The sequence below is a fragment of the Paenibacillus sp. Y412MC10 genome (assembly GCF_000024685.1).
In the GTDB taxonomy this organism is placed as follows: domain Bacteria; phylum Bacillota; class Bacilli; order Paenibacillales; family Paenibacillaceae; genus Paenibacillus_AQ; species Paenibacillus_AQ lautus_A.
This window is the reverse complement of sequence record NC_013406.1, coordinates 5,761,178-5,991,863: the sequence shown is the minus strand read 5'-3', so window position 1 is coordinate 5,991,863 and position 230,686 is coordinate 5,761,178. Positions and strand designations below refer to the sequence as shown.

General features: G+C 52.1%; 223 protein-coding genes, 8 tRNA genes, 2 pseudogenes, 2 riboswitches and 2 other annotated features (2 of these 237 cut by a window edge). Of the genes and pseudogenes, 179 read left to right on the top strand and 54 right to left on the bottom strand.

Going from position 1 to position 230,686, the window contains the following annotated elements; genetic code table 11:
* Window positions 1-632 carry the 3' portion of a YitT family protein gene (locus tag GYMC10_RS26280; protein WP_015737304.1) on the top strand. Its footprint begins 286 nt before the window's first position, so only the last 632 of its 918 coding nucleotides appear in the window; its start codon lies off the left edge, out of view; it ends in the stop codon at window positions 630-632.
* A 59-nt stretch (window positions 633-691) separates the two neighbouring features.
* Here the strand turns inward: GYMC10_RS26280 and GYMC10_RS26275 are convergent, their stop codons facing one another.
* Window positions 692-1,762, bottom strand: a complete 1,071-nt coding sequence (locus tag GYMC10_RS26275; RefSeq protein WP_015737303.1) for a serine hydrolase domain-containing protein — start codon at window positions 1,760-1,762, stop codon at window positions 692-694.
* A 44-nt stretch (window positions 1,763-1,806) separates the two neighbouring features.
* Window positions 1,807-2,388 carry a TetR/AcrR family transcriptional regulator gene (locus tag GYMC10_RS26270; protein ID WP_015737302.1) on the bottom strand — a complete coding sequence of 194 codons (582 nt, stop codon included), beginning with the start codon at window positions 2,386-2,388 and terminating at the stop codon, window positions 1,807-1,809.
* Between the two features lie 228 nt (window positions 2,389-2,616).
* Here GYMC10_RS26270 and GYMC10_RS26265 point away from each other — a divergent pair, with 228 nt between their 5' ends.
* A complete protein-coding gene (locus tag GYMC10_RS26265) occupies window positions 2,617-3,690 on the top strand; it encodes an SPL family radical SAM protein (RefSeq protein ID WP_015737301.1) in 1,074 nt (357 codons plus the stop codon).
* On the opposite strand, the gene ligD is transcribed toward GYMC10_RS26265, so the two are convergent.
* From ligD to GYMC10_RS26250, 3 genes are read right to left on the bottom strand one after another with little or no spacing between them, the layout of a single operon-like run.
* Window positions 3,673-4,590, bottom strand: a complete 918-nt coding sequence (gene ligD / locus GYMC10_RS26260; protein ID WP_015737300.1) for a non-homologous end-joining DNA ligase — start codon at window positions 4,588-4,590, stop codon at window positions 3,673-3,675. The genes GYMC10_RS26265 and ligD overlap by 18 nt on opposite strands.
* A 5-nt stretch (window positions 4,591-4,595) precedes the next feature.
* Window positions 4,596-5,501, bottom strand: a complete 906-nt coding sequence (locus GYMC10_RS26255; protein ID WP_015737299.1) for a DNA ligase — start codon at window positions 5,499-5,501, stop codon at window positions 4,596-4,598.
* Window positions 5,502-5,507: 6 nt separating this feature from the next.
* Window positions 5,508-6,437, bottom strand: a complete 930-nt coding sequence (locus tag GYMC10_RS26250; RefSeq protein ID WP_015737298.1) for a Ku protein — start codon at window positions 6,435-6,437, stop codon at window positions 5,508-5,510.
* A 396-nt stretch (window positions 6,438-6,833) separates the two neighbouring features.
* On the opposite strand from GYMC10_RS26250, the gene GYMC10_RS26245 reads away from it, so the two are divergent.
* The 7 genes from GYMC10_RS26245 to GYMC10_RS26215 all read left to right on the top strand — a co-directional run bounded on the left by GYMC10_RS26245 (window position 6,834) and on the right by GYMC10_RS26215 (window position 13,011).
* On the top strand, window positions 6,834-7,121 hold the full coding sequence (locus GYMC10_RS26245; RefSeq protein WP_015737297.1) for a hypothetical protein: 288 nt from the start codon (window positions 6,834-6,836) through the stop codon (window positions 7,119-7,121).
* Between the two features lie 3 nt (window positions 7,122-7,124).
* The gene (locus tag GYMC10_RS26240; RefSeq protein ID WP_015737296.1) at window positions 7,125-7,307 is read left to right on the top strand and encodes an H-type small acid-soluble spore protein; all 183 of its coding nucleotides are present in this window, start codon (window positions 7,125-7,127) and stop codon (window positions 7,305-7,307) included.
* Window positions 7,308-7,627: 320 nt separating this feature from the next.
* On the top strand, window positions 7,628-8,098 hold the full coding sequence (gene tsaE / locus GYMC10_RS26235) for a tRNA (adenosine(37)-N6)-threonylcarbamoyltransferase complex ATPase subunit type 1 TsaE (protein WP_015737295.1): 471 nt from the start codon (window positions 7,628-7,630) through the stop codon (window positions 8,096-8,098).
* Window positions 8,085-8,876 (top strand): tRNA (adenosine(37)-N6)-threonylcarbamoyltransferase complex dimerization subunit type 1 TsaB, encoded by a 792-nt coding sequence (tsaB, locus tag GYMC10_RS26230; protein WP_015737294.1) that lies wholly within the window; start codon window positions 8,085-8,087, stop codon window positions 8,874-8,876. The genes tsaE and tsaB overlap by 14 nt, the downstream gene beginning before the upstream one ends.
* 19 nt (window positions 8,877-8,895) lie before the next feature.
* On the top strand, window positions 8,896-9,420 hold the full coding sequence (gene rimI, locus GYMC10_RS26225) for a ribosomal protein S18-alanine N-acetyltransferase (protein WP_015737293.1): 525 nt from the start codon (window positions 8,896-8,898) through the stop codon (window positions 9,418-9,420).
* Window positions 9,417-10,460 carry a tRNA (adenosine(37)-N6)-threonylcarbamoyltransferase complex transferase subunit TsaD gene (gene tsaD, locus GYMC10_RS26220; protein ID WP_015737292.1) on the top strand — a complete coding sequence of 348 codons (1,044 nt, stop codon included), beginning with the start codon at window positions 9,417-9,419 and terminating at the stop codon, window positions 10,458-10,460. Before rimI ends, tsaD begins: the two co-directional genes overlap by 4 nt.
* A 524-nt stretch (window positions 10,461-10,984) precedes the next feature.
* Window positions 10,985-11,323: a binding site (T-box leader), on the top strand.
* Between the two features lie 164 nt (window positions 11,324-11,487).
* The gene (locus GYMC10_RS26215) at window positions 11,488-13,011 is read left to right on the top strand and encodes a 2-isopropylmalate synthase (protein WP_015737290.1); all 1,524 of its coding nucleotides are present in this window, start codon (window positions 11,488-11,490) and stop codon (window positions 13,009-13,011) included.
* A 455-nt stretch (window positions 13,012-13,466) separates the two neighbouring features.
* Here the strand turns inward: GYMC10_RS26215 and GYMC10_RS26210 are convergent, their stop codons facing one another.
* Window positions 13,467-15,419, bottom strand: a complete 1,953-nt coding sequence (locus GYMC10_RS26210) for an ABC-F family ATP-binding cassette domain-containing protein (RefSeq protein ID WP_015737289.1) — start codon at window positions 15,417-15,419, stop codon at window positions 13,467-13,469.
* A 286-nt stretch (window positions 15,420-15,705) separates the two neighbouring features.
* Between GYMC10_RS26210 and GYMC10_RS26205 the strand changes: the two genes are divergently transcribed.
* From GYMC10_RS26205 to tatC, 5 genes are all read left to right on the top strand, one after another.
* Window positions 15,706-16,353 (top strand): 5-formyltetrahydrofolate cyclo-ligase, encoded by a 648-nt coding sequence (locus tag GYMC10_RS26205; RefSeq protein WP_015737288.1) that lies wholly within the window; start codon window positions 15,706-15,708, stop codon window positions 16,351-16,353.
* Between the two features lie 3 nt (window positions 16,354-16,356).
* Window positions 16,357-16,833: a cyclic pyranopterin monophosphate synthase MoaC gene (moaC, locus tag GYMC10_RS26200; protein ID WP_009593966.1), complete on the top strand. Its 477-nt coding sequence runs from the start codon at window positions 16,357-16,359 to the stop codon at window positions 16,831-16,833.
* A 44-nt stretch (window positions 16,834-16,877) separates the two neighbouring features.
* Complete coding sequence (locus tag GYMC10_RS26195) at window positions 16,878-17,369, top strand: molybdenum cofactor biosynthesis protein B (protein WP_009593970.1); 492 nt, start codon at window positions 16,878-16,880, stop codon at window positions 17,367-17,369.
* Window positions 17,370-17,588: 219 nt separating this feature from the next.
* Window positions 17,589-17,825: a twin-arginine translocase TatA/TatE family subunit gene (locus GYMC10_RS26190; RefSeq protein ID WP_009593973.1), complete on the top strand. Its 237-nt coding sequence runs from the start codon at window positions 17,589-17,591 to the stop codon at window positions 17,823-17,825.
* 78 nt (window positions 17,826-17,903) lie between these two features.
* A complete protein-coding gene (gene tatC, locus GYMC10_RS26185; RefSeq protein ID WP_015737287.1) occupies window positions 17,904-18,677 on the top strand; it encodes a twin-arginine translocase subunit TatC in 774 nt (257 codons plus the stop codon).
* Window positions 18,678-18,849: 172 nt separating this feature from the next.
* Here the strand turns inward: tatC and GYMC10_RS26180 are convergent, their stop codons facing one another.
* Together GYMC10_RS26180 and GYMC10_RS26175 are read right to left on the bottom strand one after the other, a co-directional pair.
* Complete coding sequence (locus tag GYMC10_RS26180; protein WP_015737286.1) at window positions 18,850-19,665, bottom strand: WYL domain-containing protein; 816 nt, start codon at window positions 19,663-19,665, stop codon at window positions 18,850-18,852.
* On the bottom strand, window positions 19,634-20,965 hold the full coding sequence (locus tag GYMC10_RS26175) for a helix-turn-helix transcriptional regulator (protein WP_015737285.1): 1,332 nt from the start codon (window positions 20,963-20,965) through the stop codon (window positions 19,634-19,636). The genes GYMC10_RS26180 and GYMC10_RS26175 overlap by 32 nt, the downstream gene beginning before the upstream one ends.
* Window positions 20,966-21,237: 272 nt before the next feature.
* Between GYMC10_RS26175 and GYMC10_RS26170 the strand changes: the two genes are divergently transcribed.
* From GYMC10_RS26170 to GYMC10_RS32365, 10 genes are all read left to right on the top strand, one after another.
* Window positions 21,238-22,056: a nucleotidyltransferase domain-containing protein gene (locus GYMC10_RS26170; protein ID WP_015737284.1), complete on the top strand. Its 819-nt coding sequence runs from the start codon at window positions 21,238-21,240 to the stop codon at window positions 22,054-22,056.
* Window positions 22,057-22,446: 390 nt separating this feature from the next.
* Complete coding sequence (gene groES / locus GYMC10_RS26165; RefSeq protein ID WP_006212454.1) at window positions 22,447-22,728, top strand: co-chaperone GroES; 282 nt, start codon at window positions 22,447-22,449, stop codon at window positions 22,726-22,728.
* 61 nt (window positions 22,729-22,789) lie between these two features.
* Window positions 22,790-24,418 carry a chaperonin GroEL gene (groL, locus tag GYMC10_RS26160; protein WP_009593977.1) on the top strand — a complete coding sequence of 543 codons (1,629 nt, stop codon included), beginning with the start codon at window positions 22,790-22,792 and terminating at the stop codon, window positions 24,416-24,418.
* A 658-nt stretch (window positions 24,419-25,076) separates the two neighbouring features.
* Entirely contained in the window at window positions 25,077-25,517 is a 441-nt protein-coding gene (locus GYMC10_RS26155) for a NucA/NucB deoxyribonuclease domain-containing protein (protein WP_015737282.1), read from the top strand.
* 719 nt (window positions 25,518-26,236) lie between these two features.
* Window positions 26,237-26,875, top strand: coding sequence for an HD domain-containing protein (locus GYMC10_RS26150; RefSeq protein WP_015737281.1), 639 nt, complete (start codon window positions 26,237-26,239; stop codon window positions 26,873-26,875).
* Between the two features lie 178 nt (window positions 26,876-27,053).
* The gene (locus GYMC10_RS26145) at window positions 27,054-27,953 is read left to right on the top strand and encodes a LysR family transcriptional regulator (RefSeq protein WP_036665214.1); all 900 of its coding nucleotides are present in this window, start codon (window positions 27,054-27,056) and stop codon (window positions 27,951-27,953) included.
* 187 nt (window positions 27,954-28,140) lie between these two features.
* On the top strand, window positions 28,141-28,902 hold the full coding sequence (locus GYMC10_RS26140) for a DUF2935 domain-containing protein (protein ID WP_235201881.1): 762 nt from the start codon (window positions 28,141-28,143) through the stop codon (window positions 28,900-28,902).
* Between the two features lie 20 nt (window positions 28,903-28,922).
* Window positions 28,923-29,312, top strand: a complete 390-nt coding sequence (locus GYMC10_RS32060) for a YmaF family protein (protein ID WP_015737278.1) — start codon at window positions 28,923-28,925, stop codon at window positions 29,310-29,312.
* 130 nt (window positions 29,313-29,442) lie between these two features.
* Entirely contained in the window at window positions 29,443-29,541 is a 99-nt protein-coding gene (locus GYMC10_RS32055) for a YjcZ family sporulation protein (protein WP_015737277.1), read from the top strand.
* Between the two features lie 56 nt (window positions 29,542-29,597).
* Window positions 29,598-29,810: a hypothetical protein gene (locus tag GYMC10_RS32365; protein WP_144374278.1), complete on the top strand. Its 213-nt coding sequence runs from the start codon at window positions 29,598-29,600 to the stop codon at window positions 29,808-29,810.
* On the opposite strand, the gene GYMC10_RS26135 is transcribed toward GYMC10_RS32365, so the two are convergent.
* The 3 genes from GYMC10_RS26135 to GYMC10_RS26125 form a co-directional block, all read right to left on the bottom strand.
* Entirely contained in the window at window positions 29,794-30,243 is a 450-nt protein-coding gene (locus GYMC10_RS26135; protein WP_015737276.1) for a hypothetical protein, read from the bottom strand. The two genes, GYMC10_RS32365 and GYMC10_RS26135, sit on opposite strands and share 17 nt — an antisense overlap.
* A gap of 174 nt (window positions 30,244-30,417) precedes the next feature.
* Window positions 30,418-30,657, bottom strand: a complete 240-nt coding sequence (locus tag GYMC10_RS26130; RefSeq protein ID WP_015737275.1) for a WGxxGxxG family protein — start codon at window positions 30,655-30,657, stop codon at window positions 30,418-30,420.
* A gap of 161 nt (window positions 30,658-30,818) precedes the next feature.
* A complete protein-coding gene (locus GYMC10_RS26125) occupies window positions 30,819-31,511 on the bottom strand; it encodes a hypothetical protein (RefSeq protein ID WP_015737274.1) in 693 nt (230 codons plus the stop codon).
* Between the two features lie 204 nt (window positions 31,512-31,715).
* Here GYMC10_RS26125 and GYMC10_RS32050 point away from each other — a divergent pair, with 204 nt between their 5' ends.
* The 6 genes from GYMC10_RS32050 to GYMC10_RS26100 all read left to right on the top strand — a co-directional run bounded on the left by GYMC10_RS32050 (window position 31,716) and on the right by GYMC10_RS26100 (window position 37,392).
* Entirely contained in the window at window positions 31,716-31,880 is a 165-nt protein-coding gene (locus GYMC10_RS32050) for a sporulation protein Cse60 (RefSeq protein ID WP_009593971.1), read from the top strand.
* A gap of 416 nt (window positions 31,881-32,296) precedes the next feature.
* Complete coding sequence (locus GYMC10_RS26120; protein ID WP_015737273.1) at window positions 32,297-33,109, top strand: undecaprenyl-diphosphate phosphatase; 813 nt, start codon at window positions 32,297-32,299, stop codon at window positions 33,107-33,109.
* 140 nt (window positions 33,110-33,249) lie between these two features.
* Window positions 33,250-33,885, top strand: coding sequence for a pyridoxamine 5'-phosphate oxidase family protein (locus GYMC10_RS26115; RefSeq protein ID WP_015737272.1), 636 nt, complete (start codon window positions 33,250-33,252; stop codon window positions 33,883-33,885).
* Window positions 33,886-33,965: 80 nt separating this feature from the next.
* Window positions 33,966-35,171 carry a phosphoenolpyruvate hydrolase family protein gene (locus GYMC10_RS26110; RefSeq protein ID WP_235201879.1) on the top strand — a complete coding sequence of 402 codons (1,206 nt, stop codon included), beginning with the start codon at window positions 33,966-33,968 and terminating at the stop codon, window positions 35,169-35,171.
* A 129-nt stretch (window positions 35,172-35,300) separates the two neighbouring features.
* Window positions 35,301-36,512: a Tm-1-like ATP-binding domain-containing protein gene (locus GYMC10_RS26105; RefSeq protein WP_015737270.1), complete on the top strand. Its 1,212-nt coding sequence runs from the start codon at window positions 35,301-35,303 to the stop codon at window positions 36,510-36,512.
* Window positions 36,513-36,561: 49 nt separating this feature from the next.
* Entirely contained in the window at window positions 36,562-37,392 is an 831-nt protein-coding gene (locus GYMC10_RS26100; protein WP_015737269.1) for a phosphoenolpyruvate hydrolase family protein, read from the top strand.
* Window positions 37,393-37,571: 179 nt separating this feature from the next.
* On the opposite strand, the gene GYMC10_RS32665 is transcribed toward GYMC10_RS26100, so the two are convergent.
* Together GYMC10_RS32665 and GYMC10_RS26095 are read right to left on the bottom strand one after the other, a co-directional pair.
* Entirely contained in the window at window positions 37,572-37,748 is a 177-nt protein-coding gene (locus GYMC10_RS32665) for a hypothetical protein (protein WP_015737268.1), read from the bottom strand.
* Window positions 37,749-37,931: 183 nt separating this feature from the next.
* Window positions 37,932-38,249, bottom strand: a complete 318-nt coding sequence (locus tag GYMC10_RS26095) for a hypothetical protein (RefSeq protein WP_009593992.1) — start codon at window positions 38,247-38,249, stop codon at window positions 37,932-37,934.
* Between the two features lie 171 nt (window positions 38,250-38,420).
* Between GYMC10_RS26095 and GYMC10_RS26090 the strand changes: the two genes are divergently transcribed.
* From GYMC10_RS26090 to GYMC10_RS26080, 3 genes are all read left to right on the top strand, one after another.
* The gene (locus GYMC10_RS26090; protein ID WP_015737267.1) at window positions 38,421-39,398 is read left to right on the top strand and encodes a LacI family DNA-binding transcriptional regulator; all 978 of its coding nucleotides are present in this window, start codon (window positions 38,421-38,423) and stop codon (window positions 39,396-39,398) included.
* Between the two features lie 153 nt (window positions 39,399-39,551).
* A complete protein-coding gene (locus tag GYMC10_RS26085) occupies window positions 39,552-40,478 on the top strand; it encodes a prenyltransferase (protein ID WP_015737266.1) in 927 nt (308 codons plus the stop codon).
* A gap of 17 nt (window positions 40,479-40,495) precedes the next feature.
* Window positions 40,496-41,227, top strand: a complete 732-nt coding sequence (locus GYMC10_RS26080) for a DUF6081 family protein (RefSeq protein ID WP_015737265.1) — start codon at window positions 40,496-40,498, stop codon at window positions 41,225-41,227.
* Window positions 41,228-41,727: 500 nt separating this feature from the next.
* On the opposite strand, the gene GYMC10_RS26075 is transcribed toward GYMC10_RS26080, so the two are convergent.
* From GYMC10_RS26075 to GYMC10_RS26065, 3 genes are read right to left on the bottom strand one after another with little or no spacing between them, the layout of a single operon-like run.
* Entirely contained in the window at window positions 41,728-42,648 is a 921-nt protein-coding gene (locus GYMC10_RS26075) for a glycine betaine ABC transporter substrate-binding protein (protein ID WP_015737264.1), read from the bottom strand.
* A 1-nt stretch (window position 42,649) separates the two neighbouring features.
* Window positions 42,650-43,483, bottom strand: coding sequence for an ABC transporter permease (locus GYMC10_RS26070; RefSeq protein ID WP_015737263.1), 834 nt, complete (start codon window positions 43,481-43,483; stop codon window positions 42,650-42,652).
* A complete protein-coding gene (locus GYMC10_RS26065) occupies window positions 43,476-44,678 on the bottom strand; it encodes a glycine betaine/L-proline ABC transporter ATP-binding protein (protein WP_015737262.1) in 1,203 nt (400 codons plus the stop codon). Before GYMC10_RS26065 ends, GYMC10_RS26070 begins: the two co-directional genes overlap by 8 nt.
* A gap of 370 nt (window positions 44,679-45,048) precedes the next feature.
* On the opposite strand from GYMC10_RS26065, the gene GYMC10_RS26060 reads away from it, so the two are divergent.
* From GYMC10_RS26060 to GYMC10_RS26015, 10 genes are all read left to right on the top strand, one after another.
* A complete protein-coding gene (locus GYMC10_RS26060; protein WP_015737261.1) occupies window positions 45,049-45,618 on the top strand; it encodes a GbsR/MarR family transcriptional regulator in 570 nt (189 codons plus the stop codon).
* Between the two features lie 172 nt (window positions 45,619-45,790).
* Window positions 45,791-47,119 carry an alpha/beta hydrolase gene (locus tag GYMC10_RS26055; protein ID WP_015737260.1) on the top strand — a complete coding sequence of 443 codons (1,329 nt, stop codon included), beginning with the start codon at window positions 45,791-45,793 and terminating at the stop codon, window positions 47,117-47,119.
* 32 nt (window positions 47,120-47,151) lie between these two features.
* Window positions 47,152-47,712, top strand: coding sequence for a GNAT family N-acetyltransferase (locus tag GYMC10_RS26050; RefSeq protein WP_015737259.1), 561 nt, complete (start codon window positions 47,152-47,154; stop codon window positions 47,710-47,712).
* 169 nt (window positions 47,713-47,881) lie between these two features.
* Complete coding sequence (locus GYMC10_RS26045) at window positions 47,882-48,382, top strand: winged helix-turn-helix domain-containing protein (RefSeq protein WP_015737258.1); 501 nt, start codon at window positions 47,882-47,884, stop codon at window positions 48,380-48,382.
* Between the two features lie 61 nt (window positions 48,383-48,443).
* On the top strand, window positions 48,444-49,772 hold the full coding sequence (locus tag GYMC10_RS26040) for an MFS transporter (RefSeq protein ID WP_015737257.1): 1,329 nt from the start codon (window positions 48,444-48,446) through the stop codon (window positions 49,770-49,772).
* Between the two features lie 263 nt (window positions 49,773-50,035).
* Window positions 50,036-51,148: an outer membrane lipoprotein-sorting protein gene (locus tag GYMC10_RS26035; RefSeq protein ID WP_015737256.1), complete on the top strand. Its 1,113-nt coding sequence runs from the start codon at window positions 50,036-50,038 to the stop codon at window positions 51,146-51,148.
* A 272-nt stretch (window positions 51,149-51,420) separates the two neighbouring features.
* Window positions 51,421-52,608, top strand: coding sequence for an alanine racemase (gene alr, locus GYMC10_RS26030; RefSeq protein ID WP_015737255.1), 1,188 nt, complete (start codon window positions 51,421-51,423; stop codon window positions 52,606-52,608).
* 226 nt (window positions 52,609-52,834) lie between these two features.
* Window positions 52,835-53,116, top strand: a complete 282-nt coding sequence (locus tag GYMC10_RS26025) for a CopG family ribbon-helix-helix protein (protein WP_028406492.1) — start codon at window positions 52,835-52,837, stop codon at window positions 53,114-53,116.
* 3 nt (window positions 53,117-53,119) lie between these two features.
* A complete protein-coding gene (locus GYMC10_RS26020; RefSeq protein ID WP_006212388.1) occupies window positions 53,120-53,470 on the top strand; it encodes a type II toxin-antitoxin system PemK/MazF family toxin in 351 nt (116 codons plus the stop codon).
* Window positions 53,471-53,892: 422 nt separating this feature from the next.
* Entirely contained in the window at window positions 53,893-56,115 is a 2,223-nt protein-coding gene (locus GYMC10_RS26015; RefSeq protein WP_015737253.1) for a Tex family protein, read from the top strand.
* Between the two features lie 197 nt (window positions 56,116-56,312).
* Here the strand turns inward: GYMC10_RS26015 and GYMC10_RS26010 are convergent, their stop codons facing one another.
* Complete coding sequence (locus GYMC10_RS26010; protein WP_015737252.1) at window positions 56,313-56,873, bottom strand: CGNR zinc finger domain-containing protein; 561 nt, start codon at window positions 56,871-56,873, stop codon at window positions 56,313-56,315.
* 144 nt (window positions 56,874-57,017) lie between these two features.
* Between GYMC10_RS26010 and GYMC10_RS26005 the strand changes: the two genes are divergently transcribed.
* Window positions 57,018-57,488, top strand: a complete 471-nt coding sequence (locus GYMC10_RS26005) for a DinB family protein (RefSeq protein ID WP_015737251.1) — start codon at window positions 57,018-57,020, stop codon at window positions 57,486-57,488.
* A 98-nt stretch (window positions 57,489-57,586) separates the two neighbouring features.
* Here GYMC10_RS26005 and cmpA read toward each other — a convergent pair whose 3' ends face one another.
* Together cmpA and GYMC10_RS26000 are read right to left on the bottom strand one after the other, a co-directional pair.
* A complete protein-coding gene (cmpA, locus tag GYMC10_RS32045; RefSeq protein WP_015737250.1) occupies window positions 57,587-57,718 on the bottom strand; it encodes a cortex morphogenetic protein CmpA in 132 nt (43 codons plus the stop codon).
* Window positions 57,719-57,798: 80 nt separating this feature from the next.
* The gene (locus GYMC10_RS26000) at window positions 57,799-58,149 is read right to left on the bottom strand and encodes a hypothetical protein (RefSeq protein ID WP_015737249.1); all 351 of its coding nucleotides are present in this window, start codon (window positions 58,147-58,149) and stop codon (window positions 57,799-57,801) included.
* 116 nt (window positions 58,150-58,265) lie between these two features.
* On the opposite strand from GYMC10_RS26000, the gene GYMC10_RS25995 reads away from it, so the two are divergent.
* The 3 genes from GYMC10_RS25995 (at window position 58,266) to GYMC10_RS25985 (ending at window position 58,948) form a co-directional block, all read left to right on the top strand.
* Window positions 58,266-58,754, top strand: coding sequence for a SprT family protein (locus GYMC10_RS25995; protein WP_186326543.1), 489 nt, complete (start codon window positions 58,266-58,268; stop codon window positions 58,752-58,754).
* Between the two features lie 26 nt (window positions 58,755-58,780).
* Window positions 58,781-58,856: transfer RNA gene (locus GYMC10_RS25990), tRNA-Asn, on the top strand.
* 3 nt (window positions 58,857-58,859) lie between these two features.
* A tRNA-Ser gene (locus GYMC10_RS25985) sits at window positions 58,860-58,948 on the top strand.
* 82 nt (window positions 58,949-59,030) lie between these two features.
* Here the strand turns inward: GYMC10_RS25985 and GYMC10_RS25980 are convergent.
* A protein-coding gene (locus tag GYMC10_RS25980) for an IS3 family transposase (RefSeq protein WP_085982514.1) occupies window positions 59,031-60,175 on the bottom strand; the annotation gives its coding sequence in 2 pieces (ribosomal slippage) (window positions 59,031-59,881 and window positions 59,881-60,175; 1,146 coding nt in all).
* Between the two features lie 398 nt (window positions 60,176-60,573).
* On the opposite strand from GYMC10_RS25980, the gene GYMC10_RS25970 reads away from it, so the two are divergent.
* The 10 genes from GYMC10_RS25970 (at window position 60,574) to GYMC10_RS25925 (ending at window position 69,154) form a co-directional block, all read left to right on the top strand.
* Window positions 60,574-61,269 (top strand): peptidase E, encoded by a 696-nt coding sequence (locus GYMC10_RS25970; protein WP_015737245.1) that lies wholly within the window; start codon window positions 60,574-60,576, stop codon window positions 61,267-61,269.
* Window positions 61,270-61,385: 116 nt separating this feature from the next.
* A tRNA-Glu gene (locus tag GYMC10_RS25965) sits at window positions 61,386-61,460 on the top strand.
* A gap of 72 nt (window positions 61,461-61,532) precedes the next feature.
* Window positions 61,533-61,608: transfer RNA gene (locus GYMC10_RS25960), tRNA-Lys, on the top strand.
* 38 nt (window positions 61,609-61,646) lie between these two features.
* Window positions 61,647-61,729, top strand: a tRNA-Leu gene (locus tag GYMC10_RS25955).
* A 199-nt stretch (window positions 61,730-61,928) separates the two neighbouring features.
* Window positions 61,929-62,393, top strand: coding sequence for a KGG domain-containing protein (locus GYMC10_RS25950; RefSeq protein ID WP_015737244.1), 465 nt, complete (start codon window positions 61,929-61,931; stop codon window positions 62,391-62,393).
* Window positions 62,394-62,647: 254 nt separating this feature from the next.
* Window positions 62,648-64,315 (top strand): AraC family transcriptional regulator, encoded by a 1,668-nt coding sequence (locus GYMC10_RS25945; protein ID WP_015737243.1) that lies wholly within the window; start codon window positions 62,648-62,650, stop codon window positions 64,313-64,315.
* Window positions 64,316-64,432: 117 nt separating this feature from the next.
* On the top strand, window positions 64,433-65,449 hold the full coding sequence (locus tag GYMC10_RS25940; protein WP_015737242.1) for an ABC transporter substrate-binding protein: 1,017 nt from the start codon (window positions 64,433-64,435) through the stop codon (window positions 65,447-65,449).
* 40 nt (window positions 65,450-65,489) lie between these two features.
* Window positions 65,490-66,497 carry a FecCD family ABC transporter permease gene (locus tag GYMC10_RS25935; RefSeq protein ID WP_015737241.1) on the top strand — a complete coding sequence of 336 codons (1,008 nt, stop codon included), beginning with the start codon at window positions 65,490-65,492 and terminating at the stop codon, window positions 66,495-66,497.
* 19 nt (window positions 66,498-66,516) lie between these two features.
* Window positions 66,517-67,509, top strand: a complete 993-nt coding sequence (locus GYMC10_RS25930) for a FecCD family ABC transporter permease (protein ID WP_036666329.1) — start codon at window positions 66,517-66,519, stop codon at window positions 67,507-67,509.
* Between the two features lie 22 nt (window positions 67,510-67,531).
* Complete coding sequence (locus GYMC10_RS25925; protein WP_015737239.1) at window positions 67,532-69,154, top strand: alpha/beta hydrolase; 1,623 nt, start codon at window positions 67,532-67,534, stop codon at window positions 69,152-69,154.
* 98 nt (window positions 69,155-69,252) lie between these two features.
* On the opposite strand, the gene GYMC10_RS25920 is transcribed toward GYMC10_RS25925, so the two are convergent.
* Window positions 69,253-69,894 (bottom strand): PAS domain-containing protein, encoded by a 642-nt coding sequence (locus tag GYMC10_RS25920; protein ID WP_015737238.1) that lies wholly within the window; start codon window positions 69,892-69,894, stop codon window positions 69,253-69,255.
* A 177-nt stretch (window positions 69,895-70,071) separates the two neighbouring features.
* Between GYMC10_RS25920 and GYMC10_RS25915 the strand changes: the two genes are divergently transcribed.
* From GYMC10_RS25915 to GYMC10_RS25890, 6 genes are all read left to right on the top strand, one after another.
* Complete coding sequence (locus tag GYMC10_RS25915; RefSeq protein ID WP_015737237.1) at window positions 70,072-70,437, top strand: helix-turn-helix domain-containing protein; 366 nt, start codon at window positions 70,072-70,074, stop codon at window positions 70,435-70,437.
* Window positions 70,438-70,539: 102 nt separating this feature from the next.
* Window positions 70,540-70,622, top strand: a tRNA-Leu gene (locus tag GYMC10_RS25910).
* A 186-nt stretch (window positions 70,623-70,808) separates the two neighbouring features.
* Window positions 70,809-71,228, top strand: a complete 420-nt coding sequence (locus GYMC10_RS25905) for an organic hydroperoxide resistance protein (RefSeq protein WP_015737236.1) — start codon at window positions 70,809-70,811, stop codon at window positions 71,226-71,228.
* A gap of 132 nt (window positions 71,229-71,360) precedes the next feature.
* Window positions 71,361-71,603: a zinc ribbon domain-containing protein gene (locus tag GYMC10_RS25900; RefSeq protein ID WP_006212369.1), complete on the top strand. Its 243-nt coding sequence runs from the start codon at window positions 71,361-71,363 to the stop codon at window positions 71,601-71,603.
* Window positions 71,604-71,692: 89 nt separating this feature from the next.
* Window positions 71,693-71,968: a hypothetical protein gene (locus GYMC10_RS25895; RefSeq protein WP_009594434.1), complete on the top strand. Its 276-nt coding sequence runs from the start codon at window positions 71,693-71,695 to the stop codon at window positions 71,966-71,968.
* 85 nt (window positions 71,969-72,053) lie between these two features.
* Entirely contained in the window at window positions 72,054-72,479 is a 426-nt protein-coding gene (locus GYMC10_RS25890) for a thiol-disulfide oxidoreductase DCC family protein (protein WP_015737235.1), read from the top strand.
* Between the two features lie 11 nt (window positions 72,480-72,490).
* Here GYMC10_RS25890 and GYMC10_RS25885 read toward each other — a convergent pair whose 3' ends face one another.
* The 3 genes from GYMC10_RS25885 to GYMC10_RS25875 form a co-directional block, all read right to left on the bottom strand.
* Window positions 72,491-72,967: a FixH family protein gene (locus tag GYMC10_RS25885; RefSeq protein WP_015737234.1), complete on the bottom strand. Its 477-nt coding sequence runs from the start codon at window positions 72,965-72,967 to the stop codon at window positions 72,491-72,493.
* 40 nt (window positions 72,968-73,007) lie between these two features.
* A complete protein-coding gene (locus GYMC10_RS25880; RefSeq protein WP_015737233.1) occupies window positions 73,008-74,420 on the bottom strand; it encodes a PepSY-associated TM helix domain-containing protein in 1,413 nt (470 codons plus the stop codon).
* Between the two features lie 83 nt (window positions 74,421-74,503).
* Window positions 74,504-75,364: a thermonuclease family protein gene (locus tag GYMC10_RS25875; protein WP_015737232.1), complete on the bottom strand. Its 861-nt coding sequence runs from the start codon at window positions 75,362-75,364 to the stop codon at window positions 74,504-74,506.
* Window positions 75,365-75,671: 307 nt separating this feature from the next.
* Between GYMC10_RS25875 and GYMC10_RS25870 the strand changes: the two genes are divergently transcribed.
* The 10 genes from GYMC10_RS25870 (at window position 75,672) to GYMC10_RS25825 (ending at window position 86,468) form a co-directional block, all read left to right on the top strand.
* Complete coding sequence (locus tag GYMC10_RS25870) at window positions 75,672-76,829, top strand: hypothetical protein (protein ID WP_015737231.1); 1,158 nt, start codon at window positions 75,672-75,674, stop codon at window positions 76,827-76,829.
* Window positions 76,829-78,076, top strand: a complete 1,248-nt coding sequence (locus GYMC10_RS25865) for a CpaF family protein (protein WP_015737230.1) — start codon at window positions 76,829-76,831, stop codon at window positions 78,074-78,076. Before GYMC10_RS25870 ends, GYMC10_RS25865 begins: the two co-directional genes overlap by 1 nt.
* Window positions 78,077-78,934, top strand: coding sequence for a type II secretion system F family protein (locus tag GYMC10_RS25860; RefSeq protein ID WP_015737229.1), 858 nt, complete (start codon window positions 78,077-78,079; stop codon window positions 78,932-78,934).
* A gap of 15 nt (window positions 78,935-78,949) precedes the next feature.
* Window positions 78,950-79,822 (top strand): type II secretion system F family protein, encoded by an 873-nt coding sequence (locus GYMC10_RS25855; RefSeq protein WP_015737228.1) that lies wholly within the window; start codon window positions 78,950-78,952, stop codon window positions 79,820-79,822.
* A 20-nt stretch (window positions 79,823-79,842) separates the two neighbouring features.
* A complete protein-coding gene (locus tag GYMC10_RS25850) occupies window positions 79,843-80,034 on the top strand; it encodes a Flp1 family type IVb pilin (RefSeq protein WP_015737227.1) in 192 nt (63 codons plus the stop codon).
* Window positions 80,027-80,701 (top strand): TadE family protein, encoded by a 675-nt coding sequence (locus GYMC10_RS25845; RefSeq protein WP_015737226.1) that lies wholly within the window; start codon window positions 80,027-80,029, stop codon window positions 80,699-80,701. The genes GYMC10_RS25850 and GYMC10_RS25845 overlap by 8 nt, the downstream gene beginning before the upstream one ends.
* A 2-nt stretch (window positions 80,702-80,703) precedes the next feature.
* Window positions 80,704-82,935, top strand: a complete 2,232-nt coding sequence (locus GYMC10_RS25840; protein WP_015737225.1) for a hypothetical protein — start codon at window positions 80,704-80,706, stop codon at window positions 82,933-82,935.
* An 83-nt stretch (window positions 82,936-83,018) separates the two neighbouring features.
* The gene (locus tag GYMC10_RS25835; RefSeq protein WP_015737224.1) at window positions 83,019-83,942 is read left to right on the top strand and encodes a TadE/TadG family type IV pilus assembly protein; all 924 of its coding nucleotides are present in this window, start codon (window positions 83,019-83,021) and stop codon (window positions 83,940-83,942) included.
* A 147-nt stretch (window positions 83,943-84,089) separates the two neighbouring features.
* Window positions 84,090-84,602 (top strand): prepilin peptidase, encoded by a 513-nt coding sequence (locus GYMC10_RS25830; RefSeq protein WP_015737223.1) that lies wholly within the window; start codon window positions 84,090-84,092, stop codon window positions 84,600-84,602.
* Window positions 84,603-84,614: 12 nt separating this feature from the next.
* Window positions 84,615-86,468, top strand: coding sequence for a DUF6382 domain-containing protein (locus GYMC10_RS25825; RefSeq protein ID WP_015737222.1), 1,854 nt, complete (start codon window positions 84,615-84,617; stop codon window positions 86,466-86,468).
* A 107-nt stretch (window positions 86,469-86,575) separates the two neighbouring features.
* Here GYMC10_RS25825 and GYMC10_RS25820 read toward each other — a convergent pair whose 3' ends face one another.
* Window positions 86,576-87,496, bottom strand: a complete 921-nt coding sequence (locus GYMC10_RS25820; protein WP_015737221.1) for a copper amine oxidase N-terminal domain-containing protein — start codon at window positions 87,494-87,496, stop codon at window positions 86,576-86,578.
* A 208-nt stretch (window positions 87,497-87,704) separates the two neighbouring features.
* On the opposite strand from GYMC10_RS25820, the gene GYMC10_RS25815 reads away from it, so the two are divergent.
* Window positions 87,705-88,889, top strand: coding sequence for a copper amine oxidase N-terminal domain-containing protein (locus tag GYMC10_RS25815; protein WP_015737220.1), 1,185 nt, complete (start codon window positions 87,705-87,707; stop codon window positions 88,887-88,889).
* An 86-nt stretch (window positions 88,890-88,975) separates the two neighbouring features.
* Here GYMC10_RS25815 and GYMC10_RS25810 read toward each other — a convergent pair whose 3' ends face one another.
* Window positions 88,976-89,449, bottom strand: a complete 474-nt coding sequence (locus GYMC10_RS25810) for a DUF2621 domain-containing protein (RefSeq protein ID WP_009594427.1) — start codon at window positions 89,447-89,449, stop codon at window positions 88,976-88,978.
* Window positions 89,450-89,574: 125 nt separating this feature from the next.
* On the opposite strand from GYMC10_RS25810, the gene GYMC10_RS25805 reads away from it, so the two are divergent.
* From GYMC10_RS25805 to GYMC10_RS25750, 12 genes are all read left to right on the top strand, one after another.
* A complete protein-coding gene (locus tag GYMC10_RS25805) occupies window positions 89,575-90,696 on the top strand; it encodes a deoxyribonuclease IV (RefSeq protein ID WP_015737219.1) in 1,122 nt (373 codons plus the stop codon).
* Window positions 90,697-90,828: 132 nt separating this feature from the next.
* Window positions 90,829-91,728, top strand: coding sequence for a formyltetrahydrofolate deformylase (gene purU, locus GYMC10_RS25800; RefSeq protein WP_036666321.1), 900 nt, complete (start codon window positions 90,829-90,831; stop codon window positions 91,726-91,728).
* A gap of 326 nt (window positions 91,729-92,054) precedes the next feature.
* Window positions 92,055-94,415, top strand: coding sequence for a hypothetical protein (locus GYMC10_RS25795; RefSeq protein ID WP_015737217.1), 2,361 nt, complete (start codon window positions 92,055-92,057; stop codon window positions 94,413-94,415).
* Window positions 94,412-95,341, top strand: a complete 930-nt coding sequence (locus tag GYMC10_RS25790; RefSeq protein WP_015737216.1) for an ABC transporter ATP-binding protein — start codon at window positions 94,412-94,414, stop codon at window positions 95,339-95,341. Before GYMC10_RS25795 ends, GYMC10_RS25790 begins: the two co-directional genes overlap by 4 nt.
* Window positions 95,338-96,285, top strand: coding sequence for an ABC transporter permease (locus GYMC10_RS25785; RefSeq protein WP_015737215.1), 948 nt, complete (start codon window positions 95,338-95,340; stop codon window positions 96,283-96,285). Before GYMC10_RS25790 ends, GYMC10_RS25785 begins: the two co-directional genes overlap by 4 nt.
* Before the next feature lie 34 nt (window positions 96,286-96,319).
* Window positions 96,320-98,017, top strand: a complete 1,698-nt coding sequence (locus GYMC10_RS25780) for a phage tail tape measure protein (RefSeq protein WP_015737214.1) — start codon at window positions 96,320-96,322, stop codon at window positions 98,015-98,017.
* A 71-nt stretch (window positions 98,018-98,088) separates the two neighbouring features.
* Window positions 98,089-99,078 carry an AAA family ATPase gene (locus GYMC10_RS25775; RefSeq protein ID WP_015737213.1) on the top strand — a complete coding sequence of 330 codons (990 nt, stop codon included), beginning with the start codon at window positions 98,089-98,091 and terminating at the stop codon, window positions 99,076-99,078.
* Window positions 99,075-100,022 (top strand): DUF58 domain-containing protein, encoded by a 948-nt coding sequence (locus tag GYMC10_RS25770; protein WP_015737212.1) that lies wholly within the window; start codon window positions 99,075-99,077, stop codon window positions 100,020-100,022. The genes GYMC10_RS25775 and GYMC10_RS25770 overlap by 4 nt, the downstream gene beginning before the upstream one ends.
* Before the next feature lie 260 nt (window positions 100,023-100,282).
* Window positions 100,283-102,289: a vWA domain-containing protein gene (locus GYMC10_RS25765; RefSeq protein WP_015737211.1), complete on the top strand. Its 2,007-nt coding sequence runs from the start codon at window positions 100,283-100,285 to the stop codon at window positions 102,287-102,289.
* Window positions 102,273-105,296 carry a VWA domain-containing protein gene (locus GYMC10_RS25760; RefSeq protein ID WP_015737210.1) on the top strand — a complete coding sequence of 1,008 codons (3,024 nt, stop codon included), beginning with the start codon at window positions 102,273-102,275 and terminating at the stop codon, window positions 105,294-105,296. The genes GYMC10_RS25765 and GYMC10_RS25760 overlap by 17 nt, the downstream gene beginning before the upstream one ends.
* Before the next feature lie 365 nt (window positions 105,297-105,661).
* The gene (tkt, locus tag GYMC10_RS25755; protein WP_015737209.1) at window positions 105,662-107,683 is read left to right on the top strand and encodes a transketolase; all 2,022 of its coding nucleotides are present in this window, start codon (window positions 105,662-105,664) and stop codon (window positions 107,681-107,683) included.
* 101 nt (window positions 107,684-107,784) lie between these two features.
* The gene (locus GYMC10_RS25750) at window positions 107,785-108,102 is read left to right on the top strand and encodes a pyrimidine/purine nucleoside phosphorylase (protein WP_015737208.1); all 318 of its coding nucleotides are present in this window, start codon (window positions 107,785-107,787) and stop codon (window positions 108,100-108,102) included.
* Between the two features lie 130 nt (window positions 108,103-108,232).
* Here the strand turns inward: GYMC10_RS25750 and GYMC10_RS33160 are convergent, their stop codons facing one another.
* From GYMC10_RS33160 to GYMC10_RS25735, 3 genes are all read right to left on the bottom strand, one after another.
* Entirely contained in the window at window positions 108,233-108,760 is a 528-nt protein-coding gene (locus GYMC10_RS33160; protein ID WP_015737207.1) for a hypothetical protein, read from the bottom strand.
* Window positions 108,745-109,158: a copper amine oxidase N-terminal domain-containing protein gene (locus GYMC10_RS33155; protein ID WP_015737206.1), complete on the bottom strand. Its 414-nt coding sequence runs from the start codon at window positions 109,156-109,158 to the stop codon at window positions 108,745-108,747. The genes GYMC10_RS33160 and GYMC10_RS33155 overlap by 16 nt, the downstream gene beginning before the upstream one ends.
* A 163-nt stretch (window positions 109,159-109,321) precedes the next feature.
* Entirely contained in the window at window positions 109,322-110,218 is an 897-nt protein-coding gene (locus tag GYMC10_RS25735; protein WP_015737205.1) for an NAD(P)-dependent oxidoreductase, read from the bottom strand.
* A 197-nt stretch (window positions 110,219-110,415) separates the two neighbouring features.
* On the opposite strand from GYMC10_RS25735, the gene GYMC10_RS25730 reads away from it, so the two are divergent.
* The 3 genes from GYMC10_RS25730 to GYMC10_RS25720 all read left to right on the top strand — a co-directional run bounded on the left by GYMC10_RS25730 (window position 110,416) and on the right by GYMC10_RS25720 (window position 113,110).
* Window positions 110,416-111,771 carry a glucose-6-phosphate isomerase gene (locus GYMC10_RS25730; protein WP_009589268.1) on the top strand — a complete coding sequence of 452 codons (1,356 nt, stop codon included), beginning with the start codon at window positions 110,416-110,418 and terminating at the stop codon, window positions 111,769-111,771.
* Between the two features lie 106 nt (window positions 111,772-111,877).
* The gene (locus GYMC10_RS25725) at window positions 111,878-112,510 is read left to right on the top strand and encodes a YigZ family protein (RefSeq protein WP_009589243.1); all 633 of its coding nucleotides are present in this window, start codon (window positions 111,878-111,880) and stop codon (window positions 112,508-112,510) included.
* A gap of 6 nt (window positions 112,511-112,516) precedes the next feature.
* Entirely contained in the window at window positions 112,517-113,110 is a 594-nt protein-coding gene (locus GYMC10_RS25720) for a TetR/AcrR family transcriptional regulator (protein WP_015737204.1), read from the top strand.
* Window positions 113,111-113,288: 178 nt separating this feature from the next.
* Here GYMC10_RS25720 and GYMC10_RS25715 read toward each other — a convergent pair whose 3' ends face one another.
* On the bottom strand, window positions 113,289-113,690 hold the full coding sequence (locus tag GYMC10_RS25715; RefSeq protein WP_015737203.1) for a secondary thiamine-phosphate synthase enzyme YjbQ: 402 nt from the start codon (window positions 113,688-113,690) through the stop codon (window positions 113,289-113,291).
* A gap of 189 nt (window positions 113,691-113,879) precedes the next feature.
* On the opposite strand from GYMC10_RS25715, the gene cysT reads away from it, so the two are divergent.
* The 4 genes from cysT to GYMC10_RS25695 are packed head-to-tail and all read left to right on the top strand — an operon-like array spanning window position 113,880 to window position 117,644.
* A complete protein-coding gene (gene cysT, locus GYMC10_RS25710) occupies window positions 113,880-114,695 on the top strand; it encodes a sulfate ABC transporter permease subunit CysT (protein ID WP_015737202.1) in 816 nt (271 codons plus the stop codon).
* Window positions 114,692-115,489, top strand: a complete 798-nt coding sequence (locus GYMC10_RS25705) for a sulfate ABC transporter permease subunit (RefSeq protein ID WP_015737201.1) — start codon at window positions 114,692-114,694, stop codon at window positions 115,487-115,489. Before cysT ends, GYMC10_RS25705 begins: the two co-directional genes overlap by 4 nt.
* Before the next feature lies 1 nt (window position 115,490).
* The gene (locus GYMC10_RS25700) at window positions 115,491-116,555 is read left to right on the top strand and encodes a sulfate/molybdate ABC transporter ATP-binding protein (RefSeq protein ID WP_015737200.1); all 1,065 of its coding nucleotides are present in this window, start codon (window positions 115,491-115,493) and stop codon (window positions 116,553-116,555) included.
* A 30-nt stretch (window positions 116,556-116,585) separates the two neighbouring features.
* On the top strand, window positions 116,586-117,644 hold the full coding sequence (locus GYMC10_RS25695; protein ID WP_015737199.1) for a sulfate ABC transporter substrate-binding protein: 1,059 nt from the start codon (window positions 116,586-116,588) through the stop codon (window positions 117,642-117,644).
* Window positions 117,645-117,869: 225 nt separating this feature from the next.
* Here GYMC10_RS25695 and GYMC10_RS25690 read toward each other — a convergent pair whose 3' ends face one another.
* On the bottom strand, window positions 117,870-118,436 hold the full coding sequence (locus tag GYMC10_RS25690; RefSeq protein ID WP_015737198.1) for a GNAT family N-acetyltransferase: 567 nt from the start codon (window positions 118,434-118,436) through the stop codon (window positions 117,870-117,872).
* Between the two features lie 189 nt (window positions 118,437-118,625).
* Between GYMC10_RS25690 and GYMC10_RS25685 the strand changes: the two genes are divergently transcribed.
* From GYMC10_RS25685 to GYMC10_RS25670, 4 genes are all read left to right on the top strand, one after another.
* Window positions 118,626-119,903 (top strand): serpin family protein, encoded by a 1,278-nt coding sequence (locus tag GYMC10_RS25685; protein WP_015737197.1) that lies wholly within the window; start codon window positions 118,626-118,628, stop codon window positions 119,901-119,903.
* Between the two features lie 112 nt (window positions 119,904-120,015).
* On the top strand, window positions 120,016-121,044 hold the full coding sequence (locus GYMC10_RS25680; protein WP_015737196.1) for a TIR domain-containing protein: 1,029 nt from the start codon (window positions 120,016-120,018) through the stop codon (window positions 121,042-121,044).
* Window positions 121,041-121,277 carry a hypothetical protein gene (locus GYMC10_RS25675; RefSeq protein ID WP_009589256.1) on the top strand — a complete coding sequence of 79 codons (237 nt, stop codon included), beginning with the start codon at window positions 121,041-121,043 and terminating at the stop codon, window positions 121,275-121,277. Before GYMC10_RS25680 ends, GYMC10_RS25675 begins: the two co-directional genes overlap by 4 nt.
* Window positions 121,278-121,481: 204 nt before the next feature.
* The gene (locus GYMC10_RS25670; protein ID WP_186326542.1) at window positions 121,482-122,219 is read left to right on the top strand and encodes an MBL fold metallo-hydrolase; all 738 of its coding nucleotides are present in this window, start codon (window positions 121,482-121,484) and stop codon (window positions 122,217-122,219) included.
* Window positions 122,220-122,332: 113 nt separating this feature from the next.
* Here the strand turns inward: GYMC10_RS25670 and GYMC10_RS25665 are convergent, their stop codons facing one another.
* Window positions 122,333-122,743, bottom strand: a complete 411-nt coding sequence (locus GYMC10_RS25665; protein ID WP_015737194.1) for a GNAT family N-acetyltransferase — start codon at window positions 122,741-122,743, stop codon at window positions 122,333-122,335.
* 220 nt (window positions 122,744-122,963) lie between these two features.
* Here GYMC10_RS25665 and GYMC10_RS25660 point away from each other — a divergent pair, with 220 nt between their 5' ends.
* Window positions 122,964-123,725: a TioE family transcriptional regulator gene (locus GYMC10_RS25660; RefSeq protein ID WP_015737193.1), complete on the top strand. Its 762-nt coding sequence runs from the start codon at window positions 122,964-122,966 to the stop codon at window positions 123,723-123,725.
* A 130-nt stretch (window positions 123,726-123,855) separates the two neighbouring features.
* Here the strand turns inward: GYMC10_RS25660 and GYMC10_RS25655 are convergent, their stop codons facing one another.
* Together GYMC10_RS25655 and GYMC10_RS25650 are read right to left on the bottom strand one after the other, a co-directional pair.
* Window positions 123,856-124,662: a Cof-type HAD-IIB family hydrolase gene (locus GYMC10_RS25655; RefSeq protein WP_015737192.1), complete on the bottom strand. Its 807-nt coding sequence runs from the start codon at window positions 124,660-124,662 to the stop codon at window positions 123,856-123,858.
* Between the two features lie 38 nt (window positions 124,663-124,700).
* Window positions 124,701-125,603 (bottom strand): DMT family transporter, encoded by a 903-nt coding sequence (locus tag GYMC10_RS25650; protein WP_015737191.1) that lies wholly within the window; start codon window positions 125,601-125,603, stop codon window positions 124,701-124,703.
* A 287-nt stretch (window positions 125,604-125,890) separates the two neighbouring features.
* On the opposite strand from GYMC10_RS25650, the gene GYMC10_RS25645 reads away from it, so the two are divergent.
* Window positions 125,891-126,601, top strand: a complete 711-nt coding sequence (locus GYMC10_RS25645) for a metal-dependent hydrolase (protein ID WP_015737190.1) — start codon at window positions 125,891-125,893, stop codon at window positions 126,599-126,601.
* A gap of 89 nt (window positions 126,602-126,690) precedes the next feature.
* Here GYMC10_RS25645 and GYMC10_RS25640 read toward each other — a convergent pair whose 3' ends face one another.
* Window positions 126,691-127,692: a lipoate--protein ligase gene (locus GYMC10_RS25640; protein ID WP_015737189.1), complete on the bottom strand. Its 1,002-nt coding sequence runs from the start codon at window positions 127,690-127,692 to the stop codon at window positions 126,691-126,693.
* A gap of 175 nt (window positions 127,693-127,867) precedes the next feature.
* Between GYMC10_RS25640 and cobD the strand changes: the two genes are divergently transcribed.
* The 11 genes from cobD (at window position 127,868) to GYMC10_RS25585 (ending at window position 139,150) form a co-directional block, all read left to right on the top strand.
* Complete coding sequence (gene cobD / locus GYMC10_RS25635; protein ID WP_015737188.1) at window positions 127,868-128,992, top strand: threonine-phosphate decarboxylase CobD; 1,125 nt, start codon at window positions 127,868-127,870, stop codon at window positions 128,990-128,992.
* Window positions 128,993-129,073: 81 nt separating this feature from the next.
* Window positions 129,074-129,808 (top strand): adenosylcobinamide amidohydrolase, encoded by a 735-nt coding sequence (locus tag GYMC10_RS25630; RefSeq protein WP_015737187.1) that lies wholly within the window; start codon window positions 129,074-129,076, stop codon window positions 129,806-129,808.
* Entirely contained in the window at window positions 129,805-130,782 is a 978-nt protein-coding gene (gene cbiB, locus GYMC10_RS25625) for an adenosylcobinamide-phosphate synthase CbiB (RefSeq protein WP_015737186.1), read from the top strand. Before GYMC10_RS25630 ends, cbiB begins: the two co-directional genes overlap by 4 nt.
* A complete protein-coding gene (locus GYMC10_RS25620; RefSeq protein ID WP_015737185.1) occupies window positions 130,773-131,573 on the top strand; it encodes a histidine phosphatase family protein in 801 nt (266 codons plus the stop codon). Before cbiB ends, GYMC10_RS25620 begins: the two co-directional genes overlap by 10 nt.
* A 152-nt stretch (window positions 131,574-131,725) precedes the next feature.
* Window positions 131,726-131,929: riboswitch (cobalamin riboswitch) on the top strand.
* 255 nt (window positions 131,930-132,184) lie between these two features.
* The gene (locus GYMC10_RS25615) at window positions 132,185-133,189 is read left to right on the top strand and encodes an ABC transporter substrate-binding protein (RefSeq protein WP_015737184.1); all 1,005 of its coding nucleotides are present in this window, start codon (window positions 132,185-132,187) and stop codon (window positions 133,187-133,189) included.
* The gene (locus GYMC10_RS25610) at window positions 133,186-134,232 is read left to right on the top strand and encodes a FecCD family ABC transporter permease (protein WP_015737183.1); all 1,047 of its coding nucleotides are present in this window, start codon (window positions 133,186-133,188) and stop codon (window positions 134,230-134,232) included. The genes GYMC10_RS25615 and GYMC10_RS25610 overlap by 4 nt, the downstream gene beginning before the upstream one ends.
* On the top strand, window positions 134,229-135,014 hold the full coding sequence (locus tag GYMC10_RS25605; RefSeq protein WP_015737182.1) for an ABC transporter ATP-binding protein: 786 nt from the start codon (window positions 134,229-134,231) through the stop codon (window positions 135,012-135,014). The genes GYMC10_RS25610 and GYMC10_RS25605 overlap by 4 nt, the downstream gene beginning before the upstream one ends.
* A 65-nt stretch (window positions 135,015-135,079) precedes the next feature.
* Complete coding sequence (gene cobT, locus GYMC10_RS25600) at window positions 135,080-136,150, top strand: nicotinate-nucleotide--dimethylbenzimidazole phosphoribosyltransferase (RefSeq protein WP_015737181.1); 1,071 nt, start codon at window positions 135,080-135,082, stop codon at window positions 136,148-136,150.
* Window positions 136,147-136,725 carry a bifunctional adenosylcobinamide kinase/adenosylcobinamide-phosphate guanylyltransferase gene (gene cobU / locus GYMC10_RS25595; RefSeq protein ID WP_015737180.1) on the top strand — a complete coding sequence of 193 codons (579 nt, stop codon included), beginning with the start codon at window positions 136,147-136,149 and terminating at the stop codon, window positions 136,723-136,725. The genes cobT and cobU overlap by 4 nt, the downstream gene beginning before the upstream one ends.
* On the top strand, window positions 136,722-137,543 hold the full coding sequence (cobS, locus tag GYMC10_RS25590; RefSeq protein ID WP_015737179.1) for an adenosylcobinamide-GDP ribazoletransferase: 822 nt from the start codon (window positions 136,722-136,724) through the stop codon (window positions 137,541-137,543). Before cobU ends, cobS begins: the two co-directional genes overlap by 4 nt.
* Before the next feature lie 212 nt (window positions 137,544-137,755).
* Window positions 137,756-139,150 carry an L-cystine transporter gene (locus GYMC10_RS25585; protein WP_015737178.1) on the top strand — a complete coding sequence of 465 codons (1,395 nt, stop codon included), beginning with the start codon at window positions 137,756-137,758 and terminating at the stop codon, window positions 139,148-139,150.
* Between the two features lie 131 nt (window positions 139,151-139,281).
* Here GYMC10_RS25585 and GYMC10_RS25580 read toward each other — a convergent pair whose 3' ends face one another.
* A complete protein-coding gene (locus GYMC10_RS25580; protein WP_015737177.1) occupies window positions 139,282-140,370 on the bottom strand; it encodes a M24 family metallopeptidase in 1,089 nt (362 codons plus the stop codon).
* 185 nt (window positions 140,371-140,555) lie between these two features.
* On the opposite strand from GYMC10_RS25580, the gene GYMC10_RS25575 reads away from it, so the two are divergent.
* Both GYMC10_RS25575 and GYMC10_RS25570 read left to right on the top strand, forming a co-directional pair.
* Window positions 140,556-141,056 carry a GNAT family N-acetyltransferase gene (locus GYMC10_RS25575; RefSeq protein ID WP_009589361.1) on the top strand — a complete coding sequence of 167 codons (501 nt, stop codon included), beginning with the start codon at window positions 140,556-140,558 and terminating at the stop codon, window positions 141,054-141,056.
* Between the two features lie 150 nt (window positions 141,057-141,206).
* Window positions 141,207-141,683 (top strand): GNAT family N-acetyltransferase, encoded by a 477-nt coding sequence (locus GYMC10_RS25570; RefSeq protein WP_015737175.1) that lies wholly within the window; start codon window positions 141,207-141,209, stop codon window positions 141,681-141,683.
* Window positions 141,684-141,743: 60 nt separating this feature from the next.
* Here the strand turns inward: GYMC10_RS25570 and GYMC10_RS25565 are convergent, their stop codons facing one another.
* Entirely contained in the window at window positions 141,744-142,088 is a 345-nt protein-coding gene (locus GYMC10_RS25565) for a hypothetical protein (RefSeq protein ID WP_009589352.1), read from the bottom strand.
* A 185-nt stretch (window positions 142,089-142,273) separates the two neighbouring features.
* Here GYMC10_RS25565 and GYMC10_RS25560 point away from each other — a divergent pair, with 185 nt between their 5' ends.
* The 7 genes from GYMC10_RS25560 (at window position 142,274) to GYMC10_RS25535 (ending at window position 150,438) form a co-directional block, all read left to right on the top strand.
* Window positions 142,274-143,431, top strand: a complete 1,158-nt coding sequence (locus tag GYMC10_RS25560; RefSeq protein WP_015737174.1) for a response regulator — start codon at window positions 142,274-142,276, stop codon at window positions 143,429-143,431.
* 174 nt (window positions 143,432-143,605) lie between these two features.
* Complete coding sequence (locus GYMC10_RS25555) at window positions 143,606-144,097, top strand: hypothetical protein (RefSeq protein WP_015737173.1); 492 nt, start codon at window positions 143,606-143,608, stop codon at window positions 144,095-144,097.
* A 135-nt stretch (window positions 144,098-144,232) separates the two neighbouring features.
* Window positions 144,233-147,382, top strand: a complete 3,150-nt coding sequence (locus GYMC10_RS25550; protein WP_015737172.1) for an ATP-binding protein — start codon at window positions 144,233-144,235, stop codon at window positions 147,380-147,382.
* A gap of 110 nt (window positions 147,383-147,492) precedes the next feature.
* Entirely contained in the window at window positions 147,493-148,416 is a 924-nt protein-coding gene (locus tag GYMC10_RS25545) for an AEC family transporter (RefSeq protein ID WP_015737171.1), read from the top strand.
* 111 nt (window positions 148,417-148,527) lie between these two features.
* Window positions 148,528-148,692, top strand: a complete 165-nt coding sequence (locus GYMC10_RS32660) for a hypothetical protein (RefSeq protein WP_009589346.1) — start codon at window positions 148,528-148,530, stop codon at window positions 148,690-148,692.
* Between the two features lie 220 nt (window positions 148,693-148,912).
* Entirely contained in the window at window positions 148,913-149,365 is a 453-nt protein-coding gene (locus tag GYMC10_RS25540) for an Rrf2 family transcriptional regulator (protein ID WP_015737170.1), read from the top strand.
* Window positions 149,366-149,583: 218 nt separating this feature from the next.
* A complete protein-coding gene (locus GYMC10_RS25535) occupies window positions 149,584-150,438 on the top strand; it encodes a VOC family protein (RefSeq protein ID WP_015737169.1) in 855 nt (284 codons plus the stop codon).
* Between the two features lie 100 nt (window positions 150,439-150,538).
* Here the strand turns inward: GYMC10_RS25535 and GYMC10_RS25530 are convergent, their stop codons facing one another.
* Window positions 150,539-151,054, bottom strand: a complete 516-nt coding sequence (locus GYMC10_RS25530) for a hypothetical protein (RefSeq protein WP_015737168.1) — start codon at window positions 151,052-151,054, stop codon at window positions 150,539-150,541.
* A gap of 206 nt (window positions 151,055-151,260) precedes the next feature.
* Here GYMC10_RS25530 and GYMC10_RS25525 point away from each other — a divergent pair, with 206 nt between their 5' ends.
* Window positions 151,261-151,866, top strand: coding sequence for a winged helix-turn-helix domain-containing protein (locus GYMC10_RS25525; protein WP_015737167.1), 606 nt, complete (start codon window positions 151,261-151,263; stop codon window positions 151,864-151,866).
* Window positions 151,867-151,889: 23 nt separating this feature from the next.
* A complete protein-coding gene (locus tag GYMC10_RS25520) occupies window positions 151,890-152,696 on the top strand; it encodes an MBL fold metallo-hydrolase (RefSeq protein WP_015737166.1) in 807 nt (268 codons plus the stop codon).
* 90 nt (window positions 152,697-152,786) lie between these two features.
* Here the strand turns inward: GYMC10_RS25520 and GYMC10_RS25515 are convergent, their stop codons facing one another.
* The 5 genes from GYMC10_RS25515 to GYMC10_RS25495 form a co-directional block, all read right to left on the bottom strand.
* Window positions 152,787-155,363 (bottom strand): rhamnogalacturonan lyase, encoded by a 2,577-nt coding sequence (locus GYMC10_RS25515; RefSeq protein WP_015737165.1) that lies wholly within the window; start codon window positions 155,361-155,363, stop codon window positions 152,787-152,789.
* Between the two features lie 327 nt (window positions 155,364-155,690).
* Window positions 155,691-156,506, bottom strand: coding sequence for an adenosylmethionine decarboxylase (gene speD, locus GYMC10_RS25510; protein WP_015737164.1), 816 nt, complete (start codon window positions 156,504-156,506; stop codon window positions 155,691-155,693).
* Between the two features lie 317 nt (window positions 156,507-156,823).
* Window positions 156,824-157,186 (bottom strand): VOC family protein, encoded by a 363-nt coding sequence (locus GYMC10_RS25505; protein WP_015737163.1) that lies wholly within the window; start codon window positions 157,184-157,186, stop codon window positions 156,824-156,826.
* 30 nt (window positions 157,187-157,216) lie between these two features.
* Complete coding sequence (locus tag GYMC10_RS25500) at window positions 157,217-157,675, bottom strand: SRPBCC family protein (protein ID WP_015737162.1); 459 nt, start codon at window positions 157,673-157,675, stop codon at window positions 157,217-157,219.
* Window positions 157,676-157,763: 88 nt separating this feature from the next.
* Complete coding sequence (locus GYMC10_RS25495; protein WP_015737161.1) at window positions 157,764-158,549, bottom strand: AraC family transcriptional regulator; 786 nt, start codon at window positions 158,547-158,549, stop codon at window positions 157,764-157,766.
* Window positions 158,550-158,738: 189 nt separating this feature from the next.
* Here GYMC10_RS25495 and recQ point away from each other — a divergent pair, with 189 nt between their 5' ends.
* From recQ to GYMC10_RS32655, 3 genes and pseudogenes are all read left to right on the top strand, one after another.
* Complete coding sequence (gene recQ, locus GYMC10_RS25490) at window positions 158,739-160,622, top strand: DNA helicase RecQ (protein WP_015737160.1); 1,884 nt, start codon at window positions 158,739-158,741, stop codon at window positions 160,620-160,622.
* Window positions 160,623-160,735: 113 nt separating this feature from the next.
* Window positions 160,736-162,506: pseudogene (locus GYMC10_RS25485) on the top strand (B12-binding domain-containing radical SAM protein).
* Between the two features lie 229 nt (window positions 162,507-162,735).
* Entirely contained in the window at window positions 162,736-162,912 is a 177-nt protein-coding gene (locus GYMC10_RS32655) for a hypothetical protein (protein ID WP_015737159.1), read from the top strand.
* Window positions 162,913-163,053: 141 nt separating this feature from the next.
* Here the strand turns inward: GYMC10_RS32655 and GYMC10_RS25480 are convergent, their stop codons facing one another.
* The 4 genes from GYMC10_RS25480 to GYMC10_RS25465 all read right to left on the bottom strand — a co-directional run bounded on the left by GYMC10_RS25480 (window position 163,054) and on the right by GYMC10_RS25465 (window position 166,661).
* Complete coding sequence (locus tag GYMC10_RS25480) at window positions 163,054-164,019, bottom strand: alpha/beta hydrolase (RefSeq protein WP_015737158.1); 966 nt, start codon at window positions 164,017-164,019, stop codon at window positions 163,054-163,056.
* Window positions 164,020-164,074: 55 nt separating this feature from the next.
* On the bottom strand, window positions 164,075-165,043 hold the full coding sequence (locus GYMC10_RS25475; protein WP_015737157.1) for a type I phosphomannose isomerase catalytic subunit: 969 nt from the start codon (window positions 165,041-165,043) through the stop codon (window positions 164,075-164,077).
* A gap of 74 nt (window positions 165,044-165,117) precedes the next feature.
* A complete protein-coding gene (locus tag GYMC10_RS25470) occupies window positions 165,118-165,708 on the bottom strand; it encodes a class I SAM-dependent methyltransferase (RefSeq protein ID WP_015737156.1) in 591 nt (196 codons plus the stop codon).
* On the bottom strand, window positions 165,708-166,661 hold the full coding sequence (locus tag GYMC10_RS25465) for a TIGR01212 family radical SAM protein (protein WP_009589327.1): 954 nt from the start codon (window positions 166,659-166,661) through the stop codon (window positions 165,708-165,710). The genes GYMC10_RS25470 and GYMC10_RS25465 overlap by 1 nt, the downstream gene beginning before the upstream one ends.
* A 309-nt stretch (window positions 166,662-166,970) precedes the next feature.
* On the opposite strand from GYMC10_RS25465, the gene GYMC10_RS25460 reads away from it, so the two are divergent.
* A complete protein-coding gene (locus tag GYMC10_RS25460; protein WP_015737155.1) occupies window positions 166,971-167,153 on the top strand; it encodes a hypothetical protein in 183 nt (60 codons plus the stop codon).
* 191 nt (window positions 167,154-167,344) lie between these two features.
* On the top strand, window positions 167,345-168,058 hold the full coding sequence (trmB, locus tag GYMC10_RS25455) for a tRNA (guanosine(46)-N7)-methyltransferase TrmB (protein WP_009589338.1): 714 nt from the start codon (window positions 167,345-167,347) through the stop codon (window positions 168,056-168,058).
* A gap of 119 nt (window positions 168,059-168,177) precedes the next feature.
* Here trmB and GYMC10_RS25450 read toward each other — a convergent pair whose 3' ends face one another.
* A complete protein-coding gene (locus GYMC10_RS25450) occupies window positions 168,178-169,305 on the bottom strand; it encodes a UDP-N-acetylglucosamine--LPS N-acetylglucosamine transferase (protein ID WP_015737154.1) in 1,128 nt (375 codons plus the stop codon).
* A gap of 230 nt (window positions 169,306-169,535) precedes the next feature.
* Between GYMC10_RS25450 and GYMC10_RS32650 the strand changes: the two genes are divergently transcribed.
* From GYMC10_RS32650 to GYMC10_RS25425, 6 genes are all read left to right on the top strand, one after another.
* Complete coding sequence (locus tag GYMC10_RS32650) at window positions 169,536-169,700, top strand: hypothetical protein (RefSeq protein WP_015737153.1); 165 nt, start codon at window positions 169,536-169,538, stop codon at window positions 169,698-169,700.
* 271 nt (window positions 169,701-169,971) lie between these two features.
* Entirely contained in the window at window positions 169,972-171,210 is a 1,239-nt protein-coding gene (locus GYMC10_RS25445) for a glycosyltransferase family 2 protein (protein ID WP_009589322.1), read from the top strand.
* Between the two features lie 280 nt (window positions 171,211-171,490).
* Window positions 171,491-171,985 carry a translation initiation factor IF-3 gene (infC, locus tag GYMC10_RS25440; RefSeq protein WP_009589332.1) on the top strand — a complete coding sequence of 165 codons (495 nt, stop codon included), beginning with the start codon at window positions 171,491-171,493 and terminating at the stop codon, window positions 171,983-171,985.
* Between the two features lie 26 nt (window positions 171,986-172,011).
* Complete coding sequence (gene rpmI / locus GYMC10_RS25435; protein WP_007127239.1) at window positions 172,012-172,212, top strand: 50S ribosomal protein L35; 201 nt, start codon at window positions 172,012-172,014, stop codon at window positions 172,210-172,212.
* A 30-nt stretch (window positions 172,213-172,242) separates the two neighbouring features.
* Window positions 172,243-172,602, top strand: coding sequence for a 50S ribosomal protein L20 (gene rplT, locus GYMC10_RS25430; RefSeq protein WP_006212255.1), 360 nt, complete (start codon window positions 172,243-172,245; stop codon window positions 172,600-172,602).
* A 204-nt stretch (window positions 172,603-172,806) separates the two neighbouring features.
* Complete coding sequence (locus tag GYMC10_RS25425; RefSeq protein ID WP_015737152.1) at window positions 172,807-173,151, top strand: hypothetical protein; 345 nt, start codon at window positions 172,807-172,809, stop codon at window positions 173,149-173,151.
* On the opposite strand, the gene GYMC10_RS25420 is transcribed toward GYMC10_RS25425, so the two are convergent.
* Window positions 173,152-173,601 (bottom strand): GNAT family N-acetyltransferase, encoded by a 450-nt coding sequence (locus GYMC10_RS25420; protein ID WP_015737151.1) that lies wholly within the window; start codon window positions 173,599-173,601, stop codon window positions 173,152-173,154.
* A gap of 609 nt (window positions 173,602-174,210) precedes the next feature.
* Between GYMC10_RS25420 and ilvB the strand changes: the two genes are divergently transcribed.
* The 4 genes from ilvB (at window position 174,211) to GYMC10_RS25400 (ending at window position 179,301) form a co-directional block, all read left to right on the top strand.
* Window positions 174,211-175,953 carry a biosynthetic-type acetolactate synthase large subunit gene (gene ilvB / locus GYMC10_RS25415; RefSeq protein ID WP_015737150.1) on the top strand — a complete coding sequence of 581 codons (1,743 nt, stop codon included), beginning with the start codon at window positions 174,211-174,213 and terminating at the stop codon, window positions 175,951-175,953.
* Between the two features lies 1 nt (window position 175,954).
* The gene (ilvN, locus tag GYMC10_RS25410) at window positions 175,955-176,440 is read left to right on the top strand and encodes an acetolactate synthase small subunit (RefSeq protein WP_009589349.1); all 486 of its coding nucleotides are present in this window, start codon (window positions 175,955-175,957) and stop codon (window positions 176,438-176,440) included.
* Between the two features lie 165 nt (window positions 176,441-176,605).
* Window positions 176,606-177,598, top strand: coding sequence for a ketol-acid reductoisomerase (gene ilvC / locus GYMC10_RS25405; RefSeq protein WP_009589347.1), 993 nt, complete (start codon window positions 176,606-176,608; stop codon window positions 177,596-177,598).
* Between the two features lie 164 nt (window positions 177,599-177,762).
* A complete protein-coding gene (locus GYMC10_RS25400; RefSeq protein WP_009589363.1) occupies window positions 177,763-179,301 on the top strand; it encodes a 2-isopropylmalate synthase in 1,539 nt (512 codons plus the stop codon).
* 258 nt (window positions 179,302-179,559) lie between these two features.
* On the opposite strand, the gene GYMC10_RS25395 is transcribed toward GYMC10_RS25400, so the two are convergent.
* Window positions 179,560-180,540: an aldo/keto reductase gene (locus GYMC10_RS25395; protein ID WP_009589355.1), complete on the bottom strand. Its 981-nt coding sequence runs from the start codon at window positions 180,538-180,540 to the stop codon at window positions 179,560-179,562.
* A 136-nt stretch (window positions 180,541-180,676) separates the two neighbouring features.
* Between GYMC10_RS25395 and GYMC10_RS25390 the strand changes: the two genes are divergently transcribed.
* The 13 genes from GYMC10_RS25390 (at window position 180,677) to zapA (ending at window position 197,747) form a co-directional block, all read left to right on the top strand.
* Window positions 180,677-181,444: a hypothetical protein gene (locus tag GYMC10_RS25390; protein WP_015737149.1), complete on the top strand. Its 768-nt coding sequence runs from the start codon at window positions 180,677-180,679 to the stop codon at window positions 181,442-181,444.
* Between the two features lie 655 nt (window positions 181,445-182,099).
* The gene (leuB, locus tag GYMC10_RS25385) at window positions 182,100-183,176 is read left to right on the top strand and encodes a 3-isopropylmalate dehydrogenase (RefSeq protein WP_015737148.1); all 1,077 of its coding nucleotides are present in this window, start codon (window positions 182,100-182,102) and stop codon (window positions 183,174-183,176) included.
* A gap of 173 nt (window positions 183,177-183,349) precedes the next feature.
* On the top strand, window positions 183,350-183,889 hold the full coding sequence (locus tag GYMC10_RS25380) for a peroxiredoxin (protein WP_009593058.1): 540 nt from the start codon (window positions 183,350-183,352) through the stop codon (window positions 183,887-183,889).
* 276 nt (window positions 183,890-184,165) lie between these two features.
* The gene (locus GYMC10_RS25375; RefSeq protein WP_015737147.1) at window positions 184,166-184,573 is read left to right on the top strand and encodes a hypothetical protein; all 408 of its coding nucleotides are present in this window, start codon (window positions 184,166-184,168) and stop codon (window positions 184,571-184,573) included.
* A gap of 324 nt (window positions 184,574-184,897) precedes the next feature.
* Window positions 184,898-186,022 carry an ATP-binding protein gene (locus GYMC10_RS25370; RefSeq protein WP_009593063.1) on the top strand — a complete coding sequence of 375 codons (1,125 nt, stop codon included), beginning with the start codon at window positions 184,898-184,900 and terminating at the stop codon, window positions 186,020-186,022.
* Between the two features lie 78 nt (window positions 186,023-186,100).
* Entirely contained in the window at window positions 186,101-187,618 is a 1,518-nt protein-coding gene (locus GYMC10_RS25365; RefSeq protein ID WP_015737146.1) for a leucyl aminopeptidase, read from the top strand.
* 78 nt (window positions 187,619-187,696) lie between these two features.
* Entirely contained in the window at window positions 187,697-188,662 is a 966-nt protein-coding gene (locus tag GYMC10_RS25360; RefSeq protein WP_009593056.1) for an aldolase catalytic domain-containing protein, read from the top strand.
* A gap of 181 nt (window positions 188,663-188,843) precedes the next feature.
* Window positions 188,844-188,917, top strand: a tRNA-Pro gene (locus tag GYMC10_RS25355).
* A gap of 78 nt (window positions 188,918-188,995) precedes the next feature.
* Window positions 188,996-189,066, top strand: a tRNA-Gly gene (locus GYMC10_RS25350).
* A 589-nt stretch (window positions 189,067-189,655) separates the two neighbouring features.
* Window positions 189,656-191,524 (top strand): ribosomal protection-like ABC-F family protein, encoded by a 1,869-nt coding sequence (gene abc-f / locus GYMC10_RS25345; RefSeq protein WP_041622056.1) that lies wholly within the window; start codon window positions 189,656-189,658, stop codon window positions 191,522-191,524.
* A gap of 108 nt (window positions 191,525-191,632) precedes the next feature.
* Window positions 191,633-191,909: a binding site (T-box leader), on the top strand.
* 66 nt (window positions 191,910-191,975) lie between these two features.
* Complete coding sequence (gene pheS / locus GYMC10_RS25340) at window positions 191,976-193,010, top strand: phenylalanine--tRNA ligase subunit alpha (protein WP_015737144.1); 1,035 nt, start codon at window positions 191,976-191,978, stop codon at window positions 193,008-193,010.
* A gap of 29 nt (window positions 193,011-193,039) precedes the next feature.
* Window positions 193,040-195,490 (top strand): phenylalanine--tRNA ligase subunit beta, encoded by a 2,451-nt coding sequence (gene pheT, locus GYMC10_RS25335; RefSeq protein ID WP_015737143.1) that lies wholly within the window; start codon window positions 193,040-193,042, stop codon window positions 195,488-195,490.
* A 259-nt stretch (window positions 195,491-195,749) separates the two neighbouring features.
* Window positions 195,750-197,747 (top strand): cell division protein ZapA, encoded by a 1,998-nt coding sequence (zapA, locus tag GYMC10_RS25330; protein ID WP_015737142.1) that lies wholly within the window; start codon window positions 195,750-195,752, stop codon window positions 197,745-197,747.
* 93 nt (window positions 197,748-197,840) lie between these two features.
* Here zapA and GYMC10_RS25325 read toward each other — a convergent pair whose 3' ends face one another.
* Together GYMC10_RS25325 and GYMC10_RS25320 are read right to left on the bottom strand one after the other, a co-directional pair.
* Window positions 197,841-198,227 carry a cytochrome c oxidase subunit II gene (locus GYMC10_RS25325; protein WP_009593061.1) on the bottom strand — a complete coding sequence of 129 codons (387 nt, stop codon included), beginning with the start codon at window positions 198,225-198,227 and terminating at the stop codon, window positions 197,841-197,843.
* Between the two features lie 322 nt (window positions 198,228-198,549).
* Window positions 198,550-198,909: a phage holin family protein gene (locus GYMC10_RS25320; protein ID WP_015737141.1), complete on the bottom strand. Its 360-nt coding sequence runs from the start codon at window positions 198,907-198,909 to the stop codon at window positions 198,550-198,552.
* 156 nt (window positions 198,910-199,065) lie between these two features.
* On the opposite strand from GYMC10_RS25320, the gene GYMC10_RS25315 reads away from it, so the two are divergent.
* From GYMC10_RS25315 to GYMC10_RS25300, 4 genes are all read left to right on the top strand, one after another.
* Window positions 199,066-201,435: an endonuclease MutS2 gene (locus tag GYMC10_RS25315; protein WP_015737140.1), complete on the top strand. Its 2,370-nt coding sequence runs from the start codon at window positions 199,066-199,068 to the stop codon at window positions 201,433-201,435.
* Between the two features lie 110 nt (window positions 201,436-201,545).
* The gene (locus GYMC10_RS25310) at window positions 201,546-201,965 is read left to right on the top strand and encodes a DUF350 domain-containing protein (protein ID WP_009590305.1); all 420 of its coding nucleotides are present in this window, start codon (window positions 201,546-201,548) and stop codon (window positions 201,963-201,965) included.
* A 161-nt stretch (window positions 201,966-202,126) separates the two neighbouring features.
* Window positions 202,127-202,690: a hypothetical protein gene (locus tag GYMC10_RS25305; protein WP_015737139.1), complete on the top strand. Its 564-nt coding sequence runs from the start codon at window positions 202,127-202,129 to the stop codon at window positions 202,688-202,690.
* A gap of 138 nt (window positions 202,691-202,828) precedes the next feature.
* Window positions 202,829-204,037, top strand: a complete 1,209-nt coding sequence (locus GYMC10_RS25300; protein ID WP_410002349.1) for an MFS transporter — start codon at window positions 202,829-202,831, stop codon at window positions 204,035-204,037.
* A 169-nt stretch (window positions 204,038-204,206) separates the two neighbouring features.
* On the opposite strand, the gene GYMC10_RS25295 is transcribed toward GYMC10_RS25300, so the two are convergent.
* Complete coding sequence (locus tag GYMC10_RS25295) at window positions 204,207-205,433, bottom strand: NAD(P)/FAD-dependent oxidoreductase (protein ID WP_015737137.1); 1,227 nt, start codon at window positions 205,431-205,433, stop codon at window positions 204,207-204,209.
* Window positions 205,434-205,572: 139 nt separating this feature from the next.
* Between GYMC10_RS25295 and GYMC10_RS25290 the strand changes: the two genes are divergently transcribed.
* The 12 genes from GYMC10_RS25290 (at window position 205,573) to GYMC10_RS25235 (ending at window position 214,752) form a co-directional block, all read left to right on the top strand.
* Window positions 205,573-205,809 (top strand): hypothetical protein, encoded by a 237-nt coding sequence (locus tag GYMC10_RS25290; RefSeq protein WP_015737136.1) that lies wholly within the window; start codon window positions 205,573-205,575, stop codon window positions 205,807-205,809.
* A 40-nt stretch (window positions 205,810-205,849) separates the two neighbouring features.
* Window positions 205,850-206,236, top strand: a complete 387-nt coding sequence (locus tag GYMC10_RS25285) for a spore coat protein (RefSeq protein ID WP_015737135.1) — start codon at window positions 205,850-205,852, stop codon at window positions 206,234-206,236.
* Between the two features lie 190 nt (window positions 206,237-206,426).
* Entirely contained in the window at window positions 206,427-206,927 is a 501-nt protein-coding gene (locus GYMC10_RS25280) for an Lrp/AsnC family transcriptional regulator (protein WP_009590307.1), read from the top strand.
* Window positions 206,928-206,941: 14 nt separating this feature from the next.
* Window positions 206,942-208,147, top strand: a complete 1,206-nt coding sequence (locus GYMC10_RS25275) for an aminotransferase class I/II-fold pyridoxal phosphate-dependent enzyme (RefSeq protein ID WP_015737134.1) — start codon at window positions 206,942-206,944, stop codon at window positions 208,145-208,147.
* Window positions 208,148-208,265: 118 nt separating this feature from the next.
* Complete coding sequence (locus GYMC10_RS25270; protein ID WP_009590300.1) at window positions 208,266-208,529, top strand: aspartyl-phosphate phosphatase Spo0E family protein; 264 nt, start codon at window positions 208,266-208,268, stop codon at window positions 208,527-208,529.
* Between the two features lie 224 nt (window positions 208,530-208,753).
* Window positions 208,754-209,314, top strand: coding sequence for a cob(I)yrinic acid a,c-diamide adenosyltransferase (locus GYMC10_RS25265; RefSeq protein WP_015737133.1), 561 nt, complete (start codon window positions 208,754-208,756; stop codon window positions 209,312-209,314).
* A gap of 3 nt (window positions 209,315-209,317) precedes the next feature.
* On the top strand, window positions 209,318-210,382 hold the full coding sequence (locus tag GYMC10_RS25260; protein ID WP_015737132.1) for an RluA family pseudouridine synthase: 1,065 nt from the start codon (window positions 209,318-209,320) through the stop codon (window positions 210,380-210,382).
* Window positions 210,379-210,741, top strand: coding sequence for an arsenate reductase family protein (locus GYMC10_RS25255; protein ID WP_015737131.1), 363 nt, complete (start codon window positions 210,379-210,381; stop codon window positions 210,739-210,741). Before GYMC10_RS25260 ends, GYMC10_RS25255 begins: the two co-directional genes overlap by 4 nt.
* 298 nt (window positions 210,742-211,039) lie before the next feature.
* On the top strand, window positions 211,040-211,936 hold the full coding sequence (locus tag GYMC10_RS25250) for a 5'-3' exonuclease H3TH domain-containing protein (RefSeq protein ID WP_015737130.1): 897 nt from the start codon (window positions 211,040-211,042) through the stop codon (window positions 211,934-211,936).
* 15 nt (window positions 211,937-211,951) lie between these two features.
* Window positions 211,952-212,350 (top strand): hypothetical protein, encoded by a 399-nt coding sequence (locus GYMC10_RS33150; protein WP_041622055.1) that lies wholly within the window; start codon window positions 211,952-211,954, stop codon window positions 212,348-212,350.
* Between the two features lie 294 nt (window positions 212,351-212,644).
* On the top strand, window positions 212,645-213,541 hold the full coding sequence (locus GYMC10_RS25240) for an ROK family protein (protein ID WP_015737129.1): 897 nt from the start codon (window positions 212,645-212,647) through the stop codon (window positions 213,539-213,541).
* Between the two features lie 185 nt (window positions 213,542-213,726).
* Window positions 213,727-214,752: an HRDC domain-containing protein gene (locus GYMC10_RS25235; protein ID WP_015737128.1), complete on the top strand. Its 1,026-nt coding sequence runs from the start codon at window positions 213,727-213,729 to the stop codon at window positions 214,750-214,752.
* 153 nt (window positions 214,753-214,905) lie between these two features.
* Here the strand turns inward: GYMC10_RS25235 and corA are convergent, their stop codons facing one another.
* Complete coding sequence (gene corA / locus GYMC10_RS25230) at window positions 214,906-215,841, bottom strand: magnesium/cobalt transporter CorA (RefSeq protein WP_009594304.1); 936 nt, start codon at window positions 215,839-215,841, stop codon at window positions 214,906-214,908.
* A gap of 442 nt (window positions 215,842-216,283) precedes the next feature.
* Window positions 216,284-216,412: riboswitch (SAM riboswitch) on the top strand.
* A gap of 131 nt (window positions 216,413-216,543) precedes the next feature.
* Between corA and metA the strand changes: the two genes are divergently transcribed.
* From metA to GYMC10_RS25155, 14 genes and pseudogenes are all read left to right on the top strand, one after another.
* Window positions 216,544-217,461, top strand: a complete 918-nt coding sequence (gene metA, locus GYMC10_RS25225) for a homoserine O-succinyltransferase (RefSeq protein ID WP_015737127.1) — start codon at window positions 216,544-216,546, stop codon at window positions 217,459-217,461.
* Window positions 217,462-217,485: 24 nt separating this feature from the next.
* A complete protein-coding gene (locus tag GYMC10_RS25220) occupies window positions 217,486-218,670 on the top strand; it encodes a PLP-dependent transferase (RefSeq protein ID WP_015737126.1) in 1,185 nt (394 codons plus the stop codon).
* On the top strand, window positions 218,667-219,887 hold the full coding sequence (locus tag GYMC10_RS25215) for an aminotransferase class I/II-fold pyridoxal phosphate-dependent enzyme (protein ID WP_049788738.1): 1,221 nt from the start codon (window positions 218,667-218,669) through the stop codon (window positions 219,885-219,887). Before GYMC10_RS25220 ends, GYMC10_RS25215 begins: the two co-directional genes overlap by 4 nt.
* A gap of 165 nt (window positions 219,888-220,052) precedes the next feature.
* Window positions 220,053-221,186, top strand: coding sequence for a cyclic dehypoxanthinyl futalosine synthase (mqnC, locus tag GYMC10_RS25210; protein ID WP_015737124.1), 1,134 nt, complete (start codon window positions 220,053-220,055; stop codon window positions 221,184-221,186).
* A gap of 190 nt (window positions 221,187-221,376) precedes the next feature.
* The gene (gene tnpA, locus GYMC10_RS25205; RefSeq protein ID WP_015737123.1) at window positions 221,377-221,850 is read left to right on the top strand and encodes an IS200/IS605 family transposase; all 474 of its coding nucleotides are present in this window, start codon (window positions 221,377-221,379) and stop codon (window positions 221,848-221,850) included.
* A gap of 284 nt (window positions 221,851-222,134) precedes the next feature.
* A pseudogene (gene tnpA, locus GYMC10_RS25200) lies at window positions 222,135-222,377 on the top strand (IS200/IS605 family transposase); the annotation flags it as partial.
* 433 nt (window positions 222,378-222,810) lie between these two features.
* Window positions 222,811-223,716 (top strand): putative sporulation protein YtxC, encoded by a 906-nt coding sequence (locus GYMC10_RS25190; RefSeq protein ID WP_015737122.1) that lies wholly within the window; start codon window positions 222,811-222,813, stop codon window positions 223,714-223,716.
* Between the two features lie 463 nt (window positions 223,717-224,179).
* Window positions 224,180-226,117 (top strand): threonine--tRNA ligase, encoded by a 1,938-nt coding sequence (gene thrS, locus GYMC10_RS25185; RefSeq protein WP_015737121.1) that lies wholly within the window; start codon window positions 224,180-224,182, stop codon window positions 226,115-226,117.
* Between the two features lie 105 nt (window positions 226,118-226,222).
* Window positions 226,223-226,969, top strand: a complete 747-nt coding sequence (locus GYMC10_RS25180; protein WP_009594309.1) for a 3D domain-containing protein — start codon at window positions 226,223-226,225, stop codon at window positions 226,967-226,969.
* 132 nt (window positions 226,970-227,101) lie between these two features.
* Window positions 227,102-227,302, top strand: a complete 201-nt coding sequence (locus GYMC10_RS25175) for a hypothetical protein (protein ID WP_009594314.1) — start codon at window positions 227,102-227,104, stop codon at window positions 227,300-227,302.
* Between the two features lie 200 nt (window positions 227,303-227,502).
* Window positions 227,503-228,612 (top strand): cell wall-active antibiotics response protein LiaF, encoded by a 1,110-nt coding sequence (gene liaF / locus GYMC10_RS25170; RefSeq protein WP_015737120.1) that lies wholly within the window; start codon window positions 227,503-227,505, stop codon window positions 228,610-228,612.
* 5 nt (window positions 228,613-228,617) lie between these two features.
* Entirely contained in the window at window positions 228,618-229,700 is a 1,083-nt protein-coding gene (locus GYMC10_RS25165; protein ID WP_015737119.1) for a sensor histidine kinase, read from the top strand.
* A 19-nt stretch (window positions 229,701-229,719) separates the two neighbouring features.
* Window positions 229,720-230,373, top strand: a complete 654-nt coding sequence (locus GYMC10_RS25160; protein ID WP_009594299.1) for a response regulator — start codon at window positions 229,720-229,722, stop codon at window positions 230,371-230,373.
* 162 nt (window positions 230,374-230,535) lie between these two features.
* Window positions 230,536-230,686, top strand: the 5' portion of a protein-coding gene (locus GYMC10_RS25155) for a S1C family serine protease (RefSeq protein WP_015737118.1). Its footprint extends 1,511 nt past the window's final position; only the first 151 of its 1,662 coding nucleotides appear in the window; its start codon is at window positions 230,536-230,538; its stop codon lies beyond the right edge, outside the window.

Genomic DNA, 230,686 nt, shown 5'->3' with positions numbered 1-230,686 from the left:
TCGGAAAAACCTTTGCATTATCCACGCTGTTCGCCGTATTGGTCATGTCCGTCGGCACTTATTTCCTGCATCCCGTCGATCCGATCACGATCGATCCGCTGCTTGCAGCCGTGTTCGGCGGCGTGCTTCTCGGAATCGGGGTCGGCCTTGTTATCCGGTCCGGCGGTTCCTTGGACGGGACGGAAATCGTGGCCATTCTGATCAACAAGAGAACGCCGTTCTCCGTCGGCGAAATCGTGATGTTCATCAACGTATTCATTCTAGGCAGCGCAGGTTTCATTTTCGGCTGGGACCATGCCATGTACTCGCTGATTGCGTATTACCTTGCGTTTAAATTGATCGATATTACCATTGAAGGCATTGATCAATCCAAATCGGTTTGGATTATCAGTGATAAGCATAAGGAGATCGGTGATGCGCTGACCCAGCGTTTGGGACGCGGCGTAACCTACCTCGAAGGCGAGGGCGCTTATTCCGGAGACAGCAAGAAGGTTATCTTTGTGGTTATCACTCGCCTGGAAGAAGCAAAGCTCAAATCCATTGTGGAAGACTGGGACTCCCAGGCCTTCGTAGCCGTCGGCAACATCCATGATGTGAAGGGCGGCCGCTTTAAGAAAAAGGCAATCCATTAATACAATCATTTCAGGCTCCACCCGGTGCGAGAGTTAGCGCGGGTGGAGCCATTTTTTGTTTAAAGAGTATCGGCTTGCAGGCGCAGCGCCTTCTTCTCGCGCACATAATGACGAATGATTCGCGACATGGCCTGGACGGCGGCGGATTGACCGACGGCCTGGTTCACGGTTCCGGTGAAATAGAGGCCCGACTCCGGGTGATGGAAGGCAAATGCCCCGGATTGGCCCCAGTGGCCGATGAGTCCGCGTCCCAGACTGAAAGGAGATAGCGGCTGTCTTGAAATGCCGATGCCATAGAAGAAGGGGCCGGGAGCAAACAGGAAGTTCCACTGCCTCTGGAGCTCCCTCAAATCCCCCAGCGGAAACAAATCCCCGTTAAAAAAGGATTGCAAAAACGTCATCGTTTCCCTTGCCGTGGAGACGATCCCGCCCTCCGCACCGACTGATGCCATATACAAGGGAAGGTCCAGTCGCTTCTGCTTGTAATGGAACGGAACGGGGGACGCATCCTCCGGGTCATGATAAAAATAGGTTTGCGTCAGCTTGAGCTTGTCGAAGATGTATTCCTGGAATACGGCTTGAATGGATTCGCCCTTGATATTCTCGATGATTTGGCCAAGCAGCCGATAGTTGGTGTCGGAATATTGGGCTTTTTTCTGCTGTCCCGGTTTGAATTTAGGCGTTTTCCTTTTGGCCGCGGCCAGGACTTGGTCCAGGCTCCAAGCTCGATCCTTCCCGGCGATCAGATTCGAGAAGACGGTTCCCGAGAAATAGTCCGGGATGCCGGACGTATTGGACATCAAATGCTGAACGGTGATTTCTTCGCCGTAATCCCGGTTCTTAAACCTGTGGAGCCCGGTCATAATCTCTTCGGGCAGGTGCTTGCCAATGGGATCATGGAGCTCGAGCCGCCGCTCGGCGCGTAATATCAAGAGTACGGCAGTCACGTACAACTTGGTCACGCTGGCAATGAAATAGCGGTCGTCAGGCTGCATATCACCTCCGCTGCCGACTATGGACAATGACCGCTCCTGGTCCTCGACGCACATCACTGTGCTAAACACATTTCTTTTATTGGCGATTTGAGTCACACATGCATCCAGAACCGCTTGCTTCAGGATTGTTCCCATTGCCGTTCTACCTCCCATGAATCGTAATTTTTCTTTCCTTCAGTTTAGATTCCGTTTCCCTCATGTTTCCGGGCACGCGCAGCACGTATGAACGCTTCAGCGGCTTCGTCCATCATATTCATCATCTGCTCGTCATCCACGTTCTTCGTGAACAGATCGTTTGCCACCATGACGCAGAGACCTGTCTGAAACACCTGCATGTTCAATAAAATAGATTGCAGCTCCTGATCCGAAAATTCCGCGAGCTCCGGATCCTGCCTCATCAATGCGATAACTTCGCCCAGTTGTTCCGGCGTATTCTTCATATGGGGATTGTCCTTCATCATGAGATCCCGATAAAGCACGGGATATTCCTTGGCAAAGCGGAGACTTGCCATGCCGATATCCCGGAACGGCTGTCCGGATTGCTGCTCCATGATCATTCCTCTGGCCACATGGAAGGCTCTTTCGGCGACCTGCTGAAGCAGTTCCTGGACGTCGTTGAAATTGACATAGATCGGCGCGATGGAGCTGCCGAGACGTTCGGCTACTTTTCGGATCGTAATGGACTCGATGCCATCCGTTTTGGCAATGTCGAATGCGGCTAGCACGATATCTTGTTTGGTAAACTTCGTTTTTGGTGCCATGATGTCTACAGCTCCTTAGGTTATTCATATGTAGAACGATCAATATATATCACTTGATATATATTGATTATAAAGAGTAATTGGACCGATTTCAATCCGGTCATCATGAAGCATTCATGGAATCAGGATTTGTAAATCCAGTAAAAACCACTTATAATAAGAACATATGTTTGTTAAAATAAAGAATAATGACATAGAGCATGGCAGGTCCAGGGAGGAGGAAGCGGAATGGCTCGTACGCAATATGAACGCATAACCACCAAGCAAACATTAAACCGAGTGAAGGAAGAGCGGATGCCCTTCGATTGGTCCATCAATCCGTATCGAGGTTGCGGACATGGCTGCAGCTTTTGCTACGCCCGCGCATTTCAATCGTTTATCGGGATGGGAGCGGAAGACGAGTTCCAGCACCATATTTTTATGAAGTCGAATGCGGCGGAAGCGCTGGAGAAGCAGCTGTCGAGCGCGGCGAGGAAGTTTAACTATGATATTGAAGCGATGCGGAGATCAATCGGACAGGTGACGATCGGAACGGCAACCGACCCGTACCAGCCGATCGAGGGCAAGGAGACCCTTACGCGGGAATGTCTGAAGCTGCTCGCTAAATACCGCATTTCTACCAGCATTACGACGCGTTCTCCGCTCGTATTGAGGGATTTGGATATCTTGACCCGGATGGAGAACGTGTCCGTCAACATAAGTCTCAACACGCTGAGCGGGGACGTCATCCGGAAGCTGGAGCCGGCATCGCCTCATCCGGAGGCCAGGCTTGATGCGATCCACAGATTATCGGCTGCTGGCATTAGAACAGGCTTGTTTGTGGCGCCTGTGCTGCCCTTTTTGACGGACGAGGAGCCGGAACTGAAGGAGCTCTTGTCCCAGGCAAAGGAAAGAGGCGTTTCCTTTGCGATGATCTCCTTGCTGAGACTGTCGCGCGACGTGAAGAAATGGTACCTCGAAACGCTGAAACACCACTTCCCCGAGGTGGTTCAATCCTACCGCGAGTTATATGGGCAAGGCGCTTATGCGGAAGAGCATTACGTTCGTTCCTTCAAGTCGATGGCGTCCAGGCTGTTGAACGAATATGGGCTGAGCGGATTGACCATGGGGGCACCTGCTGCCGTCAACCGGTCCGGACCGATTGCAGCCTCGGAGAACGATACATCGGATGAAGGGGCCAACGATCACCCTGCGAGAGAATGGGCTGCTCCTGTACGTCCAAGGAAGCTTCCTCAACCGGCGGCCCCGGTTTCCGGAGAGGAGCTTACTCCCGCTGTTGAGCAGCTATCCTTTCCTTTTTGACGCCGCCTTACCCTTTGGCTTCAGATGCCGGATGACATTCTCGATCGGTTGGGGCGGCAGGGTCTGCAGCAGGTCGCCCTTTTCCCTCAGCCGTTCTTCGATGTTCAGCAGGTGAAACTCCGTGGGAGAAACGTCCTGGCGGACTTCGTCCCACGTGAGCGGCGTGGAGACGGTCCCGAGCCGCCGAGCCCGCGGGGTGTAAGGAGCGGCGAGCGTCCTCCCGCTGTAGTGCTGAAGATAATCGAAGTAGATTTTATCGCCGCGGTTCTTCTTCAGCCGCTCGATGGTGAACAGCTTCGGGAACTTCTCCGTCACGTATTGGCCCACGAATTGGCCAACCGTTCGAAGTTCATCGAACGTTACGCCTTCCGGAATCGGAACGATGATCTGCACTCCGGTCGCTCCCGAGGTTTTCGGGACGGAGGACAGGCCCAGGGAGCTCAGCACGTCCCCTACAATGGCCGTCGCCTCCATAATCCGGGGCTCCTCCGGGAGCGTGGGATCCAAATCGATCATCCATTCGCAGGGCAGATGACTGCCTGCCAGATGCAGGGAAGGGTGAAACTCAAGCGCAGCCAGATTCCCCAGCCAGAGCAGTTCCGGCAGCCCGTTGAGCAGCACGTAGTTAATATTTTCGTGCACATAAGTCTGAACAAAAGGCGGCAGCGGCTCGGGTGCATTTTTCTGGTAGAAGGATTCGCCTTGGGCTCCGTGCGGATACCGGATGGTCGTGAGCAGCCTGCCCCGGCAGTACCGGAGCAAGAAAGGCGAGATGGCCGCAAGCTTTTGCAAATACATTGCCTTGGTAATGCCGACCTCCGGCCACAGCGGTTTGTCGGGATTCGTAATTTGAATCTCTTGCCCCTCGATCGTCAGGGTGCCTTTAACGGTACGAGCCATATGGTTTACACCCCCTCAATCGATACGAGTTTGGGATGGCGCATCATGCCATCCTGGCTCCACTCGAGAAATGTGACCTGGACTGATAAAGGCTGGTTAAGCCAGGCCAGCTGTTCTTTCTTCAGGTCGGTATGGAGCGTTCTCCATATCGCGTCAGCACGATGGCTTTCGGCATATTGCAGCAGTTTCTTCTTCGTTTGCTCATTGAGCCCCAGGGAAGCCCGGCCGATGTAGTTCCCATCGTCGTCTGCGATGACGAGGCTGGCTACGCGACCTTCCCTGATGATCATGGCGACGGCGGAGGCAGCCATGTTCACGGCAATTTTCTTTTTGTACCAATCCCGATGCTTTTTGCCCTCACGGTATGGCGAGGAGAGGCGCTTCATGACAATGCCCTCCCAACCGCGCTGTTCCGCCCAGTCCCATAACGGTTCGCCTTCAAGAAACAGATCGGCGGTCAGCAGGCCCGGAATGTCGGAAACCGTCTCCTTGAGACGATGATGACGTTCCAGATAAGGCAGCTTGCGCAAGTCCTCGTCGCCGTCCACCAAGATATCGAACAGCACATAAGTAAACAGAGGAGCGCTCGTACTGACCGTACGCGAACGCTCCCGCTGGAGAACCTTCTGAAAGACGGGGCGGCCAAGCTCCGGATGAAAATACACGACCTCGCCATCCAGGAGAAGACGCCGATCCTGCAGGACGGATAATGCCTGAACGACTTCGGGGTACAGGGATGTTTTGTCGAGCAGCTTGCGGGAATACAGGGATACGCGGTTCTGGTCAAGCCCGGCCAGAATGCGTACGCCATCCCATTTCAGCTGATAACCCCAATCTTCGCCCGTCGTAATCTGATCCGTCGAGATCGGAGCCATCGGCTCTTTCGGCAGCAAATTTTGCAACTGTCCCATGCGGCTTTAGGATGGGGAATCGGATTTCTTGGATTTGGTCGCCCGGCGTTTCGGCTTCGGTGCATCCGCGTCAGCTTCCCCGCCGCTGACCTTGGCTGCAGGCTCTTTGGCAGCGGTCTTCCGGGTCGTTTTACGCGGCTTCGGCTTGGTGCCCGGGTCCGTTCCGATCGGCTTGACGGCCTCGATGCTGGCCTGAAGGGCCGCCATCAGATCCACGACGTTGGTCTCCTGACGGGCAGGGGCAATCTTGATCTCTTCGCCGGACACTTTGCTGTTGATCAGGTCCAGCAGGCGTTCGCGATAATCATCCGTATATTTTTCAGGGTCAAAGGGAGTCGACAACTGATCAATCAGCAGTTTGGCCATATCCAGCTCCTTGGCGTTGACCTCGGTTCGCTCAGGCAAATTCGGGACCTGCGAAATCGGCCGGATTTCATCCGGGTAGAAAATCGTCTCGATCGACAGGCATTCATCCAGCACGCGAATCGCAGCCAAACTGCTCTTGGAGCGAATGGCAATTTTGGCGATGCCGATTTTGCCGGACTGTTTCATCGCTTCCAGCAGCAGCCGGTATGCATTGGCACCTGCTTGATCCGGCGAGAGATAGTAGGTCTTCTGGAAGTAGATCGGATCGATCTCGGTCAGATCGACAAAGTCCAGAATGGTGATGTTTTTACTGTTCGCTTCGGCGAGCTGCTCCAGCTCTTCTTTTTCGAACAACACGAATTTCCCCTTCTCGTACTCATAGCCCTTCGTAATCTCCTCCCAGGCAACCTCCTCTTCACATACCGGACATTTGCGGATGTAGGAGAGCGGGCTGCCGCACTCCTTGTGAATGTACCGCATCGAAATATCCTTGTCTTCCGTAGCCGAGAACATCTTCACCGGCACGTGCACCAGACCAAAGCTGATTGCGCCCTTCCAAACCGTATGCATTCTATGAAACCTCCTATCAATATCTAATATGTTTTGGGTATGACCGTGTAGTAAACGTTATAAACGACGACTATAATTTTTTGAACTACCTCTAGTAGTGCGTGTTCAAAAAGGTCGGTTTTCAGCACCGAGAAGGTTGGATGAAGCTAGGGACGTCAGGAGCGGAGCGTACGTTTTGGGTACGTGAGCACCGGAAGGCCCGGCTGAATTCAAGATTCGATGCCGAGCTGCTTCCTGATTCGCTTCGTGATCAAAAGCGGACTTTTTGAACTACCTCTATTAGTGTGCCCAAAAAAAGACTCTAGTATGAGTTATAGCTCAGGATTGCATAATTAGAACCTGTTTGTGGCATATTGACGATGAACGCTGCCTGTAAAAGGAGGTAATTTTCTCAAGATGGAGTCTAGAGAAACCGAAACGTCGGAAGAGATACAGAAGGACAGAGCCTCGGACCATTCCGCATCCGAACCGGTGAACGGCGACATGGTGGATTGGAACAGCCTGACCTCGGAGGAGAGCGAGATCTCTCGGGAATCTACCATGTTCGATATTGACCGGATGATTAACGAAGGCCTTGGCGGAGGCAATGTCACGATGGATAACGGACTGATCGGCCCGTCTACCACCGACACGATGGAGGTCGTGGACGAATCGCCAAGAGAACCGGAAGAAGGAGGATCATAACGTATGGAGATGCAGCGCGCCGTGGAGATTTTTAACTCCAAGGATACCTACAAGGTGAACCTGGAAGGGGAGCCTGTCTGGATCGAGCAGATCGATCCGCAGAACGGGATGGCTACCGTTCAGGTTGGTTCCCGTCCGACCAATACGCTGACGGTGAATGTGGACCGGCTAAAGGAAGGCGAGTAGCCTGATTAAAGGGGCTTAGCTTCCTTGCAGAAGCTTGAAATGGCATGAAAACACACCTTGTTCGGGGTTCCGTACTGTCGGAAACCGGATAAGGTGTGTTTGGTTTGCGTATATTTTACCGTTAACGCAGCCCTCTGAAAAATAATTGGATATCATCCATCGGCAGATCAGGAGTTTCCAACGCGGCGAAATGGCCGCCCCGGTTCTTGCAGCGGATTGGGAGGACCGATATAATGAAGATCAAGCATTTTGAGATATGGGCAAACTAAATAAAGGGTGGGTTATCAGTGAATAATGGCCGTACGGAGGGCCGGTTTCGAATGACTTCAAGCAGTCTGGAGGAGACGGAGCAGCTTGCTGCTTGGCTGGCCGCGAGGGCGGAGCCGGGGACCGTCATCGGTCTGGACGGGGATCTTGGAGCAGGAAAAACGGCATTCTCCCAACAATTTGCACGGCATCTTGGGGTGAACGGGGTTGTGAATAGTCCGACGTTTACCATTATTAAAGAATATGAGGGGCGTCTGCCCCTCTACCATATGGATGTATACCGCTTGTCGGTCGATGAGGCGGATGAGCTTGGGCTGGACGAATATTTTTATGGTGACGGGGTTTGTCTCGTGGAATGGAGCAGCCTGATCACCGAGCTTATGCCTGAGCAGTATCTTCATATCCAGCTAGAAACGACGGGCGAAACGAACCGGATCATCACACTTTCAAGCCAGGGCGGGCCTTATGGCGAGTGGTGCCGGGATTTGAATGAAAAATGGGGTAGCATGAATGAACAACAATGACAAAAAGCCGCAGCAGCGGTTTTTGGCGCTGGATACGTCAACGGCTTCGCTGGCGGTATCCGTGATGGAGCAGGACAAGCTGCTGTCGGAGGTTAACACGAATGCGGACCGCAACCACTCGGTGCACCTGCACCCCGTGATGGATCAGGCGCTTGCGGAAGCCGGCATCGGCATGGACCAGGTAGACGGCATTGCCGTAGGAGTGGGCCCGGGTTCCTATACGGGCATCCGCATAGCGGTGACCGCAGCCAAAACATTGGCATGGGCCAATCAGCTTCCGGTCGTCGGGGTATCCAGCCTGCATGCTTTGGCATGGGGGGGCTTGAAATCCGGATGGAGCGAGACGGCGGCAGAAAAGGGAGTCCACTGGGTCGTTCCGCTGCTGGATGCCAGACGGGGACAAGTGTATACGGCATTGTTCGCTGCCGATTCAAAACGCCAAGCGGAAGCGCCGGTACGTATGGAGACGGACGGCATCCGCCTGATGCAGTCCTGGGTGGAAGCCATAGAGGAACGAATCAGCAAGCTGCCTGAAGAGGAGCGCCCGGTCTGCATATGGTTTATCGGGGAAGTGGAGCTTCATGCGGAGGCCGCTCGCGGGCTTGAGCCGTGGTTTGGAGACAGGCTCCGGATTCATCCGTACTCGCTGGAGGGCCGCTGGATGGGGTATCTGGGAGCAGCCAGATTACTCGCCGGGGAAGCGGATGCTGTGCATACCTTGGTGCCCAATTATACACAGCTTTCCGAAGCGGAAGCGAACCTGCTGCGCAAGCGGTGAAGGGAGCGTAGGATTCGTTATGGACGAGCAGAAGAAGCCGGCAGACGGTGAAGAAGGTTTGTCCTTCCGGCTGATGACCCTGGAGGATATACCGGAGGTTCTCGAGGTGGAGCGCGAAGCGTTTACCGTGCCCTGGACCGAGGAAGCTTTTCACAATGAGCTGAAACTGAATCATTTTGCGCGTTATATGATTATGGAATACGAAGGCCGAACCGTAGGGTATGCCGGTATGTGGACGATCGTGGATGAAGCGCACGTCACGAATATTGCCCTGCTGGAGCAGTATCGCGGACGCAAGTGGGGCGATCGGCTGCTGTCGGAACTGATGAAGACCGCTGCCTATATGGGGATGGAGAAAATGACGCTCGAGGTTCGGGTATCCAATCACGTTGCCCAGCGTTTATATATCAAAAAAGGGTTTAAACCAGCCGGTGTCCGGAAGGGGTATTATTCCGATAACCAGGAAGACGCACTCATCATGTGGGCAGATCTGCCCCCTTATCGGGAGGACGATGGCGAGGAAGGAAGTCAAAGGCTATCATGAAGGATGAAAAAATAGACCGGCAGCACAGCTGCATTTTGGCGATAGAAACGAGCTGCGATGAAACCTCGGTTGCCGTCGTAAAGGATGGCTGCGAGGTATTGTCCAGCGTCATTGCCAGCCAGATTGAAACGCATAAAGCATTCGGTGGGGTGGTGCCCGAGGTGGCCTCCCGTAAGCATGTGGAGAGCATTACGTTAATTATTGAGCAGGCCGTAGCCGAGGCCGGGATCGAAATGAAGGATTTGTCGGCGATCGCCGTCACGCAGGGCCCCGGTTTGGTCGGAGCGCTTCTCGTGGGCGTCATGGCGGCCAAAAGCCTGGCCTTTGCGCTGGGCAAGCCGCTGATCGGCACGCATCATATTGCGGGTCATATTTACGCAAATCGCTTTGTGGGCGACATCGCCTATCCTTGCATGGCGCTGGTTGTTTCCGGCGGCCATACCGAGCTGGTCTACATGAAAGAAGAGGGCAGCTTTGAGTTAATCGGCAGGACGCGGGATGATGCGGTTGGCGAAGCGTACGACAAGGTGGCAAGGGCGCTTGGATTCCCGTATCCCGGAGGCCCACATGTCGACCGAATGGCCTTGGAAGCCGAGGAAGTCGTGGATCTTCCCCGCGTATGGCTGGAGCCGGATTCTTATGACTTTAGCTTCAGCGGTTTGAAATCGGCTGTATTAAATGTCGTCAATCAGAGCAAAATGCGTGGAGAGGACGTTCGGACGGAAGCGATAGCCCGGGGCTTTCAGGAATCCGTCGTGGAGGTGCTTGTGGAGAAGGCGGTTCGCGCGGTCAAAGCATACGATGCCAAACAGCTGCTGCTGTGCGGGGGCGTAGCCGCCAATCGCGGACTTCGTCAAGCATTGTCCGAGCGGTGCGGGCAGGAAGGAATCCCGCTGACGATCCCGCCATTTCAATATTGCACCGATAACGGAGCGATGATTGCGGCCGCGGCGCATTTGAAATGGAAGCGGGAGAGCTTTACGCCGCTGGATATGAAGGCTGATCCGCAAATGTCGCTGGAATATTGGGCGGAACATTAAGCTAAAGCTTCTTGACACGTCTGTGGTCCAGAACGTATAATCATGATCAAATTCCAGAATGTTGAAACGCAAAGAACAGGACCAGTAAGGTGAACCTTGGATGAAGAGAGCTGCGGGACGGTGCAACGCAGACGACAGGAGCCTGAACTCACCTGGGAGCGGAGCAGGGGAACCTCGCGCAATGAAATGCCTCTAAGGCATAGATGACATTGCGGAGCTTGACCTTGCTACGGGATGGCCTCCGTGAGAACGGCTGCGCACAAATCCTTTGTGATTTGGCGATGGAGGGGGCTTTAAGGTCCGGGTTTGCAATGGACCTAGGATTTAAAGTCAACAAGAGTGGTACCGCGATAGGATAGCCTGTCGTCTCTTGCATAAGAGATGGCAGGCTTTTTTGCATGTTGAGGCAGCTTGGAACTCGGATCAGGAAGAAGGCGTATAACAACGAAGCAGCGCTTAAAGAGTTAAAGATACCCGGTAAAGGGAGCCGGATATCATGTGGTATTTGCATAACAGCATAACGTATAAACGCGATGAACGGGAGCAGTAGAAGGGAGCTGTCTACAGAGAGCTGCGGTTTTGGTGCAACGCAGCGGCAGCAAGCTTCGAATCTCGCCCGGGAGCGGAAGAGGGAACGTCTGCAGGTCGGATGATTTGATCGACCCGGATCGAATGCCAAGAATGCAGATAGGACTCTCTTACGGCGTTCCTCCGTCATCGGGAAGTCCATTCTCTTCATGACCCGGCCGGCATGAGGAGATCATGGACGGTGAGTGGACACGTGCGTGCGTTAGCATCGCTGAACAGCATGGCGTGTCAATTAGAGTGGTACCACGGAGGGTCTTTAGCCCGTCGTCTCTTATGATATAAGAGATGGCGGGCTTTTTTGCTGCAGGCAGCAGCAGGGTGGGAAGCGGACGCAAGTCGACGTGCGGACGTGCATTGAACATAACCAGTTGGATAGAACAACAGAATCCAATCGAATGAAAATCAGGGTTGTACCCTAACGAAGGAGGAATATCGGAAGATGAATGAATCCAAGAGAACGATCCGAATTTTCGATACGACATTGCGGGACGGAGAACAGGCACCAGGGGCAAGTCTCCAGCCCGAGCAGAAGATGGTGCTGGCCGGAAAACTGGCGGAATTGGGCGTTGACGTGATGGAGCCCGGCTTTCCGGTGTCCAGTCCCGGAGAGTTCGCCGCTGTGCAGGCCATTTCAAGGCAGCTGCAGCAGGTGGAGATTTGCGGGTTCGCGCGAGCGGTAAAAGGGGATATTGATGCGGCCGTCAAGGCAACCCAGGATGCGGCGAGAAGGCGGATTCACCTGTTTATATCCTCTTCCGACATCCATCTTCGCCACCAGCTGCGCATGAGCCGTCCGGAAGTCGTGGCAAGGGCGCGTGAAATGACGGCTTATGCGAGGCAATTCAGCGATGTGGTGGAATTCACGGCGATGGATGCTTCCCGAACGGGCATCGACGACCTGATCGAGATGGTGGAGGCCGTTATCGAAGAGGGAGCCACGATCATCAATCTGCCGGATACGGTCGGATATGCGCTTCCGAACGAATACGGCGAGATGTTCCGGCGGGTGCGGGAAGGCGCCCGAGGCGGGAAGAGGGTCGCCTACAGTGCCCACTGCCATAACGATCTCGGTCTAGCCGTGGCCAACAGCCTGGCCGCGATCGAGAACGGCGCGAGTCAAATTGAGGTCACCGTGAACGGGGTGGGCGAACGTACAGGCAACTGCGCGCTGGAAGAGCTTGTCATGGCTCTATCTACCCGGGGCGACATGCTGCGGGGAGAGACGGGCATTACGGCCGAGAAGCTGTACGAGGTATCCCGCCTCGTCAGCGGTGCGATGCATTTTCCGATCGCCTTCAATAAGCCCGTGGTCGGCCGGAACGCCTTCCAGCATGAATCCGGCATTCACCAGGACGGTCTTCTGAAGGATCGTAGCACCTACGAGATTATGGATCCGGAGAAGCTGGGCATTCCGCGGAGCATGATCGTACTGGGCAAGCACTCCGGCCGCCATGCTCTGAAGGACCGCTTGGCCCGTTACGGTGTCCGGCTCGAGGGAGCCGAGATGGAATCCTTGTACGATACCTTCAAGGAAACGGCTGACCGTCAAAAGGTGGTCAGCGATGATCAGCTGCTGCAGATGGTCAGCCGCACATTGGGCAAGCCGGCACAGGTGTACGAACTGGCCGAGGCGCAGGTCATTTCCGGCACGGGAAGCAGCAGGGTTGCCGCGGTTACGCTGCGCCAATTGAGCGAGCAGACGGAAGCCACCTACTCCAGCGTGGCGGACGGTCCCGTGCAAGCCGTCATATCGGCGATCAGCCAAGGAATCAGCAGCGACATCCGGTTTGGCGATCTGGAGCTGCATTCTTTAAGCAGCGGCGAGGACGCGCATGCCGAAGCGGCGGTAACGGTGGAGAAGGCCGGCAAGATCTTCCGCGGCACGGCCGTTCACCAGGATATCGTCATGGCCGCAGGCTTGGCATACGTTGCGGCATGCAACTCGGCGTTAATGTCGGTTTAGGCATCGAAGCGATTAAGGGACCTCAGCGTGCTTACATTTACTTAAGATTGGCACAAGCGACCTTCCACCCGGAACGGGGAAGGTCGCTTTTTTCCAAAATAATAAAAGGTAGGCCCTATATAGGAGCTAAATATATAGAACATCAAACTCTGTCAAGTTGTGAACAACGTTATCCACATATTCGCCGAAAAATGTGCATAACCGAGAAAAATGTCGATAAATCGGTCTTTTGCAAGAAGCTGAAAAGAGGGGACAGGATTTTCAAATTTCCCGGTGGAAACTGTGGATAATGTGAATAACTTAGTGGATAAAGCTGGATATAGGACCGGGGATCCGCGTATAACAACAAAAAAATGGCCATTTCGGCCATTTTCATGATAAACTTATGCACCATTCCTGGGGATAAGTTTGTGTATAAACGTAAATCTTCATTTGAAACACTTTTGTGAATTTTTTTAGGCTTCCAGCAATGACTCCCATTCGGCAAATATTTGCTCAAGCTGACTCTTTTTCTCCTCTAACGACTGCTGCCGTTCTTGGAGCGCCATATAATCCTGATAGATCTCCGGCAAGGTCATTTCGGTTTCCAATTGGGTAATGTCCGATTCCAGGACATGAATTTGCTCCTCCAAGCTTGCAAGCCTGCGCTGACGGTTTCGTTCCTCCCGTTTCGCCTGCTTCTCGGCTTCGAAGGAAACGGCCCCTTGCTTCTCAGGCAGAGCCTCGGCTTTCCCTTCCTGTTTCAGGGTGTGGCGGGCAAACGGCTCGGATGGCTCGTTGTCCATATCAAGAATTTCCTGCTTTTTCTCCGTATAGTCGTCATAATTACCCAGGAAATGTTGAATGCCGTCCGGATGAAGCTCGATGATGCGTTCCGCCATTTTATTAAGGAAGTAACGGTCATGGGATATGAACAATAAAGTGCCCTCGTAATCCATGAGTGCCGATTCCAGCACCTCTTTCGCAAACAAGTCAAGATGGTTCGTCGGTTCGTCCAAGATGAGCATGTTGGCTTCCAGAAGCATGAGCTTGGCAAGCGAGACGCGTGCTTTTTCCCCGCCGCTTAAGGAGCTGATCTTCTTGAGGACATCTTCGCCGCTGAAGAGGAAATTGCCCAGAACGGTACGAATGCGGGCTTCCTCCATATGCGGATAGGTGCCCCACAGCTCTTCCAGGACGGTGTTGCTTGGGTTCAGCTCGGATTGCTCCTGATCGTAATAGCCGATCTTCACTTTTGTACCCCATTGCAGTGACCCCGCCGTCGGCTTCATGGTACCGATCAAGCATTTCAGGAGCGTCGATTTGCCCACCCCGTTGGGTCCGATCAAAGCTACGGTTTCCCCGCGGCTGAGATCAAAGGAAACTTGCCGAAACAGCGGTTTGTCCTGCTCGAACGCAAGCGACAGATCACGTACGTGAAGGACGTCTTTCCCTGACATATACTCGGCTTCAAAAGAAAAATGAGCTTTCTTGAGATCGCCCAGCGGTTTGTCGAGCCGCTCCATTTTATCCAGCGCTTTGCGGCGGCTCTGCGCACGCTTGGTCGTAGAGGCCCGTACCAGATTTCGCTGAATGAAGTTCTCCATGCGGGAAATCTCATCCTGCTGCTTCTCGTATTGCTTCAGCTGGGATTCGTATTCGGCTGCTTTCAGCTCAATGTACCGGCTGTAGTTGCCGGTATATTTTTTGGAATGGCAGCGTTCGATCTCCACGATGGTGGTCACGAGCCGATCCAGGAAATACCGGTCATGGGATACGACGAGCAGCGAGCCGGAATAACCGCGCAAATAATCCTCCAGCCAGGTGAGGGTTGCGATATCCAGATGGTTCGTCGGTTCGTCCAGCATCAGCAGGTCGGGTGCTTGCAGCAGTATTTTTGCAAGGGCCAGCCTTGTCTTCTGCCCGCCGCTTAACGTGGCAATGGACGTATCCGGCGAAAAGCTGCCGAATCCCATGCCGTGCAGCACGCTGCGTATGCGTGTTTCGATCTCATATCCGCCTTGATCCTTGAACCAGTCCGAGCGGACCGCATAACGATCCAAAAGCTCCTGGTATTTCTTCGGATCTTCGCTCGACTTGGGGTCGGCGATTTGCTCCTCCATCTGACGAAGCTCACGCTCCATCTCCAGCAGGGGAGTAAAGACATCCAGCATCTCGTTCCATATGGAGGAATCGGACTGAAGCCCGCTGTTCTGGGCAAGATAACCGACGGTGGTTTCCTTGGCTTTGAAGATTTGTCCGCCATCATAGGACATCTCGCCGGCCAAAATTTTAAGCAGCGTCGATTTCCCGGCTCCATTGACTCCGACGAGGCCGATTCTTTCGCGTTCAAGGACTTGCAGATTGATCCCGTCCAGGACGGGCGTAACGCCATATAATTTCGTAATGCCATTGGCTTGCAGCAGCATGTTATGTGAAACCTCCATCTTTCTATATGATTCTTCCATTAATTCTTCATTATAAGAAAAAACGACTTCCGACGTACATGCTCCGACAGAACGCGCGTAGACGCTGTTTTATGGCAATCTGAATGATCGCGTGCTTTGGAGTTTATGTGTTTCTTCTATCTTAAATTAAGTGTACATGAAAATGACCGAACAATCGACCATGATTGGCGACTTCCGTCATTCTTGGCTAAAGGAAGGAACAGTGGTAAACTAAACTTAATTATAAGCGTGAGAGGAAAGATCACGTGTGAACCCTGAGGAATATTTGAAGCGGGCATCCGCAAAAGCCGCCCTGCGCAAAACGATGGCATTGCGAAGGGACGAGTTATCAGAGGAAGAGCGGGCCAAGCGGTCGAAGCAAGCCTGCGCGTTTGCTGCGGAGGTCATGGACCGTCTCCATCTTCAGAGCATGATGATTTATGTTCCCTTTCGTTCCGAGCTGGATTCCCGGCCTCTTATCGAATGGGCATGGAAGCAGGGGATCCAGGTTATCGTTCCACGGAGCTTGACCCAAGACCGTTCGATGGAATTGTATAAGCTTCAGGCATGGGACGAGCTGGTTTCCGGCGCTTACGGCATTTCGGAGCCTGATCCGTTGCGGTCGCAAAAATGGAATCATCCGGGACCGGATATCGTCTGGGTCCCCGGGCTTGCGTTTGACAGAATGGGCGGAAGGCTTGGATACGGAGGCGGTTATTACGACCGGCTGTCGGACAGGCTTAACCAGGGAGCACAAGCCGACGCTCGTCGGATCAAGAAGCCCTTGTGGGTGGGGATCGGTTACGAGGTTCAGGTCTTGGAACAAGTTCCTATGGAAGAACATGATAGGGTATTGGACGGTTTGGTTACGGAACAGGGGCATAACGTGAAGACCAGACCTGCAGCGGAGGGATAAGAGATGGAACTGAGTCATTTTAATGACCAAGGCAGAGCACGAATGGTGGATGTCAGTGATAAGGATGTAACCGCCCGGACAGCGGTAGCGAAGACAACGGTCCGTATGCATCCGGATACGCTGGCCCGCATCCAGGAGGGGAAGATCGGCAAGGGAGATGTGCTTGCCGTGGCACAGGTTGCGGCCATTATGGCGGCCAAGAACACGTCGAACTGGATTCCGATGTGTCATCCGCTGCCGTTGACCGGCGTGAACGTGGCGTTCAGCGATAACGCCAAAGACGAGTTATATATAGAAACGACCGTGAAAACCACAGGCAAAACCGGTGTTGAAATGGAAGCTTTGACAGCTGCTTCAGCCGCTGCGCTTACGGTCTATGACATGTGCAAGGCCCTGCAGAAAGACATGATCATCGGCCCGACCCTGCTGGTAAGCAAAACCGGCGGCAAGAGCGGGGATTACATACAAGAAACGACATAGCATAGATACAGGAGATTCGGACGAGTGGGAAGGAGAGAGGGCAGATGGTGTGGAAAACGGCGATCCTGACGGCGAGCGATAAAGGCTCGCGGGGGGAACGCGAGGATACGAGCGCTCAAGTGATCCGGGAATTGGTGGAGGAAGAGCTAAGCGGTGAAATCATCGAATACCGGATCGTACCGGACGAGCAGGACGAAATTATCGCGGCATTGATCGAGCTTACGGATTATTATCAAGTGGACCTTGTCCTCACGACAGGCGGTACGGAGCTGGCGGTGCGGGATGTTACGCCCGAGGCGACCAAGCGGGTCATCGAACGCGAAGTGCCCGGCATTGCGGAAGCGATGCGTGCTACCGTTATGCAGAAGAATCGGAGCGCGATGCTGTTTCGGGGCGTATGCGGCGTCCGCGGCCGTACCTTGATTGTCAATCTCCCGGGCTCTCCCAAAGGCGTGCACGAGAATCTGGCCGCGGTCATGGATCAGCTTCCGGAGGCACTGTTGATGGTAACGGGCCAGTATCGCGAGCAGCTCTAACGAGTACCTTATTAGATAATTATGTAAATAAACTGTCACGTTTCTGGACTGTATATGTGATTTACATTATGGTATGATGGCGGTATATGAGCTTGTTTCACTGCTGGAGTCGGATGATTTTCTTTAGTTAAAAACCTGTTGCAGCTGCAAGGCATGATGGATTAATGTCATCCTGAAGTCCTTTTGAAGGCATTAAGCAGGACGAGGAGGAGAACAGATATGAGTACAATTGGAGTGCCGGGCATTATTTTGCTCGTTATTTTGGCGCTGCTCTTGTTCGGACCGAACAAACTTCCTGAACTGGGACGTGCGGTCGGAAGAACATTCCGTGAGTTTAAGGACGGTGCGCGGGAGATTATCGCTGACGATGCACCGGCGAAGAAGAAAGAAGAGGCTCCCCAGCAAGCCGTTGCCGCTGAGCCAGCTAAGATTGAAGACAAGCGTCTTCCGGAATAGAATTAAAGCAAGGCTTGAAGTCCCTTCCTTCGGGAGGGATTTTGTTTTGTCAGGGTCACATACAGGGTGGTGGTTAACTTGTCGGAGCAAGTGAAAGATATGGCGCTTGTGGAGCATTTGGGCGAGCTTCGCAAACGAATTATAATCGTGCTCGTGGTATTCGTAGCAGGACTGGTCGGGGGGCTTTTCGTTGCGGACCCGATCTATCATTATTTGACGGCGGCCGAAGAAGCCAAGAACTTTGAGCTGCATGCCTTCTCTTTTTGGGATGGCATCGGAATCTACATGAAAATCGCCGCCATTTTCTCGCTCGTCATTTCCGTTCCGCTGATCTTCTATCAGCTCTGGGCGTTCGTCAAGCCGGGGCTGCGCAAAGAAGAACAGAAAGCGGCCATACGTTACGTGCCGTATGCGTTTGTTCTGTTCATCGTCGGGATCACGTTTGGTTATTACATCGTATTTCCGATGACGCTGTCGTTTACCACGGCGATCACGCAGGGCATGGGGCTTCAGGAAACCTACGGCATTACCAATTACTTGAATTTTATGTTCAATCTCGTATTGCCGCTGGCTCTGCTGTTTGAGCTGCCGCTTGTGGTGATGTTCTTAACGAGAATTCGCATTCTGAATCCGCTGCGGCTTCGCAAGATGCGCAAGGTCGCGTATTTCGCGCTGGTCTTTATCGCGGTCGTCATCACGCCGCCGGACTTTATATCGGATTTCCTGGTCACGATTCCGCTGCTGCTTCTATACGAATTCAGCGTGTTTCTGTCTTCCGTGATCTATCGCAAGCAATTAGAGGCGGACATGGAACGGGACAGCCGCTATGTAAGGGCAGACGAAGAGGACTGACCGTATTGTTTTTTGCAAAATAAGAGATCCTTTAAGAATAAAAATGACCCGCAAACTTCACTCCTCGGGAGTATGGTTTGCGGGTTGTTTTTTGTCCAATGAATGATGGATTAGAAATTAGTGTTCATCATTGCCTCAGTCTTCTTTATGGGAATCATGTCAGGGCGGCGTCCTAACCTTCATCTTGCGCATATCTCGCCAGAGCCAGCGCTGCGGTTTCTTGCATTCGGGCCTGCAGCGTGCTTCCTTCCACGACTTTCACCCTCAGGCCGAGAAAGCGAATGCGCGAGAGCAGAAATTCGCACTCACCCTCCAAATAGCAGACCTGAATGCGGTAGGTATCGGAAGCTTCATCATAATGCACCGTTTTGTCAAAGCAGGAAAAGGCGTAAAGGATCCGCGACAATTCCCCGTTGTACCGCCGGTGGATTTCAATGATCGCTTGCTTTTTCTGTTTTTCCATCAGCTTTTGCAGCCGTTCCTTTATGCGATCGATCCGGAAGGAGGGGAGCGAAGTCCCTTGTATATATAAAATATGATCGAGTTTCGTGTACATGAGTCCTCTACGGCTTTTGCTGTACCAGATCAGCATCCATTCCCGTTTGATCATGGAGTACACCAGTTTGTAAGGGAAACCGGACTGATTGCTGCGCGCTTCTCCATGTTTTGTGCGGTAGCTTAGGCGAAAGCCCTGATCCTGCATGATCATTCTGCGCAAGGTTCGAAGATGCGGATGGTAAACGCTTCGTTCCTGTCCCTTGGCTTTCTCCAGAATGATCCCTTTCATCTCGGCACCGCTATGCTCCATGTGGAGGAGCTCCTTGAGCCGGTCCAAGGTGCCGGGCGTAAAGGCGTTTGCCGCCTCGGGGTGCACCAGCATCATTTTCAGCCATCCCCGTTCCTGAGCGGTAATGGCAATCGAGTCGGTTTCCTCAAGCCTTGTTATGATCTGGTAGTTAAATATCTTCTCGAATGGATTCTGGCTCATAATAAGCGGCAATCTCCTTCCATTCCTTAATGAACTCCTGCCGAAGGGAGCGTGGCTGGAGCACCTCGCAGCTGGAGCCGAAGCTGCGGAGCCAAGGCTTAATTTCGCTGGTGCCGTTCACTTCAATTTCGTATAAGAACGAGCTCTCGGATTCCATGGTAACGGTCCCCCATTGCCCTTGCGCCTTAACCCGGTTCAGCACGAAATTCACTTTGCTGCCCTCCGGGTTAAAGAATCTGGCCACGACCTTGGTGGGATTACGGGTATCGGTAACCCAGCTGTGCTCGAATTCGGCCAGCGTTTCCATGAGTCGCTGTTGGAATACTTCTTCTTCAACCACTTCGCCTTCTTCGATTTGAGTCAATCCTTCCATGCGAAACTTCATGAGGCCCTGTCTGCCGTTATGACCGATCAGGTACCAACGGCCGTATTGATGGTCATAGATCACGCGCAGCGGCAACACCGTTTCCCGAAGCCCTCTGGATTCCCTATGGAACAGCGGATTCGTGTTTCGGGAAGCATAGCGTGAAGAGCTTTTTGGCGATAAATACAGGAAACGGAGCCTCGCCCTTTTGGAGATCGCCTGAAAAATGGTGTGCAGATGCGCCTCATCCAATATGCGTGAATGGTAATGATACTTATAAATATAGGCCGGGACCGAGTGTGCGGCGATGTCACGATTGCGCAGGGCCCTCTTTAAATTGTCTCGAAGCATATACCCCTGAACAGAGGGGAGCTGCGTGTTCGACATGACGTCCACATAATCGTAGAGATCAAGAAGCTCGTCATCCGACAACGAATCGATGAGGTCACGGGCGCCCCTGTAACGGTACGGCCGTTCTGCGCCTGTCTTCACGATGACTCCGACTTCTTCCAGGTATTTGAGATCCCCGCGTATCGTCTTCTCATCGGGCAGTGTTTCTCCGTCCGGGAATTGATCGCCGCAGCGTTCGATGAGTTCCTTCGCGGTTAACTGCTGATGCTGCAGCTGGGTGAGGATCATGGATAGCCTCAAGCTTTCCGATGCTTTGAGCGATTTGCCGCGGAACAGCAGCAGCAGGAGCGGATCAGCGGTTTCATAGTATGAATAGCGCAGACCTTCGGAGAGGGTAAGACTTTGTTCTTCGGAGAGCTGCGGCTGAAGCGATTCAATCATATTTTTTAAATTTCGGAGCGTTTTGTCATAGGTATGTACTGAAATGCCAAGGCGATCAGCCAGTTGTTGCCGGTTGTATGCGCCGCCGGCCAGCGCCAGAATACGAAGAAATTGGATTTCTTTATCGAAGCTTTCCCGAGCCATGGCGCCCTCCTTCAAATCATATAGTAGATCGCACGTGATCCAGTCTGTAACTATTGTAGCAAGGATAGGGAACCGCATAAAGGAGGGATATTGTAACACCTTCATATGGTCGACAGCCAATCCAAGCATGCCCCGGACCACGCACCGTTCGCACAGGGAGCAGTACTCGTTTTGTTATCGCCATACTTTTGCCCTGTTGAAATCGGAACGCATGGAAGACAATAAGGATATCGGAAATTTACACGGCAACTACAGAAGGAGAGATTCCGGATATGAATATAACGCAGGAAATGAAATCGACGATTCAACAAGAACTTGAGCGGATTGAGCGGGAGGAAGGGGTCCTAATCCTGTATGCCTGCGAATCAGGCAGCAGGGCCTGGGGGTTCCCGTCGACGGACAGCGATTACGACGTAAGGTTTATCTATATCAGACCCGTGGAGTGGTATTTATCGATCTTCGACAAGCGAGATGTGATTGAGCGGCCAATCAACGACAGGCTGGATATGAGCGGTTGGGATTTGAAAAAAGCATTGGGGCTTTTTCGCAAGTCGAATCCGCCCCTGCTTGAATGGCTGGAGTCCCCCATCAAGTATAAGGAGACGCTTGGCATCGCCCAGCAAATCCGAAGCATATCTCCGCTTGCGTTCTCGCCTAAATCATGCATGCACCACTACCTGAACATGGCAAAAGGCAACTACCGGATGTATTTGCAAGGGGGAGACGTTAAGATCAAAAAATATTTCTATGTACTGCGTCCGATCCTGGCATGCGACTGGATTCAAACCTACAACGAAATGCCTCCCATGGAATTCGAGCTGCTTACGGATCGCTTATTAGATCAAGGAAGTGCGCTGAAACAGGAGATTGATCAATTGCTTCTTCGCAAACGTTCGGGTGAAGAGATGAATATTGAACCGAAGCTTCCTATCATTAACGCATTCATTGAAGAGAAATTGAACGAATATGAGCAGTTGACCAAGGATAAGAAGCATCAAGATACGGATCTGGACCAAAGCTTGGATGCTTTGTTTCGGAACGCGCTGGTTGAAGCCTGGGGAGCCGGCGGACCGCAGTTATTCACGGTTTGACGAAAGGAGAGGGCCAATTTGGCAATTATACAGCTCACATCAACGAATCCGCAGTTTTATGAAAGAATGAAACCTTTTTGCGGAAGGGCATGCTTTGGGCTGTTTTGTTCTGCCGAATGATGATTAGATCTATGGTTCCATTCGTGTAGTGTTCCTAAAGCCACAGGCATATTTTGGCTGGTCATGGATACAATGGTGAAGGGGGTTTAGGGACAACCTCTCCCTAAGTCCGGATTGCAAAAAAATGATCAAAAATTCATGCAAAGGACTTGAAATTTTAAGACAACTTGAGTATCATAAAATTGGTTGTTAGCACTGAGGGTTGTCGAGTGCTAATACATAAAGCTTTGAAAAAAGCATCACAACATATTTAAAGGAGGCTATTTTTTCATGATCAGACCTTTAGGTGAACGCGTATTGGTAGAACCGATCGAACAAGAAGAAACTACGGCATTCGGGATTGTACTTCCTGACTCTGCTAAAGAAAAGCCGCAAGAAGGTAAAGTTATTGCTGTAGGCAGCGGCTCCCTGAAAGACGGCGCACGTGTACCTTTGGAAGTTAAAGAAGGCGACCGCGTTATTTTCTCCAAATACGCTGGAACAGAAATCAAATACGAAGGTAAAGAATATTTGATTATGAAAGAAAGCGACATCCACGCGATCTTAGGCTAATGAATGCCTGAATATATCCTGTTTTACCATTCCATAATCCACTAGGGAGGTATGTAATACCATGGCAAAAGACATTAAGTTCAGTGAAGACGCCCGTCGCTCCATGCTTCGCGGTGTAGATGCTTTGGCAAATGCAGTTAAAGTAACGCTCGGACCGAAAGGCCGTAACGTGGTTCTTGAGAAAAAATTCGGAAGCCCGCTCATCACGAATGACGGCGTAACCATCGCTAAAGAAATCGAGCTGGAAGATGCATTCGAGAACATGGGTGCTCAGCTAGTTAAAGAAGTAGCTACCAAAACCAACGATGTTGCCGGTGACGGTACAACAACGGCAACGGTTCTGGCACAAGCCATGATCCGTGAAGGTCTGAAGAACGTTACAGCTGGCGCAAACCCAATGATCATCCGCAAGGGTATCGACAAAGCGGTTAAAGCAGCCGTAACCGAGCTTGCGAATATCGCGAAAGAAGTGAAAAACCATCAGGAGATCGCTCAAGTCGCTTCCGTATCCGCAGCTGACGAAGAAGTAGGTCAACTGATTGCAGAAGCAATGGACAAAGTGGGTAAAGACGGCGTTATCACCGTTGAAGAATCCCGCGGCTTCTTGACGGAGCTTGAAGTAGTAGAAGGTATGCAATTCGACCGCGGCTACATCTCTCCATACATGATCACCGATACGGATAAAATGGAAGCCGTTCTTGAGAATCCATACATCCTGATTACCGATAAAAAAGTAACCAACACGCAAGAGATCCTGCCGATCCTTGAAAAAATCGTACAGCAAGGCAAACCGCTCGTACTGATCGCGGAAGACATCGAAGGCGAAGCGCAAGCGATGCTGATCGTGAACAAACTGCGCGGAACGTTCAACGCTGTTGCTGTTAAAGCTCCTGGCTTCGGCGACCGTCGCAAAGCCATGCTGCAAGATATCGCTGCATTGACTGGCGGCCAAGTGATTACGGAAGAGCTCGGCCTCGACCTGAAAACGGCTTCCATCGATCAATTGGGTACCGCTCGTCAAGTGCGCGTAACCAAAGAGAACACGATCATCGTGGATGGCGCTGGCAACAAGGAAGATATCGATGCTCGCGTGAAGCAAATCCGCAACCAATTGGAAGAAACGACTTCCGATTTCGACAAAGAGAAACTGCAAGAGCGTCTGGCTAAATTGGCTGGCGGCGTAGCGGTTATCAAAGTCGGTGCGGCTACTGAGACGGAATTGAAAGAACGCAAACTGCGCATCGAAGATGCCCTGAACGCAACTCGCGCTGCGGTTGAAGAAGGTATGGTATCCGGTGGTGGTACAGCGCTCGTTAACGTATACAACGCTGTTGCTGCAGTTCAAGTTGAAGGCGACGAGAAAACAGGCGTGAACATCGTTCTGCGCGCTCTGGAAGAGCCAATCCGCACGATTGCAGCTAACGCTGGCCAAGAAGGTTCCGTCATCGTAGAGCGTCTGAAAAAAGAAGAGATCGGCATCGGCTACAACGCGGCTACCGATACTTGGGTGAACATGTTCGAAGCAGGTATCGTTGACCCTGCCAAAGTAACGCGTTCCGCTCTTCAAAACGCTGCATCCGTTGCGGCCATGTTCCTGACAACCGAAGCGGTTATCGCTGACAAGCCAGAACCAGAAAAACCAGCTATGCCTGACATGGGCGGCATGGGCGGAATGGGCGGCATGATGTAAGTAAGGCCTTAAAAACCTTAATACCGCTATTTAAAAGGCTCCCGAGAGGGAGCCTTTTATTATAAAATCACGCGAGCATACTAATATGTGTGGGGCTACCCCCATAGATAAAGGCGAGAATGACACGCTCGGCAGCATGAGGGCGTAACTCTTCTCGCCTTATTGTTATCTTATTCTATTATTAATCTTCGTCTCTCCTCATTTGGTAGTGGTGGTGAAAGTGGTGATGATGATGGTGGTGATGATGGATCATATGATGGCCTGACGGGTGACTATATGGATGAAAATGTGGGTGATGGTCATGCTCATGGCCGTAATGATAAGGCTGTGGTTCCCTTTGTTGATTACCTTGAATGCTATGGCTTTGTTGATTCATTTTGGTCTTCTCCCTTTCATCATGAGATAGTGCATATTATGTGTACAAATGAATAGTGACACTTGACCTAAATAAATTGGGCGATCCATATAAGTATTAAAATAATGAGCAATAAACAGGGAGGAACGACGACATGCCAAGACAGCGACAATTACAGAGAAGTGATTTACAAATATATGCCAACTTGCTTATACTAAAAAAAGTAAACTGAAGGCATCGGTAAGAAAATCCCTGCTGGCCTATGCTGGCAGGGGTTTTTCTTTGAATGGGGGAGCAATTTGTATGAAAAAGTTATTCATGAAATTTGGAACAGTGGTCTTATCTTTATTACTGGTTTGGTTGGTCCTTAATTATTTTCCGGAGTTAGATGACAGTGATGTAAACCCACCAATACCGGGTACCGTTGTCGAATTAGAGTTTCCAGCGGATAAATATCCTGAGACGGCGGATCACATAAAAAAGGCCATTGAATCCGGCCATTCCGATATTTGTACCATTGATCGAACTGGTGCAGAGGATAACAGGAGTTCTTCACTAAAGGGAATCCCTACGAAAAAAGGATATGATCGCGATGAGTGGCCGATGGCCATGTGTGCCGAAGGAGGAGACGGTGCAAGTATCGAATACATAGATCCATCTGACAATCGAGGAGCAGGCAGCTGGGTAGGTAACTATTTGGAGGGATACCCGGACGGTACCCAAGTACATTTCATTTTTAGATAGCAAAAAAAGCCTACTAGCTAATGCTAGTAGGTTCTTTTTTTATGTTTAGCCGTATTAATCGACTCACATGCTTTACTTCAACTAATGGCACCCAGACTGGCCCATAAACACTCCGCATCTTTAAGCGATCTGTACAAGAATCCGGTATGCCTTGTAATACTTCGCCATTGGTAAGGTATACGGTTACGCTTTGCTTCTCTCGAATGGCTATTTTTAGTTCTTTATTCCACATCTGATTGATCACGCACCCATGACAATAGTAATAATGTCAGTATATCAGAGGTAGGTAAAATTTACTACAATGCATTGAACACGCGGCAGTTGCAAATTCCATTACGACTAGAAGTGTAGCTGCAAGACTAACAGCCCATACTATGGCAGAGGCAGTTGTTGATGGCATTACAACAGCTATGATCGATAACTTACTTGCAGGTAAATCATCAGGCATGAATGCAATCGAAAAATACTATGATATCGAAACGGGCGCGCGTGTTGCGTATATCTTCAGAGTAGTTTCGGTGTCATCATGACCACGCACACTGCACGATTGTAATGAAATCAGCTTCTGCCATCTGCGAGCATACTAATATGTGCGTGTCTTATTATGCGTATAATCTATGATAATCATAGAAATGATAATATTGATGAATGATTATAAGGGGCATAGAATGGAGTTCGTAAGCAACAAGCCGACTCTAAAAATGTAAGGAGTGTCCATCATGTCACATGTAGTTGCAGAAATCCAAATACCGGACAGCACGTTGGCAAAAGCAGCCGCAGAGTTGCTTCGTGAGCACGGAAACGATTTACTGTGGAATCATTCCCACCGGGTATATCTATTTGGTGCACTTATGGGAAAACGAAACAATGTAAAATATGATTTAGAACTGCTGTATATCAGCGCTTTGTTCCACGACTTAGGACTTACCAAGCACTACAGCAGTCCAGATAAACGTTTTGAGGTGGACGGAGCTAACGCAGCACGTGATTTTTTACGAAGTTATGGAGTGCCAGAAGAATCTGCTCGGCTCGTATGGGATGCGGTCGCCTTGCATACAACTATTGGAATAGCCCAGTATAAAGAACCGGAAGTTGCCTTGATTAACTCTGGCGTTAGCTATGACGTTGTTGGGGAAAATTTTGATGCATTTACCGAAGATGTGCGAAACCAAGTAACGTTGGCATATCCGCGTAATGGATTTAAGAACAAGATTTTACCAGCGTTTCTTGAGGGGTTTGCTCACAAACCGGAAACGACCTACGGCAATATCAAGGCAGATGTATGCGCTCGGTTACTCCCGGGCTTCAAACGCAAAGATTTTTGCGATAGTGTACTTCATTCGCCATGGCACGAATAAGTTTTTTGGCGAAGCGATTCATGGATAAGCTGCACATCTTAACAATCCCCTTCGGATAGAAGTCGGGGATTGTTTTGTTAATGAAAATAAATTATCTATAATACATGCTGAATATGAAACAAATCGTTGATAAAGAAGAATGAGCTTTTTAAGACTCGCAGAAACCGGGGTGCAGGATATGGAAATCCGGCAATTAGAATATTTCATGGCTGTTTGTCAAGAGCTGCATTTTACAAGAGCATCCGAAAAATTGGGGGTCACGCAGCCTACCCTAAGCCACCAGATAAAAGCAATTGAGGACGAATTGGGGATGCCCTTATTCGATCGGATAGGCAAAAAAATAGCTATTACTGAAGCCGGATTCATTTTGCTAAAACATTGCCACACTGTTTTTCACAGCTTCAAGAGCGTACGTGAAGAAATTCAAGAACTGCAAGATATCAAACGGGGACGCCTTTCGGTTGGGGTTTTACCGGGCGAATTAAATGCGCTTGTTTGCCGGCTGCTGCCGGATTTTCATGAGGCCTATTCCGAAGTTCAGGTTAGGGTCATCAGCGCGGACAATGTTGCGGAACGCTTGCTTAATAACGAGATCGACCTGGCTCTTACTATTATTCCTGTTCATGATGAACGTATCGTTTCCCAACTGCTGTACAAAGAAAAGCTTTATTTAGTAGTTAATGCCGACCATCCCTTAGCGGAAGGGCCCGAAGTAAGCTTAGAGGCTCTTAAGGACCTCCCTCTTGTTTTGTTTCCTAAAAATTATCGGTGTCGACATCAATTGGATTCTATCTGCAACCTGAAGGAAATTGATCTGCGACCAGCCATCGAAATCGATGCCATTGAATCAATGATCACCCTGATAGAAGCAGGGGTAGGCTGTTCCATCCTTTCCGAAACCTTGATGAAGCAGTGGGACAAACCTGGAGTAAAAATAGTGAATATAGCAGAAAACCCATTTTTACGGCAAGTCGGACTAATTTATCACAAGGATAAGTACAGGGGGCAAGTTGTCCTAAAATTCACCGAACTTCTTCATAAACAAATAAGCCAATTAGGAATATCCTATACGGTTTAACGCCTATTTGTTTTTTTTTTTTGCATAATTTTCCTAACATAGCATATTGAAACATGCTATCCCCATATACATTGTTATCGAGCCGCTATAAATGGTTGTATTATTTCGTGTGCCGAAAGGTGGGGTAGGGTTGTCGGATCCTTTTGTAGTCAGGTCATTAGACGAAATACGTTTTTGGTCTCGCATTATGAAAGAACATTCCTTTTTTCTTCGATTAGGATTTAGATGTGAAGACACGCAGTTAATCAATGAGGCTAATCAATTTCATGCCATCTTTGAGGATATTGAAAGAAGATCACATGCATATCAAGCAGATACCGATCCACAAACGATTCGACAGTTTAATTCAGAAGTTCACAATGCTGCTGCACACATTTGGGCATTTAAGAGAAAGGTACTTGGGCTTATACTAAGGTGCCAGCTCCCTGGGGGAACAAATTTCCCTTTGCTTGTAGATCATGTTAGCCGAGAAGCGAATTACTTTAGAAATCGGTTAGAGGAACTCAATAACGGGAGACTTGAACCATTACCTGATGCGATTATCGATGAAAATGTCTTTTTCCTAAAAATCATGGCTGACCATGCAAAATTTATAGGTCATCTGCTTGATCCATCGGAGCGAAAATTAGTGGAACAAGCAAGGGAGTTTAGCCAAGATTTTGATACGTTGATGTTTCAAGCCATTGACCTAAGTTCCATGCGTCCACAATCGCAAACCCATCCATTACTAAGTCAATTTGTTGATGAAAACCGCGTTTCAGTCAAATCATTGCGCGATTTTAAGAAGACTGCGCGCGACTTAATTGAAGAGTGCCGAATCAAAAGCATCATTCATCCTTTATTAGCAGATCATGTTTTTCGTGAAGCTGAACGATTCTTATTTATTCTAGACATGTTCGATCGGTCATTATCTGGCATGAAGGTAAACAAGAAAGAAATCATGCATTAATAGAATGGAGGCACTATTGGATGGAAATACAAATAACGGGCTTTGTTGTTCATTCCAATAACCCTGATTCCAGTCATTCCCATCAACTCTTTCTAACATCTTGGGATGGAAGACCGGTAAACGTTCATGTCCATCCCTTTCAAGGAGATACCTCTTTTGACGTTGGACATTTCCATCATTACGTGGGTATAACTGAACCAGCTCCAAGCGGCGTGCCACACGTCCATAATTACCATGCCCAAACATCATTTAATGACCAGCACAAGCACATGATTAGAGGAACGACTGGACCCGCCATTCCATTGGCAGGCGGTGGGCACTATCATTATTTCGAAGGTTATACCACCGTAGATGGCAGGATCCCACATGCTCATCGTTATAGCGGAAACACAGGTGATGAACAAGGGTAGATAATAGTTTCATCCACTTTGCTTTATTATTTTAATATAAATTATGCCTTTGACTATTACCTCATGCCTTTGCATTATCAGACGCCCTTACATAATATGTAGTATTCCAATTAGGAAGGAGTAAGGGAAAATGAGTGGATATGAAGGTTCCGGGTATGGCGGTAGTGTTGGTGTTATTCTCGTTCTCTTTATTCTGCTTGTCATTATACTCCGTACTTGGGGATTCTAAGTAAATACCTTATAGAGATCTCACTTATATGCATTGAACGTTTCAGGGTAAATTGTGTGAGAAGCACAAAAGTACCGTTCGTAAAAGGTTTTGAGCAAGATGATGCTCGTTTTGAAAAACACCCAAAAAAGCGGCAAGCTAAGATGCTATTTGAGCCTTGGTTTGCCGCTGTTTTATTAACTATCATCTCCGTTGGCTGTAAAGGAACGTTTTCCGCGAAACAGAAAAATCCTCTTCTCCTCAGCACACATGTCAAACCAATAAGATGATTAGGCCAAGTACAAAAAAAGCGGATCCGAGGCATATGGAAACCAATCCGCCGAATTTTACTAAATCCATGTAAGTATCGCTTCGTTCCGAATCTCCTTTGACTTTCCAGCCTTCATCCCTGCTCCAGCCGAATGTTGGATACCTTCTGGCCAGGAGACCCATGCCTATGAGGATCACAGCATACAGAAAAAGCGCCCCCCATGACATAGGGGTACCGCCAGGTTGAACAAGCGTCGCAAACCCAATTAAGACCAATACGCCGCCAATAAATCCGCCTATTGCCGCACCAACCTGGGTTTTTAACAAATCATGATCGTCCTGCTCGTAGTCTTCCGGTAACCGTTTATTCCATCGTATCCAATCCGAATCCGGATTCATGTAGCTATAACGGCTATTTAGAATGATGACGACGCCAAATAACATCCATAACATTGAAATCAACCCCTTGAAGATTCATACGGAGTAACAAAATGGAAGTTCCTGTATAGTGAAGTGAAACATGAAGAATGGGGATCTAAAGTTACAAATTAAAGGTACCTGAAAAGAAAAAATCCTGCTCTTATGTGAGCAGGATTTTACTTCTGTTCCCTAAGCTTATCGCAAAAATTAATGGCGCTCCGGGGTACGGCGTCTTAACCCGGCAAGACCGGCAAGACCAATTAATCCAAGCCAACCCCAGTCTGTATCGTTATCATTGGTGGCTGCGTTGGTGTTATAACTTCTAGCGTTAACGTTGTTTGTGTTCATGTCATTTGCATTCCTGTTGTTGTTTTCGGCGGAAACAGGGACAACCAACATGCAAGCAATGCTCATAGCAGCGAGAAAAGACATGCAGATTTTCTTCATGTTAAGGACCTCCTTTCTCTGTTCGTCTGAAATGCATGGGCAGGTACCAAAATTATCTTGCCCCAAATAATCTTTAACGATTCTTTACCAAACGAGTGTACTTCTGACTTCCGAGTAGTGAGACTGTGCTAATTTTTCCTTTTATCCGCTATTTCACCGGATTAATGTCGATCCATTTCGAAATGGACCGAGCCGCTGTCGCGCGGATCGGTTATTGTTTTGCGGGCGATGAGATTCCCCTCACCATCCAAACCTTCGATATCAAAAGATGTGGAAGCGGGCGACGGTAGAAATACGAACCAGATCATTCTTTCAGCCTCCGCAGCAGTCAGCTTAGCGTTATAACTACCTTTGCCCTTGATTTTGACGCTTACCTTTTTTATCGAGGGATCCAGAATATCCCCGAACACCATGGGAAACGGGGTAGAGAGATGGTCTAATTCAGGCATGCCCATGTAATTTAACGCTGCTATGGATTGTGAAGATTCGCCGATTCCATATCCGCCGCCCCAAGCCCATTTCCAACCGATCCGAGTTTTTCGTACATATTCTACTTGCAAATTATGGCTTCCCGCTTGGTAAGGTCGTTTCATAAATAAAAGAGTGCCTCCGCTCACGGGTTCACGGTGAATGACATGCATGGAGGATGGGCCTCTAAACTGTTCAACCGCGTTATCCGGAGTCTTCCCGAGCGGGATATGAAGGATATTGTCCTGCCCCAGCGCTCGCGACATGCGCCGATCCGTTAATCCGCCAGGGCGTTCCATCACATAGATGAAGGCGTAGAAGAGAACGACCGAAAGAAATATCAGTTTGGCAGCAAACCGGATGATTCGTTTGTGTTTAACTTGCATAATGCGTCCACCACCACAACGTTTTTTATAATCATTTCTCAAAATCGAACAACGACTCCACCAATATACCATAATTTGGGGGTGTTATTTAGCAGTGCGTGTGGAAAACAGATAAATGCAAGTTAAAGATGAAACGTGTCGTTTACTCGATTCCAGCAGGGAACTCCCGTTTTATGTCGAAGTTTGAAATTAGGGGGTGCTTATATGCTAAAAACATTGAAGGTCGAGCTCTTTAGCGATTCCAATCTGGACGATTTGCAGGATCAGGTGAATGAATTCCTGTATAACATTCATCCTGACGATGTGAAGGATATTAAGCTTTCATCGGCAGACGGAACGTATGATATTTTGGTCATATATAAAGAATAAAGAAAAAGCACCTTAAAGGTGCTTTTTCTTTTGATCTTGCTTATTAAGAATCTCAAAAGGTAAGACCACTTTGCATATAACATTGCCGTCCAGACAGCTCAAGGTCAAAAAGTTAGGTACATCACTTTTTATGTCCCCCTAATGAAGCTTTAAGGTTCCATTAAGCTACGCATCTTATGATGGAATCACCTCTTAACAATAGATTAGGAGCCCCTCTAATTCCGTGGTTAGAGGGGCTTCTCTTGTTTACATATCTTTTTTGCGCAATTGAACAACGGGAGGTTATCGTCTTTCCGGCAGCTCCATGCACCAACGATGACTCTTGCTCGTGGTTTGATTCTTCCTATTTTTATGAGATATGATAGACTAGTATTTTTTATAAGCTATACCCATGTTGCAAAGAAAGTAGGAGAGTAATGGAAGATTTCATCTTGTGGTTGAAGTATCTGCTGCTGGGAATTGTGCAGGGGGTTACGGAGCCGATTCCGGTATCCTCCAGCGGTCATTTGATTGTCGCCCAAAGGCTGATGGGCATGGAGCAGAATGGGCTGTCGTTCGAAATACTGACCAATACGGCCTCATTGATTGCGATCGTGTTCATCTTTCGCAAGGATTTGCAGAGATTGATTGTGAACGGCCTAAGTTATGTTCGGACACGACGACCGGAGTTTAAATCCGACTTCATGTTCATTCTGTATATTATTGTGGGTACGATTCCGGCTGTCATCATCGGACTGTTGTTCAAAGACCAGATTGAGGAAATATTCGCTTCGGTTCGCACGGTAGGCGTCGCGCTGCTATTTACGGGAGTCGCACTTTGGCTGATTCGGAACCTTCGCGGCCGCAAGCTGGATAATGACTTGTCGTTCAAGGACGCGCTTATCGTAGGTTTGGCACAGGCGGTGGCGCTGATTCCGGGGATCAGCCGATCCGGCTCGACCGTCATTACGTCGATCGCCGTGGGGATGAAGCAGGAGACGGCCCTGCGGTTTTCCTTTATGCTGTACATTCCGATAAGCCTCGGCGGCATGGTGCTGGGCGTGTCGGATATGGCATCGGATCCTGATTTTGCTCCGCTGTTCATTCCCTATTTGATCGCATTTATCGCGACGCTCATCTGCACCTATTTTGCGATGAAATGGTTCATGAATATCATGGCGCGCGGGAATCTGAAATATTTCGCTTATTATTGCTTTGTTGTCGGCATTTTGCTGCTTGTCTTCTTATAAGAATGAGGGAAGGCTTCTCATAAGGTTCCTTGAACTTGTGGGGAGCTTTTTTTCTTACTGTGGAAGGGAAGCAAGGCGATCATTGCGTAGTATCGGATATAAGAAAGGTATAAGATGAAGCTAATAGGAGAGTGGTTGTGATGTCAAAAATTCCGTTTCAATCGGTCGTTTCATCGGAGGAGGAGCTTCGAAACTTGTTCGGCGATTCCAATCACGTGGTCAAACATAAAACGATTCATCGATTGGACCATCATTGCAAAGACTTTATTTCGAAGAGCCCCTTGTTGTTTATGGCTACTTCCGACGCATCCGGAGCCTGCGACGTTTCGCCCCGGGGAGATGCGGCGGGATTCGTGCATGTGATCGATGAATCCTGCTTAATCATTCCGGAGCGTCCGGGCAATCGACGGTTTGATTCGCTGCGGAATATCCTGTCTAACCCGAGAGTCGGGATCGTGTTTGTCATACCGGGTTTGAAGGAGACTTTGCGAATCAACGGCAGCGCCGTCTTGGTAAGGGACGAAGAAATCCTGGATCGGCTTAGCGTACAAGGCAAACGCCCGTGGCTTGGCATTGCGGTCTCGGTCGAGGAATGCTATATGCACTGTGCAAAAGCTTTCATGCGTTCGCAAGCATGGGATCCCGATTCCTGGATACCCAGCGAGCATCTGCCCAATCCGTCCAAGATCATCGCGGATCATGTGAATCAAGATCACGTGACGGAGGAGATCGTTGCCCGGGGAATGCAGGACAGTTACACGAATCGTCTCTATTGATTTTCATTTATAATAGGTATAGCGATATAAGGAAACGATGAGATATGACGGTCAGATTGAAGATAAGGGGACCAATAACTTTGATAACGACCAGAGAACAGGTATTGGATCGATTACATAGGGGGATACAGACCCAGGAGCGATTGATCGGGGTAGCGGCAGGAGCAGGAATATCGGCAAAATATGCGGTCAAAGGCGGCGCCGATCTGATACTGGCCTTGAATTCCGGCCGTTTTCGGCAGATGGGACTGGGCTCCTTGGCGGGCTTCATGCCCTATGCGAACTGCAATGAAATGGTGATGGATTTCGGCTCGCGCGAAATTCTTTCCGTGGTCCGCGACGCACCGGTGATATTCGGTTTATGCGGAACGGATCCAACCGTTCAGTTGCCGGGATACTTGGATGCCATTCGCGGAAGCGGTTTTGCCGGCATCATCAACTATCCGACGGTGGGAATGATTGACGGACAGTTCCGCGAAGCCTTGGAGGAAGAAGGCATCACGTATCTGCAGGAGGTGGAAGCCATCCGGATTGCCCATGAGCGCGATATGTTTACGATGGCCTTCGTATTCAATCCGGAGCAGACGACATGGATGCTGGATGCGGGAGCGGATATCATCTGCGCCCATCTGGGCGTTACGGCAGGCGGGATGATGGGGACCTCGAAAGCATGGTCGCTGGAGAAGGGCGCCGAAATCGCCAGAGAAATTTTTGCCGTCTGTGACGACTCGGGCAAGCAGCCGATCAAGCTCGTATATGGCGGTCCGGTCCATACGCCCATCGATGTCCAGTACATGTACGACAACACGTCCGCCATGGGTTACGTGGGCGGCTCGAGCTTTGAGCGAACGCCGACGGAAGAAGCCATCGTGGATGCGACGCATCGGTTTAAGGCAACGGGCCATCTGGAGCAGGACCGGCAGCTGATGGACAAGCTGACGCAATTCGATGTACCGATGGACTATGTTGCCTTTGTGAAAGAATACGTAGCCGAGCATTATGCAGTCCCGATTTCAATGACGGAGCTGGCCGAACGGATCCACGTTTCAAGAACGCATCTCAGCGCGCTTTTTAACAGAGAGGTGGGGTGCAGCTTTCCCGAATACATAGCCAAATATCGTATTCACAAGGCGCAGGATATCATGAAGCACAGCAAGCTGTCCCTGAGTAGAATAGCGGAGCTGGTCGGTTACCCGGACTATGTTCATTTCAGCAAGACCTTCAAAAAATACGCAGGCATGTCTCCCCAGGCCTATCGTCGGCATATGAAAGACAAATATACATAAAGATCGTACATAGATACGATCCTTTTTATTTGAAAGCGCTGTATTATGGTCTTACAGGGATCACATGCCGGACCCGTCAGTCAGAACGGGGCAAGCGATCCTGAGAAGAGACATGGGGAGGTCTTCACGGTGAAAACCATAGCCATTGCGGGGACGTTTGATACGAAGGGTGCTGAGTTTTTATACGTTAAATCGGTGATCGAGAGCTTGGGGTTACAAACGTTTACGATTCATAGCGGCGTGTTTGAGCCGATGTTCACGCCGGATGTAACCAATATCGAGGTTGCAGGGGCGGCAGATGCGGATCTGCGCGAAATCGCGGCCCGGAAGGACCGGTCGGCAGGGACTGCAGTATTGGCTCAAGGGATGGAACAAATCGTGCCGAAGCTGTATGCAGAGGGCAAATTCGACGCCATACTGTCATTCGGCGGTACAGGGGGAACTTCCATCGTCACCGCCGGCATGCGAGCATTGCCGATCGGCGTACCAAAATTGATGGTCTCCACCGTCGCTTCCGGCAATACGGCGCCTTATGTAGGGACAAGCGACATTATCATGTTTCCGTCCATCGTGGATGTATCCGGCCTGAACTCGTTTTCCACCAAAATATTCACGAACGCGGCACACGCGATAGCCGGCATGGTTAAGTTCGAATCGGCTGCGCCGATGGATAAAAAGCCGCTGATTGCAGCGACGATGTTCGGGGTAACGACCCCCTGCATCGATTATGCCAGAGAGCATCTGGAGTCGCATGGGTATGAAGTGCTGGTGTTCCATGCAACCGGCACGGGCGGGCGAACGATGGAAAGCCTCATTGAGGCCGGATTCATCGACGGTGTATTGGATTTGACGACAACGGAATGGTGCGATGAGCTGGTTGGCGGCGTATTGGCGGCAGGGCCGAATCGGCTGGAGTCAGCCGGACGCTGCAAGGTGCCGCAGGTCGTATCGACCGGGGCGCTCGATATGGTCAACTTCGGTCCGTACGATACCGTGCCGGAGGCATTCCGGGGACGAAACCTGTACAAGCATAACCCTTCGGTTACGCTGATGCGGACCACGGTGGAGGAGAACCGGCAGCTTGGCGGGATCCTTGCGGATAAACTGAATTCGTCGCAAGGTCCTACGGTGTTGATGCTGCCGCTGAAAGGTGTATCGATGCTCGATGTGGAAGGCGAAGCATTCCATGGAGCGGAAGAGGATAAGATGCTGTTCGACACGTTAAGACAACGGATAGACCGTGAGACCGTTGAGCTGATCGAGATGAATACCGATATTAACGATCAAGCTTTTGCGGTGGCCGCGGCCGATAAGCTGATGGAATTGATGAAGCGGCAATGAGAAGGGGAAGCCACAGGGCCAAGCATTCAAACTGAAGGAGGAACATATCATGGCCATGCAAACAAGAGCAGAAGTATTAGCGAAACTAAAATCAGAGGTTGCAGCGGGTAAGGTGTTGTTGGGAGCTGGAGCAGGGACAGGGATTTCCGCGAAGAGCGCCGAAGCGGGCGGCGTAGACTTAATCATTATTTATAACTCGGGCCGTTACCGGATGGCCGGGCGCGGATCTCTCGCTGGATTGATGGCGTACGGAGACGCCAATCAGATCGTGGTGGACATGGGGAACGAGGTGCTGCCGGTCGTGAAGCATACGCCGGTGTTGGCGGGGGTTTGCGGCACGGACCCGTTTCGGATCATGGATATTTTTCTGAAGCAGCTGAAGGAGCAAGGGTTTGCGGGCGTGCAGAACTTTCCGACGGTGGGCTTGATTGACGGCGTATTCCGGGCGAATCTGGAAGAGACGGGCATGGGCTATGATCTTGAGGTCGAGATGATCCGGAAGGCGCATGAGCTGGATTTGGTGACCACGCCGTATGTGTTTAACATCGATCAGGCGAAGAAAATGGCCGAAGCCGGAGCCGATGTTCTGGTTGCTCATATGGGTCTTACCACGAAAGGCACCATAGGCGCGAAAACGGCACTGACGCTCGACGACTGCGTGGACAAGATTCAAGCGATCTGCGATGCCGGAAAAGCCGTCAACCCGGACATTATGATTCTGTGCCATGGCGGTCCGATTGCGGAGCCTGAGGACGCGGCGTATGTATTGTCCAGAACCCATGGGGTGGAAGGATTCTTCGGAGCATCCAGCATCGAGCGTTTTGCCACCGAGGTTGGCATCAAGCAGCAGACAGAGGCATTCAAGAATATTTCGAAATGAAGTCGTAAGCTGGAAAAAGCATGGTTATGATCCTAAGGAACGCAGAAGACTCCCGTCAGGGAGTCTTCTTGGTGTTTTATTGTCCGTTGGACTGAACCAACAAGGCCTGCAAGCGAATTGAAAACGGCGCATGAAATGGACATCCTCTTTCGCGCCCGGCGGCTCGCCTGTCGTCCGGATCAATCATCATCCTTGCGTTTGCTCTTGGATGCAGCCACGGCAAAGGCAATAACGACAAGCGGAATGAAGATAAACCATGGGATCGTAATCGTGGTCCCCAATAGCAGGGCAAACAGCAGCAATACCACCATGCCAATGATCAAGTACAGGCAGCCTCTGCCGAACGTCTCCATCATCCATCATCTCCTTTTGAGAAGGATAACGTAATGGACAAGTCGCAGGTTTCGCAAAACATGGCAAAAAGGCAGAAGCCTTGCCCTTGCCATCACGCCCTTTCCGGTCACGCTGACAATGAATGAAGGTTTCCACCCAATCACAGTGTAATGTATGAAAAGCATACCAGATCAAGATCAAATTTTTTATCGCTGTTCATCTTTTGCGTTCATTTTATAATCCTTCAAAGCGCTAAGATTGGCCCGGGAATTTCCAAGCGGCGGCTTTTTGTCGCCTGGTTCCGGAGGCAGACGGTGAAGCACTTCCCGAAGCAGGGCATGATTCTCCCACACGATTTCATGAATTTCGCCCACCGTATAGAATAAGGCGCCCAAGATTGCGCCGCCAATAAGCCAAGCGATGCCTGTCAGCCAATTGCCCTCCATGATAATATGAATGATGACTCCGCCGATAAAACCGCCGATGAACCATACAGCGCCAAGCGTCTTGAACAGTTTCGACATGCCGATACCTCCATAGGGATGATATCATCAATCGTACCAAAAAAAGTAAGTCACGGATATGGCGCAATACGAACGCAGAGACCTCAACTGCTGGAGGCTTAATTTTGAATAGAGGAAGCAATCATGATAGTATCAGGGGATGAACCAGTGGATGAAGGGGGCATATCGATTGTGGCCAATATTAAAGAGATAGCCAAGCTTGCAGGCGTGTCGGTATCAACTGTATCCCGGGTGCTGAATAACCACCCTTATGTCAGAGAAGAGAAGCGGGCACGCGTGCTGGAAACGATGAAGCAGCTGAAATACGCCCGGAATATGAATGCGGTCCATCTGATTACAGGGAAAACGATGAATATTGCCATCATGCTGCCGTTTATTAATCATGCCTACTTCTCCTTGCTGATGGAAGGAGCCGGCCAAGAAGCGCTTGCCGCTAGCTATCGCCTCATCCTGTGCCAAACCGGGTATGCGCCGGATAAGGAAGTGGAAGTGCTGGAGATGCTGCGCAACCGCGAGATTGACGGCATCATTATTCTATCGTCGGCCGTGACGCCTAAACAGATCGAAGCCTATTGCGCTTACGGACCGATTGTATGCTGTCAGGATGCAGGGGAACGCTTATTTTCTTCTATATATATAAACCATGCTGAGGCATTTCGCAGTGCCATGCGTTATTTGATAAGGCGGGGACATCGCCGCATCGGCTTCACCGTAGGAAGACTGGACAGTCCGAGCACGAGAGCACGCCAAGCGGCCTATGAAGAAGTGCTTCAAGAAATCGGAGAGCCTTACCGCGAGGAATGGATCCTGGACGGTTGTATTGATCTCGAGGACGGTGCAGCGATTATGGATCGGCTGTCGGGCATGGAGGAACGTCCCAGCGCCATATTGGTGACGGGTGACCATGTGGCCGCCGGGTTAATCTATGAAGCGGAGAAAAGAGGGTTGTCCATCCCGCAAGAGCTGGCCGTCATCGGATTCGACAACCAGCCGATCGGCAAAATGCTGGGCCTTACTACGATCGATAACCGCCTGTTTGATATGGGTACGGAGGCGTTCAGGATACTCTATGCACATATTCAAGGGGAGCAGAAGGAGCCGATTCGGAAGGAGCTTGCTTTCGAGCTGATTGAACGTTCGTCGGTCTAATGGCTGCAAAGCCAAGTTATAACAAACGGATTACAAAGTTCGACAATTGTGATATTCTAATCTATGCAAGTGCTTTGTTTCACAACGCTAAACGTCTGCACGATTTGCAGGCGTTCTATTCTGTATCATAGAAGGGAAAGGAGCATATCAAACGTGGATGCCCTTACACAGTTTAAAAAAGCTTCCCGAATCAAAGTGATCCCCGTCATGCTGATTCCGGTCGCTTTGGGAGCGCTCGGGGCTTACGTATGGACGGGTACATTTCATATAGGCCTTTTTTTATTGACCTTGATCGGGAGCGGCGCTGCCCATTTGTTCTCCAATATGGTGAACGATTTATGGGACTATAAGAACGGAACGGACACGGAAGCGCATGAGCATGTAGATGCGATCTCCACCAACTCCGGGTTTTTGACCAAGGGGGTCTGGTCGCTCCGTAAGTTCGAGATCGTCACCTGGACGCTGTTCGGGATCGCGGCGTTGAGCGGCATCATCCTCAGCTTGATCAGCGGCTGGTGGGCTTTCGTCTTTGGTGGACTCGGCGGGTTGATCGCTTACTTTTACGTCGCACCGCCGATTCGATTCGGTTATCGCGGCAAGGGATACAGTGAAATTGCGATTTTGCTGTCCTTTGGTATTTTGCCGGTGATGGGCGCATACTACGTTCAAACCTCACATATGGATGTTCGGGCCTTGCTGCTGTCACTGCCCATCGGGCTGCTGACAACGTTGATTTTGTTCAACCATCACTTTTTGCATTGGCAGGCAGACCGTCAGGCCGGGAAGAAGACCCTGGTCGTGGTATGGGGCGAAAAGAGAGCGCTGAACTTCTCGCGAGTTCTGCTGCTGCTGGCCTGCCTCTCCTTGATAGCCTGCGTATTGGCCGGAGCGCTCCCGCCTTACGCACTGATTGCGCTGCTTACGATCATTCCGTTGTATCTTGTCTATGGAAGGCTGAAGGACAGCAACCGTTCCGAGGCGTATTTACCGCTGATGGGCGCGTCAACGATGACCACCATGCGCTGCGGCGGCGTGCTGATCCTGTCATTGATCATTCAGGGAATCATTCAGACTTTGTAAGGAAGAAGGGGAAATAGATGGAACAACAACGCGTTTTTGGTGATTTTCACTCCATCCTGTCCGAGAGCGGGACTTGGAAGATCGGCGGGTTCCCGCTACCGGACGGTTCATTCTGGGAATATCGCGAGCCGAATGCGGTCGTTATCGTTCGCAATGGCATTCTGTACGTACGCGCACCGCTGAGCCGTCAGAATAACCAGATCCAAATTCTCGATAACGCCAAGCATATGTATTATTCCAACGAAGAAGTGGACGTGCCGGAATCCGGCGAGGTGACCTTCGAGCTGCAAATTCGGGCCCGCACCCAAGGTACGGTTCCCGGCGACTTGTATGACGGCTACGTATCTTTGAATCTGCTTGATTTCAGCACCGGCGCGGCACTGGACTTTTTTGCTTCGAACGACAAATACGCCAGCGTGTATGCGGTCCTGCCGTTCCCGGGCGTGCAGGTGCCGGAATCGGACAAGACCCGTTACTTCTGCATTTTCAAAGAGGAAGATACGCACTTTGCGCCGCGGGAATTCAACACGTACAAAATCACGTATAACCGTGCCGAGGACGAAGCTATCTTCTACGTGAACGGCGAAGAGATCCGCCGGGAGAAAAACATCCCGATCAAGTTCAACAAATTCACCATCGCGCTTGGCATCATGACCGAAAAAGACCTGACGCCGGAGGGCAGCGTATCCGTGCATGGACAAACCGTCATTGCCGAATACTCTCCCGTGACGGTCACGATAAAAGAGTAGACTTATATAATTTTAAAAAAGATCATGCCCATCTGTTGGGCATGATCTTTTTTAATTCGTGAGAGAAGGAAGGCCTGCAGCAGCATTGTTCGAGGCCGAATCGGGGACGCTGAAAGCCCCTGAAAGGCCGAAGAAGCCGAGCCGGCAAGCCTGTGAGTCCCAAGGGGAATCACAGCATGTCCGGCCATAAACCAGGCAAGCTGACCGTGTCGAACTGGTCAGCTTAGCCCCTTCCCCGCCCCGCCCCAAAAAGCCATCCCTGAAGAAAGGGATGGCTTTGTTTGCGGGAAAGATTGGAGGCCGGGCCCAAGAAAAGAGGATGTATCCGTGGAGGAGACCTGGCGTTCGCCTTTGAAACCGGGAAAATACCGCAAAAATATCATCCTGTTTTCCTGGTTTCAACAGCGACCGAAACGGATACATCCTCCCCAGACCAGGCCGACTAATCTTGACATCCAAAAAAGAAAGCCATCCCACAAACCATGGGATGGCTTTCAACGTTATTTCAGATCTTCAATCGAATTGGCTTCCACGTAAGACGGAACCACCAGTCCGGTTTTTACGCCTTCCATGTTGGCGCCAAGGTCTTCCACTTGGTCCTTGAATTTATCCCAGTAGTCCGCATGCGTCAGCGGCAGCCAAGCAGCCACGGTGGCGTCCACGTCGCCGTTGGCAACGCCGGTCCACATAGGGCCTGCTTCAACTTGAAGGGCTTCAACTTTGTAACCCAGCTTTTCTTCCATGATCACTTTCAGCAGGTTGGTGCTGGCAATTTCGGAATCCCAAGCCACATAACTGAATTTGAAGCTTTTGCCGTCAACCGGTTGAACGCCTTCGAGCCAAGCATCGACTTTCTCAGCGTTGCTGTCCGCCCATTCTTTAGCTGCAGCCTCAGGGTCTTGGCCTTCTTGGATCGCGGTCATAATCTGACCCATATCGTCGGACGTCCACTTGAAATTGCTCAGGAACTTATAGGCTTCCGGATGATCTTCCTGAAGTCCAAGGCGGGCAACGGTGTGGATCTCTTCCGCTTCACCGTAAACCTTCTTCGGATCTTCCAGATACTTCAGATCGTATTTGGCGAACATCCAGTGCGGAGTCCAACCGGTAATAATGATCGGATCTTCGTTCTTGATGGCTTTATCGAGAGTTGCCGTCATGGCCGCGCCGGAACCTTCGATCAGTTTCCAGTCGGTCAATCCATATTCCTCAATCGCAGCAGCCGTTGCTTTCATAATACCCGCGCCAGGATCAATACCGATGATTTCATGTTTGACTTGATCGCCGAGGGAAGCGGTGGAACCGCCATCAGCCCCGTTGTCCGTCGTTCCATTCGAGCCGCCGTTTCCGCCCTGACCGCAAGCGGACAGGACCAGAATAGCGGCCAAGCTAAGCAGCAACCAAAACTTCTGTTTCTTCAAATTAAGCACCCCTTTTTTTCGATTTAAATATATTTTGTGTAAAGCGGTCGAGGACAATCGCCAAAATGACGACAGCCAAGCCGGCTTCAAACCCTTTACCGATTTGCAGCTGCGTTACCGCGCGATATACCTCGGCACCGATACCTTGGGCGCCGATCATCGAAGCGATAACCACCATCGACAACGACAGCATGATGGTCTGGTTAATGCCGGCCATCAAGGTTGGCATGGCCAGCGGCAGCTGAACCTTGAACAATTTCTGCCCGGAAGTCGAACCGAATGCATCCGCAGCTTCAGTCAATTCGCCGGATACTTGCATAATGCCGAGGCGGGTCAGGCGAATCGTCGGCGGAATCGCGAAGATAACCGAAGCGATAACTCCCGGAACCACGCCCAGACTGAAGAATGTGACGGCAGGCAGCAAGTACACAAATGCCGGCATGGTCTGCATAAAGTCCAGAACCGGTATGATCACGCGGGATGCGGACTTGCTATAGGCCGCCCATATACCCAGCGGAACACCCAGTATGACCGAGATCAATGCCGCCGTGATGACCAGACTGAGCGTGCTCATCGTCTGTGACCAGTAGCCCAAGTTGTCGATCAGCAGGAAACCGATGGCCGTGAACAAGGTTAACGGCAGACGGCCCAGCAGGTAGGCAATGACGGCCAGGATGACGATGAACAGATACGGATGAGGCAGCATGAACAAATCCGTAAACAACTGCACAACGTTCTCGATAATGAAAGAGATGGCGTCAAAGAATCCGGAGAACACGTCTCCCATCCAATCGACCAAGGAATCAACCCAGCTGGCAAGAGGGATCTTAGGCATCTTGCGTCACCTCCTCGCTCTTGGTTTCTCCGGCCAAGGCACCAAGGACGGCACCGCGGACGATAACGCCCATCAGTCGGCCGGTATCATCCACAACGGCCAATGGCACTTTGGACATGCTCGTAATTTCAAACAATTCATTTAGCAGCGTGTCGGGTCCGACGCTCGGTCCGTCCGTGATGAGAATATCCGCAAGCTTGCGGTTATTCTTCATGGCATCCGATGCATCTTCCGCCGTAATGACGCCGAGCAGCTTCTTCGAACGGTCGATCACGAACAGGTTCGAGATGCCGCGTTCACGCATAAGCTCCAGCGCAACCCGAGGCCCGCGATCCATCGTGATGGTTTCCGGACGGCGCATAACCCGTGAAGCGGTAAGCACCTTGGATAGATCCACGTCTTCCACGAACCGTTCGACGTAGTCGTTGGCAGGCTGGGTCAAGATTTCCTCCGGCGTGCCGATCTGCACGATCGAGCCGTCCTTCATCAAGGCAATGCGGTCGCCGATCCGAAGAGCTTCGTCCAGGTCGTGGGTAATGAACACGATGGTTTTTTTCATTTTGTCCTGGAGCTCGATCAATTCGTCCTGCATGTCTCTGCGAATGAGGGGATCCAGTGCGCTGAAGGCTTCGTCCATCAGCAGAATCTCCGGATCGTTGGCAAGCGCACGGGCCAGCCCGACGCGCTGCTGCATGCCGCCGCTGAGCTGATCGGGCATTTTTTCCTCCCAGCCCTTCAAGCCTACAAGCTCAAGCGACTTCATGGCCGCTTCGCGGCGTTTGCTCTTGTCTACCTTCTGAATCTCCAGACCGTATTCCACATTGTCCACAACCGTGCGATGGGGGAACAAGGCGAACTTCTGGAACACCATGCTGATTTTTTTGCGGCGTACTTCCCGCAGCTGTTCCTTGTTCATTTTTCGCAGGTCCTTGCCGTGTATCAAGATTTCGCCCGATGTCGGCTCAATCAACCGATTTAGCAAACGGACGAGCGTAGACTTCCCGCTGCCCGATAGCCCCATAATCACGAAGATCTCGCCTTCCTGAATATCGAAGCTGACACGGTTAACGCCAACCGTTATATTTTTCTCTTTTGCAATTCGCGCTTTACTCCAGCCTTGCTCAAGCAATTGAAGCCCTTGTTCCGGGTTCGCGCCGAACAATTTGCTGACTTTGTTAACTTGCAGAATAGCCAAAAGTACTCCTCCTTTTATTGTATAGAGACGCGTCCATTTGTCCGAGTCTTTGCCGATGTCGTCTCGTAAACCCATGTCACCCATTGTAACAACCGATACGTAAAGTATCAAACGTTATATCCGTACATAAAGTACGTACAGTAAAAACTGTACAAAGTTATCCTTTGAAATGCTCTCATATGCTCCGATATCCTCCAAAGCGATCTTCTTTACTTTTAAAATAGCTTTCCCTACAATAGATCAGAGAATGTGTGTGGATTCGGCTTGTTTAGATTTCATTGAGATCGTTCACACTACACTTCGAGTCCACCTAGTTTTGTTATGTTGACATGACTTCTTGGATGGCTACAGTATAGAGGAGGCTGCAAGCATGGGCTTGTACCATTTAGATGATGAACGGCAGGCAGCCGTGCAGAAGATTCGTAAGCGTGTCATTGAAAATATTGGACGGAATATGGACTTGTACGGCATTCCACACTCAACGGGACATTTATACGGATTACTTTATTTTGCGGATAAACCGATGAACCTGGATGAAATGGGACAGGAAATGAAGATGAGCAAAACGAGCATGAGTACAGGCGTGCGGACGCTGCTCGATTATAAAATGGTCAACAAGGTGTGGGAGAAGGGCTCCCGCAAGGATTTATATGAAGTGGAATACGATTGGTATCAGACCTTCTTTGATTTTTTCGATATTAAATGGCGTAAATCGGTGGAGAGCAACATTCTGGTCCTGCGCAAAGCGCTTGACGAAACGGAGAAGCTCCGCAAAGCCCATGAGGATGACGAAGAGCTGGTAGCGGTGCTGCAAGAGGATCAGGCGAAGATGCGTGAGGCTGTTGCTTATTATAAATGGCTGGAGCGATTGATCGATACTTTCGTGGATGGCGAAATCTTCAACTATGTGCCGAAAGAGCCGCCTGAGGGCAAATCCTGATCTTGAATATGGGGAAATTCCCCAGTATAATGTGAAGTAAGGCAATGCTTACCTAAGAGGTACAACCTGATTTTATCGGGTTGTGCCTTTTTTTGTTATATGGCGCTGCCTTAAGCGAATAAACCGCATGTTAACCGCACATGTGGTGCAAAAATAATCAGGAGGGGTTAGAATGGTCAGTATGTCCTCAAGAATGGTAGAGATCGCAGATTTTCCATCGGTTAGCTTAAGCAATACCCGGAGTTTGTATGTATATCTTCCACCCAGTTATCACGAGAATACGGAGAAGCATTATGCCGTACTCTATATGCATGACGGGCAGCACGTATTTTCAGCGGATGAGCGAGGCGGCTCATGGGATATGCACGTCACCGCGGATCGGCTGGTTTCCGAGGGGCGGATGGAGGAAATTATCATCGTCGGCATCGCCACGGTTCCCCATCAAAGGCTGAACGAGTATTTCCATGACAACCCACGGATGCATCAGGTGTTCGATCCGCCGTTTGCCGGCGAACGGTACGAAACCTTTATCATTGAAGAAGTGATGCCTTATATCAACCAGAATTTTCGAACGTTGAGGGGCCCGGAGCATACGGCTATGATGGGTTCGTCCGCGGGCGGGATCGTCACCTACAACATCGGTTTCCGGAGGCCGGATGTGTTCGGCAGCATTGCGGTCATGTCGCCTTATTTTGTCAGAGCCCAATTCGATGAACGGGGCGAACTGAAGGAACATCCCTTTTATGAAAGATACGGTACGCACCCGAATCTTCGGATTTGGCTGGATATGGGCGGTGCTGAAGGTGTTTTCATGGAAAAATACGCCCGGGAGGAAGCGGAACGCTTGGTTCAGGACGGTTTTGTGCCGGGGGATGATCTCATGCTGTTCCTGGATCCGGGAGCAGCTCACAGCCAAAGCGACTGGGCAGGCAGAGCGCACGCACCGCTGCTGTATTTTTTCGGAAACATTGGTGAACCGGTCTCGATCAAGCTGGATGGCGACGGCGTCGCAGGGGTAAACGGCCCCGTCAAGCAACTGAATCCGGTCATTACATACGACAGCGGATTTGTTCAAACGTTGATGAATGGAACATATCATGTTGAGACTCCGGAATTGCTCACGATACTGCCGGACGGAACGCTAAAGCCTCGAACTCCCGGCAGCACCCGGATTACGCTTCAAATGGGAAGCTTAAGCGCGGATAAAGAGATTACGATCGTTGAAGAACTTCCGGAATTCGTGAAAGTCGCGATTGAGGTGAAGGTACCGCCTGCAACGCCCGTTTCTCCCATGATCTATGCCGGATTTGAGATTCCGTACAGCGGAGAGGGCGTTTACAGGGGAAGCGCGATGGTACCGCATGGTTTGTCTTTTACGTTCAAGGTATCGCGAGGGTTTGGATTGCATGAGAAGATCGGAGATCCCAAAGTGAAACGGCGTTCATTTACGGCAACGTCCGACTTGGAGCTGTTTTACGAGGTTGAGGACTGGGATGTTTAAAAGATGGATTGGCAATTGGAGGTTGAATCAGCATGACCATCAGATCAGCAAGACCACAGGATGCGGGTGCGGCAGCCAGGCTGCTGTATGACGCACTGCACGATGTAGCTCATCGGTTAACGGGGGAAGACAGCGAAGAGAAAGCGCTTGAAGTGCTGGAGCAATATTTTCGGGCGGACGAGGGCAGGCTCAGTTACCGTCAGTCTGCCGTGGAGGAGATCGACGGCGAGGTGGCCGGCATCATCGTTGCTTACGGCGGCGATCAAGCGGCCGAATTGGACCGTCCCATCTTGGATCGGCTGCGGAAGCTGAAGAGCGACCCTACCGTAACGCTGGATCAAGAAGCGGATGAGGATGAGTACTATATTGATACGTTATCCGTTTCCCCGCAATTTGGAGGCAAGGGAATCGGTTCGGCGCTCATACTTCATGCGGAGAACAGGGCGAAGGAGCTTAAGTACCATAAAATTGCCCTCGCCGTGGTGACGGACAATCATCGTGCCCATTCCTTGTACGACCGAAAAGGATATAAAACGGATAAGGACATCATGATTAACGGGCATGTTTATCATCATATGGTCAAGCCCGTGTAGAAAAAAATAAACAATTAATAAACCGCCTATTTACAAATGGTAATAGGTGGTTTATTATTGTGACATACCGATCTAGAAAATTAGATTGATAAACTAAATTAGATCAAACGAAAATAATCGTATGAATAACAAGTTTAGAATGAATAATTCAATTAGAATGGAGAGCTGCATGATGGATCATGATCAAAATCAAAGCATCGAAATATCGGTGGAACAAGCGAAGCTGCTTGGCAGCGCCCAGCGGGTGAAAATTCTCGGAACCATGCTGGATACGGCCAAAACCTCCAAGCAAGTCGCGGATGAATTGGGAGATTCGCCGGGAAGCATCCACTATCATATCCAGAAGTTATATGACGGCGGACTGATAGATTTGGTGGAGACCCGAACGGTCGGCGGCATCGTTGAGAAATATTATAAATCCAAAGCGAAGTGGTTTAACACCAAGGGAACGCAAACGATGGACCCGGTTCTTGCCGAAGATTACGACGCGGCGACCCGAACCCGAATTAGCTTGAGGCTGCAGCTGAACGCCGACCAATATGAAGAGATGACAAAGGAATTCAAGGAACTGCTCGAAAAATGGGTGAATAAGACCATCGCGACCAAAGGGGAAGACAGCAAGGAGTATGCCGTTGGGATCAATGTAGTTTCGACGGAAACGTCCAAATAGGAAGGGGCCTCACAGCCTCTTCTCCTAAACGATAAAATTTAAAATAAGGGAGTGTTTCTCTGTGGACATTTTAAAGAATCGCAATTTTCTGCTGTTGTTCATTGGCCGAATCCTTACGAATATCGGTGACAGCCTGTATGCTGTAGCCGCCATGTGGCTGGTATACGATCTGGGAGGTTCGACGCTGTATACAGGGCTTGCCGGCCTCCTCTCGATTCTCCCCCGGATCATTCAATTGTTATCCGGCCCGATGATCGACCGCGTTCCCATACGGGGGCTTCTGGTGTACACCCAGTTCATTCAAGCGCTTCTTCTGTTGATCGTTCCGCTTGCATTTTATTTCGACTTTCTGACGGTCGGCCTTGTACTGGCGATTACACCGATTCTATCGACGTTGAATATGTGGGTATATCCGGCCCAAATGTCGGCCCTTCCTAAAATTCTCGAAAAGAAGCAGCTGACGCAAGGCAACTCGCTGTTCTCCCTGGCCTACCAAGGCATCGATGTCGCTTGCAATGCCATATCCGGTGTATTGATTGTCGTGCTGGGCGCAGTATCCCTTTACTTATGGAATTCCATTGGATTTTTCGTCGGAGCTTTGTTATTTGCGCAATTGAAAATCAAGAAGTCCACCAATACTTCTGATAACAACGATAATAAAACAACGGTTAAAGAGTCGGTTACTTCAAAAACGATGCAAAAGGCTCTCGGCGATTATTGGACCGACATGAAAGAAGGTCTCCGTTACATCCTGGCAACCCCGCTCGCACGGGTACAGATGGGGATTATCGTCATCAATGCCGCAGGCGGCGCTACCTTCACGGTTATGCCTGCGTTCGCCGACAGCCTCGGCGGAGCCGGCGTGTACGGAATCTTGCTCATGGCCCAGGCTTGCGGAAGCTTGCTGGGAGCGATCCTGGCTCCGTATTTGAAGCTGGAGCGCCTGCCGCTTGGATATCTTTTTGCCGGAGCGTTTTGTTTATCGGGTGCTGCCTGGTGCCTCAGCGTGTTCACCCCTTGGACCTGGCTTGTCGTTTTGGTGTACGGCCTGGCATGGTTTCCGGGAGGCATTACGAACGTCATCATCAATTCGGTCATTCAGAAGGCGATACCCGAGAAAAGATTGGGCACGGTGTTCGCGGCAGCAAGCGGACTCAGCGGAATTGCCATGCCGCTTGGCAGCCTGATTGGAGGTGCCCTTGGCGTGGTTGCGGCAAGCTCCTCCGTTATCGCGGGATGCGGAATCGCCGTGTTCTGCGTAGGAATCTTCTGGGTCTTCGACTCGACCACCCGCAGCCTTCCGTCACCTGACCAAGTGGACGAGGAATGGTTCGCGCCTTATACGAATGCATCGCCTGAGAAGTCCGTCTCGTTGCATGCTGCCCATTAAGATGGCTGACTTGGATGAGGTTGATGCTTGTTGAAGAATAAGTCTCGGATAGGGAAACCCATGCTGCAATTTCAATAACGAGCCCCGGATGAATCGGCGATCGAATGGATTCATCCTGGCTCGTTTTTTACGCATTGACCGATCTTAAGCCCGCGCCGCAGTCCGCTGTAATCATGCTTGTCAGGCTAGTCTGCATAATGTGACCAAGTCCCTCATAGACATGTATCAATCAAGTCAAAACAAGTGTTGAAGGGGATGATGACATGCGCCGGATTTCATGGGTGCTGCTCGCGGTAGTATTATGCTTAACAACAATACTGGCGGGATGCGGGAAGAAAAATGCAGACAGCGTTGTGAAGGATCTGGGCAAGGTGGCTGATAAGCTGGAAAGTGCCAAGGGCGCTTACCAGGGAGCGGGCGTTATGACCATACATACCGGTTCGGCGCCGCAGGAGTATCAGGTTGAGGTATGGTACCAATCTCCATCTTACTATCGGATCAGCTTAACCAACGGGCAAAAGGATATTACGCAAATCGTGCTTCGCAACGATGACGGCGTGTTCGTACTGACGCCAAGCTTAAATAAGAGCTTCCGCTTCAAGAGCGACTGGCCGGATAATCAGGGGCAGGTATATCTGTATCAAACGCTGCTTAGCAGCATTCTGAGCGACAATACGCGCCAGTTTGCCGAGGACAAGGACAGCTACGTGTTTGATGTAGCCGCCAACTACCACAGTCATTCCTTGATTCGTCAGAAGATCTGGCTCGCCAAGGACAACTACACGCCGAAACAGGTACAAGTATCGGATTCGGAAGCCAATGTCGTCGTTGAAGTGAAGTTCAATACCTTTACATTCGATACGAACCTAACCAAGGATTCGTTTGATACCAACAAGAATCTGAGTGCCATGAACGATGCGAAGGGGACGATTGCGGAAGTGGACGAGAACGGGGTACCGGTGGCTTCCACTACGGAGGGGAACGGCGCTCAGGGAACCGAGGGCATGACGGAAACGGCTGCCGGCGGCGACATGGGATCCTTCGGCATCATCTATCCGGAATATGTGCCTGCAGGGGTTACGAACAAGGACACCATGGAAGTTCCGGAGAGCAAGGACCATGCGGTTATTCTGAAGTACGACGGCGTATACCAATACACGATCATGGAATCCAGACCGTCGGATCGTGCGGTTTCACTCGTTCCGGGCGAAGCGGTGTATATTGATTTCACGACGGTCGGCCTGCTCACCGGCGATCAGCAAAGAACGCTGACTTGGAGTTCGGAAGGCGTGGAATACCGGATCACGAGCGCTAATCTGCCAGTCGAAGAAATGAAGAAAGTCGCTGCTTCCATGCAGGGAGAATCGGGTAAATAATACGAAGTAGGCGGATACCAAGCATTGAAGGAGGGCAATCTTCCGACAATGAGGCCATTCGCCTATTTTCTCCAAATAAAGGAATTAGGGCAGGGGACTTCATCGATATTTTGCAGATATTCCGACGTTTCACCAAGTTTCGCCGTCCGGATGGAACCACGAGCTCCATAAATAAGCAGTTTGTCTCAATTGACAGTTGCTCCCGGGAACATTACCATTAATCTATTGTAAAGCATAATGCTTTTTTCAAAATGGTAAGAAGGTGACTGGAATTGCAAGCGATATATCGACCTACCCTGGCGGAAATCAACCTGGACCATCTGCGCGCCAACTATAACGCTTTTCGTGAGGCGCTGCCGGATCACATGAAATTGCTTGCTTGTGTGAAGGCGAACGCCTATGGTCACGGAGCCGTAGAAGTGGCACGCGAACTTCAGCAACTGGGTGCGGCATACTTAAGCGTGGCTTTCCTTGATGAAGCGATTGAACTTCGGCAAGGCGGCATCTCTGTCCCGATCCTGGTGCTCGGTTATACCCCACCGGAGGCTGTAGGGATCGCTTACGAGTATGATGTAACCATAACCCTGTTCAGTTCGGAAGTGCTCCAAGCGATAAAGGCACTGCCGGTCAAGCCGGAGAAGCCGCTTAAGGTACACATCAAGATTGACAGCGGAATGGGTCGTTTGGGCCTGCTTCCCGGCGAAGATGCGATTTCTTTTATAGAAGAAGCGTTTTCGCTGCCTCAGGTTGTGGTCGAAGGAATGTTTACCCATTTTGCAAGAGCGGATGAAGAGAACAAAGACTATACGTTGGGACAGTATCGCCGTTTCCAGGGCGTTGCGGACGCTCTTCGGGATAAGGATTACCATATCCCGATCATACATACGGGCAACAGCGCTGCTGCGATCGATACACCTGAACTATCCTATAATATGGTTCGTGTCGGCATCGGCTTGTACGGACTATATCCTTCGGACGAGGTGAATCGAAAGACAGTGAGCCTCCGCCCTGTCATGACGCTAAAGACAAAGCTTGTCTACGTCAAAAATTTACCTCCGCATTCCGGCATCAGCTATGGGACGAAGTATGTAACGGAGCAGGAAGAACGAATTGGAACCCTTCCCATCGGTTATGCCGATGGCTTCTCTCGTATGCTGAGCGGTAAAGCGGAAGTGCTGATACGCGGCCGCCGCGTCCCTGTAGTCGGAAATATCTGTATGGACCAATGTATGGTATCGCTCAAATCTTTCGCCGAGGAGGCGGAACAAATCAAAGCTGGTGAAGAGGTTGTACTCATCGGCCAGCAATCTGGCGAATGCATTACGGCAGATGAGCTGGCAGCCAAGCTGGGGACGATCCACTATGAGGTCGTCTGCATGATTGCCCACCGGGTACCGCGCCTATATATACGCGATGATATACCGGTAAAGACCGTAAACGCGCTCTGGAACAACCTTTAAAAAAGCATGTCGCCATAAGTTATTTATTCAGGAAAGAAGGAATACGTACAGATCTTCCCGAATTAGGAATATGTCGTTTAAGTCTGTACGAAAGTGTCGATTGTAGTTTATAATGATATGCAGCATACTTGATATACCTTCGGCATATATATTCTTTTGTATAATTTTCCTTGAATAATGTAATACTGGTGCACAGGGCGAGAAGGTTGTGGGGGTGTAATAGAAGGTGGCCAATATGCAGAACACCAAACGAATCATGATCAGTTTACCGGATCATCTTTTGCAGGAAGTGGACGGGATCGCTCAGCTGGAAAATTCCAACCGCAGTGAGCTTATTAGGCAGGCCATGAAGTTGTACCTGAATGAACGGAAGAAACGTTACATTCGTGAATCCATGCAGCGGGGTTATATGGAAATGGCCAAAATCAACCTGACCATGGCTTCTGAGGCGTTTCACGCGGAGGAAGATGCAGACAACACTCTAGACCGCTTAGTAAGCGGGGTGTAGACAGTGATCGTTAAACGGGGCGACGTATTTTTTGCGGATTTATCACCTGTTGTCGGTTCTGAGCAAGGCGGCGTAAGGCCGGTCCTTGTGATTCAGAACGATATCGGCAACCGGTTTAGTCCGACTGTGATTGTTGCAGCCATTACGGCACAGATTCAAAAAGCCAAGCTGCCGACTCACGTCGAAATCGACGCGGCGTCGCATGGATTTGACCGGGATTCCGTCATTTTGCTAGAGCAGATCCGGACGATTGATAAGCAGCGGCTAACCGACAAAATCACCCATCTTGATGATGAAATGATGAGCAAGGTGGATGATTCCCTGCAAATAAGTCTGGGCTTGATTGATTTTTGATTCAATCCAAGCGTTGCATGTTCCACATAGAACGGTTACGGCCAAAAAACCCTCAAGGAATAACTCCTTGGGGGTTTTTATGTGGAGGCGAGGCGCGTTTATCCCTTAGGGCGATCGATTACGCGTTTGTAGGTATGAGCACGTATGCCGTCGTGACCGCTGCTGCAATGAACAGTAGGCAGACAACGGACCAGGCAATCGCATGTTTGTCATTCATCGAAGGTGACCTCCCGATCGTAATGGAGTGTGGATATCCGGCAGCAGCATGTTCGTAGTAACAGAATATAAGCCGAAACTTAAAATCAGATGAATTGGACATTAAATGCAGCTTAAAGCCTTGCGAAGTGAGCGATGTAGTGGAAATGAGCGCTTAAGTTTGGGATAATAGCAAATATAGTTTCATTGAAGAAAGAGGGATATCATTGTCTGAATTAGAAGCTGTTGTGGAAGTAAATGAAGAACAGATTCGCAAGGAAGAATCGAAACGGATCGTGAAGCAGATCGCGAAGGAGCTTCAATTGTCCGAGAAACAGGTGCGCACGACCGTTGAACTTCTGGATGAGGGCAATACCATACCGTTTATTGCGCGTTACCGTAAAGAAATGACAGGCGAACTGGATGAGAACCAATTGCGTGATATCGAGGAGCGGACAGGCTATTTGCGCAATTTGGAGGTCCGTAAGCGGGAAGTCATCCGCATCATAGAAGAGCAAGGCAAGCTGACGGAAGAACTGAAAGCATCGATTACGGCGGCCGTGAAGCTGCAGGAGGTGGAAGATCTCTACCGTCCGTATAAGCAAAAACGAAAGACGCGGGCGAGTGTCGCCAAGGAAAAGGGACTCGAACCGCTGTCGGAGTGGATCTGGTCGCAGCCGAAGCAGGCCGATGCGATGGTGGAGGCTGCGAAATATATCGATGAGGAGAAAGGCGTGGCTTCGGCGGAAGAGGCCCTCCAAGGCGCGATGGATATATTGGCGGAGAACATTGCCGATGATGCAGCCGTTCGTTCCTGGGTACGCCGGTTCAGCCTGGATCATGGCATTTTGACGTCGGAGGCGAAGGATACCGAAGCGGAATCCGTGTACGAGAACTATTACAATTACCGGGAATTGGCGAAGAAAATGCCGCCGCATCGGATACTGGCCATTAACCGGGGCGAACGCGAGAACATATTAAAGGTGGGGCTGGAGGTTCCTTCCGAATCCATACACGGGTATATCGGAAAGCAGGTGCTTAAAGGGCCCTCGGCCGTGACGGACATTCTGACGGCGGTGATCGAGGACTCCTACAAGCGCCTCATAGCCCCATCGATAGAGCGCGAGGTGCGCGGGGAGTTGACGGAAAAAGGGGAGAACCAGGCGATCTCCATCTTTGCGGGGAATCTGCGCAGCTTGCTGCTGCAGCCGCCGGTGAAGGGGCGCCGCGTGCTGGGCGTCGATCCGGCTTACCGTACCGGATGTAAGCTTGCTGTAGTCGATGACACGGGCAAGCTGCTGGAGGTAGCCGTCACGTATCCGACGCCGCCGGCCAACAAGAGGCGGGAGGCTGCCGCGAAGTTCAAGGAGCTGATAGCGAAATACGGAATCAAGCTCATTGTCATCGGGAACGGTACGGCATCCCGCGAAACGGAGCAGTTCGTAGCGGAAGAAGTCATTGCGGAGCTCGCCGACCCTGAGCTTGCTTACCTCATCGTTAACGAAGCCGGGGCAAGCGTGTATTCGGCCTCGAAGCTGGCGCAGGAAGAATTCCCGGATCTGGATGTGGCCGAGCGCAGCGCGGCCTCTATTGCACGCCGCGTGCAGGATCCGCTGGCCGAGTTGGTGAAGATCGATCCGAAGTCGATCGGCGTGGGCCAATATCAGCATGACGTAACCCAGAAACATCTGGAGGAAAGCTTGAAAGCCGTCGTGGAGTCCGCGGTGAACCATGTCGGGGTGGACGTGAATACGGCATCGCCATCGCTGCTCTCTTATGTGGCCGGCATCAATGCAACCATTGCGAAAAATATCGTGAAGTACCGGGAAGAGAACGGGAAATTTGTCAGCCGGAAGCAGCTCCAGAAGGTTCCGCGTCTCGGTGCCAAGACCTATGAGCAGTGCGTGGGTTTCATGCGGATTTCGGAAGGCGAGAACATCCTGGATCGTACTCCGATTCACCCGGAATCCTATGCGGTGGTTGACCGTTTGTTCCAGGAGCTCCAGGTTGGCCTGGACAAGCTGGGAAGCAAGGAGCTGGCTGAGCTGCTGGATGCCCAGCAACCGGAGAGCCTGGCCGTGAAGCTTGAGGTGGGCGTGCCGACGCTTCGCGATATTCTGGACAGCCTGCAGCGTCCGGGACGCGATCCGCGGGAGGAACTGCCGCTGCCGATTTTCCGCCAGGACGTGCTGAAGATCGAGGATCTTGTGCCGGGAATGGAGCTTCAGGGAACGGTACGCAATGTCATCGATTTCGGAGCCTTTGTCGATATCGGCATCAAGAGCGACGGCCTGGTGCATATCTCCCAGCTGAGCGATGGATTTGTTAAACATCCGATGGATGTCGTCTCCGTTGGGGATAATGTTACCGTGTGGGTGCTGAACGTGGATTTGAAGAAGGGGCGCGTCGGATTGACGATGCGCAAGCCGAAAGACCAAGGATCGAACTAAAATGAGCTAAAAAAGAGCCGTATTCTCCTTCTGGGAGAAACGGCTCTTTTTTTGGGTTCTTTTTCTCATCATTGGCTGGGTCGACTGCGAATAGAGTTTATTCTGGAGGAAGGTTTAGTCATGACTCAGTTTTAGAAGCAGGACGTTTTTATCGTAAGCATGTATGTTGCAATATACTGCCCAGCTTAAACGCACGCCTATTTCCCGGGCTCTGACTGCTGCTTTTTCTTCGCCCGAAAGCGTCTGACCTTCATCAGATTGCCGCACATTTTATCGTCGCAATAACGTTTGGAGCGGTTTCGCGTATCGTCGTAATACACCCAGAGGCAATCCGGATTGGTGCAGATGCGAAATCGGGACAGCTCGCCTTGCTCGATGGCTTGCGCAAAGGAGCCGGCGATCTCGGCAGCGGCTGCTTGCAGGCCTGGATTTTGCGGTATATAAGAAAGTACCCCTTTTTGATCCTCTTCGATCTTGAGCTGCCGAATGACCGGCCCTGTCGCCATCCAGCGGTTCAATTCCTCTACTTGCTGGCGGGAAGGTAGGGTACCTGCAACGATGCGCTGAACGCATAATCGCAGGAAGGATCGGAGCTGCCGGAGAAGTTCCAGTTCATCCGAAGTCAGCGGAACGGCGACGTGGAGCTCATGCTCGCTAATAAATTCAGTGAGCCAATCCTCCCGGGCGAGCCGGTCCACGGATCGGCCGCTGCCTCTCCAGTCATGCCATTCGCTGTTTATAAAATCATCCCATAACATGAAGCTCATCCTTTCTTGTCTCATCATTGTAACAAGTAAATATATATGTTGCTAGTTACTTGTATTGGGATCTGAAGTGTGTTAGTTTTTATGTAACGCTCTATTTTATTTATGGTAGTTACATTCAAAGCGGAGGCGATGGACATGAACATGAAGGAATTGCTGCTGCAAAACTGGAATTATGCGATGGATCAGGAGGATTGGTATCCTCCGATTCTACCGGCGCTGAAGGAGGTTACGCTCGAGCAGGCATTGTGGAAGCCGGAAGGGGAGGCGGCGAATTCCATTTGGGAGAACGTGCAGCATTTGCTGTATTATAAGGAGCGTTTGCTCGGCAGATTGGAAGGGAGACCGCTTCATAATGAAGGGATAGGAAACGACGAGACGTTTCTGATCCATGACACCAGTGAGGAGGCCTGGGATACGGCCCGGAAGCAGCTTCAGGAGGTTCATGCAACATTAAGACAGAAGTTCGAGGGGATGACGGAAGCCGAGATCGAAGAATCGCCGCAGCGGATACTCAGCTTAATCATGCATGACGCCTATCATACGGGGCAAATCGTTTTTATTCGGAAGCTTCAGGGCTCCTGGCCAGCTAGACGAAGCGAATTATAGGAGCGGATTCGACGGATGCAGTCCACCTATTACCATGCAAAAATAAGCCGGACAGAGCGTCCGGCTTATTGTCAAACCTTATGGATCGATTGCAGGCCCTAACGGGCATTCGAATTTTCTTCACCCGGGGAATTCCGGTAAAAGTACCAGCATTCGTTCAGCAGCTTGATCTGACGTCTGTCCTTCTTGCGGAAAGCGCGTGTCAACTGATTGCAGAGCCATTGCGGCAAGGGTATCTCCTCCTCTTGCTATTTCCATCTGTATGGATAGCATATGGGGAAAATGCCCAAAGCGTGCAGGTCTACCTCGATTATTGCGCTTCTTCCTCGTACCATTGCTCGAGCTGAGCTTGAAGGGCCCGAATTTCGGTAAGCAGCGAGATGAGCGGATATTCCTTTTCGTTCAGGGAAGCAAAGGCCTGCTCAAGCTCATTTATGTATTCAAGACCACCCTGAATGCTCAGCGATTCCTGCATCAAATCCAAATGGTCGCATTCGGCTACGGCAAGAGGCAGCTGAGGTTTGCCTGCTGCGGTGAGTTTATCGATTTCCTTGTTCAGGCGTAAATTCAGGGCACTGAGCTGGTAAGCATAGTCACTGGGCATTTCGACAAAGAACAGCTCGTCCTGACCCTTTAAAATAACGTAGCGCATGTTCGGCATGATTGCAGGTTCTCCCTCCATACTTTCTACTTGACAGTGTAGCCCAGAGAGAAGTTAAAATTCAAGTAGCATTTATCAGGGCAAAGGAAGGATCAGACATAGTGACAACGAACGAGATGAGTAATGAGGAGCTGCAGGCCTGGGTCGAGAAAATCTCGCTGGAGAGCTTTCGGGTTCCGTTCAGGCATCAGGCTACGTTTAACCGGCGATTGTCCTCGACCGGCGGCCGCTATTTCATGAAAAGCCATCATATCGAGATCAATCCGCATCAGCTGGCCACGCACGGCAGGGAAGAGGTGGAGAAGATCATCAAGCATGAGCTGTGCCATTATCATCTCCACATTGCGGGCAGGGGATATCGCCATCGCGATGCCGATTTCAAGAAACTGCTGCAGGCCGTTGGTGGAAGCCGTTTCTGCAAATCGTTGCCGAAGGGCAAGGCGGCGGGCCGACGTCAACCGGAACCGTACCGATACATGCTTCGCTGCGGCGACTGCGGGACGGAATACCTGCGTAAACGGAAGATGGATCCGGCCCGGTATCGGTGCGGAAAGTGCGGCGGGCGTCTAACGCTTCTGAAGCTTGACTCCCCTAAGAAGTCATGATAAATTATTAGTATTCAACTTCACGTTCCCTGATAGCTCAGTTGGTAGAGCACTCGACTGTTAATCGAGTTGTCACAGGTTCGAGTCCTGTTCGGGGAGCCATATGGAGAGATACCCAAGTGGCTATAAGGGGACCCTCTGCTAAGGGGTTAGACTGCGTAAGCGGTGCGAGGGTTCGAATCCCTCTCTCTCCGTTGTATTACATCGAAGAAAGCTCCCATCACCAAGTGGGACTGCCCCCCGTTTGTGAGACAGGGATCAAAACACCTTGCAAGTTTAAGCAGCCAGTTGCCGGAAATGAACCGGTGACTGGTTGTTTAGTTTTGTTTGAATGCGAATTGAGTTATAGTAAGTAATGTAGTCTCGAACGGTCTGCTCGACGATTGCCGTCGTCGTACAGGTTAAACCTTCGAGATAGAACGTTTCAGACTTTAGCGTGGAATGAAACGATTCGATGGGGGCATTATCAGCGGGCGTACCCTTGCGGGACATGCTCATGGTAATGCCTTTTCCCTTTACAGCTTCTTGATAGGCCTGAGAGGTGTAGACGCTGCCTTGGTCGCTATGGAGCATGGTGCCCGACAGGGTGGGCAGTTGAGCCAACGTGTCCAGGACAAACTCAGTGTCTTGCTTGTCAGATATACTGTATGCCACAATCTCTCCGTTAAACAAGTCCAAGATGCTCGACAGGTATAACGTTTTTCCGCCAAACGGCAAATACGTAATGTCTGTTACGAGTTTTTGCATAGGGGCATCGGCCTCAAACTGACGCTTTAACAAGTGTTCTGCGATGTAAGCTGGCTGCCCTGTAGGTTTGCGTTTCTTCACTCTGACACGACATTGGAGCCCCTCTCGCTGCATAATACGCTGCACACGTTTGTGATTTATACTTTGCTCTGTTCGGAGGAGCGCGGTGATCTTCCGGTAACCATACCGAAATTTATGATGAATGCAAAGTTCTCGGATTTTCTCCACCGTTGGTTCTGGACCTTTTGCTTCCACAGTTGCTTTCCAGCGATAATAGGTTGCTCTTGCAATCCCAAGCCATGCACAAGCTTGCGTCACCGTGACTTCTTCTCGAATGGACTCGATCCAAGCAACGACGACCTCGGGTTTCACCTCCTTTCTAACTCCGTGTACTTTTTTAGCAGGTCCAATTGCTGCTTTAAAAATCGGTTTTCTGCCTGTAGTTTTTCTAACTCTGAAGAGTATTCTGGCCCCTTCCCGTAGCTATATTGCTTACCCACAGGCTGCTCCAGCCGATGTACGTCACCTTCTCGATACCACTTCATCCACACCTTTAGCTGTGTCTTATTCCGTATCCCGAGTTGCTCCATGACCTCTCTAACCGGAACTCCTTCTAATCTCATTTCAATAGCTTTCATCTTAAGTTCGAATGGGTAGCTAACTCTTGTTGCCAACGCAAAAACACCTCCAAGGTTATCTCCATATCTTACGACATGGTTTAGTTCTCTTGAAGGTGTTTTAATTTGTCTCACGCTTTGGGGTCAGTCCCAAGTGATCGGGAGCTTTCTTTGCATAGGGATGAGAACCCTGATAGGGTTCGTCGGAGCTTAATCAGCGTTAGGGATACTTCTCAGTCTCGACCGAAGGGAGAGTATCCCTCTCTCTTTCGCTTTAGCATGACATCGAAGAAAGCTCCCATCACTAAGTGATCGGGAGCTTTTTTTGCATAGGGATGAGAACCCTGGATAGGGTTCGTCGGAGCATAATCAGCGTTAGGATACTTCGCAGTCTCGACCGAAGGGAGAGTATCCCTCTCTCTTTCGCTTTAGCATGAATGGGGGAATAGAGCTCAATGAAACAGATTATTGCAATGGGTGGCGGCGGCTTTTCGATGGAACCTGATAATTTGCTGCTGGATCGCTATGTTTTGGCACAAGTATCGAAAGAAATGCCTGAAGTGTGTTTTGTTCCGACGGCAAGCGGGGATGCGGATGGGTATGTTGAACGTTTCTATCATGCTTTCCGGACACTGCCGTGTATTCCCAGTCATCTGTCGCTGTTCCAGCCGAACTTTGCTGATCTTCGGTCTTTTGTACTCGAGAAGGATATCATTTATGTTGGCGGGGGCAATACCCGGAATATGCTGGTCTTGTGGAAGGAATGGGGCCTGGATCAGATACTCAAAGAGGCGTATGAACAGGGTGTCATTTTAACCGGGTTAAGCGCTGGCTCCATTTGCTGGTTTGAGCAAGGGGTGACGGACCCGTTGAACGGGCCTTTATACAAGCTTGAGGGTTTGGGTATATTACAAGGCAGTCATTGTCCGCATTATGATGGAGAGAGCAAAAGAAGACCCGCCTATCACAAACTCGTGCTTCAAGGTGAAGCAAAAGCAGGATATGCTGCTGATGACGGGGTTGCATTGCATTTTATGGATGGACGGTTGCATCGAATCGTAAGCTCAAGGGAAAACGCACATGCATACCATGTGAAGCGTAAAGGAAATAGCGTTCAAGAAGGGAAGTTGACACCTGGTTTTTTAGGCTGATTTATGGGCCGAAAAAGCTAAATAAATAAATTTGAAAATTCGCGAAAAAAAAGCTTGCCAGCATTTTTAAATTTATGCTATACTCAATCTTGTCGTCACGGCGACGTGGTTAAAGTGGCCCGTTGGTCAAGGGGTTAAGACACCTCCCTTTCACGGAGGTAACAGGGGTTCGAATCCCCTACGGGTCACCACTTTCTATATAACCTCGGGATGAGAAACCCGAGTAACCACTTTCTATATGGCAGCCGCACGATTGTCATCGAGAGCCATTAGCTCAGTTGGTAGAGCACCTGACTTTTAATCAGGGTGTCGAAGGTTCGAGTCCTTCATGGCTCACCATTTTTACTAAGCACGAAGAGATGTATCCCTTATATTATGCGGTAGTGGTGGAATGGCAGACACGCTATCTTGAGGGGGTAGTGGGTGTATACCCGTGGAGGTTCGAGTCCTCTCTACCGCATACCATGTTGAAGAAGAAGCTTCACGCATAGCGTGGAGCTTTTTTATTTATATATCAGGATTTCCATAGAGATTATCCATATTTTAGATATTTTTCATTGCGCGTTTATGCAAAACCGGTGTTTCATCTCTGGTCAAGAGGTTAATATCATATCGTGGACGAGCAACAACTTCCAAAAACCTATAAGGAGTGATTCAGAATGGCTAATAACAATAATGGAAAGATGAGCCGTGAAGAAGCAGGACGTTTAGGTGGAGAAGCAACAGCGAACAACCATGATAAAGAGTTTTACCAAGAGATCGGACGGAAGGGCGGCGAAGCGACGTCCCGCTCCCATGACAAAGAATTTTATCAGGAAATCGGCAAAAAAGGCGGAGACTCCACGTCAAACTCCCATGATAAGGAGTTTTATCAAGAGATTGGCCAGAAGGGCGGCGAAGCGACTTCCGACTCCCATGGCAGGGAGTTCTATGAGGAAATCGGCCGCAAAGGCGGCGAGGCTACCTCGGATTCCCATGGTCGCGAGTTCTACCAAGAAATTGGACAGCAGGGCGGCGAAGCCAGAAACGGCAGCGGCAGCAACGGGGATGGCAAGATGAGCCGTGAAGAAGCGGGCCGCAAAGGCGGCGAGGCTAGAGCCCGGCAGCGCCAACGGGGAAATTAATGAAAATTCAGCGGATGTAAGAAGAGACTCCCCTTGGAGGGGGTTGAAACTCTCTCATTCAAAAGATCCGCCTTCAGACACACTTGTAAATAGCAGCAGCCATGACTCCTTTTAGGGAGACATGGCTGCTTTCTTTTTTAGCCTGACTATCATGGCGCATTATGGGAAAGACGAAGAACGTGCTGGACATTTGATACGGTGTATGATAATTATATGATAATGATAACCATTCTCATTTAAGGTTGGGGTCTGCAATGATGTTAAACCTATCGATGAATAGCAGCAAGGACGAGCTGCAAGAATACAGCGGGTTCATGGCCCGTTTATGGAATATGGATATTGTTCATGGGCAAGGGATGTCCTTGGAACAACAGTTGGCCGTGCAACCGGCCTTGATCGTCCCTCTTAGCGGAGAGACCTGTTTGCAGCAGGCAGAGCAAGTGACCCGCATGAATAAGGGGTGCGTTTATTTTTGCGCGGCGGGATCTACTTTCGGCATTACGAGCGGCGAGTACTGGAGTTCCGAGGAACAGGAACAGGCAGCGGTTGCGATCCTTCATTTTGGCTTCTATGAAGGGATGTCGGGCTGCGGTCGGTTGCATGAAGTGGACGGCGCCGCATTCATGCCCTATGACGGCATCTTTGTCGTCAGCTCCCCGGACCGCTTGAATCTCGTCTGCAGGGTGATGTATAAGGATTTTCACAGCAAGGAGCCCATGAAGCAGTGGAGGGCTCAGCTGGATTTTCAAGAGCTGCTGTACACGATGATGGCCGAATGCAGCCCATATGCCAAGAATGATAAACGGCAAGCGCTGGAGCGGGTGAAGGAGTATATCGAAGAGCATTACGATGAAGATTTAACGATCGAGCAGCTGGCGAATCTCTCCGAGCTGAGCCCCAAGTATTTTGTAGAGGTATATAAGAAGACCTATGGGCACAGCGCAATGGATTATTTGGCGGGTGTCCGTTTGAACAAGGCCAAACAATTGATGCTGGGTTCGGATTCCTTGCTGCGTGAGGTTGCCCATATGGTGGGGTATAAGGATGAATTTTATTTCAGCCGCAAGTTTAAGAAAGCTTTTGGGATCTCGCCCTCCGCCTATATGAAGACAAGGAAAAATAAACTGGCGATGTACGGCTCAACGAGCCTTTTGGGTTACGCCATGCCGCTGGATTTCACGCCGTACGCGGCCCCGCTTCATCCAAAGTGGTCACAGCATTACTATAACCATCTCGGCCCGGATATTCCGGTCCATCTGGATGCATACCGCCAGAACCATAACAAATATGCGAATCTGGAGAAGCTGGCCACGGCACGTCCGGAGCTCATCGTGTGCGCGCAGGGGGTCGAGGAGTGGGAGAAGGAGCAGCTTCGGCAGATCGCCCCTCTCTATGAAATGCCGGGAGAGCAGGAAGGATGGCGGTTCAACTTGCTTAGTCTCGCCAAAATGCTGGACAAGCTGCCTGAAGCAGAGCAGTGGATTGAAGCGTTTCATCACAAGATATCGGCTTACCGGGAGAAGCTCCCCTCTAGCAATAGGGAAGCCCGTACGCTTTTGACCGCGCGCCTGCATCAGGATGAACTTCGGGCATACAGCCATCCGGGCATGAAGGAATTACTATTCGATGATTTCGGTTTTCAGCCGGCCCTGCCTATGGATCAGCAGAATGAGGGGTATTTAACGATGGAGCAGATCAGGGAGAGCCGTGCAAACCATCTGCTTCTTCTGATCCGTCAAGATTCCGAAACGCTTGCCTATTGGAGAAGACTGCAGGCGACGCCGGAGTGGATGACCATCTCCGCGGTGAGAGAGGGAACGTTCCATCAATTATCCTCTTATCCTTGGCGTGAGTATTCGCCCATTGCAATGGAGCAGATGGCGGAGGAGGCCTTCCGGTTATTTTCCGGAAAATGTCCATGAGGAATCCGGTTATTTGTCCATGGTGCATAGAGAGCAAATCCGATAGTATGATCAATAATGATAATCATTATCAATTATTGAATGATCATGGATCATGGAAGGGGTAACTGGAGAGAGATGAAACGGATGAAAATGGTCTTGGGGTTATTGCTGGTATTTGCTTTGGTACTATCTGCTTGTGGCGGAGGTAACGAGGCTAAAGATACAGACGGAGCAAGCACGAGTAATGCAGGAAGCACGAACACCGCTGAGGAGAATAAAGCTTCGAACGAAGAAACACCCGCTGCGGGCGAAGCCAAAGTTGTGAAATATCTTGATCAGGAATACACGCTTCCTGCCAAAACGGAGCGGATCGTTATCACGGGTGCCGTCGAAGCCATGGAGGACTCTATTGTACTGGAAGTGAATCCGGTCGGAGCGATCAGCTTCTCGGGCTCTTTCCCTCCATTGTTTGAGTCGATTACAAAGGATGCCCAGTCGGTAGGCGAGAAAACGGAGCCGAATTTCGAAACGATCCTCTCGCTGAAACCGGACGTGATTTTGGGATCTTCCAAGTTCAAGCCGGAGGTCGTGGAACAATTGAATAAAATTGCCCCGACGATACCTTATTCTCATGTATCCACCAACTGGGAGAGCAATTTGAGATTGCTGGGCGAGTTGAGCGGCAAGCAGGAACAGGCTGAGCAAGAGATCGCTAAATATAAAGAGGATCTGGAAGCCGCAAAGGCAACCATCGGAGACGGCCTGAAGGACAAGAAGGTTTTGGCGCTACGGGTTCGTGCGGGAGAGATGTACATTTACCCGGCTGGGGTATTCTTTAATCCGGTATTGTACGAGGATCTGGGAATCGCCGTACCGGCTGAGGTAGAAGCCGCGCAAGCGCAGGAGCTGGTCTCCAAAGAGAAAATGGCTGAGATGAATCCGGATTACGTGTTTGTCCAGTTCTCTCCGGACGAGAACAAGGATACGCCGAACGCACTGGAAGAGCTGCAGAATGATCCGATCATGAAAAACCTGAACGCGTTCAAGAACGGAACGGCTTTTGTCAACGTGGTTGACCCGCTTGCTCAAGGCGGTACCGCGTACAGTAAAATCGAGTTTCTGAAAGCTGCCGTCGAAAATCTTACGAAATAATATCAAACATTTCAGTATAAACGTATAAGGCGTGTTGTTCATGGGGTTCAAAAAATCGCTGCCGGCTGTCATCCTTGTGATGGCCCCGGCAGTCTGCTTATTGCTCATAGCGGCCTCCATCCTGTATGGAGCCAAGAATATTTCGATGGATACCGTCTGGGACTCCATCTTCGCTTTTGACCCGGAGAGCATCGACCATCAGATCATTATGAGCTCCCGGCTGCCCCGAGTCGTCGGGGCTATGTTGATCGGTGCTTTTCTGGCGGTTTCGGGCGCTCTTATGCAGGGGATGACAAGAAACTATCTAGCCTCCCCCTCCATTATGGGGGTATCGGACGGTTCGGTGTTCGCGGTGACCTTGTTCATGGTATTCATTCCGAATGCCAGCTCCAATATGTACATTGTCAGTTCATTGGTTGGTTCCGTGATCGGTGCAGCCGTCGTGTTCGGATTAGCATGGCTTATTCCAGGGGGGCTCAGTCCGGTTCGGCTGGCTATACTAGGAACCGTGATCGGGACGTTTCTTAGCGGAACGGCCGAAGCTTTGGCAGCTTATTTTCAAATCTCCCAAAGCATCAGTTTTTGGTACAATGCCCGGCTGCATGCCATGGATCCCGAGCTGATCAAGCTGAGCATTCCGTTTGCGATCGTCGGTTTGTGCCTCGCCGTGGTTTTGTCCAAATCGATCACGCTGCTCTCCCTCGGGGACGAGACGGCCAAGGGGCTTGGCGTCAAAACATGGCTGGTGAAAGGCCTTGCGATGCTGGCGGTCGTGATCTTGACGGGCGTATCGGTGGCGCTGGCAGGGAAGGTTGCCTTTGTAGGCTTGATTGTCCCTCATATTGCACGGTACTTATCGGGCTCCGATTACCGATGGATCGTACCGGTGTCGGGCGTGCTTGGCGGCATGTTCCTGGCGCTGTGCGACATACTCGCCCGGTTCGTGAACAGCCCTTTCGAGACGCCGGTCGGTGTCATCACTTCGCTGATCGGCGTGCCGTTCTTCCTCTATCTGATCAAGACGAGGGGAGGGGCTCAGCGTGCATAACACATCTTATCGGTTCCCGATGGTGCTGGCAGGCGGGATAGCGGTCGTATTGGCAGCCGTTTATTTCAGTCTGACCAACGGAACGTTTGACATGTCCATCAAGGAAGTATTCCAGACGCTCTTTCGGATGAAGCCCAATTCGGACTTTGATCTTGTCGTGTTTGAATTCAGGCTCCCCCGAATCGTGCTTGGCGCCCTTGTCGGTTTTGCGTTGGGGATGGCCGGTGCCGTCATCCAAGGGGTAACCCGCAACGGGCTTGCGGATCCGGGCATCCTCGGCATCAATGCAGGCGCCGGCATGGCGGTCGTATTGTTTATGTTCCTGCTGCAAGGGCAGATCACGATGACCGGCTGGCTCGGGGTGATGATGATGCCCATGTTCGGCATCGCGGGCGGTTTGGCAGCGACCACGGCCATATACATGTTTGCGAGAGAAAACGGAAAGCTGGATCCACAGCGGCTCATACTTGTGGGCATTGCGATCGCATCCGGCTTTGGAGCCGTTACCATGTATGTTTCGCTAAAAATGAACCCGAAAGATTATGAGATGGCGGTTGCCTGGCTCGCCGGCAGCCTTCATAGCGCCAACTGGAAGTTTGTGGTGACCATGCTGCCGTGGCTCGTTATTTTGCCGCCTGTCATCTGGCTTCGCTCTCAAGTGCTCGACTTGTTCCAGCTGAGCGAGGAAAGCGTGAAGAGCGTAGGGGTATCCGTCGAGCGCGAGAAAAATATATTGCTTCTGTGCAGCATCGGCCTGGTGAGCGCCAGCGTAGCCGTATCCGGCAGCATCGGGTTTGTCGGCCTGATTGCTCCGCATATGGCCAGGCAGCTTGTCGGACTGCGGCACAGGCATATCATCCCGATCAGCGGCATAGCGGGCATGGCGATTGTTGTCATAGGCGACTTTATCGGCAGAACGATATTCGCTCCGGCCGAGCTTGCTGCAGGCATTGTGGTATCCGTGATCGGGGTTCCGTATTTTATCTATTTATTAATTCGCATGAGAAAATAAAAGCAGCTTTCGGGAGGATCACATGAATCGTTACAAGCAGCTGGCAGTTGAGGGCAGAGAGCTTATACTGTATCTGCCTCCTTCCTATCTGGAGTCTGACCGTTCCTATCCTGTTGCCTATGTTCAAGATGAAGGAGATATGTTCACGGACTGCTTGAACTATTTGAATCATTTGTTTGCGGCAGGCCGGCTGGAAGAGGTCATCCTGGTCGGAATCTCGTCAACGAACCGGAATCGTGAGTATACGCCTTGGCCGGCTGAGCCTTTGCTGGAGAGCAACCCTCCTTTCGGCGGGGAGGGGAGAGCTTATGTCGATGAGGTAGCGGATGTCATCAAAGCATACATAGACCATCGGTACCGAACGCTTCCAGAGCCTGATCATACGGCCATCATCGGAGGTTCCTTTGGCGGTTTGATCTCGATGTTCGCGGGATATTGGCGTCCCGATACCTTCGGACGGATCGGCATGCTGTCGGCTTCGTTATGGTACGAGGGGGTGATGGACTACATCCGCCAGCAGGAAAAATGGCCGGCTGAGCAGCGGGTGTATATGTCCGTCGGGCAGCTTGAAGGGGCGTATAAACAAAATGCGCAGAAAAATATGTTTGTGAACAACGTGGAGGCCCATCGGTTCTGGCTTGAGCAAGGGGTGAGCCGTGAGAGGCTGCAGCTGGCGGTAGATCCTGACGGAACCCATGATCCTATCTTTATGTCCAGAAGATTTCCGGATGCGCTGCGGTGGCTGTTCGTCGGGGAAGCAGAGGAGCAAGCATCGGCGAAGGGGCGAGCTCAACATGAGGATCCGGATTATCAGGAAAAGCACGAATCGCATAATAACCAAGATAACCAAGTAAAGGCCCCTTTGTTTTCCGTACCGGGAACGCTGACCTGGTCCATGCAGTCCGACGAGACGGGCCGCGAATACCGCATTTTCATCGCCGAGCCGATGGGACCGCCTCCTGAGGGAGGTTATCCCGTGTTATATTCGCTGGATGCCAATGCCACCTTCGGCACGCTGGCCGAAGCCATCCGCCTGCAATCCCGTACGCCGCGGGGCATTCCCTCGGCGCTCATCGTCGGCATCGGCTTTGACAGCGACAACCCTATCGTGAGCAGCGAGCGCTTCTATAACTTTACGGAATATGCCGATCCCGCTGAACTGCCTGTCCGGCCAAACGGCATGGATTGGCCGGAGACGGGCGGCGTGGAGGCGTTCCTTACCTTCATCGAGCAGCAGCTGAAGCCGGCCGTGGAGCGGCGGTATGCAGTGAACCGATCGAAGCAGGCGCTGTTCGGACACTCGCTCGGTGGATTTTTCACCTTGTATACCTTATTCACCAGACCGGATGCCTTTTCGCGGTATATTGCGGCATGTCCCTCGGTGTGGTGGAAGAATTACGCGCTGTACCAGCGATGGGAAGAGGGAAAGAACCGCTTACGACAGAGCGGGGAGCGCAAGTCACTCCGCCTGTACGTGGGGGCCGAGGAGAAACCGTCCATGGTAAAGGACGCGAGGGAACTCTATGCCCTTCTCAGAGGGCATGAAGAGGTGCTGGAGACGACCTTCAACGAAATTGAGGGTGAGGGGCATGTTTCGGTATTGCCGACCCTTATAAGCCCCCTGCTTCGTTTTGTGAACGCGTAATCAACCAAAGAATGTCTCAAGTACAAATAAGCAGCTTCGAATCCATTGATCATCGGGATATCGAAGCTGCTTATTCTGTGTTGAATGCAGACGGGACGTTAATCGGGCAATTCCGGATCATCGAGAATGGAAGAATATTTCGGGTATAGTCTGCGAATGCAATCCGGACAAATATCATGGGTAAACTCAATGGGGAGGCGGCTCTCCAAATAGCTCTCCACAGGCTCCCATTCATCCGCTTGGCGAACATATTTGCATACGGCACAGATCGGGATATGTCCTGGAAGAGGGAAGCTGTGCGCCAGCGCTTGTTCCAGCAGCAGTTCCTTGTGCTTGAACTTCGTAATATCCGTGAACGATATCATGGCTCCGTGAACACGGCTGTCCTTGTTCATCATCAAGGGCAGCACCTCGCACAGAACCCAGTTCTGCCGGTCATTCCATTCCACGGCATATTCAAAAGAATAATCAGGCAGCTTGCCCAGTATCACTTCCTTTACGGATGGCAAATCCATCTCATGGGAAAATGGATCGAATACAGAACACAAGTGCCGGGAAGTCATATCGAAAAAAGATGCTCCATGCCACCTAAAGTCAGGCGGGACACCGTATTTTTCGGCCATGGCAATGAGCGGATCGTTGATTTTGTCTATGATGCCATCCGGGGTAATGACCATCAGCCCCTTATTCAAGGAGTGCACCGCATTATTCCAGGATGTGGTCATGGTATCGTAGGGCAATTTACTCGCTCCTCGTACGGAATAGACTCATGAGTAAAAGATACGACGATCCATGAGTACTATGGTATAATTTAGGCAATATATCTTGATTATACACGTAATTAAGTCATTATGCAAGACAAAAATACGTACATAAGATATTTTTCTTTTAAAGAGAAATAGGAAGGCGGTTGTTTGATGCAGTCTATTTACCAACGAATCGAACATCTCATAGAAAGCCGGGGTATGACCAAGAAGGCGTTTTGTGAAACCCTCGGGATCAGCACAGGAAATTTTGGTGACTGGAAGAGGGGAAAAACAACGCCGAGCACGAATAAATTGATTGAGATTGCAGCATTTTTTTCCGTCAGCCTGGATTGGCTGATTATAGGAAGAGGCAGTCCGACCAGCCGTGTCAAGGAAGCCCGCGGGGAATATGAAGTAGATCCGGAATCTTTGGATCCTGCCTTAATGTCCGGTCTGGCAGAGCATGAGAAGGAATTTATCCGCGAATACATCGAGTTTTCAGCCTATCGGAAGGACAAGCGCAGCGACAAGAGCTAGCTGATGCAAAAGCCCGACCTAAGGCCCAGATTTTGGCGCTTTACTTTTGAGCAAGGGGGCAGTATAATAGGGAATGTTCGCTGCAGAACATCCCTTATACATGCGGTAGTGGTGGAATGGCAGACACGCTATCTTGAGGGGGTAGTGGGTGTATACCCGTGGAGGTTCGAGTCCTCTCTACCGCATACTTCATAAAGAAGCTGTTTATCAAGTGGAATTCCCTTTGATAAGCGGCTTTTTTTGTTATGTTCTTTGCGTGCCGGGATAATGCTCAACTATGGTGAAATGCCTTATTTATCGTTTCAAATTGTCCTGAAAGTTTAAAGAGTACATGTAGAGACCATAATAGGGCATGAAGGAGATGAACGAGCATGAAACCATTATACACAGCAGATGTTAAAGTCGTCGGAGGGCGGGAAGGCTCCGTTGAATCTACCGATGGCGTTCTCAATCACAAATTAAGCATGCCGAAAGAGCTCGGAGGTCCGGGCGGAGCCGGAACCAATCCGGAGCAGCTGTTCGCGGCCGGTTATGGCGCCTGCTATGAAAGCGCCTTGGCCAACATCGCCCGCAAGGAGGGCGTCGAGCTGAAAGATGTCGTGATCCATTCCCAGGTGTCGATCGGAAAAGACGAAGGCGCTGACGGCTTTAAGCTGGCAGTGAAGCTGAAGATCGAAATGCCGGGCATCGAACGAAGCCAGGCGGAGGATCTCGCGAAGAAAGCGCACGCGTTTTGCCCGTATTCCAAAGCAACCCGGGGCAACATTGACGTGGAGTTAAGCGTAAGCTGACGATAGAGGATTCGGATGGCTCTCTAAAATGGGGGTCATCCTTTTTTTGTCGGCTTAAGACGCTCAATATGAAACTTTTTACATGATACACCGTACTTCAGTTAAAGCTATGCATTGAAAGGGGCGCTTGGAATGCGAATAGAACAAATGATCGAAGAACGGTTTGTATGCAGCAAATGCGGAGGGAACCACTGCCAGACGAAAGAGGTCTCGATGTCGGGGGCAGGCTTGAGCAAAATGTTTGATATTCAGCACAATCATTTCCTATTTGTTTCCTGCACGAACTGCGGATATGTGGAAGTCTTCAACCCGGATATATTGGAAGGTAAAAAGAGGGGGCAGCTGGGCTCGATCCTGGATGTGTTCTTCGGTTGACATCACCCCTAAAATTCTTTAATATGACTAAGTACCAGAAAGTACAAACCAGTCATAAGGAATTTAAATAAAATAAACGGGTGATGAACATGCCATACAGACCGCAGATTGCAAATGTGACCACAGCTGGAAGCAATGAAAAGGAAGGGCTTTACGAATTCATTATCCACACGGCTGACGGAACGGATATTCGCGTATTCTATAACCGCTTCCCGGAATGGAAACTGACTGCGCTTAGCCGACTTGGGAAAGTACCTTGCCCGGTTTGTCGTAAGGATTTCATATGCAAATGCATGGAGAAATTTTCGAACGAATTCGACCAGCAGATGAGAGACGGCGAGTGGCTGAACAAAGCTGCTGAGTAATAAACCAATAAGCGTACTTGATCAAGCGTAGGAGAGGGCTCCTGCGTTTTTTCTTTTTTTATGGCGTGAAGGGAGCGAAGAAAATATGAAGGATCGTGCAACCGAAAATCATGAGGAATATGCAATTGTGCTGATTGATGGCGTGTGCCATTTGTGCCAGGGGCTGACCCAATTCATTATCAAGCGAGATCCCGCGGGTGCTTTCCGGTTCGCTTCGCTGCAATCCGAGATCGGTCAGGAGCTGTTGAGGCAGGGAGGGCTCGATGGAGATTCGCCGGAGACGATGGTGCTGATTGAACAGGGGAGGTATTACACCAGATCGACGGGAGCTCTTCGGATTGCGCGGCGTCTTCGTTTTCCTTGGCCGCTGTCGTATGTCCTGATCCTGATTCCCCCTTTCTTACGGAACCTGGTGTACCGCTGGGTGGCGAAGAACCGTTACCGGTGGTTCGGGCAATCCAGTGAATGCATGGTGCCGACGCCGGACATTCGGCGCCGGTTTCTACCCTGATTCCGCTTGTTTTAATGATGATGCTCTGCCGTGCCTTCTTGGAATGTCGGAGTTCCCGCCTCCAGGTAGGCAAGCTCGGCCGCGGACAGTTTGCCGACGGCGAACGGTTTCTGGGGAATGATGATGGAGCCGTTGTTGCCGCTGTGCAGCTTGATGAAATACAGCCCCTCTTTTTCGAAGGTTTTGGTGACCGTATACACGCCATCGCCCACCTCGACCGCATCCGTCATGGGATCCCGCAGGGAACCGTCATGGCTCCACAGCTCGTAGTGGACAAAATCCGCACCGGGCACTCTTTTGCCGTCTTGGGTAAGGATAATCTCGATGGTCTCCGGCTGTTGGACGGATAATACATCCGGGATGTTCACCTCGGCCATCAACGGGATTTCTTTTTCATACCGGTCGGCTGCCTCGGGACTGGCCGAACAAGCGCTCAGCAGCAGAACCGATAGCAGTACGGTTATAATAATACGGCCTTTTACGATCATGAAACCGCCACCCCTTATTTTTGATTGAGTCCTAAGCGAATCAGGCGTTCAGGAAAGCCTTGATCGCCGGTATCTTTCGCACGATGACAGAATCGATGATCCACACGATGATGAGGGACAAGCCCACAAGCGGGAACAGAATCCCCAAAGCGATAAACAGCAGCAGGAACAGCCTCATGCTCTTGGCGCCTGCCTCGGGCGCTTTCGGAGCCCCCAGTCCGTGATCCGGTTTTCGTTTCCACCACAAGTACAAACCGCTTACCGCAATGAGAATGATGCCTAGGCATATCAGCAAACTGAAAATCTGGTTGACGATGCCGAATTGGGTTCCTTTGTGCAGCGTAATGCCCAGGGCAACGGCTTTGCCGACGAATCCGTAATGATCATAGCGATAATCCGCCAACACCGCGCCGCTGTACTGGTCGATATGCAGGGTGGCTTCGTCCTGCGCTTTCGGCGGATAGGCCGACAACGTATACACCCCGTCCGCTTGCTGCGGGATGCTGATGGTGTAACTCGGATGCATTCCCTCGCTTCGGGCTACGTACATGACGTCTTCAATCGGAAGCGGCATAAAGTCGGAGATGGTGGAGTTGGGAACCTCCAGATTTTCGGCCGCCCAAGGCACCTCTGCCACTTCCTTCGTCTGTACCACATGGGAGGACGGCGCACTGCCCGACCAGATGGAAGGAGGATAGCCGGCACCGGTATTGGTTGCCACGGTTTGGAAATTGCTGCCCCACAGGCCTGACCAGGGTAATCCGGTCATGACGAGAAACAGCATGCCTGCCGCGATCCAGAATGCGGGAACGGCATGCAGGTCCCGGCGAAGAATCTGCTTGCCCTTGCCGAGCCTCGGATACAGGATCCCTGCGAGGCTTCTTTTCTTTTTGCTTTTGTTTTTATTTTTCGGGAACCATAAAAACAAACCGGTGATGATGAGCACGATCGCCCAGCAGGCGGCAAGCTCCACGATCCGGTCCCCGATGGTCCCGACCATCAGCTCGCCGTGGAACTCCTCGATTTTGTCCATGATTCGGTATTTGTCTTTCAACTCGCCCATCTTTTCTCCCGTATAGGGGTCCATGAAGACGGTTATGGATTCGCTGCCCGAGGTCAGACTGATTTCCGTGGAGCGGGAATCCGACTCGCCGGGGCGGTATTTCGTGATGGTAGCGTCAGGGTAGAGCTCTTTCACTTGTCCGACCAGCTTGCTGGGCGTTACCCGTTCGGCTTGTGGGGTTACCGTGTAGTAGTCCCGATATAACGCTTGTTCAATCTGGGGCTTAAATAAGTAAACGGAGCCGGTTACAGCCAGGATGATCAGAAAAGGAGCGAAAATGATGCCGGCATAGAAATGCCATCTCCAGACGGTTTTGTACAGTGCGGCAGAACTTGGATTTGCTGATTGATTTTCATTGGGTTTGGCTGCCGGCGTTTTCTTTTTCCCCATGGCTCGTGGCTCCTTTTCAAATACGGCTAAAATTTATATATGATGAACATATGCGTTCATTTCATATGCAATCAGGTTCATAGCTACTTAAGCGGTGCCCGGAAACCGGCTTGCTCGGCTTCTTCCTCGCTGCAGAACCACTGCTCCTGCTTCGTGCGCTCATAGTACGGGGATTGGGGCGTATGATAGATTTTCTCGCCCTTGGAGTTGATGTTGCCTTTAATGTCGCAGGCTTGCTTGGACGGTTGGGATTTCTCGGTAGGCGCTTGGGTTGCTGTGGTGTCATGGTTGTTGTTCTTATTCGTATCGTCCTGTTCCTCGGGATGGAATCCGTCTTCCTGGGCGTAGTTCTCTACGCTCCATATGCCGAGCCCCTTGTCCCGGCTGATCCGCTGCAAATCATCGAATTTGTCCACATAGCGCGTGTTGGGCGGATAGATGTAGGCGACGCGGGCCAGTCCTTCTTCAAGCAGCGATTCCTGGACCATTTTCCCGTCGGCATACACGTAGGCGAGCAGCCTGGAGTATTTATCCCGGTTCGGACCGATATCGAACTCCAATTCAAGCCGATCGGCTTGCTCCACGAGCTCCTTCGTAAAAGCCTTGGCCTCGGGCCCGAACGGCTGGACGCCCAGTTTCGGATGGCTTGTCTCGGGCGTGTCGACCAGCAGCATGCGAACATTCTCTTTTTTGCCTTCGAACATGACGCTGATGGTGTCGCCGTCAACGGCTTTGACCAATTCCACGGCAACCCGCGGCAGGTTCAGATCATCGGTGGGATAAGTCGTCTGCTTGGCATTCGTTGTGCCGGCGTCTGTCTCGGCTTCGGATGTACGGGACGTTGCGGTTTCTTTGTTCGAAGTCTCCGGGGACATCAGCGGCTGGCTGCAGCCGGATAATAACAGCAGGGCGGTTAGAAACGCGGCTAGTATACGTTTGTTCATGGATGTCACTCTCCAAGCTTGGAAGTATTGGTTTAGATGGTTTAGGAGTTTATATATGTTAATTCTATATAAGAAGTTTCTATATAGAGAACACTCGTTCTAAGCCTATATAGTAGGACATTTATCCTTGTTTTGACAATAGTGATTAAGGGCTATCTCTACATAAAAAATAAAATCTTGCCGTTCTCCTGCAACTGTGATATTCTATTGTCAAATTATAACAGACAACGGAAGCACCGTTCATTGTCCGCGATTTCGCGGCTTTGACGGTGCTTTTTTTGCGTTGTTGCAGAAGAGAGGGATTGGCATGATGATACCGGTCCGACTTGTGCTGGCAGTGCAGGATTCCCGGTATGTCGAACCGCTGCTGAATTATGTGCATGGAAGCTCCTACGGATCGGCTCTGCAGGTGACCGCATTTACCCGCGTAGAATCATTCCTTCATTATATGGACGCGGGGGATACACCGAATTTGGTCGTTGGGGATGCAAATATGCTGGAGAGCTGGCTCAGCCGGGGGGAGGCATCGGTTCCATGGCTGCTCCTAAGCGAGGGCCATTCAGCGCTTTCTCTTATGGAGGGCTGCGACAGCACCCCCAAATACCAGCCGCTGCCTCAGCTGCTGGACATCATGATAACTCGCTGCAGGGGAAGCGGGGGAACGCTGGATAAATTGAATTCGGGATCAACACCGGTGCTCGGCATCGTCTCTTCCCTGGGAGGGAGCGGGAAATCAACGATCGCCATGAACATGGCGAAGCAGCTTGGCGTGCTCGGTTTGAGAGTTTTCTATCTCAATTTGGAGAGCGTGAACAGCAGTGCGTTGTTTCCGTCCGGGTCCGTCGGCATGGAGGGGAGCTTTTCGCGATTACTGTATGACGTTAAGGCCTCCCAAGAATCGGCTTCCGAGACGGAGCTGTCGATAGCTCCCTATATCATCAGGCATCATGGCTTGAAGTGCGATTCCTTTGAGCCCAGCTTCAACGTTAAGGAAATATCGGAAATGACCGTGGACGATACATCCCTGCTGTTGACCTCCCTGATCGCATGCCATCATTACGATGCCATTGTGGTGGATACCGAGGGGGACTCGGGGGAACGATTGCAGGCGGTTCTCGAACAGGCCGGACTGCTGATCTGGGTGCTGTTGGATGATTTGATCAGCATGCATAAGAGCGGCGTATGGCTGGATCAATTGGAGCTTAAGAGCCCCGCCCTGTTCGGAAGCGTGAGGAAACGGAGCCGCTTCATCGTCAACCGGTACACGGGTCAGCTTGTTAACGGGCTTCCCCGCAAGGATATGAGCATAGACGGCGTGCTGCCTTATATACCTTCATGGAAGCAGCTCCATCGGGAAGATCTGCTGTTGTCTTCACCGATCTATCAAAGGGAGGTATTGAAGCTCTGCCAGCAGCTGCTGGAGGGCTCGGGTATCATGCCGGTTCATGCGGGCGGTGGGAAGTGATGATGGAGGATCCGTTTAAATCGGTTCGGGATCAGGTTCGGTCCGAGCTTGATATGAGTGCGAGCGTTAACAACTCGCAATTGATGGCCCGCATCGAGGAAATGGTGTGGAGAAGACGCGAGCTCATGGAGTTGACCGCAGCCGAGAAGCGGAGGCTGGTGCGGAGGGTATTCGATTCTTTTCGCGGGCTGGATGTGCTTCAACCTCTGGTGGACAACCCCCGGATTACGGAAATTATGATAAACAGCCACCAGGATATATTCATCGAGCAGGACGGCGAGGTCAATAAGCTGCCGCTCCAATTCGAGTCCCAGAGCCGGCTGGAGGATATCATTCAGAGCATTGTGGGTACGGTAAACCGGGTGGTGAATGAATCGACGCCCATCGTTGACGCGAGATTGAAGGACGGCTCCCGGGTGAATATCGTGCTCCCGCCCATCGCGCTGAAAGGGCCGACCATGACGATCCGCAAGTTTCCGGAATCGCCGATGACGATGGATGACTTGGTTGGAAGGGGAGCACTGACGGAGGAGGCGGCAGAGCAGCTCCGGATATTGGTCAAGGGCAAGTATAACATTTTTATAGGCGGCGGGACGGGGTCGGGGAAGACGACTTTCCTGAATGCGCTGTCGCAATATATTCCGCCTGATGAACGTGTCATTACGATCGAGGACTCGGCGGAGCTGAAGATCGTGACGGTCCCGAACCTCGTGTCGCTGGAGACCCGGAATGCCAACACGGAAGGCCGGGGGGAGATCGCGATGCGCGATCTGATCCGTTCCTCGCTGCGGATGCGTCCCAATCGGATCGTGGTGGGCGAGGTGCGGGGCAGCGAGGCGCTGGATATGCTGCAGGCCATGAATACAGGGCATGACGGAAGTTTGTCGACAGGGCACGCCAACAACACGCAGGACATGATCAGCCGTTTGGAGACGATGGTACTGAGCGGTGCGGATCTTCCGATCAGCGTAGTCCGCCAGCAGATTAGCTCGGCAATTGATATATTTGTGCATTTATCCCGGTTAAGGGATCGATCGCGACGCGTAACGGAGATTAGCGAAGTGATTGGAATGAGCGACGGCGAGGTGGTACTGAACCCGCTGTACCGGTTCCGTGAAACGGGCGAATCGGGCGGCAGGGTGATTGGGCGCCTGGAGCCTTGCGGCAATCCGCTTCAATCGGCGGACAAGCTTCATATGGCCGGGATTACGGCTTGGCCGCTGCAGAAGATGATGGAGGTGACATAAATGAAACGCTCCGGCAGTTCTGCCTGGATGTCCAAAGAGGGCCAAGGCGGCCGAGTGATCAAGAGGAGCAAAATCGCCGGTAAACCCGAGCATGCAGCCGCGGCTCGAACCCACGCCCTTCCGGATTACAGTGTCTATCATCTCTCGATGAGGCACAGAACAGCTTGTGTGATCCTTGGCGGCCTTTTGTTTTGCTTCATCGGTTATCTGTTTTATCACAATCTGATATTGTCGCTGCTGCTGGGAGCGGGAGGGCTGATGATCCCTAAATTATGGCGGCGGTTTATGCTGGAACGCAGACGCAGGACGCTGAATCTTCACTTCAAGCAAGCTCTCTATTCCTTGTCCTCGTCCCTGTCGGCCGGCCGCTCCGTGGAGAACGGATTCAGGGATGCCGTTCAGGACTTGCTGCTGCTGGATCCCGGAGGCAGCAGCGATCTGATCTTTGAACTCAAGGTCATTGTGTCCCGTTTGGAGTACGGCGAGCCTATCGAAGTGGCACTGCAGGATTTTGCACGAAGGGCGGGGATGGAGGATCTAACGAATTTTGCCGATGTCTTCTCGACTTGCAAACGCACAGGCGGCGATTTGGTCGAAGTCGTGCGCAGAACCTCATCCGTCATCGGGGAGAAGCTGGATATCCAGCAGGAGATATCCGTGATGATTGCACAGAAGCGGTTCGAATCCAAGGCGCTTCTTGCCGCGCCGTTCCTCCTGCTGCTGTTCATGAATATGACTTCCCCCGATTATATGGAGCCCATGTACAGCGGATCGGGGTTCATGATCTCTACTTTTGCACTGGCGGCTTTAGGAGGCTGTTTCTTATGGATCACCAAAATGATGAATATCAAGGTGTAAGGAGGTGAGGCGGGGATGCTGACATGGATGTCCGGCGCGCTGATGGTTCTGCTTGTGGGTGGTTGGGTGGTGCTGAATCAAACGTGCAGCGAACGATACCATCGTCTTGGCAGATTGTCCATGGATGGGCTCAGGCTGCAGCGGTTAGCGCCGCCTGTGTTGTTCCTGCTGGAACGGGGGAAGGTTCCGATGCGCTTCCCGATTGTATTCTACCGGATGCAGGGCTCCGTTCAGAAGATCCATGGTCTGCGGCACAGCGCGGAAATGACGTTGTTATTTATGGCCGAGGCCCTTGCGTATACATGGCTTATTTTGATCGGCGGCTGCTTGTGGTCGTTGCTGTCCGGGGAAGTAATCGGACTTCTGGCTGGATTCGGATTGGGGGCATTGCTGCCCGTCGCTTTGGTGAAGGACCTCCATAAAAAGGTTACGCTGCGTGAGCAGGATATCGTGATGGAGCTGCCGGAGCTTCTGAACAAAATTGTGCTGCTTGTCGGCGCCGGCGAGACGGTGCAGAGGGCGATCATTCATTGCGTGGAACGGAACGAGGACGCGAGCCATCCCCTGTATGCTGAGCTGAAGAGAATGGTGCTTGAATGGGAGGGAGGCCATCCGTTCCAGCAAGCCTTCGAGCAGTTCAATAAACGGTGCGGCGTTCAGGAAGTATCGATATTTACAACAACCGTCCTGCTTAATTTTCGGCGCGGCGGGAATGACTTTGTCCTGGCACTGCGGGATTTGTCCCGCGTGCTGTGGGAGAAGCGCAAGGCCATTGCAAGAACAAGGGGCGAGCAAGCCTCCTCGAAGCTGGTGCTGCCAATGGTGGTCATCTTCATGATCGTGATTGTTTTGCTCGGAGCGCCTGCATTTATGATGATGAACATGTAGAAGGGACCGGTGTACGAAATATGATGTTAAACATGGCGAAGAACGGGATGAAAGCTTTTTGGAAGGATGAGAAAGGGATCGGAACGCTTGAGATGATCCTGATCCTCGTCGTTATTTTGATTATCGCGCTTATATTTAAAGATCAGATTACGGCCTTGGTGAACAACTTGTTTAAAAACGTGAACAACAAGAGTAAAGAGTTCCTTGAATAATCGGCTCCATAGAAGATGGAAGGATGATACGGGGAGCTTCACGGTTGAAGCCTCCCTGGTTCTTCCCATCGTGCTGATGGTGACGGTTTTGCTTCTGTTTCTATGCTTGTATATTTATCAGCAGTCCATGCTGGTTCAGGCATCGGCCGCGGCTTCCGAAAGGACCGCGTATAGCTGGGACAACAGCCATAAGATCGCTACCTCGGGATCCGTGGAACAGGGACGCCATGATGCGTTATATTGGCGGTTAACCGACGATAACGTTGTCGGGACCTTATTCGGTTTGGAGGGGGGAGACAGTACGATGTCGATTGCACTGCCGCAAGGGGAGGTTGAGGGCGGAAAATTGCCCGAGCTTAAGATGTCCAAGGGCGGCACGGCCGTGCCTTCCAGCATGGCTGGAGAGATGCGTTACACGAATCAGCTGCTCGTACGAAAAGTAACGACGTCGTTAAACGAGCAGGTCTCTCTGACGCCAATCAGCCGAATGCTGGACGATGGCGGCCAGATCAAGGTCAACTCACAATCGATTGTGGTTGATCCCGTTGAATTTATCCGCACGGTGGATTTGATGCGATATTACGGATCGAAGTTTCAAGGCGGGAGAAACGGAACGGATAAGGCAGCCGCAGGAGAAGTTCTACAAAAGTTCGGAGGTTCGCGATAGTCATGACGAAGCATGGGAAAGCGCGGTCTAGTTGGAGAAGGAGAGAGGTGGGCCGATCGTCCGATGGATCTGTATCTGTTTTTTTGATTATCGCCCTGGCAGCCGTATTTATGTTTGTAGCCATATTCATTGATTTCTCGCGTATCGCGGCCATGAAGGTGCAAAGCGAGAGGCTGACAAGAGCAGCCGTACGCTCCGTGATGTCATCCTACGATCCGCAGCTGCAGAAGGAATACGGACTGTATGCCCATGGGGGCACCAGCGGGGATCTCATTATGGGCAATGTGCTGAATGACAGCTTGAACCCGGGAGACCGCAGCGATGCGTTCCGGTTAATGGCGATGGAACTCGATAGCTCGGGGCTTGAATTTCAGCGTCCATTGGGCACTTATGACATCTTCAACCGGCAGATCATCGAGGACATGAAGTATAAAGCGCCGATCGATTTCACTTTGGAATTAGTGGGCAAGTTCAAACCGTTATCGCAGTCCATGAAGGAAGCTTCCAATACGGTCGATGTGCTTAAGAAGCTGCGCAAGCTGTATGACAAGCGGGAAGAGGCGCTGGATGAGATGCTGGCAAAACAGCGCAAGGCGGGTGAGCATGCGATTCGTCTATCGAAGCTGGTTATGGATCCGCCTGGACAACCGATCAACGATACTTCGCTCGGGGGCAGCATCCAAACCGCTGCCGAAGGGGCATCGCAGTATGAGGATTATAAAGATAAACAACAGGAGGACGCGGACAGGCCCCCCAAAGAGAAACAGTATACGCTTCTGCTCATGGCTTACCGGAGCGGAATGTCTTCCATCGGCTCGCAGATATCGAGAGAGGCCGAACGGTTTCAGCGGGAGAATGACAAGCTCCTAGCGGACGCGCAGCAATTATGGGAGGAAGCCAGGAGTTTGAACGAGGAGATGAAGCAGGTCATCAAGGAATCCGAGAACCGTTCATCTAATGCGGGGTATGACCAAGTGACGAATGACGTAACGCCGGGGTCAGCCGATTCCTCCGGGTCAGAAGCGGAGATGATCCAATCCATTCGGAAGCAAGCGGACAAATTAATTCATGGCGATGACTTCTTAAACGGCTTTCGGCAAGAAATTGACAACCAGGAGCGTCGTTATCAACAGGTTGTCCGAGCTGTGGCCGCGCTACAGTCTTCATTGGGCGGGGAGGGGATGAAGGGAGCCGTGATCGAAGCTAGCCGCGAATTGCAGAATTACATTTCTAATTATGGGGTATCAGGCAGCGGAAATATCATGGATCGGCAGCAGGCGGCATTGGAGCAGTTTCGCACATCGGATAAGGAACGGAAAGCGATGGAGAAGCTGGCCAATCAGAAGCTGAAGCAGGCATCCAAAGCCATCGAGGCGATCAACGGGCTGAATGGGCAGAATCAAGCCATTATGGATGAGTTTCGTGAACTCCAGCAGTACTATGACGAAAGCCTTCAATTTAATGCGGAAGCAGACAGCATGAGTAAGGGAAAGCCGCTAGACGACGATCCGTATGATGCCGGCAAACAAGCAATGGATAATATGGACGGTATGTTTGGATTTATGGGGAACGTGCTTGGCGGTGTTAGGGATGAACTGTTTCAGAATGAGTACGCCGTTCATTATTATCAGCATTTCGATGTCGGGAACTTATCCGGAATCGTTGACGGGTCCAGCACGGGAGAGGAGATAGTGCGGGAGTTCGCTATCGGGAATCAGGAAGTGGAATATATTCTGTACGGATTCCACAACCCCGCCGGGAATATATCGGCGGCTTATGCAGAAATCTTCGCTTCCAGGCTCGCGATTCGAACGATGGAAGGATTCGTCGTCAACAGCAAATTAGGAAATCCGTTGGCGGTTTTGGCGGCAGCCATCCTGTATGGGATCGAGAAGGCTATCGAGGATATGATCCAGCTGTGTCAGAAGGGAAGCGTTCAGCTTTCCAAGTATGTACCCGTTGAGCTTACCTACAGGGATCATTTACGAATATTTTTGTTTATTCACAGCAATAACGAGAAGAAGTTATCACGCATGCTGGCGCTGATACGATTAAACACCGGCATCAATCCTGCGGAGCGATTTACTTACGCTTCAGGGGAAGTTAGGACGGCCATGCGTCTATGGTTTCTTCCGGGAGTGACGAAGTCGATCGGCGTTGCATTCGGAAGCGACGGGGATGAAGTTCAAGGAAGTCGGTACTTGGTCAAGCGCAAGGCGGATTTTTCCTATTAGGATTAGGGGTTACTTGAATGAAATGTTTATCGGTATTACGAAAGCCTTTGCGTAAGAGCAAAGCGTCGGCGGAGCAAGGAAGCATGGTCGTGGAAGCTGCGCTTGTGCTGCCGATGTTTATGTTTTTTGTCATTTTTCTCATATATATCGTGCAGATGACGTTAATATCGACGGCGCTCCAAAGCACCGTTTCCGATACCGTCAAAACCGTAGCGGCCCATATGTATCCTGTTTCTCTAGCCGTGCAGGCGAATGCAGGCGGTAACGGAACAAGCGAAGGCACGCCCAGCACGTCCCATTGGGAAATACCCAAATTATCGCTGTCCGATTGGGTTTCGAAATATAGCGACTCGCTTCCTTCTCCTGCTAAGGAGTGGATCACGGAAGCCGTCACTACAGGTGAGGAGCCTCTGCAGCAGCTTAAGAACCAAACCGTGGAAGCCGTACTCGACCCCGTGGTTAAGCCGATGATGAAGCCGTTCATGCCTGACCGCCTTCTGGATTATGACCGAATCCATGTGTCGAATGTTCACATACCCAATTTGAAGATCGGCACGAGTCCTTATTTTGGCATTGAGGTGAATTATGCCCTTCCAATCCGGGTTCCTTTCTTGAACAAACGCATCGTGCTGCAAGCGAAGGCCAAGGAGAGGCTGTGGATTGGAGACACCGGAGAAGGCGGAGACGATTCGGGGAACGGGGACGGCTCAGAGAACGGAGCCATTGAGCTGTTGGAGAAGCCGAATCCGGCCGTCGCAAGCAAGCAGGCTAAGGTGAAGGTGAAAGTAGAGCCAGGGGCCAGCGCTCAATTATCAGTCTATTATAAGAGCGGCCAGAGCACGGCTAAATATTTGGGTTGGAAGACCGCAGATAGTAACGGCTATATCGATTGGGAATGGAACGTGGGATTTAATACAACGCCGGGGACTTGGCTGTTTGTGGTTGAGACGGCCGACGGGCAGCGGATCGAGGTGCCGTTTACGGTGGTAGCGCGGTCGGATTCATGAGAGGTTTAAGAGCAAGTTATGAAATATAGGGTTCTAAAGTTATATCCACGAAAAGTTTTTTAAATAGATGAAACTCGTTGTGCATCCATAGTTAAAGTTCTATCCAGGCTATTCCTTTGAATAGTCGCGCAGGGGAGGTTGATGGGTGTGGCCGTTGCCTTTGGTATTTGTGCCGTTTATCTGATTGCGGCCTTTATTACAGACCTTCGTTCCATGAAGATACCAAATGCTCTAACCGTATCGGCAATGCTGTCCGGTCCGGTTTATCATGGCGCTCTAGACGGGTGGGAAGGCCTGCTCTTTTCTTTGAAGGGGCTTGGAGCAGGGTTTCTCATCTTATTGATCATGTATTTTATAGGGGCTGTAGGAGCGGGCGACGTTAAGCTGTTCGGTGGGATCGGCGCCTGGACCGGCTTGTGGTTTACCTTGCAGGGCATTATGTATTCTGTCCTTTTTGCCGGTGCCATCGGTTTACTCATTCTGCTCTGGCGGCGGGAGACGATGAAGCGAGTACGCCATGTCGTTGAGAGTATCGCCGGAGTTTTTGTAATGAAGAGCTGGTTGCCGTGGCGCAACAGCCAGGAGGAGCACTTGCGATTTCCCTTTATGATGGCTGTCCTTCCTGGCATGATCAGCACGTATCTAGTACTGCACATGTAGGAGGCGGCGCTAATGTTCGGATTAAAGGCGGATTTTATGCAAAACGGCGGAACGATCATGGTGCTGGATCGGAATGAAGGGATCCAGTCAGCAGAACTGAATCATGTGCAGCTGGGCATGATCCGTTCTTCGAGAATCCCGCATTTTTTGAAGCTGCATATGAAAGAAGTCGATTACAAAGTAACCTTGGAATATGATATCACCGGCAAAAAGATGCTGTCACAGGCATTGAAGAGCGAGCGCATGACGTTGACCGAGTACTATGGGCTGCTGCTGCAGATCGCTACCGCATTGGAGGATAGCAGGCTATATATGCTTCAACCCGAGAATTACATACTTCATGAGGATTTTCTGTTTGTTGAAGGTTCCCTGCATCTTGGCACATTATATTTAACTTATGTTCCCCTTGCCGTTAATGAGACAAGCAGTAACCGTCTCCCTGTAACGCTTAAGGAGCTTATGACAAGGCTTCTCTTATCGGTCTCGGAGCTGAAAGGAGGAGGGATACAAGCATTGATGTCCTTCTGCAGTGAACAGAGCTTCAATTTGCCGGGACTTAAGCGGCTTGTCATTGAACTGCTTGCAGGAGAAGATGGTGAAAGCGATCAAGCAGGAACGCAAGCGAAGATGGCAGTGCCTGCACATGTGAATGAAAGATTGCCCTATACCGATAATCCCTCAAACAGCAGCGTCTCCAGGCCTGCCTTCTCATTTGCAGAGCCGACTCACAGCCGGAGTGCAGCACCGCAGATGGATAATGACGGCAACACGGATAAACAGAGTTTAATTCGAAGCCTGACGGAACGTACCAACGAGATGTTTGGGAAGAGCGGCCAAAACGAAGAAAGTAATTCTCACGCCGGTCGCACCCCATCAGGTCTTCCTGCGTGGTCATCTGGCACAGATGATTCAAATCTTGATGAAGCGGAGCATGGCAAGTCTTCGCCTGTTCGGACTTATATTTTGCTAGGATGTTTGCTCGCCGCAGCGGGAGCTTGGAGAATGTTGTATATGAATCAACCGGGTCCGCTGATGCTGGGGCTATCGGTAGGGATTACGATCCTGCTTGCCGTGATCGCTTGGTTCGGCTACACGGGCAAACTCCGGCTGCTCTCACGGAGAGCGGAGGATTGGTCCGGTTCATTGCCCGTGTTTGAATCCACAGAGCTGAATCCGCAGGAGCATGCTAAGTGGAAGTCCGTCCCGCGTTTTGAGGCAGATCCCTTATCGGGTCTTCTTACGGGAAAACAGGCAGCGGACTCAGGGAAAGCAGCAGAAGCAGAGCTTGGTGAGGGGAAGGAGCATTGGAGATGGCAGGTTCCTAAATCACCATTTAACCTTGAGCGGGATCACCCTTCAGCGGGATCTACCGTACAGTCTTTGCGGGACCAGGCTTTTTCGCGTTCGCCTAACGCCGGGGAAGGAGATTCTTTTGGGGAAGAAGGGGATTATTATGCCAAGCTGTCCCAACGGACGGAGGTGCTTTCGTCCTCTGGTGGTGGGGGAGCTACCGTGCTGTTAAGTCCGGATACTGCCGCTCGTCCGGCCGGACAACTTTCAGCCAGGGACTATCTTGAGTTAAATGAACCGAATGCAGCCGTCCCGCAGCGGATTGAACTGCATCAGCCCCATTTCATCATCGGCAGGTCTCCCGATGTAGCCCAATTCGTCGCTCAGGGTGTGGGGACTTCACGGGCGCATGTGGAGCTTTCGCGCGAAAGCGGTGGATACGTCCTGAAGGATCTGGGTTCCAGAAACGGTACGATGTTGAAGGGAGAATCCATGGTGCCTTATAAAGAATACCCTCTGACGGAGGGGGATGCCTTTATTATTGCCGGATGGACGTTTACCCTGCGTAAGGGATAAGATTTTATAGTACATAAAGAACCCCGAGGTTGAAAGGCAGCGATTCCGCTTTAACATAACACCCGGGGTTTTTTGTTCTGTCTTTACGAAGTCTGAGTACAACATTTTTATAACGAGCTAGAATAGATCAGGTACTCCGTATCGCCAGTTGGGTCAAAATACCAGTTAGCGATCTTTTTTGAGTAATTATAAGATCCTCCGTATAAGGGCCAGCGTGTAACGTACACATTGTATTCCGGAACGAAGATATTATATTGTGCATCATATCCGCTTGGATAAGACGAACTCATAAAAAAAGTAATAATAAAGATATTGATGTTTTTGTAGCCATATTTTTTATGTACATGGTTGGCAATGTTTTTGGTAAGCTGATCCCCCGTTGAAGGTTTGCTGTCAAAGGTGTCGATAATGTTCTGCATCGTTTGTTCGTCCGAAATTTCTACGGCAATGGTGAGCGAATCCGAATCATCGGTTATGCCATAAGTTAAGTTGTTTAGGTGCAATTTTCCGAAAGAGAGGTTCGAGTATTTGGATTCCAACTCTTCTTGGATTTTTACCGCTTTCGTTTTTACCGGCGGGATCGGTGTTGGCTTAGGCACAAAGGGCTCTGTCCCTTTGTAACTGGTAATGTTGATGATGTTTCCATTTACGGCCAAGGTTGCTCCAGTGGCTTCGCTAATGAAGCGAAGCGGGACGAAAATGTTTCCGTTCAAGGATACCGGAGGAGATTCGAGCAGTATTCGCGAGCCGTTTACATAAGCGTTTTTGTTGCCAACGGTCATCACAAGGTTGATCCCTTTTTTAGTTCCTGTAATCTGCTGTTTGGAAGGATCCCATTTTACAGAGAGGCCCAAGCTTTTGAATATAGGAGCGAATTGTACTAGGGTCACCCCGTCTCGCAAAATAGGGGCCTGACGCAGCCCCACTTTAACGCCATCCACATTGACGATATTAGCAGGTGCTGCTCCTGCGGCAGGCACGATACATGTAAATAGTAAAACTATAATAATTGCTAACTTTAACTTCACGCCATTCTCTCCTCCTAGGACTATGGGTTAGATTTCTTATAACAATCTATTATACGTGATCCATGATTTATTTCCATGATTTTCTTGAAATCAACCAGTTGGATCATCTTATCTGGCTATGAGATGAATTTTTTTGTTTCAGGCCGTAACCAATCCCCATGGATAAAGGTTTATTACATAGGATTTAATTTCAAGGAGATGAAGGAGAATGATCGATGTGATAAAAAGGGGCTTATTATGGTTACCCTTGTTTTTGGTGTTATGGTTGCTGCTTCCCAGCCCCTCCCATGCCGCCTCTTCTTTCGTAAAAGCAAGTGTGGAGTATGGGCCATTCAAATCGCTCTTCACCTTGGAAGACCCGGTAATGATGAAGGATGGAAGAGTATTGCTTCCTCTTCGGGAGGTCGGCGATATTTTGGGTTTGAAGGTGCATTGGAATCAACGACAGCAAAGGGCGAGTCTGTATGGCGTAAATCTTGAAATGACGCTGCAGCCAGGATCCGATGTTGCTGACGTGAACAAGGAAAAGAAAAAACTCCAGACTTCTGCGGAAGTCATCAACGGAAAGCTGTACATTCCTCTTCGGTTTGTTGCCGAGGCCGTGAGTGAGGAAGTGAGGTGGAAATCCGATACGAAGACGTTATCTGTTGGCAGCAGTTACGCTATGGGAACAGATAAGGGCATTACATTTTGGCTTAACCGGAAGAATGGTGAATTCTATCAAGCCATCGGAAACAGGACACCGTCGCTCATTGGAAAATTGGATATCCTGGTAGAGGAGCTGAGACATCTCCAAGTGGAAAGACTGTCCGACAACAGTTCGTACGTGCGACTATATGAAGCAGTAGGGATGTCCGCATTAGGTAAGAGATCCGGCCAGGTTTTTGTGAAGGATGGACAGATCATAAAGGAATCGCACTTCGGATTCATGGGATATTATCCGGATACCAACACGTACAGCCTGTACGATCTGCAAGGAAAAGTATTGTTCACGGATGGCAAGCATGCAGAGTTTCTGAATCATCAAGGAGAAGTGGTGTCTTCATTCGATCTAGGGGAGCTTACCGGAAAAAAAGACGAGGTCTATATGATCGAATACGTTACGGATTCGTACATGATCTTGCGGGAATATGGTACGCAGCATCTGATACTCTATCATCGAATGCGTGAAATCACCGCGTATGTTCATGAGATACTACCGCTTCCTCTATCAGAGAAAAAGTTCCTCGAAGAAGTTGCCTTGGACAGAAATAATGAACCGGACCGCGAGCTTATCATTCGCTTCAATAAACAAGAGGAGAATACGCTTTTGTTCCTATATAAGAGTAAAACAACAAGCCAAGTTGATTTGTATCCCTTCAATTTAGCAGACTTAAAAAACGAATCCCCCTAATCCTTTGTACGAGGACTTGGGGGAAATGACCAAACGGCTTGTCCGTTCATTTAAGACAAGTACCGCCATTCCATATAATTACTTCATTACTTATTGATCAAATGCTGATAAGGCTTGTAGTCGATTTCCTTCTTCTGGAGGAAGTTCATCAGGAATTTGTAATCCCGCTTCGGCGTAGCCACGATGTAACCTTTGATGCAGTGATCCCGGGTTACTTCGGTTGCGCCGGATTCGACGGCGATTTTGCCGATTTCGGCTGCAATGGAGTGTTTGGCGATATCCCGGAACGGTCCCGGAACAGGCTGCACCAGCTCGTCCAGAAATGCTTTGGATTCATCCGTCCACAGCGGGCGGCTTCGCTCTACCCAGTAATTTTGCCAATCGAGCTTCGATTTGCCGTCGGCCTTGGGAAGCACTTTCAGAAACTTGCGGAACATGAAAAATCCGCCGATGCCCATCAGCCCGAGCATGACCCATCCCCAGAAGGCAATGGAGTTCATGAACCATGACGGCGGCGCACTGGACGACAAATAGCCCATGACGGCCCCTGTGCTCTTCATCTGTATATCACCTCAATGATTATTGTCACATGACACTTTCATGAGAATTATAACGCATTTCTAGATTTATTTCGATATACAAGCTAAAATAGGTGTAATTGTGTGTTAAAAAAGGGGGATGCAGCATGTTGAAAATTGGTTCCCACGTGTCGTTTTCGGACAAGGGATTGCTGACTGCGACGGCTGAAGCCACGTCATACGGCTCAAGCTCGTTCATGATATATACCGGCGCGCCGCAAAATACGCGCCGCAAGCCGATCGACTCCATGTTTATCGAAGAAGGCAAAGCCGCCATGAAGGAAAGCGGGATTGAAGAAATCGTGGTCCACGCGCCGTACATTATCAACCTCGGATCGTACAAGCCGAATACGTTTGAGCTGGCGGTGAGCTTTCTGCAGGAGGAGATTCGCCGCACGCATGCGGTCGGCGTGAAGAACATCGTTCTCCATCCCGGCGCATATACCGACAAGGATGCGGAATACGGCATCGACCGAATTGCGGAAGGTCTTAATGAAGTGCTAGGCGGTACGGATGAGACCGAAGTGAAGATTGCGCTTGAGACGATGGCCGGCAAAGGTACTGAAATGGGACGCAGCTTTGAAGAAATTGCTTCCATTATTGATAAGGTGAAGTACAACGACCGATTAGCCATTTGCCTGGACACCTGCCATATTCATGATGCGGGATATGATATCGTGAATGATCTGGACGGCGTGCTGGAGCAGTTCGACAAGCTGATCGGACTCGACCGTTTAACGGTCGTCCACGTGAACGACAGCAAGAACCCGCGCGGAGCGGGCAAAGACCGTCATACGCCGATTGGAACCGGATGGATCGGGTATGAAGCCATTCAGCGAGTGGTTCATCACGAGAAGCTCCAGGGCAGACCGTTCATTCTCGAAACGCCGTGGATCGGTAAAGATCCAAAAACCCAGCGTCCGATGTACGAGATCGAGATTGCGCTTCTGCGCGGGGATGTGGAGGGCCGTTTCGGTCCAGCTTTCACGCAGCAAGTGGAAGAGCTGGGTGCTTTCTTTGCCAAGGAAGGCATCGAGTCCCGTTCATTTGTACTGGATACCTGGACGCTGCTGAAGAATGATGCCAAAGCCAAAAAGGCCGATCCGCGCGAACCGATGGAGCGCCTGTACGATATGGTCATGGCGGCCGGCCTGCTGTCCGACCTGTCGGAGGAGCAGATCAATCAGCGCCTGATCGCTTGGTTGTCGGGTGTTTCCCTGACATCCTAAGCTTCATTAGAAATGGCATATTAGTAAGAAACTGAGGCATTCTCAAGAAAACGTCCGCATGCTGCGGATTGTTTTTCTTGAGAGGTGCCGTTCATGTTCATTGCAGATTTAAAAGGAGGATCACCGAGTCTCATGGAAATTCACATCAAGAAGGATCTGCCGTCTGCGGCAGGTCAGTACCCTAATCGTGCCCGCATGCTGATCTCCTGTCCGGATGGACCGGGAATCGTGGCAGCAGTATCCCAGTTCCTGTATCAGCATGGCGCGAATATCGTTCAGTCTGACCAATATACGATGGACCCGGCCGGCGGCATGTTTTTTATGCGGGTTGAGTTCGACCTGGAGGACTTGAACACGAAGCTTCCCCAGCTGGAGGAATCCTTCCGGGAAGTAGCCGATCAATTCCGCATGGAATGGAATATCTACCATGCCGCCCGCAAGAAACGCCTGGCGATTTTTGTTTCGAAAGAGGATCATTGCCTTGTAGAGTTGTTGTGGCAATGGCAGGCTGGCGACCTGGATGCGGATATCGCATTGGTGGTCAGCAACCATCTGGATATGAAGGAATACGTGGAATCCTTCGGTATCCCGTATCACCACATTCCGGTTACGGCGGATACGAAGCCTCAAGCGGAGCAGCGTCAGTTGGAAGTGATCGGCGATGATATCGACGTGATCATCCTTGCGCGTTACATGCAGATTATTTCGCCAACCTTTATCGATCATTACCGGAACCGGATTATCAATATCCACCATTCCTTCCTCCCGGCCTTCGTCGGCGGCAAGCCTTATGCGCAAGCATATAACCGCGGCGTCAAGATTATCGGGGCAACCGCCCACTATGTAACGGAAGAGCTCGATGGCGGACCGATTATCGAGCAGGACGTGCAGCGCGTAAGCCACCGTGACGACGTCAATGAGCTGAAGCGCATCGGACGTACCATCGAACGCGTGGTGCTGGCAAGAGCCGTCAAATGGCATGTCGAGGATCGGATTCTGGTCCATAACAATAAAACGGTTGTATTCAGCTAGTCCCGGTCATTCCGACGATTCATCATAGAGAGTATAATGGAGCAGCCTGACACTTTAACGCTGCAATGGATTACCCCTTGATCCCGCTCCTCTTCTTGGAGCGGGATTTTATTTTATATTTGACTTAAGTAATAACACGAATTTCTTGCCAAAAGCTGAAAAAATGGTTCCTTGGAGCTTTTTATGGAAGTATACGTCAAACTTTTTATAAATTCGACTCGTCAATATAGTTGAGCTTGTGAAGAGAGTCTTTACATACATCTTCTAAAACCTATGCATCTTTTGTCTTTGAACAGCAATTTATATGCGGAGAGGGGAATCATCAGTTGTCGTTTTATACAAAGAAAACGTGGATGCTGCTGCCGATGGTGGCTCTGCTGATTGTGGCAACGTTATCTCTGTCGATTCCGGCAGGAAACGTCTACGCCGACGGAGCGAAGATTGGTATTCAATCCGAAATGGGCTACCAAGGCAAAATCAAACATGAGAAATGGAACCCGCTCAAACTCACCCTAACGAGCGACCGGGATATATCCGGCGATGTGGTCGTGCAGATTCAGAACTACAACGGCTTCGGGTATCAGACTTCTTATGTTCAGCAGGTGGACCTGCCGAAGGATACGCCGAAGGAAGTCGTGATCGGCATTCCGGGAGCCGTACTGAATAAAGACAATAACCAAATCCTTTTCTATGAAGGTTCTTATACGAAGGGGAAGCAGGTACCGTTTGCCACAGGCAAAAATTACGTGCAGGCTTCTCCGTATCAAGGCGCGCTCATGGCCGTCTTGTCCGATGATCCGGACACGATGAATTTCATGAACGTCCTGAACGGCAAAGGCAGCAGCGTGAACGTGTTCCCGCTTAAGGACGCAAGCATTCCTACGGATGCGATGCTGCTGAACGGGCTGGACGTCATCGTAATGAACAATTATGCATCCGATACGCTGTCTGAGCTTCAACAAAAGGCGATTACGGATTGGGTCAATGGCGGCGGCACCCTGGTTCTGGCCGGGGGCGCGGGGTATGCCAAAACGGCGGCGCCGTTTGCCGACATATCGCCGGTCGCTGCGAATGGCACCGCGACCGTGAATTCGCTGGATGAACTGGAGAAGCTTGGCGGGAAACCGCTGAAACTGGATGGGCCATTTACCATTTCTACGGCGAAAGCGGTGGAAGGCGCTCAAATCGGGATTGCCGCGGACGGACAACCTTTGTTTGCCTCGAAGGCTTACGGCCAGGGTAGCGTTCAATATGCCGCTTACGATCTGGCGATGGAGCCGGTAAGCTCTTGGGCAGGCCATCCGGACGCGTGGGCATCGGTACTGCGCAATAACCTGCCGATGATGAATTCGCAGAATGGCATGTATTACAATTCGCTCATGGACAATTTGAATTATGTTCTGGAGTATTTCCCGTCGCTGAAGATGCCTTCCTTCACGCTGCTGCTGTGGATGCTCATTATTTATGCGGTCGTCGTCGCACCGCTGCTCTACTATATATTGAAGAAGGCGGACAAGCGGGAATGGGCGTGGTTCTTGATTCCGATCATTGCCGTCATCGCGAGCGCTTCCGTCTATGCGGTCGGCTCGTCGGACAAGACGCGCGAGCTCGCGCATACCATCAATCTGATTGAACTAAATGGCCAGGGAGATGCGGTGAAATCGACCGCTTCTGCATTCTTCACGCCTCGAAGCGGGAACTATGCCTTGGAGTTTGGGGAGAATACGTATTTGAAAACGGGGCAGTCCCGGAACACGTTTGGAGGAACCGCCGAGAACAAAAGTTTTGTCCGGGTAGGTCAGGAGTCCACGACGCTGGAGCTTCGGGACATGTCCCAATGGTCGTTGGCCAAGGTATGGGTGGACCATCAGGGTACGGAGGAGATGGGACGTCTTGCCATGGATTTAAAGCTGGATGCCAAAGGGGGATTAAACGGTAAGATCACCAATGACACCATTAACGATTTAACCGAGGTGGTGCTGGTTGTCGGAGGCAGTGCCTATAAGCTGGGAGATATCAAGAAGGGCGAGGCGGCTGCCATTCCTCAGGACCCGAAACAAATCATCAAATTTACGGGCGGTGACTTGTCCGGGATGCTGTACCCATACTCGCAGAATGATCCGAAACAGCGGGAACGCGACATTTTGTCCAACTACGGATACTCGAAGGGAATGGTCAACAAGGATGCTTACATTCTGGGATGGAGCAAAGACCATTTGACGAATTATACGCTGAAAGGCGCCGAGGTGGACAGCGATCAGCTCAATTTCTGGATACAGCCGGTGGAAATGGATTGGGGACTGAACGGGGAAATCAACATTCCTTACGGCTTCCTGTCTCCGGAGATATCGCAGGTGAATTCGCCGATGTTCGGGGTTTATCCGCACGGGGTTGAAATGGGACAAGGCAATCTGATCGCTGAATTCCCGCTCATATCCGAAGGCCAAGTGAAGTATTCCGAATTGTCCATCAAAGGCACCAAATTCAACAACAACGTCACGATGGAGATCTGGAACTCGAAGAAGAGCGAATGGGAGCCTGTTACAGACGCGAACAATGTGCATACCATTAACCAGAATCCGGAGCAGTATATTGTGGGGAATCGCATCCGATTCATGATCACCGCCAAGGATCAGACCAACTTTATGATGCCGGAGCTGTCTGTGAAAGGAGAGGCCACTCAATGATCGAGATTAGAAATCTGAGCAAAAGATACGGAGCGTTCCATGCGCTGAAAGATATCAGTCTTCATATCGAAAAAGGGACGGTATTCGGATTTGTCGGTCCTAACGGAGCAGGCAAATCCACGACGATGTCCATATTGGCTACCCTGATGCTTCCTACCTCGGGCGTTGCCAAAGTCGGAGGCTATGACGTGACCCAGCATCCCAAAGAGGTCCGCAAGCGGATCGGTTATATGCCCGATTTCTTCGGCGTGTACGATCAGCTGAAGTCTACAGAATATCTGCATTTCTACGGGGCGAGTTACGGCATCCCGCGCGCCGAGCGGGAGCAGCTTATTCCGCAACTGCTGGAGCTCGTCAACCTGAGCGACAAGGCGGATACGTACGTTGACAGTCTCTCGCGGGGGATGAAGCAGCGTTTATGCCTGGCCCGGTGCCTGGTGCATGACCCGGAGGTATTGATCCTGGATGAGCCGGCCTCGGGGCTGGATCCGCGGGCGCGGATCGAGATGCGCGAAATATTGAAGGAACTGAAGCTCATGGGCAAGACCATCATCATTTCATCGCATATTTTGCCTGAGCTGGCCGAGATGGTGGATGAGATCGGGGTAATCGAGCACGGCGAGATGGTTGCCCAAGGCAAGGTGGCCGATATTCAGAGCCGTCTTCGCGTGAAAAAAGTCATTCATATCCGCACGCTGGAGCGCGAAGAGGAGCTGGCCGAGAAACTGCGGGACGAACCGTTTGTCACGTCGGTATTAACGGACAACACCGGCGTCCATGTTCACTACGGCGGGGATGATGCGCAGCAAAGCGCGCTGCTTCGGCAGGTGGTCTCCTGGGAAATTCCGATTGTCTCGTTTCAGGAAGCGCAGAGCAATCTGGAGGATGTATTCCTCGAAATTACCAAAGGAGGGCCCCGCGAATGAATTGGAGCAGAAAGCTGATTAATCCGGTCATCGACAAGGAATTCCGGCTGCGGATGCGTTCTACGCGTTCCATGCTGTCGGTGTTGTTTTATGTATTGGCGCTAGGCGCCATAGCCATGGGCTTCATTTATCTCTTCTTATATTTGGGACAGCAGGGGCCTCAGCGATTCGATCCGCAGATGAGCCAGATGATGTTCTATGTCCTGAGTTTTGCCCAGCTTGTCCTTATCGCGTTCATGGCCCCTGCCCTTACGGCGGGAGTTATCAGCAGCGAGCGGGAGAAGCAAACGCTGAGCATGCTGCTGACGACGCAGCAGAGCTCGGCTACGATCGTGCTGAGCAAGCTGGTATCGGCACTCAGCTTCATGACGCTGATCGTGCTGGCTACCCTGCCGGTCTACAGCATTGTGTTCCTGTACGGCGGGATTTCGCCGAAGCAGCTCGTTTCCGTGTTTGCCTTTTATTTATTCGTGATGCTGCTGCTCGGTTCGCTCGGCGTGATGTTTTCCACATTATTCAAAAGAACCATCGTCGCGATTATCGTCACTTATGGGGCCGGACTGATCATATTCCTTGTTACAGGTCTGCTGTACCTGTTCTTAATGGGTATCGAACAGCGGAATATGTATCAAAGCGGGCAGCCGATCGTACCGGGCACCTATTCTTGGGTCGGTTATGTGCTGGGCCTGAACCCGGCCGGGGCGATGATGAGTTTGTTCAACCCGTCTTTTTCAGGGGACGCGTTCTTGCTGCGCGGCGGAAGCCTGAACAGCAAAGCTCCGATCGAATTGTGGCTGGAATTTTTCATCGTGTATTCGGTGGTGATCGTTCTTGCCCTGTGGGTTGCCGTACGGAATATCCGTCCTGTCGCAAGGCGCAAACGCAAGGATAAGAACGAAACCCAGCTGCCGCAGGAGCCGGAAACGGCCGGGAACGAAGCGTAACATCATGCAAGGAGTACGGTAAGGAGGGAGAGCAATGGACAACATCATGCGTTTTATCGAAGCCGCAAGACGGCGGCTGCAGCGGTTCCGCGTCATCACGTATGCGTTATACGGGCTTATGGCAGGGTTGGCCGTGCTGCTGCTGCTCCTGGTGCTTGGGAGATTCGTGCCTATAGCCTGGCTTCCCGTCGCATCCGTGGCCGTTCCCGTGGGGGCGGGCTTCATAGGCTTGTTATGGGGTTGGCTGCATCGGGTGCCGATCGAAGAAGCGGCTTCAGCGATGGACCATGTTCCGGACGGAGCGGAGCGAAGCGATATGATGGTGACGGCGCTGTCGTTCAAGGAGGAAGAATCGTTGGCCGCCAAATGGCAGCGCGAGCAGGCGGAGCGTTACGGTGCGCGTTTTGCGGAACGGCTGCCGGAGCGTCTGCCTTCCCCTAGCCGAAAAAAACAGCTTCTGATCTGCGGTGCCTCGCTTGCTGCCGTACTCATCCTGGTGTTCGTTCCGAACCCGATGGATAAGAAGGTGGAGGCTGCCAAAGAGGCGCAGAGCTGGATGAAGGAGCAGGCAGCCAAAACCAAACAGCTGGCGGAGGAGCTCCAGAAGGAAACGCTGGATCCTGCCGATCGAAAAAAGCTTCAGGAAAAGCTGGATGAACTGAAAAAAGCGCTGGAGCAGGAGAAGCATCCCGAGCAAGCGCTGGAGAAGCTGGAAGAAGCCATGAAAGAGCTGGAGAAACTGGCGAAACAGCAGGAGGAAAAAGCAAAGGCGCTGTCGGAGCTGGCTAAGCAAATGCAGCAGGAGAAGGCGCTGTCCCAGGTGGGGAAAAAGCTTGCCGAGGGCATGGCCGATGAACTGAAGCAGGAAATGAAGAAACTCACCGAGCAGGTGAAGAAGATGTCCCAGGAAGAGAAGAACGAGCTGTCCGATGCTTTGAAAAAGCTGGCTGAGGAAGCTGCCAAGCAGATGGAAGACGGCAAGCTGGAGCAGGAGCTCCAGAATGCGGCCGATGCGCTGAAGGAGGGCAAGCTGCCGAAGGAGCTGGAAGAAGCGCTCCAGCAGCTGGCCGAGGAGCTGGCGAAAGCAGCGCAAGCCAAAGCCGCGTCGGACAGCCAGTCGCAGTCCGCGTCCTCGCTGGCGTCCTCCCTTGCTTCGCAAGGATTGAGCTTGGCCGATCAGATGGCGGCTGCAGGGATGTCGGTATCCGATGCCTGGAGTAACGGCGGCAGTGCCGAGGCGTTGGCTCAGGCCGGCTCCGGTGCAGGCTCGGGCGAACAAGGAGAGGGCTCGGAGGGAGCCCCAGGTGAAGGCGGCTCCGGTATAGGCCAAGGTCAAGGCCAAGGTCAAGGCTCCGGCACAGGCAGCGGCTCCGGATCGGGAAGCGGTTCGGGCTCAGGAGCAGGTTCCGGCTCGGGCGGCAGCGGCGGATCGGGAAGCGGCACAGGCAGCGGAGCCGGTCTTGGCTCAGGCGGCCGTGAGCTCGTCACCATCCCTAGGGATTATAAGGGCAGCGGCAATGTGCAGAACGATTCCGGCGAGATCAAAGGCAGCGGCGGAGATATACAGAAGGGCGGCGTATCGCCGACGGTTCCCGGCATGTCCAGGCCTTATGAGGAAGTGTACCGCGATTATGAAACCGAAGCGCGCAAAACGTTAGACCGCAATCAGCTGCCGGACCAGATGCAAGGGTTGGTTGAGGAATATTTCATACAGATCAATCCGAACCCGTAAGGGATCGAAGAGCCGAGCACCGAAGCTAGAATGAGAACTTGAACTTTACCAAGAAGATGGAGGTTTCGTCCATGTCGGATATTGCAGTGAGACCACAGGAATGGATGGAGAAAATATCAGGCCTGCGCGAACATATCGGCAAGGTGATTGTCGGACAGCAGGATGTTGTGGAGCAGATGCTTTGGTGTATCTTTGCGGGGGGCCATGCCCTCCTGGAAGGGATTCCGGGTCTCGGCAAAACGATGCTCGTCCGCACCGTGTCGGAGGCGTTGGACCTGTCCTTTTCCCGCATACAGTTTACGCCGGATTTGATGCCGAGCGATATAACGGGCACCAATATCCTGTCGTTCGGGCAGCATGGAGACACCGGGATGACCTTTCAAAAGGGTCCGCTGTTCAGCAGCATCGTGCTGGCCGATGAGATTAACCGGGCCACGCCCAAAACCCAGAGCGCCTTGCTGGAGGCGATGCAGGAGAAGACCGTCACCGTGGGGGGCGTAACCCATCAGCTGCCAAAGCCTTTCTTCGTTCTGGCCACGCAAAATCCCTTGGAGAACGAGGGGACGTATCCATTGCCGGAGGCCCAGCTTGACCGCTTTCTATTGAAGATCGAAGTATCTTATCCCACCGCGGACGAATTGAAGGAAATCGTGAAGCGGACGACGTCCTCACACGAATTCCAGGTGGAACGGCAAATGACCGGGGACGAGCTGCTGGAAATCCAGCGCGGGGCGAAGGAAGTGCTGGTCGCCGAAGAGATTCTGGATTATGCGGTTCGTCTGCTGATGATGACGCATCCGGAGGAGGCGGCCGCACCGGAGGCTGTCCGTAAATACGTCCAGTTCGGTTCCGGACCGCGCGGCATTCAGTCCATCATCTCGGTAAGCAAAGTCCGGGCCTTGTGCAGCGGGCGGATGCATGTATCCACGGGCGATATTCGCGCCGTGGCTTTATCAGCGCTGCGCCACCGCTTGTTCCTGAATTTCGAGGGGCAGGCGCTCGGCATTACCACGGACCATGTCATTCGGGAGGTTCTGCAAGCGCTGGAGGCATCCGCGTGAGCGGGGGCGCGCACCTGCTTCCTCCGGAATGGCTCCCCCGTCTGGAGCGCTTGAGCCTGGATGCCAAACGACGGGTCGCCGGAACGCTGCAGGGAAAGAGGCGATCCCGCCGGCTCGGCTCGTCCCTCGAATTCGCCGATTACCGCGTGTATTCGCCCGGGGATGATGTCCGCAGGTTTGATTGGGGCGTCTATTCCCGTACGGGAAAAGCCTTCGTTCGTCAATTCATGGACGAGCAGGAGCTGACCGTGAGCCTGTTCGTGGATTGCTCCGCATCGATGGGGGCCGTCATGTCATCGCCTACGGAACCAAGCGCCGCCGATCCGGCGGGAACGAAGGGCAGCCCTAAATGGCTGCTAGCGCGTCAACTCGCCGCAAGCATCGGCTACATGGCGTTGTCGTCTTACGACAGGCTGCAGGTTGCCTGTTACAGCCGTTCGATTAACGCCCGTCTTCCGATCATGAGAGGAAAGGGCTCGGCCCATCGCCTGTTTTCGTTCCTGCAAGGGGCAGAAACGGGAGGCGAGGGCAGCTTGGGCGCAGCGCTTGCGGTTCCTGGCGCACTGCCCCGGCAGCCGGGAATGACCTGGGTGTTCTCCGATTTTTGGCTGGAGGGCGGAGAGGAGGAATTGTTCAGGTCGCTTTCCCTTTTGTCCGGTACCGGACAGGAAGTGGTGCTGGTGCATGTATTGTCGCGGGAGGAGCTGGAGCCTAAATTATCCGGCGATCTGCGGCTGGTGGACAGCGAAACGATGAGCGGCAAGGAAGTGGCGCTGACGGGCAAAGTGCTGGATGCTTACAAGGAGGAGCTGGAGCGATACCGGACGATGCTGTCCCGCGTATGCGCGGAACGGGGCATGTCTTACGTGCTCATTCCGGCGGATATGCCGCTTACGGACGCGATGTTCGGGGTGCTTGCGGGAGCTGGTCTGGTTACTGGATAGAGCGGGACTCCTGTAGAGGCGCTGTCCATGCATTTGCCGGATTCTTTGTGCTTTCGGAAGTTTGTCGACAGGATAACACAGATGGTACACAAGCGACTGCTTAACAGGCTTCACCAGGACCTGTCTGCGATCTCAAGAAACGAACAAGCTGAAAACTGGTTCGGAAAATAGGAAGAGATGGATAGGCCTTCATCCGATGCTCGGGGAAAGTACAGGCATGTCTCGTTAGTCAGGGTCCATGGGAGTAAGGAGGGGACACGTTGGGGATTCAATCTTGGCTGAGTCTATGGTTCGGTTTAACGCTGCCGGCCATCGTGCTCATGTATATGTTCAAGCGGAAATATGTGGATACAACCGTTCCCAGCCACTTGCTGTGGGAGCGGGTGCTCCGGAACCTGGAGGCCAACAGGCCGTGGCAGAAGCTGCAGAACCGGCTTCTGCTGTGGCTCCAGCTGCTTGCTGCGGCATTGATGGTCTTCGCACTGATGCAGCCCTTTATGCAGGTGTCCGGCGGAGGCAGCGCCCATGTGGTCATCGTTGCCGATACCTCGGGCAGCATGAGCGCGCAGATGCAGCCGTCCGCTGAAGGCGGAGCCGCAACCAGGCTGGAGCTGATGCAGCAACGAATTAAGGAATATGTGAAGGACCGAGGGAGACGGAGCGAGATCACCCTGCTGTCCGTAGGAGCAAGTCCCATGACGCTTGTATCCCATGAAAGCGACCGTGCCGCCATCGATAAGGCCGTGGATGGTTTACGTCCCTATTACGGACAGGCGTCCTACAGGGAAACCTTATCGCTCGCTTCGGCGCTGACGCGGGAAGAGCATGATGCAGAGGTCGTTATTTTTACGGACAGCTACTGGAAGCCGGACACGGCCCCCATAGCGTTTCAGGTTCCGGTTTCCGTTGAGAAGGTGCAGGGCGAGCTCCCGCATAACGTGTCCATTGATCAATTCGGCATTTCACCTAGAGATAATGCGGATTCATCTTATGCGGCGGTCGCCGTCCTCAGCACGAATGCCGAGGCATCCGTATCGGCCGAAGTAAATCTTTACGGAGATGAACAGCTGCTGACCAGCAGGATGCTTGAATTGGAGCCGGGGAAGAGATTAACCGAATCCTTTACCGATCTGCCGTTTGCTGAAGTGTACCGACTTGAGTTATCTCAGGATGACGGGTATACGGCAGACAATCATTCCTTTGCGTTCGGTTTGGGTCACGGATCTTCGCGCGTCCTGCTGCTGACTTCAGGCAATCTGTTCTTGGAGAAGGCGCTTCAGCTGAGCGGTGCCGAAGTCACCCGGGTAGCTTTGGACGAATCCAAAGCTAAGACCGCCGAGAACAACGGCAGTGCGGATAAGGAGGCGGGTAAGGGCAGGGCAGCTGCGGATGTGCCGCCCGTGCCCGAAGGCGAATTTGATCTGTTTGTCGTCGACGGGAATTTGCCGGAGGGATTCCGGCAAGGGAAGTGGGCGGGTCTGATGGCCAAGACTCCGTTATGGACGATTGGCGGAGAAGGTGACAAAGTCGGCAACCAAGGAGGACGCGCCGTGCTTGCCAAGCATCCGGTGACTGCCTATGTCACCTTGTCCGGGGTCTATTTCGGTACGCTGGTGGATCAGGCCCCTGCTTGGGGGGAACCCGTCATCAAGCTGGGGGATCAACCGATCGTCTATGCGGGAAGCGAAAACGGGCGGCCTCGATTATCCTTCAATTTCCTGCTTCAGGATAGCGACCTTCCGTTATCGCCGGAATTTCCGGTCATGGTCAGCAATGCGCTGGAGTGGATGACCTCAGGCAAGGGAAGCGGGCTTGGCCGATATATGGCCGGCGCGCAAGCGGATATTCCGATTGCAGCGGATACGGTAGCGGCCAAATGGATCCCCAAGAGCGGTCTTGCTCTGGCTGACGGCCTCCCTGCTGCGGATGTCCTGAGGAATGAGCAAGGGATATCGCCGGTACAGCTCGTGCCGGAATATCCGGGGCTGTACGCTTTTGAACAGCAGAATGAAGCGGGTGAGAAGCTTAGGTTTTGGCTTGCTGTAACTGCAGACCCGTACGAGGCGGATTGGAGCAACGATCAAGGCCCGGCGGTAAGTCAAGCGGCAACGAACGCGGGTGAGTCTGAAGCGGGAGCTGATTCCGGCACATCCGGGAGTAACGAAACGACGAACCGTGCCGGCTCGTTAATGCCATGGCTGGCCGCTTTGGCACTGGCTGTGATCGCAGCGGAATGGGGGGTGTACCAGCGTGGGCGTTCAATTTAGCCAACCATGGTTGTTGCTGCTGCTGATTCCGGCAGGTTTATTTCTCTACTATGCCTACAAATCGGATTTCCGATTAAGCGGTTTTCGCAAAAAACTGGCCTTATTCTTTAGAACCTGCGTCATTCTATTATTAATCCTTATGATTTCGGGTTTGCATGGCTTTACCGTTCTCAGGGATAAACAGGTCGTGTATCTGGCTGACCGTTCCGACAGCATGGGGGATTCGGCCCGGATCACGAGCTGGATCAACGATTCCCTTGCGGCAAAAGGCGAGAAGGATGGCACCGCCGTTGTTTCTACGGGTCTTGAAGGCGCCGTGGAACGGCGTCTATCCCCTGCGGAGCATGCGGGCGCTTCCTTGAACGCGCTCCTGGAGCAGCGGTTTACCGGGCTGGAATCCGGTCTTCAGCTGGCCGGCAGCCTGTTCGAGGGCAGGAGCGATTCCCGAATCGTGTTGATCTCCGACGGGGAGGAGAATGTGGGCAGCATGGCGGCGGCGGGAAGGCTGCTGAAGGATCGGGGGATAGCCGTTGACGTGCTTCCGACTCCGAAGCAGGCCGTCCAGGATGCTGCCGTGGAGGAGCTGAAGGTTCCGGACAAGCTGTATCAGGCGGAGTCGTTCTATGTGGAGGTCATGGTTCGCAGCACGTTCAAGACCTCCGGCGAACTGCGCATTTACGAGGATAGCCGCGAGATCGGCCGGGAACGCGTGGATGTAACACCAGGCGAGAACCGGTACGCCGTGAAGGGCCTGGCCAAGAACCCGGGACTCCACCGTTACCGTGCCGAAATCTTCATGGACGGAGATGAAGCCTCGGCCAATAATGCAGCGTTCGATTTCACCCGGGTGGAAGGTCCGCCGAACGTGCTGATCGTGGAAGGAACCCCTGGAACGTCGGGGAATATCACGGCAGCCCTTCAGTCCGGCATGATCGGCACCGAGGTGATTCCGCCGGAGCTGCTCCCGCTGGAAGCGGCCAAGTATGCCGTGTACGACAGCATTATCTTTAATAACGTTTCGGGCAGTGACGTCGGCGGCAAGCAGATGGAGCTGATCGAGCAGGCGGTCCGAAGCTTCGGCATCGGGTTTATGATGGCGGGCGGCGAGGACAGCTTCGGGATGGGAGGATATTTTAAAACCCCGATCGAAAAGGCGCTGCCGGTCTCGATGGAGCTGGAAGGCAAGCGGGAGATTCCATCGCTTGGCCTCATACTGGTCATCGACCGTTCGGGCAGCATGGACGGCAACAAGATCGAATTGGCCAAAGAATCGGCCATGCGCACGGTGGAGCTGATGAGAGCCAAGGACACGGTCGGCGTCGTCGCCTTTGACGATCAGCCGTGGTGGGTCGTACCGCCGCAGAAGCTCGGTGATAAGGAAGAGGTGCTAAGCAGCATCCAGTCGATTCCGAGTGCCGGAGGGACCAACATCTATCCTGCCGTTTCCTCGGCGCTGGAGGAAATGCTGAAGATTGACGCCCAGCGCAGGCATATCATTCTCATGACCGACGGTCAGTCCGCGATGAATTCCGGATATCAGGATCTGACCGATACGATGGTGGAGAACAAAATCACGATGTCTTCCGTGGCGGTCGGGATGGATGCGGACACCAACCTGCTTCAATCCTTGGCGGATGCGGCCAAGGGCCGTTATTATTTCGTTGAGGATGAAACCACGCTGCCGGCCGTATTCAGCCGGGAGGCCGTGATGCTGGCCAAATCCTATATCGTGGATAAACCCTTTGTCCCGGCCGTTCAGAACCCGGGCGATTGGGCGAGTTTGTTCCAGCAGGGCGTTCCGGGGCTCTATGGTTATGTCGCGGCAACGCCGAAGTCTTCCGCCCAGACGGTTCTGTCCAGTCCGGAGCCGGACCCGATCCTGTCGCGATGGCAGTACGGATCCGGCCGGACGGTGGCATGGACGAGCGATTTAAGCGGAAAGTGGTCCAAGGAGTGGGTGTCGTGGTCCGGGTTCGCCGATACGTTGACCGAAATCGTGAAGTGGACGTTCCCGCAGTTTACGTCGTCGCCCTATGAAGTCACTACCGAGACGGCCGGCAACCAGGTGAAGCTGCAGGTCATCGCCAATGGGGAGAATCCGCCGGAAAAACTGAATGCGGTGATCGGGGATGACGAGGCCGGCGAGCAGACGGTGGAGCTCATTCAGGAGGCGCCGGGCCGTTATACCGGACTCGTCAACGTCTCCAAGCCGGGAGCCTTCCTCATGTCCCTTGAGGACGCGAGCGGGGAAGAGCCGCTGCAAGCTGCGCCGGGCACCGGCTTCGTGGTGCCGTATTCGCCGGAATACCGGCTATCTTCCGGCAGCGGCGAGGAAGCGATGAAACGGCTGGCCGAAGCGACCGGGGGCCGCGTGTTATCCTGGGATGACCCGGCCGAAGTGTTCGACCGGGAGGCGACCTCGCGGATGCAGCTCCATGATTGGAGCTACCCGCTGCTGGCGGCGGCCCTGCTGCTGTGGGTCGCCGACATCGCCGTGCGGCGCCTGGCTCTGCCATGGGGCGCTATCGGCGCACGGATGGCCGCCCTGCTCCGCAGGCGGCCGGCCCCTGCCGGCGAGGCCGCGCCTGACGCCGGCCTCGAGCGGCTGGCGGCGCGCAAAGCCCGCGCCGCCCAGTTCTACGGCGGCAGCTCCGCGAAGCCGCCGCCGAAGGCCCCGCCCGCGCGCGAGCGCAGCGGCGCGGGCCACGGTGCCGGGGGCGGAAGCCCTGCCCCGGCACCCGGCGCAGCTCCGGCAGGGGGCCGCAAGGCCCCGCCGGAGGCGCGCGAGTCGCAGCGGGCGAATGCCCCGCTGCGGGAGGAGCGGCCGGCGCAGGCGAAGCCGGCCGCAAGCCAGGGCGCGCGCAAGGGAAGCGCGCCCACGCCGCCACCCCCGCCGCCGAAGGCGCAGGGGGACGGCAGCGGCCTGCCCGGGGAGACCGGGCCGGCTCCGGAAGGAGGCTCCTCCATGGATCGCCTCCTCAAAGCCAAAAAACGCGGCACGCGTTGATGTGCCCCTCAAGCTTCGGTCCGGCTGTCGATGTGCAGCTTAGGCCGAAGCTTTTTCTTTGCCCAAATGCAGTAACTTTTTCCATGCGGCCGATGTCCTCAAAATCGTTTAACGGATGTCGAATCCGGTTATAACCGGACTAATAAGGGAAATAATGCAAGAGGGATGTCGGCAGCCCTGACGACTTTTACACAACATTGACAATTACGTTATGGAAATGAAAGACGTGTGGTGATACAATAAGAGTCAAAATGATATTCTCAACATTCCTAACTGCTCTGATACCAAGCGAATCGGGGCTGGAGGGACGTAAGAAGCCTTCATTTTCGAAGCTTACTATGGAAAAGATTTGAGGAGGACGAATCATGACAACTGAACATAACCAAACGATCGACAACCTGTCCATCGCAACGATCCGGACATTGGCGATCGACGCGATCGAAAAAGCCAACTCCGGTCATCCGGGCATGCCGATGGGATCCGCGCCTATGGGCTACCAGCTGTTCGCGAAGACGATGAATCATAACCCGGACCAGCCGGCGTGGATTAACCGCGACCGTTTCGTCTTGTCTGCAGGGCATGGCTCCATGCTGCTCTACAGTCTGCTCCACCTGAGCGGCTATGACTTGTCCATTGAGGACCTGAAACAGTTCCGTCAATGGGGAAGCAAAACGCCGGGGCACCCGGAATTCGGCCATACGGCCGGCGTTGATGCAACGACAGGTCCGCTCGGACAAGGCGTGGCCATGGCTGTAGGTATGGCAATGGCCGAGGCTCACTTGGGCGCGACTTACAATAAAGACGGCTTCAACGTGGTGGATCACTATACGTACGCGATTTGCGGCGACGGCGACATGATGGAGGGCGTGGCTTCCGAGGCAGCTTCCCTGGCAGGTCACCTGAAGCTTGGCAAATTGATCATGTTGTACGATTCCAACGATATCTCCCTTGACGGCGAGCTGAACCTGGCCTTCTCCGAGAACGTGGCGAAGCGTTTTGAAGCATATGGCTGGCAAGTGCTGCGCGTAGAAGACGGCAACGATCTGCCTGCGATCGAGAAAGCGATCGAGGAAGCGAAAGGCGATTCGAACCGCCCGACGCTGATCGAAGTGAAGACGGTCATCGGTTACGGCAGCCCGAACAAACAAGGTAAAGGCGGCCATGGCGGTACGCACGGTTCTCCGCTCGGAGCCGACGAAGCGAAGCTGACCAAGGAATTCTATAAATGGGTATATGAAGAGGACTTCTACGTGCCGGAGGAAGTGCGCGAGCATTTCGGCAAAGTGAAAGAACGCGGCATTGCTGCATATCAAGCGTGGGTGGATCAGTTCGCGAAATACAAAGAGGCTTACCCAGAGCTGGCTGCGCAATTCGAGCGCGGTGAATCCGGCGAATTGGCTGAAGGATGGGACAAAGACCTTCCGAAATACAGCACGGACGACAAAGCGGTTTCCACTCGCGTGGCTTCCGGTAAAGCGCTGAACGGTTTGACGGCAGGCGTACCGCAGCTGCTTGGCGGATCGGCTGACCTGGAAAGCTCCACCATGACTCACTTGAACGACCTGGCATCTTTCACGGCGGAGAGCTATGAAGGCCGCAACGTGTATTATGGCGTTCGCGAATTTGCGATGGCTGGCGCGATGAACGGTATCGCTCTCCATGGCGGATTGAAAATTTTCGGCGGTACGTTCTTCGTATTTACCGATTATCTGCGTCCAGCCATTCGTCTGGCTGCGATCATGAAGCTGCCGGTTACGTATGTGCTTACACATGACAGCATCGCTGTCGGCGAAGACGGCCCTACGCATGAGCCGATCGAGCAATTGGCTTCCCTGCGCATCATTCCAGGCGTGACCGTTATCCGTCCGGCAGATGCCAATGAGACTTCCGCTGCATGGGCTTATGCGGTTGAGAACACGGATCGTCCGGTAGCCTTGGTGCTGACTCGTCAAAATCTGCCGATCCTCGCAGGCACGGCGGACCATGCGCGTGAAGGCATCAAACGCGGAGCTTATGTTGTTTCCGACGCAAAAGATGGAAACGTGCAGGCTCAAATCATTGCAACGGGTTCCGAGGTTCAGCTTGCCGTTAAAGCACAAGCGGCATTGGCTGAAGAAGGCATTGCCGTACGCGTCATCAGCATGCCAAGCTGGGATCTGTTCGACAGCCAGGATCAGGCTTACAAAGATTCCGTGCTGCTTCCTGACGTTAAAGCCCGTCTTGCCATTGAAATGGCTCATCCGTTCGGATGGGAGCGTTACGTGGGCGACAAAGGCGACATTCTCGGCATCAACACGTTTGGCGCTTCCGCTCCTGGCGACCGCGTCATTGCCGAGTACGGATTTACCGTTGAGAACGTGGTTAGCCGCGTAAAAGGCTTGCTGTAACAACACCCTGATTTAACTCCATATTGATTTTCCGGCACCCGCATCATGCGGGTGCCGTCCATATATCAAGCCATACATATTTTGGAGGAGGAGAGTTGTCGATGTCTCAATTCAAGAATGCGACCGTCACGAAAGCTGCCAATGTGTACTATGAGGGGAAGGTAACCAGCCGCACGGTGCTGCTGGAGAATGGGGAGAAGGTCACGCTCGGCATCATGCTGCCGGGAAGCTATGAATTCGGCACGGACGGCCCTGAAATTATGGAAATCCTGTCCGGCGATTTGCGTGTTCTGCTGCCCGGGGAGCAAGAGTGGTTGGAGATTCAAGAGCCCGCGACCTTTAACGTGCCGGGCAATTCAAGCTTCAAGCTGGAAATCCGCACCGTGACGGATTATTGCTGCTCTTATCCGACGATGTAGCAGGACAAGCGGCGCCTAAAGCATTCATATCCGTGAATATGCCAAAAAGGCTCAAAGCCGATGGCTCTGAGCCTTTACTGTCAATGCCGGATGTCAACGCAGGCCGTAAACGGCGGTTGATATAATGGACTTATTCCTCGGGGATCGTCACGATCTCGCCTTTATATCCGGGAGCCCGGTTGTCAAGCTCTACGTATCCTTCGCCCCATTCTTGGCCGCGATCGAGCAGGCGGTAGCTGGTGACGCCGGAAGGGTAGCGGAATACGAATTTGGCAAGGGTCCAATTGCCGGTATCCGGCTGTTTGCCGATCTCCGCTTTCAACGCAGGCAGGAAGAACAGCTTTTGGTTTGCCGGTGCCTTGGCGGAATAATCCAGCTTGCCCTGCCATTTCAAATATTTGACGCCGCCTCGGATTTCGTAATAGCTGGCGATATCGTTATCTACCAGGAAAAAGCGTTGGGATTGGCCTTTGGGAAAATAATAGTCCACGCCCTGCATTTCCACGGGCAGCATGTCCAGCTCAGGTTTCTTCAATTCGGATGAATAAGGAAGCTTGGCTGCAGCGTTCCTGGCGGTGGCCAGATCGGAGCTCTTTAAGTCTGCGATGATATCGGGATCTGCCTTATTGATAAAAGCTGTTTTTAAGAGCCGTTCCAATAGACGCTGGCATCGAAGGCTTGGGCAACGGCCCTTAGGGGAATCAAGGTCTTGCCGTTATGCAGCAGCGGGGCTGCAGGGAGCGCCTTCTTAACACCGTTCACTTCCATGCTGGTGCTTCCGGCCGCGAGAATCACCGTTCGGTTATCGCCTTGAATGGTCACCTGTTTCTTCTGGTTGTCGTACTTCATGACGTAGTTCCCCAGAGGCTTGAGATCGGTAAGGGTAACAAAGGTGGTGCCCTGCCTGATCAGCACGTCGCCGCTTGCGGTTACGTTGTTAATGGTAGCGGATGGTTTAACTGCTGCAGAGGCTGGCGAAACGGCTATTGCAGGGGCCAGAACAGCGGTTAGTACGACAGCGGCTGCCATTGCTCTTAATCGTTTGGTCCATTTCATGTTGTAATTCCTCCCTTTGCATAGTAGACGGAAGTGAAACGCAAAAAGTTTCTTGCCGAGAGGGAAATGATGGAATGGCCGAAAAAATAGCTCCTTCCTCCTAGTCCGGATGAACCGAAAACTAAAAAGAAGGAGCCGTTATAGATGCATGGCTTGTCTGGTATTATGGCTGCTGGCCGCCGATCTTCTGACCGATCCAAGCCTCATAGCACTTCACGACGGCGGAGAGATCCTCGTCGCCATAGCCTTCGCTGGCACCGGCTTGAAACAGGCTCTTGGCCAGGTTCAGCATGGGCGACGGCATCCCGATGCCATCGGTGAGCGAAGAGGCCAGCTTCAGGTCTTTGAGCATGAGCGCCAGCGAGAACTGGTTGCTGAAATCGCCTTCGATGATTTTGCGTCCCTTCAGCTCCGCCGCTTTGCTGCCGGCCGATCCCAGCTGCACGAGCTCCAGGAAGTTGTCTGCCGGTATGCCTGATTTCGCGGCGATGGCGAAGCCTTCGGCCAGTGCCAGGTTGTTAATGCCCACAATCGTATTGTGCGCGAGCTTGGCCACGGCGCCGCTTCCGTTAGGCCCCATGTGAATGACCTTTTTGCCCAAGGTGTCAAAAACGTCGGCTTGCGCTTCGATGACGGCGGCATCACCGCCAACCATGAAGACCAAGGTGCCATCAATCGCTGCAGGCTTGCTGCCGGTTACCGGGGCATCCAGGAAGGAAGCGCCGAGGCCGGAAACGGCGGAGGCAATTTCCTTAACCAGGCTTTCGGAGATCGTGCTGCAGTCAATGACGGTCATCCCGCTCGTCAGGGAGCCAAGCAGGCCGTTCTCTCCGTAGAATACATCCCGGATGGATTGGTCGTTGCTTACCATCGTAATGACAAGATCTTGCCCTTCGGCCGCTTCCCGAGGCGTCTCCGCGATGGAGGCTCCCTGTTCGGCGAGCGGACGGCATTTCTCGTGGGTGCGGTTATATACCGTCACATCGTAATCCTGCTTCAGCAGATTGGAGGCCATGGGAGCGCCCATGGTGCCCAGTCCGATAAACCCGATTTTTTTCATAGTCTATATCACCTTCGATTATGGATTCCTGATCCACTCTATCTTAGCACGGGTTCCCGAAACGAAGCCAGTCTTTGCAGGGAATGGAAGCGGGAAGGAGTCCCGCGCATGAAGAATAGATGACAGTTGGCCCGTGAAACTTGCGGTCTTTATTAAATTAAAGTATCCTATTTCTAAATTCACAGGAGGTTTAAGGCATGTCTAAAAAAATCAAGTTTGATTACAGTAAAGCACTGACCTTTGTCAATCAGCACGAAGTTGATTATTTCGCTGAGCCGATCCGCACAGCTCATGAACAGTTACATAACGGTACGGGAGCCGGCTCCGATTATTTGGGCTGGATCGACCTGCCGACTCAGTACGATAAAGAGGAATTCTCCCGCATCCAGAAAGCGGCTGCCAAAATCCAAAGCGACTCGGACGTTCTGATCGTAATCGGAATCGGAGGTTCCTACCTGGGAGCGCGCGCGGCCATCGAAATGCTGTCGCATTCGTTCTATAACGAGCTGTCGAAGGACCAGCGCAAGACGCCGGAAATCTACTTTGCGGGCAACAACATCAGCTCCACGTATGTCTCGCATCTGCTTCAATTGATCGAAGGCAAAGACTTCTCCGTCAACGTCATCTCCAAATCGGGCACAACGACGGAGCCGGCTATCGCTTTCCGTATTTTCCGTGCGGAGCTGGAGAAGAAATACGGCAAGGAAGAAGCGCGCAAACGCATTTACGCGACGACGGATCAAGCGAAGGGCGCCCTCAAGAAGCTGGCAACCGAGGAAGGCTACGAGTCCTTTATCATTCCTGACGACGTGGGCGGACGTTATTCCGTGCTGACCGCAGTAGGTCTGCTTCCGATCGCGACGGCAGGCATCAACATCGAAGAGATGATGCAGGGCGCGGCTGACGCCTCCAAGGAGTACAGCAGCCCGAACGTTGCCGAGAACGAAGCTTACCAATACGCAGCGGTTCGTAACGCGCTTTACCGTAAAGGCAAAGGCATCGAGATCCTGGTGAACTACGAGCCTTCCCTGCATTTTGTATCGGAATGGTGGAAGCAGCTGTACGGCGAGAGCGAAGGGAAGGATTACAAGGGGATCTACCCGGCTTCCGTCGATTTCTCTACCGATCTGCACTCCATGGGTCAATTTATCCAGGAAGGCAGCCGCAACATCTTCGAAACGGTCATTCAGGTGGAGAACGTATCCGAGCATATTACGATCGAATCGGATCCGGACGATCTGGACGGATTGAACTTCCTGACCGGGAAAACATTGGATTTTGTCAACAAAAAGGCGTTCCAAGGCACGATGCTGGCCCATACAGACGGACAAGTTCCGAATTTGATTGTGACAATTCCAGATTTCACTCCCTATTCGTTCGGATATCTGGTATACTTTTTCGAAAAGGCCTGCGGTATCAGCGGCTATCTGTTGGGTGTCAACCCGTTTGACCAACCGGGCGTAGAGGCGTACAAGAAAAATATGTTCGCTCTGCTCGGCAAACCTGGGTACGAGAAAGAGAAGGCCGAATTGGAAGCTAGACTTTCCGAATAACCCGACACTTTCATTGGATTAGACGTAAGACGCTGAAGGAAGCAGTCCGCTGGCATATCATTGCCGTGGACTGCTTTCTTGGCAATATAGAGGTGGTTGTTGTTTCATGCTGGATCGTTACAAAACGGTGCGTCAGGCGGGCTCCAAGGAGATCGTCATCAAGAAATCGCGTTTCATCGGGCATGTGATGCCGGTAGAGACCGAAGAGGAAGCCGTCGCTTTTATTGAAGAGATCAAGAAAAAACATTGGAATGCTACGCATAATTGTTCCGCTTACATGATTGGCGAGCGGGATGAGATTCAGAAGCAATCGGATGACGGGGAACCGAGCGGAACGGCCGGCAAGCCGATTCTCGAGGTGATCCGCAATCAGGGGCGGAAGAATGTAGCTATCGTGGTCACGCGTTATTTTGGCGGCATTATGCTGGGTGCGGGCGGATTAATCCGGGCGTACACCGACGGAGCCGTGGCTGCGATCGAGTCAGGCGAACCGATTACAAGGGTTCTTCACCGGGAGATTTTCGTGGAGCTGGATTATACCTGGCTGGGTAAGGTGGAGAACGAGCTTCGTAACCGGAACGTACGCATGGGAGAGACAAACTTTGCCGACACGGTGACTTTGACCTGCTTGCCGCTCGATGGTGATGCGGAGAGCTTTATGACTTGGATGGTGGATTTGACACAGGGGCAGTCCTTGATCACGGAGGGAGAGCGGCTTTATTTTATTGAAGGGGAATAAAATAATATGGCAAGAAGAGCAGTCGAACGCGAGTTGTCGAGAGAGCGGATACTGGAAGCAGCCAGGCATTTGTTCATAACCAAAGGATACAGGGCCATTTCGATGCGAAGCATCGGGCAGCATTTGGGTTATAGCCACGGCTCCTTGTATTATCACTTTAAGGAAAAGGCGGAGCTATTCTACGCCATTGTCATGAAGGACTTTAATGATCTAAATGATTTGCTGTTGGAGGTCTCGGTAAAGCCTCCCTGTGACGGGGTATCGAAGCTGGAGCAGCTGATGCTGGAATTCGTTCGTTTCGGTCTGGATAATCCTTACCAGTACGAAATCATGTTCATGATTCGGGACGAAGAGCTGCTGTCCTACTGTCGCTCTGAGCAGGGACGCTGTTTTGAAATGTTTGCTATGCTGGTCCGTCAGTATTTGCTGGAGGAGAATTACAGCGAGGAAGAACGGCGAACCGTTCCGCTGACTTTGTTTTTGTCGCTGCATGGATTTATATCGTATTATATTCAGGACAGAATCGGTTTTGATGAGATTAAACCAGCCGCTCTTACCCATATCAAAGTGTTATGCCGGAGTCTGTACAGCAGGGTCTGATGTTTACATGCTGCCAAGACGTGCAGCTTGGCACTTCAATCCGTTACAACGGCCTAGCGTTGAAACGTCAATCACCTAATGAACCATAAAACAGACAGGTCCGCGCTCCCTTGCATGCACCTGTCTGCTTTTTGTGCTTTCATTTCATTCGCTTGACTGTCGGCAACCGTTGCCGGTTTTATCCTTCCATGATCTTCACATGATATTGGCGCTGCCTCGGTCCGTCGAATTCGCAGAAGTAAATCCCCTGCCAGCGTCCAAGAAGCAGGTGCCCGTTCTGAATGATCACGGTCTGCGAAGGGCCGCAGGTGATCGATTTAAGGTGGGAGGCCGTGTTGCCCTCCGCATGGCGATACTTGGGATGATTCCATGGATAGACCTCATCCAAAGACATCAGCACGTCCCGTTTCACATCGGGATCGGCGTTTTCGTTGATGGCGATTCCCGCCGTCGTATGCGGACAATAAATCAGGACCGTTCCTTGCTGGACTCCGCTTTGTTTCACGAAAGAGTGGATCTCCCTTGTAATATCCCTCATCTCATCGCGTCCTTGCGTAGCCAATTCACCGGTATACAGCATCTCAATAACCTCCTCAACTTTTTCCATTTCTTTTATTTTACCCGATAAAGTGCAAAAGATGGATTGACGATCGGATTCAGCTTTTGGTAAAGTATGTGTAAAGTAAAACCAAGTATACAAATAGGAAATATAAAGATGGTTTGTGGAGGAGTCGACCGGAATGCCATCCGGAGGCGGGAGGGATACGAGATGACAACATGGATTCGTCATAAAGGTTGGACTTGGGGTTTTCGAAGCACCGTACTGCTTTATTTTCTTGCCTTGATCGTACTGCCGATCTTTGGGGTGTACGTGCAATCATTCTCTGCGGGATGGGGCCATTTTGCGGAAAGCGTAATGGATCCGATCGCCTGGAAGGCCGTGCTGCTTACCATTAAACTGGGCCTAATCTCTACTTTCATCAACGTGCTTATCGGAACGATGATTGCTTGGGTGCTCATACGGTATCGATTTCCGGGAAGGACGCTGCTGAACAGTCTGGTGGATCTGCCTTTTGCGCTGCCGACGGCCGTTGGCGGCTTGATGATTTTGCTGCTGCTTGGGCCGGGGAGCTTGCTTGGAGGCCTGGCGGAGAAGCTCGGCTTTGAAATCGTGTTCCATCAGCCCGCGATCGTGGTCGCCATGCTGTTTGTCACGTTCCCGTTTGTAATCCGGGCGGTTCAGCCGCTGCTGGAAGAGCTGGATCCGCTGGAGGAAGAGGCCGCATATACGATGGGCGCTTCCAGAACGAGAACCTTTTTTAAAGTTATCCTGCCCTCGATGCTGCCGGGAATTATCAGCGGAGGAATGCTGGCCTTCTCGAGGGCATTGGCTGAATTCGGTGCCGTCGTCCTGGTTGCCGGCAACATTCCAGGCAGGACGCTGATCGCTTCGGTATTTATTTTTGGCGAGGTGGAGAGCGATAATCCGGCCGGAGCGGCTGCCGTATCGATTCTGCTTCTTACGCTCTCCTTCATCATCCTCTGGGTGATCAATGCCGTGCAGCAGAGGGGGAGACGAGCTTGAAACGATTATGGATCGGACTTACGTATGCCGTATTTATCATCCTGCTGATCATTCCGCTGTCCCGAATTGCGATCGGTGCGTTCGATAAGGGGCTGGACGGGTTTGCGGAGGGGCTGCTCAGGCCGGAAGCCCTGCATGCCCTGATGATGACGGGTCTGATTGTGATATTCGTTACTTTTTTGAATGCGTTGTTTGGCATCATGATGGCGCTGTATCTGGTGCGGGCAAATTGGCTCAGCCGAAAGATCAAGGGCATTCTGAACAGCATTGTCGACCTGCCATACGCTGTTTCGCCGGTCATCGGCGGTTTGATGATTGTGCTGCTGCTGGGACCCGACAGCATCATCGGCGGTTTTTTTGAAGGGATCGGGTTTAAGGTGGTGTATGCGTTCCCCGGCATGGTGATTGCGACGCTCTTCGTCACGTTCCCGCTGATGGTTCGCGAGGTCATGCCCGTCCTGCAGGAGATCGGAAACGATCAGGAGCAGGCGGCCGCGACGCTTGGGGCTTACGGGTGGACCACGTTCGTGAAAGTAACGTGGCCTTCCATCCGGTGGGCCGTCGTATACGGCCTGGTGCTCACGGTTGCCCGTTCATTGGGCGAGTTCGGCGCCGTACTGGTGGTCTCCGGCAATATCATGAACAAAACCCAGACGGCGACGACGCTTGTGTATCAGGACGTGGAGAATTTCAACGTGGCTGCGGCGAATGGAGTGGCGCTGGTACTGGCCGCCTTCTCCGTAGGTCTCTTGCTGCTGATGGAATGGGCCAAAAAAAGAAAGGATGTGCATTGATATGCATGTGGAAGTTCGCGATCTGAACAAGCATTTCGGTACGTTTCACGCCGTCAAGAATGTCAGCTTCGAGATTGAAAAGGGACATCTGATCGGGCTTCTGGGGCCCAGCGGAGGCGGTAAAACCTCCATCCTGCGCATGCTGGCCGGGCTTGAGAATCCGGATTCCGGACAAATCTCCTTTCATGGCCAAGTGGTCAATGACCTGCCGCCGCAGGAGCGCGGCATCGGCTTTGTGTTCCAGAACTATGCCTTGTTTAAGCATATGACCGTGTTTGACAACATCGCTTTCGGCTTGAAGGTGAAGAAGGCCGCCAAGGCCAAAATCAAAGACCGGGTGATGGAGCTGGTGGAACTGACGGGCTTGAAAGGCTTCGAGAGCCGTTATCCGCACCAGTTATCGGGTGGACAGCGCCAGCGCGTAGCCTTTGCCAGAGCGCTTGCGCCCGAGCCGCAGCTGCTCTTATTGGATGAACCGTTCGCCGCCATCGATGCGAAGATCCGCCAAGAGCTGCGCTCCTGGCTTCGCGAGCTGATCGAGCGGGTCGGCATCACGTCGATTTTTGTTACGCATGACCAGGATGAGGCGATTGAAGTCGCGGACGAAATCATGATCATTAATCAGGGGCGCGTCGAGCAGAAGGGAACGCCGTGGGATATTTACAAGGAGCCGAAGACGCCGTTTGTCGCTTCCTTCATAGGCGAGTCCACCGTCATTTCAAGCGCTGCCGAGCTGAAGGGATTTGAGGCAGCCGCTAACAAGAATGCGACGCGCGCATTAATTCGCCCGGAATATATCGAGATTGGAAGCGAGCATGATTTCAGCGTGCTGTCCGCCACGGAGACGGGGATCGTCCGCCATCTGCATTTCCGCGGCAGCGAGTGGCTCGTGGAGGTGGAGGTCAAGGGACATAAACTGATCACCTACCGGTCGCTGGAGAAGGAAACGCTGCAGCCGGGCCAAGAGGTCCGCGTCCTCGTTCACCGGGCATACCTCTTTAACGACGAGCACAGCTGGATCGAGGAAAATCGCCTGAAGGTCGATCCGATGCCGATTATGATCTGATGATTCTAAATAACGAAGGGAAGTGGATTCATGCGGATCTTGAATATGAAACGAACCTCATTCCTGCAAGTGGGCATGGCGCTTCTCTTCAGTTTGCTTATCGCAGGATGTGCCGATGATCAGCCCGTCAATGAAGATGCGATATCGCAGCCGGGCGAGCGAACGATCGTGCTGGGCGCGTACAGCGTAGCCAGGGATGCCTTGTCCGAGATTATCCCCGCTTTTCAAGCCGAGTGGAAGGCACAGACGGGAGAAATCATTCGTTTTCAGGAATCCTACGAGGCCTCCGGAACACAGGCGCGCGCCATTACGGGCGGGTTTGAGGCTGACGTCACGCTGCTTGCCATGGAAGGGGATGTCGATAAACTCGTCAGGGCAGGGCTCGTCGACAAGGAGTGGAAATCCCAGCCGTATAACGGCATGGTGACACGCTCGATTGTCGTTCTCGGTACCCGCGCCGGTAATCCGAAAGGGATACGGGATTTCGACGATCTGACCCGATCGGACGTCAAGGTGCTGTATCCGAATCCGAAGACCTCGGGCGGGGCGCAGTGGGACATCAACGCGATTTACGGCGCCGGCCTGAAACAATCGGAAGAGAATGGAAAGCGTGATCCTGCCGAAGCGAAAGCATTCCTTGAAGCGGTTCACCGCAATGTGGAGTCGCTCGATAAAAGCGGGCGGGCTTCGATGGCGGCTTTTGAATATGGGGTCGGGGATGTGATCGTTACGTATGAGAACGAGCTGCTTGCCCGGATTGCCCAAGGCGTCCAGTATGACATTGTTGTACCGCAGCATACCATGCTGATCGAGAATCCGGCCGCAGTCGTGGAGCGGTTTGCGAAGAAGCACGGCACTGAGGATGTATCGGCGGCTTTTGTGGAGTACTTGCGTACGCCGGAGGCGCAGAACATCTTCGTGAAGCATGGCTTCCGTCCCGTCGAGGAATCGGTGTTTGAACAGACGAAGGAGCGGTTTGCCAACCCGCCGGGGCTGTTCGACATCGAGTATCTGGGCGGATGGGACCAGGTGCGCGAGACGCTGTATTCGAAGCGAGGGGTTTGGTATCAGGTGCTGGCAGGGCTGTGATGCTCGGTGGTATATGGAGCGATTGATAGGTTCATGAGGGATCGTCGCGTGCTGAGTTGCGTATCATCCATGGCCCGTCGGCGACAAAAAAGAGATAAAGCGAGCCGTTCAGGATATCCTGAACGGCTTGCTTATTTGTACGTACAGAACATTAGCATTCGTCTGAATGACGCCTCCTATTTTGCAAATATGCCACACATACAGATTATTCCGTACCATCTTGCTCTATACGGTTGTTTTGCGCGCTTCCCATTCTTCTCGCAGAATGCCCATGCGAATGGAGTCGTAATAGACGCCATCGTAATACCGGCACTTTCGCATACGGCCTTCGAGCTGCATGCCCACCTTCTCCGCGCAGCGCATCATTCGCGGGTTGCCGGACCAGGTCGTAATGCCGACACGGGCGATGGTGAGATTTTGGAACAGGCAATCCACCCACAACGACAGTGCTTCCGTACCGTACCCGCCGCTCCAACGGCCCGGGTCATAAATCAGGATGCCGGCTTCCAGCCAGCGCGAGGCCTCATGCTCCCAATAGAACGTGACGATGCCAATCGTTGTGCCCTCGACTTCGATGAGCAGATCGCTCGGAAATTGATCCGTTTCGAAGTCGGCATTCCACTGCGTTTCAAAAATTTCGTAGGAAATCTGCTTGAGCGGGAAATAAGGGGCGTCGTATTTTTTCCATTCCGGGTTCTTCGTGCCATAGATCAGATTATATAGAACAGGGGTATCCTCGGGTTTCCTGGATCGCAGCGTCACTCTGCTGCCTTCAAGACGGATTTTTTGCATATGTAGAAATTCCTTTCGCTCTGCATGTCTTTTTAGGTATGTTGCTGGAACTCATCTATTCATTGTAGCGGTGATGAAGTGGATTGCCAACTGAATTTGGATAAATGATCCTTTATATGAAACATTAGGAGTGTCGATTCCGTCAATAGCAGATAGATCAAAAATCTGGCATTGAAGGGGGACAAGGTGATGCGGAAAAAAAAGATACTCACAGGCCTATGTTTGCTTGTTGGGCTTACCGCCTGCGCTCAGGACAGCGGGATCCAGCCAGGGGAATCGCAGGGCATTATGCATAAGCAGACCAAAGTGAAGGAATTGTCGGCGCAGGAACGCAAAGAGGTATTAGGCAAGGTGAATGCCGGCATGGTGAAAGCGCAGAATGATTTTGGTTTACGGTTACACCAGGCGTTATCGGATAACCCTGAGTACACGAGCGATAACCTGATAATTTCTCCATACAGCATCACGCAGGCCTTGGCACTGGCTTATAACGGGACCGCGGGCGATACGGCTGCCGAGATGGCCGATATGCTGGGCTGGAGGGGCATGAATGATGCAGGCATCAATGAAGGCAACCGCCAACTGCGCTCCTTGCTGGAGAACGGAGGCGGCGTTGTGCTGAACGTGGCCAATTCCGTTTGGCACCGGCCAGGTCTTAAGCTAAAGGAGGCTTATGCGGAGGCCGTAAAGGACAGTTACGGCGCGGAGGTCAGGGAGACGGACCTTCAGCAGGAGGACGCGATGCATGAAATTAACCAATGGGTGAAAGACAAAACCAGCGGCATGATCCCTAAGATATATCATGAGCCGCCAGGGGGCGTTGCGGTCCTGATCAATGCCATATATTTCAACGGCGGGTGGACGGATGAATTTGATCCGGCAAATACCGTGGATGAAGAATTTACGCTAACTGACGGCACCACTCAACAAGTCCCGATGATGAAGAGGGAAGATAGATACAGCTATAAAGAAGGAGAGTCCTGGCAGGCCATCCGCATTCCATATGGAGATGGCCGCATGCACATGCTGGTCATCCTGCCGAAGGAATCCTCCACGATCGATAAGCTGCATCGGCAGCTGTGGAAGGATGCGTCCGTCTGGAAAGGCGATTACTCGTTCGAAACGGTTCAGCTCAGTCTGCCCAAGTTTAAGGCGGAGCAGAGCTTCGAGCTTCCGGATGCCCTTAAGAGCCTTGGCATGGTCAAGGCATTCGACGCCGCCGAGGCTGATTTTAGCAAAATGGCCGAACAAGGAGATGGATTTTGGATCGATCATGTCACACACCAGACGATTGTCGATGTCAGCGAAAAAGGGACAAAGGCCGCAGCTGTGACAGCGGTGGGAATAACGGAAAGCGCCGAGCCTACAGAGCCGATCGCCATGAATATCAACCGCCCTTTTTTCTTTGCCATTGAAGATCGGGACACGGGTGCATGGTTATTTATGGGGTCTGTTTTGAAACCGTAGCATATACTATACCAACATGCGCCTGCCATAATTTTCACCCAAAAATAGGCAACTTTGTTATAATGGTCGAATAAGACTAAAATGTATAACAAAGGGAGAATAGGATGTGCCTATGACCATACCGAAGCCGAATTTATTCATAGGTTCTTCCAGAGAGGCCATCAAGTATGCAAGGGCGATCCACGAACAGATCAAACGCTCCGCCCAAGTGACGCCTTGGTACGGAGGTACGTTCGGAGCGAATATGTATACGATGGAAGCTTTGGAGAAGCAGCTGGCGTCCAGTGATTTTGGTGTGTTCGTCTTTTCTCCGGATGATGTGGCGCTCATTCGAGGCAAACATGTATTTGTTACCCGCGACAACACGTTGTTTGAGATGGGGCTGTACTGGGGAAGGCTCGGGCGGCGAAGGGTATACTGCATCATTCCGGATCAGGTAGAGGCAGACAGCAGTTCCGTTCAAGACGTGATCGTTAAGGATTATCACCTACTCTCCGACCTGCAGGGCATTACGCTGCTCGAATACGAGCTTCGAAGCGACGATGATTACAAATCTGCCGTCGATGTCGCCTGCGGACATATTCTGAGCGCGATCGAAACCGAAGGGTTCTATAACAACCCGAGCACATTGATTGAACAGAAGGATGCGGAGCTGAGACGCAAGCAAAGCGTGCTGCATTTTTTCTGGGAATATAACCGAAACGTGCATGTGAGCGATGAAGCGGAAAAATATCATGCACTGAGTGAAGCCGTCCGAAACTCCTTGCTCCCGCCGGCTGCAGGGGATTTCCGGGTGACCGGCGCAGCCTTTTGGGGACGAAGAGATGAAGGCATTGCCCAAATTGGGGGTAATGTAGGTAAAGGACGGTATTTCCCGTTCGATGGGAAAAAGGATCATTCGCCAAGCAACCAGTCGATTTACGTGATTGATGTCTATAATAGTGGAAAATGGGCATTTTATCACGAAGAGGAAGTTGCGCAGGTGTATGTGTTCTGCTATCCTTTAGGTGTAAATCATGTATTGTCCGTGCATTTTACGGGACATGAGATTCTTACGGATGAAGATCTCGCGGAGGTTGTGGAACAGAATCGTGAGCTGCTTCGTACCATCAGGCATTTAGTTGGAGGGGATTCGTCGTGAGCAGGAATGAGAAGAAGAGAACGTCAGGTCATCCGCAGGGGTCCGCCAATGGCAGCAGCTGGGTGGTTCGGGGGCCCGTACCGATGATGAGTACGCTGAAATCCCGGAAGCGCTCGGTCAGACGCTCAAGCAAGAGCAGTGTATATGTCGGTCCTTCCGTGGAAGGTGTGGATAAGAAGTACGTCAAGGTCATCAGCGGAGCTGTTGACGATAATAAGCCCTCGTTTGCTTAATGAATTGCTATCATAGCCATATCGATCGTATGACATAAATGACGAAAGACCGTTCGGGATGAGCCCGGCGGTCTTTGTTTTTTTCTTCGTGCGCTAATACAATAAAGGAATAAGGTTTGCTTAACCGTGAAGGAATCCAATACATAAAAATGGGGGATACGTGTGAGCGGAGATACATTAACTTTTCTGGGAACCGGGGATGCGATGGGCGTCCCACGGGTATATTGCGATTGCGAGGTATGCACGGAAGCGAGGAGTACGGGCGTGAACCGGCGATTGCGCTCCTCGGTGATGGTGGAGTGCGGCGAAACGTCCTTCATGATCGACTGCGGTCCGGATTGGCGCGGCATGATGGAGGGGCTCGGGATTCGAAAAATGAGCGACATGCTGATTACGCACGCCCACTTTGATCATATCGGAGGCCTTCCGGAATGGAGCGATGCCTGCAGATGGCAGAGGGAAAAAGGCCGGCTATACGCACCAGCCGAGGTGCTGGACCAGATTGTCCGGCAGTATCCGTGGCTTCCGCGGCAGATGGAGATGACGCCAGTCGATGATGGATTTACATTAGCTGGCTGGGAGATTTCGTGCTGGAAAGTAAACCATGGCAAGAACGGGTACTCCTACGCCTACCGGTTCCAGAAGGACGGGTACACATGGGTATACAATTCGGATTCGATTCATCTCAGCCTGGAGGAAAAGAAGCCGCTGAAAGGCGTGGATCTCCTGGTGCTGGGAACCAGCTTTGTTCATGAAACCGCCAAATTCGAGACCCGTTCCGTCTATGATATGAAGGAAGCGGCAGAGCTGCTCGCCGAGGTAAAACCTCGCCAAACGGTGTATACCCATATGTCGCATGACGTCGACGTTCGGAAAGAGCTGCCTCTGCCGGAGGGAGTCCGTGTGGCGGTGGCGGGGATGACGGTGAGATTAAATAAATGAAAATATGGAGTAGTTAGTCCAGCCATGTGTGCGGACCGACGGCCCCCGTGCGGAGACCTATAGCGTGAATATAAGGCAGGATTGCCGCTTGAAGTCGCATGCTGGGATATCTCTCACACAGGTTTGGCCATGCCGTATCGCTCAGGGTACAGCAGCTTGAAGCCGGCATGTTGGTACAGCTTGATTCCGGGAACGTCCGTGATGACGGTGACCTCGGCTCCGCTTGGCGCTGTTTTTTTCAGGCGGGCGATCAGTTCGGACACGATTGCTTCTTCAAGCCCGTAATCCCGAGCGGAGGCCGCGGCCATAACATCTACCAGTTGAAAATACAAAGCGCCGTCGCCAATCACCCTCCCCATACCGATCAGCCGGTTACTGCCGTCCCGGACAAGGAGGGAGAGCAGGCTGCGGTTGAGAGCCGTCTCTGCGATCGATTCCTCGAGTACAGGCAGCCCTGCATCGAATCTGAGATCGATATATTCCTTAAGCTGCGGAACTTCCTCGGTTATGTGCATATTCATCATGATCAGCCTCCCGCTGTTAAGAATAAGTTCAACTTGCCTCTACACCAACCAATATACTACATTGATGCAAGTGAGAAGCTGCCGGTCGCCAAATTCAATCGCATCCAAGTTGTTAGTGCACAAACCTTATCAGAGCACTTTAATGTTTTGATTTAAGGTTTGCCAATGGCCCGCGATTCTGGTAAAGTAGGTTCTCAATCGTGGTCGGGGAGGGGACGGCATGCATTACTACAAGCCGAAAGACATCGCCAAAGAGCTGCATATCAGTACGAGTGCTTTAAGGCATTACGAATCTTGGGGAGTGGTGCCCTCACCTGAACGGAACGAGAAGGGATACCGTCTATACACGAAGATGCATCTCGCCTATTTCCGGTGTCTGCGCGCCATGTTCCCCGGGTTCGGTTATGCCGTAACTTATGAAGTGATTCGCCATATCCAGAAGAGGGAGATGGATGAAGCCCTCTGGCTCGTCAACGGGGAGCAGGTCAAACTGCAGCAGGAAAAGACCATTGCGGACGAAACGCTTGCCCTGCTTGAGAATCCCGAGCTTGACAGCATCAGGGATAAAAAGCTGAAGGCTCATATGACGATCGGCGAAGTGGCTGAATTGACCAACGTGGAGTCGTCCGCCATTCGTCACTGGGAGAAGGAAGGCTTGATCACCCCCGATCGGAACCCGGAGAATGGATATCGGCTGTACAGCCCCTCGCATGTCCGGCAGATTTTGCTGATTCGCTCGCTAAGGCGGACCGTGTATTACCTGGAGAGCATCAAGGAGATTATTCAGGCCGTGGAGCATCAGAGCATTGAGCAGGCCAAAAAATTGGTCCGCGAAGCGTTGTCGGTCATTCATCAACGAAATCTGCAGCAATTCAACGGCATTCATAAACTGATGGAGCTGTGCATGGAGGTAGGCTTGCTGGAGTTCGACGATGCGGCTCTTCTGAAGCCGATTCTTACATTTAACCCGGATCGGGAATGATGGACAGGCCCCGGCGGCCTTGCGCTTCCCAAGGAACCGGTTAGGGCACCGCATTGGCCCGGTTTATGGACAGGAACAAGCCCCCATGGATATCATGGAGGCTTGTTTGCGCGGCTAGTTATATTTCGTATTAACCTTGGTTGAGCACGAATTTATCAATGACATGCTTCACGCCGTCTTCGTTATTCCCCAGCGTAACGTAATCGGCAATCGCCTTAAGCGGTTCAATCGAATTGCCCATAGCGACGCCAAGTCCGGCTGCCTCCAGCATTTCGTGATCGTTCCAGGAGTCGCCGACAGCGATGGTTTCCTTGAGGTCGCAGCCAAAATGATCGGCCAGGAAGGTCAGCGCATGTCCCTTCGTGCCTTCCTTATGCATGAACTCCAGAAAATGCGGCTTGGATTTGGTAATATGCACTTCATCGCCAAGCAGCTCGCGGAATATAGGGATCAATTCGTCGAGATAGTCGGGATCGTCAATAATGAGCATTTTCGGCGTCGGTTTTTGAACCATCGTCATAAAATCAGGCTCGATATAATAAGGCGTCCGGTTCAGGGCGCAGTAATCGATCAGCTTCTGATTCTCTTCGCGGGCATACAGCTTGTCATCGATGTAGGTTTGCAGATGCAGATTGTGCTCCACGCAGTATTCAAACAGCTTTACGGCAGCGTCGGCGGGAACGAAGCGTTCGTAAAGAACCTTTTCGTCGAGCAGATTTTTGATCAAGGCACCTTGGTAGGTGATGATGGGAACGTTGAGTCCGGTTTGACGGGCAATCGCCTGGGCTGACGCATAGGCTCGTCCGGTTGCCAGCGTCACGACAACGCCGTGGGCGACCGCTTGCTCAAGCGCCTGCTGGACGCCTGGGGTTACTTCCTTATCGTCATTGATCAGGGTGTCGTCAATGTCGATGGCCATCAATTTGTAAGTTGTCATGGGTATCTCTCCTTTTTGATTCTGTCTCTGTCTATACTCTATTGTACCTTCTGTGGCGCAGACTTCAATTCCGCAATCACCATTCCCGCCAAAATGCACAGGCAACCGATGCCGCCGAAAAGCGTAAGCCGTTCTCCGGCAAACAGAATTCCCGTCAGTGCCGCGAATACGGGCTCCGTTGCATAGATGATGGCTACCCTGGACGGCGTCGTGTATTTTTGGCAGACGGTTTGGATCCAGAAGGCGAATGCGCTGGTAGGGCCGATGGATACAGCGAGCGCCCACAGCACGTTCGGCTCGGTCAGCTTCTCCATCAGATCCGATGCATTGCCCACATGTTCGGTTAAAGCGGAAGCTATCAGGCTGAATACCCCAACGACGGCCATCTGGAGCGCTGCCAGCAGCAGGGAGGGATATCGGCCGGCATAAACGCCCGTATAACCGATATGGAGCGCAAAACCGATGGCGCAAACGAATACGAGCACATCGCCCTTGTTCAGGCTCATGCCGGATCCGGCGAAGGTGAGCAGGTACAGGCCCGCTGCAGCAAGCAAGGCGCTGATCCAAGTGAATCTGGAGATGGAGTGCTTTAACAGCGCGTACGATATGAAAGGCACCAGCACGACGGACAAGCCGGTAATGAAACCTGCATTGGACGTGGTCGTGTACAGAAGGCCCGCCGTTTGAAAGGCATAGCCGATAAACAAAAAAAGACCGAGCAGGCAAGCATGCAGCAGCATCCTGCCGGATATTAGCTTCCACTGATTCCGGTAAAAGAGGGTGATGATCAATGCGAGGAGCAGGGCCGCTCCCAGAAAGCGGGCCGAATTAAAGGCCATAGGCGGGAGGACGCGCACCGCATACTGAACGATGAGGAACGTGGAGCCCCACATCATGGCCACCAGAAGCAGGCTGATGTCGGCGATACGTGAGCGATTCACTAGGTAGTCATCCTTTCCGATGATGCGAAACTCAAATTGCAGCTTCCCGTACTTTCGTCCCCGGGCGTAAGCCATGGGCAAGTGATCAAATTGTATCCCATATGAGCGGATCGGACAACCATTTTTAAGCCTGCAAAAGTGGAAGGGGTAGACAAAAAGAGGATGATTTTGCTATACTAATGAACCGAACGTATATTCTCATGACCCTGGGCTATCGGACGTGGAGATCGGAAAGCGATCCATCGATTCCATAGTCAGCATTGAGCTTAGAAAGGAAGAATGTCATCATGATGGGCAGAGCTCATTTGATTATCAGCACAGGGGTCACGTTATCCGTCATGGGCATGAGCGGAGTGCCTGTCACGCTGCCTGCCGCGGCAGTGGCTTTGGTCAGCTCGCTGCTTCCCGACATCGACGAGCCCAACTCCCTGCTGGTGCGCAAGGCGATTCCTTCCGGGCTGCTGCGAATTCTTCAGCTGGCGATGATTGGCGCCGCCATATTCGTCGTATTCTACGGCAAGGAGTATGCGCCTTGGAATATCGCCCTGGCCGGGCTGATCGGGGTTGTTTCGTACCTGCCGAGCCGGACGCTGCGCCATGTCGTCATGTTCCTGATCGGCTTGGGACTGATTTCCTTCGGGCAGGGCTTCAGCCCATGGAATACGATCGCAGGCAGCGTGCTGATTGCAGGCTCCTTGGTGACCCATCGGGGGTTAACCCATACCGTCTACGCCGCAGCCGGATGGACGGGCCTGCTGTATTTTGCGTCACAGGGCAAGATCGGCGGGGAAAGCCTATGGTTTGCCGGCGGTTTATCCTACTCGATTCATTTGCTCGCAGATGCGCTGACCAACCGCGGAATCCGTCCGCTTCCTCCGTTCAAATGGAGAATCAAGCTGAAGATCATGAGCACCGGAAGCAAATGGGGACGCACGGTAGAGAATGCCTGCATTGTGCTGACGCTGGCCCTTGTTTGGTACGTGTTTATGGCTTCTTAAATCCGGGATATGCAGTTTTACAATGAAAAAGCCTCCCGCCCTTATGCAATGCATACGGGGCGAGAGGCTTATTTAGATTTCAGCCGGATCTATTCCTCAAGAAAGATGAGGCCGATCAGATCGTCGAGCTCGAGGTTGCCGAAGTAATGCTTGACGTCGATGCCGGATAACGCGGTGCGCACCGCCGTTTCTTCGTACCGTTTGCCGCGAAGCAGATTCTCGATATCCGCGACATCGCCGACGCCGAAGAAATCGCCGTAAATTTTAATCTCTCCGATATGCCCTTCACGGATGTCCATGCGGATATCGATGATGCCCACCGGGAACTTCCTCGCATGCTTCACGTTGCTCTCAGGGGACAGCCCGTAGTTCCAATCCCAATTCTGGTAGCGTTCCTTCGAAATCTGGTTGATGATCTCCCAATCCTTCTCCTGAAGCACGTATTGCGGTACTTGATCCGGTTCCATCCCGAAGATCGAGCGAAGCAGCTCCGCGCGGAACTGTTCAATGGTCATGTCGGTGCCAAGCAGCTCCTTGATGTTCGCTACGCGGCTGCGCACGGACTTGGTGCTCTTGGATTTGAACTTTTCCGGATTGGCATTCAGCGAGGCCTGCACGTCATCCAGATTCAGATCGAACATGAGCGTGCCGTGGCTGAACATGCGTCCCCGCGTCGAGAACTGAGCGTTCCCCGAAATTTTCTTCTCGCCGACCTGCAGGTCATTCCGTCCGCTGAGCTCGGCTGGCACGCCCATCTTTTGCAGGAAGTCGATGACCGGCTGCGTGAACTTCAGGAAGTTGTGGAACGACTGGCCGTCGTCCTTCGTAATGAAGCTGAAATTCAGGTTGCCGAGATCGTGGTACACGGCTCCGCCGCCCGACAGCCGGCGCACAACCTGGATGTTGTTGTCGCGAACGTATTCCTGGTTGATCTCTTCGATCGTATTCTGATGCTTTCCGATGATGATGGAAGGCTTGTTGATATAAAAGAGAAGGTAGCTCTCGTCCATGGACAAGTGCTTAAGCGCATATTCTTCAATCGCTAGGTTGATGGATGGGTCGTGAATCCCCTGATTATCGATAAATAGCATAGCATCCTCCGTCGTCACAATTCAAAATGTGGTGCTTCCAGACTATTGTAAACCAATTTGAAGGCAGAGACAAAGCATTCCATGTTGACGAGTCAGGGACGGTAGCGACATAATGATGGCATTACATAACGGCAGGGCTTGCAAGAGCCATGGGCATGGAACGGGAGGAACCCTTATGAGCGATAATAACCAACCTTTGATCGAGGTGTACGGACACGGCGGGGACGTGGAGACGGCGGCGGCTGCATATGGAAGGGCAGCCTCGGCTTTTCTGGATTACAGCGCGAATATTAACCCGCTAGGACCGCCACAAGGGGTCATGGCAGCGTTAGAAGAAGGGATGAGCGCGGTGATTCGTTATCCGGATCCGGGGCACCGCGAATTCAAGAGGCTGCTCGCAGAGGAATTGGGCACCGATGCCCAGTGCATTCTTGTCGGGAATGGAGCTGCAGAGTGCATGGCATTGCTGCTGCTGGGCCTGCAACCTCGAACGGTCGGCGTGGTCGATCCTTGTTTTTCCGAATACCGGGAGTTGTCCTTGAAATTTGGTTCGGACATCCGCTCCGTGTGCGGTCAGCCGGAGCGGGACTGGCGTGCGGACAAGGCGGATATGATGGAGCTGATCGCCTGCACGGATCTCGTATTTGTGGGACAGCCGAACAATCCGAACGGGGTTCAGTACAGCCTGGAGGAAATTCGCGAGCTGGCGGCATGCGCTGAGCAAGAAGGGACCTGGCTGGTGCTGGATGAGGCCTTCATCGATTTCATTCCGCCGGAGGACAGACAGACGTTGATGCCGGAACTGCTGGACTATCCGCGGACGATCATTGTCCGGTCGATGACCAAGTTTTATGCGATACCGGGCCTGCGGCTCGGGTATACGGTTGCCCACCCCGACGTGATACGCGCCATGGCAGGCAAACAGGTGACGTGGAGCGTCAATGGACTGGCGCTGCTTGCGGGAGAGGCTTGTCTTGGCAGCGGCAGGGAATATGAACTGGATACGCTGCAATTGATTCGCGTGGAACGCGAGAAGCTGATACATGGTTTACGAGCGCTGGGGCTTGACGTTACGCCGGGGGAGGCCAATTTTCTGCTGATGGAGCTTCCACGGCCCTGGAATGCAGGGACGTTCCAGCAGGAAATGGGCAGGCGGGGCGTGCTCGTTCGCAGCTGCGCCATGTACCCGGGCCTTGGTGAGCGCCACATCCGGTTAGCCGTTAAGGACGCCGGATCTAACGACAGACTGCTGGCGATAACCGCGGAGGTCCTTGGAAATCCTTCTGCTGACGCGACTTAGGGATTTCTAGCAGCAGATCCATATGAAGAACGCTACAGGTACAGTTGGTTCAGATATTTAAGGAGCAGGGAGAGAAAAAACATGGCAGTACCTTTTCTGAAAGGCAGCAATCGTCCATATAACTCGGATGCATGGCCAGGAGCCATCGTGTCCTTGGATTCGGAGCAGCAGCATCCGCATATTCGGATCTCGCTTCCGAGTCCGGCTGCGTCCATAAGCAGCGCCGTATACGGCGGCGGTTTTCTGCACTTGGACCATATCGTGAACCGTTATGTCGACAAGCATTACGATTGCAGCGATCCGATAAACGATATGGTTAGCTTTATGGCTGGGCACGGCTATCCGACCGATTCCACGGCAGGATTGATGACGGCGGTAAAACTGAAATATGCCTCCATTCGGGAAGCTCGGGGCGAGCAAGCTTCCGTTCTATGCTGTACTACCGCGGGCGTGGGCAATGCTGCCCGCGCCGGGTCGAGACGCACGACCTTCGCGGCTTACCAGCCGGGCACGATCAATGTCGTGCTGGCGGTGGACGGAAGGCTGACGCCGGCTTGCATGGTGAACGCCATGCTGACGGCAGCGGAAGCGAAAGCCGCGGCGCTGCATGACCTGGGGGTGAAGGATCATGAAACCGGAGCCGCCGCCACGGGAACGACGACGGATGCGATGGTCCTTGCGGTCAGCGGCAATTCAGCCTATGACGTGAATCATCATTATGCCGGAACCGCGACCGATCTGGGCGGCATGATCGGACGTCTTGTCTACGACAGCGTCACGGAGAGCATCGCCGCCGAAAGAGAGGATCGGATATGACCGTCGTATGGGTCATATGGGCGGCGGTCGCGCTGGACTTGCTGATCGGAGATCCGAGATGGCTGCCGCATCCCGTCATCGGCATGGGGAAGGCGATCCGCCGGGTCGAAGGGTGGATACGCCAGCGGACGACTTCCGCCCAGGGACTGAAGCGGGCGGGGATATTGCTGCCGGTGATCGTGGCCGGCGGCTCCTTCGTGCTGGCTTGGCTGCTGCTGGAGCTGTGCGCAGCGATTCATCCTTGGCTTGCCTGGGGTGCGGAGATCGTTCTCATTGCGACTACGATTGCGATCAAGGGGCTGCGCGAGGCCGGATTGGAGGTCTACGGCCATCTTCGTTCCGGGAATATCGCCGAGGCCAGGCAAGCGCTCAGCATGGTGGTCGGGAGGGACACCGCCCATTTGGATGAGCCGGAAATTGTGCGGGGGACGGTGGAGACGGTTGCGGAAAATATCGTGGACGCGGTCATCGCTCCGCTGTTTTTTGCCTTGATCGGAGGGGCGCCGCTTGCGATGGCCTACCGCGCCGTGAATACGCTGGATTCCATGGTCGGTTATAAAAACGAGAAGTACCTGCATTTAGGCTGGGCCTCCGCCCGGCTGGACGATCTCGCCAATTGGATACCGGCACGCCTGACCGCCGGGCTGTTGACCGTTGCGGCGGCGATGTTTTCGCTGCAGTGGAAACAAGCGATCAAGATGGTTAAACGAGATGCGCGTAAGCATCCCAGTCCGAACAGCGGCTTCCCGGAATCGGCCGTTGCCGGTGCCCTGGGGATTCGCCTGGGAGGCGAAAATTCGTACCAAGGCGTAATCTCGTTCCGGGCTTTCATGGGGGACCCCGACCGACCGCTCGAAGCGGAGGATATCCGGGTGACAAACCGTCTGCTTGTGGGCGTATCGGTTTTGTTTACGATGCTGGGTACCGCGGTGCTCGGACTTGCTGCCGCGGCAGGAGGAAGCCTATGGATATGAGGATCATCCTGCATCTGGTCCGCCACGGCCGCACGTTGTGGAACGAGGAGCGCCGTTATCTCGGCCATGAGGACCAGGGAATTCTGGCTGAGGGAAGGGAACAGCTCCTCCCGCTGCGGGAGGAACTTCGCTGCAGGCATTTTGTCCGGATCTATTGCAGCGATCTCCTCCGCTGCCGGCAGACGCTCCATGTGATCTTATCGGATTCAAAAAGGGGTGCTGTTCCTGATGATGACATATTGGGCCAGTTTATACCGGGCGTACGATATGACCCACGGCTGCGCGAACTGGATTTCGGGGATTGGGAAGGAAAGACCTACGAGGATTTGAAGACGGATTCCCTCTACCGGCGCTGGATCGATAACCCCGCGGAAGTTACGCCGCCCAGCGGGGAGAGCTGGGAAGCTTTCGGTTCCCGCGTCCAGGCTTTTTTGTCGGGATTGCATTTGGATGTGAAGGAATTATTGCATATGGAGGAAGCTCCGGATACCCTTGCGCAGGCAGAGGCAGAGGCAGAGGCAGAGGCAGAGGCAGAGGCAGAGGCAGAGGCAGAGGCAGAGGCAGAGGCAGAGGCAGAGGCAGAGGCCAGGCGTGGTGATGATGGCCGTGAAACGCGCGCTGAAGGCGTTGACGTGCTCGTGGTCACCCACGGCGGCGTTATTCGGGAGATGGCAGCGGCTACCGTGCCGGATACGGAATTCTGGGCGACGTCGGTTATGCCGGGCGAGGTGCTCAAGCTGCAGCTGACATGGGACGGAGCACGCTGGCGGGGCGTACGGTTAAGCGAATAAAACGAAAACGTATGATTTCGGTCGGAATAGGCGATAACGGGCTAAATCGGTGTCATGACGCAATCGAAACGCCCGAAACTTTCAGTTGTAAGGGGATGGTTTATCGCCTATAATCTTGTGCAGAGAAACCATGCTTGGCCTATCATCCATAAATTCATATGATTTGCGAGGGTCCCGGACAGAGGGCGTTATTGTTTTCTGCCGGGTTAATAGGGAAGCCGGTGCAAGTCCGGCACGGTCCCGCCACTGTGAAGCAGGGACTTTTCCATATGCCACTGAGCCTTTAGCGCTTGGGAAGGCGGAGAAGTCGTTACAACCTGCAAGTCAGGAGACCTGCCCTCAGCGAATGAAAGACGGTCCTTCGAGGAGAGGATTACGTTTACCGGACGCATGGAGCCATGCGGACGGAAGTTTAAGGCGCCATCGTTGAACGGTTATCCCGGCGTCCTTATGATACAAACGTAATCCCTGAGTCCTTGTCATCGAGGAGTCGGGGATTTTTGCTTCTTAGGGGTATGAAGATTGAACGTTTCTTACCAGTTAAGGATCGGTCGAAGGAATTTAGACACATTGCGCCAGGTTCTCAATTATGTTTAGGGGGATTCCAAGAGATGAAAGCATTAAACAAAACATGGTCCGTACTTCTGGTAGCCATACTGATGGCCCTGGCCTTGATCGGCTGCGGCGGCGAAGAAGCAGCACCGAAGGATGCGACGCCGCCGGCACAGCAGCAAGAGCAGAATAACGAAGCGCCGGCGGATTCGGCGGAAGAGCTTAAGACCACGTATCCGCTGACCGTCAAGGATTCAACGGGCGTGGAAATGACGTTTGAGAAAGCGCCGACCAAGATTGCGTCCCTGACTCCGTCCGAGACGGAAAAACTGTTTGCATTGGGACTGGATGAGGAGATCGTTGGCGTATCCGATAACGACGATTACCCCGAAGCGGCCAAATCCAAGCCTAAACTGGGCGGGTTCCAGGTGAATGAAGAGGCGATCATCGCAGCCGACGCCGATGTGGTATTCGCGGCTTCGATGAATGCCCAGAATGCCGAGAAATTGCGCGAGCTTGGCGTTACCCTGTTCGTCAACGATCCGAAAACCATTGATGCGGTGATGGAGAACATCGAGCTGATCGGTCAAATTACGGACCGTCAAGCCGAGGCGAAAGCGGTCGTCGATCAGATGAAGCAGGAATTGGCTGCCGTTACGGAAGCCGTGAAATCCGTGAAGGATGAAGACAAGAAGAAAGTGTACGTGGAGTTCTCTCCGGGATGGACCGTCGGCAAAGGCGAGTTCATGGATGAGATCATTACCGCAGCTGGCGGCGTCAATGCAGCCGGCGATGCGGAAGGCTGGTTCGAAATCAGCGAGGAGAACATCATCGCCGCGAACCCGGACGTTATTCTGTACACGGACGATGTGGTGGACGAAGCCACCAAGAAAACATTGGATCAGCTGATCAAGGAGCGCGGCGGCTGGGATCAGATCGAAGCCATCAAGAACGATCAGGTTATTTCCGTGGATGCCAATCTGCTCAGCCGTCCGGGCCCGCGCGTGACGCAAGGACTGATAGAAGTGGCGAAGGCCGTTTATCCGGAATTGATGAATCCATGAGTAAAAAACTTGCAGGATTCGGTGCGGCCGGCCTGATCCTTTTACTGCTAACCTTGGTTGTCAGTCTCGGAATCGGCTCCGTTCACCTGCCTGTGAGAGAGATTGGAGCGATGCTGCTGCACCGGCTGCCGGGAATCGGCGATTCCATCGTTCCAGGCTGGGAAGCTTCCTCCGAGCAAATCCTGATGAAGGTGAGATTGCCGCGGATCCTGCTCGGGATGCTTGTTGGAGCCTCCCTGGCGGTGGCCGGAGCCGCCTTTCAAGGCGTGCTTCGCAATCCGCTGGCGGATCCGTTTACGCTCGGTGTGTCCTCGGGTGCTGCGCTTGGCGCGGCATCCCTGATTTTTTTCGGAATGGAATATTCCTTTGCCGGAGGTTACACACTGCCGGTTGTAGCGTTTCTGACCGGAGCAGGCACCCTATGGGCTGTTTTGCTGCTGGCAAGGGATCAAGGAAAACTGCCGATCCATGGGCTCATCCTGTCCGGGGTGGTCATGCAGTCATTTCTGGGCGCCGTCGTTTCGTTTCTGACGGTGATGTCCAAAGATACGGTGAACCAAATCCTGTACTGGACGATGGGAAGCCTGAGCATGCGCGGATGGTCGTATACGGCCATCCTTTTCCCGTATTTTGCAGTGGGTTTCGTATATCTATGGAGCAGGTCGCGGGCGCTTAACATTTTGTCGCTCGGGGAACGGCAGGCCGCTCATATGGGATTGAATGTCGATCGTCTGAAGACCAGCGTGCTGATCGTCGCTACCCTGCTTGCCGCGGCAGCCGTATCGGTTTCCGGCGTGATCGGGTTCGTCGGGCTTGTAGTGCCGCATATGATTCGGCTGATCACCGGCTCCGATTACCGCGTGATTGTTCCCCTGTCGGCGCTGGGCGGCGCGATTTTCATGGTTTGGTGCGATACGGCAGCACGCTCCGTCTTGGCGCCGACGGAAATCCCGCTCGGGGTGGTCACGGCATTCATAGGCGCTCCGTTCTTTGCTTATCTGCTGTACCGGAACAAAAAACGGCGCAGGGAGGGGTTATCATGATTACGGCCCAAGGGCTTGGCAAAGCCTATGGCAAGGCGTCGATTCTATCCGGGGTGGACCTTCACATTGCCGAAGGGGAATGGTGGGGGATCATCGGACCGAACGGCAGCGGCAAGTCCACCCTCATGCAGCTGTTATCCGGCGTGGAGAGTCCTACGGAAGGAAGCGTGACGCTTCTGGGCAAGGAGCTTGGACGCTATAACCGGAAGGCAATGGCCCGAATCGTGGCGGTGCTGCAGCAGGAGGGACTCGACCCTACCGATTTTACCGTCCGGGACGTGCTGGAGATGGGGCGATTCCCGTTCTTGAACTGGCTTGGCCGTGAGGATAAGGATGCGGCCCCGCTTATCGAGGCCGTTATTCGAAAGCTGGATCTGAACGGCCTGGAGGAGCGCCGGCTTACCGAGTTAAGCGGAGGACAGCGCCAGCGTGTCGCTTTGGGCAAGGTGATGGTCCAGGAGCCTTCGCTGCTGATGCTGGACGAACCGACGACCTATCTGGATATCCGCTATCAGCTTCAGTTCATGGATATGGTGGCGGAGTGGCGGAACTCGTCCGGCATAACGGTGATCAGCGTACTGCATGACCTCAATCTGGCTGCTCAATTCTGCGATAAGCTGCTGGTTCTGGATCAGGGACGGATCGCAGGGGTGGGCAAGCCGGAGGACGTGCTGACGGCAGCGTATATCCGACGGATTTTCCGGGTGGAGCCCTCCATCGTGACCCATCCCGAGAATGGGGCTCCGCAGGTGCTGTTAACGGCGAACAGCACCTGGTCCTAAAGCGGTGTTGCCGCAGGTTCAGCCGCGTTGTAAGATTTAGGAGCAAGAGGAAGGAGGCCGTTTCATTGACGGATACACTCACAAGTCGTTTGAAGGGAATTACCGCTAACATTAAACCGCTGGATGCCGAGGCGCAGGCGGAAACCGCCGCCTATTTGGATACGTTGACGAAGCCTCCGGGCAGTTTGGGCAAGCTGGAGTCGCTGGCGATCCAATTAGCGGGAATCACGGGGAAAATGAAGCCCTCGTTTACCAAAACATCCGTGGTTGTCATGGCTGGCGATCATGGGGTGTGTGATGAAGGAATCAGCGCATTTCCGGCCGAGGTGACGCCCCAAATGGTGATGAACTTCCTGAATGGAGGGGCGGCCATTAACGTGCTGGCCCGTCAAGCGGGGGCAGACGTTCATTGCGTGGATATCGGCGTAGCGACCGAGCTGACCCATGAGAGGCTCCTGTCCCGGAATATTGGCAGAGGAACCGCCAATATGGCCAAAGGACCCGCAATGACAAGGGAAGAAGCGCTGCAATCCGTAGTGACCGGAGCTGAGGTGGCGGCAGAGCTGGTTAAACAAGGCACGCAGATGTTCGTAACCGGAGAGATGGGCATCGGGAACACGACGCCAAGCGCGGCTATTTTCTCGGTTCTGTCCGGCAAGCAGCCATCCGAGGTTGTGGGACGAGGAACCGGCGTGACGGATGAACGGCTGAACCATAAGATTCGGGTTGTGGAACGGGCGATACAAGTCAATGCGCCTCATGCCGCCGACCCGCTCGACGTGCTGGCCAAAGTCGGGGGCTTCGAAATCGGCGGATTGGCCGGATTGATTCTGGGGGCGGCTGCTCATGGATGTCCTGTCATCATTGACGGATTCATATCCAGTGCCGCGGCGTTGGTTGCCAAATCGATCTGCCCGGATGCCCTTCCTTATATGATTGCTTCCCATGTTTCGCATGAACAGGCGCATGTTCTTCTGCTGAAAGAGCTGGGACTCCAGCCGATGCTGCAAATGGACATGCGTCTTGGCGAGGGGACGGGCGGTGTGCTGTGCCTTCATCTGGTCGAGGCGGCGTGCAGGATCGTGAACGAGATGGCGACGTTTGAAAGCGCCGGCATCAGCGGAGGAGCCGTATGAGTCATCGTGGAAGCGTGTTGGTTACGGGCGGAGCGAGGAGCGGGAAGAGCTCGTTCGCGGAGAAGCTGTGCATGAAGCGCGCCGATTCCGGTACATATATAGCGACTGCGCAAGCCTATGACGATGAGATGCGGGAACGGATCCGGATTCATCAAGACCGCAGGCAGGATTCAGCCTATGGTTGGCAGACGGTGGAGGAGCCTGTCGCACTGCCCGAATTGCTGGAAACGCTCGGCCAGTCAGCCTCGGATGCCCCTGCGGTGGTAGTGGACTGCCTGACGCTGTGGCTTACGAATGTGCTGCTGCAGGCCGAACCTGAAGGCACGGCCGTCATGGAAGAACGGCTGGGGCTTCAAATCGACAGGCTGGCAAGAGCGGTTCAGGTATACCCGGGCATGGTTATATTGGTAACAAACGAAGTGGGTTCAGGGATTGTACCCGAATATCCGCTGGGCCGGATTTATCGCGACTGGGCAGGGATCATGAATCAACGACTGGCCCAGGTCTGTGACGAGGTATTTCTGGTGACCGCGGGAATCCCAATGGAAATCAAGAGCAGGGAGTATCGGATATGAGCAAGATGATCGAAGCGGCTGCGGCCGCTTTTCAATTTTTATCGAGGCTTCCCGTGCGGAGGGAAATTCCCTTTACACCCGAAGTTCAACAGCGGAGCGTCGTTTTTTATCCTTTCGTAGGGGCAGTCATAGGTGTTATCGTTGCCGCATTGGGACTGGGCTTAAGCTTTGTGCTGCCTTCCTTTCCTGCTGCCGTCATCCTGCTGGCTGCATGGGTAGCATTAACCGGAGGGCTTCATCTCGATGGCTGGATGGACAGCGCGGATGCGCTGCTGAGCCATCGGTCGCGCGAACGAATGCTTGAAATTATGAAGGATAGCCGGGTAGGCGCGATGGGGGTCATGGCCTGCATGCTGCTGCTCCTTCTGAAAGCTTCCTTAATCATGTCCGTTTGGGATTTGTCTGAGGGGGTATGGAAGCAAGAAGCGTGGCTGCTGGTGCTCGCTCCGGTCTGGAGCCGCTGGTTTATGGTCCACGCCATGTATCGATGGCCGATGGCACGGGGAAGCGAGGGACTGGCAGCTTTGTTTCACGGACTGTCCGTTAGAAGGAGGTCGCTGGCAGGCATAGTCGCGATCCTGTTAACGCTGGTTGTCATAGGCCTTCTCTGGTGCACGACAAGCACACTGGATCTTGCGGCGATTGGAATCGGAGGAATCCTCGTCATCCCGTTGGCAGCCTGGGCCGTTGGAAGTTTGACGGCCGAACGGATGAGCCGAAGACTCGGGGGACTGACGGGAGATACCTACGGGGCGTTGAATGAATGGATCGAAACGATTGTGTTAATTTTGGTAGTTCTCCTTTTGAAGTTTACATGATATGATGGTAGAGCAATGCGGTGGTATTCCGATCAACATAGTCGACATAATTCACGTCAACAGAAAAATAACGTTTTTGACAGGAATTTTCTCAAACGGGTAATGATATGTTTAGAGTGGGCTATGAAATGGATATGAATACATACTAGCGCACTTATGACATGAGGATGACGCAGTATATCCTTATTTATAGAATGGGAGGAATCATTAGGATGGAAACGCTTTGGGTTATCATCAATGTCCTTGTTCTGATTCTGCTGGTCGGTATTTTGTACTGGATGCAGAGAAAGCATTACTCGTTTACCAAACGCGTGTTTGCCGGACTTGGACTGGGTGTGTTGTTCGGAGTGGCACTGCAGCTCATCTACACTTCGACCTCCGATGTGGTGGTGAAATCCACCGATTGGTTTAATCTGGTTGGCTACGGTTATGTCAGACTGCTGCAGATGATGGTCATTCCGCTGATCATGGTGTCGATCATATCGGCCATCATGAAGCTGAAGGGCGGAAAGAACCTGGGCAAAATGAGCGGACTGATCATTACGGTGCTGCTTCTGACGACGGCGGTAGCCGCCGCTGTCGGAATTACGACCGCGCTGGCGTTCGATTTGTCCGCCGTCAATATTCAGGGCGGCGCTGCCGAGGAGCAGCAGGGCGCGCTGCTGCAAGAACGGCTCGGGGATGTCGAGGGCCGTACGCTGCCGCAGCAAATTCTGGATTTCATTCCGAGCAATCCGTTTGCCGACATGACGGGAGCACGAAGAACTTCGACGATTGCGGTCGTCATATTCTCGGCATTCATCGGGATCGCCGTGCTCGGGTTGGACCGTAAAAACAAGGAGCAGGCGGAGACCTTCCGCAACATGATCTCCGCCGTATACGGCGTGGTCATGCGTATCGTGACGCTGGTGCTTCGTCTGACGCCTTACGGGATTCTGGCGCTGATGGCCAAAACGATCGCCACGACCGATCTTGCGGTGATCATGAATCTGATCGATTTCGTTCTGGCTTCATACGTGGCCTTGATCGCCATGTTCATTATCCATCTGGTGCTGCTGGCGATATTCGGGTTTAATCCGTTCAAGTATGTCAAGAAGGTGTTCCCAACGCTGACCTTTGCCTTTACGTCGCGTTCCAGCGCGGCTACGATCCCGCTTAACGTGCAGACCCAGAACAAAAAGCTGGGCGTCTCGGAAGGCATCGCGAACCTTTCGGCATCGTTTGGCGCCACGATTGGACAGAACGGCTGCGCGGGCATTTATCCTGCCATGCTGGCCGTCATGATTGCACCGACAGCCGGCGTGGATCCGACGTCGTGGTCGTTCATCCTGACCTTGATCGTGGTCGTTATGATCAGTTCCTTCGGCGTGGCGGGTGTCGGAGGCGGAGCTACCTTCGCATCGCTCATCGTGCTCTCCACGATGAACCTGCCGGTTGCCTTGGCAGGCCTGTTGATTTCCGTCGAGCCGCTGATCGATATGGGACGGACGGCACTGAACGTGAATGACTCCATGACGGCCGGCGTGATTACCGGGAAAGTCATGAATGAAGTGGATAAAGACGTGTATAACGACGACAACATTGAACTGGATATGGTTCAGGCATAATGAACGCATCCAGGGGAGCCATCTTGCAGGCAGTGTTTCTGCCTGCAAGATGGCTCTTCTGCGTGAATAGAGAAAGCCCGAATACCGTAAGCGAAACGGTGATTCGGGCTTTTTTTCATGCTTAACATGCTTTATCCGATGACGGTCAGTTCTTTCGGGAAGGAGGTCAGCACCTCGACGCCATCGCCGGTCACGATGACATCGTCCTCGATTCGCACGCCGCCGACGCCCTGCAGGTAAATGCCGGGCTCGATGGTGAAGACCGCCCCAGGCTGCAATATGTCCTGATTCAACCCGTGAACGGATGGATATTCGTGGACATCCATGCCAAGCCCGTGACCCAGGCGATGTACGAAGGCATGGCCGTAACCTGCGTCGTCAATCACTTTGCGTGCCGCTTGGTCGATCGAGCCATAGGTCACGCCGGGTTTGACGGCCTGAATCCCGGCCAGATTCGCAGCAAGAACCGTCTCATAGATGTTAACGGCTTCCGGCTTCAGATCGCCTACCGCAAAGGTACGGGTAATATCCGACGCATAACCGCCGGCGTATACTCCCAAATCGAACATGAGCAGATCCCCTGCTTCGATTCGGCGCGCACCCGGAACGCCATGAGGCAAGGCGGTGTTGGGGCCGGATAATACCATCGTGGCGAAGGAGGGCGCGTCCGCGCCAAGCTTTTTCATCAAGTATTCCAGTTCCGCGACAAGCTCCAGCTCGCTGATGCCGATTTTTACCCGGGCCATGCCTTGCGTCAGAACATCTTCGACCAGCCTCACCGCATTCTTGATGATCTTCACTTCCTCGGCAGACTTTCGAATCCGAAGATCCCGCAGCGCAATGCCGACATCTTCGATGCGGTCCGCGTTCACATGTTGCCGCAGCTGTTCATAGCGGGAGACGGTCAGCTGATCCTTCTCCAGCGCCAGCGTTCCGGCGCTGCCTTGAATCTGTTCCTTAAGCAAAAGGTAAGGGTTATCGGTATCCTGATGCGTGACAATGTTCTTCACGGTTGAAGCGGCCTCGGCCGCGTTCGCGTCCAATGCCGGCACGATCAGCACCGGATCATTGGCGGGGGAGAGGAGCAGGCCGAGAAAGCGCTCATGGGGATCGCTCGCAAAGCCGGTCAAATAATAAACATGCTTGGGGTCTGTCACCAGGACATGATCCCAGCCCTGATCCTTCATGGATAACAGCAAACTTTGCAATCGTTCGTTCATCCTGTTCATTCCTTTCTTTACTCAAAGACGTTCATCATGCCGTTAATGTAAGGGTATCGCGTTCCATCGCGTAAGTAAAGTTTTCCTCGTGAATGAATCGCGGCTTGAGAAAATAGAAGCGTTTTTCCGTTACCTCTTGTACAATAGATCTCGTAATAAAGACATCTATTCGGAGGTAGAGCATCGTGACGCATCCATACCGTATCGATTATGCCGTCAAAGAGGATTTGCCGGCCATTGTGGACATTTACAATTCAACGATTTCAAGCAGAAAAGTAACGGCCGATCTGGAGCCGGTCACGGTGGAGAGCCGCATACGCTGGTTTGAAGAGCACAGCAACGATTTTCGCCCTCTTTGGGTCATGCGATCTGATGACGGGCTGGTTGCGTGGATGAGCTTTCAATCCTTCTATGGCCGTCCCGCCTATAACGGGACAGCTGAAATCAGTATCTACGTTAACGAGAAATATCGCGGCGTTGGTGCCGGCAGCCTATTGATCCAGAAGGCCATCGAGGAGTGCCCGCGTCTTCGCGTCAGCAACCTCGTCGGATTCGTATTCGGTCATAATGAACCAAGCCTCAAGCTGTTGAAGAAGTTCGGCTTCGACCAGTGGGGGCTTCTCCCAGCGGTTGCGGAGCTTGACGGAGTCAAGCGGGATCTGGTTATTGTAGGACGTGCGATCTAAGTACCGATACGTGAAGAATAAATTTAAGGTCCATAAGAGAAGTCATCGCAGCGCGAAGATGAAGATACGTGCAAACCCTTCATGGTATTCTGCATTCCAAACCTTAACCGATATCCAGTACACTTGGGGAAAACAAGGGACGAAAAGGGTGTGGAGGATGTGAAGACAGAGATTCGCATATATCAAGCAGAGCTGAAGGATCTGGACAAAGCGGCAGCGCTGTTGAATCAGTATCGGCAATTTTATGATCGGGAAGATGATCTGGACGGGGCCCGGGAATATATCAGGGAAAGGCTGACCCATGGCGATTCCGTCATATATTTAGCGGACTGCACCCGCTGTGAATCCCTGGCCACGCCAGGCTTTCTACAATTATATCCATCCTTCTCGTCGCTATCCATGTCCAGGTTGTGGATTCTGAATGATCTGTACGTGGATTCCGAATATCGCGGGCTTGGCATTGGAAGGGAACTGCTTCATCAAGCCCGTGCGCACGCCGTTCAGACCAAGGCCAAAGGCTTGACACTCTCGACGCAGCTTCACAACACGGCCGCTCAACGCCTGTATGAATCCGCAGGATATAAGCGGGACGATGAATTTGTGCATTACCATTTGGATTTATCCTGACGCAGTGGGCATCCGGAACAAACAAAGACGATACCCCTAAGGAGTTATCGTCTTTGTTCTTTATTGATAAATCGAGCGTATTTTTCGAAAAACCTCAACCCGGGCAATTTTCAGCTCCCACATTTGGTCCAGCAGCTTCCGCTGTATATCTTTATCGTCTGTTGCTTTCAATTCATGATACAGGGCAGACATCCGTTCATTGATTTGATCCACGCATTGCCACAGCTCCTGTTCCGTGCATTCCTCCGACTTCGCTTGTTCCTCGCCCAGCGATTCCTGCATGTGGTGAAGCGTACGAATGATGTCTGCTTGCCACTTCCGATCTTCCAAGCGAATCGCCAAATTGAGAAGATCCAGATAATCATCAAGGGACAGAGATGTCGGTTCTTTATCGCCATGTTCCATGTTGAATGCCCCCTTAGAAAACGTATAACCTGTTTATACCAAGTATTATACTTGGAATTATGAGTTTTTCAAGTGAAAAAATAAGAGAATATTGTCATAAACATGCTTTCGATTGTTGCAACCGTGCGCAGGAATCAATATAGTTTACATAGGACCGTATTTTTCCAATCCAAGGAGTTATATGAATGAAGGTAATTCTCGTAGATGACGAACCGTTGGCCTTGAAGTATTTAGAACGTCAGCTGTTAAAACTGGATACCATGCCTATAGATGTAATCGGTACGTATACGAATCCTTTTGAGGGGCGAAAGGAAATTCTTGCAAGGGACGTGGATATCGTGTTTTTGGATATCAGCTTGCCGGAATTGAACGGGATCGAGCTGGCGGAGCAGCTGCTGGAGCAGAAGCCCCATCTCTGCATTGTATTTGTGACGGGATATCACGAATATGCAGTTACCGCATTTGAATTGAATGCCGTCGATTATATCGTCAAACCGGTCCAGATCGATCGAGTAGCCAAAACGATGGAGCGGTTGCGAAGTCGCATTGCGTCCAGACCGGAAGAGGTCCTGAACCCCAATCGTAAAATTCGGATGACGATGTTCCGCCAGGTTATGATCGAACAGCCGAACGAGCAGGGGCAATTCGCCATGCTTCATTGGCGGACAACCCGGGCCCAGGAAATATTCATTTACTTGCTGCAGCATCGGGGGCAGCTGGTGCGCAAGTCGGCACTGATCGATATGCTATGGCCGGAGTTTGACATGGATAAGGCCTATCCCCAGCTGTATACCGCCATTTATCATATCCGAAAAACATTGGAGCCCTATGATACCCGATTTCAAATCACCAACACGACGGAAGGCTATGTGCTGAATGTGGAAGACGTGCAGCTGGACATCGAGGAGTGGGAGAACTGGTTCACGGCGAACCCCTCGGTGTCGGCCGATTCGATAGACGGCCATCTTGAAATGATGAAGCTGTATACGGGCGATTATCTGCAGGAATATGATTATTGGTGGGCGGAAGGCGAGCGTCAAAGACTGAAGGAGCTGTGGCTCAGCGTATCGTTATCCATGGCGGAATGGTATGTGGATCAGGAACGCTTCGAAGAGGCGGTACTGTGCTTCGCCTCGATCCAGAGGCTGCATCCCTTGGAAGAGAAGGCCTATTTTTCATTGATGAAAATATACGGCTTGCAGGGGAACCCAGCCCAGGTACACCGTCAATTCAGCCTGCTGCGTCAAGTGCTGAAGGATGAGATGGGTGAGGAGCCAAGCCCTTACATCAAGAAATGGTATGACGAGTGGAGCGATGGAATCCAAATCACCCATATACAATAAATGATCTACCAAGCAATCATAAGATAGGGAATCACCGGCCGCTATGACCGGTGATTTTTTTGTATGCGTCAACCGAAGGGCTGTTCTTTTTGGTTCCTGTTCAGAAATTGTAGAGGACCGCCTCTTATACTGTAGAGTGTGAACCATAAGAATCGGGAGGTACAATATTCGGTTATGAAATTCATTCGGAAATTTAAGGAATCTTCGCTGCATAAAGCCATGGGGCTGGAGCTTGGTACGTTTCGGGAGATCGAGCTGGATGCAACTAAGGATGTCCAGCATTGCCGAGGCTTCTATGTTTACTTCAACGGCAAGCGGATTGGCATCGTTGCTACGGACGAGGGACCGGTATTTCTGTGTGATCAGGAGAAGTTTTTGCTGGATGAGCGTACCGTTCATTTTTTGCTGCAAAAAAATGCCGAGTTTAATACGTTTATCTTCATGTGGAATGGAGGCGTGAAGCTTCAGATTCCATATTTGCGGTCGTTAATCGAATATAACGGAAGATGGGTGGATGATTCGATATTCGACTTTTTTTCGTGGATTTATGAAGCTTCCGGGAGAAAAAGATTCTACTCCTACTATACGGTGAAGCATGTATCCGCTGACGAATTATGCCCGCATCAGCCTCTTCAGCGTTCGGGCAAAACGCTTTCGATTGTTTAGGCGGCCTGACGAACCCGTGGATTCATGCGAACTTTAGGGAATGGGACAGACAATTGCATCGCAACGATGTAAAATAATGGACAGTTATGTAGTGTTATTGATTCTTACAATACGTTATATAAAGGACTGTTACTATTGTCGATCTATTCCAATATCAAATCGAAGCCCGTCTCCGGCAGAAGGTTGCTGGGGATTACTTTTCTGTTTATCGTGATTTTACTTTCCGTGCGCTTGGTCTGGTTCAACACCATTACGGTACCCGAGGAACGTCCATTCCGGCAAGGCGTGCTGGATCTTCGGGCTTGGCCGGCGGATGATCGGAGCAGGGTCGCCCTCAACGGGGAGTGGGCCTTTTATCCGAATCAATGGAAGGGCCCGGATGGAGCGTCCCAAGGAGAGCCGGCTGCCGCCGACCCGCGCTGGATACAGGTTCCGGGGCCATGGGAGGGCGTGAACGAGAATGGAAACCAAATCGGCTACGGGACTTACCGCCTCAAGCTGCTCGTACCGGATCGGAACAAAACTTACGGCATCTGGATCAGCGATATCCGTACAGCCTATCGTTTGTATGTAAACGGGAAATTATTGCACGAATCAGGACATCCGTCCGATCTGCCAGAGATCCACGTGGCCAGGATCATCCCCCATATGGAGCTCATCCCCCCGACCGGCGGTGATGAGCTGGATATCATCGTGGAAGTGAGCAACTATCAGTATGCCGATTCAGGCGGGATCCGGCTGCCGATCCAATTCGGAACGGCGGAAGCGGTGATGAGGGGAAAAGCCTTCTCCGAGAACATGCAGCTGCTGGTGTGCATCGTGCTATTGCTCCATGTGATCTATGTTTTTATTTTGTACTTGATCGGCTATCGAAGCAGAGGGCTTTTTTATTTTGCCGGGCTTATTCTGTTTACGCTGCTGGCTACGCTGAGCGACGATGATAAGCTTCTGTTGGTGTGGCTGCCCGGCATTCCTTTCGAGTGGGCGGTGAAGCTTAAGGTTATTGCTTATGTCGCGATATCTTTATGCTTGATTCTGTGCACCAAGCATTTGCTAAAGCCGAGGATCAAGGAGGGCTTTTACCGGGCTTACACGGTGTTTGTGGTTTCGTATGCCGCAGTCTATTTGCTGCTTCCGTTTCATCTGATGGTCCATCTCTCTAAATATTTGTCGGTGGTATTGATAAGCGCCGTGCTGTTCGTGCCTTCGCTAGCCAGAAAGGCGGTCAGCGAGCGGAAGGAAGCAGCGATCTTCATCCTGCTGTCGGCGGTTGCGGTTTCCTGCAACATTATGATAAGCGGAATTTTAAGATTCCGGTATTTTAAGGAACTGCCTTTTTACCCGATCGACCTGATCGTTGCGTTTCTCGGGTTTGCTTCCTTCTGGTTTATCCGGTTTACCAGAAACAGCGTCATGCTTAGGGAACAGGCCGAGCAGCTGCAGCGAGCGGACAAGATGAAGGATGAGTTTCTGGCGAATACGTCCCATGAGCTGCGAAATCCGCTGCACGGCATCATCAACATGGCACAAACGCTGCTGGAACGCAAAGGGAGCGTATTGGAGCAAGAGGATCGCAATCAGTTGGAGCTGATCACCGGCATCGGCAGACGGATGTCACTGCTCCTGGACGACTTGTTGGATGTTTCGTTATTGAAGGACAACCGCGTTCGGTTGAATGTGCAGAGCGTTCACCTCGGTTCGGCTGTTCAAGGCGTGCTGGACATGCTCCGTCCGATGGCGGAAGGCAAGCGAATCGAGCTCGTATGCGAGATCGCGGAGGATGGCCCCAAGGTATGGGCAGACGAAAGCCGCTTGGTTCAAATCATGTTCAATCTGATTCACAACGCCATCAAATATACGGAGGCCGGACGTATCACGGTGGCTGCCGAGATTATTGAAGGAAGGGCTTATGTCCACGTTCGCGACACGGGGATCGGTATGGACGAAAAGACGTTAAGCCGAATATTCCTCCCCTACGAGCAGGGAGATTCCGGTTTTGCCGCTTCGGGAGGCGGTTTGGGGCTTGGACTGGGCATCAGCAAGCAGCTGGTTGAGCTCCATGGAGGGGATATTTCCGTAACATCCGCTCCGGGTCAGGGGAGCGACTTTACGTTCACGCTGAAAGTGGACGATATGATGAAGCAGGAGAACGCGGATAAACAGGAGTTTATCGCGGTCTCCCCGGCTTCAAATCCAGAGAAAGAGAAGGAGACGCAATCGAATATGTCAGATATGCACGAACAGGATGACGCCGAATCGGAGGCTCTGGCGCTTGCCCGTCCAAGCGACGGCAGGCTGCTTATCGTTGACGACGATCCGGTTAACCTGAAGGTCATCCATCATTTGCTTGCAGACGAGGGGTATCGGATCGTGACCGTTACCCGCGCCGAGGAAGCTCTTCAGCTGTTGGAGCAGGGAGAGTGGGATCTTATCATTTCCGACGTGATGATGCCCCAGATGTCGGGGTATGAACTGTCCAGGACGATTCGGCAGAGGTATATGCTATCGGAGCTTCCCATCCTGCTGCTGACCGCCAGAAATCGGCCGGAGGACATACATATGGGGTTCATCTCGGGAGCTAACGATTACTTGATAAAACCGGTGGATCACCTGGAATTAAAAACGAGGGTACGCGCCTTGCTGGAGCTGAAGCGGTCCATTAAGGAGAGGCTGCATATGGAAGCGGCTTGGCTCCAGGCCCAAATCCAGCCGCATTTCCTGCACAACACCTTAAATTCGATCGCTTCGCTAAGCGAGGTGGATCCTTCCCGGATGATTGCGCTCATCGCAGAATTCAGCCATTATCTGAGGGCCAGCTATGATATCAGTAACCTGGACCGTTTCATACCGTTGGAGCAGGAGCTTGGCTTGGTTCGCTCTTACCTGTATATCGAGGGGGAGCGGTTCGGGGAACGGCTGCGTGTCCGTTGGCATATCTCCGACGAGGTTGCCGTGCAGCAATGGAAGCTTCCTCCCTTGACGATGCAGACCATCGTGGAGAATGCGGTCGTTCACGGGGTATTGGCACGGACCCAGGGAGGGACCGTTACCATCCGCATCGTACGAGAGGCTGAATCAGCCAAGGTGATCATCGCGGATGACGGCGCGGGGATGGATCCCGAGAAGCTCCGAAGGATGCTGGGAAGCGGACATCGCGCCACCAAGGGAGTCGGGCTTATGAACACGGACCGCCGTTTGAAGCAGATTTATGGGCAGGGCCTCATGATCGACAGCTCAAGGGACAGAGGAACCACGGTGTCATTTGTCATCAAGAAGATGGCATAATCAAAGCCTGAGCCTATTAGACCTATAGTCTTTGAATCTTGGACGAATGCCGCAGGTTTAGGTTAGGATGTAGAGATGATGATATTTTACTTCGTATAAGGGTGGACTTCATGATCTCTTCTTTTTTGGCTACGATTTACAGCGTATTCCTTCCGATATCGCTGCCCGTCATCGGCGGAGCGCTGCTTAAGCGATTTAAAGGAATTGAAACCAAGGGGCTCTCGGCCCTGTCTTTATATGTGCTGAGCCCGGCACTGATCTTCGAGACGCTGGAAAAGGCTTCGATCACCTCGAACGAGGTGACGGTGACGGTTGCCTTTTGCCTGTTGAACGTGATCATCCTCTGGGCGCTCAGCGCCTTTGCAGGTAAAATGCTGGGCTTGTCCCAGACGGAGAAATCGGGCCTCGCCTTGACCACCATTTTTACCAACAGCGTGAATTACGGGCTTCCCCTCGTGCTGCTTGCATTCGGGCAGGCAGGGCTGGATAAGGCTTCCGTGTATGTCATTGTGCAGATCATCATCATGAATACATTAGGCGTGTATTTGGCAGCGCGGTCTCATTTTTCGGCCGTAAAAGCGATCAAAACCGTATTTACACTTCCTTCGGTTTACGCCGCAGCGTTTGCCGTACTCTTCCGGTTGACGGATTTCCAGCTCCCCGAAGGGTTGAATACCGGTGTTTCCATGCTGTCCGCCACCTATGCGCCACTGGCTCTTGTCATACTGGGAGCCCAGATGGTTGGGGTTCGGGAGGGTGGAGCGTCGCTCGCCGTCTCAAAGCGCGGATTCTGGTCGGGCATGGCGATGCGAATGCTGGTGGGCCCGTTGGTGGCTTGGGGATTGCTCGCGATGTTATCCATTGAGGGAACCTTGTTTGCAGTCATTCTGATTCTGTCGGCGATGCCTGCAGCCGTGAATGCGGTCATCCTTGCCGAAGAGTACGATGCCGCGCCCAAGCTTGTATCCAGGTGTATTCTGTGGACCACGCTGGCTTCTTTTATCGTTCTGCCTGCCATGATTGGCTTTCTTTAAGATGTCTCGCCTCCGGAAGATTGGTTCAACTCTTGGACTAGCGTGTAAAGAGTAGTAAGCGTCAAGAGATAACCATCATCTGCGAATCCGAATCGGATGGAGGTGGAAACTATGAGCAGACCGCGTGACCGAGACGTGGAGATCGAGACCCGCAATATCGAGGAGCGTAACGACTCCAGCAGGGTAGCTTCTACGTTGATCAAGTATGTTGCTTATCTGATCATCTTTTTTGGTTTCTTGTACTTCCTGATCAAATACGTATTCCCGATGTTCTAAGTTCAGGCCGGGTTACGTCGGTGAGAAAGCCTCTCCTTAGCCACAAGCGGGATGGAGGCTTTTTTTCATGAAGTAGGGCAGGATCGCAATGTGCATAATGGACGCGAAAGTTTTTCCTATTATTCCATGCACACGGCAGGAGCGTTGACTTTGGAGTCTAATGTAACTATGATGGTTACATGCTAGTCATCTGAAGATTTGGACCGTCAGGAGGGATCGCATGAACATAAGCAGCCGATTTGCAGTGGCCATTCATATTCTTTCCGTGCTGGAGATGAATAAGGCTGGCGTCAGCACTTCAGATTATATTGCGGAGAGTGTGAACACGAATCCGGTGGTCATCCGGCGGATTGTCGGCATGCTCAGCAAAGCGGGCCTGGTCGAGGTAAAACCCGGCGTAGCGGGAGCGAAGCTGGCTAAGCCTCCGTCCGGGATTACGCTGCTGGATATTTATCATGCCGTTCATGTCGTGCAGGAGGGTTCCCTGTTTGGCATTCACGAGAATTCGGACGCGAAATGTCCTGTTGGCAAACATATTCAAACGGCGATCGTTCCGGTGTTCTCGGCCGCCCAGAAGGCCATGGAGGATACGCTGCATGAGGTGAATTTGGAGCAAATCGTCCGGAAAATCCATGCATCTGCTAACGGAACATTCAGAATAGATGATATATGATACATGATACGCTCAATCCTTGCAGGATGGGCGTTTTCTTTTGGGCCTGGTTGGTGTGCCTTCGTTCATATGTTAATTACTGGGTTTGACAACGGGATGTTCCTGTAACTATAATGATTACAAGTAAGATGTAACTGTTTTGATTACAAGTTAAGCCTGTCGCAGACCTGAATATATTTTTTGAAAAAATCAAACAACAACATTCAAGGAGTGAGAATATGACAGCCATTATACATCCATCCACAAAGCTCGGACCCGTCTCTCTTCGGATTCGCAATCTGGCACAATCGGTACGCTTTTACACGGAAGTCGTTGGATTAAAAATGCTGCGCCAGCATGGCCGGGTGGCCGAATTGACGGCTGACGGCAAGCAGCCGCTGCTGATCATTGAGGAGGTTTCGGACCTGATAAGACCGCAGACCCGGACTGCAGGCCTGTACCACTTTGCGATCCTGGTACCGGATCGGGAATCGCTCGGGCTCGCGCTTGCCAATCTGATCGCCCATAACATTCCGGTCGGCCAAGGCGATCATCTGGTCAGCGAAGCGCTGTACATTAATGATCCGGACGGAAACGGCATCGAGATTTATGCCGACCGGCCACGGGATACCTGGAAGCGCGATGCCAAAGGGGAATATGTGATGGCCACCGACCCGGTCGATGTTGAAGGACTGCTGGCTCTCTCCAAGGAGAAGGAATGGCTTGGACTTCCGGAAGGGACCGTCATCGGGCACGTGCACTTCCATGTGTCCAACCTGCACGATGCCCGTGCATTTTATTGCGATGTGCTGGGTTTTGAGCTGACCGCCCATTATGGGGGAGCAGCGTTGTTTATATCCGCAGGAGGATACCATCACCATATCGGGCTCAATGTTTGGGCGGGAATCGGTGTACCGAATACGCCGCCGAACGCTGCGGGAATGGAGAATTATACGATCGAGCTTCCGAGCCATGAGGCTCTTGAGGCGGTAACCGGCCGTATTCGCGAAGCGGGGCTGCACCTGGAACAGCGAGACGGCGTCTGGGCCGTTCAAGATCCTTCGGACATCTGGATCCGGTTGGTTGTTGCTTAATATCATACGAACGAAGAAGCCTGTCCGCTATATTAGCGGCAGGCTTTTTTTAATGAAACATCACCGTTAGGATGACCAGGCTAGACAGAAAGCTGGCAAGCTAGATCCGGTTTAATTCAACCAGCGTACGGAGCATGAACTCCGTGATATTCGGAATGTCTCCCATCTGCTCTTCGTTGATTTTGCGGGGAAAGCGAAGCTCGATCGCGTTATGGATGGGGACCGTATCGTCGCCGTAGGCGTAGCGTATCGTTTGCACCGGCGGGAGCTCGGGATTCCATATCTCTTTAATAATCTGCGCGATAACCGGGCACGAGTAGGCAGGATCGGCAATGTTTTTATGAAAGCGGAGCTTCAGCAAGCAGCCCGGCTGCTCTTCCGGGATTTCCAAAATCTCGGCGGCTAAATCCCGCAGCCCGGTCTCCAGGCAAATTTCGGCTGAAGCCGCGGATTGCTGAACCAACTCGAACCGGAGGCTAAAATTTCTGGACAAGGTCGCCATATCCAGGAGGTCCTTCCGATCGGTAACGCGGATGATTTCATCGAGATTGTCGAGGTCATAAACCGCATTCTCGATGCCAACCTTTAGATTTTCGAATATAGTCGGGTCAAACATGGAGGCACATCCTTTGATGAACTTAATGTCCGTAATAGACGATTGTGGATACTATATCACAGTCGCCGGGCGAAGGGGAATGGCTCGTCTGATAAGCCGGAGACCTGCGTCAGGATTGACCGATAGATCTAAGTCATGGTAGGATGAAATCCATCAACAGTAAAAATAATTTTACCGGTAAAATGTATGGAGGTGTTAAATTAAAAATGACTGGTGTATATAAAATTCAAACCCATGAGCAGCTCAAAGCGATTGCGGATCCTCTCCGCACCAAAATGCTGATGAATCTGGTGAAGGATGCCTACACCGGACAGCAGCTGGCCGAGATGCTCGGCATCACGCGGAACAATATTTACTTTCATCTCAAGGAGCTGGAGAAGCATGGCATCATCCATGTGGTCAGGAAGGAAGAGAAGAACGGTATCGTGCAGAAATACTATCGCGCCGTTGCAAGCCGCTTCATTCCGGAGGATCATTTGCTGCCAAGCCTGGATTTGGTGGAAACCTCAAGACAGGTATTCATGGAGACGCTTGATGTAACGCGGGCCAAAATCGAGACCGCCCCGGCTTCTTCTTTTGCACTGGACAGTACGAGTGAGCACCACAGGAAAAATCTTGCGGGAACCTACCGCTTTCGTGCAACGCAGGAAAGCTTCCATGCTTTTGTGGAAGAATTCAAGAGGCTTCTGGATAAACACTTCACGATGGAAGGTGCCGAATCCGGCAGAAGCTCGCTTTCCGAGGAGGAGAAGAGCTATTATATGTCGTTGATAGCATTCCAAGATGATCATGAGAATATCACCATTCGATAATCCTGGACGGGGGATACATACATATGGACAATAATCAATATACCATCGTGATCGATGATGCGTGGTTTACGGTATCGCAGCTGGATGAAGGCACGTTTGCCATCAGTGAGTACGGGCATTGGGAGAAGGTGCATTCGTTTCTGTTGATAGGGGACGAGCGTGCCGCATTGATCGATACGGGCCTTGGCATCGACGACATGAGGCGGATAACCGATCAGCTGACGGATTTGCCTATCATGGTACTGACCACGCATGTTCACGCAGATCATATCGGCAGTCACGGGCAGTACGGGGAGATTTATGTGCATAAGGCCGAAGAGGATTGGCTGGTCAGCGGCATTAAAAAGCTTTCGATTGAGCAAATCCGCAAGGATATATCACGCGATATTACGAAACCCGTACCGGATTCCTTCGATCCGGCAGCGTACACCCCTTATCGGGGGCAGCCGACCGGCCTGCTTCGGGATGGGGACGTCATCGAGCTTGGCGGGCGAAGCCTGGTCATCTACCATACGCCGGGCCATTCGCCCGGACATATTGCGGTATTTGAACCCAACCGCGGGTACTTGTTCACTGGCGATTTGCTTTACGATGAGACGCCGGTATATGCCTTCTACCCGACGACAAGTCCCGAGGATCTCGTTAACTCGCTGGAGCGGATCGCGAATATCGAAGGCGTAAACCGGATCTTCGGTTCTCATAATACGCTTGGACTGGACCCGGCATGGCTGGACTTAGTAAAAGAAGCCGTGCAGGAGCTTCGGGAAAAAGACCTTGTCCGATTTGGAACGGGCATTCACCGGTTCAACGGATTTTCGGTTCAATTCTAATATCGTCATGAAGCAAAGCCGCCTCCGGATCAGCAATTGGCATCCGGAAGGCGGCTTTTTAGGCTAGCGATTGTTTTTAGGCAAATTAAGCTATTTCCACATGATGATGAGCGTCCATGCCTGATAGGACAAGTTCATCCGGGCTCTATCCGATATCGCACCGGGTTTCTTATGCTCCTCCAGCTGAGAAACGAATGTATTTAAAAATTTGAGCGCCTGTTCCCTGGAGCCCTTGCTCATGTGATGCTCTGCCTGCTTCAAGGCATTGCTCAACCGGGACAGCAGGGGGTTAGCCAGTTCCCCTGCGCGGGCATACTCGCTCACCAGTTGATCCAGCACGTTCAGCATGCCCGGGGATTGATAAACGGGGATAGGAACCTCCGAGAAATCCGTATCGGATGCGAAATAAAAGCTGGTGTAAGAGGGCTGGTTATACGTTGTATTTTGTCTGGCAACCTCGACCCGATACTGCGGATCATGCATGAGCGTATAGAGCTTACGGTCGGTGACCTCGGTGCTCAGGTAAATCCGGAGGGCCGAGCTGTCCGAGGTCCGGACCACCAGTTCCTCTCTCCAATCCCCGAAGAGATCGGCGACGAGGGCAGGATTTCCCTTCGTCCCGTTATTGGTGCGCGTGCTTTCTGCAGTTAGCAGCGTCCTGTTGCGCCAGCTTTCGATGACCGGTGTCTGATCCAAGTTACCATTCACGATCTGGGTGGTCATATCCGCAGACCATTTGATGTTCATGTTCGTGCCCGGCATGGTCGTAGAGAGCTGTTCTCCATCTGCAGACCACGTGCCGACGGCCCATGTTTCGAGTCCCCGCTGATCGGGATCAATATCGCCGATCATGCCGCGTCCGGTGTCTTTTCCGGTATAGCCGCCGTAGAGGAGCCTGCCTGTTGCCGCATCACGGAGGGAATAGCCGTAAGGGGCGTAGGCACCGCCTTCATGAACCATGAAGATCTCAAGACCCGGCCGATCCGGATCGATGTCGGTGACGTGCATGGCGTCCCCATGTCCAAGGCGGGCCATCGCACCCGGATCCGCGCTTTGAGGAGGGAGCACATCCATGGAGCTGTACAGCAGCGTGCCGTCATGGTCAATCGTTGCCGAACCGTAGACGATTTCCTGTTTGCCGTCGCCGTCGACGTCAGCCGCGCTTAACGAGTGGGCCCCTTGCGTCGTTAACGTACCGAATGCGGCATCGGTCCCGTCCCGGCCATGCGGACTGTCGTTAAACGGATTGGTCATCGGGGTCCAGCCGCTGTCCACAATCCAATGCTCGCTTAAGTGCCGGCCATCCCACTTGTAGGATACGAGTGTGGATCGGGTGTAATAACCGCGGGCGAATACGGCATAGGGTTGTTCCTCGTCAAGGTAAGCAACGGCGGCAAGGAAGCGATCCACGCGATTGCCGGGTTCGATCCGGGCCATGGCGTAGTCGCCCCACATGAGCCCGTCGTCATGCCTGCCGGGTTTATACCGGATCGTCTCGAGCTCTTTGCCGGACGCGCCTTCAAATACGCTGAGATATTCCGGACCATCCAAGATGAACCCTTCGAATGCCCGGAGATTGTTGCGGGCGCTTCGCTGCGGCGCATAGGTGTCCATGAAGTGATCGACCAGGCTTTCGGCATCGGTACGGGATAACGGATAATGGTACTTCTTATCGATGCCGAAGCTTTCTTCGAGCGTGGCCGGCCAGCGGCCGCTTACGACCTCTTCATGCTGATGCCAGTTCATGAACAGGTTTACCATGTGCTCGTAGTAGCCGGTTTTGCTCAGCCTGTAATCGTCCTGATTGGAATATCCGGCCTTCATATCCTCGGGCAGCAGCGTGATGTATCTCTGGGAGATCATGTTGCCGGCTGGATCATAGCGAAGAATCTTGGTGCCCGGTGCCGTTTTGAGCATCATTTCCGCTTTGCCGTCCCCGTCAAAGTCATACACCATGAACTGCGTATAGTGGGCGCCGGAACGGATGTTGACGCCGAGGTCGATCCGGTACAGCAGGATGCCCTCCAGTGTATAACAGTCAATGTACGTGTTGCCGGTATACCCGATTTGGGAAACGTCCTTGGAGTTGGAAGGGTCCCATTTGACAAAAAGCTCGTACTGCCCATCGCCGTCCACATCGCCGACGCTGGCGTCATTGGCAGAGTAAGTATAAGGTTCTCCAGCCGGGGTGACTCCGCCATCCGGCTTGTTTAGCTTCAGATCGTAATAGGGGGAGGACCAGGGAGTGGAGGTGAGGCTCTGGTCGACCTCTTTTCCGTTTACGACGGCAGATACGTAATAGGAGGATGATGACGTGCCGGATCGGTCCAGGTAATTGGTGCTGTTCTCGACGACGGCAATCAGGTTGCCGTCCCGATAGACATGAAAGGTCGGACCGATAAGCCCTTGGTCGCCATATCCGGTTACTTCTCCGGCAAGCAATCGCCAGCTCAGAAAGTTGCCCTCTGAAGTGGAGGCCGATACGATCCCCCTATCCAAATACTCCAGCTGAATCCGGCTGGTTTTTGTGGCACCTTGCTGCGTGCTGCTTGCCGCTTGATGCGAGGGCGCCGCTAACGACTCGATGCTCCCCGTGATGATCATGGGGAGGGTAAGAGCCGCTGCCAACAGCTTGCGATGCAAGCCGAGTTTACTTCCATGCTTCATGTTCAGCCACCTTTCTCCTTATGGTTCGGATGCTGGTGTGCAGCATTCCGTATGCGCTTTCACAAATGGTTGAGCGGCTCCTCCTTTCTGGTTGGAATGGGGTAATAAGTAAATCACTTTCATTGTATGGAACCTGGGAGAATGACAACATACAAAAAACAGGCCATTTGATTTAAAAAACAGAGTGAATTCTAATTCCGAAAGTCGATTTCTAGGGTGAAGCCATAGAAGCAGCAAACAGGCCGGGCTCCTGGGAGCCCGGCCTGTTTGCTTACTCGCATGAAGGACATGCAAGAAAAGAATAGCCGCCGCAGGGTAGCAAGCCATTCAGTAACTCCGGTCCATGTTCTTGCCGTAATAAATCTCGTCCATCTCCAGTTTGATGCGTTCGGTGATTTCCTGCTGCTCGGCCTTGGACAGCTTATCCTTCGTGTAACCGAACAGATAGTTGTCCAGATCGAACTGCTTCAGCTTGCACTTGGTATGAAAGATGTTCTCCTGGTATACGTTGACGTCGATCATATCGAACAGCTCCTTGGCTTCGTCCGGAATATAGTTCTGGATGGAGCTGATCTCATGGTCGATAAACAGCTTGTGTCCGTGAATATCCCTCGTGAATCCCCGGATTTTATAGTCTATCGTCATAATATCCGTATCGAAGGAGTGGATCAGGTAGTTCAGGGCTTTGAGCGGTGAGATTTCCCCGCAGGTCGACACGTCGATATCGGCCCGGAAGGTGCTGATGCCCTCGTCCGGATGGAATTCCGGATACGTATGGACGGTAATATGGCTCTTGTCGAGCTGGAGCACCACGTTATCCGGCAGCGGACCCGGCGATTCGTCATAGGATTCCTCCGGCACCTCCACGACGGGGCCCTCGGAGACTAGCACCGTCACGCTGGCGCCCTGCGGGATATAGTCCTGCTTGGCAATGTTCAGGACATGCGCGCCGATGATTTCGGCCACATGGCTCAATATTTTCGTCAGTCGATCCGCGTTGTACTGCTCATCAATATATTCAAGGTACGCTTCCCGTTCCTCCCGGGTCTTCGTATAGCAGACGTCATACATATTAAAGCTGAGCGATTTCGTCAAGTTGTTGAACCCATGCAGGGTCACGCGTTGTTCTGGTGTCATATCCATATGAAATTTCCCCTTGTGTCGTTAATATATCAGTTCGAGTACCTATTATTTCCGAAACCGTCGATTCCTAATCTGCCCATGCTCCGCTTTCCGGAGCAGCATTACTATGTTCTTACCCGGATCGGGTTCAACGTTAACAGAGGCGGAGGAATGCCAGAGGGGAAGCAGCGGCGGCTCCCAAACTCCAAAAAGGCCAACCGGATTTCTCCGGCAGGCCTTATCTATCAGAACGACACCTGCTGCATGCAGCTTATCCCTCTGGCGTTTATATGGATTCACTTCATATGCTTGAACTTTGATGCTGCCGAACGGATGGATTACTCCGTAAATTCCAGCAGCTCGATCACATTGCCAAACGGGTCGCGGATGGCGCTGTACAGCCCGGGAGGGCACGGCTTGGGCGTATCGAAGATGACGTCGACGCCCTTCGATTTGTAGTTCGCAATGGCTTCGTTTACATCCGGGGTCTCGATTCCGATGATCACCTGTGCCTCATGCGGGTATTCCGTATTCGTTGGACGGTCGCATTTCTGCAGAACGAGGGACATGCCCTCATGCTTCAAGCTGACGATCTGATCATCATAAACCCTGGAGATTTCGAATCCCAGAACGTCGCAGTAAAACTGTTTGGCTTGCTGTATATCACTTACATTGATCGATAGAACGCATAGGTTTGGCATATGCTCGCACTCCTCCGCTCATGATTTGTTTTAATTGCAGCACAGAATCCCGTTTCCGGATTCGATATTGGATTTCAAGCTGGCCAGCATCCCCTTCCACGCATCGATATGCCACTCCCGGGCTTGCCGGGACGCTTCGGAATCCTTCCAGCCTGTATGCTCCAGGGTAATTCTCGTGCCGTCCGCCTCAGGGGAAAAGGCAACCTTAACCGCCGTCAGCTCGCCTTGATTCATCGTTTCCGCGAAGGGATCGGGTCCTTTCCACTCAAAAACAAGCACGCGTGGCTCGTCATACCGCAAAATGGTACACCCGGCGGTGCACATCGATTCGCGATCGGCGGGGTTAAAATACAGCTCGAATTTTCCGCCCGCTCTCGGCTCGATTTCCGCAGCCGGCGCAAACCACTCGGTTATCCTTGCGGACTCGGTCCATGCTCGCCACAGGAGCTGCACATCGGCCTGAATCACGGTTTCTTGAATAATGGTCATGTATATTCCTCCATCATATAGCGCTGATTGTTCCAGACAACGCTTCTTGCAGTTCCATTATAAATGGACAAGCACATCGAAAATTCTTCTACCTTGCGCTGTTATTCCGATCCTTCTCAAACAAGAGCAGCGGCAGGTTAACCACAATCGGCGGGTCATGGGGCAGAGGCTCCCGTAAGGCAATCTTCACGTCAAGATCGGTTCCCCTGTCGATATGGACAGGCTCCTCCAGTTTGCCGCGCAGGGATTTGCCCAGCAGAAAATAATCCTTTGGATTGAGGCTCCAGGGGATGCCCGCGGCCAGCACGTAATACGTGCCGGCCGGCATGCCGGTTAAGGTGCAGGTCCGATTCTTGAGGTTGACGGCCGTACCGGTTACGGGCTTCTGATCGGGCACGGGTCTTGGGAACAGACCGACATAAATCATGCCGCGGAACGCCTCGGGAGCTTCGATCCGGCAGCGAATCCGTGGCAAAGCCTGCGATTCTTCCCCTGCCCAGGCTAACGGCTTATGCTCATATTGATTCACATAACGATGAAGGGATTCGGTGGTGGAGCGGAACCTCTTCGGAGACAGGCCGACAAGCTGCTTAAAACGGGTGTTGAAGGTGCCCGGACTTACCAAACCGATGTTCATTCCGATTTTCACAAGCAGGGAGGGGCTTTGAAGGAGCTCGGTTTTGCCCGATTCGACCCGGAGGGCGGACAGGTACTGCCTGACGGAAATGCCGGTTACCCGTTTGAATATCCTGGAGAAATGGTAGGGGCTGTACCCCGCGAGATCGGCGAGCAGCTCGGTTGTCATCGGCTCGTCCAGATGCTCCTTCATATATTGAATGGTCTGCCGCACGGCTTCGGCATGTTCATCGTTCATTAGGGAATCACCAACTTCGTTTTAATGGCTCTACATGATAGGAGACATATTTCCACATTTATGAAATTCTGCTCGTCGAATGCAATTTCCTTCCCCGATTCGGTTGCCCATTCATGGAAAGGCCGTTAAACTTAAAGGATGAGGGCTTTCTAAAACGGAAAACCAAGGTGAAATAAGGAGTTTATATCCATGAATGTGGAAACAAATGATAGAGAATCGATGATTATGGACACAGCGCGGGAATACCTGCAAAAATATTACGGCTATCCCGATTTTCGGGACGGACAGAAGAAAATCGTCGCGAGCCTGCTAACCGGCCAGGATACGCTCGGGATTATGCCGACGGGCGGGGGCAAATCCATCTGTTATCAGATCCCGGCACTCCTCAGCCCGGGCCTGACGTTGGTCGTATCGCCTCTGATCTCCCTGATGAAGGATCAGGTGGATGCACTTACGACGGCGGGCGTGGCGGCGGCATATATCAACAGCACGCTCAGCGGCAAGGAAGTGAACGAGCGCATACGCGCGGCCAAGCGCGGTGACTTGAAGCTGTTATATGTCGCCCCGGAACGGCTTGAGCTGGACTGGTTCCGTGAGGAGATGGCAGGCCTCGACATTTCGATCGTTGCTGTCGACGAAGCGCACTGCGTATCCCAGTGGGGTCATGATTTTCGGACCAGCTATCTCTCCGTGGCTCCTTTCGTAAAAGGGCTGCCGAACCGCCCGATTGTCGCGGCCTTTACGGCGACGGCTACGCCGGAGGTTATGGAGGACATGCAGCGCCTGCTTCGACTGGAGCAGCCGCAGGTGTTCGTGACGGGACTTGGGCGCGACAATCTGGAAATGTCGGTGCTTCGCGGCGAGAACAAGCGGGAGTTCGTGCTGGATTATGCGGCCTCGCATACCCACCAGCCGGGCATCATCTATGCTGCCACCCGGAAAGAGGTGGATGATTTATGCCAGCGCCTGCAGGCGAAGGGGCTACTTGCCGGACGTTATCATGCCGGCATGAGCGATGCGGAGCGAGCGGACAGCCAGGAGGCCTTCCTGTATGACGATATTCGCGTCATAGTTGCAACGAACGCGTTCGGCATGGGGATCGATAAATCCAACGTTCGGTACGTCATCCACTACAATATGCCGAAAAATATGGAGTCTTACGTCCAGGAAGCCGGCCGCGCCGGGCGGGACGGAGAGCCCAGCCAGTGCATCCTGCTGTTCAGCGCCCAGGATATCATGACGCAGAAATTTCTGATCGAACAGAACCCCCAGGAGGGCGAACGGAAGCAGAACGACTACCGAAAGCTGCAGCAGATGATCGATTACTGCTACACCACAAGGTGTCTGCGCAGCGCGATGCTGGACTATTTCGGGGAAGAACACGAAGACAAGCCCTGCGGTACGTGCAGCTCCTGCACGGACGACCGGGAGCTGGTGGACATCACGGTGGATGCGCAGAAAATCTTCTCCTGCATTCACCGGATGCGCGAGCGCTTTGGCGTGTCGATGATCGCCTCCGTGTTGAAGGGCTCGCGGGCGAAAAAAGTGCTGGAATACGGCTTTGACCGGCTTCCAACCTATGGCGTCATGTCGAACCGGACGGAGAAGGAAATATCCGAGACGATCAATGTGCTCATCTCGGAAGGGTTCCTGGCACTGACCGAAGGCCAATATCCCGTCGTGAAACTTCAAAGCGAGGCGGCCGACGTGTTAAAGGGCCAGCGCGAAGTGATGCAGCGCGTTCCGCGGCCTTCCAAAGCCGCAGGCAGCCAACGCAGCGGCAGCCGCCGCGACTACTCGCCGTCTGCCGTTAACGAGACGGTGTTCGAGCAGCTGCGCTTGATTCGGCGCGAGCTGGCAAGCAAGGAGCATGTGCCGTCCTACATCATTTTTAACGATGCAACGCTGCGCGAGATGAGCGTGGTCTGCCCGCAGAGCGAGGATGAGATGCTGAACGTCAAAGGGGTCGGCGAAGTGAAATTCCGTAAATACGGACGTCCGTTCCTTGAGTTTTTCCTGAATGGTCAGGGCGCGTCGAATGACGGTGACGATGTGTATGATTATGAAGAATAGGCTTGCATGTCAGGCGGAACTCATGGCTTATTCCCGTATTATCAGTCAGGATAAAAGCGTTCGGTACCGTTCGGTAATAAATAACATTATGTAGAAGGAAAGTGGGCCCTACCATGAAAGTCATACTATCAACCTTGAATGCCAAGTACATTCATACCTCCTTGGCCATTCGCTGCCTGAAGGCATACAGCGAGAAGGATTTCGATATCGAATTGACGGAGTACACGATCAAGGATCCCGTGATGAATATCGTCTCCGACCTGTTCCAGCGCAAGCCGGATGTGATCGGATTCTCGTGTTATATATGGAATATCGAAGAAACGATTAAAGTGATCGATATCGTGAAGAAGATTATGCCGGAGGTCACGATCATACTGGGCGGGCCCGAGGTGTCCTACGACACGGAATATTGGATGAAGCGGCTGCACCATGTCGACTTTATCGTCATGGGCGAGGGCGAGGAGACCTTCCATCACTTGCTGCAAACGATCGAAGGGGACAGGAAATTCCATTTCGTGTATGGCGTGGCATACCGCAAGCAGGACGAAATTATCGTGAACCCGGGAAGACCGAAAAGCATCCTGGCCGAGCTGCCTTCCCCGCATCGTTTTCCGGAGGATATCCCGCACCTCGGGAAGCGGGTTGTTTATTTTGAGACCAGCCGGGGCTGTCCCTTCAGCTGCCAGTTCTGCCTGTCGAGCATTGAGGTGGGAGTTCGCTACTACGATATTGAACGGACCAAGGCGGATATCCTCTACCTGATCGAGAACGGAGCGAAATTGATCAAGTTCGTAGACCGCACCTTTAATATTAAGCGCGATTACGCGCTTGAAATGTTTGAGTTCCTGATTGAAAATCATGGCGGCTGCGTGTTCCAGTTTGAGATTACGGCGGATATCATGCGTCCCGAGGTGCTGGAATATTTTGGCGAACCATGCGCCTCCCGGCATTTTCCGGTTTGAAATCGGCGTGCAGTCTACGAATGATCCGACCAACGAGCTGGTGAAGCGCCGCCAGAATTTCACCAAGCTGTCACGCACGGTGACGATGATCAAGGAGAGCCGGAAGATCGACCAGCATTTGGATTTGATCGCAGGGCTTCCGGAGGAGGATTACATTACGTTCCGCAAAACGTTTAACGATGTGTTTGCCCTTGGACCGGAGGAGCTGCAGTTAGGCTTCCTGAAGATGCTGCGGGGAACCGGGCTGCGGATTGATGCGGACAAGTATAACTACACCTACATGGACCATGCTCCGTATGAGATCCTTGGCAGCGACGTGCTTCCGTTCTCGGATATCGTCCGTTTGAAGAGACTGGAGGATGTGCTGGAGAAGTATTGGAATGCACACCGAATGGACCACACCCTCAATTATTTGATGAAGCATGAGTTTACGTCGCCGTTTGATTTCTTCCAAGAATTTGGCGACTACTGGGAAGGACAGGGCTGGCAAAAAATCGGCCATCAGCTCGAGGACCTGTTTACGCGGTTAACGGCCTTTCTGGAGTTTCGGAACACGCCGAACATGAACGTGGTCTCCGGTCTGATGAAGTTTGATTATTTCCTGGGCCATAAATACAAGCCGCGCAAAATATGGTGGGATCATGCCCAAGACAAAGCGCAGTGGAACGCCAATGTTCGTAAAATCGTGGAAGACCCCGCGGCACTATCCGCCGATTTCGCCGATCTTGGGATCACGGAGCGTGATCTTCAGAAGCATGCGATGATCGAGGTGCTGCCATTTAACCTCGACGATGCCATTCAAGGTGGTACGGGCTATCCGGACCATGCGGTACACGCAACGATGCTGCTGGTATTGTACCAGCAGAGCGAAACAGGGCAGCCCCAGTACTACACGATGCCTTTGGAGTTAGCGACGCAATAGCGACGCAGGCATAATAGGGGAAACGAGGGACAAGCCTTTTCCGAGATTGGTTGTGACACGGATTGGTTGTTTTGGCGTAATTGCTTAATTTCCGCTGCCAGGAACCGGCGGCCCCGCTCTTTAGCGACCCTTTTGCGATCATAACGAGCCCTATCTAAAGGCGTTTCAGGAATAAAACAGCCCTGGCATCGGTATTCTAATTGGCATCAACCGATGAGGAGGGGATGTTATGAACGACAATCGGAAGGGGCAAGAACAGCTTTCGTCTGACGAGCCGACCATCGCACCGGGCATGGAAACCAATGACGATCTGCGCGAAGAGGCTACCGAGGACGAGGTAGCGCAAGGAGAGTACACCCAGGTCACGCAATTGATCATCGATCGCACGCCGAGCGATGATGAGTAAGGTGCTTCGATTGAGCCTTTACGCTGTCAATTTCAAAGGTTCTGTATACACTAACGAACTGCTTAGCAGCATAATAAAAGGGATGCCCTGGATTTCAAAAACCCGGGGCATCCCTTTTATATGTCTTGGCATCACGCTTTGTTACATCACTCGTATCGATTCTTGCGGTACGTTGTCCGAGCCGGATGTGTGCCGTTCGAGCCAGTCGAGCACATCGGCTGCCACTTCGGCACGGTTGGTCTCGTGCAGCATTTCGTGGCGGCCGCCCGGATACAAACGGTATTCGAGGTCCTGGACGCCATGCTTCCGATACAATTCGATCAACCGCCGCACGCCTTTGCCGCGGTGTCCGACCGGATCATCCTCGCCCGAGAAAATATAGACAGGCTTATCCTTCGGAAGACATTTCATCAATTGAGGCTGGTGGATCTGTGACAGCAGCTTGAAGAAATCGCGAAAGAAGCGAGCGGTGCACACCTTGCCGCAGTATGGGTCGTTGATATACTTATCCACTTCGGCTTCATCCCGGGATAGCCAATCGAACGGCGTGCGGATAGGACCGAATCCTTTGTTGTAAGGACCGAACACCAGGGCGTTCAGCATCAGGCTCCGGTGGGTGTTTCCTTGCAGGCGCATTTGCGCGGCCGCCAAGCCCATCCCGAACGTCAGCAGTCCCTGGGGACCGTTAGTGCCTGACAGGATGAATCCGTCGAATAATTCACCGTCCGAACAAATGATTTTTTGCGTCAAAAAGGATCCCATGCTGTGCCCCATCAAATAATGCGGAACGCCGGCATGGCGCTTCTTGAGCTCGGAAGCAAGAAGCAGCTGGTCTTCAATCATTCCTTCAAAGCCGTCTTCCCCGGCATCGCCGAGATGCGTAAGCCCGGCCGTTAGCCCATGGCCTCGATGGTCGTTGCAGTATACGGCATAGCCGTGCTCCGTGAGCAATTCGGCAAGCTCCTCGTAGCGCTTGCCGGTTTCGCACATGCCATGCGCGATTTGCACAATGGCACGAACGGGATCATCCGGGCCGGGCAGCCATTCATATACAAAAACATGCATACCCTGCGTATTCAGCATCGTAAACGTGTCGGTTTGCATCATTAGGGCTGGCACCTCCACAAGAACGAATGGTTTATATCATTTATTTATACCCTGTTTAAGGCAAATATGAACGCAGAACCGTGGATTGCCCATCCAATGTATAGGCCCCCAGATTCGCAGGCAGCAGGAAGCACTGTCCTGACGTGTAATCGATGGAGCCGTTATCCCAGCTGAGGGTTCCTTGGCCGTCGCATACAACCACGATCGTGAAGCTTTCCGCGGAAGTGGACAAGGACCATGCACCGCTCACGACGCCTTTTTCCACGACGAAATACGGGGATTTGGCAAGCTCAAGCCATTCTCCCGGCGCCGTTCCTTCCGTGCTCATGGTGGTTGCGCCCGATCCTTCATAGGCCGTCACATTCAAGGAGTCTTCGATATGGAGCTCGCGCGGCTTACCGTCAAGACCCGGTCGATTATAATCGAAAATCCGGTAGGTCGTATCCGAGTTTTGCTGGATTTCCGCCACCACAACGCCCGCGCAGAGCGCATGCACGGTTCCTGCAGGTATGTAGAACGTATCTCCGGCCTTTACGGACACTTCTTGAAGCTGGTCCATAACGGTGCCGTTTTCCATGGCTTCCTTCAAGGTTTCCCGGTTCACGCCTTCTTTCAGGCCGTATATGATTTTGGCGTCCGGCTTAGCATCCAGCACATACCACATTTCGGTCTTGCCAAGCTCGCCCTTCGGAAGCCCTTCGTAGTCATCGGTCGGATGGACCTGAACGGAGAGGTTGTCATTGCAGTCAAGCAGCTTGATCAGGAGCGGAAAACGTCCGTTAACCTCGGAGAATCCTTTGCTTCCGAACCATTCCCGCCCGAATTGCTCCCGGACCTCATCCAAGCCGCGTCCGGCAAGCTCGCCGTTCACGATGCTGGTCGTGCCGTTCGGATGGTCGGCGATCATCCAGCCTTCTCCGATATGTCCTTCAGGAATATCCAAGCCGAACTGTTCTAGTGCCCGGCCTCCCCACACGCGTTCTTTAAATTCAGGCTGGAACAACAATGGATATGGTTTTGTCATTGTAATCATCTACCTTTCATCATGTTTGGAATATTCTATGGATGTGAAGTGCGGTACCTCTCCTAGAACTTATATCATATCGGCTTCTTTCGTTCCAGTGCAATGAGATATGGCGCTTCGGAACGCTGAAGGCCGCGATACAAAATCGTTTGCACTTTGTGCTGGGGCAATTCACCCGCCCAAGCTTGGACCGCGTCCGCCTCGGCATCGCCGCCCTTGTGGCCAGGATACAGCACGATGGTAATAATGCCGCCGGGGCGGAGCAGCTCGATCGCAGCCTCCAGGGCCGTGAGCGTACTGGCGGTCTCCGTCATGATCCGTTTATCCGATGAATCCGCCGGAAGGTAGCCGAGATTGAACATGATCGCACCCATGCGGCCGTGCTCAATCTCAGGTACGCACTCCCTCATAAGCGAATGGCTCTGAAGAAGAAGGCTAACCTCTGCGAGGGTGCCAGGCGGCTCCTTGTCCAGCCTTTCCCGAGTCAGCTGCAGCGCCTGCTCTTGAATATCGAAGGCATACACTTTGCCCTTTGAGCCTGTGCATTTGGCTAAATACAGCGTATCGGCTCCGGTTCCGGCGGTTGCATCCAGCGCGATGTCTCCGGGACGGAGCCTTTCGGACACCAGTTTGTGGGCAAAACTTAAAACCGAGAGGAAGCCCATCAGGATACCCCCCACAATTTACCCTGCCACGTATCCCGGCGCTTGAGCTCGGCGTCGATGCCGTTAAGCACTTCCCATTTTTTGAGACTCCACGTCGGTCCGATCAAGAGATCCCGGGGAGCGTCTCCGGTTAGACGGTGGACGATCATTTCCGGAGGTAAAAACTCCAGGCTATCCACGATAAGGCTGATGTATTCGTCCTGCTCCAGGAATCGCAGCAGCCCGGCTTCGTATTGCTTCACCATCGGCGTCTTGCGCATAAGGTGCAGCAGATGGATTTTGATTCCCTGCACATCCATCTTGGAGACCGCTCGGCCGGTGGCAAGCATCATGTCATGATCCTCTTGCGGAAGCCCGTAAATAATATGTGTACAGACCCGGATATTATGTTTGCGCAGCTTCTCGACGGCTTCCAAATAACATTCGGTATCATGGGCCCGGTTGATCAGCTCGGAAGTGGAATCATGGATCGTTTGCAGACCCATTTCCACCCACAGATAGGTTCGCTCGTTCAGCTCCGCCAAGTATTCCACGACATCGTCAGGCAGGCAATCGGGACGTGTGGCGATCGACAAACCGACAACCCCCGGCTGCTGCAGAATGACTTCATAATATTCGCGAAGTTCTTCGACCGGAGCATACGTGTTGGTATAGGCTTGGAAATAGCCGATATATTTGGCGTTCGGCCATTTCTGGTGCTGCCGGTCACGGATGGTGTTGAATTGGGTAACGAGATCATCCCGCCGCCTTCCCGCGAAATCGCCGGAGCCGCGGGCGCTGCAAAAGGTGCATCCGCCCTTGGCTATCGTGCCGTCACGGTTCGGACACGTAAAGCCGGCATCCAGCATAACCTTGAATACCTTCTCCTGGAACTGGCCGCGCATCTCGTAATTCCATGTATGAAAACGTTTGTCGCCCCATAAGGTCGGGGCGGGTATAAGTGGTGTGCTCATATTTGCTCCTTTATAGCCGCTTAAGTTGAATTGAGACAGGTTCAGCCAAGGCCCCGGCAACCCATAATTTACTGGCCTTTTACTTAAATGAACAGCTACGTCCATTGTAACAAAAAATAAAGGATTGCGTTATATACAGGTCTTCAAGCCTAATTAAGACGTTGTTACTTGAATGGATTGCATATAATTGGTATATTTAAAATAGAAAAATAAAAAGATGATTCAAGCAATTTTGGCATGGGTATATAACGGATAGGATTCATATTTGTGTGACGTCATGGATACAATAATACCGTGAGGTGATTACGAATGAATTCATCGACAGTAAAGAATGACAGTAAAGACAAAATCGCTGTGGAGCTTACCCCGAATGAAGCCCTAGCCCTTACCGGCGTGGAGTTTAACTCCGACCAGGGAGTCAAGGCTTCGGCACGTCGCAAGATTCGGGCTGCCTTTGAGAAGACGTTTGATTTTACGTCGGAAGAAAGGTAGACTATTCACAGTTTAACTATCGCGGAACCCCAATTCCAAATATAAGAAAAAGGAACCTAAAGCCTCTGCGTTGAGCAGAGCGTAGGTTCCTTTTTCTATGGGGCTCTTTACTTTTGGGATCAACTTCGTCACAATAAATGCAGTATCGGGATATCATTCTAAATTTACTTGGAAAGTTTCGGAGGTATGACATGCGTTTACGCGGAAGAAAAGGTATACGGGAAAATCTGGAGCAGCAGGAAGACCTGGTCGTTTTGGACCCCGGTCAATATAGAGGGAAGTGGGCTTCGTTATTTGGCAACGACCTTCCGATCCATGTCGAATTCGGCATGGGCAAAGGCCAATTTATAAGCCAGATGAGTTACAAGCATCAGCAAGTGAATTTCATCGGCGTCGACATGTACGACGAGCTGATTCGCCGCGCAAGCGAGAAGGGGCGCAATGTCTGGGCCCAGGAGGGAGTCGATACCCCGCCGAATCTGAAGCTGGCGCTGTTTAATATCGAGAATGTCGAGGAGGTTTTTGAGCCCGGCGAAATTGAACGGTTATATTTGAACTTCAGCGATCCGTGGCCAAAAACAAAGCATGCACGCCGTCGTCTGACGCATCCGCGCTTTCTGGACAAGTATTCCCGGATCCTGAACGAGCGGGGGGAGATCCATTTTAAGACCGATTCGGTCACGCTCTTCGAATTCTCCCTGAATGCATTTGCCGATTATGGTCTGCAAATGACGAACATTTCGCTGGATCTGCATCGTGACGGGCTGAACGAAGAGCATGTCATGACAGAATACGAAACGAAATTCGTCGGCCAAGGCATGCAAATTCATCGCTGCGAGGCGATTGTAGGCAAGGAAGCCCTTGCTTCATACCATCAGAATCGCCTTGAAAAATACGGAAAATAACATCTATACGTGATAGTTCCTCTCTGTGATAGCGTTTACAACTATTATAATAGAAGAAAATCTATCCATTCGGGTGATTTGCTCGGGATAAAACGCAGCAAAAAAGGTGTGCTCCTTATTCAGGAGTACACCTTTTCGTTTTCCAGCATGTCGATGATGCTGCGGGCGCTTTGCATGGGATGAAAGCGTTCGATGTCCTGCAAGTTTTGCGCCCGTTGTTCTTGGATCAGGTCGTATTGATGAAGCAGCTTGTTCATCCATTTGCCCAGAACCTCCAGGGAATGGATGGGCTCTCCCAATCCCTGCGCCGTGAAGTACTGGCAGTTTTCTTCTTCCTGTCCCGGAAGGGGCTGATGGAACAGCATCGGAATTCCTTTGGCCAGGCCTTCGGTGCATGTCATGCCGCCGGGCTTCGTAACGAGCAGATCCGACACCTCCATCAGCTTGTCGATCTCCCGCGTAAATCCCAATATCCGGATGTTCGGATGCTGGAACCTGGAATTGCTCTCCATCTCCTCGCGGCCCTTGTCATTATTGCCGAGGCAAAATATGATCTGGACTTCTTCTCGCCATCGGGTCAGAAATTCATGCACAACTTCGTCATTCATGATGCCCCAGCCTCCGCCCATCACCAGCACGGTAGGCATATCGGACAGGTTAAACCGCGCCCGGATTTCCTCCTTGCTCGGATGCGTCCAGAAGTCGGGATGGATCGGAATGCCGGTGACCTGAATTTTGGCTTGGGAAACCCCGCGATTGAGCAGCTTTCGCTTCACTTCCGGCGTGGACACGAAATATCGGTCGACTTCAGGGCTGATCCATGTATCGTGAGCATCATAATCGGTTATAACGGTACACAGGGGCACGTTCGTGCCCAGCCGTTTCAAACGCGAGATGACCGCACTTGGTATGAAATGGGTGCACACAATGATGTCGGGTCGGAGCTGCCTGACCACGTTCTTGGTGCTTGTATAGAACATTCGGTGAAGCGCTAAAGCGGTAAAACGGTTAAAGGATTTTTGATGGCGGTACATGTACCCGACCAATCTTGGGCGAGTCGTAATGGTCTTTCTGTAGGCCGAAATGATCAGTGGAGCGATTTTAGGGTTCAAGAAGCTCCCGAGCTCGAGAACTTTGGTCTGTACGCTAGGGGACAACTGGCGCAGGCTGCTGGAGAGTGCATGAGCGGCCTGTGTATGGCCTGCGCCGAACCCTTCAGATAACAGCAAGACTCTTTTTTTAGCCACTACTTTTCACCCGTTCTGCAGCGTTATTCTTTAACTTTAACATATCGATTTTGGGAAGAGAAATCAACCACTTCCCCCTTGCAGGTAAGGGACTTTGGTCCCGGAAACGGCCAATTGATTCGGCAAGCTTCTCGCTGGACCCTTGCTACTTAAGGAGTTAGCCAGCAGCGCGCATTTTGTAGAAAATCAGGGTCCGTGGTCTTTTGACTTGAGTAGGAGATGCCGCTACAATGATTCAAACGGACGTCAAAAAGTTTATTAGAGAAAGAGCACTGAAAAAAACGAAAACTTTTTGGTTGTCTGTTGCGTTTATTTATTGGCGGACAAGTCGAAAAAGAAAAAATGGGCAGCCAAGAGAAATAAAAAGCAAGAAAACGGATGAAAATAAGAACTAAAGCCGTTTGAAACGAAGCTTGCTGGCAAACTGGAATGCAAGCTGAGCTCTTTTAATAAGTTTTTCCGTAAATTAGAGCATTCCACGGTTTTGACAAAAGATTCAAAAGTGTGGAAAATCGTGTATGACGTGCGAAGTTGCCCCGCGGCACCGAGGCTACTAGAAGGACAGACACAAGTCACAGGGTCATAGCAACAACAAAAATGCGAAGAACTTAGAGAGAAAAAAACAACAAACATTCTCGGGTTATAAAAAGGGGGTAACGGAGAATCATGACAGACGCCATCTTTATCGCGCTCCAACTATTCTTGGCCGCGGTGGGTGTGTACCAGTTCGTATTCTCTTTGTTTGGTCTGGTCAAAAGAAAAAAGAAACAACAGTTTGAACCCAATAAATCATTTGCAGTGTTAGTTGCTGCGCATAACGAAGAGCAGGTTGTCGGGGCATTAATGGAGAACCTGAAACAGCTAAATTATCCGAAACATCTGTACGACGTATTTGTCATTTGCGACAACTGTACAGACCGTACAGCAGAGATCGTCCGTGCCCACGGGATGAACGCCTGCGTGCGCACGAATCAGAATCTTCGAGGCAAAGGCTATGCCATCGAATGGATGCTGAAAGAGCTCTGGGCGATGCCGCGCCAGTATGACGCGGTCGTTATGTTTGATGCGGATAATCTGGCGGATCCGAATTTCTTGAATGAAATGAACAACGATCTTTGCTCTGGAGCAAGAGTTATCCAGGGATATATCGATACCAAGAACCCAGAGGATTCTTGGATCACCGCCTCTTACGGGGTTTCCTACTGGTATATCAACCGCTTGTGGCAGCTGTCCCGCAGCAATCTGAACATGGCCAACTTCCTCGGCGGAACGGGAATGTGCTTCGAGACCAATCTCTTGAAGGAGATCGGCTGGGGCGCAACCAGTCTGGTGGAGGACTTGGAGTTCACCATGCGCAGCGTCATGCGCGGCGTGTATCCGAAGTTCAACTACGACGCGAAGGTATTCGACGAAAAGCCGCTTACGTTTAAGGCTTCCGCCAGACAACGTCTGCGCTGGATGCAGGGTCACTTTACGGTTGCCCGCCGTTATTTCTTCCCGCTGTTGTGGCGTGCCATTAAGGAGCGCAGCCTTGTGAAGCTGGACTTGGCCCTCTACGGAGTCAACGTCTACATCGTGCTGCTGACTTTCTTGTTGACGGCCATCATCTGGGTTGACAGCTCGTTCTTCAATGGTCCGAACATCGCGAACCTGTACGGTTATTTACCGCTGTGGCTGAGCTTTACGGCGATTGCGGCGAATGTGTTCACGTTCATGATTGCGATGATTCTGGAGAAGGTGAAGTACAAGAAGGTATATATGTATCTGGTGCTGTTTCCGATTTATCTGCTGTCGTGGTATCCCATCACGGTATACGCGTTCTTCACGCAGAACAACAAGCAATGGAGCCATACGGAGCATACCCGGGTTGTGCGCCTTGAAGAAGTTCAGAGCAAACAAGGCTAATCCAAAGTTTTTTATGCCATTTGTGTTGACAGATGTTAGGATGGCCTGTTATACTATTCTAGTCTGTTAAACAGAATATCTGATTGCAAGCAGAAGCGCCGCTTCTCACCTGACCGACATGCGTTGTCTGGTTTGATCACGAAATCAATGAATGGATTCAATTTCATTTGTGAGATGAGTATCAAATAGGGATGTCGGTGGTTAACCCGTCATCCCTTTATTTTTTTGCAAACAGGAACAACAAGTAATTTGGAGGTGGAGGACTATCAGTAAGGAACATATGATCAATGACGAGATTCGGGCCAAAGAAGTACGTTTGGTTGGTGCCGAAGGTGAGCAAATCGGGATCAAGCCGATTCGTGAAGCACTGCAAATGGCAATTGATCTCAATCTGGATCTGGTGAACGTGGCCCCTCAGGCGAAACCGCCGGTATGCCGCATCATGGACTACGGTAAATTCCGCTATGAGCAGCAGAAGAAAGAGAAGGAAGCACGGAAGAACCAGAAAATTGTGGACATCAAAGAAGTATGGTTCCGAGCCAACATTGAGGAGCATGATTATCAAACCAAGCTTCGCAATGTCGTTAAGTTTTTGAAAGACGGCGATAAAGTGAAATGCTCCGTGCGTTTCCGCGGCCGTGAAATCACCCATGCTAACATCGGTCAGAAGATTTTGGAGCGCGTGAAAACGGAAGTGGCGGATCTCTGCGTCATTGAGCGTCAGCCGAAATTGGAAGGCCGCAGCATGATTATGATTTTGGCTCCAAAAGCCTAAGAGAAATTAGAGGAGGAAGTACTACAATGCCTAAAATGAAAACACATAGCAGCCTGAAAGGCCGCTTCAAAATTACTGGTACTGGTAAAGTTAAACGTTATAAAGCTTACAAAAACCACTTGCTTTCCCACAAATCCAAGCGTGCGAAGCGCGTATTGTCCAATAGCCCTGTCATGGCGCCTGGAGATGTTAAACGTTTGAAGCAAGGTCTGGCTAACTTGAAATAGTAAACAACAATTATTGGGAGGTCTTTTGATATGGCACGAGTTAAAGGCGGATTTGTCGTTCGTCGTCGACATAAAAAAGTATTGAAGCTTGCGAAAGGTTATTTCGGTTCCAAACACCGCATTTTTAAAACAGCGAACGAGCAGGTTATGAAATCCCTCGTTTATGCATACCGCGATCGTCGCAATACGAAGCGTAACTTCCGCAAATTGTGGATCGTTCGTATCAACGCGGCTGCTCGTCAAAACGGTCTGTCCTACAGCAAATTGATGCATGGACTGAAGCTTGCTGGCGTGGACATCAACCGCAAAATGCTGGCTGATCTGGCTGTGAATGACCTGAACGCGTTCAATTCCTTGGCTACTGTAGCTAAAGAAAAAGTGAACGCTTAATTATACGTGTATGAAAAAACCGCCGTAATATTACGGCGGTTTTTTTTATTTTGCGTCCCCGGGCTATCATGCATCATTTCGGCGGCACGGGTGCTCGGCTCATGGAGAGAGTCGCCTATCTTTTGCTATCGTAAGGGCCATGAAACAAGCAAGGGAACTCCTTCCGGAATAAATTGAAATGTATATTACCTGAGGAGGGATCTTATGCACAAGCCTGTCAGCAAGGCGAAAGTGAAATCATACGTGGGCAAAGAGATCGTGGCGTATAAGAAAAACGGAACTGTGGTGACGGGCAAGCTGGTACGCGTCTCCGGCAACCGCCTTTATGTGGAACCGGCAACCAAGGGGAAAAAGGTGAAAACCAAGGCGATTATTCCGCTCGCATTGTTTGATCTTCTTGCCATTGGTACGGCACCTTATGCATATGGCGGCGGGTTTGGAGGCTACCCTGGCGGCTTTGGACCGGGTTACGGCGGCTTCGGGCCGGGCTTTGGACCAGGCTTTGGACCGGGTTTTGGACCAGGATTCGGGCCAGGCTTCTTCTGGTAATTAGAGGAACCAAATCTTTTCCAACTCATAACATCGGCTGGGTTCGATCATTCTGGTCACCGTATAGCCAAGCTTTCGGTAAAAATGAAGGCCGGTGTGGTTGCCGATGTCCACCATGACCTTGGCACGTTTGCATCCGCGGGATACAGCGAAACGTTCGGCATGTTCCATCAAACGGACACCCCACCGTTTTCGCTGTGCGGTGGATGCGACGGCCAGCATATCGATATACAGCAGCTCGCCGTGCATCATGAAATGGATAAAAGCAACGATTTTTTCGTTATCCTGAGGCGAAGCGACAAGGGTCACGCCGCGCCGTAAACGAGAGGGAATATCCTTGCGGATGAGGTCCAGCTCTTTTTTGGTCATATGGGAAAGCGGGACGAGTTGGGACTCGATGAGCTGCAGAATCATCGGATCATCCTGGTCCGGTTTTCGGTAACGGATCATCGTGTTGTTTCCTCCCTTCACCGCGGTTAAGTCTGCTCCATTTATCATATGTAGCAGGGTTTCATAGGGTGTTTTGCTTCAAGGCGGCGGAGGAATTGCGCCCAATGTGAATGAAAACCTTTCATCGGAAGTAAAATAAATGTGTTGACTTCTGGATTGAATGAATCATATAATGTTTCTAAACATTTTAACGAATATATCCAATCGGCAATGATGAGGACGAAGTTTAAAGGGCTCTTTTGCTCAGAGAGTGGATGGATCAGCTGAAACCACCACCAAAACCCCTTTTATACGAGCTCACCTCGGAGCTGTTTCCCTGAAAGATGCTACGCTATGACTTTATCGCATTAAGTCGTAACAGCGTTTATTAGGGGGAATCGTCTTAGTCCGCGTTACGGACTGCAGATATTGAAGAGCTGTGTTCATGCGTTCTTCATACCTGCTGAGGCTCTGCACTGCGAGGTGTAGGGCAAATATGGGTGGTACCACGGAAGCTAAACCTTTCGTCCCTCACACGGAGATACTCCGGGTGTGGCGACGGAAGGTTTTTTTGTTGCTTGAATCATGGATGAAAGAGAAGAGTGCCAATATTTGAGAGGAGGATGACTGATGAGCGCGCAAACTCCAGAAGTGCGGTCTACAGAACAATTACGAGAGAAATGGTTGAAGCCTGAAGTGATTACCGGTTCGGAAATCTTGCTTCGGAGTCTTCTGCTCGAAGGTGTCGAGTGCGTCTTCGGATATCCGGGCGGAGCCGTCCTGTATATCTACGATGCGATGTATGGTTTTAAGGATTTCAACCATGTCTTGACCCGACACGAGCAAGGTGCCATTCATGCCGCTGACGGTTACGCTCGCGCAAGCGGCAAAGTCGGCGTATGCATAGCAACTTCAGGACCGGGGGCAACGAACCTTGTGACCGGTATCGCAACAGCTTACATGGATTCCGTTCCGCTCGTTGTTATTACCGGTAACGTTGCAACAACCCTGATCGGTACGGATGCTTTCCAGGAAGCGGATATTACAGGCATCACGATGCCGATTACGAAACACAGCTATCTGGTAAGGGACGTTAAGGATCTGCCAAGGGTGATTCATGAGGCCTTCCATATCGCCTCAACCGGCCGCAAAGGACCGGTGCTGATCGACATTCCGAAGGATGTATCGGCGGCAACCACGCTGTTCCAGCCGGAAGAGCGAATCCAGCTGAGAGGATATAATCCTCGGACGGTGCCGAACAAACTTCAGTTGGATAAACTGGCCCGCGCGATCGAGGAGGCCGAGCGTCCGATGATTCTTGCCGGCGGCGGCGTGATTTACTCCGGTGCTCACGAAGGACTGTACGAATTCGTGAACAAAACCGGGATTCCGATCACGACAACGCTTCTCGGCCTTGGCGCCTTCCCGACAGGCAACGATCTGTGGACAGGAATGCCGGGCATGCACGGCACCTACACATCGAACCATGGTATTCAGCAGTCGGATCTGCTGATCAACATCGGGGCAAGATTCGATGACAGGGTTACAGGCAAGCTCGACGGTTTCGCGCCACATGCGAAGATCGTTCATATCGATATCGACCCGGCTGAGATCGGCAAGAACGTGCCGACCGATATCCCGATTGTCGGAGACGTGAAGACCGTGCTTGAGATGCTGAATCCGCTCGTTCCATACGCAGCGAAAGCTGATGCCTGGAGAGACCAGATCAGCAAATGGAAAGCCGAATACCCGTTCCGTTATGTCGATTCGGATACGGTGCTGAAGCCGCAATGGGTTATCGAAATGCTGAACGACACCACAAAGGGTGAAGCCATTGTAACGACTGACGTTGGCCAGCACCAAATGTGGGCCGCGCAGTATTACAAGTTCAACCAGCCGCGTTCCTGGATCACCTCCGGCGGTCTCGGAACGATGGGCTTCGGATTCCCGTCCGCGATTGGTGCCCAGATGGCGCATCCGGATCGCCTGGTCATTTCGATCAACGGGGATGGCGGCATGCAGATGTGTTCGCAAGAACTTGCCATCTGTGCCATCAACAACATTCCGGTAAAAATCGTTGTCATCAACAACCAGGTGCTTGGGATGGTTCGTCAATGGCAGGAGATCATTTACGATAACCGTTACAGCCATATCGATCTGGCAGGCAGCCCTGATTTCGTCAAGCTTGCTGAAGCCTACGGTGTCAAAGGACTTCGTGCCACCACGAAAGAAGAAGCACAGCGTGCTTGGGCCGAAGCGATGGAAACGCCGGGACCCGTCCTCGTTGAATTCGTTGTAGAGAAAGGCGAGAACGTGTATCCGATGGTGACGCAAGGGTCGACAATCGATCAAATGCTGATGGGGGATGCGTAAGATGAGTACAAAACATACCATTGCCGTACTAGTGAATGACCAGCCGGGTGTCCTGCAGCGCGTATCCGGGTTATTCGGACGCCGGGGCTTTAACATTGAGAGCATTACCGTGGGACAGTCGGAGGAAATCGGCTTGTCCCGGATGGTTATCGTAACCACTGGAGACGAAACGACGCTGGAGCAGGTAGAGAAGCAGCTTTACAAGCTGATCGATGTCATTAAAGTCATCAATCTAAGCTCGAAGCCGATGGTTGCCCGGGAGCTCGCCCTGATCAAAGTAAAAGCCGAGCCGTCGGCAAGACCGGAAATTATGGGCGTCGTCGAAACCTTCCGCGCATCCGTCGTGGATATCGGCACGACCAACCTGATGGTTCAGGTTGTCGGCGATACCGTCAAAATCGATGCGATGATCGAGCTGCTTAAGCCTTATGGCATCCAGGAGCTTTCCCGTACCGGGGTTACCGCGATGATTCGCGGTAACGCGTAATGATGTAACATTATTCTTTTTATCCGGATGACAAAGTTATTGCAATATAAGCGTTAGACACCTGCATGGCATGAGCGGGTGTCTCAGCAGATCGGGTAAGCAGCGGTCTATTGAGATACCCGCTCATCATGAAGGGTCTTTAAAATCAAAGGAGGACTTATACAAATGGCAATTACTACTTATTATGAACAAGATGCAGAACTCAGCGTGCTGAAAGACAAAACAATCGCGGTTATCGGCTACGGAAGCCAAGGTCATGCCCAAGCGCAAAACCTGCGCGACAGCGGACTTCAGGTTGTCATTGGTCTTCGTGAAGGCAAATCGTTCGACAAAGCGAAAAACGACGGTTTCGAAGTACTCCCTGTAGCGGAAGCCGTTAGCCGTGCGGATGTAGTACAAATCCTGATGCCGGACGAAACGCAAGCAGCGGTGTACAAGAACGACATCGAGCCAAACCTGAAAAAAGGCGCGGCACTGATGTTCTCCCACGGTTTCAACGTTCATTTCGGTCAAATCGTAGCTCCTAAGGACAACGACGTTCTTCTGGTTGCTCCTAAATCCCCGGGTCACATGGTTCGCCGTACGTACGTTGAAGGCTTTGGCGTACCTGGATTGATCGCAATCGAGAAAGACGCGACTGGACAAGCTAAGGCGATCGGTCTTGCTTATGCAAAAGGCATCGGCTGTACTCGCGCAGGCGTTATCGAGACTTCTTTCCGCGAAGAAACCGAAACAGACTTGTTCGGTGAGCAAGCGGTATTGTGCGGCGGTGTATCCGCATTGGTCAAAGCAGGTTTCGAAACGTTGACCGAAGCTGGATATGCGCCGGAAATGGCATACTTCGAGTGCCTGCATGAACTGAAGCTGATCGTGGACATGATCTATGAAGGCGGTCTTGCAAGCATGCGCGACTCCATCAGCAACACGGCGGAGTATGGCGACTATGTAACAGGCCCTCGCGTGGTAACCGAAGATACCAAGAAGGCAATGAAAGAAGTCCTGTCTGATATTCAACAGGGTAAATTCGCCCGCGACTTTATCCTTGAGAACCAATCGGGACGCGCTTTCCTGACAGCTACTCGCCGCAACGAGTCCGAGCATCCGATCGAAGTGGTGGGTGCAGAGCTTCGCGAAATGATGCATTGGATCAAAAAATAAGAATATATAGAATTCATAAGGAATTCTTCGGGGTTTGGGGCAGCCCGGCATGAGATGATGATGCTGCTGCCCGGATCCGTCAGATTAAGCAGCCGGCGGCAGGGGATTCTATCAACTGCCGCCGGATGTTTACGTCATGAGATAAACTTCAAGGAGGTGCCGACATGCGAAAGATTTATGTCTTTGATACAACGCTGAGAGATGGTGAGCAGTCTCCTGGCGTGAATTTGAACACTCGGGAAAAGGTGGAAATCGCCCTTCAGCTCGAAAAGTTGAAAATCGACCGCATGGAAGCAGGGTTTCCAGCGGCGTCCCCCGGTGACCTTGCAGCTGTGAATGCAGTGGCACGCGCGGTGAAGGACGTTACGGTCATTGGATTGTCACGCTCCAGAGAGAATGACATCGATGCGGTTCGCGAAGCGCTTCAAGGTGCCCAGGACCCGTGCATTCACGTGTTCCTGGCCACTTCGCCGATTCACCGCAAGTTCAAGCTGCGGATGGAGAAGCAGCAGGTGCTGGAAACGGCGCAGGCTTCGATCCGTTACGCTAAGAAGTACTTTTCCAAAGTGGAATTTTCCCTGGAGGATGCGGGCCGGACCGAGCTTGATTTCATGGCCGAGGTCGTCGCCATGGCAGTGCGCGAAGGCGCCAATGTCGTGAACATTCCGGATACCGTGGGATATTTGAACCCTTCGGAATACGGGGCCATCTTCAAATACTTGAAGGAAAATGTTCCGGATATCGAGAAGGTTCAGCTGAGTGCGCACTGCCATAACGATCTGGGCATGGCCACGGCGAACACCCTTGCCGCCATTCTGAACGGGGCCGATCAGATCGAAGGCACGATCAACGGAATCGGTGAACGTGCAGGCAATACCGCGATCGAGGAAATCGCGATGGCGCTCGAGACGCGTTCCGAATTCTTTGGAGCGAAGACGGGGCTGGCCTTAACCGAAATCGCCCGCACAAGCCGCCTTGTGAGCAAGCTGACCGGCATGGTCGTGCCAGGCAACAAAGCGATTGTCGGCGCGAACGCATTCGCCCATGAATCCGGCATTCACCAGGACGGTATGCTGAAGGAGAAGACAACCTACGAAATTATGACCCCGGAGTCCATCGGACTCAAAGAAAGCAAGCTGGTATTAGGCAAACATTCCGGCCGCCATGCTTTCCGGGAGAAGCTGCTGGATCTGGGTTATGAGCTGACCGAAGAACAGGTGAATGACGCATTCGCCAAATTCAAAGTGCTGGCCGACAAGAAGAAGGAAGTTTCCGATGAGGATCTTCTGGCTCTGCTGGAGGAAAAACTGATCGATACGCCAGAGGTCTTCAAGCTGGAAACGATCTTTGTTGCTTACGGCAACGAATCAACGCCGACGGCGCGGGTGCGCATTGCAACAGAAGATCAGACGATTGAAGAAGAGGCCGAGGGCAACGGTTCCGTGGACGCGATCTATAACGCGATCGACAAGGTGACCGGAGAAGAGGTTACGCTTGCGGACTATTCCATCAAGTCGGTAACGCACGGCAAGGATGCCCAAGGTGAAGTGCATGTCGTGCTGTCCCAAAACGACGTGGCCGCGCAAGGCCGCGGCTTGAGCACCGACATTCTGGAAGCGAGCGCACGTGCCTACGTCGATGCGGTGAACGTCCTGATCGAGAAACGCAAAACGTTTAGCCGGCGCGAGCGCGCTACGCTGTAATCCATACTTGGCGTGGCGGGAGATCTGCTCTCCGCATGAGCGCTGAAGGTGCATGCCATAAAAAAAGAGGGGCCGCTATTGAAGCGGCTCCTCTTTTATTTGCTTTATTAAACTGTTGGCCAGACGTGGAATGCAGGTATCAAGACACTAGCATCGAGCCTTAAACGGCCTCATAGCAGAGGGCCGATACCGGATTGATGCAGCTGATCAACGAGATAAGACAGGGTTTCGTTAAGGCGTCGATACGGAGCCTGGATCTTACCAGGCGTAGGCCTGCGGGGCGGCGCCGCCCGGACCCGGGAATATTTCATCCAAGCGCTTCATCACGGATTCATCGAGTTCGATCTCAAGCGAGCGCAGGGAGCTTTCGAATTGCTCCAGCGTGCGCGGCCCAATAATCGGTCCGGTAACGGCCGGGTTCTTCAGCACCCAGGCAAGAGCGACGTTATCCTGCGGTTCGCCCAGCTCTTGGCAGAGAGCGGCAAACTGTTCCAGCTGCGCGCGGTGCTTCTCTACGCGCTCCGCATTGCCTCCGCTGCGCGAGCCCTCGATTTTTTTAAGGGCATTGCGTCCCAGCAGTCCCCCGTCCAGCGGACTCCATGGAATCACGCCGAGACCCAGCTGCTGCGAAGCGGGGAGTACTTCGAGTTCCGGCAATCGGCAGGTCAGGCTGTATTTGTGCTGCTCGGAAACGAGACCGAGGAAGTGACGGCTTTGGGCCGCGGCCTGCGCAACCGCAATCTGCCAGCCGGCAAAGTTGCTGGATCCGACATATCCGATTTTTCCTTGATGAACCGCAACCTCAAAAGCGCCCCAGAGCTCGTCCCAAGTGACGGAAGGATCGACGTGATGCATTTGGTACAGCTCGATATGGTCGGTCTGCAGACGTTTCAGCGACCCTTCGAGATGACGGCGAAGTTTATAGCTCGACAGCCCGGCTTCATTGTTGGGGCCATCCAGAGGATCACTCATGGAACCGTAGAATTTAGTAGCCAAAACGACTTTTTCGCGGCGGCCTCCGCCTTGGTTAAACCAGCGTCCGATGATGGTTTCGGTCAGGCCCGAATTCTCGCCCCAGCCGTAGATGTTCGCCGTATCAAAGAAATTGACGCCGGCATCAAGCGCTGCATCCATGATGCGGAAGGCTTCCTTTTCATCCGTGGCAGGACCGAAATTCATCGTCCCCAAACACAGACGACTTACTTTCATGCCGGATTTACCTAGAGCTGCGTACTTCATAATCGATGATCACTCCTTGGTCGTTTAGGGTATAAGGCAAATTCACCCCTATTGTAGCGTATTGGCAGAAAAATGTAACTAACGGCGTTCGGAAACGTTAATATGGATAGGGACTGATTTTACGAGGAGGGGTAGGATGAATCGATTAGTTCCTTTCAGGATACTTTCATTGCTTGTTGTGTTAACCTCGGCGTTGATGATCAGCGCTTGTAACCAAACAGAGCCCAAGACTGCTGTCGATACTGATTTCAAGGAAACCATGTCTGACCTGACCAGTCTTCAATCCATATCGCTAACGGAAAGTAACAAACAAATCATTAGGGAAACCTTTGATTCGGTGAAAGTGCTTCAAGACAAATTACAAAATCATCCTAGCCCAACTTGGGTTGTAGATAAAGAGGACGTGAAGATATCGCTGAGCGAATTTGTTCTGGCGAGGATAAACAGAGACTTAATATTTGCCCTAAACCAAGTGAAAGAAATTCCTTCCGATGCCGCATTACTGAAAGATATGGTCATCACGCAACTAACGGCGAATTACGCCAGACAGTCGGGCGTGGTCGTAACGCCCAAAGAAGTCAGTGAGGAAATCGAATTTCAAAAAGCAGCGCTGGATGAAGCTGATCCCAATGACGACAACCACCGGTTGATTCTTTACATCATGGAGAACCGAATTCGCATTTCGGGTAAGACGGAAGAAGAGTTTTGGAACAGTGCGGAGGTGTATGAGGATTACGAAACCTCATTGTACAACAGTAGATTAATCGCAAATATTCTGTCCGACGAGAGCACGAAGGGGATGGACAGCTATTATGAGCTACAGGAAAAGCTGTTCAACGATTTCCAGAAGAAGCATTCCATTCAGGCTCCAGATTTTAACGAATTGTTACAATCAGCTTCCTAATTCTGCTCCCTCCTTTTCGATACCATATCCTTGTTCCTACAGCTAGTCTCGTTCCTGCTCCTTTTTCCTTCCTCTACCTACAAAGACTAGGACCAACCAAGAATCTCTTTAAGTTGTTACCCTCCGGATGTTAACCTTCAAGAGCCGCCCAATCATTTTGCATAGGGCGGCTCTTCTCCCCCACACAACCCTTGTGGTCAGGGAGATGTGCTCTTCTCCAGTGACCTGCCAATCCATTAGCTTCGAAGCAGCGGAGAGGACGAATCGATTCCGGAAAAGCGGAGCGGTCGCCTTTGGAGCCGAATTTCAACCCCTAACATATAATCCAGAAATTCGGCGACAACAGCGATTGGAGGAACGATACGTACTCGGAGCTTCCCACATTAACTCTTCGAAGCCCTTGCATAAACTGCTCTTGCTAAGCTGCTCTCGCATAAAGTCTTACTCGCATTAAGTCGCTCTCGCGAAATTAGCTCTTCGAGCTTCTGTACAACTTCTATGACGCCGTCTCCCTGATCACATTCCCCCTACTTATAGGCAAAACGAATTAAGTTCATAGTTTCTATATCTTGGTCAATCGAGGGGGAAGTATGTTACAACAGTAACTAGATGATTAAATACGACCAGTGTATATATAAATAAGGAGTGACGAAGGATGGCAGAAACGAAAAAAATCGCGGTAATCGCGGGAGACGGCATCGGTCCTGAGGTAGTGGCGGAAGCGGAGAAAATCATTAAACGTACCGAAGAGGTATTCGGACTTTCATTCACGACGGAACATGCGTTGTTTGGCGGCATTGCGATCGACGAGAAAGGAACGCCGCTCCCGGAAGAAACGCTGAGCGTATGCAAAAGCGCCGATGCGGTATTGCTTGGTGCGGTAGGCGGACCGAAATGGGACAACAACGCGAAGGAGCTTCGCCCGGAAACCGGATTGCTCGGCATCCGCAAAGAGCTTGGCCTGTTCTCGAACCTGCGTCCGGCCGTCATTTTTGACTGCTTGAAGGATGCATCCACACTGAAGCCCGAGGTTCTGGAAGGAACCGACTTGATGGTTGTTCGTGAACTGACGGGAGGCATATACTTCGGCGAGAAGTTCAGACGCGAAGGTGCAGGCGGAGAAGAAGCGGTAGATACCTGCGTATACAATACCGCCGAGGTAGAGCGCATCGTGCATCAAGCCTTCGAGATTGCACAGAAGCGCCGGAAGAAGCTGGCTTCCGTCGATAAAGCGAACGTGCTGGAAACGTCCCGCTTGTGGCGCGAAACCGTAAACCGCATCGCCCCTGAATACCCGGACGTCGAGCTGGAGCACGTGCTGGTAGACAACTGCGCGATGCAGCTTCTGCGCCGCCCGTCCAGCTTTGATGTCATCGTAACCGAGAATATGTTCGGTGACATTCTGAGCGACGAAGCAGCCATGCTGACAGGATCCATCGGCATGCTGGCATCCGCATCCATGGGCGAAGGAGCTTTCGGTCTGTACGAGCCGGTACACGGTTCGGCTCCGGACATTGCCGGCCAAGGCTTGGCGAACCCGATCGCAACGATTCTTTCCGTAGCGCTTATGTATCGCCTCACGTTCGGATACGAGGATGCGGCTGACGCCATTGAACGCGCAGTTGCCGAGGTGCTTGATGCCGGACACCGGACGGCAGACATTGCCGTTGATAAGAGCAAGGCGCTCAGCACCACGGAGATGGGCGATTTGATTGCCGCGGCTATCCGTTAATAGAAGAAGCGTACGTTCAAGAAAACTTCTTATTTATAATAATTATAATAAAGTAACGTCTACAATCTTGACTTTGATTAGCCTCGATGATAACATTTCTATTAAATGTTCATAGAACATACCATGTAGAAAATACACGTATTTTCTTACATATGTTAAGGAGGAATTCAATCATGGCAGAACGTTTGGTTGGTAAAGCGGCTCCTGATTTCACAATGGAAACTGTATCAGGTGACGGTAAAGATTTTGGCAAAGTCAGCCTGTCCGACTACCGCGGCAAATGGCTCGTATTCTTCTTCTATCCGCTGGATTTCACTTTTGTATGCCCAACTGAAATCACGGCTCTCAGCGATGCTTACGATCAATTCAAAGCATTGGATACGGAAATCCTGGGTGTGAGCGTTGACTCGATTCACAGCCACAAAGCTTGGATCAACACAGCTAAAGAAGCTAACGGTCTGGGAGCATTGAACTTCCCGCTGGCTTCCGACATCACCAAGAACGTAGCTAGAGACTACGGCGTTCTGATCGAAGAAGAAGGCGTTGCTCTGCGCGGCCTGTACATCATCGATCCAGAAGGCGAATTGAAATATCAAGTTGTTAACCATAACGACGTTGGCCGCAGCGTAGAAGAAACGCTTCGCGTTCTTCAAGCACTGCAATCCGGCGGATTGTGCGCAATGAACTGGAAGCCGGGCGACAGCAACCTGTAATTCCATTTCATGAATAGCAACCCTCATTACCTGACATTACGTCCAGGTAATGGGGGTTTTTTCACTCTTGGTTTTATTGGATGAAATAGGGGAAGACTTTTGTTTAGGAAACCGCGCTTGCGTTAATATATAATTAAATAAATAGGTTGGCCGGCTTATGATTAGGAAATCATGCCAAAATTTTAAATCAAGGTTTTTTTCATGAAGGAATTAGCCTGCCTGAAAGCGAATACAATATTGAAACGATTGAGAATCCACACAAGGAGGGTGAACGATATGAGTTTTTGCTGTGGGGCTAGTATGATGGGTACAAAGGGTACACTGAAGCATTATCGCACTCAAGTACATAATGTTCCCCTACTGTCTTGTCCGGTCTGCCATCGCGTCGAGGTTCATCATCGGGTTGAGAATGAGTATGAGATATTGGCTGAATATGCCCATGGTGACGGTGCATCCCAAGTGGATTTTCAGGATTACGTGATGGAAGATGAGGATGCCATTTTTGAGAATGTGGTCAATCGGGAGTCGGAGGATCCGCTCACGGTTGTTCAGAGTCAGATTGATATGTCGCTGGATCTCCTGGTGGTTGCCAAATGGATGGAGGACGAGAAGTGGCAGGGCGAACTGAAAAGACGGCTTGCCGTGATGAGCCAGCGCAGGCTCCGACTCCAAAAGCAGCCTTAATTAGGATTAATAAAGCCTCGTGAATGCCCGGGGCTTTTTTAATGTTTCAAATCAGGCGGATTTGGGTAATCATTTACATTAGCTGTGCAATGACGGGTGTTATATCAATTACATAAACCAAAGTACATAAGTAATGACAATGGTATTTTTATGCAATTATCCATTTTTCGACAGGATTTCTGATTGACGTTTCTTTGTTTCGATGACTATCATGGAAGGAAGCAGATTCGGGCTGCTTCTGATTCAGAGGCGGACAAGCTCATTTTTTCGCATGTTTTTTGTCGGTTTGGTGAGTTCAACTTTTCAAGAAAAGGGGGAGCCATCTTGTTGAGTCAAATCCGTGAATCTGAGCTGCAGGCAATTCGTTCATTTCATTCCAGTCAGCTTATTAGGAACAAGTATGAGAACATACTGGAGAATCTCGACAGCGGGATTATCCTCTTTGATAGTGATGGAGTGTTGGCATTTGTTAACGTGCAGATGGCAAAACTGTTAGGCGTATCCCGTAAATCGCTGACAGGCTGTACGCTGACCCAGCTATTGCGTCATCCCCAGCTCTCCAGATTCAAGAAGAAAAAAATACTTCGCATTTTTCGGGAAACGGTATTCCATCGCCGAAGATTCCATGAATTGGTTGATGAATTCGGCAGATCGTGGCTGATCACGATGACGTATGGGGACCAAATGGAAGGCGATTTCCTGATCAGCGTGAAGGATGTATCGGATTTCAAACGAATTGAGCAAACCGCTTATCAGAACGATAAACTGGCCATGCTGGGAAAAATCTCGGCTTCCATTGCCCATGAAATCCGAAACCCGCTGACATCCATTCGAGGCTTTATCCAGTTGCTGCGTCCGCATCTCGTAAGTTTGGGAAAGGACGAGTATGCCAGAATCATACTAACGGAGATCGATCGCGCAAACGATATTATATACGAATTTCTCAATTCCTCCAAACCCTCGGCTCCAGAGACCAAGATTGTATCCGTATCCTCATTATTGAAGGAAGTTGTTCTATTAACAGAGAGCGAAGCCTTGATGAAGGGATGCCAGATCAATCTGCATACCGATAAGACCCCACCTGCGTTTATTTCCGTTGATGTCAAGCAGATCAAACAGGTGATTCTGAATATTATTAAAAATGCCCTCGACGCCATAAATGAGCATCATGACGAGAACATTACCGGGATGATTGATATTTCAGCCCGTGACACGGGGAAACATATTAACATTTGCATTTCGGATAACGGGGGCGGCATGGATCAGAATACGCTGAACCACCTCTTTAATCCCTTTTTTACGACGAAAGAGAGCGGGACGGGACTTGGTTTGTCCGTGAGCTACAGCATCATCCGAAACCATGGCGGCACCATTGCCGTGGATAGCCAGGTTGGGGCCGGGACCGAGTTTGTGATCACGTTTCCCAAGCTGGACGTGTCGGAAGTCTAAGAGGATATGCAACCGATTTGAATACAAGAGCAGCTGTTCCAATGGAATGGCTTTTTCTTTTTTAGGAGGAGAAGAGACATGAAATGGACATTTGAAAGCAATTTAACAGCCGGGCAAGTACAAGCGGATGCCATAATCGTTCCCGTTACTAAAAAACAAGCGAAGGAGGGCGGCATTTCCCCGGCCTGGGACCCGTTATTAAAGCAGTTAGCGGAGAACCGGCTGTTCGACGGCACCGCCAACCGGTCATTCGTATGGCCGGAGAGCATTTCGAGCGGATCGCGCCTGTTAATATGGGTAGGCCGTCCCGAAGGTATCCTGACATCCGAGCAGCTGCGTTTGGTTGCAGCTCAAGCGGCGAAGGCGGCCGTAAAATCGGGAATACGCAGCGCGGCCATTCAAATTCCGCATACGATGGTCAGCTTCACCGCCGAACAGACGCCCCGCGACGCTGCTCAGGCTTTAACCGAAGGTTTTATACTGGGAAGCTACCGGAAACCGCATTATAAACGCGATGCTTCCGAACATACGGATTTAGAAGAAATCCTCTATTATATAGAAGGAAATGCGGAAGCGGAATATGAAGCCGCGTGGAAGGAAGGCATGTCGCTCGGCCAAGCGATTGGAGAAGCAACCTGCCTGGCACGAGATTTGACGAACCTTCCCGGCAATAAACTGTTACCGGAAGACTTGGCCCAGAAGGCGCTTCAGCTGGCGAAGCGGTACGGCTTCGAAGCACAGGTCCTGGATGAGGAAGCTATGGTCGAGAAAGGAATGGGCGGTCTCTTGGCCGTAGGGAAAGGCAGCATACATCCGCCGCGCATGATTACGATCCGTTATCAGGGACGGGAGACATGGGACGATGTGATCGGCCTGATAGGCAAGGGGATCACGTTTGATACCGGCGGCGTTTCGCTGAAGAGGGCAGTCGGAATGGAGGATATGATCAGCGATATGGGCGGGGCGGCTACAGTGCTTGGCGTTATGGAGGCTCTCGGGCGTATTCGTCCCAAGGCGAATGTCGTGATGGTGATCCCGTCTGCGGAGAACGTGATGAGCGGCGGCGCCTTTAAACCAGGCGATATCGTGACGACGCTGAGCGGCCGTACCGTCGAAGTGCTGAACACGGATGCCGAGGGCCGCATCGTGCTCGCGGATGGAGTAACCCATGCTAAACAGCTCGGCTCTTCGCGCCTAATTGATGTGGCCACGTTGACCGGGGCTGTCGTTTCGGCGCTTGGGGATATCGCCACCGGGGCCGTAACCAATGACGAAACCTTTTTGCAGGAGCTTATCGCTTCTTCCCGTAGGGCCGGCGAAAAAATATGGCCGCTCCCATCCTATCCGGAGTTTTGGGATAAATTGAAGAGCGAGGTGGCGGATTTGCGAAATCAAACCGGGCGAGAAGGCGGGACGATCACGGGCGGTCTTTTTGTGGGCACGTTTGCTGACGGGCTGCCTTGGGTTCATTTCGACATTGCAGGTACGGCTTACTTGTCCAAGGAGCGGGGAGTGGATCCCAGAGGGGCAACCGGCGTGCTCGTCCGAACCATCAGCGACTGGATACTCCGAGAGGCCGAGGCCGTCAAGGATTGATGCACATGTTATGCTTTACTTTTCAACCGGCATTCAAGTATGATGAAGAGAAAATTGCCGAGAGGAGTTTAGCTTAGAATGATTAAGAGTAGTCAGACAAAGATTGTAGACTGTACCATTCGCGATGGCGGACTGGTGAACAACTGGGATTTTAGCGTAGAATTCGTGCAAAATTTATATGCAGGCCTGAATGAGGCTGGCGTGGACTATATGGAAATCGGTTATAAAAATTCGCCTAAGCTGCTAAAAGGCGCTGATCAAGCCGGCCCTTGGCGTTTTTTGGATGATGAATTCCTTCGAGAAGTTATTCCCCATAAAGGTAAAACCAAACTGTCCGCACTGGTCGATATCGGCCGGGTGGATGAGGATGATATTTTGCCGCGCGAGGAGAGCCTGCTGGATCTCATCCGCGTTGCATGTTACATCAAAGACGTAGATAAGGCGCTTGCGCTGGTTCAGACCTTCCATGATCGCGGTTACGAGACGACGCTGAACATTATGGCCCTCTCCAACGTGATGGAGAATGAGCTGCTGGAAGCCTTTGAGATGATCAGGGAGAGCGTCGTGGATGTGGTGTACATCGTCGATTCTTACGGAAGCCTGGATCATAAAGACATGGAATACCTGGTAAATAAGTTCAAGACGCATCTGCCGAACAAACGTCTTGGCGTTCATACCCATAACAATATGCAGCTGGCGTTCTCCAACACGCTGGTAGCCGCCGACCTCGGCGTTGAGCTTCTGGATGCGTCCGTGTACGGCATGGGCCGCGCAGCCGGCAACTGTCCGACCGAGCTTTTGGTTACCCACTTGAAAGGCACGAAGTACGAGCTGCGCCCGGTACTGGACATTATTGAGCGCTTCATGATCCCTCTTCGCGAAAAAGAGGAGTGGGGTTACATCATGCCCTACATGATTACAGGCACCCTGGACGAACATCCGCGCTCCGCTATGGCACTTCGCGCTTCGGACGATAAAGACAAAATCGTGGATTTTTACGATAAATTGACGACGCCGGAAGTGACGTTCGACAAAAAGAAGTAAGGATGACTAGGGCGTCCTTGCATCTTATATCAGTGTATGAAAGAGCAGCATCTTTCCCCATTCGGAAGGGTGCTGCTTGCTTTCTATTGCCTATGATACATTTTCCATAAAATACATGTTGAAATTGCGTGTCACGCATGGTATATTTATTTTTGTCTTCAAAAGATAAAATGTTGATTATCGGGACGTAGCTCAGCTTGGTAGAGCACCTGGTTTGGGACCAGGGGGTCGCATGTTCAAATCGTGTCGTCCCGATTCGCTTATGATTTAGGACCTCGCAAATAGTAATCGGCATCTGCTCCAAAGCATAGCGTCACTTTTGTAGGTGGATATGCGGGTGTAGTTCAATGGTAGAACTCCAGCCTTCCAAGCTGGTAGCGTGGGTTCGATTCCCATCACCCGCTTATAGTTAGACAGAAACCCTTGGTATCAAGGGTTTTTTTGTTGCTTCAGGCTGCAAAAGCTGCTTGTTATCTTAGACGGGGCAAAGTAGTAAATCCTTGAGATATCAAGGATCTCTGGCTGTTATAGGATGCAGGCTCCGCAGATAGCCCTTTTACATTTTAGAAATATCTGTTATAATGGCCATAATTTCATTCCAAGAATGCGAGGTAACCTAGTCCAATGAAGTAAGACACCCTTTTCTCTAAAACAACTGCATGTAGTTTTGCAGGCGTTTCTCTACGGCGGTAGAGGGAGAGATTTGGCGTGTCTGAACAATGTGACTGGGGTGCCTCTTTTTGTTATGTCGGAAACGGTACTCTGATACAATTCCAATCACATATACGGAACGGATTGCTGCTTTTGTTGACGGGCGAAGGGTAAGGCCCTTTCAATACCGTCAGGGCTGGCCTGGAATGAACAGCCGAAGAATTGAGCAGTGGCGCGCATTCGTCCCGTTATTCAGATCCAAACGAATCCTCTCTCATAACAACCGCCGCAGGCCATCGCCTGCGGTTTTTGATGTTTTTCACAGAGAGAGGATGAGGCGATATGACAATGATTCTAAAAGCGAAAGATATAAGCATGGAACTTCAAGGAAAGCCGCTGTTTGAAGGCATTCAGCTGGAAGTGGCCGAAGGAGAGCGGATCGCGCTGTATGGGCGTAACGGTACCGGCAAAACAACGCTCCTCTCCATCCTGGCCGGTGAGCTTGAGCCTACCTCCGGCGTTGTGGAGGCGATCCTTCCAAGAGAGCGCTGGGGCTGGTTGAGACAGCAGGATGAACCGGAGGAAGGGGATATGAGTGCGATCGATACGGTGCGCAGCCGCAGTCATCCAACGTTATGGGAGCTGAAGCTTCGGCTTGCGGGAGTCGAGCAGCGAATGAACGGCGGCAGCGCTGCGGAAATGGAGCAGCTGCTTGAGTTATATGGCAATCTGCTGGAGCGTTATGAATCCCGGAACGGTTTCCAGTGGGAGACCGAGGTGGAGAAAGCGATGACGATGCTGGGCATCGGGCCGGAGGTGTGGCCGGTGTCCTATCGCGAGCTGAGCGGAGGCCAGAAGACGAAGGTGATGCTGTCTGCGCTCCTGGTGTCGGCCCCGAAATTTCTGCTGCTTGACGAGCCGACGAACCATCTGGACAGTGAAAGCCTGGTCTGGCTGGAGCAGTGGCTGGTGTCGACCTATAAAGGAACGGTGCTGTTTGTATCCCATGATCGGGAATTCATTGACCGGGTGGCGACCGCCGTCTGTGAGCTGACGTCGGAGGAACTCCGGCGTTACCGGGGAGGATACACGGATTACCGGCGCGAAAAGGAACGCGAGCTGCGCGAGCAGGAGACGCTTTATCGCAAGCAGGAGCTGGCCCGCAAGGCGCTTGAGGAGTCGATCCGAAGATACGAGGAATGGTTCCATAAAGCGCATAACGCGGCCGGGGACGTGAATGAAGTCAAGATCACCGCCAGTTTCTACAAGGCCAAAGCGAAGAAGAACATCTCCAGATACCATGCCAAGGAAAAAGCGCTGGAACGGCTGGAAGCCGAGCGGGTGGATAAGCCGCGCAGCGGGCCCAAGCTGAACATGGAGCTGGAAGGGGAGGCATTCGGCGGCCGAACCCTGGTCCAAGTGAAGGACATCTGTTTTGGATACGGATATCAACAGCTTTTTAATAAGCTCACCTTCTATTTGAAACGCGGCGACCGGCTGGCCGTAAGAGGCCCCAACGGAAGCGGAAAAACGACGCTGCTCAAGCTGCTGCTGGGGGAGATCGATCCGCAGGAGGGCCGGATTACCCGGAATCCTTCCGTCAAGATCGGCTATTTTTCGCAGGAGCTTGAGGGGCTTGAACCGGAAACCACGCTGCTGGACAGCCTTCTTGTCATTCCCGGCATGACGGAGAGCCGTGCGCGTACCCTGCTGGGCTCGTTTCTCTTCAGGAGAGACGACGTGTTTAAGAAGATGGGACAGCTCAGCATGGGGGAGAAGTGCAGAACGGCTTTTCTCAAGCTGTATTTCAGCGGGGCGCATCTCCTCGTATTGGATGAACCCTCGAATTACCTGGACGTGGATACCCGAGAGGTGATTGAACAGGTGCTCGTAAGCTTTCCGGGCGCAATCGCGCTTGTATCGCATGACCGGTATCTGGTGCGCAAAATCGCGAACCGGCTGCTTACGCTGAAGCCCGGGGAAGCTCCCGCATGGTTCGAGGGAAGCGTTGGCGAGGAGGAGGAACAGGCTGCGCGAACCGGGGTGATCAAGGGAGATACCGAGAAGGACAATCGCCGAATGGCGCTTGAGTACCGGATTCAGGAATTGCTGGGGTTATCCGCTGATGGACTTGAGGCCGGGGATGAGGCGAGCTGGCTTGCCGAGATTAGGGAGCTGCGGGCCGAGCTTGCCGGGCTTTTGTCGGATTGAGCCCAGGGATCCCGATTAAAATCGGTCCGATGAGGTTAAAATGGGGAAATGAAACTTGCCATATGCCGAAAGGTTGCATATAATAAACCCTATATATTTGCATAAGTTCTAAATGCATGGATGGAGAAAAGTAGCCAGTGCCTCTTTACAGGGAAGGGATGCCGTGGATTGAGAGTGTCCCTCAAAGAATCAGGCTGGTGAAGTTCGCTCCGGAGCAGTTCCCTGAACACGGCAGCCCGCCGGTTGAGTAGGGGATAACGGGTCCGATTCGTTACGTCGGTCAAGTGAGCATGATGAGGCATACTCGTGCCCAAGGCTTTTACCGTCTTGGTTAGAGTATGATGCATGTTAACAAGGGTGGTACCACGGTCTCTTCGTCCCTTTTCGGGAGGAGAGGCCTTTTTTGTTTTCAGAACAATGATGGAGTTTACAAAGGGGTGTGCGAATAGCCATGAAGGAAAAATTGGAAGCTTTAAAGCAGGAAGCATTGGCGCAATTGCAGGATGTTAACGATCCGCAGCAGCTGAATGATTTGCGGGTGAAATACCTTGGCAAAAAAGGGGCCCTGACGGAAATCCTGCGCGGCATGGGAGCACTCAGCGCAGAGGAGCGTCCCGTTATCGGCCAGGTGGCCAATGACGTTCGCGGCGCGATCGAGGAAGTCATTTCCGGCAAGCAGGAAGCGTTCCTGCAGCAGGAAACCGAAGAGCGTCTGCGCGCAGAGAAAGTGGACGTGACCCTTCCGGGTCGCAAGCTCAGCCAAGGTGCGGTGCATCCGCTCAGCAAGGTGATCCAGGATATCGAGGATATTTTCATCGGGATGGGATACCGCGTAGCGGAAGGACCCGAGGTGGAGACGGACTATTTCAATTTCGAGGCGCTCAATCTGCCGAAGAACCACCCGGCACGCGACATGCAGGATTCCTTCTATTTGACGGAAGATCTGCTGATGCGGACCCAGACTTCCCCGGTGCAAGCCCGGACGATGCTGTCGATGCAAGGAAAAGCGCCGGTCAAAATCATCTGTCCCGGACGCGTATTCCGCCGGGACGACGATGACGCGACCCATTCGTTCCAGTTCCATCAAATCGAGGGCCTCGTGATCGGCGAGAACATTCGCATGAGCGATTTGAAAGGGACGCTGCTGCAATTCGTTCAGGAAATGTTCGGCGATAACACGCAGATCCGTCTGCGTCCAAGCTTCTTCCCATTCACGGAGCCCAGCGCGGAAGTGGACGTATCCTGCGTCAAATGCGGCGGCAGCGGCTGCCGCGTATGCAAGCAAACGGGCTGGCTAGAGATTTTAGGCTGCGGCATGGTTCATCCGAAGGTGCTCGAAATGGGCGGCTATGACCCTGAGAAGTACAGCGGATTTGCTTTCGGTATGGGGGTTGAGCGGATTGCCATGCTGAAATACGGCGTGGATGACATCCGCCACTTCTTCAACAACGATACGGCATTCTTGAATCAGTTCACGCGGATCTAATTTTAACGATAAAGGGAAGTGAATAGACAATGAGAGTTTCAACCGATTGGTTGTCCGATTATATTTCGCTCGAAGGCGTAACCTCAGAGGATTTGGCAAGCCGCATTACATCGGCCGGCATTGAAATCGATGTGATCGAGAAACGGAATCAAGGCATTAACAACGTGGTCGTAGGCTACGTCAAGAGCAAGGAGAAGCATCCCGATGCCGATAAGCTGAACGTGTGCGTCGTCGATGCAGGCCAGGAAGAAGATCTCCAGATCGTATGCGGAGCAAAAAACGTGGATGCTGGCCAGAAGGTGCCGGTAGCGCTTGTGGGCGCGAAGCTGCCGGGCGGGCTGGATATCAAGAAAGCCAAGCTGCGCGGCGTGCTGTCCCAAGGCATGATTTGCTCAGCCAAGGAACTGGGCATGAATGACAAACTGCTGCCCAAAGAGCTGCAGGAGGGGATTTTGGTGCTCCCGGCTGACACGGAGATCGGCAAACCGATTGTGGATGTGCTGGGCCTGAACGATGAAATTCTGGAGCTGGACCTGACGCCGAACCGTTCCGACTGCCTCAGCATGCTGGGCACGGCTTACGAAGTGAGCGCCATCCTCGGCCGCGAGCTGAGCCTGCCGAACCCGGAGAAGGAAATGCTGGAGGTTCATGATGCAGCAGCCGATCATATCTCGGTTACGATCGGCGCGGATGAGCAGTGCAGCCATTATGCTGCACGCTATATCACGGGGGTCACGATCGCTCCTTCCCCGCTGTGGATGCAAAACCGGTTGATGGCAGCCGGCGTGCGTCCGATCAATAACATCGTGGATATTACCAATTATGTGATGCTGGAATACGGCCAGCCGCTGCATGCTTTTGATGCGGATCAGCTAAAAGACGGGGCGGTTCACGTACGCTTGGCTGAGGCCGGCGAGACGATGGTGACGCTGGATGGCGCGGAGCGGCGTCTGGAGCCGCATATGCTGGTAATTACGGCAGGCGGCAAGCCGGTGGCCTTGGCTGGCGTTATGGGCGGCCTGGACTCCGAAGTAACGGACGGAACGGTGAATATTTTCCTGGAGTCCGCTAAATTCGATGGCGGCACCGTCCGCAAAACCTCCCGTCAGCTGGGACTTCGCTCAGAGGCAAGCTCCCGCTTCGAGAAGGAAGTGGATCCGGCCGCAGTGATCCCTGCTTTGAACCGAGCGGCTGCACTGATGGCGAAATATGCCGGCGGGTCCGTGCATCAAGGAATCGTCGAAGCAGGAAGTGCGCAAACCGAGCCGTCCGTGATTACGTTGTCGCTGGAGAAGCTCAATCGTTATCTGGGCACGGAGCTGTCTTTGCTTGAGGTCAAAACGATCTTCTCCCGACTGCATTTCCCTAGCGGGGATGCGGGCCAGGGATTGGTGGATATCCAAGTGCCTTCCCGCCGCGGCGATATTATGCTCGATGTAGACCTGATCGAAGAGGTTGCCCGCCTGCATGGCTATGACAACATTCCGACCACGGCGATTGAAGGACCGACGACGCCGGGTTCGTTGACGGAAGCGCAGGCCATCCGCCGCTCGCTTCGCCGTCTGTTGACGCACAGCGGATTCCAGGAGGTTCTGGGTTACTCCTTCATTCATCCGCAGCAAGCGGAAGTGTTCACTTCCCTATCGGAAGGCGGGAAGGCGGTTAAGCTGGCGATGCCGATGAGCGAGGACCGCAGCGTGCTGCGTACCAGCTTGCTGCCGCAGCTGCTGGATATCGCGGTGTATAACCATAACCGCAAGCAGCCGGACCTGGCCCTGTTTGAAATAGGGAACCTGTTCCACACGCAGGAGGAGACGTTGACCAAGCAGCCGCAGGAGCGTCCGGTTCTCGGTCTGCTGCTGTCAGGACGCAAAGGCAGCAAGCAGTGGAACGTCCAGCCGGCCAAAGTGGATTTCTTCGATTTGAAGGGTGCGCTTGAAACGGTGCTCGATTATCTCGGCATTCGCGCTGACGACATTGCTTACGAAGCGAACGGGCCGGCAGGCTTCCATCCGGGACGTTCCGCTTCCGTTTACGTAGGTCAGGGCGAGAACAAACATCTGCTCGGGGTGCTCGGACAAATTCATCCAAAGACGCAGCAGGAGCTGGATTTGGAAGATACCTATGCCGCCGAGATCCTGCTTGAGCCGCTCTATGATCTGACCAATGCCCGCGTCGCTTACCGCGATCTGCCTAGATTCCCGGGCATGGAGCGGGATCTTGCCATCGTGGTGAATGAGGAAGTAGAAGCCGGTTCCCTGATGCAAGTCATCAGAGAGAACGCCGGAGAGCTTCTGCAGCAGATTCAGGTGTTTGACGTCTTCACGGGCAGCAAGCTGGGAGAAGGCAAGAAGAGTGTTGCGATCTCCTTGACGTACCGCCATCAGGAGCGGACGCTGACCGATGAAGAGGTTGCCGGGGTTACGGAAAAAGCAGTCGCTGCCCTTCAGCAAACTTTTGGCGCAGAATTAAGAAAATAGCAGGAATTGTGAACGTCCGCATCGAATCCATTACATCAGAGATTCGATGCGGGCTTTTTTGCTCTAAATTGAACTGGGATTTGCATCGGAAGGCCCGCAGGGTTCATAATTATAAGCACAAAACTGTGTTATCATATACCACACTTCGGTCTGTACTCTAGAGGTTCGTCTGTAGATGTTATCTCATATATAATGGATGCAGAGGATAGACCATTTCAGACATCATAGAATTTACACATAATAGAAGGAGGGCACAATTTTGACTACATCTGACCGTAAAAGCGTTACCGTAGACATCTACGGAACTTCCTATAAACTCGTTGGAAACAGCAGTGATTATACCAGACAGGTAGCCAATTACGTGGATGATCGCATGCGTACCATCTCCAAGGCGCACTCCCGATTGGATACCCCGCGCATTGCCGTCCTTGCCGCGGTACATATGGCTGAAGAAGCTTTGCAGAAGCTGGAGTATCAGAACGAGGCCAAGCTGATGACGGCCGAGCGGAATGAGCTGCGAACGGAACTGGCCAAGGTGCAGGGACTTCAAATCGAGCAGCAGGAGAGACATCGTCAGCAGCTGGAGCAGCTGGAGCGCAAGCTGGCGGAGCAGACAACACTGGCTGAAGAATACAGGAAATCCAAGGAGAACCTGACGGCGGAGTCGGAGCGTACGAAGGAGCTGCTCCAGAAGGAATCGGACCGCGTGGCGGAACTTCTGAAGGAGAAGCAGCAGCTTGAGGTGCGTCTTAAGGAGCAGCGCGAGAAGCTGGAGAGCGGCCACAAGCAGGCGATGGAAGATATGAAACGCCGTTATGAAGGGCAAATTTCACAGTCGGCGCTCACGCATAAGCAGGCCGTCGAGAAGCTGGAACAGAGTTTGCGGACTTCAGCGAAGCAGGCTGAAGAGAAGCTGGCGGAGCAGTTGAAGAAACAGGAGAGCACTTATAAACAAGAGGCGCTTCTGAAAGAACAGCAGCACTCGAAGACCGTGCAGGATCTGAAGCAGCAGAATTCGAAGACGGTTCAGGATCTGGAGCAGAAGTACACGAAGACGGTGCAGGATCTGAAGCTGGAGCACTCGAAAACCTTGCAGGATTTGGAGCAGCAGAACTCGAAGACCGTGCAGGATCTGGAGAAACAGCTTGCCGAGCAGCGCAATCGCGGCGGCCAGCTGCACTCGCGGTTAACGACCGCGGAGAAGGAACTGAACACGGTAAAAGCGGAATCGGACAAGCTGAAGGAAGAGCTCCATTCGTCCAAGCAGCAAGCTGAAGCTTCCTCGCAGGAATTGCGTTCCTTCCGTACGAAGGCGGAAGGGCTGGCGAAGGAACTCGAGGCACTGAAGCAGGAATCCGGCAAGTCGGAGGAAGAGCGTCGACGTCTGCAGAAGCTTGTGGTGGATGCGAATCAGACCTCCCGCAAGCAGCAGGAAGAGCTGCAGCGTCTAAGCAGCGAGCTGCAATCCTGGCGGACGCTGGCGGATCAGCGCAAGGAGGAGACCGGCGAGCTCGAGATGAGAATCGTCGAGCTGATGGAATTGAACGAAAGCCTGGAAGAGGGAATGAAGGGGCTTCAGGATGAAATCCATGTGATGAAGGACGAAGCGGACCGGATCCTTTCCGAGCGGCGAAGCGCCCAGGAGGAATTGAAGGAGCTCCAGCTCCGCAACGAAGAGCTGGAGAAACTCACCCAGGACGCGGGAATCCGCGAGGAAGAGACCGGCAAACTCTACGCCATGCTGGAAGAAGAATACGATACGGTGTCGAATCAGCTCGATGAGCTTCGCAAGAAGGCGACCGCCAGCGAAGAGCGTGCAAGCGAACTTGCCGAGCAGCTGAGGGAGTCCGAAGAGCGCGCCGTTCATTGGCAGGACCAATACCAGCAATGGATGGCGGAACGGGAACAGCTGGCTGCAGACAGCGAGAAGCTGGCCGCAGAGCGCGATGAGTGGAAACGAACCAAGCTTGCGCTGGAAGAAGAGCTTCAGTCGTGGCAGCAGGAGATTGCATCCGCGCGTCAGGTCTGCGACCGTCTGGAAGGCGAGAAAAGCGAAGCGGCACAGCAGTATTCCGAGCTTGGCGAACAGTACGAGCTGGTTATGCACCAGTATCGGCTGCTGCAGGCAGAACAGGAATTGAAGGCGGAGCAAGCCGCGCAGCTTGAAGAAGAACACCGCAAGCTGAAGGAAGAGTATGCGAAGCTCCAAGTTGAATATAATGAATGGATCGAGTTGATTGAGCAGGATCAGCGTTAGGCCATGACGAAGATGTGAACCTGAAAAAACCTCCGGATCAGAGAGAGGAAACTCTGGCGATCCGGAGGTTTTCATTTTGCATAGCAAGCCCTGCTATTCTTCGACGATCAGTTTGGATATCATTTTGCTGTGACCGGCTCCGCACATAATGGAACACGAAACCTCGAATTCTCCTGCCTTGTCAGGCGTAACGACGGTTGAGTTGTTCTTTCGGTCCAGCTGCAGGCCAAGCGCAGGAATCATAACGCCGTGGTTGCCGTCTTCGTTCTCGTAAGTAATCTTGACGGGCACCCCTTTTTTGAGGTGATATTCGGCTTGGTCAAATTGGAAGTTGGAGCCTTTAATCACGAGTTCTGCTTCCGGTGCTACGCCGGTATCCGTGATCCCCGAATTGCCCTCGGACTCTTGTTGGTTTCCGCCGCAGGCCGCCAATACAAAAAGGAGCATACATGAAACAAGTAGTGCTATGCCTTTTTTCACTATAATCTCTCCTGACTATGAAATAATTGTGAAAATTAATTTCCAATCTTTATGATAGCTCAGAACGGGAGTCGACGCACATGCCTGTTATGAAAAATTGGTGAACGTGAAGCGTTTGCAACGAATTTTATGGATTTACGTTATAATGTAGGGGAAACATAGTCACAGAGGACGGGAACTTGCTCGAACACGGACAACCCCCTGTCATATAGCAACAGGGGGCTGTTGTGGGGAATGCATCGATGGATTTAACCGCGAACCGGGATCGTTCAGGAACAGGACTCCGTCAGGATCCTTTGACAGAAGCGGGCGGCCTTCTATCTTATTCTTTGCGGTTTTTGCCTGCTTCAAACGGGGTGGAGATCGGAATGAACAGATCGATGATCCCGATGACCAGTGCAGCAAGCAGAGCACCCAGAATGGAGACGCTAACGCCTCCGACGATGAACTGGGCCAGGTAAATGACAAGCGCGCTCACAATGAAGCCCACGATGCCGCGTCCAAACGGCGTGACTTTTTTGCCGAAGATGCCCTCGATAGCCCAGCCAAACAGGGCGATGACGAGTGCAAGCAGCAGGGCGCTTCCGAATCCGCCGACGGAGAATTGAGGGACGATCCATCCGACGACCATAAGGACGAGCGCGGCTACGATAAATCGAACGACATGCCCGAGAAATTGCATGGTACCTGCCTCCTTAGAATAAGACTGGAATGTTACGCAGAATTTATTTTGTTCAATCGGACGTAAGGTTATGTGTGGAAGGATTTTGGATTCCATGGCGATTTCGCATGGCGTTCGATATAATATAGGCATTGATTGAGAGGAGTTGTGAACTTCTTGAACGACAAGATTTTGCACACTTTAGAATACCGGAAAATTTTAAATACATTGACGCAGTATACCCAAACCTCCATGGGAAGTTTGAGGGCAGAAAGGTTAATGCCAGAGACCGACCTCGAAGCCGTGAAGGATCTGCTCGCGGCCACCGACCAGGCTTACACCGTAGACAGGCTTAAGGGCAACCCGTCCTTCCGCGGCATTACCGACATCAACGATGCTTTGAAGCGGGCCCGAATCGGAGGCACGCTGAATCCGCATGAATTGCTTGCCACGTCGAACACGATTCACGGGTCGCGACGAATCAAACGGTTTATCGCTGCGATTCATGAGGATGAGAAGATTGATATTCTCTTTAATTTAAGCGATCTTATTTCGGAGCAGAAGCCGCTGGAGGATGCCATTCGGCTCTGCATCGATGAAACGGCCGAGGTGCTGGACTCCGCAAGCGCGGAGCTGTCGCAAATTCGGAGGGAGCTGCGAGGCGGAGAGGTACGCATCCGCGAGAAGCTGGAATCCATGATCCGTTCGCAATCGGTGGCGAAGATGCTGCAGGACCAGCTGATTACGATTCGCGGCGACCGATTCGTCATTCCCGTCAAAGCGGAGTATCGCTCCCACTTCGGCGGTATCGTGCACGACCAGTCCGGCTCGGGCGCGACGCTGTTCATCGAACCGGAGTCCATCGTGGCGATGAACAACAAGCTGCGCGAGACCCGGATGCGGGAAGAGCGGGAGATCGAAGTGATTCTGCAGAAGCTGACCGCCCAGGTCGGCGAGCAGGCTGAACTGCTGTCCATCGACGTCGATCTGATCGGGCAGCTCGATTTTATTTTTGCCAAAGCCCGTTTGGCTCATGTGATGAAGGCTTCGCTCCCGCGTATGAACGACAGAGGATATATTAAGCTGCGCAGAGGCAGACATCCGCTCATACCGACGGACCAGGTCGTGCCGCTGGACGTGGAATTGGGCAATTCCTATACCTCCATCATCGTCACGGGCCCGAATACCGGCGGTAAGACGGTTACGCTCAAAACGATCGGTTTATTAAACCTGATGGCGATGTCCGGACTGTTTATCCCGGCCGAAGAAGGCAGCCAGATGTGCGTGTTCGATGCGATCTACGCGGATATTGGCGATGAGCAAAGCATTGAGCAGAGCCTGAGTACCTTCTCCAGCCATATGACCAACATCATCCGCATCTTAAGCCAGATGACGCCGAAGAGCCTGGTCCTGCTCGATGAAGTGGGGGCGGGGACCGACCCGGCGGAAGGTTCGGCTCTGGCGATTTCCATTCTGGAGCATATCCACCGCATGGGCTGCCGCATGATCGCGACGACGCACTATTCCGAATTGAAGGCGTACGCCTATGAACGCAAAGGCGTGATCAATGCCAGCATGGAGTTCGATATCAATACCCTAAGTCCGACTTATCGGCTGCTGGTGGGCGTTCCTGGAAGAAGTAACGCGTTTGCTATTGCAGAACGTCTGGGATTGCCGGGATCCATTCTGGAATTCGCCCGCGGGGAAGTGAAGGAAGAGGATCAGCGGGTGGAGCATATGATTGCGTCCCTCGAGGAGAACCGGCATACCGCTGAAGTGGAGCGTGAGAAGGCGGAACAGGTCCGGAAGGAAATGGAGGAACTGCGTCAACGTCACCAGCAGGAGCTTCAGAAGCTCGAGGAGCAGAAAGACAAACTCGTTGATAAGGCTCGGGCGGAAGCAAGACAGATCGTGGACAAGGCGCGGAGCGAAGCCGAGGAAATCATTGCGGACCTGCGCAAGATTGCCCAGGAGGAAGGGGCTTCCGTTAAGGAGCACAAGCTGATCGCGGCCAGAAAGCGCCTGGATGACGCCGAGCCGCAGCAGGGCAAGAAAACGGGCGGCCAGCGTTCTGCGAAGCAGCAGCGCAGCATCGAGCCCGGGGATGAGGTTCGGGTATACAGCCTGAATCAGAAGGGGCATGTCGTGGAGATGTCCGGCTCGAAGGAAGCCGTCGTTCAGCTTGGCATTATGAAGATGAAGGTCGCGCTGGACGATTTGGAGCTGCTGTCGAATCCGGCGGCCAATGCCAAGCAGGCACCGAAACAGCATGCCACCGTCCTGAAGCGAACCCGCGATGCCAACATCCGGAATGAGCTGGATTTAAGGGGAGCGAACCTGGAAGAAGCGTTGATCGAGGTGGACCGGTTCATTGATGAGGCGTTTTTGGGGAATCTGGGACAGATCTACATCATTCACGGCAAGGGAACCGGCATTTTGCGAACCGGCATTCAGGATTATTTGCGCAAGCACAAACATGTCAAGAGCCATCGTTTAGGCAATTACGGCGAAGGCGGCAATGGCGTTACGATTGCCGAGTTGAAATAAGAAATCAGGAACCGTTTTCTCCTTCAATCGTATAACATATCATCAATAGGGTTCAGAACGACGGGATGCGAAAGGTGCCGCATCCCGTTTATCAGGGAGGAAATAAGGGAATGACGGAAGCGATTGATCATTTGCTGACCCATCCGCTTGGGGTGCTCGTCGGCTATTTCTCGGTTGCGATACTTGCACTTATTGTTTACTTGTATTGCTTTGAATTGGTTACCAAGTACAATTGCTGGGATGAAATACGCAAAGGAAATGTTGCCGCGGCCATGGCGACCGGCGGCAAGGTCTTTGGCATTTGTAACGTGATGCGGTATAGCATCACGGCTAATACGTCCATTTACGGCATGATTAAATGGTCGTTCTTCGGGTTTATACTGCTTTTATTGGCTTATTGGCTGCTTGAATTCTTGACGCCTGTGTTTTCGGTCGATGAAGAGATTGGCAAGGATAATCGGGCAGTGGGCCTGATCGTGCTTCTTATCACCGTATCTTTGTCTTACATTATTGGAGCGAGCATTACTTAAGGGCTTCGGGAGGAAAAGAACGATGAAATATTTACCGAGGATATTGTTTGCGGCAGCCATGATTTTTTTCGTGGCAGGTATTGTATACTTAATGTCTCAATAAAAATAACGTAAACAGGGCCATTCATGGCCGTTTGAATAAAGAAAGGGATGAATGACCGATGGAACCGACGGTTTGCCCATGGTGCCAAAGTGAGATTGTATGGGATGAGGAGATAGGTCCCGAGGATACCTGTCCTCACTGCGCGAATGAGCTTAAAGGCTACCGCACATTGAATATCGCATTGCAAGATGAAGATGAAGATGAAGAGGACGTCGTGGAGGAATATGAAGAGGCTTATGAGCCTTCCGACGAGGAGGCGCGCGATCTTCATCGCATCTGGGGCTCCGACCATGAATCGCTGTCATCGCTTCGCACCGTGGATAAGTACGGGGAAGATCACGATCTTTTTGCATTCGAGGAGACGGTGGAGGGGATCCTGGACCAACAAGAGGAAGTACCCGAGTGTCTGCATTGCCGAGAGTATATGCTCCATGCAGGAACGCAGCACGTGAGCGGAGAAGGCTTCCAGCCGGTTCACGCACCCTTGATCCAAGCTCCCATTCTGCAGCCACCGTACGATCTGAACGTTTATGTATGTCCCGGATGCTTCCATGTGCAGTACAATTTGGCAGAGAACGACCGGCTTCGGATGATCAAGAGTTTTATCCATAAAAAGGAATAGAGTTGCGGAGCGGCGCTGTTGCCGATCCCGCGGATGACTTAAGGAAACTGCCGGCGGCGGTTTCCTTTTTTTTGTTCATGAAGTGGAGCGCGAAGGGGTAAAATACCTTGGACTTCAAGTGAAAGGGCAAGGGAGGAACTGTATATGAAGTTGACAAAGGACCCCCAGGCTATGCTTCTGTTATCGGTTCATGGGTTGTTTATTCTATCGAGCGCATTGTCGGGTACGTTCCTCAACGTATACTTATGGAAAAGCCGCCAGGATTACACCATGCTCGGCTGGTTCACGATTGCGCAGCAGGTGGCGCTTGGCCTGACGTTCTGGGCCGCCGGCAAATGGGTGAAGGAGCATAACAAAATGAATGCGCTTCGCCTGGGAATTGCCGTGTCCGGCTTGTTTTATCTATGCGTGCTGTGGGCAGGGAGGGACGCCGTCCATTACATTTGGCCGCTCGGCCTGCTGTTCGGTGTGTCTTTAGGATTGTTCTGGTTGGCCTTTAATGTGGTTTACTTCGAGGTTTCGAGTGCGGAGAACCGGGACTGGTTTAATGGCTGGATCGGGCTCCTGGGCTCCATAACGGGGATTATCGGTCCGTGGCTGGCAGGCTGGATCATCACGCTGATGCATGGGGATCAGGGCTATCGGTTTATTTTTACCGTGTCGATGGCCATCTTCGCCGTAACGGTGGTCATGAGCTTTTTTCTGCGCAAAAGGCCGGTTCAAAGCGATTATCACTGGCTGGAAGGGGTAAGCCGCCTCAAGGAGGGCGGGGTTTGGAAATACGCGGTATTAGGCTTGGCTGTTCAGGGAATCCGGGAGGGCGTGTTCTCCTTTCTCATCACGCTGCTTGTTTTCGTGGCAACGGATCAGGAGTCCAAACTGGGGCAATTCGCGTTGATTACTTCGGCCGTTTCACTGGTCAGCTACTGGGCCTGCGGGAAATGGTTCAAGCCCAAATTCCGTAAAACCGGCATGCTGGTTGGTTCCGTATTGATGCTGATTGTCATCATGCCGCTGCTATTTACGGTCAACTACACTACGCTGCTGGTGCTGGGAATCGGGACGTCGCTCTTCATTCCGCTGTACATGATGCCGGCTATATCGGCCAGCTTCGATCTCATGGGCGTGAATCAGGAAAACGTGGAGAAGCGGGTGGAGCTGGTCGTGCTCCGGGAACTCAGTCTGACGATAGGCCGAATTACGGGCTTGCTTGTTTTCATTCTTGTACTGTCATTCAGGCAGGATACGTTAACGATAACATTGCTGCTGCTGTTTCTGGGGGCATCCCCCATCGGATCTTGGTTGTTCATACGAAAGCTGTTTCCTAGCAAAGGACAAGCCGCCTGAGCCTGATGGCATCGATGTGAGTCAGGGAGATCATGCAATGAGCGAAAGTTGGATAACGCAGGTCAGCGACGTTTTTTAAAATAGAAGGCCGCGACGCGGAGGCAAATCGTACAAATGCAAAGAAGGTATCTCCAAGGCCGCAGGGCCTGTTAGGGGATACCTTCTTAATTTATGTGAAGTTCAGGTCGATCGGACGCCTCAGCGAGAACCATTTCAGTTCTTCGGGCTCTCTGCCGGCAATCGTCTCGGCCAGGAGATCGGCGGCGATCATGCTGTAAACCATACCGTTTCCGCCATAAACCTCGATGAAGTAGCTGTGCGGATACTGCGGATGTCTGCCGATCAGCGGGATGCCGTCTTTGGTGGAGGCAAACACGCCAGCCCAGCTGCATGCCATTTTCAGGTCCGTCATCGTAGGGAACAGCTTATGAATTTCATTCAGCAGTCTCTGACTTCTTGGCTCGGCGTATTCCTCCGGTTTGCCTGAAGGAGGCAGCGGCTCATCCAGTCCACCGGCCATGATCCGCCGGTCCGGCGTTGTCCGGAAATAGAGATATGGACGGTCGGTCTCCCATATGAGAGCCCGCTCATACCACGAAGACAGATCGTGAACAGGCTCGGTCATAATGGCATAGGTATTGAGGAGATCCACTTGATAATCCGGCTTCCATTCTTGGGTGCTGTACCCGGTAGCCCAGATCACGTGTTTGGCTGAAACGCTTCCCTGATCCGTCATGACGGTGACATCGTTGTGTGTATACCTGGTTTCTTTCACTTCGCTGTTTTCATAAATTCGCAGTCCCTGATCGCCGGCATCTTGAAGAAGATGATGTCCGAGACGGTAGGGATTGACTTCGGCATCGCCGCGGGTATAGATGGCGGCTTCCTTTGAGAACGGAAATTTAGCCTTCACATCATCGCGGTTCCAGTACTGCACGTCGAAGCCCTTGCGTTTGAGGAGGTCATACTCATGACGAATCAAGCCGATATCTTGAGGGTTGCTGGCATAGTAGAGGCTGCTTCGAGAGATCAACCCGGAATCCCTTGACAACGTATTCGCGATTTCAGTGAGCCGACGTATGGCATTTCTGCACATCATGTAGAAGGCGGTACCCCGGTCCTCGCCAAAATGTTGAATCAAATTCGAAAGGGGACAGTCGTTGGAGATTTGCAGCAGTCCCGTATTGGCGGAAGTGCTGCCCTCGCATACTCGACTTTTCTCCAGGAGAATGGCGTCGACGCCTTGCACGCTCAGGACATAGGCCATCAGGGCACCGCTGATACCGCCTCCGACGACCAGCACGTCGCAGCTAAGCCGGTCCGAGAGCACGGGGTATTTTTTTACCGGTTCGGTGTTTAAATATTTCCAGGGCGTTGTTCCGCCGGTCAGTAACATGATCCATCCCCTCCCATCGTCACATCGCAATTAGTTTGGTCGTTCCTTCCGCATTTCATGACATCTTGCGACATAGATTTGTACAACGGTGGCATACTAGGTCCTGTCAACCTAAATGGAAAGGGGAACAACGAACCGTATGACATCCAATCAGCAATTACAGCCTCTCACTTCAAAAGAGCTGGATTATATCGTGGACTGCATCTCCAACGAGACCATGCTGGCCAAGCATTGCGCCGCTACGGCGGCAGCCAGTCAGAACCCTGCCATTCAGCAGGCACTGCTCGGATTCGTCAAGCGACATGAGCAGCATCTTGATATGTTGGTGAACTCCCTTCAGACCCACAGCAGCGTTGCGCCCAACCAGCCGCAGTAAGCAGACAGTGCATAACCTACAACCCAAAGGAGGAACTACGATGGCAACCCCTAACGGATCTTCATTCCTGCCCGAAGAGGATTTGCTCAGCCCGATACTGGGAGAACTGAAACGGGCCGTTCGAGAATATACGACAGCCACGACGGAAGCCACTTGCCCTGACGTGCGTCAAATGTTTACCAATTTGACCACGGATACGCTGAGTCTGCAAGGCGAATTCTTTAATATGATGAAGCAGCAGAACATGTACACCGCAGGCACGCATGCGCTGAAATACGATGTGGACAAGCAGCATAAACAAGCGCAGCAGTCCGTACAAAAAACTCGGGAAACGATAAATCAAAAAACTTCAAGCATGGGCGCGTATGCGCACAATCCGAACGTTGAGCCCCATGCAACCAATGTATCCCCTGCTTCTTATATGTAATGTAACCCAACCATCTATGGTTAACGCAACGATTTCGCCGATGACACCTCCAGCATTCGCTGCGGGCATGCATCGGTTTTTTTCTTTTGCACATCCCGTGTAAGTTATTGTAATATAAGTATTAATCTCTGTTCCGACAAAACCGTGTGTCATGAGCGGTTATTCGGAATAAGTGCTGGAGGATACGTACATGGAAGAGCTAAGCGAATTGAAACTGAAGGTGCTTGACCTGCTGAAAGAGGACGCGAGAAGATCGCCGGCTCTACTCTCTACTCTACTCGGTGTAGAAGAGGAAGAAGTAAAGACCTCCATTGCGGAGCTTGAACGAGATCACGTCATTGTCAAGTACGCCACCGTTGTCAATTGGGGCAAGGTGGAGGACGAGAAGGTTACGGCGCTGATCGAGGTTCAGATAACGCCTGAGCGCGGAAGAGGCTTTGAAGGAATCGCGGAACGGATTTATTTGTTCCCGCAGGTAAAGTCGGTTTATTTGATGTCAGGCGCCTACGACCTGCTGGTCGAAGTGGAAGGCGGTAACCTGCGTGAGGTGGCCAATTTTGTTTCCGAGAAACTGTCGCCTATTGATTCTGTATTATCGACCAAAACGAATTTCATTTTAAAAAAATATAAACAAGACGGGATTATTTTTGAAGAACGTCAAGAAGACAATCGTCTCCTGATCTCGCCGTAAAGGAAGCGTGTGCTATGATTTTGAACGAACAGCAGCTTGCAGAAAATAACAGGAAATCGATGAGCTCCTATTTGGCGCCTAGAGTCAGGGATATTCAACCCTCCGGAATCCGGAAATTTTTCGATCTCGTCAGCGGAAACAAGGATATTATCACGCTAGGCGTCGGGGAGCCTGATTTCGTTACGCCGTGGCATGTACGAGAAGCGTGCGTATATTCATTGGAACGCGGGTTTACGGGCTATACGTCCAATGCCGGCATGCCGGAGCTGAGGGAAGCGATCGCGGAATATTTGAACGACAGCTTTCATGTGACCTATAATCCTGCGAATGAAATCATCGTAACCGTGGGCGGCAGTGAAGCGATTGATCTGGCGCTGCGGGCCTTGATTGTTCCCGGAGATGAAATTCTGATTCCGGAACCGTGTTACATTTCGTATTCGCCGATCGCTTCAATCGGCGGCGGCGTGCCCGTCGGCATCGAAACGACGGCGGAGCATCATTTCAAACTGACGGCCGAGGCGCTGGAAGCGCAAATCACGCCCAAATCAAAGATTCTGATTCTCTGTTATCCGAGCAATCCGACAGGGGCGATCATGACCTACGAGGATTGGCTTCCGATTGCGGAAGTGGTGGAAAAGCACGATCTGATTGTGATTTCAGATGAAATTTATGCCGAGCTCACGTATGAAGGCAAGCATGTCAGCTTTGCCTCGATGCCCGGCATGATGGACCGCACCATACTGGTGAGCGGCTTTTCGAAGGCGTTTGCTATGACCGGCTGGCGTATGGGATATGTGTGCGCCCATACGGATCTCATTGCCGCCATGCTGAAAATTCATCAGTATACGGTCATGTGTGCACCGGCCATGGGGCAAGTCGCCGCGCTTGAAGCATTGCGTAACGGCATGGGGGAGAAGGACCGAATGGTTGAATCCTATAACCAGCGGCGCAGACTCGTTGTGCAGGGGCTGCGGGAGATCGGTCTGGATTGCCACGAACCCCAGGGAGCGTTCTACGCCTTCCCAAGCATCAAGGGAACGGGACTCGGCTCTGAAGAGTTTGCTCAGCGATTGCTGACCGAAGCCAAAGTGGCCGCAGTGCCGGGCACTGCTTTCGGGCTTGGCGGGGAAGGTTTCATTCGCTGTTCTTATGCTACATCCATTGCTCAACTAAATGAGGCATTGGAGCGAATGGGCAATTTTGTTGAAAAAATAAAGTAGGCAAGGAATTCGTTGAACTTTTTCCTTGAATTAACAAAAGATTCACTTTTCATTGACGAAAATTATGTTATAATTTTATTTTGGGGGCAGAATTTTACTTTCCAAGGAGGGATCACCAGTGTTTTGTGATTATGAATTGTCAAACTACCGTGGTGATTATACGGCTGAAGACAATAATCACGGTAAATGGTCAATTAAATCAGCCAAATCCACTCCTCAGGAAATTACCTTGGAAGACGAAATTCACATGCTCCGCCGGAAGATGGAGCAAATATTTTTGGAAGAGCAGTCCTTCACGTCGGAAATTGTGATCGAGATCAGCAGTTTGCTGGATCTGAAGATCAACGAATATATGAAGGCCCATCCCAAAAAGAAACTCTAAAATATTTCACCATTAAATAATACAAGGCTGTTCCTAGAGTGAGAATACTCGTGGTTCAGCCTTGTTTGTGTTTAAATCCAAACGCCAACCTAAAGCACTTCCCTCAGGCATTATCGGCCTTGGGTTTATTCGGCCGCAGCGGGAACGTGATCCGAAATTATGCTATAGTGAGCATAATAAGATGTTAAGGTGTTCGTTCAAGATATGAAATGGAGGAAGATGTGATGAAGGTATATACAAGAACGGGAGATGCGGGGGAGACTTCGATTATTGGCGGTCGCGTGCCCAAGGATGATCCGCGCATCGAAGCGTACGGCACGATCGATGAATTGAACAGCTTTGTCGGTCAGGCCGTGTGCTTGGCCAAGGAAGCCGATTTTGAGGAGCTGTATCTTCAGCTCGTTCAAATCCAGCATGAACTGTTCGATTGCGGCTCGGATCTGGCTTATGCTAGGCCGCGGGAGGATAAACTCAAGGTCGGTGCCGAGCTTGTGGATCGTCTGGAGGCGTGGCTGGATGCATTCGAAGAGAAGAACCCTCCGCTTGAGCGCTTTATTCTGCCGGGCGGAAGCGCCTTGTCTTCTTCGCTGCATGTATGCCGGACCGTATGCCGCCGCGCAGAAAGGTTGACCGTTACGCTGCAGCGAACCACCGAGATCAATCCGGAGGTCCGCCGGTACTTGAACCGGTTGTCCGATTATTTCTTTGTTGTCGCACGGGCAGCCAATGTGCATGCCGGGATACCTGATGTTGAATATGAGCGAAGCGGAAAGGTGTTCCGGTAATAGATGAGTCTGTACTATCCGCCAATCCGCTATGTCGTGCCTTCACACGAAGACGGCATGCTGCTTAAGACCATTTTGCAAAAAAGAATGGGGGTATCCCGCAAGCTGCTCTCCCGCCTCAAATTGACGGAGCAGGGCATTATGCTGAACGGGACCCGCGTATATATTAGCGTTAAAGTGCAAGCGGGCGATTTGGTCGAAATTCGGATGGAGCAGGAACGTTCCAACGATATGCTGCCCCAGCCCATGGAACTTCATATTCTGTACGAGGATGAGCATCTGCTTGTCTTGAACAAGCCGGCAGGGGTCATCGTGCATCCGACGCATGGGCATTACACCGACACGCTGGCCAACGGGGTCGTTCATTATTGGCAGGAGAAGGGCTGGAATTACCGGTTCAGAGCGGTTCACCGGCTCGATCAGGAGACTTCCGGCGTACTGGTAATCGCGAAGAATGCGTATATTCATCAGCATGTTTCCGAACAAATGATTGCCGGCACCGTCGATAAGAGGTATGTCGCTTTTGTGCATGGAAGACCTTCTTCGCAGACAGGCGATATTGACGGTCCGATTGATCGGGATCCGTTGGAGCCCCACCGGCGCATCGTAACTCCGGAAGGATATCCTTCGCTTACGCGGTATAGGGTATGCGAAACTTACCCCTCTGCATCCTTGGTGGAATTGAAGCTCGAAACAGGCCGGACGCATCAAATTCGGGTGCATATGCTAAGCATCGGTTGTCCATTGATCGGAGATCAGATGTACAGGCATCCCGTATACAGCGAACAGGGATTGTTACCGGATGCGCCGGAGAGGGATGAGGATTCCAATGGGGCCGTCGGGTCTTTGGATCCGTTAGCCGCAACGATCATGAGGCTGGACGGCTATATGGACAGGCAGGCGCTGCATGCGGCAAGCCTGACGCTGATGCATCCGATTGAGGGGAAGACGATGGTATTCACGGCCCCGCTACCTGAGGACATGAAATCATTGAGATTAGCGCTCGCGCAAGAAGCTGTCACTTCATTATGTAACACTACAACATTAGAGGGAGAACCTATTGAATGAGCAAACTGAAAGTATATCAATATCCGAAATGCGGGACTTGCCGTAACGCCGTGAAATGGCTGCAGAACGAAGGACATGAGCTGGAGCTTCAACATATTTTCGAACAACCGCCAAAGAAGGATGAGTTAGCCGACCTGATCGCCAAGAGCGGACTGGAGCTAAAGAAATTTTTCAATACGAGCGGCGAGGTATACAAGGAAATGAACCTGAAAGACAAGCTGCCCGGTCTTTCCGATGAGGAGAAGATCGAACTGTTGTCTTCCAACGGAAGATTGATCAAGCGTCCGATCGTGACCGACGGCAGCAAAGTAACCGTCGGCTTCAAAGCGGAGCAATATCAGGAGGCATGGCAGAAGTAACGGTCGTTTTTGGGACATGACAGACACAAAAGACAAACTGCGGCAGTGATTGATTACGAGAGTCGCGGAATCGGTTTGCCGAAGGGCAGCCATTCGCCGGTAACGATGTCGTCCTGCTGATGAAGGCAGAGCATTCCATGGTTTTTCGACCATCGGAATGTTCTTTTTTTTTTTGAACAGCCCACGATAGGAAATTCAAAGAAATACCCTGTGACAAGCCCAAGTCCATATAAGGATATGGTATAATGACAAGGTATATTTTAAGGTTATACCAGAGAAGTTAAAGTTAGGAGCGATCATGACCGTGATACCCAATCCACAACCATCCTTAATGCTCGTCGACGGGATGGCTTTATTATTTCGTGCTTATTATGCAACCGCGTCCAGCGGTTATATCCGCCGTACCAAAGCGGGCGTGCCGACCAACGCGATTTACGGTTTCCTGCGGTATATGTGGGATGCTATCGATAAATTTCAGCCTACCCATGTGGCTTGCTGCTGGGATATGGGCTCAAAAACATTCCGTACGGAGCAATTCGCCTCGTATAAAGGCAATCGTCCGGAAGCGCCGGATGACTTGGTTCCGCAGTTCTCGCTGGTTCGCGACGTGACGGAATGCCTCGGGATCCCGAATCTGGGCGTTGTGGGTTATGAGGCCGATGACTGCATCGGTACGCTTGCCAGACGGTTCGGCGATAGCATGAACGTCATGATCCTGTCGGGCGACCACGATTTGCTTCAGCTCGTGAACGATTCGACTTCGGTCATCATTATGAAAAAGGGGCATGGCAATTATATGCACTATACACCGGAGACGCTTTATGCCGAAAAGGGTCTTTCTCCAAGACAGGTGATCGATGTGAAAGGCCTGATGGGAGATACGAGCGACAATTATCCGGGCGTACGCGGGATCGGCGAGAAGACGGCTGTCAAGCTGATCCAGGAATATGAATCCGTGGAAGGCATCCTTGCCAATCTCGATTCATTGACCAAAGGGGTTCGCACCAAGATCGAAGCGGATTTGGAGATGCTGCATCTGTCCCGGGCCCTGGCCGAAATTCATTGCGAGGTTCCAATGGAATGCGAGCTCGATTTGTGCCGCCTGAGCGTGGATCACGAACGTGCGTTAACCAAACTGGAGGAGCTGGAAATGAAGAGTCTTGGCCATCTTTTTGGGGTGGCGGTGGTTTCCTAGCCGCTTCGGTCGAAGGTGTCGTACCGGAGACATCCGCAGCAGGCCGGGGCACTTCTTCAATTCACCAGGAAGCCTGAAATCAGCGGCGTCTTCATGGTGGCTGGATTGTGTTTGTGGAGCCGTCGTCGTGACCATGACGAAAATGCTCGGCTCGGGTTGCCGGAATGGCAGTCGATAAAAACATCACTGCTGTCCAGCATCAGTGCCTTTATACTGGGATCAGCGGTGGCACGCTGGATGTCCCGGCGCGCGTTTGTCGGCAGAACGGCCGGCGAAACGCAGCTGATGCTCCTGCCAATGGTGGTAGGCTTTCCGTCCGCTAATGGTACTGAGCAGAAACAGCTGGATCCGCGCTGCCGCAGGTCCGCGAGGCAGGCGTATCGGCGTTCTTTCTGGCTTTTGCCGGAGGTTTAGGCGAATTTGATGCAACCTGGATGGGTTGCAAGCAATATACCGTGCGTCACGCAAACGCTGCCCACGGCGATTTACGTTGCGGTTAGCAATGGCGAAAGCGGGCCGGCATGGGCGTGGCGACGGTTATTGTTTTGTTCTCATGGCTGTTACTCCCGCGTCTCGGAACGGGCAGAGTCAGAGAAAGAGGCAGGCAGACTTGACGGGAGCACAATGTTTACATATGCTTCGAATAGAGCTTGTTAGCAACCATATAGAGAACAAGGCACAGCACATCGTGGAGAGGATGGAAGAAGCATGAGTTTACTTGGAGCAATTGAAGCAGGAGGAACCAAGTTTGTTTGCGGCGTGGGTACGGAGGATGGAACGGTTGTGGAGCGAGTGAGCTTTCCGACGACAACCCCTGAAGAAACCATGGCAAACGTCTTTAACTTTTTTGCGGATAAGGATATAGAGGCGATCGGAGTCGGTTCGTTCGGACCAATTGACCCGGTGAAAGGCAGCCCGACCTATGGCTGCATTACAACGACGCCGAAGCCGCATTGGAGCAATTACAATATCGTCAAAGCATTGGAAGAGCGTTTTGACGTTCCGATCGGATTTGATACGGATGTAAACGGAGCGGCTCTTGGAGAATATACGTGGGGGGCGGCCCAGGGACTGGACAGCTGTCTTTATATCACTATCGGAACGGGAGTGGGAGCAGGCGCCGTGGTATCCGGCGAACTGATTCACGGCCTGTCCCATCCTGAGATGGGGCATATCTACGTCCGCCGTCATCCGGAAGACCAATATGAAGGGACCTGTCCTTATCATGCAGACTGTTTGGAGGGGCTTGCTGCGGGACCGTCTCTTGGCAAACGCTGGGGTGTTCCCGGCGTGGAATTGACGCCGGATCATCCGGCTTGGGAGATGGAAGCTTATTATCTCGCTCAAGCGCTGATGAATTATGTCCTCATCTTGTCCCCTCAGCGGATCGTGATGGGTGGAGGCGTGATGAAGCAGGAGCAGCTGTTCCCGCTGATCCGCACGAAGCTTCAAGAGCTGCTGGCAGGATATGTTCAGCATCCAAGCCTTCATGACGGGATCGATCAATTCATCGTTCCGCCGATGCTCGGCGATAATGCGGGTCTCTGCGGCGCATTGGCATTGGCCAAGCTGGCAGTGGATGAAGCCAAAAGCATTCAAGCTTAGCCTGATTTCTTATATAGGGCAAGTTCAAAATGGATTGGATTCTATTACAGATTATGGTATTATAGTTTCAACAGTATAATGTATGGAACGAAGGAAGCACCTTTCTTGCCGCTGCGCGGAGGAGAGGTGCTTTTTTGCGTTGTTCCGCCTTTATGCTGATTGCGTAAACGGGAGGTTATCGAGGGATGCAAATTGTGTTCATGAATCGGATGAGCGGAGCGGATGAGTCAGGTCATCTCCGTTCGGCCCAAGTATGGATCGGCGAGGAAGAAGGAGGATGGCGACTCGGCTGGCGGAATATGGAACCGGACGGTGAAGTTTCCGATGACGAATGGTATGAAGGCAACTCATGGAATGAGCTGCTATGCGTGTATCGGCACCAGCTTGCGAAGAAGCTCGGAGAAGGCTTCCGCCCGCTAATCAAAGGGGTATTCCATGAACCGGGGGAGACCGTGAGCAAAAATCTCGGCACTCAGAAACTGCAGTGTTACAGCGAGCTGTATGGATCGGAGGAGCTGTACACGGAGTTGTGCGCCTGGCGCAGGAGAAAGGCAGCATCCGGAAGAAAAGCGCCCTATTTCATTGCCAGCAACCGGGTGCTGCGCATGATCAGCGCCTTTGTTCCCCAGAGTGAGGAAGAGCTGCTGCAGCTTCCGGGAATCGGGGTTAGCAAGGCTTCGGAGCACGGGGTGGAATGGCTGGAGATTACGACGAAAACCGAGCGAACCACAACGTTTCCACTGGATTGGGTGTATACGCAGCTGCCGGAAGAGGAGTTCTTGTCCTGGCTGTATAAACAGAAGGAACAGAGATATCAGCAGGAACTTGAACGCTTCCGAACCCGCCGTGCGATGCTGATTGGCATAGCCGAGGGCGCTTCGTTGACCGAGCTTGAAGCGCGTACCTCGCTGTCGCGTCGGGATTTGGTCGAGGAGTTGGAAGGGCTTGAGAAGGAAGGCTATGATACGGAGCAGCTGCTCCAGGTCGAATTGAACACGATGACGGCTGCGGAGCAGGAAAACGTATGGAAGGCGTTTGAAGAGTTGGGCGATACGTTTCTTAAACCTGTGTTACAGCGGGTATACGGACAGGGACAAGCCGAGAACGCAGAATCAGAAGAGCTGGGCGGAACGGAGAGGCTGTATGAGCGGCTTCGTCTCATACGGATCCGCTTTCGGCGGGATCAGCCCGGCAAAGCGAATGCCGGTTAATCTGCCTTAAACAAAGTCAGGACGGATTCTCCCGGTTGCAGGGAGATCCGTCCTGATGCTAATTCGCCGTGCTTGTAGATTGAGTTTGAGTTGCGGCGGTTCGTATGAACCGTTGTGATCCGGCCAATACTCGCCCCTTTTGACCAGGGTGTCTTATATCCAATCCTTTTTACGGAACAGATAAAACATGAGCGCGCCAGCAAAAACCATGATGCCGATAACCACATAATAGGAATATCTCCAATGAAGTTCCGGCATATACTCAAAGTTCATGCCGTAGATGCCCGTAATCAGCGTCAATGGAATAAAGATCGTTGTAATAGCGGTAAACACGCGCATGATTTCATTGGCCCGATTGGCGATACTGGATTGGTAGGCTTCCCGAAGGTTCCCCATGAGATCCCGATAGGTCTCGAACGTTTCGGAGATTTTAACGGCATTTTCATAGATATCGCTGAAGTATTTCTGCAGCTGGTCATCGATCAGCCGAAGATCTTTTTTGTTGAGCGTATTGATAACTTCCTTCTGAGGTCCAAGCACCTTTTTCAACCAAAGAATCTCGCTTCGCAGACCGATGATTTCGCTGAGATGGGATTTTTTGGTATGCATCAGAATGTCTTCCTCCAGCTTTTCAATCCGCGCTTCAATTCGGTCCCCTACGGAGAAGTAGTTGTCCGTGACGAGGTCGATCAAGAGATAGAGGAAGCGGTCAGGCGTGCTGACTTCATCCTCCCAGAGGAGCGGTTTGACGGTGCGAAGCTCATGGATCTTTTGCTTGGTCACCGTAATAATAAAATGCCTGCCCAGGAAAACATTCAATGCCCGAAGGAAAATCTCTTCGTCGTCAAACCGGATGCTGTTCACGACGATAAAATAGTGGTTCTCGTATATTTCAATTTTGGGACGCTGCTCCTCTTCGCTGAGGCAATCCTCAACGGCAAGATCATGCAGGGAGAAGAGGGGCTGCAGTTCGGCTAAATCATCCACGTCCGCATCCAGCCAGTAGAAGCCGCTGGCCGGAGCTGTCAGCGTCATTTCGATGTCATCAACAGGGGTAAATACGCCCGAATCGACCAACCGGATTTTCATCTGATATCACTCCTTTGTCTAATCCAAGCTGCTTAAGTCAAGCAGTTAAGGCACAGGATATCAGCCCACCGGTGTACGGGCATAAATCGAGGAAGGTTAGAATACGATAAAAAGCGCATGAAAAATAACGCTGCCCTCTGCCGGTAAGCTGATCTTGATCCTATGCGGTTGTGCGTCTTGTGCATCCAGTTTCTGGCTCGGGTCACCGTCCATCTTCCATGTCACCTCTTTCATACTCGGTTTTAAACAGCACTTGTCTAGTATAACGCCGGGTGTAGGACCTTTCAAGTGAAATCCGGAGCAGTCCAAGGGCCATGATATAGGGTATGGAAACCTTTGGTGAAGTGTGACAAACTCATGAAAAGGTTCTTGACGAAAAATTGAGGATGATTTAAAGTAGGTATCAATTACGAAACAATTTCAAACAACTGAATAAAGCGAAATCTTATCAAGAGCAGGTGGAGGGACTAGCCCTATGAAACCCGGCAACCGGCGGCAACATCGCACGGTGCTAATTCTTGCAGGAGATACGACGATTGTATAAGCCGTTGTATAGCCTGACAGATGAGAGAGGCGCATTGTGATACGTATATGATGACCTTTCTCTACTTCGAGAAAGGTCTTCTTGCGTTTATACAGTCTAACGCTCTTTCTCACAGCTTTATGGATGTATCATTTCATATTTCGAAGGAGTGAGCCGAGATGCCAATTAAAATTCCGGATGCCCTGCCGGCAAAGGAAGTTCTGGCTGGAGAAAACATTTTTGTCATGGATGAGAGTCACGCGTTTCATCAGGATATCCGCCCGCTGCGGATTGCGATCCTGAATTTGATGCCAACCAAGGAAACGACGGAGACCCAGCTGCTGCGATTGATCGGCAACTCCCCGCTCCAGGTGGATGTCGTCCTTCTTCACCCGAGTTCCCACGTATCGAAGAATACGTCGGCCGAGCATTTGAAATCATTTTACAAAACCTTTGAAGAAGTGAAGAACCGTCGTTTTGACGGCATGATCATTACAGGAGCTCCGGTCGAGCAGCTGGAGTTCGAAGAAGTGAATTACTGGGATGAGCTTACTGAAATTTTTGAATGGACCAAGACCCATGTAACCTCCACGCTCCATATCTGCTGGGCGTCGCAAGCCGGGCTTTATTATCATTACGGCGTGCCGAAATACAGCCTCGAGGAAAAGTGCTTTGGCGTATTTCCGCATACGATCAATGAAGCGTGTACCAAGCTGCTCCGCGGATTTGACGAAATGTTCTTTGTTCCGCATTCCCGTCATACGGAAGTTCGGCGCGAAGACATAACAGGCGTGGATGATTTGGTCATCCTGTCCGAGTCCGAGGAAGCAGGGATTTATTTGGTATCCAGCCGGGACGGCAAGCAGATTTTTGCCACAGGGCATTCCGAGTATGATGCGGACTCCCTGAAATGGGAGTATGACCGGGACGTTGCCAAAGGCATGGACATCGCGCTGCCGCGCAACTATTACCCGAACGACGATCCAACAAGAACGCCTCCGTCCATATGGCGCGCGCATGCAAACTTATTATTCACTAATTGGCTCAATTACTATGTATATCAGGAAACGCCATATGATATCGGTCCGCAAATTTAACAGCGTACGGGAGGAGAGTTTGTGATGGAGAAGAAACCTTTGAATATAGAGAGCCGGCTGGCACAGATCGGATCGGTGCAGGAACCGGTAACGGGAGCAGTGAATTTTCCGATTTATCAGGCTACGGCATACCGCCATCCTAAATTAGGCCAGAGCACGGGGTTTGATTATGCCCGCACCAAGAATCCGACACGTTCGGTACTCGAGGATGCTTGCGCCGAGCTGGAATCCGGTGACGCCGGCTTTGCCTGCAGCTCGGGCATGGCGGCCCTTCAGACGATTTTTGCGCTGTTCGGTCAAGGCGATCACCTGATTGTGTCGCTTGATCTGTACGGAGGGACGTATCGGCTGCTGGAGCGGATCATGTCCAAGTTCGGGGTAACGGCAACCTACGTGGATACAAACGACTTGGATGCGCTGGAAGGATCCAGACGACCGAACACGAAGGCCGTATTTATCGAAACGCCGACGAATCCGCTCATGATGATTACGGATATCGAAGCCGTCTGTACGTGGGCAAGACGCCATCAATTGATCAGCATCGTGGATAATACGCTGCTAACCCCGTATTTCCAGAGACCCATCGAGCTTGGGGCGGATATCGTCATACATAGCGCCACCAAGTATCTGGGAGGGCATAACGATGTGCTGGCAGGCATCATCGTGACGAAGGGCAAGGAATTATCCGAGGAGATGGCCTTCCTTCATAACTCCATCGGGGCGGTGCTGAGTCCTTCCGATTCCTACCAGTTAATGAGGGGGATGAAGACACTTGCGCTTCGCATGGACCGGCACGAATCGAATGCAACCGCGGTGGCAACCTTTTTGACAACCCACCCGGCGATCGGCGAGGTGTATTACCCTGCTCTGCCGGATCATCCGGGGCATGAGATCCAGAATCGCCAATCCAGCGGCAACACGGGCATCTTCTCCTTCAAGGTGAAGGACGCCCGCTATGTCGAACCGGTGCTGCGGCACATCAAACTGATTGCATTCGCGGAAAGCCTCGGAGGCGTCGAGTCCCTGATGACATACCCGGCGGTCCAGACCCATACGGACATCCCGCTTGAGATTCGGGAAGCGATCGGCGTGGACGACCGCTTGCTTCGGTTCTCGGTCGGCATCGAGCATGCGGATGACCTGATCGCGGATTTGGATGCTGCGCTGGGCGCGGCTATGGCAGAAGTGGAAGGGAGCACGGGAGCATGAGCATCGATAAAGGTCTATCCGGCTTGGGAACGGAAACCAAGCAGGTATCAGTAAAACAGGGACACCAAGAAGAACTTCGTTTCGAGACGAAACTATTGCATTTCGGCGGGGAAATCGACCGGGCAACCGGCGCCTCAAGCGTTCCGATCTATCAAGCCTCGACGTTTCATCATGAAGACGTCTTTAACCCGCCACTGCACGATTACAGCCGTTCCGGCAATCCGACGCGACAGGCGCTGGAAGATTATATCGCCCTCTTGGAAGGAGGCGTGCGCGGCTTCGCTTATGCTTCCGGCATGGCGGCGATCTCCAGCTCGTTCATGCTGCTGTCCGCAGGCGATCACATGATCGTGACGGAGGACGTATACGGCGGAACCTACCGCCTGCTGACCAGCATACTGAGCCGTATGGGCATCGAGAGCACCTTCGTCGACATGACCGATCTGGATCAGGTGAAGGCAGCCCTCAAACCGAATACCAAAGCGGTTTATATGGAAACCCCTTCGAACCCGACCTTGAAAATTACCGACATCGGCGCCGTCACGGATTGGGCGAAGGAGCAAGGCCTGCTTACCCTGCTGGACAATACGTTCATGACGCCGTTCTATCAGCGCCCGATCGAGTTCGGCGTGGATATCGTCATCCACAGCGCAACCAAATTCCTTGGCGGACACAGCGATGTGCTGGCAGGTCTCGCCGTAGCCAGAACCCAGGAGCTGGGAGACCAGTTGAAACAGCTGCAAAATGGTTTGGGCACGGTGCTTGGGGTCCAGGATTCCTGGCTCCTTATGCGGGGCATGAAGACGCTTAGCACTCGGATGGCCCACTCCGAGCAAAGCGCGGCCAAGCTGGCGGCCTGGCTGCAAGGGAGAAGCGACATAGAGCAAGTGTATTACCCCGGCCTCTTGAATCATCCGGGACGGGAAGTCCATGAGAAGCAATCGAGCGGTTACGGCGCGGTCATCTCCTTTGACGTCGGCTCAGGCGAGCGTGCGAAGCAGGTGCTGAACCGCGTGAAGCTGCCGCTGGTAGCCGTCAGCCTGGGAGCAGTGGAGAGCATCCTGTCGTATCCGGCGATGATGTCCCATGCGGCCATGGGCGAGAAGGTTCGGCATGAGCGCGGCATTACCGACGGTTTGCTTCGCTTCTCGGTCGGACTGGAGGATGTGGATGACCTGATTGCCGATTTGGACCAGGCCTTTTCTGCCAGCAACTAAAGATTTTTAAGAAGCAATGAACCTCATTTGAAGATTTGCCAAATCATAGAATTCGGCATCCTGTCACGGACGGGATGTCGTTTTTAATGGCGGAATGTGGTAGGATGGGATAGACGAAGTTTTACTGGTGATTTGTATTTTGTTTTAAGTAGGGAGGCTGCAAGAATGAGTGCGGTAAACCGTATATTGGATAAAGCTTTACGCGGTGAGCGTTTAAATTTGGAAGATACCGTGACCCTTTTTGAGAGTGATGAGATCGAGAAGATTGGCCATGCGGCGGATGTGATGACCAAGCGCCTGCATCCGGATCCCATCACGACGTTTGTTATCGGCCGGAATATCAACTACACCAACATATGTGACGTATTCTGCCGTTTCTGTGCTTTTTATCGCAGACCCGGCTCTTCCGAGGGCTATGTTCTGCCTGATGAGACGATCTTCCAGAAGATTCAGGAAACCGAGGACGTTAACGGCACTGAAATTTTGATGCAGGGCGGAGTCAATCCGGATTTGCCTTTCAATTATTATACGGACCTGCTTCGCAACATTAAGAAGCGGTTCCCTAACATTACGATGCATTCCTTCTCCCCGGCGGAAATCATGAAGATGGTGGAGATCTCCGGGCTCACACTAGAAGAGGTGATGCGCGAGCTCCACAGCGCCGGTCTGGATTCGCTGCCTGGCGGCGGCGCGGAGATTCTGGATGATCGCATCCGCAAAAAAGTCAGCCGTTTGAAAGGTACATGGCGGCAATGGATGGATGTCATGCAGACGGCCCATAAGGTCGGCATGAACACGACGGCTACCATGGTGATCGGTCTTGGCGAAACGATGGAAGAGCGTGCGCTACATATGCTTCGCGTGCGTGATGCGCAGGATGAATGCATCCAGAACGGTTATGATTCCAAAGGCTTCCTGGCCTTCATCCCGTTTACCTTCCAGCCGGACAACACAAACCTCAAGCGCGAGCGCGAAACGCCGGAAGCGTACCTGAAGACGGTAGCCATCGGCCGGCTTGCGATCGACAACGTGCCGAACCTGCAATCGTCCTGGGTAACGATGGGGCCTGAGATCGGCAAGCTGTCGCTCAGTTACGGCTGCAACGACTTCGGCAGCACGATGATGGAGGAGAACGTGGTGTCTTCCGCAGGCGCCGTGTACAAGGTCAACATTGAATCGATTATTCAATTAATCCGCGAGACCGGCAACATTCCGGCTCAGCGCAACACCCGGTATGATATCCTTCGCGTGTTCGAGGATAACAGCACCGTGGAGCGCGACTTCGTAATGCAGAACTAATCGCATAACTTATAATCCGCAAGACGGGCCGACTCGGCCCGTTTTTTATTATGGCTTTAGCCAGTTGAGTGCGTGAAACGCGCGAAACAAAAAACCACCCGCTATGCGGGTGGAGGGATTGAGGGTTTGACCACTAAGACCATTCCGATAAACTTGAGATGTTCAGGCTCAAAGAAAGGAATGGTCTTAGATGGCAACCAAGAGCTACAGCCTAGCTCACACAAAGTGGATGTGCAAATACCACATTGTATTCACCCCGAAGTATAGACGGAAAGAGATTTATAATCAAGTGAGAAGAGATCTGATTGAAATTTTCAAGCGCTTATGCAAGTACAAAGGTGTAGAGATCATAGAAGGTCATATGATGCCGGATCATGTACACATGTTGGTAGCGATCCCACCGAAAATTGCAGTCTCATCGTTCATGGGATATCTAAAAGGAAAAAGTTCGCTAATGATCTTTGAGAAGCATGCCCAGCTCAAATATAAATACGGGAATCGAAAATTCTGGGCAGAAGGATATTATGTGAGTACGGTAGGATTAAATGAAGCAACGGTAAGAAAGTACATTCGTGAACAAGAAGCACATGACCAAGCGGTAGATAAGCTGAGTGTAAAAGAGTACGAAGATCCGTTCAGTAGCAACAGGAGCAAGAAGAAATAAACCAGTTTAACTGGTAAGTGAAAGTGACAAAAACACTGAGCCTGAACGGATTTGTGGTCAGGCTAGCGTCTTTAGGCGCAGTTTGGCAACAAGGGGTTATACCCCAAGAGCAAACCACCCGTTGGACGGGTGGTCATGATTTATTTTGGCTTTAGCCAGTTGAGTGCGTGAAACGCGCGAAACAAAAAACCACCCGCTATGCGGGTGGAGGGATTGAGGATTTGACCACTAAGCCATTCCGATAAACTTGAGATGTTCAGGCTCAAAGAAAGGAATGGTCTTAGATGGCAAACAAGAGCTACAGCCTAGCTCACACAAAGTGGATGTGCAAATACCACATTGTATTCACCCCGAAGTATAGACGGAAAGAGATTTATAATCAAGTGAGAAGAGATCTGATTGAAATTTTCAAGCGCTTATGCAAGTACAAAGGTGTAGAGATCATATAAGGGCATATGATGCCAGATCATGTATACATGTTGGTAGCGATCCCACCGAAAATTGCAGTCTCATCGTTCATGGGATATCACATGACCAAGCGGTAGATAAGCTGAGTGTAAAAGAGTACGAAGATCCGTTCAGTAGCAACAGGAGCAAGAAGAAATAAACCAGTTTAACTGGTAAGTGAAAGTGACAAAAACACTGAGCCTGAACGGATTTGTGGTCAGGCTAGCGTCTTTAGGCGCAGTTTGGCAACAAGGGGTTATACCCCAAGAGCAAACCACCCGTTGGACGGGTGGTCATGATTTAGATATCAGAAAGTATAAACTCCAAAACATGAACCTTCCTGACATCGCAATAAAAAATTACAGAAAAGAGCGGCAGGCCCTTCATGGAATGTGCGTTGATAAACATTTTTAATATGCGCGCCCGGACTTGCTTGTTTTTCCAAGCAGGAGTTCCGTATATACCCGAGCGGGTCCCCATATACTGAAAAGGGAACTCGAAAGGAGTGATTCCATGGAACTGTTCAGCATTTCTGTCGGTACGCGGACGGAAGACGAGAAAAAGGCGTTCCACCGCATATTGTCAGACAAGCAGAAAGAGCTACATAAACAGTGCAAGCCGCTCAAATTCACATTCAGCGCTTCGAATGACCGCGTGATTTGGACGTGCTCCGGCAAGCTTCCGCTGTCTTCGTGGACCGCATCGGCCGACACGCTGCGCCGGCTTGCTGCCGAAGCAGTCACGGCTTACATTCTGGAGGAGAAGGAGCAGGAGATTGCTGCACGGTTAATGTTCTCGGAATTCGAGTTTGATGATGAGGAAGAAGCAGGGCGGATTTTGCAGTGGTTTTTGATGCTCCTGCAAAAAGAAGAAGGCCCGTCCGGGGATTTCTGGCAGAGCCGCAAGCGCAAGCTGGCTGAAGGCATTTATCAATGCCTTAACGAGGCGCCGGAGCTCAATCTGGACGGTTTCATGACCTTCAGGCTCCAGTCCTATGAACAGGAGCTTCGCGAGATGGCCGAGTACGCGGTGGATGAGTTCATGCTTGATCAGCAGTATGAGGAGTTCGTAAGCCTGCTGAAATATTTCGTTTATTTTCAGGAGCCCAAAATGCCGCTGGTTCACGTCATTCATAAAGGGGAAGAGGACTTTTTGCTGCTGGACGGCAATCTTCGCCCGATCGAACGCCCTCGTGACGACGGACTGGTTATGGAAAGGCTGGACCAGGAGATGGAGATTGAGGATATGGTCGTCAGCACGCTGATTTCGGTATCTCCGGCCCGCATGATTATCCACACGAGGCAGCCGGAGCTTCCCGTCATCGCGACATTGGCCCATATCTTTGATAACCGCGCCGAAGTATGCTGCAGCTGTCCGGAATGCAGCGCGCTTCTGGGAAGCGGACGAATGATGACTTGACGCACCGAAGCGGTCAGGATTATAATTACTGATAAATTCACGTAAAAGCTCTGACAAAGACATGAATCAATCCGGATCCGACCGCTCAGAGAGAGGAAACCTCGGCTGCAATTTCCTCCGGTTCGCCATTGATTTACCCCTTTGTAGCTGTGTCGTCGAACCCGCAAGTCATCAAGAATGCGGATGAGTAGGCTTCACCGGTTCATGACCGTTACTCAATGCTGATGAAGGATCTTAATCGATTATGTACCGGGTACATAAGAGGATGGAGAGATCGAATTAGGGTGGAACCACGGGTATAACACTCGTCCCTTCGCGGGACGGGTGTTTTTTGCATGTTCCGGTATCCTTCGCTGAAGTCCAGGCGGGCTTGTGAACAGCCCAAGGCCTTGCTTCACGGGGAGACTAACGCGTCCTTCATATATGGAAGAAACGTGAAAACTTTTTTGGGGAGGAATACAAGGTGGCTATTAGCATTAAACTGCCTGACGGCTCCGTACGGGAGTATGAGGCCGGCAGCAATATCGAGGATGTGGCTGCGTCGATCAGCAGCGGACTGAGAAAGAATGCCGTTGCGGGAAAAATGGACGGGATCGTCGTGGATCTATCCACTCCGCTTCAGGACGGAGCGCTGATCGAAATCGTAACGCAGGATACGCCCGAAGGACTTGAGGTGATGCGCCACAGTACAGCGCATTTGCTGGCTCAGGCAACCAAGCGTTTGTATGGACAGAAAGAAGTCAAGCTTGGCGTAGGGCCGGTCATCGAAGACGGCTTCTATTACGACATGGACCTGGAAGAGCCTTTGAATCCGGAGGATCTGCAGAAGATCGAAAAGGAAATGGAACGCATTATCGGCGAGAACCTCCCGATCGTCCGCAAGGAAGTGAGCCGTGCGGACGCGCTGCGCATTTTCGGCGAGCTTGGCGATCCATACAAACTGGAGCTGATCAACGCCCTGCCGGAGGACAGCATCATCACGATTTACGAGCAGGGCGAATTCTTCGACCTTTGCCGTGGACCGCACGTCCCTTCAACCGGCAAAATCAAGGTGTTCAAGCTGATGAACGTGGCAGGCGCATACTGGCGCGGCGACAGCAAGAACAAAATGCTTCAGCGTGTTTACGGTACGGCGTTTGTGAAAAAAGCGCAGCTCGACGAGCATCTTCGCCTGCTGGAGGAAGCCAAAAAGCGCGACCATCGCAAACTGGGCAAGGAATTGCAAATGTTTACGTTCTCTCAGCTCGTTGGACAAGGCTTGCCGATCTGGCTGCCTAACGGCGCGAAGCTGCGCCGTACCCTGGAGCGTTATATCGTGGACATGGAGGAACGCCTGGGTTACCAGCACGTGTACACCCCTGTACTTGGAAACGTGGAGCTGTACAAAACCTCCGGTCACTGGGAGCACTATCAGGAGGACATGTTCCCGAAAATGGAAATGGACAACGAGGAGCTTGTTCTGCGTCCGATGAACTGCCCTCACCATATGATGGTATATAAGAGCGATATGCACAGCTACCGGGATCTGCCGATCCGCATTGCGGAGCTAGGCATGCAGCACCGCTACGAGATGTCCGGCGCACTGACCGGCCTGCATCGCGTGCGCGCGATGACGCTGAACGACTCGCATATTTTCTGCCGTCCGGATCAGATCAAGGAAGAGTTTGCTCGGGTCATTCAGCTGATCATGACGGTCTACAAGGACTTCGGCATTCACGACTATCGCTTCCGTCTGTCTTACCGGGATCCGCAGGATACCGAGAAGTACTTCCAGAACGACGAAATGTGGGAAATGTCCCAGCGCATGCTGCGTGAAGTAGTGGAGAGCCTGGACATGCCGTTCTATGAAGCGGAAGGCGAAGCTGCCTTCTACGGACCGAAGCTTGACGTTCAGATCCGCACGGCACTGGGCAAGGAAGAAACGCTGTCCACCGTCCAGCTCGACTTCCTGCTGCCTGAGCGCTTTGAGCTGGAATATGTCGGCGACGATGGCCAGAAGCACCGTCCTGTCGTAATCCACCGCGGGATTCTGGGCACCATGGAACGCTTTACGGCATTCTTGCTTGAGAACTTTGCAGGGGCGCTGCCGTTGTGGCTTTCCCCGGTACAGGTCAAAGTCATTCCGGTATCCAACGCCTTTGAAGACTACGCGAAGGAAGTGGCCGAGAAGCTTCAATTCGCCGGTATTTCCGTAGAGCCGGATCTTCGCAACGAGAAGCTGGGCTACAAGATTCGCGAAGCACAGCTCGAGAAGATTCCATACATGTTCATCGTTGGCGAGAACGAGAAAAATGCCGGAGCGGTTTCCGTCCGCAAGCGCGGCGAAGGGGACATCGGGGCCCAGCCGCTGGACGAAATCATCCTCAAGCTGCGTGAAGAAATTAACACCCATGTGGTTTAGTTTAGCCGTAAAAGATAAGTAACCGAGGAAACATGCAGACCTCTGCCATGACGTATATTCTATTCGGGAAGTGGGAACCCTCGCTAGTAAGGGGGAGGTATTCACATGATCCAATGGAAAACATGGCAGAGGTTTTTTGCTGGTTTTATTTTATCAGCCATCTTGTTCAGCGCAGGCTCTACGGCAGTAGAGGCCCGCAATTTGATTCTAAGCGAATCCTACGAATCGACGGACACCCGAAATGTGTATGATCCATCAGAGGAAATACATGGCTCCGATTACGTTGAAATGTCTCGCTTCTATGCGCTGCGCGTGGTAGGTTTTAGTGATATGAATAGATATTTGGAGGTTCCAAGTACGGGGCCGAAGACCAGTGAGCCCGGCAAGAAACGCGAGTCCATGCCGGTGCTTGCCCCGAGGGAGGACCAGGTGCTGCATACGGTGAAGGTAACCGCTACGGGATACACGGCAGGTTACGAGTCGACCGGGAAGAAGCCCGGACATCCCCAGTATGGAATCACCTACTCCGGGGTGAAGGTCAAGCGGGATCGAAATACGCTGTCTACGATTGCCGCGGATCCTGATGTATTTCCGCTCGGCAGCATTCTCTACATTCCCGGCTATGGGTATGGGATCGTAGCGGATATCGGATCAGCCATCAAGGGCCAGAAGATTGACCTCTATTTCTCCACCACCAAGCAGGTGTTTAAGGAGTGGGGGAAAAAGGACGTCGAGGTGCAGGTCATTAAAACCGGAAGCGGCAAATGCACGGAAGCTATGCTGAGAACCTTGGAGGACGCGATTGAGACCTATCGTTTCCTGCCTTCATCCGTGCTGGAGGAAGCCATTTAGGGTAATTTTGCTGCGCGTCTTTGGCAGTAAACATTTAAGAATAATGACACCCTGTTCATCACATACTACTTTTCGGGGGCCAAACCCCTGAAGAGGATGATGGTATCGCAAATGAACAGGGAGGTGAATATTGTGGCTAAAAAGAACAAGGTGCAAGAGAACTTTAAAACACCTAACGAAAAGTTTAACGCTGAGTTTGCTGAAGAGACCAGCATCGCCAGCAACCCAAAAGGGAACTCCAAAGTACAGGAGAACTACAAAAAACCGAACGAGAAGTTTGACGCTGAGTTTGGCGATCTGAACACACCAGGGGACCATTCTGCAAACCGTTAAGGTGTAGATGTCAACGCCCGTTCGTGCAGCAATAAGACCTCCGCTTAAAAGCGGAGGTCTTTTATTATGGAATGATATCCATTTATATCCAGGGACTCGGTCTCGAGACCGAGATCAACTTCATTCCACCGCCGCTAACCCGTTCATCGCAATATGTTGTACACTGTAATTAAGAAAAAATAGAACTGGAAGGCTAGGGGATGACCATGAGTAGAAAAGGATGGAGCCAGCTTAGCAACGGATTGCTGCTCATCGGCATTGGTGTGGTGTTTCTTCTCAATCAGCTCGATATTATACATGTGGACCTTGGTTATATATTCTCGACATTTTGGCCGGTGTTCATCATCTGGTTCGGGCTGCAAAGCTTGATTTATGCCCGTGGCGGAGCATTGTGGGGCTCGATCGTACCGATCGTGATCGGATCGTACTTTCTCGGAAGAAATCTGGACATGATCCATTTCTCTTTCGGCGATTTGATCAAATACGCGATTCCGATCATCCTGATCGGGTACGGATTGCAGGTTATTTTCAAACCGAAGGATCATACGCCGCCGCCATCACCGCCAAGTCCGGGTGATTTCGGCTCGCATCGTCGGGACGATTACGATATCCCGGAGCCGCCTGAAGCGCGTCCGCTGGAATCCTCCCTGGACGAAGAATTCGAGCGAAGATTCGGCAAGCCAGACAAGGCTGACAAGGCTTATGAAGAGTCGGAGTTCGAATCAAGAGACTCGCACGATTCAAGCAAAGGGTACCGCTGGCAGGGACAGCATGAGCGCCCGCGCCAGGAACGTCCGGATCGTAGCAAGTTCAGAGTTCATGTGGATTTTGACGATAACGGCAAAAGCTACGGCGACGGATCGGAATATAAGGATGAACACCACCATCATCAACATCATCATCATCATCACCAATCTTGGCATAGCCATGATACGGTGAACAAGTCCTCTTTTATCGGGGACGTGCACATGGGGAAGGATTATTTCCAGCTGAAGCCGACGAATATTTCGCAGTTCATCGGCGATACGGTACTGGACCTGACCAAAGCTCAAATCCCTTACGGCGAAACGAAAATCAACATCTCGGCGTTTATCGGGGATGTCAAGGTGTTCGTTCCGAACGATTCGGACGTCGGCATTCATGTCACGACCAATTCCTTCATCGGCGATATGAAGGTGCTGGAGGAGTCCCGAAGCGGCTTTATGAGCAATGCCGGCCTGGAAAGCCCGCATTACAGGGAAGCGGGCAAGAAAATTCGAATTACCGTGAGCGTATTTATCGGTGACGTCAAAGTGAATAGGGTAGGTTAATCGTTATGATGGGGATATTGAAAAATACCAAATGGGTGATATTGTTTTATTTTCTGTTGATCGGAGCCGGAGTTGCTGTTTTCCTGTACACAGCAAACCAATCCGGCTACATACATATTGAAGATAACCGGCTGTGGGTGTATTACACGGTCGGTGTACTTCTGTTTACGGGGATTGCGGGATACATCGCGGGACAGCGCATCCAGCGGCCGCTGGATCTGCTTCATCTGAACATGCTGCAGGTTGCCAAAGGAAATCTGAACGTGCGGCTGCCTGCCATGGAAGACGGGTCTTTTGCCAGAGTATACGATGAGTTTAACGGGATGACGGAAGCGCTGGAGAAGAAAATGAAGCTGCTGCAGCGCCTCGGCGAGCAGGATGTCATTGAGAAGGAGATTGCCGCGGAAGCCGCGGTCCTCGAGGAACGGCGCCGGATGGCAAGGGATCTGCACGATACGGTCAGTCAGCAGCTGTTCGCGATCCACATGTCGGCTTCATCCCTCCCGGCGGTACTGAAGCGGAATCCGGAGCAGGGGGACAAAGTGCTCGGCCAGTTGATCGAGATGTCCCATGTGGCGCAGAAGCAGATGCGGGCGCTGATTGCGCAGCTTCGGCCCGTGGAGCTGGAAGGCAGAACCCTTGAAGAAGCACTGGAACGGTGGTTTCCGGATTACTGCCGCCAAAACGGCCTGAAGGGCATGAAGGATGTCGAGCTCTACGGCGGGGTGTCGGATGCGATTGAGCATCAGCTCTTCCTGATCATCCAGGAAGCGGTGGCTAATATCGTGAAGCATGCCGGTGCAGGCCTTGTCAGCATGTCGCTTCGCGAGGACCAGAAACGCGTGATTTTAAGCATCAGCGACGACGGTGTCGGCTTTGACGAGGTGGCAGGCAAGCAGGGATCGTACGGGCTGTCGACGATGCGCGAACGGGCCGAAAAGCTTGGCGGACAGGTCGATATTATAAGCAAGAAGGGCGCGGGAACGACGGTGCGAGTAAATATTCCGTTATTTGAGGCCGAGGGCAATACTGGAGCGGCGGAGGAAGAGAACAAGGATGAGGAAGTGCTGGCTGAGCCAGTGGAATAGAGAGGGGACAACAATCATTATGGGTACGATTCGGATATTGCTGGCTGATGATCATGATATGGTTCGCATGGGGTTAAAAACATATTTATCGTTGGATCCGGGGTTTGAAGTGATCGGAGAAGCAGCGAATGGCCAAGAGGTCGTCGATATGCTGAGAAACGGGGAGGAGGCCGACCGGCCGGATCTCATTCTAATGGACCTGATGATGCCGGTGATGAACGGGGCGGAGACCACGCGCGCGGTTATGTCCGAATTCCCGGATCAGAAGATCGTGATTCTGACCAGCTTTCTCGAAGACGAGCTTGTGGTCGAGTGCATTGAGGCGGGGGCAGTCAGCTACGTGCTAAAGACGGTTTCGGCTGACGAGCTCATTTACGCCCTTCAGGGAGCGTTCCGGGGGATGCCGGTCATGACCAAAGACGTGTCGGAAGCACTCACCAGGGGAATCCGCCGGCATATGGTGAACGGGGATGAATCCGGGCTTACCGAGCGGGAGAAGGAAGTGCTGCTCCTGATTGCCGAAGGCAAGAGCAACAAAGAGATCGGCGAAGAGCTGCATATCAGCATCAAGACGGTCAAAACCCATGTCAGCAATCTGCTGATGAAGTGCGAGCTGGAGGACCGTACGCAATTGGCGATTTATGCCCACCGGAAGGGCTGGGTCAAAATATAGCAATATGTTCTTTTGGTGAGGTATGACCGGGAAGCGTCCCGGTTTTCTTTTTATCTGCCTTTTAATTGTTTTTAAGGTACTATTAAGGTTTATAGTACACAATAAGAACAGTTAATCAATTAGACCACTTGGAAGCAAGTGATTTTAATAGGAGGTAGACCAATGGACGACCAAAGAAAGCGTTACGGGTATCCGGATGATGAGGGAATGAACAACGAAACGAATAACAATGAAGCAACGAGACGTGAGGAAGCATCCACGGAGAATTCTTCTTATTACTATTCTTACGGACCGTTCCAGTCCATATCGAATA

What these genes read in the sequence shown, in the direction of transcription:
- GYMC10_RS26275 (WP_015737303.1), bottom strand. Translation starts at nt 1,762, where the DNA reads ATGGGAACAATCCTGAAGCAAGCGGTTCTGGATGCATGTGTGACTCAA.
- GYMC10_RS26270 (WP_015737302.1), bottom strand. Translation starts at nt 2,388, where the DNA reads ATGGCACCAAAAACGAAGTTTACCAAACAAGATATCGTGCTAGCCGCA.
- GYMC10_RS26265 (WP_015737301.1), top strand. Translation starts at nt 2,617, where the DNA reads ATGGCTCGTACGCAATATGAACGCATAACCACCAAGCAAACATTAAAC.
- ligD (WP_015737300.1), bottom strand. Translation starts at nt 4,590, where the DNA reads ATGGCTCGTACCGTTAAAGGCACCCTGACGATCGAGGGGCAAGAGATT.
- GYMC10_RS26255 (WP_015737299.1), bottom strand. Translation starts at nt 5,501, where the DNA reads ATGGGACAGTTGCAAAATTTGCTGCCGAAAGAGCCGATGGCTCCGATC.
- GYMC10_RS26250 (WP_015737298.1), bottom strand. Translation starts at nt 6,437, where the DNA reads ATGCATACGGTTTGGAAGGGCGCAATCAGCTTTGGTCTGGTGCACGTG.
- GYMC10_RS26245 (WP_015737297.1), top strand. Translation starts at nt 6,834, where the DNA reads ATGGAGTCTAGAGAAACCGAAACGTCGGAAGAGATACAGAAGGACAGA.
- GYMC10_RS26240 (WP_015737296.1), top strand. Translation starts at nt 7,125, where the DNA reads ATGGAGATGCAGCGCGCCGTGGAGATTTTTAACTCCAAGGATACCTAC.
- tsaE (WP_015737295.1), top strand. Translation starts at nt 7,628, where the DNA reads ATGACTTCAAGCAGTCTGGAGGAGACGGAGCAGCTTGCTGCTTGGCTG.
- tsaB (WP_015737294.1), top strand. Translation starts at nt 8,085, where the DNA reads ATGAACAACAATGACAAAAAGCCGCAGCAGCGGTTTTTGGCGCTGGAT.
- rimI (WP_015737293.1), top strand. Translation starts at nt 8,896, where the DNA reads ATGGACGAGCAGAAGAAGCCGGCAGACGGTGAAGAAGGTTTGTCCTTC.
- tsaD (WP_015737292.1), top strand. Translation starts at nt 9,417, where the DNA reads ATGAAGGATGAAAAAATAGACCGGCAGCACAGCTGCATTTTGGCGATA.
- GYMC10_RS26215 (WP_015737290.1), top strand. Translation starts at nt 11,488, where the DNA reads ATGAATGAATCCAAGAGAACGATCCGAATTTTCGATACGACATTGCGG.
- GYMC10_RS26210 (WP_015737289.1), bottom strand. Translation starts at nt 15,419, where the DNA reads ATGCTGCTGCAAGCCAATGGCATTACGAAATTATATGGCGTTACGCCC.
- moaC (WP_009593966.1), top strand. Translation starts at nt 16,357, where the DNA reads ATGGAACTGAGTCATTTTAATGACCAAGGCAGAGCACGAATGGTGGAT.
- GYMC10_RS26195 (WP_009593970.1), top strand. Translation starts at nt 16,878, where the DNA reads ATGGTGTGGAAAACGGCGATCCTGACGGCGAGCGATAAAGGCTCGCGG.
- GYMC10_RS26190 (WP_009593973.1), top strand. Translation starts at nt 17,589, where the DNA reads ATGAGTACAATTGGAGTGCCGGGCATTATTTTGCTCGTTATTTTGGCG.
- GYMC10_RS26180 (WP_015737286.1), bottom strand. Translation starts at nt 19,665, where the DNA reads ATGAGCCAGAATCCATTCGAGAAGATATTTAACTACCAGATCATAACA.
- GYMC10_RS26175 (WP_015737285.1), bottom strand. Translation starts at nt 20,965, where the DNA reads ATGGCTCGGGAAAGCTTCGATAAAGAAATCCAATTTCTTCGTATTCTG.
- GYMC10_RS26170 (WP_015737284.1), top strand. Translation starts at nt 21,238, where the DNA reads ATGAATATAACGCAGGAAATGAAATCGACGATTCAACAAGAACTTGAG.
- groES (WP_006212454.1), top strand. Translation starts at nt 22,447, where the DNA reads ATGATCAGACCTTTAGGTGAACGCGTATTGGTAGAACCGATCGAACAA.
- groL (WP_009593977.1), top strand. Translation starts at nt 22,790, where the DNA reads ATGGCAAAAGACATTAAGTTCAGTGAAGACGCCCGTCGCTCCATGCTT.
- GYMC10_RS26155 (WP_015737282.1), top strand. Translation starts at nt 25,077, where the DNA reads ATGAAAAAGTTATTCATGAAATTTGGAACAGTGGTCTTATCTTTATTA.
- GYMC10_RS26150 (WP_015737281.1), top strand. Translation starts at nt 26,237, where the DNA reads ATGTCACATGTAGTTGCAGAAATCCAAATACCGGACAGCACGTTGGCA.
- GYMC10_RS26145 (WP_036665214.1), top strand. Translation starts at nt 27,054, where the DNA reads ATGGAAATCCGGCAATTAGAATATTTCATGGCTGTTTGTCAAGAGCTG.
- GYMC10_RS26140 (WP_235201881.1), top strand. Translation starts at nt 28,141, where the DNA reads ATGAAAGAACATTCCTTTTTTCTTCGATTAGGATTTAGATGTGAAGAC.
- GYMC10_RS32060 (WP_015737278.1), top strand. Translation starts at nt 28,923, where the DNA reads ATGGAAATACAAATAACGGGCTTTGTTGTTCATTCCAATAACCCTGAT.
- GYMC10_RS32055 (WP_015737277.1), top strand. Translation starts at nt 29,443, where the DNA reads ATGAGTGGATATGAAGGTTCCGGGTATGGCGGTAGTGTTGGTGTTATT.
- GYMC10_RS26135 (WP_015737276.1), bottom strand. Translation starts at nt 30,243, where the DNA reads ATGTTATGGATGTTATTTGGCGTCGTCATCATTCTAAATAGCCGTTAT.
- GYMC10_RS26130 (WP_015737275.1), bottom strand. Translation starts at nt 30,657, where the DNA reads ATGAAGAAAATCTGCATGTCTTTTCTCGCTGCTATGAGCATTGCTTGC.
- GYMC10_RS26125 (WP_015737274.1), bottom strand. Translation starts at nt 31,511, where the DNA reads ATGCAAGTTAAACACAAACGAATCATCCGGTTTGCTGCCAAACTGATA.
- GYMC10_RS32050 (WP_009593971.1), top strand. Translation starts at nt 31,716, where the DNA reads ATGCTAAAAACATTGAAGGTCGAGCTCTTTAGCGATTCCAATCTGGAC.
- GYMC10_RS26120 (WP_015737273.1), top strand. Translation starts at nt 32,297, where the DNA reads ATGGAAGATTTCATCTTGTGGTTGAAGTATCTGCTGCTGGGAATTGTG.
- GYMC10_RS26115 (WP_015737272.1), top strand. Translation starts at nt 33,250, where the DNA reads ATGTCAAAAATTCCGTTTCAATCGGTCGTTTCATCGGAGGAGGAGCTT.
- GYMC10_RS26100 (WP_015737269.1), top strand. Translation starts at nt 36,562, where the DNA reads ATGGCCATGCAAACAAGAGCAGAAGTATTAGCGAAACTAAAATCAGAG.
- GYMC10_RS32665 (WP_015737268.1), bottom strand. Translation starts at nt 37,748, where the DNA reads ATGATGGAGACGTTCGGCAGAGGCTGCCTGTACTTGATCATTGGCATG.
- GYMC10_RS26095 (WP_009593992.1), bottom strand. Translation starts at nt 38,249, where the DNA reads ATGTCGAAACTGTTCAAGACGCTTGGCGCTGTATGGTTCATCGGCGGT.
- GYMC10_RS26080 (WP_015737265.1), top strand. Translation starts at nt 40,496, where the DNA reads ATGGAACAACAACGCGTTTTTGGTGATTTTCACTCCATCCTGTCCGAG.
- GYMC10_RS26070 (WP_015737263.1), bottom strand. Translation starts at nt 43,483, where the DNA reads ATGCCTAAGATCCCTCTTGCCAGCTGGGTTGATTCCTTGGTCGATTGG.
- GYMC10_RS26060 (WP_015737261.1), top strand. Translation starts at nt 45,049, where the DNA reads ATGGGCTTGTACCATTTAGATGATGAACGGCAGGCAGCCGTGCAGAAG.
- GYMC10_RS26055 (WP_015737260.1), top strand. Translation starts at nt 45,791, where the DNA reads ATGGTCAGTATGTCCTCAAGAATGGTAGAGATCGCAGATTTTCCATCG.
- GYMC10_RS26050 (WP_015737259.1), top strand. Translation starts at nt 47,152, where the DNA reads ATGACCATCAGATCAGCAAGACCACAGGATGCGGGTGCGGCAGCCAGG.
- GYMC10_RS26045 (WP_015737258.1), top strand. Translation starts at nt 47,882, where the DNA reads ATGATGGATCATGATCAAAATCAAAGCATCGAAATATCGGTGGAACAA.
- GYMC10_RS26035 (WP_015737256.1), top strand. Translation starts at nt 50,036, where the DNA reads ATGCGCCGGATTTCATGGGTGCTGCTCGCGGTAGTATTATGCTTAACA.
- GYMC10_RS26010 (WP_015737252.1), bottom strand. Translation starts at nt 56,873, where the DNA reads ATGTTATGGGATGATTTTATAAACAGCGAATGGCATGACTGGAGAGGC.
- GYMC10_RS26005 (WP_015737251.1), top strand. Translation starts at nt 57,018, where the DNA reads ATGAACATGAAGGAATTGCTGCTGCAAAACTGGAATTATGCGATGGAT.
- GYMC10_RS26000 (WP_015737249.1), bottom strand. Translation starts at nt 58,149, where the DNA reads ATGCCGAACATGCGCTACGTTATTTTAAAGGGTCAGGACGAGCTGTTC.
- GYMC10_RS25995 (WP_186326543.1), top strand. Translation starts at nt 58,266, where the DNA reads ATGAGTAATGAGGAGCTGCAGGCCTGGGTCGAGAAAATCTCGCTGGAG.
- GYMC10_RS25970 (WP_015737245.1), top strand. Translation starts at nt 60,574, where the DNA reads ATGAAACAGATTATTGCAATGGGTGGCGGCGGCTTTTCGATGGAACCT.
- GYMC10_RS25950 (WP_015737244.1), top strand. Translation starts at nt 61,929, where the DNA reads ATGGCTAATAACAATAATGGAAAGATGAGCCGTGAAGAAGCAGGACGT.
- GYMC10_RS25945 (WP_015737243.1), top strand. Translation starts at nt 62,648, where the DNA reads ATGATGTTAAACCTATCGATGAATAGCAGCAAGGACGAGCTGCAAGAA.
- GYMC10_RS25940 (WP_015737242.1), top strand. Translation starts at nt 64,433, where the DNA reads ATGAAACGGATGAAAATGGTCTTGGGGTTATTGCTGGTATTTGCTTTG.
- GYMC10_RS25935 (WP_015737241.1), top strand. Translation starts at nt 65,490, where the DNA reads ATGGGGTTCAAAAAATCGCTGCCGGCTGTCATCCTTGTGATGGCCCCG.
- GYMC10_RS25930 (WP_036666329.1), top strand. Translation starts at nt 66,517, where the DNA reads ATGGTGCTGGCAGGCGGGATAGCGGTCGTATTGGCAGCCGTTTATTTC.
- GYMC10_RS25925 (WP_015737239.1), top strand. Translation starts at nt 67,532, where the DNA reads ATGAATCGTTACAAGCAGCTGGCAGTTGAGGGCAGAGAGCTTATACTG.
- GYMC10_RS25915 (WP_015737237.1), top strand. Translation starts at nt 70,072, where the DNA reads ATGCAGTCTATTTACCAACGAATCGAACATCTCATAGAAAGCCGGGGT.
- GYMC10_RS25905 (WP_015737236.1), top strand. Translation starts at nt 70,809, where the DNA reads ATGAAACCATTATACACAGCAGATGTTAAAGTCGTCGGAGGGCGGGAA.
- GYMC10_RS25900 (WP_006212369.1), top strand. Translation starts at nt 71,361, where the DNA reads ATGCGAATAGAACAAATGATCGAAGAACGGTTTGTATGCAGCAAATGC.
- GYMC10_RS25895 (WP_009594434.1), top strand. Translation starts at nt 71,693, where the DNA reads ATGCCATACAGACCGCAGATTGCAAATGTGACCACAGCTGGAAGCAAT.
- GYMC10_RS25890 (WP_015737235.1), top strand. Translation starts at nt 72,054, where the DNA reads ATGAAGGATCGTGCAACCGAAAATCATGAGGAATATGCAATTGTGCTG.
- GYMC10_RS25885 (WP_015737234.1), bottom strand. Translation starts at nt 72,967, where the DNA reads ATGATCGTAAAAGGCCGTATTATTATAACCGTACTGCTATCGGTTCTG.
- GYMC10_RS25880 (WP_015737233.1), bottom strand. Translation starts at nt 74,420, where the DNA reads ATGGGGAAAAAGAAAACGCCGGCAGCCAAACCCAATGAAAATCAATCA.
- GYMC10_RS25875 (WP_015737232.1), bottom strand. Translation starts at nt 75,364, where the DNA reads ATGAACAAACGTATACTAGCCGCGTTTCTAACCGCCCTGCTGTTATTA.
- GYMC10_RS25870 (WP_015737231.1), top strand. Translation starts at nt 75,672, where the DNA reads ATGATGATACCGGTCCGACTTGTGCTGGCAGTGCAGGATTCCCGGTAT.
- GYMC10_RS25865 (WP_015737230.1), top strand. Translation starts at nt 76,829, where the DNA reads ATGATGGAGGATCCGTTTAAATCGGTTCGGGATCAGGTTCGGTCCGAG.
- GYMC10_RS25860 (WP_015737229.1), top strand. Translation starts at nt 78,077, where the DNA reads ATGAAACGCTCCGGCAGTTCTGCCTGGATGTCCAAAGAGGGCCAAGGC.
- GYMC10_RS25855 (WP_015737228.1), top strand. Translation starts at nt 78,950, where the DNA reads ATGCTGACATGGATGTCCGGCGCGCTGATGGTTCTGCTTGTGGGTGGT.
- GYMC10_RS25850 (WP_015737227.1), top strand. Translation starts at nt 79,843, where the DNA reads ATGATGTTAAACATGGCGAAGAACGGGATGAAAGCTTTTTGGAAGGAT.
- GYMC10_RS25840 (WP_015737225.1), top strand. Translation starts at nt 80,704, where the DNA reads ATGACGAAGCATGGGAAAGCGCGGTCTAGTTGGAGAAGGAGAGAGGTG.
- GYMC10_RS25835 (WP_015737224.1), top strand. Translation starts at nt 83,019, where the DNA reads ATGGTCGTGGAAGCTGCGCTTGTGCTGCCGATGTTTATGTTTTTTGTC.
- GYMC10_RS25825 (WP_015737222.1), top strand. Translation starts at nt 84,615, where the DNA reads ATGTTCGGATTAAAGGCGGATTTTATGCAAAACGGCGGAACGATCATG.
- GYMC10_RS25815 (WP_015737220.1), top strand. Translation starts at nt 87,705, where the DNA reads ATGATCGATGTGATAAAAAGGGGCTTATTATGGTTACCCTTGTTTTTG.
- GYMC10_RS25810 (WP_009594427.1), bottom strand. Translation starts at nt 89,449, where the DNA reads ATGAAGAGCACAGGGGCCGTCATGGGCTATTTGTCGTCCAGTGCGCCG.
- GYMC10_RS25805 (WP_015737219.1), top strand. Translation starts at nt 89,575, where the DNA reads ATGTTGAAAATTGGTTCCCACGTGTCGTTTTCGGACAAGGGATTGCTG.
- purU (WP_036666321.1), top strand. Translation starts at nt 90,829, where the DNA reads ATGGAAATTCACATCAAGAAGGATCTGCCGTCTGCGGCAGGTCAGTAC.
- GYMC10_RS25790 (WP_015737216.1), top strand. Translation starts at nt 94,412, where the DNA reads ATGATCGAGATTAGAAATCTGAGCAAAAGATACGGAGCGTTCCATGCG.
- GYMC10_RS25785 (WP_015737215.1), top strand. Translation starts at nt 95,338, where the DNA reads ATGAATTGGAGCAGAAAGCTGATTAATCCGGTCATCGACAAGGAATTC.
- GYMC10_RS25780 (WP_015737214.1), top strand. Translation starts at nt 96,320, where the DNA reads ATGGACAACATCATGCGTTTTATCGAAGCCGCAAGACGGCGGCTGCAG.
- GYMC10_RS25775 (WP_015737213.1), top strand. Translation starts at nt 98,089, where the DNA reads ATGTCGGATATTGCAGTGAGACCACAGGAATGGATGGAGAAAATATCA.
- tkt (WP_015737209.1), top strand. Translation starts at nt 105,662, where the DNA reads ATGACAACTGAACATAACCAAACGATCGACAACCTGTCCATCGCAACG.
- GYMC10_RS25750 (WP_015737208.1), top strand. Translation starts at nt 107,785, where the DNA reads ATGTCTCAATTCAAGAATGCGACCGTCACGAAAGCTGCCAATGTGTAC.
- GYMC10_RS33155 (WP_015737206.1), bottom strand. Translation starts at nt 109,158, where the DNA reads ATGAAATGGACCAAACGATTAAGAGCAATGGCAGCCGCTGTCGTACTA.
- GYMC10_RS25735 (WP_015737205.1), bottom strand. Translation starts at nt 110,218, where the DNA reads ATGAAAAAAATCGGGTTTATCGGACTGGGCACCATGGGCGCTCCCATG.
- GYMC10_RS25730 (WP_009589268.1), top strand. Translation starts at nt 110,416, where the DNA reads ATGTCTAAAAAAATCAAGTTTGATTACAGTAAAGCACTGACCTTTGTC.
- GYMC10_RS25725 (WP_009589243.1), top strand. Translation starts at nt 111,878, where the DNA reads ATGCTGGATCGTTACAAAACGGTGCGTCAGGCGGGCTCCAAGGAGATC.
- GYMC10_RS25720 (WP_015737204.1), top strand. Translation starts at nt 112,517, where the DNA reads ATGGCAAGAAGAGCAGTCGAACGCGAGTTGTCGAGAGAGCGGATACTG.
- GYMC10_RS25715 (WP_015737203.1), bottom strand. Translation starts at nt 113,690, where the DNA reads ATGCTGTATACCGGTGAATTGGCTACGCAAGGACGCGATGAGATGAGG.
- cysT (WP_015737202.1), top strand. Translation starts at nt 113,880, where the DNA reads ATGACAACATGGATTCGTCATAAAGGTTGGACTTGGGGTTTTCGAAGC.
- GYMC10_RS25700 (WP_015737200.1), top strand. Translation starts at nt 115,491, where the DNA reads ATGCATGTGGAAGTTCGCGATCTGAACAAGCATTTCGGTACGTTTCAC.
- GYMC10_RS25695 (WP_015737199.1), top strand. Translation starts at nt 116,586, where the DNA reads ATGCGGATCTTGAATATGAAACGAACCTCATTCCTGCAAGTGGGCATG.
- GYMC10_RS25690 (WP_015737198.1), bottom strand. Translation starts at nt 118,436, where the DNA reads ATGCAAAAAATCCGTCTTGAAGGCAGCAGAGTGACGCTGCGATCCAGG.
- GYMC10_RS25685 (WP_015737197.1), top strand. Translation starts at nt 118,626, where the DNA reads ATGCGGAAAAAAAAGATACTCACAGGCCTATGTTTGCTTGTTGGGCTT.
- GYMC10_RS25680 (WP_015737196.1), top strand. Translation starts at nt 120,016, where the DNA reads ATGACCATACCGAAGCCGAATTTATTCATAGGTTCTTCCAGAGAGGCC.
- GYMC10_RS25670 (WP_186326542.1), top strand. Translation starts at nt 121,482, where the DNA reads ATGGGCGTCCCACGGGTATATTGCGATTGCGAGGTATGCACGGAAGCG.
- GYMC10_RS25665 (WP_015737194.1), bottom strand. Translation starts at nt 122,743, where the DNA reads ATGATGAATATGCACATAACCGAGGAAGTTCCGCAGCTTAAGGAATAT.
- GYMC10_RS25660 (WP_015737193.1), top strand. Translation starts at nt 122,964, where the DNA reads ATGCATTACTACAAGCCGAAAGACATCGCCAAAGAGCTGCATATCAGT.
- GYMC10_RS25655 (WP_015737192.1), bottom strand. Translation starts at nt 124,662, where the DNA reads ATGACAACTTACAAATTGATGGCCATCGACATTGACGACACCCTGATC.
- GYMC10_RS25645 (WP_015737190.1), top strand. Translation starts at nt 125,891, where the DNA reads ATGATGGGCAGAGCTCATTTGATTATCAGCACAGGGGTCACGTTATCC.
- GYMC10_RS25640 (WP_015737189.1), bottom strand. Translation starts at nt 127,692, where the DNA reads ATGCTATTTATCGATAATCAGGGGATTCACGACCCATCCATCAACCTA.
- cobD (WP_015737188.1), top strand. Translation starts at nt 127,868, where the DNA reads ATGAGCGATAATAACCAACCTTTGATCGAGGTGTACGGACACGGCGGG.
- GYMC10_RS25630 (WP_015737187.1), top strand. Translation starts at nt 129,074, where the DNA reads ATGGCAGTACCTTTTCTGAAAGGCAGCAATCGTCCATATAACTCGGAT.
- cbiB (WP_015737186.1), top strand. Translation starts at nt 129,805, where the DNA reads ATGACCGTCGTATGGGTCATATGGGCGGCGGTCGCGCTGGACTTGCTG.
- GYMC10_RS25620 (WP_015737185.1), top strand. Translation starts at nt 130,773, where the DNA reads ATGGATATGAGGATCATCCTGCATCTGGTCCGCCACGGCCGCACGTTG.
- GYMC10_RS25615 (WP_015737184.1), top strand. Translation starts at nt 132,185, where the DNA reads ATGAAAGCATTAAACAAAACATGGTCCGTACTTCTGGTAGCCATACTG.
- GYMC10_RS25610 (WP_015737183.1), top strand. Translation starts at nt 133,186, where the DNA reads ATGAGTAAAAAACTTGCAGGATTCGGTGCGGCCGGCCTGATCCTTTTA.
- GYMC10_RS25605 (WP_015737182.1), top strand. Translation starts at nt 134,229, where the DNA reads ATGATTACGGCCCAAGGGCTTGGCAAAGCCTATGGCAAGGCGTCGATT.
- cobU (WP_015737180.1), top strand. Translation starts at nt 136,147, where the DNA reads ATGAGTCATCGTGGAAGCGTGTTGGTTACGGGCGGAGCGAGGAGCGGG.
- cobS (WP_015737179.1), top strand. Translation starts at nt 136,722, where the DNA reads ATGAGCAAGATGATCGAAGCGGCTGCGGCCGCTTTTCAATTTTTATCG.
- GYMC10_RS25585 (WP_015737178.1), top strand. Translation starts at nt 137,756, where the DNA reads ATGGAAACGCTTTGGGTTATCATCAATGTCCTTGTTCTGATTCTGCTG.
- GYMC10_RS25580 (WP_015737177.1), bottom strand. Translation starts at nt 140,370, where the DNA reads ATGAACGAACGATTGCAAAGTTTGCTGTTATCCATGAAGGATCAGGGC.
- GYMC10_RS25565 (WP_009589352.1), bottom strand. Translation starts at nt 142,088, where the DNA reads ATGGAACATGGCGATAAAGAACCGACATCTCTGTCCCTTGATGATTAT.
- GYMC10_RS25560 (WP_015737174.1), top strand. Translation starts at nt 142,274, where the DNA reads ATGAAGGTAATTCTCGTAGATGACGAACCGTTGGCCTTGAAGTATTTA.
- GYMC10_RS25555 (WP_015737173.1), top strand. Translation starts at nt 143,606, where the DNA reads ATGAAATTCATTCGGAAATTTAAGGAATCTTCGCTGCATAAAGCCATG.
- GYMC10_RS25545 (WP_015737171.1), top strand. Translation starts at nt 147,493, where the DNA reads ATGATCTCTTCTTTTTTGGCTACGATTTACAGCGTATTCCTTCCGATA.
- GYMC10_RS32660 (WP_009589346.1), top strand. Translation starts at nt 148,528, where the DNA reads ATGAGCAGACCGCGTGACCGAGACGTGGAGATCGAGACCCGCAATATC.
- GYMC10_RS25540 (WP_015737170.1), top strand. Translation starts at nt 148,913, where the DNA reads ATGAACATAAGCAGCCGATTTGCAGTGGCCATTCATATTCTTTCCGTG.
- GYMC10_RS25535 (WP_015737169.1), top strand. Translation starts at nt 149,584, where the DNA reads ATGACAGCCATTATACATCCATCCACAAAGCTCGGACCCGTCTCTCTT.
- GYMC10_RS25530 (WP_015737168.1), bottom strand. Translation starts at nt 151,054, where the DNA reads ATGTTTGACCCGACTATATTCGAAAATCTAAAGGTTGGCATCGAGAAT.
- GYMC10_RS25525 (WP_015737167.1), top strand. Translation starts at nt 151,261, where the DNA reads ATGACTGGTGTATATAAAATTCAAACCCATGAGCAGCTCAAAGCGATT.
- GYMC10_RS25520 (WP_015737166.1), top strand. Translation starts at nt 151,890, where the DNA reads ATGGACAATAATCAATATACCATCGTGATCGATGATGCGTGGTTTACG.
- GYMC10_RS25515 (WP_015737165.1), bottom strand. Translation starts at nt 155,363, where the DNA reads ATGAAGCATGGAAGTAAACTCGGCTTGCATCGCAAGCTGTTGGCAGCG.
- speD (WP_015737164.1), bottom strand. Translation starts at nt 156,506, where the DNA reads ATGGATATGACACCAGAACAACGCGTGACCCTGCATGGGTTCAACAAC.
- GYMC10_RS25505 (WP_015737163.1), bottom strand. Translation starts at nt 157,186, where the DNA reads ATGCCAAACCTATGCGTTCTATCGATCAATGTAAGTGATATACAGCAA.
- GYMC10_RS25500 (WP_015737162.1), bottom strand. Translation starts at nt 157,675, where the DNA reads ATGACCATTATTCAAGAAACCGTGATTCAGGCCGATGTGCAGCTCCTG.
- GYMC10_RS25495 (WP_015737161.1), bottom strand. Translation starts at nt 158,549, where the DNA reads ATGAACGATGAACATGCCGAAGCCGTGCGGCAGACCATTCAATATATG.
- recQ (WP_015737160.1), top strand. Translation starts at nt 158,739, where the DNA reads ATGAATGTGGAAACAAATGATAGAGAATCGATGATTATGGACACAGCG.
- GYMC10_RS32655 (WP_015737159.1), top strand. Translation starts at nt 162,736, where the DNA reads ATGAACGACAATCGGAAGGGGCAAGAACAGCTTTCGTCTGACGAGCCG.
- GYMC10_RS25480 (WP_015737158.1), bottom strand. Translation starts at nt 164,019, where the DNA reads ATGATGCAAACCGACACGTTTACGATGCTGAATACGCAGGGTATGCAT.
- GYMC10_RS25475 (WP_015737157.1), bottom strand. Translation starts at nt 165,043, where the DNA reads ATGACAAAACCATATCCATTGTTGTTCCAGCCTGAATTTAAAGAACGC.
- GYMC10_RS25470 (WP_015737156.1), bottom strand. Translation starts at nt 165,708, where the DNA reads ATGGGCTTCCTCTCGGTTTTAAGTTTTGCCCACAAACTGGTGTCCGAA.
- GYMC10_RS25465 (WP_009589327.1), bottom strand. Translation starts at nt 166,661, where the DNA reads ATGAGCACACCACTTATACCCGCCCCGACCTTATGGGGCGACAAACGT.
- GYMC10_RS25460 (WP_015737155.1), top strand. Translation starts at nt 166,971, where the DNA reads ATGAATTCATCGACAGTAAAGAATGACAGTAAAGACAAAATCGCTGTG.
- trmB (WP_009589338.1), top strand. Translation starts at nt 167,345, where the DNA reads ATGCGTTTACGCGGAAGAAAAGGTATACGGGAAAATCTGGAGCAGCAG.
- GYMC10_RS32650 (WP_015737153.1), top strand. Translation starts at nt 169,536, where the DNA reads ATGATTCAAACGGACGTCAAAAAGTTTATTAGAGAAAGAGCACTGAAA.
- GYMC10_RS25445 (WP_009589322.1), top strand. Translation starts at nt 169,972, where the DNA reads ATGACAGACGCCATCTTTATCGCGCTCCAACTATTCTTGGCCGCGGTG.
- infC (WP_009589332.1), top strand. Translation starts at nt 171,491, where the DNA reads ATGATCAATGACGAGATTCGGGCCAAAGAAGTACGTTTGGTTGGTGCC.
- rpmI (WP_007127239.1), top strand. Translation starts at nt 172,012, where the DNA reads ATGCCTAAAATGAAAACACATAGCAGCCTGAAAGGCCGCTTCAAAATT.
- rplT (WP_006212255.1), top strand. Translation starts at nt 172,243, where the DNA reads ATGGCACGAGTTAAAGGCGGATTTGTCGTTCGTCGTCGACATAAAAAA.
- GYMC10_RS25425 (WP_015737152.1), top strand. Translation starts at nt 172,807, where the DNA reads ATGCACAAGCCTGTCAGCAAGGCGAAAGTGAAATCATACGTGGGCAAA.
- GYMC10_RS25420 (WP_015737151.1), bottom strand. Translation starts at nt 173,601, where the DNA reads ATGATCCGTTACCGAAAACCGGACCAGGATGATCCGATGATTCTGCAG.
- ilvB (WP_015737150.1), top strand. Translation starts at nt 174,211, where the DNA reads ATGAGCGCGCAAACTCCAGAAGTGCGGTCTACAGAACAATTACGAGAG.
- ilvN (WP_009589349.1), top strand. Translation starts at nt 175,955, where the DNA reads ATGAGTACAAAACATACCATTGCCGTACTAGTGAATGACCAGCCGGGT.
- ilvC (WP_009589347.1), top strand. Translation starts at nt 176,606, where the DNA reads ATGGCAATTACTACTTATTATGAACAAGATGCAGAACTCAGCGTGCTG.
- GYMC10_RS25400 (WP_009589363.1), top strand. Translation starts at nt 177,763, where the DNA reads ATGCGAAAGATTTATGTCTTTGATACAACGCTGAGAGATGGTGAGCAG.
- GYMC10_RS25395 (WP_009589355.1), bottom strand. Translation starts at nt 180,540, where the DNA reads ATGAAGTACGCAGCTCTAGGTAAATCCGGCATGAAAGTAAGTCGTCTG.
- GYMC10_RS25390 (WP_015737149.1), top strand. Translation starts at nt 180,677, where the DNA reads ATGAATCGATTAGTTCCTTTCAGGATACTTTCATTGCTTGTTGTGTTA.
- leuB (WP_015737148.1), top strand. Translation starts at nt 182,100, where the DNA reads ATGGCAGAAACGAAAAAAATCGCGGTAATCGCGGGAGACGGCATCGGT.
- GYMC10_RS25380 (WP_009593058.1), top strand. Translation starts at nt 183,350, where the DNA reads ATGGCAGAACGTTTGGTTGGTAAAGCGGCTCCTGATTTCACAATGGAA.
- GYMC10_RS25375 (WP_015737147.1), top strand. Translation starts at nt 184,166, where the DNA reads ATGAGTTTTTGCTGTGGGGCTAGTATGATGGGTACAAAGGGTACACTG.
- GYMC10_RS25365 (WP_015737146.1), top strand. Translation starts at nt 186,101, where the DNA reads ATGAAATGGACATTTGAAAGCAATTTAACAGCCGGGCAAGTACAAGCG.
- GYMC10_RS25360 (WP_009593056.1), top strand. Translation starts at nt 187,697, where the DNA reads ATGATTAAGAGTAGTCAGACAAAGATTGTAGACTGTACCATTCGCGAT.
- abc-f (WP_041622056.1), top strand. Translation starts at nt 189,656, where the DNA reads ATGACAATGATTCTAAAAGCGAAAGATATAAGCATGGAACTTCAAGGA.
- pheS (WP_015737144.1), top strand. Translation starts at nt 191,976, where the DNA reads ATGAAGGAAAAATTGGAAGCTTTAAAGCAGGAAGCATTGGCGCAATTG.
- pheT (WP_015737143.1), top strand. Translation starts at nt 193,040, where the DNA reads ATGAGAGTTTCAACCGATTGGTTGTCCGATTATATTTCGCTCGAAGGC.
- GYMC10_RS25320 (WP_015737141.1), bottom strand. Translation starts at nt 198,909, where the DNA reads ATGCAATTTCTCGGGCATGTCGTTCGATTTATCGTAGCCGCGCTCGTC.
- GYMC10_RS25310 (WP_009590305.1), top strand. Translation starts at nt 201,546, where the DNA reads ATGACGGAAGCGATTGATCATTTGCTGACCCATCCGCTTGGGGTGCTC.
- GYMC10_RS25305 (WP_015737139.1), top strand. Translation starts at nt 202,127, where the DNA reads ATGGAACCGACGGTTTGCCCATGGTGCCAAAGTGAGATTGTATGGGAT.
- GYMC10_RS25295 (WP_015737137.1), bottom strand. Translation starts at nt 205,433, where the DNA reads ATGTTACTGACCGGCGGAACAACGCCCTGGAAATATTTAAACACCGAA.
- GYMC10_RS25290 (WP_015737136.1), top strand. Translation starts at nt 205,573, where the DNA reads ATGACATCCAATCAGCAATTACAGCCTCTCACTTCAAAAGAGCTGGAT.
- GYMC10_RS25285 (WP_015737135.1), top strand. Translation starts at nt 205,850, where the DNA reads ATGGCAACCCCTAACGGATCTTCATTCCTGCCCGAAGAGGATTTGCTC.
- GYMC10_RS25280 (WP_009590307.1), top strand. Translation starts at nt 206,427, where the DNA reads ATGGAAGAGCTAAGCGAATTGAAACTGAAGGTGCTTGACCTGCTGAAA.
- GYMC10_RS25275 (WP_015737134.1), top strand. Translation starts at nt 206,942, where the DNA reads ATGATTTTGAACGAACAGCAGCTTGCAGAAAATAACAGGAAATCGATG.
- GYMC10_RS25265 (WP_015737133.1), top strand. Translation starts at nt 208,754, where the DNA reads ATGAAGGTATATACAAGAACGGGAGATGCGGGGGAGACTTCGATTATT.
- GYMC10_RS25260 (WP_015737132.1), top strand. Translation starts at nt 209,318, where the DNA reads ATGAGTCTGTACTATCCGCCAATCCGCTATGTCGTGCCTTCACACGAA.
- GYMC10_RS25255 (WP_015737131.1), top strand. Translation starts at nt 210,379, where the DNA reads ATGAGCAAACTGAAAGTATATCAATATCCGAAATGCGGGACTTGCCGT.
- GYMC10_RS25250 (WP_015737130.1), top strand. Translation starts at nt 211,040, where the DNA reads ATGACCGTGATACCCAATCCACAACCATCCTTAATGCTCGTCGACGGG.
- GYMC10_RS25240 (WP_015737129.1), top strand. Translation starts at nt 212,645, where the DNA reads ATGAGTTTACTTGGAGCAATTGAAGCAGGAGGAACCAAGTTTGTTTGC.
- GYMC10_RS25235 (WP_015737128.1), top strand. Translation starts at nt 213,727, where the DNA reads ATGCAAATTGTGTTCATGAATCGGATGAGCGGAGCGGATGAGTCAGGT.
- corA (WP_009594304.1), bottom strand. Translation starts at nt 215,841, where the DNA reads ATGAAAATCCGGTTGGTCGATTCGGGCGTATTTACCCCTGTTGATGAC.
- metA (WP_015737127.1), top strand. Translation starts at nt 216,544, where the DNA reads ATGCCAATTAAAATTCCGGATGCCCTGCCGGCAAAGGAAGTTCTGGCT.
- GYMC10_RS25220 (WP_015737126.1), top strand. Translation starts at nt 217,486, where the DNA reads ATGGAGAAGAAACCTTTGAATATAGAGAGCCGGCTGGCACAGATCGGA.
- GYMC10_RS25215 (WP_049788738.1), top strand. Translation starts at nt 218,667, where the DNA reads ATGAGCATCGATAAAGGTCTATCCGGCTTGGGAACGGAAACCAAGCAG.
- mqnC (WP_015737124.1), top strand. Translation starts at nt 220,053, where the DNA reads ATGAGTGCGGTAAACCGTATATTGGATAAAGCTTTACGCGGTGAGCGT.
- tnpA (WP_015737123.1), top strand. Translation starts at nt 221,377, where the DNA reads ATGGCAACCAAGAGCTACAGCCTAGCTCACACAAAGTGGATGTGCAAA.
- GYMC10_RS25190 (WP_015737122.1), top strand. Translation starts at nt 222,811, where the DNA reads ATGGAACTGTTCAGCATTTCTGTCGGTACGCGGACGGAAGACGAGAAA.
- GYMC10_RS25180 (WP_009594309.1), top strand. Translation starts at nt 226,223, where the DNA reads ATGATCCAATGGAAAACATGGCAGAGGTTTTTTGCTGGTTTTATTTTA.
- liaF (WP_015737120.1), top strand. Translation starts at nt 227,503, where the DNA reads ATGACCATGAGTAGAAAAGGATGGAGCCAGCTTAGCAACGGATTGCTG.
- GYMC10_RS25165 (WP_015737119.1), top strand. Translation starts at nt 228,618, where the DNA reads ATGATGGGGATATTGAAAAATACCAAATGGGTGATATTGTTTTATTTT.
- GYMC10_RS25160 (WP_009594299.1), top strand. Translation starts at nt 229,720, where the DNA reads ATGGGTACGATTCGGATATTGCTGGCTGATGATCATGATATGGTTCGC.